The organism is Lysinibacillus sp. FSL W8-0992, from assembly GCF_038008685.1.
Classification (GTDB): Bacteria; Bacillota; Bacilli; order Bacillales_A; family Planococcaceae; genus Lysinibacillus.
Genome location: NZ_JBBOZQ010000001.1, coordinates 1038090 through 1268775, shown reverse-complemented (window position 1 = coordinate 1268775; position 230686 = coordinate 1038090). Strand labels below are relative to the sequence as shown.

Genomic DNA, 230686 nt, shown 5'->3' with positions numbered 1-230686 from the left:
ACCCTACCCTTGAGCTTCTTTAAATAAACGTGTATTTCAGGGTGTGAAGATGAAGCAGCTAAAATTGTTCCAACATTATCTGTGATGACAACGTCTGTATTTTCTCTTGATTCCATTAATAATATATGTGATAACGTCTCCTCATCGAAATTTTGCTCTAATATCGTTCGATGTGAATTACCAGTTGTCTGCAAGTTTATTAATTCTTCTTCAACACGCGAGTTAGTCAAAGAAACATGTAAAAAAAACATCATAAATGTTTCTATACAAAACAATGTAATAAAAAAGATTATTCCAAGCTTTAATGAAAGTTTTTTCATGCCTTAACCACCTATATTTCAAAATGATAACGTGTAAGTGTGAAGATTTTATGCAGAAGAAAGATACTTTTATAAATATTATAAAATAAAGACTTCACGCCCACTAATTTTTCATCATCATATGGCATTTATATATGTAGCAATCATAAAGAAACGTGCCAGGCACCCACACAATTCTGAAAACTCCAAGATGTTTATAACTTAGTAAAAATCCACGTAGACTCCTGCGGGAACGCACGCAATGTAAGACACAACAAGCGGCGCGACAGCGACGGTTGTGGCTTACATCGTGCCCGCGGAAAGCGTAGTGGATTTTTACGATTGAGGAGCCGGAATTATGCTAGGAATATAAAAGAGGTGTCAGGCACACACACAATTCTGAAAACTTCAAGATGTTTATAACTAAGTAAAAATCCACGTAGACTCCTGCGGGAACGCACGTAAAGTAAGACACAACAGGCGGCGCGACAGCGACGGTTGTGGCTTACATCGTGCCCGCGGAAAGCGTAGTGGATTTTTACGATTAAGGAGCCGCTGATACTTGGGTCTTTATAAAAAAGAGCCAATAAGTATGTCGTATACTTATTGGCATCTTTTTATTAAATATATTTTTTAACCCAGTCTAAGAAGTTTTCAATTACTGTATCAAGGAATTTCACAGTACCTTCATCTGTTAAATTGCCTTCAGCATCAAATTTCGTGTGTACAGCACCGATATATACATCATTACCACTAAGTAATGGAGAATTAATTCCAGGTGAGAATAAAATATCACGTAAATGTAATTGTGCTTTAACAGTACCTAAATTACCCATTGATGCTCCCATCATGAACGATGGTTTGCCAACCATTACTTTGTCTACACGAGATAGCCAGTCAATAGCGTTCACCATAACCCCTGGCACAGTTCCATTATATTCTGGTGTTAACCAAAGTACCGCGTCAGCCGCTTTTACTTTTGCTTTAAAATCTAGTACTGTTTGTGGTGCTTCATTTTCGATATCTTGATCATACATTGGTAAATCGCGTAAGCTCAATACTTCTAGTTCAAGCTTTTCTGTATAACGTTTTTGAATAAATTTTGCTAATTGCATATTATAAGATTCTTTACGGATACTACCTACGATTGCTACTACTTTCATGTTGTTTCCTCCTAAATGGTTACTGCCATTAATATTTGTTAAGCTATTTTATTTTATACCGCCCTAATAATAGGTTGCAAATTCTTCAACTGGTTTACGATACCCACGTAAGCGGTGACTACTTTCCTTTTCCTTGCCAATTGTCATCATCAAGACAATCTCATGTGTTGCTGGTACATTGAATAATGCGCGCATTTGCTGTTGATCAAAACCAATCATCGGACATGTATCCCAGCCTCGATTTTTTGCTGCTAACATAAAGAGCATAGCTGAAAGTGATGCGTTACGAATCGCGTCTTCCTTCATAAACTCCTCACCACGTTCTTCGTAAAACTTCGCATTATCATCAATGAGTCCTTCAAGTTCATAGTTTGTAATAATGCCTAGATCAACCATCCCTTGACTAATGTGAGCCGTTTGCTTGTATGCTTCCTTATCGCCTAGTACTAAAATAACTCCGGAAGCTGAATGTACTTTATATTGTCCATATGCAGCCTCGCGAACTCTCTCTTTCAATTCTTGATCTAACACAACGATATATTCTGTATGTTGCAAGTTGAATGCTGAAGGTGCAAGCTTGACGTCCTCTAAAATCGGTCGGATATCCTCCTCCGTCATTACAACACCGTCTATAAAATTATTTGCCGATCGACGTTTATCAATTAACTTTGTAAATTCCATGTTGACGTACTCCAATCATCCATTATGCTTTAGTAAAATTGTGTTCCTTAAGAATAAATGACACCTTACTCATATTCTTTTTCAAATGAAACCGTACTTCTTACAGTATCAATTGGACGAACAAGCCCTTCAATTTGTGCACGTTTAGGCTCTAAGAAAGGCGGTAATGATAGTTTTTCCCCCAATGTTTCATAGGGCTCATCACCCATAAAACCAGGGCCGTCTGTCGCCCATTCAAATAAGATTTGTGGTGCTACACGTGCATATAGCGATTCAAAGAAGTGACGGTTAACATAACCAGATGTATTGAAACCAAAGCCTTCTAATCGTTCTGTCCACTCATTTAAAACAGCACGATCTGCTACGCGAAATGCTGCGTGATGCACAGTACCAAAACCTTGACGAGCTGCTGGCAGGATTGTGTTATATTCCACAACAATTTGTGCACCGTTGCCTCCCTCTCCGACCTCAAATAAGTGGAAGTCTCCTTCAGCTGTAATTTCTGTGAAGAGCATTACTTTTTCTAGCATTTCTTTGAAATAGTCAAAATTCGCAACACGCACAAATATTGGACCTAATCCTGTAATAGCGTATTCTAGTGGGATAGGACCATCTTGCCAAGGTGTACCTGTAGCAACTCCTTTGTTGTTTTCATCAGAAATTAGTTGATACTGCTGATCGTCAAAATCAACAAATGATAATGTTTGCTTGCCGAATTGTTCTTTTATGCCTGTATGTTTGACATTTAAGCGCTCAAATCGTTTTACCCAGTATGCTAATGCTGCATCTGTTGGCACTCGGAATGATGTTTTAGAAATTTCGTTTGTCCCATGTACACCTTTTGGTATGTTTGGGAAGTCAAAGAATGTCATATCTGTTCCAGCACTACCCTTGTCATCTGCAAAAAATAAGTGATATGTTTGAATATCGTCCTGATTTACTGTTTTTTTAACTAAACGCATGCCTAGTACATACGTGAAAAATTTATAATTTTCTTCTGCGCTACTTGTAATAGCAGTTACATGGTGAATTCCTTTTAAATGATTCATATTAAGTTCCTCCTATTTATCTCGAATTCGAGATATATGTTTAAAAAAATTTTATTTATTAATGGCATTAAGACCGACCTTTTTCAAAGCTACATTCATTGTTTCCAACTCCTGTTGGTCTAATACTTCAAAAATTTCATTGATCTTTTGTTCATGGAGTGGAAAAATTCTATCCATTAAGACCTGTCCCTCATCTGTTAACAATGCATAGGTAACACGACGATCTTTAGGACAAGCACGTCGACAAACAAAACCTTTTTGCTCCAGCTTATCAATAACGTACGTAATACTACTACTTGCAATTAAAATTTTCTTACCAATTACTTGAATTGGCTGCTCGCCGTGGTGGTACAAAAAATCCAATACCCCAAATTCAGTCTGGTTTAAATCATATTGAAGCAAATCTTTTTTTGTCGCATCCTGAATTGATTGATAAGCACGGAACATAATCGTAAAAGCTTTTAAACACCGATTTTCTTCCTTCATAAGATGCCCTCTTTCTATTTACCTCGAAATTGAATATCTTTAATTCGAGATAATAATATCACAGATATTCCCTAACAGCAATCATTTTTATTTAAATTAATATTATTAAATAAAAAATCCTTTTCAAAAGCTAAAAAGCCCCTATACAAATTAGTGTATAGGGAGCTTCTATTATTTCAATCGTTTAAATTCTTTTTCTGTTCCATCAGCAAACTCTACTTCTACCTCAATCGATTGATAGTCATCTGTAATATTAAACACTTTAATGACTTGGTCAATTACTTCATCATTCGATGTTGTAGAATCGAAAGTTAGTTGCTTAAATAATGGTTCTAACTTCGTATAAGCCTCATCGCCTTGAATTTTTTCATTATTGCGGTCATCTTCCAATTTAGCCTCTATACCGTTCTTCTTATTTTCATATTCAACCTCATATGATTCTGTTGCTGAATAATCAACGTCCAATGAAAATTCTATAAAGTTAAAGGGCACTTGATCCGTTACATTTTCACCAGCCTGTTGATTAGTGTTTTGCTCTGTTGGAGCATTCGTAGGTACATCCTTTACCTCATCCTTATTACAGCCATAAAGTAATCCAGCTGCTACTGAGAATACTAATAACATTTTATAATTACGCATCATGTTCCACTCCTTTTCTGTTAGTATTCTTCCCTAAAAAATCATGAAATAAACGAAAAAAGATATCTCCTTAAATTAGGAGATACCCTTTTTCTCATCTATTTAGATGGAAAACCGTCAATCAATTCATATTAATAGAAGTAATTGCGACCAGTATTATTTTCATGAATGGCACGAGCTAAGCGAAGTGTTGAAACAGCTAAATCTGCATAACTTACTTTTTCAGTTGCATTAAAGTTGTTTTGTTGTGCATCGATTAAGCCCATTGCACTCGCTAATGCTACGTAACCTGCATATGCTGGATCAATAGAACCTGCATCAGCGAAGTTTAACTTGTAAATGTCGTTATGCTTTGCAGCACTTTCTAAACGTAGTACACGAATAAACCATTCTGCAAGCTCTTGACGAGTCAATGTCGCATCGACAGCAAATTCATCTTCTGGTTGTAAAACGCCCATTCTTACTGCTTGTTCAACTATTGCATATAACGGATGTTTAGGATCAATATTATTAAACGATTGATATGTTTCTTCTTCATTTCCATATCCATAGTAGCCATATGTCAATGATTTAAGAATAATTTTTAACGCTTCACCCTTCGTTATAGCTGTATCAGCATTAAAGCTTGCTGGATCTTTCACTTCCAACACATTTTGTGCTAACAAGTAGTTTAATTCCTCTGCAGCTGTTGGGTGAGAAATTTGCGGTTTATTATTTGAATCATCGGCACTACTTACCCATTTGCCTGTTAGTGCATCAATTTGATTATATATGCTGCCCTCATATGAAGGTGCATACACTAAATCATAATGATTGCTATCTTCTTTATCCTGTTTAGTGTACTGTAACTTCAGCTTTAACGCATCGCTAAATGTTTCCTTTGCCTTATCAGCTGAGACTACCTTACTTACAGATGGCCAGTTATCAATTTTTTGTTGATTAATGTTTAATCCACGTAATGAACCGTCTGTACCGACGCTCACATAAATTTCATCACCAACAACAGGAATTCCGTTTACAATACGCGGGAATGAGAAGCCATATTGGTTGCTATAATTATCATATCCATAATCATCTAACGGTTTTGCATAGTTATGGATATAGGACGGAGCCCACTCTTTTAAGTAGTCAATAGCCTTCGCCAACGCAGCATCTTTCGTAATCTTTTCTGCTTTTTTATCTGTCAGCATGAAATCTCTACTGATGTCATAGTATTGTGTAATTTCACCAGTTGCCTTATTAATTTCAAATGAAGCACCAGAACCACCATTCTCATACATGTACATGTAATTTACAGAGTAAAGTGTTTCACCATTTTCATTTTCTCTTTCATCAACCATATCAATTTGTAGCTTTGCCTTATCAGGGTCCACTTTTAAGAAGGATTTTGCAAATTCCTCTACTTCTTCAACCGTCATACCAGGTTTTCTCGGATTAAGTTGTTCTGAAGATAGCTTTTCAACACCTTTTACTCTTGGTGCTTGTGCCACGAAGCCATTTGCTGTTTGCCATTGTCCTGTTAATGCATGTACACCATAGAAGCTTGATGTTGGCATATACACTAGCTTCACTTCACGCTTATCAGATGGATAGTTATAGTCTAAATAATAACGTAACTCTACAGCAAAGTTATCACGAACTTGTGCTAGAACATCTGCTTCGCTCTTTTTCTGTTCTACACCATCGAACGTTGCCTTTTTAGATACATTTGAATTGCGATATACTTGTACAACTTCTCCATTAGCAAGTACACCAATAGAAATTGTGTGGTTGCTAAGCGTTACACCGTTATGTGTCGGTGCATATGAGAATGAATAAGTAATTGGCTCTGATAATGGGCGAGTGTAATTAAATCCATAATCAAAATCATTTTCTTGTAATTTATAGTTTGCTGTATTCGGGAATTTCTTTAAGAAATCCTGTGCAATTTTTTGTGCGTCATCCTTCGAATATTTAGCAGGATATAGCGCATCTGCCACATTAGCTGGCTGGTAATAGAAGCTTTCAAGCTCTAAATCATCACCCATAAAAGTAATACTACCATACACATCTTTACCATTTACTGTTTTTTGGAAACTCAAATCATAACGGATTGTTTTATCATCGTTATAGTAATGTCCACGCCCCGTATAAAAATCATTATCTGTTAAAAAATTGAACTTTTCTGGGAAAAGCTCACGGAATTTTTTTATAAGTGTACTTTTTGTTACCTTTGTTTCTGTTAAGGCTACTTGAATCTCTATTCTCTCTGGAGAATCCTTAACATTAGCAGAAGCTTGTGCCATTGGAGAAAGTACTCCGACAGAAAATGCAGTAGACGTTAGAATAATCCCCAATTTTTTAAATTTACCCAAAATATCCCTCCTAAAATACAATTTACCTAATTATATATTATATTCCCAAAATAGGAAATAGTATTTACAGATTATTTCCAATAAGAAGAAAATAGATTGGGTATACCATTATCCCTATCAATGTCATTTCTTCACCACATTAAAATTTGAGTCTATCAATAACCAATTTTGCGGGAACGGTAGCCCAAGCTTCCAGTAACCTATGCCTCTAAGCTTGTACTGCTTAATTAAATTAAATTTCGCTTGAATCGACCGTGCATCTTCAAACCAGACTATATGCGCTCTTCCTTGCTCATCATAATATTCAAAGAATGGTGCTTGTGCATTCCAATCATATTGGATAGCTGCATTATATTTTTTGGCAATCTCAATAGCCCTTTGCGGACTTACAGCCTCTGCATATGGACCTCCTTGTACAAACGGCAGTGTCCAATCATAGCCATATAAGTTTTGTCCAAGCAATATTTTACTTGGTGGTATTTCTGATACAGCATATTTGACAACGGCCTCAACTTCGCGAATTGGCGAAACAGCCATAGGGGGACCAGCAGAATAGCCCCATTCATAGGTCATCAGCAATACGAAGTCCACAATCTCACCATGTGCTTTATAATCATGTGCTTCAATCCATGGCCCTTTTTGATTCGCACTTGTTTTTGGGGCAAGTGCTGTCGAAACCGTATAACCCTCTGCATGGAACCGCTCCACTGCTCTTCTTAAAAAATTGTTATACGCTTCCCGCTGATCAGGGGGCAAATTTTCAAAGTCAAAATGGATATCTTTAATGCTTTCTAAACGCCTTGCTTCTTTAAGAATATTGTCAAAAAGTAAATCTTGCACTGCCGTACTTTGGAAAATATCTCTTGCAAGGTCGCCACTAAATTGAAAGTTCTCCAAATTCGATACAACCATTGCAACAGCTGCTCCTGAGTCTTTCGTAATTTCAGACACACCGTTTCTTGGAGGTTGCTTCAATGTCCCGTCTCTCCGTGCTTCATAGCTAAATAAGGCAAGATAAGTTAAATAAGGAGATGCTTCTCGGGCTGAATTTAATAATGCTTCACTAACGGCTGTCCCTCTTGGCTCTAAATACGCCAATGTTTCTGCTCTCGTTTTCGGTGCTGGTGGAATATAAAGACGCAAACCAACTGATAAAGTCTGGTTTGGATTTATGCCATTGACCTGTGCAAGTGTTAAATAATTAATCCCAAAGCGTTGCCCTATAGACCATAAACTATCCCCAGGCTGTACATAATAAAAGCTACCGACGATTGGAATTACAAGTGCTTGGCCAACAACTAATCGATTAGGGTCTGGAATTTGATTGGCATCTACTATACTTTGAACCGTTGTGCCATACGCATTTGCAATTCCATATAAGGACTCTCCTGCTCGTACAACATGTATTTGAATGCGATTTGCCTCCTTTTTACGTAATGAAACCATAGCCATAAAGCTTATGATATAAAATAAGAAAACATGTCACCTTGAAGCAATCACATCTGTAGCACAATCAATTTTTAGTACAAATAATTACAGAAGACTTTTGCCGTTAATTTCCGTTCCAGGCTCTCCCTTTCCGCCCGTTGACGTGAAGTGCCAGGCACTCAAACAATTTCTTTGCTATGAATGTAGACTTCTGCGACAACAGCTCACGTGTGCCCGTGGAAATCGCCCCCACGCAATAGAAATCAGCCGCAGTAGTATCATTTTTTATCCTTTTCATGGTCATAAAGTGGAAATTTCTTTGCCAACATTATTCGTTGATTTTCTTTCCAGGCGCTCCCTTTCCGCCCGTAGCGGAAATCAACAGCAGTTTGATGAAAAAAGGCGAAAAAACCTCTCAATTTTAATGAGAGGTTTTTGTATTTTATTTATGCGCATTGGACGTAATCATTTCAAATAACAATGGCACATTCGTACTGCGTTGCAAAGAATTACATTCCTTTGTTAAGTACGCCCAACTTTCTTTCATTTTTTCTCGGTAAGATAGTGCTGTATCTACATGCAGAAATTCCAAAAGATACTCTTTAATAGAGCCCGATAAGTTTTCCATAAATTCATCTGCTTTTAGCACTTTTTCCGTGGCGACTTCATTGCGCTCATTCCATAATACGTGCTCTAAATTTGTAGCAAAATAAAACAACTGGTAAGGTACTTTTAATCGATCAATACTAAAATGGTCATTTGCAAGCAAAATCTTAACGTTATTAGCCTTCATTTCATTGCGCTGTTCAATTTGCTCTTTACGTCTCTCTGTTTTTACAAAAATGGCGTCCTCAGTATAATAGAGATTCTGTTCGATATCTGCATTGATTTTGACAAACTCTGGAGCGATAAAACAACCATCTGCATCCGTAATATGAATGACTGCCGATAAATCTTTCGCTAAAAACTTATACTTTTCTAGATAATTATGAATGACTCGGCTGACACTATTTTTAATATTGGGGATTCGCTTTTTCGCATCCCATTTCGTCAAAATATCCTCACGTTGCACATCAAAGCGGATGGTCGAATCGGCAAAATGCTCATCTAAAAAATCCTCTAAAATTATTTGCTCTGTTTGTCCTTCTACAATCACTAAAAGCACTTTTTTAGTCATGTTGCACACCAGCTTTTCTAAAAGCACGTTTAATTTTGAACGTTTTCGTTTCTTTATAAACCTCTTCATCCTGTCCACCTAGCTGTATAGCGCGTAAATAGACATCTCGTGCATTATTGACCTCTTTAATACCTTTTAGCTGCATATATCGGTAATTCTCATTCGTTGTTGTAAACCATAAGTTTTTAATGGCAAGCACCTCTAACACACGTAAATTGTGGGACGTAAAAATAAGTTGCCCTTTTCCGCCCTCATCAATCACTGTTAACAACTCGCCTAACAAATATTCAAAAACGCCAGAATCTAATTCATCGATCACAACACAAGCAGTTGGATTATTGTAAACAGCTATTAGTACACTAAGCACAGAGATAATTTTTAAAATCCCTTCTGATTCTGTTCGCAATGGCAATTCCCGATCTCCCCGTTGCGATAGAAACTCAAATCGGATTCCCTTTTCACCATTATCTAATAATTGCTCTGTAATGACATGAATCTTAATAGTGAGTCCAGGAATAATAGTCGATAATACTTGATTGCTTTGCTCTATCACTTCACATAATACATTGAAAGCATTTTTAGGCAGTAATGCTGGCCCTTTCAAATCATATGGAATGGAGCCACGCGTTTTTTCAAGATGGATACTAAAGGGCATACTGCGTTCTTCAAATAAAGGCGCGATATTTTGATTGTTGATAACATGTAAATCTCGATTAAAATCAATCGCTAAATTATGAAGCAACTGCATTTCTAATTCTGATAGCTTTTCTTGTAGCAATGGCTTTAAATCTTTATGGAAGATAAATGACATATATTGTTTTCGCGCTAGTTGTTGAATAACAAGCGTTTTTATACGCATTTTTTCACTCATATCTCGTAAAAAGCTTTTTCGAATTTGAACGTCCTCATCTGTGACACTTACTAAAACTTTTGATCGTTTTCCTTTTTCATCTTCTCTATATGTGAGCCGCTCTGCAATAATATATAGCCGTTTTTCATCCTCACGCAATGTTACATAGTAGTTCACAAAAAATGTACCAAATTGATTGTCCACTAGAAATTCAAAATCAATAGTAGCAGTGTTTTCTCCTGCCATGATTAAACGCTTGTCTTGTGATGGTAATTTCACTTCAGCAATCCAACCAGAAATAATCGTCTTTAATAAGCTAAATGCATCAACAATCGTCGTTTTCCCAGAACCGTTTTGCCCATACACGCCAACAACATTCGCTTTCATAAGCGAAGCAAAATCCACTGCTAATGTTAGCTCACCATTTCGTACATTCCTTAAGTTTTGTACCTTTATTTTCTTAATTTTTATAATAGCCATCGAAACACCCTTTAAGTCTTTTCTTCTTATTATAATGAATATCGTTATATTTTATAACAATTTTAAATTTAATATCCTATACTTGTTTTTATATTGAGCCATTTGCCTATGACAAATACATTACGGGACATATGTTAGAGAAGAAAAATGAAGAAAGGTGTGTTTCATTGGTCAATCCTAGATTAGCTCCCGAAGATTTTAATCAACAGTTCCGACCCGGTATGAAAATATGGGTTACGCTCCCTACTGGCACATATTCAGGCACATTGATTCGAACATTTGGAAAAGACGGAAGAACAGCCGAAATTCAATTAGATTCTGGTCAAGTCATAACAGTTGATGTTAGCCAAATTACAGCAGCAGGGACAGGTTACCCTCCTGGTGGTGGCTCATATCCACCACCGTATCCACCTCCATACCCTCCACCATATCCGCAACCATATCCACCTCAACCGTACCCACCACAGCCATATCCACCACGTCCTTATCCGCCACAACCATATCCACCTCAACCATATCCACCTCAACCATATCCACCACGTCCATACCCACAACCGTTCCCGCCTATGCCATACCCTGGTGGACAATACCCTGGTGGTCAATTACCTGGTCTCCCACCCATACTACCTCCAGGCCTTCCCAACATTTTACCTGGCATCTTTGGTAACCCGAGATAATAAAAAAGGCTTTCCATAAGTTCAGTTATGAACGAGTGGAAAACCTTTTTTTATTTTCTTTTACACAAAGTATACACAACTTTTTTCAAACAATTGTAATAATATTTGTCTATAATAACATTTAGTAATTTTAAAAGTTGGTTACTAGAAACAAATTATACTATTATTAGTGTATTTTCTATTAATAATATGCCAGAACCCCGTTAATCCCTGTTATAAAAACACTATATTTTTAATTCGCACCTCGAAATTTCACAGTTGAAATAGTAGGATTTTTGGGTTGTGAATCGTATTTTTTGGCAGTATAGTTGTTTATGGTTAGGGGATGAATGGATTATTTTACTAACAATGAAATAATGATAAAAAGTATAGGAATGTACTTCTATATATGAAATTATCATGACGGTCAATTGTAACATTGTACTATTCCCATTACATTTGGCTTTCTCATTATCGGCCGTCCCTTTTTCACTTGAAATATGTTTTTTACAATTTTAGGAGGAAGAGTATGAAGAAAAGTAAGAAGCAGCAAATGTCAATTAGCAAGAAATTAACTTTCACAATGGTTGGTATTTTATTGCTATTTGGATTAGTTACTATGGGATTTTCCTATTATATAGTGAAAAACAGTAACTTAAAAGATATGGATGAATCCCTCTATGATAAAGGCATGATTTTATCAAAGACAATAGATCAAAAAGCATTGAAATCTGCACTGCAACAACCAAATGCTAATAATAATGATGTCGTTCGTTTAACAGAAGAAATGGATGCCATCAATGATAAATCAGATATTATTACCAATCTCTTTCTTATTACAGTAGATGGTGAAAATATTAATGCACCGGTTTTATCCTCAAGTGTTCTTGAAGTTGGGGCAGAATATAACCAAGATATGATCGCCATGGGTCTCTCTCCAGATTTCCTTGCAAGAATAAAAGAAGTTTTTGAAACAAAAGAGGCAACTGCTACAGAGATCTATAAAGATGAGTTTGGAAGCTATAAAACAGGGCTTACTCCGATATTAGATGACGATGGTTCAATGTTAGCTGCGTATGCCATTGACTATGATGTATCGATGGTAACTGCTAAAGCACTTTCGGAAGCAATGTGGGTTCTGTTAATTACTGTTTTATTCCTTATTGGGTCTTCCATCGTCGTTTACTCACTATTAAAAAAGAAACTAACGCCTATCCAACAGCTATCCTTACAATCTAAAAAAGTTGCTGAAGGTAACTTGGAGCTAGAACCTTTACCTGTTCAATCAAATGATGAAATTGGCGTGCTAACAAATAATTTTAATGTAATGATTGGAAGTTTACAAACAGTCATTCAAAGCGCAACAAATGTTTCTTCACGTGTTTCAAATACTGCACAAGTTTTATCAAGTAATATGCAGGAAGCAACGGATTCTTATAATAGTGTAGCTTCATCGATGCAAGAAATAGCAAGTGTTGCGGATTTACAAGTTCAAAAGGCAAAAGAAAGTTCAGTTACGATTGAGGAAATGAGCATTGGTATTCAACGTATTGCCATGACATCTAATCAGATTTCTGAATCCTCTATTCTTGCATCTGAGGAAGCGGAAAAAGGTAACGATTCAACGAACAAATCTGTCGCTCAAATGAATGCAATTAGTAAAGCTGTAAATCAATCGGCATCATCTGTCAAAATGCTAGGTGAACACTCAAATAAAATCCAAGAGATCGTTGGTATTATTACAGGTATCGCTTCCCAAACAAATTTACTTGCATTAAATGCGGCGATAGAGGCTGCTCGTGCAGGTGAAGCAGGAAGTGGTTTTGCTGTAGTCGCTGACGAGGTGCGCAAGTTGGCAGAGCAATCAGAGGCATCAGCAAGAGAAATTTCTACGCTAATCTCGCGTATTCAACACGATACTAATGAATCAGTAAATGTCATGATACATGCGGTAGAGGAAGTGGACAATGGCTTAATAATGATCAATGATTCCGAAAAATCATTTGGCCAAATTTTAACTTCAATACATCATGTTACTGGTCAGATTCAAGAATTATCGGCTACTATTGAGGAAATGGCAGCTGGTATGGAAGAGGTTACATCAGCTGTTCAAGATATGGAGCAATTCTCTGAAAATTCTAGAAACAATACAAGCACAGTAGCCGAAACATCTGCTACTCAGCTCAACACGGTGCAAAGAGTTTCAGAAGAAGCACAAGTATTAACAGATTTATCAGATGAATTATTAACTGTTGTAAAGACTTTTATTGTGAAATGATGTACTAAAAAAACCTTATAGCTTTATTAATCTCGTCGATGCTACAGCATCGGCGAGCCATTTATTCATGTCATTTCCTAGCAATAATATTTACTTCTAGTTGCACTAATTGGGCACTGCCCCTCTACTTTCAAAAATAGGAGTTGTGATGATTGAATAAAGAACTTAATTTACTTACAGCAGATTATCAAACGAACTATAATGAGCAACAAACCCTACCAGCTCATTGTACGCAATTGTTAACTGAAGCAGATAAAGTAGTTTATCAAGCTTTAAATCAAACAAAAGCCTTTTATGCGAAAGATCAAACAATACCTGAAGTATTTTATCAAGCTGTAGAACAGTTTGCTGATAGAATTGCATTATCATTTAATGGTGGCTCAATGACCTATCGTCAGCTCAATGAACGCTCCAATCAAATCGCTCATATGCTCCGAGACAACGGTTTGCAAAAAGGTGAAAAAGTGGCGATTGTTATGGAACGTAGTCAAGAAACTATTATTAGTTTACTTGGTGTTCTAAAAGCAGGTGGTATATATGTACCGATTGATCCTAGCTATCCTAAAGAGCGTTGTCAGTACTTGTTAAACGATACAGGTGCGTTATTTATATTAATAAAAGAAGAACATACTCAATTACTTAATGATTTACTACATAACGATGCCCAAACTCGTAAAGTGTTTACACTTAATCGAATGGAAATCACATTTTCAATAAACAATATCCATATCGATCTCAGCCCTGCTGATTTAGCCTATATTATTTATACATCCGGCTCGACAGGCAAGCCAAAAGGCGTAATGCTTAAGCATGAATCTGTGATCAACTTAATTACTGACAATCAAAGAATCTACCAAGCAAGTAAATATGATGTCTTTTCGCAATTTATCTCCTATAGTTTTGATCCATCCGTCACTGAAACATTTACTGCTTTTTTCTCTGGCGCTCGATTACATATGCTCACAAGTATTGAACGCGTATCAATAGAGGCATTTGCTGAAATGATTGAGCGTGAAAAAGTGACAACAGCCACAATTCCTAATGCATTCTTTACGCAGCTAGCTACTCATCTCTCAATAGAACACCAAGATAAATTATCGTCTCTAAAATATTTATCTGTAGGTGGAGAAGCACTTATGCCTGCCGTTATACAAAAGTGGCAAGAAAAATTCGGAACAACAACTGAAATTATTAATGTATATGGGCCAACAGAATGTACAGTGTTGTCCTCCTACCATAAAGTGAAGGATACTGTAATTGATCATCAATCAAGCATTCCTATTGGTAAGCCTATCGCCAATTACGAAATGTATATTATCAATAAGGATGGTCAGCTTTGCCCTGTCAATGAAGCAGGGGAACTTTACATAGCTGGTGCTGGTCTAGCTGCTGGCTATTTAAATCAACCAGAAAAAACTGCCGAAGCGTTTGTCCCACATATATTATCAATTGAACCTGGAAGATTAATGTATCGAACAGGTGATTTAGTTCGTTTATTACCGAGCGGTGTAATTGAATTTGTAGGACGCAAAGATTCTCAAATTAAAGTGAGAGGGTTCCGAATTGAGCTAGGGGAAATTGAAACGGTATTAAGTAATCACCCTAGCATTCAAGAGGGCGTTATACTTGCTAAGAAAATGGACGATGGAAATAATAGCTTGTTTGCCTATTACACTTTAATTGGCGGTAGTAAGGAAGAACAAACAGCAATTAGACAGTATTTAGCAGGTCATTTACCAGATTATATGGTACCTGAACGATTAATTGAAGTGCAGAAAATGCCCTTGTCCCCTACTGGCAAAATCGATCGAAAGCAATTAGCGGCCATTGAGGTAACAGCACCTCTACCAAGTCATTATGATGCACCCGAGAACCCAATACAGAAGCTACTAGCGACAGCTTGGCAACATGTACTCGGTATTGAACGTGTAGGTATTCATGATAATTTCTTTCATATCGGTGGGCATTCATTAAAAGTACTGGAAATTTTAGTACAAGTGAAAAAGCATATTCCGTTTTTAAAAATACAAGACTTTTTCCAATATCAAACGATTGCCGAACTAGATCATTATGTTTGTAACTACCAACCAGAAACTAATGATACACAACAACAACAAATTGATTTTGTTCGTAAAGATTTGATGGAACCAAGCCGTCTTTCCGTTGCGCAAACACCAACACCTTTAGCTATGAATGCTGTGCTGTTAACCGGTGCAACAGGCTATTTAGGAAGTCATATTTTAAATGAGCTTTTAATTAATACAAATACACATATTTACTGCTTAATTAGACAAAGCGCACACACAACACTTAATGAAAAACTTAAAGATAGCATGGCATTTTATTTCGGTGAAGACATTGTGGCAATGCTACATAATCGAGTGACTGTCATACAAGGTGATTTAAGTAAAGACAAACTTAATTTATCAAATAAAGATTACGGTACACTTGCTAAGGAAATTGATGCAATTATTCATTGTGGTGCAGATGTAAGACATTTCGGGGCTGCCACTCATTTTAATGATGTCAATGTTGAAGGGACTAGATACTTGCTCGAGCTTGCTAAAAGTAAAGCAGGTGTGCATTTCCACTATGTTTCAACAATTGGCATTCCTGAAGAACTTGCGGCTACACAATGGGGAGAAAAGCAAGCACTTGGTGAATTTGATTACGATGTTTCACTTACAAATGTTTATACCCAAAGTAAGTTAGAGGCTGAAAATCTTGTTAGAAATGCCGTGAGCGATAAAATTCCGGTTTCCATTTATCGTGTTGGCAATTTAACATGTCATTCCCAAACAGGAAAATTCCAGCGCAATATAGATGATAATGCGTTTTACCGAATGATCAAATCGATGCTTCATTTAGGAAAAACACCGACAGCTAATTGGCATGTTGATTTTACGCCAATCAATTATGCGAGCCAAGCACTTATAGCATTAGCCCGCCAACCAAAATCCAATGGGCACATTTTCCACCTATGTAACCCTGTACCCCTAGCCTATCTTGATTTTATTGAAGCAATAAAGGACATGGGATATGAGTTAGATATAGTTTCGGCAAATGAATATGAAGATTGGCTTTTAAATTCGGAGCATCCTAAAGCATTACAAGAATATTTATCATTAGCTATTGCACAACTTGAAGGTGATGGCGCAAGTGATTCGCCATTTATATTTAATAGTGAAAAAACACAGGATTTTTTAGTTAACTCGGGTATTGTATGTGCAGAACCAAATTCAGCCTTTATCCGCACGATGATTACGTATGGTATCGAATTAGGTTATTTCCCTGAACCTAAACCCGTTGCAGTTCGATAATGTTAAGTTTCAATGGCGTACAAGTATTTGCACTCCCCATTGGACCACAATTCACAGCATTTGAATGGGCGAAGTATTATGCGCAACTGCCTCCTGATGAGCAAATCAGGATATTGCAATACCAACAGTGGCAGGACCGACAACGAGCCTTATTAGGAAGCATTATTTCCAGATGGGCAATTCAGCAATTGACTGCTACACAAGAGGTACAGATTGTTCGAAACGAATATGGTCGGCCTTATGTTGTAGGAGATGTTGGTTGGAGAGGTGATTTTAATCTTTCCCATTCAGGAGATTGGCTTGTCATAGCAGTAACGGAAAATGGTCATGTCGGTATTGATGTGGAGGAAATTAAGCCTGTTACGAAAGATGTTATGCACTATGCCATGACAGAGAATGAAATAACTAGCATTGACGAAATTGTAGAACCGCTACGATTAAAAAAATTTTATGAACTGTGGACATTAAAGGAAGCTCTCTTTAAAACTGCCTTATGTCCACAGCCATCACCACACTTAATCGATACGACGGATGAAATTCAAAACATTTCTACACAGCTTATTTATCTTGATGAACGACACCCTGTATCCATCTGCTGGGATCGCACATCACATATAAATTTAACCTTTTTGAATAGACATCAGCTTCTATAACTTTGCTCAGCGTATGGCAAAAGGCATCAAAAACTTGATGCCTTTTGTCTTTTTTATGAAGATAGATGAGGTGCCAGGCACTCAAACAATTTCCTTGCATTTTTTTGAAACGCTAAGGAAAAATCCACCTAGACTCCTGCGGGCACAGCACGAGTTGTAAGACGCAACAAGCCGCGCGTCAGCGAGGGTTGTGGCTTACATCGTGCCCGCGGAAAGCGTAGTGGATTTTTCCCATTAGGAGTCGATACTGTACTAGGTACGGATGCGCGGTGCCAGGCACTCAAACAATTTCCTTGCATTTTTTGAAACGCTAAGGAAAAATCCACCTAGACTCCTGCGGGCACAGCACGAGTTGTAAGACGCAACAAGCCGCGCGTCAGCGAGGGTTGCGGCTTACGTCGTGCCCGCGGAAAGCGTAGTGGATTTTTCCGATTTAAAAGTCGATACTGTACTAGGTACGGATGCGCGGTGCCAGGCACTCAAACAATTTCCTTGCATTTTTTGAAACGCTAAGGAAAAATCTACGTAGACTCCTGCGGGCACAGCACGAGTTGTAAGACGCAACAAGCCGCGCGTCAGCGAGGGTTGCGGCTTACGTCGTGCCCGCGGAAAGAGTAGTGGATTTTTCCCATTTAGGAGTCGTCCTATGCAAGCTAAATGTCAGGCACTCAATCAACGTTTCCCTTTCAAAAAACTATCTCCATTATTTAAACAAATCTGGGTACATTTCTTTTGCTAGGGCTTCCATTCCATCTATCGTGTTGTAACCATATCCGAACATATAATTGTAATCTACAATATACATCTGCTTATTTTTTATAGCTTTCATACTAGATAGTTTCGGATTCGCATAAATTTCTTCCCTTACTTTTGTTAGATCAGAACCATCCCAGTTTGGAATAATTAAAACATCTGGATCTGCGGCAATTAACGTTTCAATGCTAACATCACCTGTCTCATCCTTGAAAATATTATCTAATTTCACCATTTTGAATGCATCGTTAAAAAACGTTTCATCGTGTGCTGGATAAACAAAAAGCTCTTTTGGATCGTTCGTATGCAAATAAGCAAACGTTTTTTCGTCTTTAATGCTTTCTAATTTTGAAGAAATGTCTTGTTGTCTATCTTTTAATTCTTTAATAAAGCTCGCTGCTTTGTCTTGAACATTAAAGATTTCACCGATGTTTTCAATATCATTATAAATTGAATCATACGTACCACCTGTCACTGATGATTCTAATACATATGTTTTGACACCTAATTCATTAAGTGAATCAACTGTACCTACTCCCCATTCAGCATTATCAAATAAGCCACCTCGACCAAAAACTAAATCTGGATTAGTACCTAATGTAACTTCTTTTCCTACGTACTCATCACTTAAAATATTTAACTTTGAATACTCATTTTCTACAGCTTTATCAACTGCTCCGAAGTTTGCACCAACACCAACAATTTTATCACCTAAGCCTAAATGCAATAATAATTCTGCCGCTGGTCGCGTGTTGGCCATTATTCTTTCAGGTGCCTTATCGAATACTTGATCTTTCTTTTCCCAAGTAGAACCACCCTCTGCCTTTGAATAGTTTGTAATTGTCAGTGGATAATGCTCTGTTGCTTCGGATTCCTCAGTTGTATTTTTTGTAGTGTTACCACAAGCTGTTAACATTAATATAGCTGCTAAACCAATTCCTAATAATAGTTTATTCTTCATTGTGATCCTCCTAAAGACCATATGCAAATCCTAATCCCTTCGTCACAGGATTAATAAATGTTTGGCATTTTATTTGATATAAAGCTTCAATTGTATCTGGTATTAGTACTTCTTCTGGGGTACCATGTGCATAAATTTCCCCATCCTTTACCGCATAAAGATAATCGCAGTACTGTGCTGCCATCTCTAAATCATGGAGCGCTGCTAGTACACCAATGTTTAAATCCTTTACACAAGATAAAATTTCAATTTGATAGCGAATATCTAAATGATTTGTCGGTTCATCTAAAATCATAAATTTAGGCTGTTGCGCAATTGTTCTTGCTAAAATCACACGTTGTTTTTCACCACCAGACAATGATAGAAAACTACGATTTTTATAATCTAGTAAGTTCGTTCGCATTAACGCTTCCTCTACAATATCAAAATCCTGTTGTGTGTCAGACTCTAGCATTTTTTTATGTGGTGTTCTGCCTAACAGCACCATTTGCTGAACCGTTAAATCAAAGTGCATTTCATTGAACTGACCAACTACACCTAAGTGCTTTGAAATCTTTTTCTCTGAGCTTTTTAAAACATCTAGATTATCTAAAAATACCATTCCCTTCTGCGGAACAAGGCTTTTATATATACTTTTTAATAAAGTTGATTTTCCGCATCCGTTTGGTCCGATTAAGCCCACAAATTGTTGCTTTTTAACTTGTATAGATATATTTTTAACAATTTCCTTTTTGCCGAAATTAACTTCCATTTCCTGTGCAACTAATTCCATTTTTCTACCCTCCGAAGTTGTAACCTTTTTTTACAATCATATAGATAAATAATGGTGATCCAATAACAGAAGTAATGATCCCAATAGGTAATTCAACATTTTGAATTAAAGTTCTGGACAAAACATCTGCCCAAATCATAAATAGTCCTCCTAAAAGTAATGTACCTAGCATTAATCGTTTATGATCTGCACCAAATATTCCTCTTGTAATATGAGGAATAATTAATCCTACGAAGCCTATCATGCCTGCGTAGGCAACCATTGTGCCTGTTATAAGAGAAGTAAGAATCATATATAATTTTCGGTATGCGCTTAAATTGATACCTAACGTTATAGCTGATTCATCGCCTAATAGCATTGTATTTAACACACGATACTGGAAAAGGAACAGTGTGGCTCCCAGTACAATAACAATCGCTAATATCGGTGTTTTATCCCAGCTTGCAGAGGCTAAACTTCCCATTGACCAAAAAGTAACTGTCTTAATACCTTCCGCATTATTTGCAAAAAAGATAATAAGGCTTGAGAAAGAGCTACATAAAGCTCCTATGACAACACCTGATAATACAAGTTTTATTGACGTTGCCTTCCCACCAATACTCGATAATATAAGCACTGCCATTGATGTAATCATTGCTCCCGCAAATGCTCCGAAAGCTACACCAAACTGTGATAACAATGCACTGCTGCCAAACCCTACTAAAATCGCAAATGTCGCTCCTAATGAAGCTCCTGAAGATATACCAAGTATGTATGGATCAGCAAGTGGATTTTGTACGACTGCTTGCATAACAGTCCCACATAAAGCAAGTCCTATGCCAATTAGTAAGGCAAAAATCACCCGAGGCATTCTCACCTGTAAAATGATATTCAAAAAGGATTCACTGTCCACATTTTCAAGCGATCCAAATTTGCCATTGGACATTGCGTGCAATAGAATGCTCATTGTTTGCTTGAAGGGTATGCTGACTTGCCCAATTGATACAGAATAAACGGCAGATATAAATATGGCACCTATTAAAAGTAGGATAATCACATAATAAATATTGCCCATGCCTATTCTGCTAACATCCTGTTTATCCAAAATTTCACCTCTATCTAAAATCTTAATTGATAATGATTTTCATTTTCAATTACTATAATAATTTATAATATAGTGAAAAACAACAAAAATATTAAGACTGCTATAATTTTCCTTGCTAAAAAGCCCCATTGCATTCACACTAACAGCAAAGAAGTTTTAATTTTTACCTACTTAGGGTTAGTTTATAAAATATTAAATAAGGAGATTGACAATGAGCAACATTACCTTTGACCATATCGAAAAAATTGGCCATGTCATTTATGAAGATGAAGTTTGTCAGCATGTTCATTATCCAGAGATGCTAAGTCGTTATGATAGTAATTTTATTCTATTTAAAACGATGCCCTCATTAACTACATTTAAAGAAACGGCAAGGATGCTACGTACCTTTCATCAAAAATATAATCAAAAGCACTTAAAATTTATTTTTCCATCTAACGAGAAGATTTCCGCCGATATTCTCAGTTATTTAACTGAAGAAAACTATGATATTGGGTTTTTAGAATTATATACAATTGAGCCAAGCCAATTTGCAACAAGCGTGCATCGACATGTTGATGTTCAGCCAGTGACAGAAGACAATTTAGAGGTATTTTTAAAACTACAGTATGAAGAGGATTTGAAATATGGCGAAACTTTTCCCACGGAAAAACAAGCATTACTACAACGTCGTTTCCATGATTCTCACAAACATCAGCTCCTAGCCTACTATGACGGCATCCCAGTTGGTTCTACGGAGCTTATCGAGGAAAATACAACAGTTGAAATTGATAACTTATTTGTACTTGAAGCCTTTCAACGTAAAGGGATAGGTACGCAACTTCAGCAATATGTCATGCAGAAATTTCTTCATAAAATCGTTATTTTAGTAGCTGATGGCGAAGATACACCGAGAGACATGTACCAGAGACAAAACTATGTATATCAAGGTTTCCAATATGAAGTTTTAAAGGTTGAAGGAGATTAAACAGCTAGGGTCATAAAAAAGGCACTTAATTCAGCCCTTCGCATTTTCCATAACACTACTTAAACCTTCCCTCTTTAATATGAAATGCTGCTAATAATCCGCACACAAAAAGAAGCTACTCAAAAGTTTGCACAACTAATGAGAAGCTTCCATTTTAACCCTTCAACCATTCAAACAGACAGATGTTTACTTTTAACTGAGAAAATTGGTCAAGATTTAGAGTCTGATTGTGTTTCAATCATTTCTTTTGGAACCGCACGGTAAACCGTAAATGACAAAATAATCGCTAATATCGTTATTACAAAAGCAATAAGATACACAAGTTCTACACCAGCAACCATAGCTTGGCTAATTGTAGCCGGATCACTCGGATTGGTCGCATTTGTTAAAAAGTGATTTTGTCTGGCATTCATAATACTAATAAAAACAGCAACACCAATTGCACCTGCAACAGGCTGCAAAGTTGTCATAACCGCAGTGCCATGTGGATATAAAGATTTAGGTAATTGGTTTAAACCATTTGTCTGCGCAGGCATCATAATCGCAGAAACACTAAGCATTAATAAAATATAGCATAATACGATTATCCAAATAGGTGTTTCAGCTGTTAACCTACTTAACGTAAAGACTGTACCACTTAATACAAGTGTTGCAGGAATCATCAATACACGGGGGCCAAATTTATCGAACAATTGCCCCATGAATGGAGACATTAGTCCATTTAGCAAGCTCCCAGGTAGTAGAACGAGTCCTGCCGCTGCTGCAGTCAAGGCTAATGGACCTTGCATAAATATTGGTAAAATGATTTCCGATGCAAACATTGCCATAATAATAATTAAAAACATTAATACTGCGTGTGTATACATTGGATATTTAAATACTCGTAAATTCATAACAGGCTCTTTTAGCTTAAACTGTCTTAAAGAGAATAATACAACACCAATGATTCCGATAATAATCGTCACAAATACACTTGGGCTAAGGAAACCTTTTTCTCCAGCAGCACTAAACCCGTAAATAATTGACCCGAAGCCAATCGTTGAAAAGATTATAGACAGAACATCAATTTTCGGTTTTGTGACCTCCGAAATATTTGTTAAATATTTAGAAGCAAAAACAATTGAAAATAAGGCGAAAGGAATAACAATAATAAATAAATAGCGCCAGCCTAAATATTCAACAATAACACCAGATAAAGTCGGTCCGATTGCAGGTGCAAACGTAAAAATCAAACCTACTATCCCCATTATTTTCCCGCGATTTTCTGGTGGATATAATAATAAAAAAACATTAAAAATAATCGGCATCAATAGCCCTGTTCCAATTGCTTGAATTAATCGACCTACTAATAAAACGGGAAAGCTAGGCGCAATTGCACAAATGATTGTTCCAATTGTGAAAGTGACCATAACACCAATGAACAATTGCCTTGTTGTAAACCACTGTAACATCAAGGCGGAAATTGGAATAACTATCCCCATTACAAGCATAAACCCTGTTGCCATCCACTGAACAGTTGGCAAAGTAATGTGGAACTCATGCATTAATGTCGTTAATGCAATGTTTAACAATGTTTCGTTTAAAACTGCAAAAAAAGCACCGATAATTAACGACAGCATAATCGGTAATGTTTTAACGTTAGGATCTTGTGATAGGAATTCATATTTTATAGATTGATTTTGTTCCATTTAATTACTCCTTACTAGCATGTATTTTTTGGTGAACTTTTCTTTTTTAAAAATATTCCGTTATCGAGCAGAACATTGGATTAAGAATTGCTCCCTTCTTAGTTAATATCAAACTAACCTAGGATTGAATAAACAACAAAATGATATCCAAAACCAATCTTACCCAAATCATTACCTCATCAACCATCCCAGTAATAGCAATTGTTCTACCCAACGGAAAACGGGAGCATATGCAAATTAAGCTCAGTTAAAACAAGAACCTTTATCATTGTATCCCGCTTAAAAAACGAAAAGATCACAAGCACCTGCCTGTGATCATAAAAGTAAAGGGAAAAAACCATCCATATTTCATTAAGTTGTCAGTAAGAACAAGAAACCTACCTTTGGTAAACCAAATAAAAGGTTAAAGTAGACAAAAATAAAGAAAGGAAAAACAAGTCGCCTTTCTTTCATTACATATAACTAGCCCTCACAACTAAGTGGGAACAATTAATGAAATTTGGTAAATAACAATTTCACAATATGAAATGAAGATAATTAAAAAAGGACTGACTAATTCCATTTACTCTGCATACACAAACAGAGCCTTTGACAGTATTCAATTACTGGTTCAAAGTTGGGAATTTTAGTGTCATTTTCTAACATCCTCCTTAAAGCATTTTTTATACACAACGAATTATAACGAACTTATTAGCAGAAGTCAAAGTTTTCAAAAACAAGAAAAAATTATTGCAGTCGTTATTGAATAATAAAAATTCATTACAGAAAAAAGAATAGGATACACTTACGCATCCTATTCCTTTGCTGCATCATTCAAATTTCGGCAAATAAATCATTGCCTTAAATAAATCGCCATCTACTTGCACTAAAAATTTACCGTGTTGGATGTGAATAAGGCTTTCAGCAATCGATAAGCCTAATCCGCTACCTTGACTTGATCTTGATTCATCGCCTCTTGTAAAACGTTCCATTAGCTCATCTACGGAAATATTTAATTCATATGCTGAAATATTTTTAAATGTTACGAGTAGTTCATTTCCTATATCTTCTACATCAATATATACCCTCGATGCAGGCAGTGCATATTTAAAAATATTCGAGAATAAGTTTTCGATGGAGCGCCATAGGAGTTTACCATCAGCTTTCACATACACTTTTTCTGTAGGGTGGGCTAACTTAAAGTTTAATGATGCCGCTTCAATTTTCTCACCCATTTCCCCTATCCCTTGCTTTAGTAATGCTACGATATCAATCCGTTCTAACTGCACAGGTATACTGCCACTTGACGCTTTAGCCGCTTCAAATAAATCATCGGTTAAGTGCTTGAGTCTCTTCGATTTTTGATCTAATACGTCTATATATTCAGCAATTAGTTCAGGGTCTTTTTCTATTTTTAATAAATCGACATACGTAATAATTGATGTTAAAGGCGTTCGGATATCATGCGAAACATTCGTAATAAGCTCTGTTTTTAAACGCTCGCTTTTAATCTCACTATCCACCGATTTTTTTAAGCCATCTGTAATACTATTAATATTCGCTGCAAGTTGGCTAAACTCTCCTTTTCCATCTATATCAATTCGATGATGAAGGTCCCCATTTTTAATTTGCTCGACGCCCTCTTTAATGCGATTAAACGACTTCACCTTTTTCAACGCAAACCAAGCAGCTAAGCCTAGCGTAATAGGAAACATGAAAAACGTCGCCGCAGCTACTAAAGGATAACCAATAACAAGAAGCACAATTTTCACAGCCGTACTGCCATTATCGAAAACATGTTTTATCCCAATAAAAATCTTTTTGAAGATTTGATATATAACAGTGTGCTGAAGTAGTGATCTATTTTTAATATGCTTGATAAGCGATAAAATCATTAGTAAGGCAATAATAAAAATAGGTACCGTGAGAAGAATGTTCATTTCACGTAACACCTCAACAATCATTGCCACCCACAACCCTGTTAAACCAGCGACTATGACAATATTGACATCATTATATAGTTTATCAATAACAGAAAAATGCATTTCTTTATCTTTAAATGAAGTTCTTCCAATAACTATTACTAAATAAACAAAAGATACAATAAACCCTACCAGAAATAAAATGAATTCATTAAGATAACTTTTAGCAACCTCTTTATTTTTTTCCCATTCTTGCATTTTTTGCTCTAAGTAAGATTCTTTATATGCCACATAAATAGCATCTGTTTGCGGATTCAACATTTCAACATCTTGTGTAATGTAATCTAAGTATTTATTTTTTTTCATTTCATTTGGATAAAGCTTTTGTTGATAATTCGCAAATTGCATATATGCACCAAATGATGCAAATTGCTCTTTCTTATTTAGTTCACTATTAGAGAATACATGTTCACCATCACTCGCGTAATATACGATTCCGTCATATGCATCTAATGCGCTGAGTAAACGATAGAATACTCGTACTTGTTCTCGTATGCGTTCTTCTTTTTTACTTTGTATATCATCTGCATATGCTTCTTGATATATCTTTCTATTTTCCACCTCACTCAAATTCCCATTATATTTAGATGAATATTGGAAATCATTATATAATTCTTCTTCCATTTCTCTCATTTCTTCTTTTGTAAGTGCCTTACCACTTAAAATATACTCTTCACTTTTATATGTTCCGATTAATTGTGCTAAAGAGCTAATAAGGCTATAACTTTCATCGGCGAATGCTATACTTTCAAAATAATTGTCTTGATTGATACTACTAAGATAAACTTCATTTAATTCCATGTTGATAATTACCTTCGCAGTACCAGTTAAACAAGCGATGGCAATTAGAAACACAATAACTTTCGTAATAAGTGCATGACTAATATTTTTCAACTTTATATCCCACTCCCCATACAACTTTTAAATACTTCGGCTCTTTCGGATTAATTTCAATTTTCTCTCGAATTTTCCGAATATGTACCGCCACCGTATTTTCTGGATTAATGGCACTTTCATTCCATACCTTTTCATAAATCTCTTCGATTGTGAATACTCTCCCCGTATTTGCTGTAAGAAGCTTTAAAATTTTATACTGCACTGGAGTTAAATGAACCGCTTGGTTATCAACGGTAATGACTTTCTTTTCATCGTCAATCATAAGACCACCCGTTTGAAATATATTACTACTCACCTCAAGACTGCCAAAAGCCGTATACCTTCTTAGCAGCGATTTCACCCTAGCGACAAGTTCTAATGGATTAAACGGCTTGCCCATATAATCATCTGCTCCAATATTTAATCCAAGTATTTTGTCATAATCCTCCGACTTAGCAGAAAGCATAATTAACGGAATCATATTATCTTGCCGAATCTTCATTGTTGCCGTAATGCCATCCATTTTTGGCATCATTATATCCATAATAATTAGATGAATAACTTGATCTCGAACAAGTTCGATTGCCTCTATACCATTGTAAGCTTTGAATACTTGATAGCCTTCGTTTTCTAAATAAACACTAATAGCCCTTACAATTTCTTTATCATCATCACATATCAAAATGTTCACTGCATTCACTCCTCCATCTCTTTAGGATTCGTCTAAGGATATAATACTAAGTAAATCTTAACAAACGCATGCACCAATTCTTAAGATTTTCTTATTGTTTTGCTGTATACATTCATTATGCTGAATTGACGAATTAGTTTTAATGATTACATATCCAAACCAGTCCTATATTACCCATTATATGTAAAAGTGATATACTTGAAAAAAACAACTATTATTCAGTTATTGGAGTATTGCAAGGGGCAAGTTAATTGAGGGGGATATTATTAAAAAGGGTTTTTAATTGTAAAGAAAAACCACTCCTCATAATTATTAATATTACGAGGAGTGGTAGCCCTTTATAAATGAGGTACACAAATTTTAGATACATATATAAGCTCTCTATTGGCGAAACGATTAATCTTTAAAGTTGTTTACTCTATCTTTTACTATAAATCACAATTCTTTACGACTGTCAAAAACAGTAACTTTTACAGTCACTTCCCCTTCAGCTTTCTTTGTAGTTTCTAATGTTACATAATATGCACCCATATCCCAAGCAGAATAATACGACAAATAACTAGAATTGCTGACCTTATTCGTTAAGAATGGTACACCGAATTCTTCTATTACTTTTTCCTCATACATTTTGTGAAGCAAAGGTAGCGTGTCTGGTAAGTTTTCTTCTTTGCTCCAATCAAATTCATGCCAAAAATAATCTAATCTATTATTTTTATCAAATAAATAATATGTTTCACCTGTTAAAGCATACCTTGCTTTATTTGTAATAATTCTAGCATTCCTGGTAGAAGTAGTAATATTGTTTTTTACAAGTTCGTACACAGAATCATACGACATGCCCCACTTAATGTCAGAATCTTTATAATCACTATTTGATGAATCCTTAAATACAACTCCTCTATCCTCTAAATATTTTACAGTTCTATACATAAAGATTGCTAAGTGAGCTCTTGTAAGTGTTTCATTTGGTCTAAAAGTTTTATCTCCATAACCAGTTGTAATACCTGCAGCAGATAATTTTTTTATTGCATTGTATGAATTAAGTGTTTTGGGTACATCTTTAAATTCTATATTTGTTCCACTTGGTAAATACTCTCCAAATGCTCTATCAATAAATAATGAAAAATTACCTCTTGTTAAATTATTATATGGTTTAAATGTTCCATCACCATATCCAGTTACAATTCCTTTATCAACAGCAGATTGAATTAATCCACTTGCATGGTGGTCTTTAGATATATCTGAAAAAATAGTATTTCTTTTGGCTTCATCTAGACCTAAAGCTAAAGCTATCATTGTAACTGCTTGTCTTCTTTCTGCTGGTTGCTCCGGAGAATACCAAATATACGAATATCCCCCACCTAATATACCCCTTTCGTCTAAATAAATAAGTTCATCATATATTGGACTTGATTCAGTTATATCTCTAAACGGTAATTCTGCTTTAGCTTCCGAATTTAACATTAAGGAAGCTAAGATTACCAAAAAACTTAGTATTAAACTTTTTTTCACAAAAAACACTCCTTTTATCCTATTTATTTTAACTACTTTTTCCTTATGTAATTAATGTAATTTTATCATATTTATGAAAAATATACCACAAAAAAGTTAGATTTGTCTGATGGCTCAATAATAAAAGCACACCACAATTGTGATGTGCTTTTATTACTTCAATATCCACTCATAAAATGTTAGAAAACATTTTATGAGTGATAGCCCTTTTATTTTTAAGGATAACATTATTGCTTAAAACGCATATATTTAAGCTCTCTAATGGAAAAATCATTAACCTTTAAAGCTTTGTAAACCTTTGCTACGAAAGGCTTACATCATGCCGCCCATTTAACACCTTTAAAAACACAATGAAATAGACAATAAAAAGACTGTTATAACAACGTTTTTGCATTTCTTCAACCACCGAGAATGGTTATTTTTAAACATGAACATGAACAAAACATGAACATTGTAGTTACCATTCAAAATAGCGTTGTCGAGGGCAACTTTGTGTTTTACTAAAAAAAGTTACCCTAATTAATAGAGTAACTTTTAAGCTTTACTTAATTTATTTTTATTTCTTTGATTTGTGATGTAAGCATGTACATTTATTGGAGGTAAAACTATAGGTGATTCATCACCTTTACTCGTTAGATCCGTCACAATACTTCTTAAATATGGGAATAAAATAGCTGTAGCGTTTATCTCATAATAATCGGTAACTTGTTCCTCTGTAAGTTCAATTTTACTATTTAATTTAAAAACCCCAGCAACAGTTACATTTAAATAAGGTAATTCTTTCTCATCACCAAACCTAATCGACAATTTAACTAAACCTGAATAAATATCGTCGTCTTTTACTGCAACTTCCACGCCTAGAATTGGAGATATTTCGTCTCCAAAATCAGTATTTAAATCACTTTTATATACCATTTCAAATACTTTCAACTTTTCAAAATCTAATACTGCAGACATATAATTAACTCCTATCTATGCTATATCTAAGCACGGATATTTATGATAATCTTCAAATAAGTCTTCAAACCTACGTACTTTAACTTGTTTTGCTTTCACGCTTATCGCATTAACATTTATTCCCTTGTCATCTTCAAGAATTTGAAACTCCCCACAAACAAATTGTAGGTGACTAGAAATGTCTCTCAATTCACCAGTTACAGTATCAAATACGCCAGGTTCTGGAGAGTCGAAAGAAACATCAAAACCAAAATCTTTAGCTAATACTAAAATTTCTTCTTTACTTAATAACCCGTTTCCCATGTCTTCCCCTCCTATGAATAAGCCCTATTGGAATATCTTTACTTATACTTATAGTATCAAAATTATAAAGAGAAATGCTATTATTTTGAATTGCTTTATCATTTCTTACACATACCTGTGCACCGTGCATATTAAAAGTAACTAAATTATTACCACTTTCAAATCCTAATGAATCAACAATAGGTAAGGTTCTTTTTGTTTTAACATCGAACGTTCTAAATATCACCCAATAAATTTCCGGATCCAACATACTGAAAAAGAAACAGGCAAATTCAGGTGTATTAATCTTACCCCCTGATATTCGCATCTTCCTAATTATGTCCAACTCTATACAGATTCTATTTAAAGTTTCAATCCCACTTCTTGAATCTAAGTTTAAGTAGTGTTTTCTATTTAATTTTACCGACACTTCTAAAACTTTATGTATGGCTTCCACATCTTTATATCTACTTTTTGCCCAAAGTAAAGCCTGTTCTGGATCATCACGAAAAAAATAATTACCGTACCCAAGCCAATGGTCTTTTCTTTTTTTACTAATTATAAAATTAGAAGTTTTAACGATCTCATTGGCACAATCCTCATTAGTACCATGATATGCATCAAATTGAATTATATTCATTAGATTCACTCTTTTACGAAAAATGATTATCTACAATTTACCATAAATAGAAGTGTGTATGTATAATAAGTTTTTGATATTATAATAATTACTTGCCGTAGCAAGTCCTTCGTGAAGTCAAAAAAGGACTACTCAAAATTGAGCAAGCCCCTTCTATGTGTTAAAATACTATCTAGTATATGTTTCATGAGTCGATGTTAGCGCATCGGCTTTTTTATTTTCATTTTTTTTATTCACAACTCTCTCTACTGTTTCCTGAATATACGTTAACACTTCCTCAAAACTTTCTGGCTCTCTACCAAATTCCTTGATAAATATTTTTACATTGTTTTCCATAGTAAGGTAGTTACAACCTTCCACACTGTTCATATCAGGTTTGGCAGCTGCATCGCCCGATTCGTCTGACGAGCCTTTAGAAACAATTAGTTCAAACAATTTGTCAGAAGTTTTATTTACTCCTTTTATTGATTCACCAATGCTTTTTGTTAGTGGACAAAAGCCTATATCAATTAAACGAACAGTATCTCGAATTTCATCTATTGCCATATAAGCTAATCCTCGGTCTTTGCTCCAACCGTTGTGAACAATATCGTCAACACGATCTAGTAATCTCGCTACTGCCCCTTGTATAACCTCTAATTGAACCATTTGTGCAGATAATTCATATGCACTGTGGTTATTTTCTTGTACAACTGTTTTTAATGTGTGATGTGTTTGCTGTTGCATGTTCACCAATTCCCTTCCATATATGTTTTATTTGTTTGCTACTGCTTTTAAAAGTAATTGTTTATTGCGATCAGACATCACTCGCCATTCTTTAGCTGTAACTTTCATTTGCCCTCACATCCTTTCAAATTGTCGATTATTTCTCGTCCATTCACCGACTGACTATTGATAGCCATTTGATAATTGTTATTCGTTATAGTGTAAGAATAAACCATAGTGAATAAAATAGCAATCCTTTTTATTCATTTTTGAATAAAATTATTTATTAAAGTGAAATAATTGGCTATAATAAAGAAAAAGGAGGCATAACATGTCTAATACAATTAAGAACGAAATTAAAGGTTACATCTCATCTTCTGGATGGACAATAACTGATATTGTCAATAAAATGAATGAAAATTTACCTGTTGATAAACAGACAACTGTGCAAAATATTTCAAATAAGCTTACACGTGGTACTATAAAATATAGTGAAGTAAAAGAAATTGCAGATATTATCGGTATGAATATTGAATGGAATAAAAAAGAGGACGCCCAATAATTCGGGTGTCCTTAATTTTATACTCCTAATTTTGTTCTACCAACACTCTTACACTGTCGCTACTGCAATAATAGTCATTGTTTGCTTTCGTTCATCGTCATTCAAAACTGATTCAATTTCATATCGAACGCCTTCAAATTCAATTTGTTGGCGCACACGAACGTTTTTGTTGTAACGAACAATAAAGCGATAATAATTTTTGTATTGCTGTGCTGCAGAAGCAAAAAATTCAGTTCCCTTAAGGGTTTTAATGCCGGCCCATAGTGAAAATTTGAATATCCATTCCTCTGTTGGCCAACCGCTGTCACTAATCCCTTCATCCAATTCATAAAAATTAATACGGTGTCTATAATTACTTGCTAGCATAGTATTTCCCCCTCATTTGTTGCAATAACGCTTGTACAGTTGTGGGAATATGTTCTTTAGTCGTTTCGGAACGTCCATCATACCAATGTTGCGTTAAAAGGCTTACTGCCCAATCGTATTGCTTATACCCCTCAATAACGCCATTTGTATCAGTGCTATCAATAGCATCCTTCACGTATTGCTTGGCTGATTCTAGTAATGCCATGATTAGTTCATCGTCATGACCCTGATCTATACGCAAAGATAGTTTAATGTTTTCTAATGTTGCAGTTACTAAATTCATAACAATCCTACCTTTCTATAAAAATAGGGATAGACTTAACGCCCATCCCTTTATGAATCAAATTAAGCTGGTGTAATTTCGATATAACGTGCTGCGTCTGCATCAATTACTTGGTAGTCATTACGGACAATAACCGCTAAACCTTGCGAATAGTAGTCGAATTGTTCCCATTGCGTTGTTACTTGGTTTCTACGTGCTACAAAAATTGCTTGTGCAATATCCCCCATAATCATTGGATACGTACCTTCTAGTGGAGATGGAAGTAATTTGTTTGAAATCACTACTACTGGATTACCGAATAATGAATAACCACTTGCTGCTGTTACATCTGGTTGAAGGATGTAACGACCATCTGCATCTTTTAATGTATCTAAAAAGTTAAATGTATCTTGGTTGACGATAACCGTTTTATTAAGTGCTGGATCAAGCGTAACATTGTTCACTTTCTTTAAATCATCTAATCCTGTTGCCGTTACTAAAGTGAAAGCCTTTAGTTTCGTAATGATATTAGCGTTGTCGGTATTTTCTACTAGCTTTTCAAGTTGTGCCTTTACCTCTCCCACAATATCAACTGCTGCATCCTCTACTACTTCATTGGATAATGCGATTTTACCAGCACGAGTTTGTACGTTATATGAAACTTGTGTAAACATATCTGCTTCCACATCTGTAATTAGTGCTAGTTCTGCTTTTGTTGCAAGAGTAGCTTCTTGATTTGTTGCAATTGGATATTTCCCTTGACCGTTTGAAACTTCTTTCACTGTAGCGTATTGTGCCAGGTTGTATCGTTGGCGTTTTAAATCGAATACTTCACCGATAACATCTTTTGGAATGACTACATCTGCATTTACTGTTGTTAATCCGTCTCGTACTTGCCCCTGTGAACGAATATATTGTTCGAATGAACGTGTTTCTGTTTTTTCATTATTTAATAGTGTTTTAGCCATATCTTTATCATCCTTTTTATTTGTATTTTGATCTAACCATGCTTCATATGAGCGTGTATTCACCTTTACATTGCTTTCGTTATAAGCTGGTACTGTCACTATAGAAATTTCACGTAAAGCTTTCACTTTTTCGATACTACGAGTGATAACCCCATCTTCATTTTTATCAAATGATTCTACACCGATTTCAAAACCGAATGACATTGAATCAATAATGCCAGCTTGTATATTTTTATAAATATCATTTGCATATGTTGTATCTTGTAAAGTTGCTTCAAAACGAAGCCCGATTTCATCAACTTCTAGCTTTAACGTATCGGCCTTTACACTGGCTAATGGCTTACCGTAATCATGGCCATGTAGCAAGATTACATTTGATAGGTCTACTTCTTTTAACGCTTCAGGTGTAATGACCTCTACGAAGCCACCTAAATCTTTAGAAGGTGCGCCAAATTTAATGGCATAACCACTAATAACCTTTTCACCTTGTGTTTCTTTTCCTTCTTGTGTATCATCATTTTGAGCGTTTTCTGAATCTACTTCTCCTGTTTGTGCTTTGGTCGGTGCTTCCAGGTCTGCATTTTCAGTTAAACGCTTTTCTTTTTCTTCATTTGTCATAGACTTACCCCATTTTCGACTTTATTTTTTTCTATTAATCTATCTCCATTTTCAATAGGATCAAGACCGATTTTCTGCCGTGCTTCATTAATTGTCATAATGGACGTTTCCACTGCCTTCACCGCATTTTCAAATATGGTTTGCGTATCACTATTGAAACGGTCTACATTGAAGGTAATCTCTACCCCTAGTTTATTGAATAGCTCACCTTCAAATGCTTTTAAATAGTGCGTTAATGTGTTTTGTAAATACATTTTGTTGGACTGCTCTGTATTACTATGATTCGCTTCCACACCTAAACGATCTGTAGAGAGCCCATATACTTTAGCGATTTGTTTGGTTGTCCAATCATTAGAATTGACTAATTTAAGGATCTCCGTATTAATCTGAATTGGCGTGTATTCAAATGTTTCATCTAGCACAATTGTTTGAAGTGCCTTATCAGTGCTGCCATTCGCTTCATCAAATTTCTTTCGAATCGCTTCTTTAGCTGTTGCATCTAAATCAGATTTCTTTACTTTTAAAATACCACCACCGTTTACACCTCGATTGAAGAAGCCAGATAGTAGTTTGTTGCCACCTTCTTGTAACTTCAATTCACCACTTAAAGCATGTAATGGGCTTAATCCAACTAATCCATCTGTCGTAAAATATTTGAAATGGAGAATATCCTCACTATCGAGTTTGTACTGTTTTCCATCATCATTGGTTGTTTCATAAATAATGCTGCCATCATCCAATTGCTTTACGCTTACACTATTGGTTAGCTGGTGAATCGCTATTACTTTTCCACTTGAATCTCGTTCGATTTCTGCAAAAGCATTACCATTCAATAAGACATTGGCTGCTATACTAAAGAAGAAATGCCAGCTATCTGTATAAGTGTTAGGCTTATTATTCAATAGCTTGACAATATGCCCATTCCCCACAAGTTCACTGGAAGCAATATCACCAGCAAGTATTTTTACTGCTGCAAAAATATCGCTATTTCTCAATGCCCTAACGCTTGTATATTGGATTGTTGTATCATCTGACGTTAAGCTAACTAGATGGTCTAGAAAAGGCTCTGAACGTGCCTGTACAGTGTTTAAGCTTTTAAAGAAACTCATTTATTTTTCCACCCCCTTTCAATTAAGAGAGAAATAATTACAATGAATATGCCACTAGTTAAAACTGTGTAACCAATATTTGTTAAAATGTGTACTGCTGCCACAATGAATGTTATGCCCAGCAATAACAAAATGGTGTGTAGATGATTAAAAACTAAAGTTTTCAGAAAGGTAAAACTCATTATTCGCTTTCGCCCCCTCTATATCTTCAAAATGGAACATAGCTTGTGTGTATGCGTTCATCAATGCAGCTATTGGATCTATTCGCTCACTATTTCGATTTTTATTAATAATGACACCGTTATTATCAATTTTTAAAATCGCATTATTGACCGCATATGTTAATAACTTATTTTTAGCATGAACAATATTCCCATCATATAACTGCTCTCTAAATGTCCTGGTCGGTGTGTTTAATGTGAATACACCTTGCCTAACTTCCACTAATGGAAGGTGTTCTTTTTCTAACTTGGTAATCAATGTGTTAGCGTTCCATTTGTCGTAGCATATCGCTTGTACATTTAATTCGTTATCTTGGATAAATTGCATGATCCAATTAAAAATATCCTCGTAGTCGATAATGCCACTCGCTAACTTTGTGATAGAACATTCACCTTCTTGTTCAAGTGCTACATAGTTAATGCCATCTCGTTTAATTTTTTGTGTTAAACCATACTTAGTACCAACCCACGAATGGCTATCACAATACAATTGACCTGTTTCAATCAATGGAATACACCAGCTTACTGATGTTAGATCATTTGTTTTCGAAAGGTCGATACCTATATAAATATCTCGCCCCCGAATATCAGGAACATCTTCAACCTCTCTAATTTTCCAATCTTCATCGGCAATATAAGAATCTTCACTTGCTTGCAGCCACATGTTGAAGTTTTTAACCAGTACCGCATTTAGGTTATTTTGCTTTACACCTAATTCCACATCTTCACGAATTGCTGAAAGCATCGTTTTTTTAATTCCCTCATGCTCGAAAATAGGATTTGCTTTAATCCACATATCTTCATTTGTTGTTGCTTCTTCGGCATCGTCAAGTTCGTAAATCGCAATAAAATAACGGTCTGCATCTTGTTTTCCATCTAATACATCTGCTAAAAAATCATAATCTTCCTTCATTGGACAATTTATATTTACACCCGCCGTTGAAATGATAGCGAGTAAAGCGTTTGGCTCTTGTTGTTGACCACTTTTGAGTGTTGCAATCACGTCACGATTCTTCTGTAACGCATATTCATCGACTATGATAGTTGTACCAGCATATCCATCGAGACTGCTTAAATCACTCGATAAAGCTGTAGCAAAACTATTAGATGGTAAATGTTGAATTTGTTGATTCATGATTTTCAATTGATTCCGCATAAATTCCGATTCTCTAACAATCTTATTCAAGCTATTTTTAAGCATTGTATAGCCTAACTTTGCTTGCTTTAATGCATTTGCTATAAAAAGAATTTGACGGCTTTCTGCTGGTTTATTTTCAGCGATTAATGATAGACCACCCACAGATGAAGCTAACCATGTTTTTGAATTTTTACGTGCCATTGATATAAAGGCTCGATTGTACCGCCTGTTGCCTGTGCCTTTTTCTTTCCAACCGTATAACTCCGATACAATCCATTTTTGATATAGCAGCGCATTAATTTTTGTACCATCTGTAGAAGGCATTAACTCCACAAATTGAATGGCTTTATTTGCTCGTTTTACGTCAAAATAATAAGGGAAATCATCGTCTTGCGAACGCTCTAAATCTCTTATGAATCGTCTACAGGCTTGTTTAATCTTTCGACACGTTACAATTTCATCAGAGAGGGCTTTGTTCGCATATTCTAGTGCGTAATTAATCATCTAACATCAAACTTTCAAACGCATCCTTAGGCTTTTCTTTGGATTTATTGAATGCTAACTTCATTCGTGAATCTAAACTCATGCCCAATGAATTTGCCAACATGCGCATATCCTTCATTGCTTGTGACTGTAATCGCACTGCTGGATTGGATTTCCCATCTTTCAACATCGCACCATTGTCTTTGATATGATTTTGGCATTCGATTATTGTCCCGACTGCTACACAATAAGAAACTATTAGAGAATAATCTAATTCTGAAATAGGTATGTCACTTTTTAATAAAGGCACAACTCGATTCCATTCATTCAGTGCCTCACCTGTCAAAAATGTTGGAGGCTGTGTATTCAAGTCGGGATATTCAAATAATTCTTCTCGCATAGCTTCACGATCTAACCGCTCTGCTTTTGAAATGTGCCCCTTTGTCGGCTCAATTAATTTGATTTTTTTCCCCATTCTCCCAACCTCCTGTTCTATTAAAAGTATAACACTTTTCACTTACTATTAATAATCTAGTTATCATAAACAACTTTATAAAAGGCGATTTATACACACGAAGCGACCCAGTCGGTGTAGGGCACTTACAACGAACGCCCCCTCTTTTTTATTGAAGGAAACGTTTCATCTGTTCTTGCTTTGTCTTAATCGCATGATGATGATGGCATAAGCTACGTATGTTTTTTTCATCTAATCTCTTTGACCAATCATCTTTAATCTCAATCACGTGATCTACAACATCTGCTTTAACCACTAAACCTACCTTTATACATTCCTCGCATATTGGATTTTTTAAACGATGCTGAAATGATAGATTTCGCCATGCTGCACTATTATAAAACCGTCTATATTGCCCATCCTTCTCCATACGTTCTGAATAAGATTCCTGTTTACGTTGGTTACGTGGTTTATGTTGCTCACAATGTTGCTGGTCATAGTCAATTAATGTTCTGCATGTAGAGTGATTGCATTTGCGTTGTGGCTTCAATTAGAAGTTCATCCCATTTAAAAATTGAATAACACCTTCACCATCGAATGTTTCTTCGATTGTCATGTATGGACTTGTGATTGTGACTACTATTCCATTGTTGTAATTTACTTTTGCTACTTTGCTTTCTTCATTAAAGTTAATATAGTCCACATCGTTATGTCCTTCTGCTACTTTGCGTAGCTTCTCACCATCGAAGTAAGTTAGTTTTTTCATTGCGTTACCTCCTTATCGCATTCCATTGCGTATTCTTCCCATGCTTCTTTAAATAATCGTGTAGACATTTCGCCAGCACTATTTTCTATCAGATAGACCATCATATCTAAATAACTATCGGTATTAGGGAATGTACTATCATTTTCAACATCTACTGCTAACCACCCGTATTCACTGTAATCTGAACAATTTATTAACCAATTTTTGAATGTCATTTTTATTCCTCCGTTTTTGTATAATCGCCATGCATTATCGAATGAAAGTAAACATAAGTCGCTCGCCTTTTGTGAAATTAGATAATCATACAATTCGTTATATGAATCACTATCAGGGAACGTTGGATCTACCTTGTTGTCTCTTGCTAAATCTCCGATTGGTGAATCTTCATAAACGAATTGTTTTAACCATTTATTTAATGTCATTGCATCACCACCTTTCGGTTACTCAATTTAATAAAAAGTTACTCTTGGTTACTGATTACGGTAACCGATAAAAACATTGTTATATCAAGGTTTATATATATCTTTTATTTATTGGTTACTTAGTTACTATAAAAAGAAAAATAAAAAAATAAGGGTATATACACCCTATATATAAAAGAATAGAGTGAAAGTACGGTAACCGGTAACCAACACCTCAAAAATACAGTTCAACCCTTGATACAATTGATTTTTGTCGGTTACCATCAAAGTTACTTCATAAGTAACTGGTTACCCTAATTTGAATGTATTGGATTTTTTCTTAAATCCTTTTACCGCTTTCGGTAAACCATTCAATGTTATTTTTTTAGTTTTCCACTCCATATCCAGACGAGCGCAAACTGTTTCTTTAAATTTCCTAGCTTCAAGAACTGGAACTCTATTCTCCTTACACCACTGCTCATATTCTTTGACAACAGTTGTACCTTGCGTATCCTCAAAATAATCAATTTTAAATTCATGAAAATAATCGGCCCATGGATCATTATGTTCAGCGAATGTTGCAGCAAGTTCGTTTGCTTTTTCGTTTCGTGTAAGTTTCTCTGGATTCTGATTCAACAACATACGCTTTAAAGCATCTACAGCTAATTTCACTACATATTCTCTAGCGGAATCACTTTCGATACGTTGTTGTGTTTCAACGTCTGATAAACATTCAGCATCCAATGAAAAATTGTGCTCGAACGGTATAATGTGCAGTCGTCTGTTTATTGAATTACCGGACTCGTTAAAGTTGGGCAAATGATTACTAGCAATTATCATGCTAGTGTTAACTTTAACCGTTTCAGCATCCTTTCCTTTACGCTCGATTTCAATATAACCGCCTGTAATAATCGTTTTTAACAGTCCGCTATCCTCAATTAACGAATCGGGATTATCATCCACAATGTTTGCTAATTTACCGTATACAGACGCACCAGCAAAAGTGTTCACCGCCAATTTCTGTGGTGTTACTGCTGAAATATTGCCACCATCACGATTGAAAGTTTTATGAATCATATTCAATATTGAGGATTTGCCATTACTTGCGCTTTTACCATATAAGTAATGAATTTTTGGAACTAACACTCCTGGGTATAAAACACATGCGAACATCTCTTGAATGTTCATTATGCTCGGCTCATAACCTTGAGTTACTTTCTTTAATGTCGAATCTACAAACTCGTCATATGCATTTGGATTATATTTCACAGGTATCTTTTGCAAAACAAAAATATCTGATGTAAACGACTCCAATTCGAAAGTTGTAAAGTTTAAAATTCCGTTTTCAAGCGCTATATAATTTTCATTAATTCTATTAACGATCGGTGATAACTCTTGAATATAATTAAAAACTTCTCTAACTTGACTCGATTTCAATTCATCATCGAAACTTCTTATAATTGCAGAAACTTGTCTACCTGATCTGTCTTGTTCATAAATACCTTTCCGCTTGTTGTAATAATACAAATCACTGTGAGGTGTCGGATAACGAACTATAGGGTAACTTTTTAGAACCTCTTTCGCTAAAATATGATGCATGAAAGTGTATGTTCCATTACCATTAGCACGCCACCAAATCCCCTTCGTTTCCTCCTTAGGTGTGTCAGAAAACACAAATCCTTCTCTACATTCAGCAATCGCTTTAGAAATTTGTTCCCATCCATAAGTAGAAGTATTCTGTGGACGGTCCCACTTATCACGCATTAATTTTGATTTTCTAAAAATGCTATCCATCATATACGGATCTCGATTAGAAAAAAAGGCAAGGTCATTTAAAAATCCCATATCTCCATTTGAAAAATTGTTATCATAATTTTCTTCCCAACCACCAAAAAGGAATTTATAAAATCTTTCTCCATTTTTGCTGTTGAGTGCTATTCTAATGATTTCTTCTTCTGATGTAGCTGCCTTTCCGTATGTTAAAGGATTAACTTGTTGTGTAATAACAACTTCACGCTTTAAAACTTTATCTAAGAAACTATCTAAATTAAAGCCACCTTCACGTATTGGTAATTCATTTAAAGATTCACCAGTAAACGAAATAAAGCGCTTATTATCATATATTTCATAGCCAGTTTGCTGATTTTTATTTTTATGGCGTTCCTTATTATGTTTGTATTTAAACCAAACATGGATCCCTTCTCCACTAGGAGACTGTTCTGCATAAGACATTGAAATAATTTCATCTGCTAGTTCATCCAATTCATCCATAGATTGAATATCATCTATATCCACACAACAATATGGATCATCTACAGAAAGAACAAACCCTACTCCATCGTATTGGTTACTTTCATCATAAGTCTTATATACAATGTCAAATGTATTCCATGTTGCAAAATCAGAATGACTGGCTCTTCTTCCGTCAATTTGATATGGAATTTTATCAAACTGCTGCCGATCTTCATTGTATTCAGCACACCATAAAACCCAATTTCTAAGAGCCTTTAATTCTTCAGGTATATTTTCTTGTACTACCATTAATATCTTTTCTTTTTCTTTAATTGCCATGATTTCACCGCCTTGTTGCTATGACATTGTTGTTCATCCCTACACACATGCTCACTAACGTTGTATTTGTGTCGCCTATTCTTTTTTACGTTGACCTTTTCAACTTAGAAAAAAAATTAATATCGTTATTAGTTGCCGTCATATTGGCGGTCATGTCGTCTAGGAAATCATCCACTTCATTCCGTTTGAACAGATATTTGCTCCCTGCCTTGTAAAACTTCAAGCCATTTTTTATTAATCGATCTTCAATAGTTGGCTTGCTTAAATTGAGATATTCGGCTAACTCGTTATAAGTCATGAAATACTTTTGCTTTGCTAATTTCTCAACTCGTTCACTGATTGCTTTTTCGAGCATGGTATTAACGGTCTTTTCGTCAATTTGGACATTTAACAATTAATTCACCGCCTTTTCGCTACTCTTTTCTTCAATGACAAAAATATCATCAAATTTTAAATGCAAACCCTCGCATATTTTTTTTGCTGTATTAGGTCGTGGTGATTGTTTTCCATTTGAAATTTGAATAAATGTCGACTCTGATAAACCGCATTTACGAGCAAAAGCACGTTTGGAAAAACCGCTTTTCGCAATCATCTGATTAAACTCATCACGCATTTTTAAAGAAATCAACCTTACACCCCCATCTAAACAACCGTTATAGAAATTATTTTGATTAGTATATTGGTTATTTTAAGTATTGAACACATCATAATATCTATATGATTGGTTGTCAAGGTGTTTTGATTAGTACATTGGTTATTTTGATTAGTTGTGATACTATTGGGTAAACTAAACAGAAAAAAGAGGAGCTGCCACTATGAGTTTAATTCACTGTAATTTGAGGGTTCTGATGGCTGAACGAGGTCTTAATATTCAAAAAGTAAAAGATCAAACTACATTATCAAGAACCACTATTTCGAATCTGTATAATAATTTTGGTTCGGGAATACAATTCGGCACATTACTTGAATTGTGCGAACTGCTAAAATGTCAGCCAGGTGATCTGCTAACTTATATTGAAGTTGTGCCAAATTTTGAAGTATTGAGCGAAAAACCGGAACTTTTAATAGAGGAAGATACGCATACTGTGGATGAGGATGGTAATGGGTATGATTATGTATCAAGTATCAAAACTGATTTAAATTTTTATTGTTTGTTAAGATACGAAGGACGTAAATATGATTTTACGTTCAAGGTAGAAGTGAAGTACGAAATAGATGCAAATAAGCACGTTAATAAATTAGATCTTGGAACATCCGCTGACTTTGAGGATAGTTTAAATGGGTTGAAACTTCCCCCACACGTTATAGACCACATAGACGAGGAATTATGCAATTTCTTAATCGACTGGGGACATGATTATTTTTCTGGTGAAGAAATTGAAGGAATAACACACATGACGATTAACCGTCACACGTTACCAAAATAAAATTCAAAAAAAGTAGGTGATAATATGGCATACATCTATAAAAGGGGTAGCAAATGGGCATATCGAGCCTATGCTGGTAAAGACCCTGTCACCGGAAAGGACAAACAGGCTAGTAAGTCGGGGTTCTTAACAAAGAAAGATGCTCAACTAGCAGCAGCGTTATATGAACGTCAATTTCATAATGGGGAATATATAGAACCTTCTAAATTAACTTTTGAAACAATATGTAACGACTGGTTAAAACACTACTTGTCACAAGGGGCTAAGGAAAGCAGTCATAGAGCCAGACGTATTGCATTGGATCATGTTAAAGGTGAATTCGGGCAACTGCCCATTCAAAGAGTTACCAAAAAGGCATATCAAGATTTCATAGATGAATTATCCAATAAATTCAGTGCAAACTATATTTCCAGTATCCATACCTCTGCAAACATGGTTTTTGTGTATGCTCATGAAAATAAACTAATTAAAGAAACACCATCAAAAGACGTGAGGCTGCCTAAAAAGAAAAAAACTGTGGCTGATCTTGAAAAAGATAGCATAAATGAAAAGTTTCTTGAAAAAGATGAATTAGAGGAATTTCTAATCTACGCCAAAGATGAGGGCTTAGAGGGTGATTTACTAACATTCACTATGCTAGCATACACAGGTTTGCGTATAGGTGAGATGATTGCTTTAAAATGGACTGACATTGATTTCACTGATAAAACGTTGCGAGTATATAAAACTTACTACAACCCTACTAACAACAAACTGGAATATAAATTACTTACCCCAAAAACAGAAAGTTCAGTACGCACTATTTCAATTGATACTGTTTTAATTGATTTACTTGAGTCACACAAACAAGCACAAGAACAAATATTGAAAGAAAATAAACCTTTTTATAATGACAATGGCTTCATCTTTGCAACCAATGAGGGTTATCCGAAAACAATTAAACATTTTGCAATACGTATGCAACGACTTCTAAAAAAGACAAGTATAAAAAAGAACGTAACCCCTCACTCGTTCAGACATACTCACACGTCTTTATTGATTGAAGCCAATGTCCACATCAAAGAAATACAAGAACGTCTAGGGCATTCAGATATTAACACAACAATGGACATTTACGCCCACATGACAAAGAACATAAAAAAAGAGGCTTCCAATAAGTTCAGTGACTTAATGAAAGACCTCTCTAAAAATTTAATTGATTCTAACCATGAACAAAAGCATGAACATAATGTATTTTAGACGCTTATAAACGTTGTTATACCAACGCTTATAGGCGTTTTTTACATCATGCCGCCCATTCCACCCATTCCGCCCATATCAGGCATACCTGGTGCTGCTAGTTCTGGAATATCTGCTACAACAGCTTCAGTAGTTAATAATAGAGCTGCTACAGATGCTGCATTTTGTAGTGCTGAGCGTGTTACTTTTGCTGGGTCTACTACGCCCGCTTCCATCATGTTAACCCACTCGCCTGTTGCTGCGTTGAAACCAACACCGATTTCTTCGCGTTTTAGGCGATCTACAATAATTGAACCTTCAAGACCTGCATTGTTTGCGATTTGGCGAACTGGCTCTTCTAATGCACGAAGAACAATTTTCACACCTGTTGCTACATCGCCTTCAACTGCATCAGCTGCTTTTTCAACTGCTGCGTATACATTTAGAAGTGCAGTACCACCACCTGATACGATACCTTCTTCTACTGCTGCACGTGTTGAGTTCAATGCATCTTCAATGCGAAGTTTGCGTTCTTTTAATTCTGTTTCTGTTGCAGCACCAACTTTAATAACTGCTACACCACCTGCTAATTTCGCTAGGCGTTCTTGTAATTTTTCTTTATCGAATTCTGAAGTTGTATCAGCAAGCTGTGCACGAATTTGGCCGACACGACGCTCGATTGCTTCTGTACCGCCAACTCCTTCTACGATTGTTGTATAGTCTTTTGTTACAACAACTTTCGCAGCACGGCCTAATGATGTAATATCAGCAGTTTTAAGATCTAAGCCTAATTCTTCTGTAATTACTTGACCACCTGTTAAGATTGCAATATCTTCAAGCATCGCTTTACGACGGTCACCGAAGCCTGGTGCTTTTACTGCTACAGCATTGAATGTACCACGTAGTTTATTAACTACAAGTGTTGCAAGAGCTTCACCCTCAACATCTTCAGCGATCATTAATAGTGGACGACCTTGTTGTACCACTTGTTCTAATAGCGGTAAAACTTCTTGGATATTCGTAATTTTTTTATCTGTAATTAAAATGTATGGGTTATCAAGAACCGCTTCCATTTTATCTGTATCTGTTACCATGTAGTGCGACGCATAACCTCGATCGAATTGCATACCTTCTACTACATCTAATTCAGTTGTGAAACCTTTAGATTCCTCAATTGTAATAACACCATCATTACCAACACGTTCCATTGCTTCTGCAATTAGTTGGCCTACTTCGTCGTCAGCTGCTGAGATTGCCGCAACTTGTGCGATTTCCTCTTTATTGCTTACTGGACGAGAAATAGCATGTAATTCTGTAAGAGCTGCTGCTACCGCTTTGTCAATCCCTTTACGGATTCCTACAGGGTTTGCACCAGCTGTTACGTTTTTAAGACCTTCACGGATAATCGCTTGTGCAAGAACTGTTGCAGTAGTTGTACCATCACCAGCGATTTCATTAGTTTTAGAAGCAACCTCTGCTACTAATTTTGCACCCATGTTTTCATATGGATTTTCAAGTTCAATTTCTTTTGCAATTGTTACACCATCATTTGTAATTAATGGTGAACCGAATTTTTTTTCTAATACGACGTTACGACCTTTAGGACCTAATGTCACTTTTACTGCGTTTGCTAATTTATCTACACCTTGAAGCATTAATGCACGAGCTTCTTCTGAGAATTTAATATCTTTTGCCATTTGAATTTACCCTCCTGAAATGGAATATTCGTTAAGCCTAATTAATATAATAACTATTATTCAATAATTGCAAGAATATCACTTTCACGTAAGATTAAGTATTCATTGCCTTCATATTTAACTTCTGTACCTGAGTATTTAGAGAAAATAATGTGGTCGTCAACTTTAACGTCAAGCTCTACACGTTGTCCGTTTTCTAATATACGACCTGTCCCAACTGCTACTACTTTACCCTCTTGTGGTTTTTCTTTTGCAGAGTCTGGTAGTACAATTCCAAATGCAGATTTTTCTTCTACCTCGATTAGTTCGATGACAATACGATCTCCTAGTGGTCTTAACAAGTGAAACAACCTCCTATTAATTAAATATTTCTTAAAAGTTTATTAGCACTCTATATCAACGAGTGCTAATACATTTATTATGATAATCAATCAACTGTTTTTTTGCAAGTCAGAACTACGAAAAATTTTGTTTTCTTTCCATATTCCTCTACAATAGAAAGGTAGCTTATGAATGGAAAGGATTTTGACTGTGAATAATACTTTAAAAAACGTACAGCATAAAAAAACGGCTCTCTATGTTTTAATCATTTACATTGTCATGCAATTATCAGGAAAGTGGTTACTTTTACCGTTTCATAAATTTGTGATGAGTACAACGGGTTTACCTCATGCACAAGCGGCCCCTATTACACAAGGCTGGTATATCGCACTCAGCTTTGCCATTGCATTGATTTTAAGTTTGATTTTAACTACTCGCGATAAATCGTTTTGGGATATTTATCAAGGTAAAAAGGAGACTATTCCACTTACAATCGTGTGGGGAGTGTTAGGTTTCTTCCTTGTGTTCTTCGGGCAAATGATTGGTGCAGCTATTGAGATGGCTGTGTTCGGAATCGAGGGTGGCTCACAAAACACCGCTGATATTGTGGCGATAGCAAAAGGTGCTCCAATTGCCATTTTAGCGATAGTTGTATTTGGCCCAATTTTAGAGGAATTCGTCTTCCGTCGTGTTATTTTCGGCTCGCTTGTCCAAACGACGAACTTCTGGGTGGCAGCCATAGTCAGTGCCATTTTCTTTGCGCTAATTCATTTTGATTTTTCACATATCCTGTTATATACAATTTGTGGTTTAATCTTTGCTTTCTTATACCATAAAACAAAAAGGATTTGGACATCAATTATTGCGCATGTCATGCTGAACGGCTTCGTTACACTTGTACAATTAAACGCAGAACCGTTGCAAAAATTTTTAGAAGAACTGCAAAAAATGCAATAAAAAAGAGCTAGATGTGGAAAACATCTAGCTCTTTTTATTAGTCATTTAATTCTTCAATTTGTCGTCGTTGTTCAGCTAACAAACGCTCAACTTGCTCGCGTTCTGCTTCTTTACGCTCTTCCTCTAAAAGTAATGCCTCGGCTTTTAAAAACTTACGATAGCCTCTGCGTGCAATGATAATACTAATTTCATAAATTACAAATAGCGGAATTGCTACGATAACGTTTGAAATAAAGTCTGGTGGTGCAAGAAATACTGCAATAACGATTAACACAAAATATGCATACTTTCTGAATTTCACCATCAATTCAGGATTTAATATACCTAAACGTGCTAAAAATAATGTCACAACAGGTAATTGAAAAATGATTCCGAACGGCATGACTAGGCGAAACAAAAATGAAAAATATGCGTTAATCCCAATTGTTTGTTTGATTTCTAAATCCGCAGATAAGCCCATCATAAAGTGCATGACATATGGGAATAAAACATAATAAGAAAATGAAGCTCCTGCTAAAAATAGAAAGAACGAATATGGAATATATTTTAAAGTAGCCTTACGTTCTGTCTCATGTAAACCTGGTGTAATAAATAACCAAATTTGATGAAGAAGCAACGGTGAACTTATAACAAACGCTATAATGACTGTCACTTGCAAATATACGACAAGGGGATCAGTCACTTTAAACGCGTTTAAAGTTAGTTGCTCTGCTTCTTTACTATATTGAATATGTTTAATTAATGGTTCGGCTAGATAAAAGCCAACTATAAGTGCAATAACAAAGAAAACAGCGCAAATAAAGAGCCGTTTTCTTAGTTCTTCTAAATGCTCTACGACTGTTAATTCTCTTGGATTCATATTAACTAGACATCCTTAACTTACTTAACGTTATCATTTTCTTTATGTTCAATTATTTTCTTTTTTGTATCGTCATCGTCATCAGCTAGACCTTTTGTTGCATTTTTAAATTCACGAAGTGTAGAACCCATTGCTTTACCTAGCTCAGGTAATTTCTTTGGTCCGAATATTAGAATTGCAACCACACCGATAATAACTAGGCTAACTGGTGTAAAAGCACTTAAGTGCACAACCATTGCAGCCACCTCCTCTTATATATCTATCATTTTAACTTAAATATTTTCGTTTGGCGAATTTATTTCAATAGTTTAAACACCATCAATTGTAACAGTTTACAAATTTGTGAATACCTTTATTTATCGCTATTTCGTATTAAATATATGAGCGCTTGTAATTCTACCGACAAATCTATCGTTAATAATTTCATAGTATCTGGTACGGTAATACGCTCTGGCGTAAAGTTTAAAATGCCTTTTGCATTCATTGCTGCTAATCGATCCGCCATCTTCTGAGCAGAGCGCGAAGATACTGTTAAAATAGCAAGGTCTGCTCCATATTCAGCATACTTTTCTTCTAATAAATCGGGATGATAAACGGGAATATTGCTTATCATTTTCCCTTCTTTTGGTGCCTTTGAGTCAAATGCAACCACTATATGAGTGTTATGATTTTTTTGGAAATTATACTTTAAAAATGCATTCCCTAAGTTCCCCACACCGATTAACGCTACTTTTGTTGTCTCATGCTGATCAAGTGTTTGGCTAAAAAACTTCAATAGATGCTGAACATCATAGCCATATCCCTTTTTGCCAAGCGCACCGAAATAAGAAAAATCACGACGAATCGTTGCAGAATCGATTTTCATCGCCTCGCTCAATTCCTTCGATGAAATACGTTCCATTCCTTCTTGCGCAAAGTTTTGGATAAATCGATAGTAAAGAGGAAGTCTTTTAGTTGTGGCTTGTGGAATTTTTACTTCTTGTTTCAAACTTTTTCCTCCTTATAAACACATCAAATTCACCTAAGCGTATTTGAATACTCATTTTGAAACATGCTTATATGAATCAATTACATTTCAGCGTACATGCATCTAGAATTTTTTGAGCATACTTGAAAGTCTTCTCATAAAATCTATGACATCCGCTGGGCCGCTAACTTGATTCAGACGGGTTTCAACCCACACTGAGTTCAATGCATATCATATTCATCACCCACTTATAAAAGTGGAGGATTTCCCTTTAGTTAACGGCGTGTTTTACGCCACTAACTAAAGAGAAATCGTTTCAATCTTACATGACAGCTTAGAATAAGTAAAGCACTGACATTGCAAGCAATTCCGTCATCCTTTACACTAAGAAAGAATTGAGGTGTCAAGAATGATTGTATTACAAGTCAATCAACTATATAAATCCTTTATTGCAGATGAAATTTTAAGTGGTGTCAAACTAGAAGTTCAACACCGTGATCGTGTAGCATTAGTCGGACGTAACGGGGCTGGTAAATCCACTTTACTAAAAATCATCGCTGGTCAATTGTCATATGATTCTGGCGATATTATTATTCCAAAAGGCGTTCAAGTTGGCTATTTAGAACAACATGCGGGTCTAAACTCAACTTTATCAATTTGGGACGAAATGATGACAATTTTCGAACCGCTTCTTGGACAGGAAAAGACATTGCGCTCCCTTGAGCAACAAATGGCTGATCCAGCGGTTTACGAAAATCCAGAAATGTATGCAAAGGTTATGTCCGAATATGACCAATTACAGCATGATTTTAAAGATGCAGGAGGCTATCAATACGAATCTGATACGCGTTCTGTTCTTCATGGTATGCAATTTTACCCAGAGGATTATGAAAAAGCAATTAGCTCATTGTCAGGAGGTCAACGAACTCGTTTAGCTCTTGCAAAGCTTCTATTAAGTAAGCCAGATTTATTAATTCTCGATGAGCCTACAAACCATTTAGATATTGAAACGCTATCTTGGTTAGAGACTTATTTAAAAGGCTATGAAGGCGCTATTTTAATCGTTTCACATGACCGTTACTTCTTAGACCAAGTTGTCTCCATCGTCTATGAAGTTTCTCGTCATCGCGTTACGAAATACACTGGAAACTACAGTGCTTATTTAGATGAAAAGGCGAAAAACTATGAGCGCGATGTAAAAATGTTTGAACGCCAGCAAGATGAGAAAGCAAAGCTTGAGGATTTTATTCAAAAAAATATAGCCCGTGCCTCTACGACCAAAATGGCACAAAGCCGACGCAAAATGCTCGAACGTACGGAATGGATGGACTCTCCTGACGGTAATGAAAAATCAGCTAGCTTTGGCTTTACGATAGAGCGACAAAGTGGCAATGATGTGCTCTCTATTGACTCTTTATCTGTTGGCTACGGTGACAAGCAAATATCTAGTGGCATCACACTACGAGCTTTTCGTGAAGATCGCATTGCACTAGTTGGACCAAATGGTGTTGGTAAATCGACATTATTAAAAACGATTGTCAAAGATTTATCCCCACTTGCAGGGGACATTCGTTATGGTACCAATGTGCAAATTAGCTACTACGACCAAGAACAGGCAAAGCTCTCTAGCAATAAAAGCGTTTTAAAAGAATTATGGGATGAATGGCCATTAATGAACGAAAAAGACATTCGCACTGTACTTGGTCGCTTTTTATTCAGTGGAGAAGATGTAGATAAAGCCGTCAATTCTTTATCTGGTGGTGAGAAGGCTCGATTAGCATTGGCAAAATTAATGATGCAAAAGGCGAATTTCTTAATTCTCGATGAGCCTACCAACCACTTAGATTTAGATAGTAAAGAAGTGTTGGAAAATGCCTTAATTGATTATCCCGGAACGCTCCTCTTCGTATCACATGACCGATATTTTATTAATCGAATTGCAACGAAAGTTGTTGAGCTATCTGGTGATGGTTCTTTTGAATACTTAGGTGATTACGATTACTATCTTGAGAAAAAACAGGAACTTTTTGAAATTGCTCAAATGAAGGCTGCTTCTCAACCACAAATACAAGCAACAGCTCCTGAAAAGACCTCTACTTCCAAAATAGATAGAGAGGCAAAAAAACGTGAGCGGCAAATTAGACGTTCAATAGAAGAATTAGAGATCAACATGCAAAAGGCAGCTACAGAAATCGCTCGTTTAGAAGAAGCTCTCTGTGATCCCGAAATTTTCACTGACCATGAGAAAATTTCACAACTACAAGGTGAATTAGCTACTATTAAAGAGCAGCATGAAGTCATTGAAATGGAATGGCTCGAACTAAATGAGGAACTAGAAAATATTATTTTATAAAATCTCAAAAAGCCATATGCTATGTCATATGGCTTTTTTCTTTACTCGCCTTTATTTTTCATATATATTGGTCAAGTGCTATTTTTCGACAAAAAATGCCCACAACTTTATACACACTATAAAACTAGTAATACCAACATATCAACAGACTTTTCCACACTGTCCACAATTTCAAATTATTTAATCCACATCGTTCTGTGTAAAATGGGCTACTATATATAGAATAATCACAACTTATACACAAGTTATCCACAATTTGTGCATAAGTACGAATGTTCGCAGTTTTTTTATGCACTTTTTTCACACTTCCTGTGGATAATTTTCTGAAAAATTTGTCAATTATTTATTTTTCTAATATAGGTATATATTTTCTAGCATTATTCGTGATTTTATATACCATAATATTTTTATAAAAATAAAAAAAGAGACGACTCAGCTAAAACTCTGAGCCATCTCATTCAAGTGCTTACTCAACCCACGATTTCAATTCCATACCAGGTCGACCATTCATCATCATATTTCCGCGAACACCTGCTTCAAACATCGGGGTTGCAGCAGCCCCTATCATTGCTGCATTGTCTGTACATAATTTCAATGGTGGTACAAAAAAGGGAATACCCTCATTAGAAAATACCGCCTCAAGGGATGTACGCAAACCTTTATTAGCAGCTACACCACCTGCTGCGATTACTTGCTTAACTTTATATTCACGCGCTGCACGCAATGTTTTTGCAGTTAGTACTTCAACTACACTTTCCTGAAAGCCTTTTGCAACAGCTGTTGGAGAAATCTCTTCACCACGTTGATCCATATTGTGCTTATAGTTAATTACTGCTGATTTTAAACCGCTAAAGCTAAAATCATAGGATTCTTCCTCAAGCCATACACGTGGAAAAGCAACGGCTTCTTGACCTTCATGTGCTAACTGATCTATACGAGGACCTCCTGGATACGGTAAGCCTAACACGCGTGCAACTTTGTCATAAGCTTCTCCTGCCGCATCATCCCGCGTTTCTCCTATCACTTCAAATGAGCCATGCTCTTTCATATAAACAAGCTCCGTATGTCCCCCTGATACAACAAGGGCTATTAGTGGAAACTCCATTGGTTGGACAAGTGCATTGGCATAAATATGACCCGCAATATGATGTACACCCAAAATCGGTACATTGTTAGCGAAGGCAAACGCTTTTGCTGCGTTAATGCCAATTAACAGTGCCCCTACCAGACCAGGGCCTTCTGTAACAGCTACTGCATCTAAATCAGATGGCTGCATATTTGCTTGTTTTAACGCCTCTTCAATAACAACCGTAATTTGCTCTACATGATGACGTGATGCAATCTCGGGTACTACGCCACCAAAACGCTTATGACTCTCAATTTGTGAAGCAACTACATTTGAAACAATTTCAGAACCATTACGAATAACAGCCGCTGCCGTTTCATCACAGCTGGACTCAATTGCTAAAATAATTCGATTTTCCATTATAAATTCACCCACATGACTAGGGCATCCTCCCCGTTATCTGTATAGTAACCTTTACGTATGCCACCATCTTGGAAGGCAAGCTTGCGGTAAAGATTTTGTGCCACCGTATTTGTTTCACGTACCTCTAGACTCATAACGTCCATTCCATGCTCCCGTGCAATACGCATCGCTTCCCGCATTAAGCCTTCTCCAATTCCACGACCACGAGCTGCCTCTATAACAGCCACATTTGTAATTTGAGCCGCATCTATGACCATCCACATTCCACAAAAACCTATTATGCTATTGTTTTCATCTACTGCTAAAACATAGTGTGCATATTGATTTTCATGCATCTCATAGTAAAAAGAATCCAATGTCCATGGCGTCGGGAATGTAGCAAGTTCAATCGCATAAACCGCTGGTACATCCTCTGATACCATTTTACGATACATTACATTACTACTCATGTGCCTTCTCCTTTTGCTCTTTTAACCAGTTTGCTTCAGCCTCAGCAATACGTTTATATTGCGGAGTAAAATGATGGACTTCCTCTAGACTCGGTAATTTCGCTGTGCTTGCTAAACTAATCGCTGCACTCGCACGTGGCAAATCTTCATGAAGAGGTGCACGACACGCATTATGTCCAAGGACTTCAACAATTTTATCCCAAAATAGATCGACATCTACTCCTACAAATAAAATAGGTGCATCTAAAGCCTTCAAATGGGCCAACAGTCCTTCAATATGATCATGATAATCCTCTATAACTACATCCAACTTCGACCCTTTATAGACAGCTGTGTATACATTGCCACGACGTGCATCAAATATAGGACATATTAGTCCATCAAAAAGCGCTGCATTTGCTGCTAATACTTTTAAGCTTGAAACACCGACTAATGGCTTCTGTAATGTCCATGCTAATGTTTTAGCAAGCGTTACACCAATTCGTACTCCTGTATATGACCCTGGCCCTTCTGATACAGCTATTGCATCTAACTCATTTGGCTTTACACCAACATTAGCTAGTATCGTTTCAATTGCCGGCATTGCACCTGCAGAATGCGTTAATTTTATATTTTGTACAACCTCTGCCAACACTTTTCCATCCTTAACAACTGCAACAGAAAGTGGCGCATTCGCTGTTTCAATTCCTAACCAAATCATCTCATTAGCTCCTCACATATTGCCTCATATCGCTTGCCATAAGGCATTAACACAAATCGTCGTTCGTATTCACTAACACGGTAAATTTCAATTGCTAAACGCTCTTTAGGTAAATCTGGTTCAATTAAATGTGCCCACTCAATAACGGATACCGCATCACCATAAAATAGCTCGTCCCACCCAAGATCCTCATCACTTTCCGCCAAACGATATACATCCAAATGATTAAAGGGCAAACGACCCTCATACTGTTTCACAATAGTAAACGTAGGGCTATTAACCGTTCTAGTTACACCTAGACCTTTTGCTAAAGCTTTTGTAAATGTGGTCTTCCCAGCACCTAAGTCGCCCTCTAAAGTAATTGTATCTTGTGCCATAAGTAAATTTGCTAGCTTCATGGCAAAGTGCTCTGTATCTTCTAGTGAATTCATTATTTTTTCAAATTTCATCTCTATGTCCTCTCCTAGCTCATTACTTCTAGTTTACCGAAACACACGCAAATGTTCAAAGCATCGAGTGATTTTCAAAAAAATAAACACGTCCTCTTTCGAAGACGTGTCTACTCTCTTGTTGAATATCCCTTCAGCGCAATAACCTCTTTATTTACTAATTGATTATCTTTAAATTGAACGATATAGGCTTGCGTCAAAAGTATTTCATCATTCCATCGGTAATAATCACTTTTAATCGTCTCGCTTGGGCTACCACCAGCTATTTCAACTACTTCCATATAACTCATACCTAGTTGTAATTGCTTAAATTCATTTTCATTCATATTTTTTTGCCAATGATACGAATTCGATTCCTCTATATCAATAATTGGAACTCCGCAAGCAACTTTAAGTATAAAGATTAACCAAAGTATGCCGAAACGTATCCCTATTGACACACCTCCGTCCTCCCGTGCGAAACCTATACTGTCTATACATATGCAACGGAAAAGGATTTAGTGCAATTCTTTTAGTGTATCCCGCGATTCCTTAGGCTTTACTTGCGATTTCTGAAGCTCAATCAGCGATTCGACAAACATTATCGTTAAAAACAAATAAAAAAGCCCTTATGATTAATAAAAAATCATAAGAACTGTATTTTCATAAAAATGGCGGTCCCGACCGGGATCGAACCGGCGATCTCCTGCGTGACAGGCAGGCATGTTAACCGCTACACCACGGGACCTCTTTAAGACATATATAAATATAACATATAATATATATAAGTACAATACTATTTTTATATTTTTAAAATAAAACAAGTATTTTTATTGACCTGTTTTGTAAAAAAATATAAAAAAACAGCCAGCACACAGCTGACTGTTTTATTGCCTAGCGACGTCCTACTCTCACAGGGGGAAGCCCCCAACTACCATCGGCGCTAAAGAGCTTAACTTCCGTGTTCGGTATGGGAACGGGTGTGACCTCTTTGCCATCATCACTAGACTATTTACGGCTTTCAAAATACAACGTATCTTGAAACCCTTTTATGAAAGATTTTGTTCTTTCAAAACTGGATAAACGGTTCATTGAATGTTTCAAACTTTTTTGGTTAAGTCCTCGATCGATTAGTATTCGTCAGCTCCATGTGTCACCACACTTCCACCTCGAACCTATCTACCTCATCGTCTTTGAGGGATCTTACTTACTTGCGTAATGGGAAATCTCATCTTGAGGGGGGCTTCATGCTTAGATGCTTTCAGCACTTATCCCGTCCACACATAGCTACCCAGCGATGCCTTTGGCAAGACAACTGGTACACCAGCGGTGTGTCCATCCCGGTCCTCTCGTACTAAGGACAGCTCCTCTCAAATTTCCTACGCCCACGACGGATAGGGACCGAACTGTCTCACGACGTTCTGAACCCAGCTCGCGTACCGCTTTAATGGGCGAACAGCCCAACCCTTGGGACCGACTACAGCCCCAGGATGCGATGAGCCGACATCGAGGTGCCAAACCTCCCCGTCGATGTGGACTCTTGGGGGAGATAAGCCTGTTATCCCCGGGGTAGCTTTTATCCGTTGAGCGATGGCCCTTCCATGCGGAACCACCGGATCACTAAGCCCGTCTTTCGACCCTGCTCGACTTGTAGGTCTCGCAGTCAAGCTCCCTTGTGCCTTTACACTCTACGAATGATTTCCAACCATTCTGAGGGAACCTTTGGGCGCCTCCGTTACCTTTTAGGAGGCGACCGCCCCAGTCAAACTGTCCGCCTGACACTGTCTCCTGCCCCGCTAAGGGGCATGGGTTAGAATTTCAATACAACCAGGGTAGTATCCCACCGACGCCTCCTTCGAAGCTGGCGCTCCGAGATCTCTGGCTCCTACCTATCCTGTACAAGTTGTACCAAAATTCAATATCAGGCTACAGTAAAGCTCCACGGGGTCTTTCCGTCCTGTCGCGGGTAACCTGCATCTTCACAGGTACTATAATTTCACCGAGTCTCTCGTTGAGACAGTGCCCAGATCGTTACGCCTTTCGTGCGGGTCGGAACTTACCCGACAAGGAATTTCGCTACCTTAGGACCGTTATAGTTACGGCCGCCGTTTACTGGGGCTTCAATTCGCAGCTTCGCTTGCGCTAACCACTCCTCTTAACCTTCCAGCACCGGGCAGGCGTCAGCCCCTATACGTCACCTTACGGTTTTGCAGAGACCTGTGTTTTTGCTAAACAGTCGCCTGGGCCTATTCACTGCGGCTCTCGTGCGCTTGCACGCTCAAGAGCACCCCTTCTCCCGAAGTTACGGGGTCATTTTGCCGAGTTCCTTAACGAGAGTTCTCTCGCACACCTTAGGATTCTCTCCTCGACTACCTGTGTCGGTTTGCGGTACGGGCACCTCTCACCTCGATAGAGGCTTTTCTTGGCAGTGTGAAATCAGGAACTTCGTCCATACGGACTCGCCATCACAGCTCAACGTTACAGTGTGCGGATTTGCCTACACACACGCCTTACTGCTTGGACGCGCACAACCAACGGCGCGCTTACCCTATCCTACTGCGTCCCCCCATTTCTCAAACGGTGAGGAGGTGGTACAGGAATATCAACCTGTTGTCCATCGCCTACGCCTATCGGCCTCGGCTTAGGTCCCGACTAACCCTGAGCGGACGAGCCTTCCTCAGGAAACCTTAGTCATACGGTGGACGGGATTCTCACCCGTCTTTCGCTACTCATACCGGCATTCTCACTTCTAAGCGCTCCACCAGTCCTTCCGGTCTGACTTCAACGCACTTAGAACGCTCTCCTACCACTGACATCGTAGATGTCAATCCACAGCTTCGGTGAATCGTTTAGCCCCGATACATTTTCGGCGCAGCGTCACTCGACCAGTGAGCTATTACGCACTCTTTAAATGATGGCTGCTTCTAAGCCAACATCCTGGTTGTCTGTGCAACGCCACATCCTTTTCCACTTAACGATTACTTTGGGACCTTAGCTGGTGGTCTGGGCTGTTTCCCTTTTGACTACGGATCTTATCACTCGCAGTCTGACTCCCGTGTATAAATATCTGGCATTCGGAGTTTGTCTGAATTCGGTAAACCGGGATGGCCCCCTAGTCCAAACAGTGCTCTACCTCCAGTATTCTCATCACGAGGCTAGCCCTAAAGCTATTTCGGAGAGAACCAGCTATCTCCAAGTTCGATTGGAATTTCTCCGCTACCCACACCTCATCCCCGCACTTTTCAACGTGCGTGGGTTCGGGCCTCCAGTAAGTGTTACCTCACCTTCACCCTGGACATGGGTAGATCACCTGGTTTCGGGTCTACGACCACGTACTAATTCGCCCTATTCAGACTCGCTTTCGCTGCGGCTCCGCCTTATAAAGCTTAACCTCGCACGTAATCGTAACTCGCCGGTTCATTCTACAAAAGGCACGCTATCACCCATTAACGGGCTCTAACTACTTGTAGGCACACGGTTTCAGGATCTCTTTCACTCCCCTTCCGGGGTGCTTTTCACCTTTCCCTCACGGTACTGGTTCACTATCGGTCACTAGGTAGTATTTAGCCTTGGGAGATGGTCCTCCCGGATTCCGACGGAATTTCACGTGTTCCGCCGTACTCAGGATCCACTCTGGAGGGAATGAACTTTCGACTACAGGGCTTTTACCTGCTCTGGCGGACCTTTCCAAGTCGCTTCATCTAACTCATTCCTTTGTAACTCCGTATAGAGTGTCCTACAACCCCAAGAGGCAAGCCTCTTGGTTTGGGCTCTTCCCGTTTCGCTCGCCGCTACTCAGGGAATCGATTTTTCTTTCTCTTCCTCCAGGTACTTAGATGTTTCAGTTCCCTGGGTCTGCCTTCAAGACGCTATGTATTCACGTCAAGATACTACGCGATTAAACGTAGTGGGTTCCCCCATTCGGAAATCTCCGGATCAAAGCTCACTTACAGCTCCCCGAAGCATATCGGTGTTAGTGCCGTCCTTCTTCGGCTCCTAGTGCCAAGGCATTCGCCGTGCGCCCTTAATAACTTAACCTTCAACGGCTTCCAATCCACTGCGCATTTCGTTGTCAGCTTCTTTCGTTCAGTCAGTCACGTACGTAAGTACGCTCCTTCTTTCACTCAATTGCTTCCTAGAACTGCTTGTGTCTTGAAACCCTATTATTAGTTATTAAGCCTAAAAAACTTAATTTAAAAATAAATGTGTTTGTTACAATTTCAATGTCGTTTTATCCAGTTTTCAAAGAACAAAGCTACTACCTGTTTCTACTTCTTCGCAGCTTTGCGACGAAAGCGTAGCGACAGGAGCAAGTATATATTGAAGTATTTCATCGTAATGATGAACCTTCAAAACTGAACGCAAAACGTAATCTTACAAACCCAAGGTTTGTATTCCGAAAATATCCTTAGAAAGGAGGTGATCCAGCCGCACCTTCCGATACGGCTACCTTGTTACGACTTCACCCCAATCATCTATCCCACCTTCGGCGGCTGGCTCCAAAAGGTTACCTCACCGACTTCGGGTGTTACAAACTCTCGTGGTGTGACGGGCGGTGTGTACAAGGCCCGGGAACGTATTCACCGCGGCATGCTGATCCGCGATTACTAGCGATTCCGGCTTCATGTAGGCGAGTTGCAGCCTACAATCCGAACTGAGAACGACTTTATCGGATTAGCTCCCTCTCGCGAGTTGGCAACCGTTTGTATCGTCCATTGTAGCACGTGTGTAGCCCAGGTCATAAGGGGCATGATGATTTGACGTCATCCCCACCTTCCTCCGGTTTGTCACCGGCAGTCACCTTAGAGTGCCCAACTAAATGATGGCAACTAAGATCAAGGGTTGCGCTCGTTGCGGGACTTAACCCAACATCTCACGACACGAGCTGACGACAACCATGCACCACCTGTCACCGTTGTCCCCGAAGGGAAAACTGTATCTCTACAGTGGTCAATGGGATGTCAAGACCTGGTAAGGTTCTTCGCGTTGCTTCGAATTAAACCACATGCTCCACCGCTTGTGCGGGCCCCCGTCAATTCCTTTGAGTTTCAGTCTTGCGACCGTACTCCCCAGGCGGAGTGCTTAATGCGTTAGCTGCAGCACTAAGGGGCGGAAACCCCCTAACACTTAGCACTCATCGTTTACGGCGTGGACTACCAGGGTATCTAATCCTGTTTGCTCCCCACGCTTTCGCGCCTCAGTGTCAGTTACAGACCAGATAGTCGCCTTCGCCACTGGTGTTCCTCCAAATCTCTACGCATTTCACCGCTACACTTGGAATTCCACTATCCTCTTCTGCACTCAAGTCTCCCAGTTTCCAATGACCCTCCACGGTTGAGCCGTGGGCTTTCACATCAGACTTAAGAAACCACCTGCGCGCGCTTTACGCCCAATAATTCCGGACAACGCTTGCCACCTACGTATTACCGCGGCTGCTGGCACGTAGTTAGCCGTGGCTTTCTAATAAGGTACCGTCAAGGTACAGCCAGTTACTACTGTACTTGTTCTTCCCTTACAACAGAGTTTTACGAACCGAAATCCTTCTTCACTCACGCGGCGTTGCTCCATCAGGCTTTCGCCCATTGTGGAAGATTCCCTACTGCTGCCTCCCGTAGGAGTCTGGGCCGTGTCTCAGTCCCAGTGTGGCCGATCACCCTCTCAGGTCGGCTACGCATCGTCGCCTTGGTGAGCCGTTACCTCACCAACTAGCTAATGCGCCGCGGGCCCATCCTATAGCGACAGCCGAAACCGTCTTTTAGAATTGTCTCATGAGAGACAACAAGTTATTCGGTATTAGCCCCGGTTTCCCGGAGTTATCCCAAACTATAGGGTAGGTTGCCCACGTGTTACTCACCCGTCCGCCGCTAACGTCAAAGGAGCAAGCTCCTTATCTGTTCGCTCGACTTGCATGTATTAGGCACGCCGCCAGCGTTCGTCCTGAGCCAGGATCAAACTCTCCATAAAAGAAATTTGATTAGCTCAAATTGTTTTGCTGGCATCAATTTTGATGTCCAAAATTTTGTTTCGTTCACTAACGAAGTTAGCTAATAAAAACTATATTGATTACGTTTTGCTTGTTCAGTTTTCAAGGTTCATTTTGTTGCCGTTTGTTTTTAGCAACTCTTACATCATATCACCAATCATTTGTAATGTCAACATTTTTTTAAAATGTTTTTTTGGAGCGGGTGATGAGAATCGAACTCACGACATCAGCTTGGAAGGCTGAGGTTTTACCATTAAACTACACCCGCAAATATTTTAATTTTATAATGGCGCGCCCGGCAGGAGTCGAACCCACAACCTTCTGATCCGTAGTCAGACGCTCTATCCAATTGAGCTACGGGCGCAAGTATTAAATAACCGAACTGACTTGACTTGGTGCGGCCGAGAGGACTTGAACCTCCACGGGGTTGCCCCCACTAGGCCCTCAACCTAGCGCGTCTGCCGTTCCGCCACGACCGCATTCATAAAATAGGAACTTTCTTATTATACTATGATAACTTGAAATATCAACCTTTTTTCTTAAAAAAAGATGAGCCATGAAGGACTCGAACCTTCGACCCTCTGATTAAAAGTCAGATGCTCTACCAACTGAGCTAATGGCTCAAATTAAGAAATGAATGGCTGGGGTACCTGGATTCGAACCAGGGCATGACGGAATCAAAATCCGTTGCCTTACCGCTTGGCTATACCCCAATAAGTGGCGGTCCCGACCGGGATCGAACCGGCGATCTCCTGCGTGACAGGCAGGCATGTTAACCGCTACACCACGGGACCAATGTTACAATTATTTATATTTATGAAAAATGACCCCTACGGGATTCGAACCCGTGTTACCGCCGTGAAAGGGCGGTGTCTTAACCGCTTGACCAAGGGGCCATGGCTCCGAAGGCAGGACTCGAACCTGCGACAACCTGATTAACAGTCAGGTGCTACTACCAACTGAGCTACTTCGGAATAATCATATTGTTTTGTCGTCTTTATCTTGTCGACTTTTACTATTATAAGGATAAGCGCAGTAAACGTCAATCTTTTTTTAAAAGTTTTTTTCACCAATTAACTTTAATTGCCCTGAACACTTGCCACAGCAGTATCTCTTCACATTTAATCTTATTTTTCTAACATATATTTGGTGGCATTTTATACAAGTGTATTTATATTGAGAACGTTGTTTTCCGTTCCGAGATGTAGGTTTCTGCAACGCTGAACAAAATCGTGGAGCGTTCACTTTTTTCAATAAATCTCGAAAATCTTTATCTCGATGTTGGTAGCCCTTCCCTTCTATGTGCAAATGATAATGACATAATTCGTGAAGAATTATCCCCTCAACCTCACTGACACCATACATTTCATATGCTTTTGGGTTTATTTCAATATGGTGGGATTGTAAAAGATAGCGACCACCTGTTGAACGTAGTCTTGAGTTAAAGTATGCGCGATGCATGAATGGTTTATGAAAACTTTCTAATGAAATGCGGGTTACAAGCTGTTGCAGTTCCTCATTGTTCAACTTTATCACCTCTAACAATAAGAATACCACACTGCGCAGTATAGACAGTGTGGCAATAAATTATTACTACTTTTCAATTGTTTGTTTTTCTGGAGGTAGCATTGTTAACGAAATACGCCCTTTGTTTACCTCTATCTGTTCCACCCAAACTGTGACAATATCACCTAGCGCCACAACTTCTAATGGATGCTTAATACGTTTCTTTTGTAACTTAGAAATATGCACAAGCCCATCTTGCTTAACACCGATATCAACAAATGCACCAAAATCGACTACATTACGTACAGTGCCTTGTAATTCCATACCTACCTGTAAATCTTCCATTTTCAAAACATCTGTTTTTAGTAGTGGCTGCGGAAAGGCATCGCGCGGATCTCGACTTGGCTTCTTCAAGGTATCCACAATATCCTGAATTGTAACAACACCCATACCTAATGTATTACTTAGTTCTTGAACATTAAGGGATGCAATTGCTTCCTCCGCCTTTTGCGTTCCTAGTTCTTTTTTATTTAAATTTGCTACTTCTAAAATTTGTTCAGCTATATTGTAGCTTTCTGGGTGAATACCTGTAGCATCAAATGGGTTTTTCGCTTCAGGCACACGTAAAAATCCGATTGCTTGCTCATACGTTTTTGCACCAAGTCGCGGGATTTTCTTTAGCTGCGAACGCGTTGTGAATTGTCCATTTTCTTCGCGAACTTTCACAATATTTTCGGCTACAGTTTTCGATAACCCAGAAACATATTGCATTAATGAAGCTGACGCTGTATTAACATCAACACCGACTTGATTGACTGCAGTTTCTACTATAAATGTTAACGACTCTGATAATTTCTTTTGAGAAACGTCATGTTGATATTGACCAACACCTACTGCCTTTGGCTCAATTTTCACTAATTCTGACAATGGATCTTGTAAACGTCGTGCGATAGAAACGGCGCTTCGCTGCTCTACTTGTAAATCCGGAAATTCAGTACGCGCAATCTCGGACGCTGAATAAACTGATGCACCAGCTTCGTTTACAATCACATATGCCGCATCTGTTTTCACTTCACTCAATACATCAGCAATAAACTGCTCCGTTTCACGTGAGGCAGTACCGTTACCAATCGCGATAATCTTAATAGGATACTCCGCTAAAATTTCTTTCACTACAGCCTTTGATTTTGCCACATCTGGTTTTGGTGGATGTGGATAAATAGCTGTAACTTCTAGCATTTTTCCTGTCTCATCAACAACAGCTAATTTACAGCCAGTCCGATAAGCAGGGTCCACTCCTAAAACGTATTTGCCCTTTAGCGGTGGCTGTAGCAAGAGGTTACGGAGATTTTCTGAGAAAATGTGAATAGCTTGCGCCTCTGCTTTTTCTGTTAATTCATTGCGTAATTCTCTTTCTATAGATGGCTGAATTAATCGTTTGTAGGAATCTTCTATCGCTAGCTTCACCTCCGCGATAGCTGGCGATGAACCTGTAGCAGGTATCCATTCTTTCCACATAATCATCAGTACTCGATCTATCGGTACTTGTATCGCTACCTTTAAAACATCCTCTTTCTCCCCACGATTCACTGCTAAAATACGGTGAGGAACAATGCGATTAACAGGTTCTTCATATTCGTAATACATTTCAAAAACCTTTTTTTCATCTACTTCTGCATTTTTTAATGTGGTTGTAAGTACGCCCTCTTTCCAAGAAAAGGCACGGATTTTTTGTCTTATACCCGCATCATCCGCAAAGCGCTCTGCTAAAATGTCACGTGCCCCAGCTAATGCGTCATCTACTGTTGCAACATTCTCCACGTCAACAAATTGTTGAGCTAACTGGACTAATGCTTCATTACGATATTCTAATAGAATGTCGGCTAAAGGTTCTAATCCTTTTTCCTTTGCGATTGTCGCCTTTGTACGTCGTTTTTGCTTGTATGGACGATACAAATCTTCTACACGCTGTAGAACCGTTGCTATCTGAATTGCATTTTCAAGCTCGGGAGTTAGTTTATCCTGTTCTTGAATTAATCGAAGAACCTCTTCTTTACGTTGTTCAAGTTGCTGTATGTAATGGTAACGATCTTCTACAGCTTTAATTTGTACCTCATCCAGAGAACCAGTAGCTTCTTTTCGATAACGCGCGATAAACGGAACGGTGTTACCCTCATCTAATAATTTTATCACTGCCTCTGCTTGATTTGGTCTGATAGCTACATCCTTTGCAATAAGCTGTAACATTTGTTTTTGTTCCACATTATCACTACCTTTTTTCTTTTCATTTTAACACTACACTTCAATAAAAAACCAAGGATAGTCTATGTGATGGAAAAAAAAGACAAAAAACAAGACGCTTATCGCTATTGGACGGAGAAATCCTCTAGTAATAAACGCCTTCGTTTCATCCTCACAGTGGCACACTACCACTTGCAAGAATGACTTCTTGTAATTTCTTAATTGCTTTTCTTTGTATTCTGGATACATGCATTTGAGAAATGCCCAATTGTTCGCCCGCTTCTTTTTGGCTAAGCTGCTCTAAATAAGTAAGCTGAATAACTTGCTTCTCTCGTTCATTTAAAACTTCCATAGCATCAGCAACGATCATCCTTCTATTGGTCATTTCATAACCCATATCTTCTTTACCCATAATATCAGCTAGTGTGACAGTACTTCCGTCATTATCTGATTCTATTGAATGATCCATTGAAAGTGCTTGATAACTGCGACTCATCTCCATCGCTTCTAAAACTTCTTCCTCAGGTACCTCTAATCGCTCAGCAATTTCTTGAATGGAAGGTGAACGTTGGAACTCTATCGTTAACGATTCTACAGTCGATTTAATACGTGGCCCTATCTCTTTAATTCGTCTTGGCACATGAACGTCCCATGTTTTATCTCGTAAAAATCGCTTAATCTCTCCAACAATAGTAGGTACAGCAAATGCCTCAAAACTGCGGCCAAAACTTGCATCAAAACGTCTTATTGCACCTAGTAACCCCAACATCCCTACTTGTACGATATCATCATAATAAGATTTACCATACGAATATTTGCGAGCGATGGACTCTACTAAATTTCGATAATGAATTACCAAATTGGTTTGTGCTTCTTCATCCTCTGTTGTTTGGTACTGTGCTATCCACTTTAACACATCTTCTTTTGAAGAAGATTTATGTAGTGATTCTTTCGACATTTTTTTCCACCTGCTCCCTAGCGACGTACTTTGTCATGAAAACAGTTACGCCACCATCGTTATTAATCATCACCTCATCCATCAAAGTTTCCATTAAATAAAGCCCTAAACCGCCCTCTCTTAGCCCCGCAATACTATCTTCAGGATGATAAGGCCCAATTTTTGTTTTAACTTCTTCAAAATTAAAACTATTTCCATAGTCTGCAATCATCATTTCCAACTTGTTATCATAAAGGGCGCAACCTATTACAATTTCGCCTTCCTCAGCATCTTTATAAGCATGGTGCACAACATTCGTTACCGCTTCACTAACTGCAATTTTCAAATCCTCGATCTCATCGAAGTTAAATCCAATACGATTAGCTAATCCAGAAACAGTTAAACGAATGACACTGACAAACTGAGGTTTTGCAGGAACCCTTATTTCAATATAATCAAATTCCTTCATTGCTTAATTCCACCTTTTTATCAGTTTCAATATCCATCAGTTCACTTAAGCCAGTAATTTCAAATAATCTTTGTAGTCGCTTAGACAGTCCAACAATCTTTACTTTACCTTCTTCACGTAAAGCTCTTTTATAAAAAGCTACAAAAATACCAAGACCAGTACTATCCATATAATTTACTTTTGATAAATCTAATTCAATTTCAATACCTTTTGTAACCTTTACTGCCTCTAGTTCCTCACGAAGACCTGAGGCTGTATACGTATCAATTTCACCTTCAACAAACCCATATAATTTTGTACCATCTTTTTTAAAATGCACCACCATGTCCATATAGTACACCTCCACCATATTTATTCGACTTTTTTTCTTTTCCCACATTTATCGGATGTTAAACATAATTAATTATATTTATTATCATAACTTTAATTTTTTTTAGAGTTAACATAAAAGCATCGACATTTTTCTACAAAACTTATAAATCGATATTACTTGCATTTTTTTCATTCTATTAATACTACTAAATAGTATTTTAACTATATGATAACGCAAAAAATTAAAAAAACATCAGGATACGTAAAATCCCTGATGCTCTATACATATATGTATATCAAAATTTAACAAGCCCTAAGCTAATCATCAACGCTCCATCCACTTTTTCCATCACTGCATGATCGAGCTGTGTAATACGATCAGTCAACCTAGACTTATCGATTGTACGTACTTGCTCAAGCAAAATGACCGAGTCACGTTCAAATCCATACTTCTCAGCATTTATTTCAACATGTGTCGGTAACTTTGCCTTTTGAATCTGTGCAGTAATTGCTGCGATGATGACAGTCGGACTAAATCGATTTCCAATATCATTTTGAATAATCAATACCGGCCTAGTGCCACCTTGTTCGGACCCAACTACCGGCGATAAATCTGCAAAAAAAACGTCACCACGTTTTACATTCAAAGTGTCATCCCCCGCTAACGAGACGCTCCACTGTATGTTGTGCTTCATATTCCGCGTGCAAGCATTCACTTGCAATCATCAGATTAATATGAGACATCTCAACATATCCTTTCATCATAGCTTCCCGTATTTGATTTGGTTGCTCCTGCATTAAATTTTTGCGCGACAAAAAACGCACAAAAGATTCACCTTCAATTACTTCCTTTGTTTGTAGAAACAGTCTATCTTGAACAGCAATTGTAGCTTCTCTTAACTTTTTCTCGTACACAGCAAGCACCTCCAACGGAACCATACACTTTTTCATTACAACTCATTCTACCATTGAAAGATATTGTTGAAAAGACATGAAATGACAAAATATCTGACTATTTGAAGAACAAGTTGTAAAATTTCGTTGGTTGTCGATGGTAAATACTGCTTCCATATGTCTCTTTGACATTGGTGCCTGTTGCTTACATTCCTTATATGCCTACGTTATAACCGAATTGGATTATGTTTTCCCACACAATTATTAATTTCGACAAATATTTTCTAACTGCGAAGTATATAGAAATTATTTTTATTGATGACTGCTATAAATAAAATCAATTACATCTCAGGCGTAATTGCCTTCAGACTTTTTTAGAGCTTACTCTAAAAGCTCCTGTTAAAATCTGAGACATGCACTAGTAACTAATAATATGATTCAGCCTGCCTCCGTGTGACCCATACAGAAGTCATTACTTATTTAACATTTCTCCACTACTTGTAGAAGTGAAAAACCTATGCTGCAACAAGTTAAATGTATACTCGAGGAACTCTGGCTGTAATAATGCATGGTACTTCATAATTAATAGTTTCAAGTCTTGTTGCCCATTCATCCATTGAAATAACTTCTTGCCCTTGACGACCAATAAGCGTCACTTTCTTACCTATAGCATATGCTTTTGGTAGAGCAACCATACATTGGTCCATACAAATTCGTCCGACTATCGGCATTCTTTGTCCGTCTATAAGTACATCTTGTCCAGCTAACTTACGAATAACCCCATCCGCATAGCCTACCGGAATCGTTCCAATCCACATATCTGTCTGTGCAATAAATGTTGCTCCGTAACCTACTGAATCACCAGCTTTTAACTGTTTGACATGCACAAGTTCACTCTCAAGTGAAAAGGCAGGTTTCAATGGAAATGGTAAAATTTCTCCTACGTAAGTAGATGGCGCTAGCCCATACATTGAGATGCCATAACGTACAGCGTCATAGTGTAAATGATGATCTTTCACTAATGCCGTTGCTGTATTGGATGCATGTACTAGTCTAGGTTTTTCAGGCAATGTAGAAATAAGCTTTTCAAATAATTGTACCTGACTATCGAAATAGGCTGTATCCTTCTCATCGGCAGTTGCAAAATGAGTAAAAATGCCATCCAATTCTACATTGTATGTTGAATTGATCGTATGATATACCTCTAACAATTCTTTCTCTGTGCGAACCCCAATTCGCCCCATCCCGCTATCAACCTTTATATGTAGTTGTAAAGGGTTTACTTCACCAGTTATGAACGTTGAAGCTTGCTGTATCCATTCACTAGAAAATACTGTAAGTGAAATACGCTGTTGCGCTGCATAAGGTGCAAACGCTACTGGTGATGCTCCTAATATTAGTATGTCTGGTTCTTCGAAATGTGCCCGAATATGTAATGCTTCGTCTGGTGTAGCCACTGCAAGCATCGTTGCGCCAGCTTCCAAAGCAGCTTGTGCAACTGCTATATCCCCATGTCCATATGCATTGGCTTTTACGACTGCGATAATTTGTACATTTGGTTGAAGTAGTTCTTTTAAATTTTTTATATTTTGCTGAATTGCTTGTAAATCTACAATTGCTTTCGTTGGTCTAAAATGCTGCTGTGTCTCCATTAGAATACCCTCTTTTTTATTTATTAAACCGTTATGTATTGAAAAAACTACCAAATAACAATTCAATTATGCATTAGCCTTATTTACATCCAGAATTTTCTCAAGCTTTCTAAAAAACTTCTCTTAAAAATCTATACTCTCTTCAGATCCTTTAACTTGATTCAGCAAGGGTGAAGCTCCCCATTGAATTTAATGCATTCATCCTCTACATCTGGAAGTAAAGAACTTCCGCAAAGGTTGAATTTCAAGCATAATGCTCGTCCGCAATTCGAATCAACTTTACATAAAAATTTACAGCACTCGTTACTTAAATTCGACGACGCATCGCTATCTCCCTTTTTTTTCCTATAAAAAACCGCTTGTTTTTACAAATTACATAACACTATTCTATAGTTTGTATTATCTATAGAATAGTGTTATTATCAAATTTACATTTTTTTCTAACAAGCTACAGCTTCCTTTATATCGAAAACTGTAGCTTGAAAAAATTATTTCATACTGCTTATCGTCATGGAAGCAGCAACTTCCACCATTTCTTCACGGGTTAATTTACTAGAAGCTACAAAGAATGCAACTCCATCTTTTTCCCAGCTTATAGACGTATCGGTAATAGCTCCGATTGTAAATCCTAAGTCTACAGGATCGCCAGGTGAAGTAACTGGTAACATAGACGTTTCTTTCATAACTGGTTGTTGCATAACCGTAAACGCTTTATCACCTTCAAACGTTAAAATAACACGATCCATGCCACCCTCGCGAATAGCTTTCTCATCTGTCATTTTAGTGTTCTCGAAATTCACAACTGGATAATGCGTTTGGAATTCTTCATACTCAACCTCTGCACCGACTGCTTCTTTTTCACCATTTTCACCTTTAGCATCTTTTTCACCTTTAGCATCTTTTTCATCTTTAGTAGCATCTTTTCCGTCTTTATTTGTAGGTGCAGCTTGTTCGCCTTTTGAATCATCTGATTCAGTAAATTGCTCAACAGCATACTCTTTTGCAGCATGTTGTACACCTAATTTAATATTATTAAAAGTGATACGGATTTGCTCTTCCTTGACATCATTCATAATGACTACTGATGTAGGGAGCATAGTTTTCTTATCAACTGTAATGACTTGGTGAGGCATACTATTTTTATAGCTATTTCTAGTAGCCGCTTCAAATATATATGCTTTGTCCTCTTCTTTCATGACTAAATTTTTATCTTCTGCTAAATCTTCTGCTAGTGCTCCGATTAAATATGCCTGACTATTTTTCTTTGGCCAATCACTTTGGAACTTATACATTTTGTTTAATGTTGGTGTTACAACAAAAACTCCATCTGCATTACGCACAATCATTTGCGAAACATCTTTCCCACTTTCAACTACTTCCACTCGATAGAAATCAGGTTTAGTATGCCATACCGTAACATCATATGTTCTAGGTTCTCCACCTGATTTAATCTCCATCTTAGCGTCTAACTCATAACCATTCGTCTCTGACCATTTACCATTAACTTTCTTTAACACTTTTTCCTGTGAGGCTGTACCACACGCCGACAGAAGTAATATCGCACAAATTAAGACGAGCCAAGTAACTAAACGGTTGCCCACGCTTTCACCCTTTCTTCTTTCAAATCCACTACGACAATATATGAACCGTATGTGTCAGTTATGTCATTTGATGAAAAGGCAATATATTTTATTACAACAGTAATATTACTTGTGCGGCTGCATATTGCTTAGAATGCGTGATACTGACAAAGCCATTTACAAGCTCTCCTTTAAAATATAAAACAGGGTTACCAGCTTCCCCTCTTAATATTTCAATATCTTGCAGTGCACAATCTTTACCGATACCTGTGCCTAGCGCTTTCGAAAAGGCCTCTTTTGCGGCAAATCGTCCTGCCAAAAACTCTACTTTGCGAGATTCTGTATGCAAAGCAAATAGTGCTCTTTCTTTCTCTGATAAAATCCGGTCTTTAAATTTATCTGTACGAGTCATTGCCTTCACAATACGCTCGGTTTCTACAATGTCGAGACCTATTCCTTTAATCATATGAACTTCTCCTTTTCTTATTTCCAAAAAGCCATGTATAATAATTGTAAATTGAGGTGGAGCTATGTTTAGTAGAACAGAAAATTTCAAGCAATATACAAGTTATTACCCTGTCGTTTCAACATTAATAGCAGTGAATCTAATTCTTTATGTATTAACACTTGTTCCTGTTATAGGGGAACTTCTGTGGAACTATGGGATTCAGGTCAATTTCCTCGTACAAAGCGGTGAATGGTGGCGAGTTTTCTCAGCAATGTTTTTGCATGCAAACTTTATGCATGTGCTCTTTAATATGTTCTCCCTGTTTTTATTTGGGCCAGAACTTGAGAAAATTGCAGGTAAAGCACGTTTCATTACGATTTATTTATTATCTGGTATCGTAGGTAACATGGCAACCTTTATGCTTAATGACGGAAGTTATGCTAGCCTTGGCGCAAGTGGTGCAATTTTCGGGATTTTTGGAGCGTTCGGTGCTCTTGTATACTATACACGTCGCACAATGCCAATGCTTCGTAAGCTTATATTGCCGATTATCGTCATCAGTGTCATCATGACTTTCTTACAGTCTAATGTAAATGTTTATGCACATTTAGGTGGTTTAGTGACAGGATTCATTCTCGGTCTTATTTACTTACATCCCAAAAGAATTTTAAGCTGGCGCAAGCAAAAAATGGCTGGCAAATAGCTTATAAAAAGAGGAGCTGACCCAAACAGTGACGTCTACATCACTTAGGGCTAGTCCTCTTTTTTAGCTCAAAAACTCCGCATCACTGTCATACTATCGTTGAAATTATAGTACAACATTAGCCTCTTTAGCCATTTTTATTTTTTTCCATTCTGCCGCGGTTATCCCATATACAACTTGATCCACATGATGATCGTACAACCATTCAGCATCTCTTAATCGTCCTTCTTCATTAAAACCTAACACTTTTGGAATTGTACGACTACGAATATTTCCTACTGCAACACGTACCTCAATGCGATTTAACTTTAAATAGTCAAAAGCAAAATCGATGAATGCCCTCATAGAATTTGTCACAAGCCCCTTGCCAACAAAATCACTTCCAAGCCAATAGCCAATGCTCGTCCATTTATGTTGCCAATTCACTTGATGATAACCAATAACTCCCGCTAGCTTACCATCATAATAAATTCCAGCCTGTATTCCATTATTATCGGCATATTGTTGCATCGCATTTCGTACAAATTGTTCCGTATCCTTGACCGTCTTCACATTGTCTACAAAGGGTAACCACTCACGTAAAGTCTCTCTCGAACGATCCGTTAGCGCAAATAATTCATCTACATCACTTAAATCCAACATTTTTAAATATGTGTGTTCATTTATGCTGTATTTAAACATCAATCCCACCCCTTTTCGTTGATTTATTCTATTATAAACGCGTTTTTCCTATTATTGTATATAAAAAAAGCCATTCTCCACATTTTCATGTAAAGATTGGCTTTTTATCTATTAATGTTCATACCAAGATAATATGGTTTCTGCATCTCGTTGCTCTAGACTTGGTACATTACCTGTCATACCAGACATTCCTGACATTACCGTGGCTTTTATAGACATCACTTGCTTGCGCTTTTGGAAATACGTTTGACTACTTTCCATAGATTGTATACGTTTTTTCTCCATAAACAATGTGATACGACTGAAAATACGATATTGCATTGCGAGTTGCTTTCCGTCAATCATATAACCCGCTGTTCTATGTTGCCAAATGCCAAGCAATATTGATAATGGAATTAGTAATAATGACAACAACCCATAAGGATATAAGAAATAACTACAAGCACCTAAAATCGGTACAAGCCATAAAAAATCTATGCGATAAAAGAATGGACGTGCTCGTTTCGGAGCCCTCGTAAATTCAGGTTGCCAATTCATTTCAGGGAAAAGCTGAACTAATGTTTGTAAACAATCTTGCTTTTTAATTAATGGGAATAACGCAATTTTCTTATCTCGACCTTTTTCACCGTTGCCACCAGCGCTTTCTACAACAACAGTGACAAAGCCAAATACTTGTCGCAAAGGATTTTCAACAATTCGGATTGCCTGAATACGGTTTAAAGGCAGTGTAATTCTTTTCTTCTCCAGTAACCCCTTAGTAATCATTAGCTTTTCATCTTCAATACGAACTGTATAATCGTAATAATTTACAAGTGTTATAACAACCGATACTAACCATGCAATGATAAGTACGAACATGACCATTAAGGCAACTAAAAATGCCCCAACTTTCACAAAATCCGCCAGTTCATGAAAAACCTCTTCATAAGGGATAATATCCGAAAACTGTGAGACTACTGCCACAAGCCCAGACAATACTACTCCTATCCCACCAGAAGTCGTTGCTAATACAAGTAAATCCCGCATCGACATATGGTAAATAGCCGGAACCATTACTTCACCTATTTGCTCAGGTGACTGTTCAACGTCAATGTGTTGAGCGAATTGCGTTTTTGCACGACGCATTTCCTGTTCTATTACGTCTGCTGCTATTTTCTGGATAGCTGTCAATTCTACCTCTGGCTTACCGCCTTTATTCCCCGCAGTCTCAACTTGCACCTTTACTAATCCGAATAGCCGATGAAAAATACCTTCATTGTAATTCAAGCTTTGAATGCGTTCAAATGGAATATAACGCTTCTTCTTTACGAATAACCCATACTTCACCCGTAATTCGCCATCCTCAAACCAATAAACAAAAGTACGCCATTTAACGATACCACCAACAAGTGCAAGCACTGCTGCTACACCCCACACTCCAAACAATAAAACTGTTTCAAAAAAATGTTCGCTGCGGAAGTTAAATGAAAAGTTAAAACCGTTACTAATAATAATAATCGCAACAGGTAATATCATACTTTTTAGCGCTTTGACACTAGAAATAATGGCCGATACTGGGTGCAACCGATACACTTCATTAGACATCATCTTCTGCCACCCTTGCTAATTCCGAAATACGTGCACGAAGTCCATCTGCCTCATCCATGACAAGTGCAGGAATTGTATGTACTGTGGCAGCTGTAGAAATTGAAATATTTCCTAAGCTATATCTTTTTAAAATAGGCCCTTGTGTAGTATCAACATGTTGTACACGTACCATTGGTATAAGTGTGCGTTTTACAACAAATAAACCATGTTGTACTTCAATTTCATGCTCACGCACTTCATATCTCCAACGCTCCCATCGGATTTTAGGGAATAAATACGCCAATAAAAAGGCACTTAATAAAACAACAGCAATTGCAATGATATAAATAAATGATGGCCAATCAAAATAATAAGTACCGTAACATACCAATGCTGCGACGACTAACAATAGTAATGTTTGTAACACACCATATAATCGCCATACAGTTAACCCTTTTCGGGAAATTTGATGGATTGGTTCAGCTCTCATGTTGTTCCTCCTCTTTTCATTACCTATGTATACGTACACTAACACTAATTTGTTTCAATATAAATATAAAAAAACCTTACAGTCGATTTGACTGTAAGGTTGGAAGTTTTAAAATTAATTAGTCTTCATGACGACGTGGTGCACGTGAACGACCTTGTCCACCTTCACGGCGAGCTCCACCTTCACGGCGACCACCTTCACGACGGCCTCCACTGCTGCGACGATCTCCGCCACCACTACCTTCACGACGGTTACCGCTAAAGCTACGACCGCCACCGCTTCTGTTACGACCGTTACGATCGCCACCGCGACCACCGCCGCCGCCAGAACGCTCACGGCGCATTGGTAATGGACGTTCTTCTGTAATTGTAACAGGCGAATCATCCGGCTCTTTTGTTAATGAACGTAATGCAGCAGCTACTACATCAATTGCATCATGGTTTTCAAGAACTTCTGTAGCTAATGTACGATAATCACCTAAGTTATTAGTTGAAATAATACCTTCAAGTGTCTCAATAGCTAAACGCTGTTGACCTACTAAAGCTTCGTCATTTGTTGGTGGACGAAGTGGTGTCATACGTTTTTTCGTTGTTTCTTCAACGATACGTAAATAACCCATTTCACGAGGTGTTACAAACGTTACTGCAAGACCTGATTTTCCGGCACGGCCAGTACGACCGATACGGTGAACGTAAGACTCAGGATCTTGAGGAATATCAAAGTTATATACATGTGTAACGCCTGAAATATCAAGACCACGAGCGGCAACATCTGTTGCAACTAGGATATCAATTTTATTTTCTTTAAATTGGCGTAAAACTGAAATACGTTTTGCTTGGCTTAAATCACCGTGAATTCCTTCTGCAAGGTATCCGCGGATTGATAAAGCTTGTGCTAACTCATCTACGCGACGTTTTGTACGTCCAAAGATAATTGCTAATTCTGGTTGGTGAACATTCAATAGACGAGATAAAACATCGAATTTTTCACGTTCAGCAGCTTTCACAAAAAATTGTTCAATGTTATCCACTGTTAATTCTTTTGCTTTAATTTTTACAATTTCAGGTTCACGCATAAATGTTTCAGCAATTTTACGGATTGCTGGTGGCATTGTTGCTGAGAATAATAATGTTTGACGCTCAGCAGGTACGTTTTCTAAAATTGAATTAATATCATCGATGAAGCCCATGTTTAACATTTCATCTGCTTCGTCCAGTACAAGCGTTTGAACATCTTCTAGTTTTAAAGTACGACGATTAATATGATCTAAAATACGACCTGGTGTACCAACAATAATTTGTGGTTTATTTTTCAGTGCACGAATTTGACGGCCGATTTCTTGACCACCGTAAACTGATAATAATTTCACACGTTTGTCGTAACCGATTTTATATAGTTCTTCTGAAACTTGAATCGCTAATTCACGAGTTGGAGCAATTACTAATGCCTGGATATTAGGGTTTTTAGGATCGATTTTCTCGATAAGTGGAATACCAAAAGCGGCAGTTTTACCTGTACCAGTTTGCGCTTGACCTAATACATCGCGACCTTCAATGGCAAAACGAATAGTTCCCTCTTGGATTGGTGTTGCTTCTTCGAATCCCATACGTTTTACTGAACGTAATGTAGATTCGCTAATATTTAATTCTGAAAAATTTGTCAAACTTCTCAATCTCCTTTTTTCCTTTTAAGTTGACAAATGGTTACATTTTCAGATGAAGTTGTCGGCAAATTCGAGCCTGTGTTGTGGAACGTTTCCGTTACTTAAAAATTTTCTCTACAAAGGTTTCATGTAGAGCTCTCTTATATGAAAAGGAAAGCCCGGTCTTTACCGAGCGGTTCGATTCTGCGTAATTATTCACTTAGAATAAAACCGTTATGTTCAAAAAAAAGTACTCTTCAACCAAATTATGAAGAGTCTTCGCACAAAATGTATCCATTGCTTACACTAGTCTATCATGGTAATCAACCGTATGCAACGATAACGCATGAGTCGTAATAATCTGACTACTTTATTGCTCCTTTAAAAACGCTAAAACCTTCGCAAACCAGTCAAAACAATCTTCACAATAACATATATGATGTTTGCCATTGTCAGAAAAATACAACTTTTTATTTATTGAGGCTAGTTGATCAAATAAAAATCGGGCGGTATGATACGGCACAATACCATCTAATTTTCCTTGAATAATATAAACTGGCACTTTGATATCTTGGTAATACGGCGCAACCTTTTGAACGAGTTTCATGAATTCAATTGTTGCTGATAATGGCACATTATTAAACTTATGGCGATATCTCAAATACAGCTCATTATTAGAAAGGTTTCGATGATATGCCTCAGTCGCTAGCATTTTAAAATCCTTTACAAGTTGCTTAGGACTTACATATTTAGCTGCCGCACTAAGCAGTACGAGCTTCTTTACTTTATAACGCTTTGCTAAGTATAGCGCGATAATCCCGCCCATTGAAAAGCCAACGACAATGATTTCATCAACCTTTTTGGCAAGCGCTCGAAAAGCCAGCTCCGCATCCATTAACCAATGCATTGCTGTAAAACCTTTCATGTTTAAATCTTCCCCATGTCCTGATAAAGTCGGAGTCTCAATTAACCAATCTGTATTAGCACGTAAATAAGTTGTAAACGGCTCTACCTCGTAAGCGCCACCTGAAAATCCATGTAAACATAAAACACCTATTGCCATTACTCTCACCTCTAAAAAGTGGACATTATACGCGCAACTTAGCCCGCCATAAAGGCATCCTATATTGCCTTTTTCAATAAAAGGTAAAAATCCGCATATGATGTCTATTGCAGCCAAAGCGGATTTTTACCCTATAGGTAACTATTTATTATACTTACACTCGTTAATTATGAAGTAAATGCTTGTAAAATCGTCTCTAGCTTCATGCCTCGTGAACCTTTTAATAAAACGATGGATTGCTCCGTTGCCTGTTGAAGCTTTGCAATAATAGGTGCAAAATCATCCTGCTCATATAGTAAATGATCAGCATCAAAACGGTCTTTTAAAACTTCATATAAATATGCCATACGCGGACCATATAAGCACACGTAGTCAATTTCACCTTCGTGAATAGCTAGTGATAAGTCTTCATGGAAGCTTTGTTCATTAGCTCCCAGTTCGAGCATATCGCCTAAGACAAGCCACTTTTCTGGTCGAATCGTTGTTGTAGCAATAAACTGAATGGCCGCCTTTACAGATGTAGGTGCAGCATTGTATGCATCATTAATAAATAATGCACCTTGATTTCCTTGTACTTGTTGCATGCGCATATCAGTTAAAGTTACACCTTTTAATGATTCGCGAATTTGTTCATCATTTAACCCTAGCTTTTGTGCGATAAGCATTGCAATCAATGTGTTTTTCACCTGATGCTTACCAAGAACCGAGATAAAGAATTCACCTTCAATCGCGCCATGCGTTGTAAAGCTACTTCCATTGGCAGTTGCTTCAATATTCTCAGCATATAGCAAATCGCCTGGTTCTAAACCAAATGCCTTGGCATTTAAATTTTGCTCTTTTGCAACGAGTTCTTTTAATAATGGTTCATCACCATCATAAAATAGTACACCGTTATCCTGCATACCTTGAATAATTTCAAACTTCGCCTTGGCAATGCCTGCACGAGAGCCTAAATCTTGCATATGCGCCTCACCAATATTTGTAATAACCGTCATATGAGGTCGAGCTAATTTTGTTAAAAATTCTATCTCACCAAAGCCACTCATGCCCATTTCCAGCACTGCAACTTCTGTATCCTCATCGAGCTGTAAAATCGTAATCGGTAATCCTAGTTGGTTATTAAAATTGCCAATCGTTTTTTGCACTTTAAAAAACGGAGCAAGCGTACCTGCTAAAATATCCTTTGTTGAAGTTTTACCATTCGACCCTGTAATACCAATAAAAGTCGCCTTATGCTCATCGCGATAAGCCCGTGCCATTCGCTGTAAGGCTTGCTCTGGATCTTCGACAAATAATAATGGAACACCCTCTGGTGGATTCGGTTCATCTTTTTGCCAAAGCGAAGCACCTGCACCTTTTTCAAAAGCTTGTAGTACGAACTTATGACCATTTGCCAATTCTCCACGAAATGGTACAAATAAATCTCCTTGATTGATTGTTCTTGTATCAATAGAAATACCAGTTACAACCGTCTCTCCGAAAGTCGGCTCCTCTTCATTCAACCATGCTGCTAATTGCTTTAATGTCTTTTTCACAATAATCCCACTCAGTCTTTTTTATAGTGAAGCTGTTGTTTTTCTTCATAACGCTCAAGTGCAAGCGCAATCAGACGATTAATAAGCTCTGGATAGCTTACATTTGTGTGTTGCCAAAGAAGTGGATACATACTAACAGGTGTAAAACCTGGCATTGTATTTACTTCATTAATATAAATATCATGATCTGCTGTAACAAAGAAGTCAGCACGTACTAAACCGCTTCCATCTAAAATTTTAAACGCGCTTTTTGCATGTTCTTTTAAGCTTGTTACAACTTCTGTAGGAAGCTCTGCAGGAATAATGAGCGCTGTTGAGCCATCCTTATATTTCGAATCATAATCATAAAATTCAGTCATAGGCTTAATTTCACCTGGCACTGAGACTTCTGGAAAATCATTGCCCAATACAGCCAATTCAATTTCACGAGCTACAATTCCTTGCTCTACTACAATTTTACGGTCGAATTGTAAAGCCACTTCGATCGCTTTAATTAGCTCTTGACGATTTGAAGCCTTACTAATGCCAACACTTGAACCTAAATTGGCAGGCTTTACAAACATTGGCCAAGTTAATTTTTCTTCACAGCGTGTTAAAATAGCTTCTTGTTCGTTAGCCCATTCACTGCGAATGAAGTACGTATATGGCACTTGTGGTAAACCCGCAATTTCAAATAATTGCTTCATAATTACTTTATCCATACCTGCTGATGACGCCAATACACCATTTCCAACATACGGAAGATTCAAGACTTCAAGTAGGCCCTGTACAGTTCCATCTTCCCCATTTGTTCCATGCAGTAAAGGGAAAATAACATCAAATTGTACAGCTGTCCCGTTATTATCGATTAAAAATGCTGTAATATTATTTTCTAAAATAATGGCTTCATCACCAAATTGTAATTCTTCAATCGAATTTGCAGGTTTTTCTAGACGCTCACCGCGTCGCCATTCCCCATCTTGTGTAATGTAAATCGGATATATCTCATACTCCTCGAAATTCAAAGCTCCAGTGACCGCACACGCTGTCGACAATGACACTTCATGCTCCGCTGATTTTCCGCCGTATAATAAACCGATTCTTTTTTTCATTTTTGTGCCCTCCACATACTTCTTGAGTATTATTAGTTTATCACGAAACGTCTTGACAAATGACATAAAAATCTCACCGTTAAAATTACGGTGAGATTTGAGTGCCTTATTCATTCGAAAGTTGGTCACCGAAGTAAATGACATACAATCACTCGCTTCGGTTCCCTTCATATTTGGCTGGTGGAATGCCTGCTAAATAGAGCTAAATAATTTGAATCAATTCATCGTGTTCGTTTTTCAAAATTGTATTTAAATCATCCCAGACCTCATCTGGGAAGGAATAATCTGATAAGTTACGAATTTCTATACCATATGCTGCTTTCGGCTTCTCGATGCGATACAGCGATAATAATGCACCGTCCTTTGCAAAAGAACGATAAGCTCTTAAAAATTCAGGTGTAAGACAAGGAATACTCGATTTGACTTTACGTCTCCAAAAGCCCGTGCTTCTTTCTTTCTCACGAATTAAAGAATTAATGACATTTGCAACTAGTAAATCTGAATCACTTAAATGGCGAAAATAAATTTTTGTCATCTTCTCTACATCCGAAGAACAATAAACAAACCGATTTTGCAATTTATTAAAGAATGGCGATGTAATCGGTTCCTTTTTATGGCTAATATAAAGCAGTTCTCCCTGCTCCATCGCAGTCAGCTGATCTAGCCTCTTTTCATCCATAAAATCTATCCAACACAATTCTTTTGACTCTGTAGCCTTTTTTACAAAACGAGGAACCTCCTCATCAGGTACATAATCAAACTGTGTATGCATATTAAATGATCCATCTTCATAGGAATGCTTAAGTAAAAGTAAGTGATGCAGTGGATCTAAAGCAGCCACAAATTGCGAGAGCTTAAGCCCGCTAAAAATAACAAATTTATCGACATCGTTCATATGAACGTATATATGATACATAAAATCTTCAGCTGACTTTAATTTCTTAGCCACATCCATCACCCCATTCTTCACTTCATTATAAAACTAATCATCATTTTTTGAAACATTTTATGCTATTTGTCGTCAGAACAATATACTCAGGCGTAAAATTGTTTTTTGCGTTATAATGTTAATGTTCAACATGCGTATACACGCATCTCTTTAAACTATTTTATTTTAGGTGGCTTTTATGGAAAATAAACGAAATTTCGTGAACCGTTTTGACTGGACGCTCGCTTTTATACTTTTCACTTTTCTTGTCATTAGTTTGTTAGCTATTGCATCTGCGCAAACTTCTGGACAATACGGTATTAACTACGTGCCAAAGCAGTTACAGTGGTATGTAATTGGTGCAGTTATTATCGGTGTCATTATGTTTTTCGAACCCGATCAATATAAAAAAATGGCTTGGTATATGTATGGAGCTGGGATCGCCCTTTTAGTATTACTTATTTTCATGCCGGAAGGAAAAGGTCAGATTGGTGAGCCTGTAAATGGAGCAAAAAGCTGGTTCCATACACCACTCGGCAATATCCAGCCCTCCGAATTTATGAAAACATTTTATATTTTAGCACTTGCGCGACTTATTAGTAAGCATCATGAAGTTTATTCTTTAAGATCCATAAAATCCGACTTCATTTTACTAGGCAAAATTGCTATAACGTTGATTATACCACTTGGTATTATTATGAAACAGCCAGACCTTGGTTCTGCACTTGTTTTCTTTGCGATTACTGCAGCACTTGTTATTGTTGCAGGGATTTCATGGAAGATTATATTACCTACTTTTTTAGGTGGAGCAGCTATCGGAGGAAGTCTCCTTTGGATGGCGCTGTATATGCAGGACTTTTTAGAAAAAACATTTGGGTTTAAAGCTTACCAGTTTGCCAGAATTTATTCTTGGCTAGATCCTTATTCTTATTCATCCAGTGATGGCTACCATTTAATCACTTCCTTAAACGCCATTGGTTCGGGTGAAATTTTTGGTAAAGGTTTCCGTGGACGCGAAGTGTACGTAGCAGAAAATCATACGGACTTCATATTCACCGTCATTGGTGAGGAATGGGGATTTATTGGTGCAAGTATCGTAATCTGTATTTTCTTTTTGTTAATCTATCATTTAACAAAAACAACACTATTGTTAAAAGATCCTTTTTCAACTTATGTATGTGCAGGAATTATTGCTATGATTACGTTCCACGTATTCGAAAATATCGGAATGACAATTCAATTACTACCAATTACGGGTATTCCGCTTCCGTTCATTAGTTATGGAGGAAGTTCATTAATGGGGAATGCACTTGCCATCGGACTGGTCTTTAGCATGCGTTTCCATTATCGTACTTACATGTTTACAACATATGATGAAGATGATTAAAAACTTGAATAAAAAAGAATGGATAGTCTTATTTTCAAAAGACTATCCATTCTTTTTTTGTAAAACGAGTTAAGCTTGAACTTGCGGAGTTTGCGTTGGAGGTGTGAGCACTTTTAAAAGTTCAAGTCGAGACTTCGTTACAGTGGCAGTCACACCCAACTTCGATAAATTCGAAACAATCTTTTTCAAATCTACTTCCTTTGTCATACATTCCACCTCAATCTTTCCTCGATTTTATATAACGTTTTATTTCCAAAAAAGTTTCAATTTTCTATGTTATAGATGTCAGACGAGTTTATCTTTATCTATCATACCATTTAACTCGCCTTTAATATTTTTCAATTTTGTTACAATGTAAATTATGTTTAATGACCATTTTTTACGGCAAAAAATAAACTGATTTGATATAACTATATTCTTTGCATATCTCATTGGTTCTATTCGTATTTCCTCATTTTTTTGACATTCAATACGGATATTTGGGACCTGTTAAAACCTCTACCAAAGGAGGGAATAGAAGAAGAAATAAATATTGTGGAATAACCGCTCAGCAAAATAAAAATCAATTTAAAAAAACTTTTTACAGTACCGAACAAAATGCTTTACCTACGTTTCCTTGTAATAGCAAGAACAAGAGAGGTAGAATATACATACTGAAATATTGTAAGAAAGCAGGAAATTAAATGATAAAACCAATTTTACTCTTAATGTCAGTACAATTTCTCGTCTACTTAGGCTTCGGAATTATTATTCCAGTCTTACCAGAAGTCATTGTGCAACAAGGCTGGCAAAACATTCATGTAGGCGGTTTACTGACAGTGTATTCACTTGCAAGTTTTTTTACTGCACCACTGTGGGGAAAGCTATCCGATAAAGTCGGAAGAAAGCAACTTATTTTAACGGGATTGGTTGGATTCAGTCTAAGCTTCGTTATCTTTTCAATATTTATTGATAATTTAACGATGCTATACGTATCACGTATCGTTGGCGGCTTATTCTCAGGTGCACTATATACAGCGGTAACAGGCTTTATCGGTGACATGTCGAGCGAGGAAGATCGTAATAAATACATGGGTTTAATGGGCATGTCCATCGGTCTAGGTTTTATCTTCGGTCCTGCAATTGGTGGCATGCTAGGTCATTATAGCTTGCAACTACCATTTATCGCATCAGCAGTTTTAATTGCGCTATTATTTATTTATGCAATTTTCGTCTTAAAAGAACCAGAAAAACGAAAAGATGTAACAAAACGTGCAATTGTACCAAAAGGTGTTGGCAAAATGCTTCAATACCGAGTTCGTTATTTATTTATGTTCTCTTTTTTAGTCACTTTTATGCTCGCAGGAGTAGAAGCAACATTCCAGCTTTTCCAAATTGATCGCATACACATAACACCATTGCAAATTGGTTATTTATTTATGTTTAGTGGTTTTGTAGATGCGGCAATACAAGGCGGTGTTGTTCGTCGTATTAAAAATGGTACGGAAACTTCTTGGCTTATTGGAGCTCAAATCGTTACTGCACTTGGTATGATTTTATTTACTTTAACAGGCAATCTATTAATGGCAGGATTTGCTCTTTGTGTATTCACAGCAGGAAATGCCCTTGCAAGAACATGTGTTGTGTCACTATCCTCCAAAGAATCTGGTGGCCAATACGGAACAGCAGCAGGCCTTTCTTATTCTATGGACAATTTAGGACGTATTCTCGGCCCTCTATTCTTTACATGGTTATTCACAATGGAATCAAATCTTGGCTACTACATTGCTGCAACAATCGCCATTATCTCAATTAGTTTAATGTTTATTTATAACGCATCAAATAAAACTTTACGCCTTGAATAATTTACTTACAAAATGTCGTACCTTATAGTAACAAACGTTTTTGATTATGTTAGTTAAAGACATCAATGTTTGAAAGTGTAAACTCGGAGGGCACTGCATGAACAAAACGATAAATTTATCTCTACCTAGAGAGCTCTACCCATTACGTTCTGAAATTGAAGATTCGCTTTCTCCAGCGATAATTATTTCGCCATCTAAACGAACAACTTCATTAACAGAAAGTAAATTTGCTGGTGAACCTTATTTACCATATTATCAAACAGTTCCAAAAGACATTACTGGTGAATCTATGCGTTTATTAGCTCAAATAAATTTTGCAGAAATACCGCTCATACAAGATTTCCCTACACAAGGTATTTTACAATTTTTTATATCATCTAATATTTTTGCCAATGCAGCGCACTATAAAGAAGATATTTTCCAACAGTTTTATAAGGTACGATTTTACCCGACAGTAGAACCCAAAATAACTATGCCATCACATAATAACCTAACACAATCCTCAAATGATTGGTTTCCTATTAATGAGGAATTAGCATTACAATTTCACTACACGCAAGAACCTGTTTCAGCGTTAGATTATCGTGCTGTGCATCATTTACCTAGCCTAATAGCAACGCAAAATTATGATGTTAATTTATATGAAATTTATTTACAGCATTTTTTAGGTGCAGGGGCAAAGATAGGTGGTTATGCATATTTTTTAGATGAGGACATTCGACATGCATCTCAGCTTTTGCAACGATATGATGTACTTTTACTACAAATAGATTCTAATGATGAATTCGGTATTATGTGGGCGGATAGTGGCGTAGGTAAGTTTTTTATCAATCGTGATAAACTTCTACAACAAGATTTTTCCGATATACTATTTCAATGGGAATGTTATTCATAAGTTAGTAAGATGCCCCGCCTTCTCTTGAAGGGGGCATCCACAGTAGTCAAAACCGGCAAGCCATACCACAGGGGAGGCTTGCCGGTTTTCTATTATAGTATGCACAGTCCATACAGCACGAATTTCAAGCATCCGTATTTATACACTTTCATTTATAGAAGCGCTGCGGATTACCTCTTTATATTTTAGGGTAATCTTTTCTATGGTGACAACAAATAGCGGACTCTTCTTTCTTTCCACCTGAAAAGTAGGCTATACTAAGTATTATATGAAAAATAGTAGAGGGGTGCAGGAATGAGCATTTTTACAGATGTAGAATATCTAGTACCTTTAGTATTAATCTTTAACATCTTATCAGCGATGACCATAATTTTTTTAGAACGTAAAGATGCCTCTTCTACATGGGCATGGATTCTCGTCCTATTTTTCTTGCCATTAGTTGGATTTATTTTATATTTACTAGTCGGCAGGCAACTGCGGAAGAAACATTTGTTTCGTTGGGAAGGGCGCAAGGATATTGGGATTGATAATCTGATTAGCTATCAAATGGATACGATTCGAGATGATACATTTGAGTTTCGTATTGAAAATGCTGAAAATTATAAAGAGATGATTTACATGCATTTAAAAACGAATAATGCCGTATTAACACAAGACAACCATATTTCTATTTTTGATGATGGTGCAGACAAATTTGAACAGCTTATAAAAGATATCGAAGCAGCAAAAGATCATATCCACATTCAATATTACATCTTTCGTTTAGACAATTTAGGTACGCGTCTCGTCGACGCAATGATTAAAAAGGCAAAACAAGGGGTTAAAGTGAGGCTCTTGTATGATGAAATGGGCTCACGTAATGTTAAAAGAAGGCATTTCAAAGAACTTCTTGAAGCGGGCGGTGAGGTTGAAGTGTTCTTCCCCTCAATATTCCCACTGCTTAATCCACGTCTAAATTTCAGAAATCACCGTAAAATCGTAGTAATTGATGGTCGTATTGGTTATATTGGGGGCTTTAATGTAGGAGATGAATACCTTGGACTTCAAAAGAAATTTGGCTATTGGAGAGATACACATTTACGTATCGAAGGTAGTGCCGTCCATCCGTTGCAAACACGCTTTCTGCTAGATTGGAATCAAGCTTGTGCACAGCAAAAAATGGGCTATTCAGATCGCTACTTCCCTGCTATTCCGAAAAAAGGTAATGTAGGCTTACAAATTGTTTCGAGCGGACCAGACTCTGAGTGGGAACAAATTAAAATTGGTTATTTAAAGCTTATTAATATGGCCAAGAGATATATTTATATTCAAACCCCTTATTTCATTCCAGATGTCAGCTTTTTAGATGCCATTAAAATTGCTACGCTTTCAGGTATTGATGTTCGTATCATGATTCCAAACAAACCGGACCACATGTTTGTTTATTGGGCTACATACTCTTATGTGGGGCAATTACTGCGCGCTGGGGCAAAAGTTTATATTTATGAAAAAGGATTTATTCATGCTAAAGCCATTATTATCGATGACGAGGCTTCTACAGTCGGAACTGCCAATATCGATGTACGAAGTTTCAGTTTAAATTTCGAAGTAAATGCTTTTATTTACGATTCAACAATTTCTCATCAGTTAGCGGAGCTATTTGAAAAGGATATTTTAGATTGCACGGAATTAACTTGGGAGATGTATCAAAATCGTTCGAACATGATCAAGTTTAAGGAATCTATCTCACGTTTACTAACACCAGTACTGTAGTAAACTACTTGTTCAAATCATGCTGATACAAAAAGAAAAAGTGTTAGATTGACTTCAAATCAATCTAACACTTTTTCTTTATTTTTGATTTTCGCTACGGGCACTTTTAAACAATTCTCCCCTGATTTAGGTAATAAAATGGGATCTCCTTTCAACACGGTCAGTTGATTGGAGCGGAAAGCACCCGCTGTAGTGGAAATCAACGATAGTAGCCTTCTATTGTTATTTCACGCCTAAATATTCTTCTAAAGTAAGGTTTTGTTCTTTAATTTTTTTCGCAATGTCGACTCCAACGAAACGGTAATGCCATGATTCATACATATAACCTGTAATGTCTTCTTTGTTTTGAGGGAATCGTAAAATGAAACCAAATTGCGCAGCATTATTAAATAACCATTGTCCAGCTGGTGTTTCTCCAAATTCCTCAGTCAACCATAAATCATCTTTGCCAACTTCACCAATATCAAATGCTAAGCCTGTTTGATGCTCAGAAAAACCTGGTCGCGCACTATAGCGGTCCGCAGCAGCCTGACCATCACGCTTAACATAGTTGTTATACAATGTTGTTTGATATTCGTATGAACGATATCCGCTAAACGCCACTAAGTTAAAACCCTGTTGCTTCGCTTCTGCTATCATCTTATTTAACGCTTGACGAGCCTCTGGACTTTCACCAGGTGCAAATGTTGATGGTAGTGGATATCTTTTATTAGCTAATAAAATACCATCAATATAAGTAGGCTCTGTTGGTATAGTTTGATTTGGGTAATAACCGTTTTCATCCGGCTGTTCTTGAGGCTCAGATGTATTATCAGGTGTTTTTGGTTGTTCTTTTGTTGGCTCATCTTCTTTGCCTTTTTGTGCTACTGGTTGTTCCTCATCAGATGCTACATTTACTTGGCTTTTTTTATAGTTTATAACTACAAAAATTGAAACGATCAATGCCACTGAAATAACAGCACCAATAATAAGTGGTAAACGACTTTTTTTCACTTTTTTTGCCCCTTTTGTACAGATACAGGGTTGCCCAACTACCAGACAGGTCGTTTCATCGAGAGTTTAAGCAACCTTAAGACCTTTAATCAATTACGCCTCGGCGTAATGGCGTCCAGATTTTTTCGAGCTTGCTCGAAAAGCTCATGTAAAAAATCCGTGACATCCGCCGGGGCTTTTAACTTGGTTCAGCAAGGTTTTGAACCCCCATAGATTTCAGTGCATATTCAAGGCATTCATCCACCACTTCTTGAAGTGGAGTACTTGTGCTGAAGCAAGTTATAACATTTTCATTTGATAGTTTTATTTTATCACTGTTCACATTTTTAAGTGAAGCTTTTCACTATTATTCTGTAAAAATGATAATAAGGACAACAATTGAAGCTATCGAGAAAAAGATAGACATATACTTCATCCATTTTGCCTCTTTAATATATCCCTGCTCCTTAAAACTTTTCGCTCTAAAACCATTAGACATGGCAAACATGATTGTCATCGCTAGTACAGCAAAGTTGAAATTTCCTAAAATGATGCATACAATTGCCGCGATACTAAAAATTGCCACAAGAATTGATGATATCCATTTTGTATTCACTCTGTTTTCCTCCTAAAAAAAATCGAGGCTACACAAGCGCCTCGACATAAATTCATTTATGATTTTGCTTTTTCGGGATGCTCCGAATAATATTTTCGACCAATATATGTTTGAAGAATTAGTAATGCTCCGCTGACAGACCAGTAAAGAGGTAGAGCTGCCATAGAGGACATAGAAATAAAGACAATCATAATTGGCGAAATGTAAATAAACATTTTCATTTGCTTTTTTTGTTGCTCAGGTACAGTCCATAAAGATACACGTGCTTGTACTAAATAAACAATCCCTGCAATAATTGTCATAACAATGTCTGGTGAACCTAAGCTAAACCATAAAAACTCATGTGATTTCACATCGGCAGAATATAAAATTGAAAAGTAGAGACCCATAATGATTGGCATTTGAATTAACATCGGTAAACAACCCATATTTAACGGATTAACACCATGCTTTTGATACAATGCCATCATTTCTTGCTGATATTGCGTTTGTTCTTCTTTTGTCTTTGCTTCCTTCATTTTCTTCTGAACGGCTTCCATTTCAGGTTTGAAGGCATCCATTTTCGATTTCATTAATTGTTGCTGACGATAGTTTTTCAACATAATCGGCATTAAGACTAAACGAATAAGGACCGTAATGGCGATAATCGCTAAACCATAGCTACCTGAAAAAATATCATTTCCGAAAAACTCCAGTAAAAATTCCATAGGTTTTACAAAAACACTATAGAAAAAGCCTTCTTTGTTCTCAACTGCTTGACAGCCGCTTAATACAAAAACAACAAGACCAAGCATTGATAATAGCTTCAAATTTTTCATTTTTCCACCTACTATTATTTTTCAACTAATGTGAAGTATACCTTATAAAGACTACCTTTATCAAATAGCAAGCGCTACTTATCAATTCTTCCTAGGTGTTTTGTAAGCTTGGAACTATGGCGATCATTTCATATAAAAAAAGATGCGCGCTTTAGCATCGCTAATACGATCGCATCTTATCAGTATGTTTTTATATTTAGCGCCAGTCATTCAATGCCCATGATTAAAATTATACGTTTTGCATCTCAGTCTCGTTCATTTCAAAACGGTAAAATTCATGGTGTAACTCATCACGGAAATGCTTAGGTGTTACACCTGTGTATTTTTTAAAAATACGTGTAAAGTAGCTCTGATTACAAAAATGGAATTGGTCTGAGATTGACGTAATGCTTTTATTTGTATGTCGTAAGTAATATTGTGATTCTTCTACTCGACGTACATTTAAATATTCAACCAATGTTATGCCCACATGTTCTCTAAAAATACGTGATAAGTGACTAGTACTAATATGGAAGTTATTCGCGATACTTTCTACTGTCAGATCATTTTCTAACTCATCATTTATATACATAATCACTTTGTTGACTGTCTGATGACGGAAAGTCGGTTGCTTTCTATCTGCGATAAAATAGACAAAGAAATCAATTAAATCATCAGCAAATTGCAAAAATTCAGCGTCTTTCATTTGGTTTTCAATCATATCATTACAAGCAATATTAAAAGCAAAGGCTTTTTTTGAAGGTACTTGATTGTCTAGCAATTTACGAGCAACAATCGACGCTAACACAGAAAAATAACCTCTCACAATTTTAATAACTTGCTTGCCAAAACGTATAGAAAGAATATCAATTAATTCATGCAAGGATTTTTTCGCCTTCGCAGATTCTAAATGATAAATTTCAAATATTAACTTTGACTCAATATTAAAAAATTCTTCTACGCCGACATATTGGTTAATATTATCGATTTCTTGGAAGTATCTTTTTGATATCGTTTCGGACATAGAATGTTGATGTAGTTGCATAATCTTCCCCATCTTTCCTCAGAGTGCACGAATTACATTACAATATTTGACATCAAATTACAATTTCAAAATAAGAAAAAAGTATTTACTTATCTATCATATGAATTGAGTCCTATTACACAATTATATATTGAATATAGCTTAAAAATAACCCAACTTAAACACCAGTCTTAAAAAAAAATATACTTTACAGTGAATTTTACCATATTCTGCGATTTCCTTTCAACCACATTTTACACATCATTCTAGTTCTTATTTATCATATAAAGATAGTTGAAACCTTGGAAACTTATTAATAGACATTTAAATTTTACCATATACATTAAAAAAGTAATTAGTAATTAATTACTCCATTTTGAATATTATGTAAGCATTTATCCTACTTTTTATTTCAGGAAACGACATATCTCTTTTTTATTCCGAAATCTTCTCTATATAATTTATACGAATATGTAGTAAAATAGATGATAATACTATTTTTAAAAGTTAAAACGAGGTGCTAATAGTGGATCCAAAACAAATAGAAGAAATCATGGAGATTATTAAGGAGTTTTTCCCTGAGAATACTTCAATCGCAATTTCTGATACAAATGAATACTTGTACTACCAACCGAGCAAAAAGGTTGATTTAAAAATTAAGCCAGGTGATCCGATTAAAGAAGGTTCAGCTGCACATAAGGCTTTAAGCTATAATCAAAAAATCAGCACGTATATCGAACCTGATGTATTTGGTGTTGCTTACTATGGTATGAGTATTCCTTTAATGGAAGAAGGAGAAACAAAAGGTGCTATCACAGCCATCTTCCCGCAAAAGCCATCTGCATTTTTAACAAACTATATTACGATTAAAATCGATGATTGTTGGTATCCAATTAAGCACGATCAAGTCATTTATCTTGAAACACAGCTTCGTAAAACATTTGTTAAAACAATGGGACGAGAAGGCTACCACCGTTTAAATTTAAGTGATCTTGAGCTATTTTTAGCACCTGACTCATTTATTAGATGTCACCGTTCTTATATTGTAAACATTGATTACATTGATGAAATTCAACCAGATTCACACTCAACTTTCTTATTAATAATGAAAGATGGTACGCGTATCCCTGTTAGTCAACGTTACGCAAGTTATTTCCGTCGTTCTTTAGGCTTCTAATTTTCTCTAGTACAGCAAGTACCTACTTCAGGATAGCTTGCTGTACTTTTTAATTTAAAGCTTGAAACCTCAGCTCTACAATAAAACGTTTTCTCTGTCGAAAAATCAGCCTTCCGCTCATTTTTTCTTCGTTTACTTAATTTAATGCTAATTATAAAGTTTTTGTGACAAATTGGTGATAGTATTAATCAAATGGTTGGAGTCATACTACAACTAAATAAACAGAAAATTCATACAGGTTTTTTCTAGTTTTGTAATCGGTTTCCATCAAAATGATTTAGGGGAGGATTTTTTTATGGATGCAAATATTCAAAAACGCCTAGGTTTAAAAGAACTTGAAAGTAAAATTGTCACTGCTGAAGCAGCAGCAGCGCTTATTTCTAACGGTGATGTAGTTGGTATGAGTGGTTTTACTCGTGCTGGGGATGCAAAAGTAGTGCCAATGGCATTAGTTGAGCGTGCAAAAAATGAAGAATTTAAAATTGATGTATACACAGGTGCATCATTAGGACCAGAAGTAGATAAATACTTAGCTGAAGCTGGTGCAATTCGTAAACGCGGACCATTCCAAGGTGACGCTGGTATCCGTAACTTAATTAACTCTGGCGATGTCCTATATGTAGACGCTCACCTTTCTCATAATGCTGAGTTAGTGCGTCAAGGAATTATCGGACCAATTAAATATTTAATTCTTGAAGCAGTTGCTATTACAGAAGATGGTTATATTATCCCAACAAACTCTGTAGGTAACTCACCAATCTTTGCTCAATACGCAGAAAATATTATTATTGAGTTAAACATTTCTCATCCAGAAGCTTTAGTAGGTATCCATGATATTTATGTTCCTGGAGAACAAGGTAATCGTGAAGCAATTCCAATGACAGATGCTATGCAACGCATTGGTGAAATCGGTATTAAAGTTGATCCAGCTAAAATTAAAGCGATTGTTATTTCTGAAGAGCCAGATGCTCCTTCATTAATCGTACCACCAGATGAAGAAACACAAGGAATGGCTAACATTCTATTAGACTTCTTCCGTGATGAAATTAAAGCGGGTCGTTTAACAAAACAATTAATGCCATTACAATCTGGCGTAGGTTCAGTAGCAAATGCTGTACTTGATGGCTTCGCAGATTCTGAATTCGAAGATTTAGTCGTTGCATCAGAAGTGCTTCAAGACGCTGTATTTAACTTAATCGATGCTGGTAAAGTTAAATTTGCAGCTGCTACTTCAATTACACTTACTGAAGAATTACAGAAAAAAGTATACGGCAATTTAGAAAAATATGCTGATAAAATTTGCTTACGTCCACAAGAAATTTCTAACCACCCTGAGCTTATCCGTCGATTGGGATTAATTTCAATCAACACTGCTCTTGAGTTAGATATCTACGGTAACGTAAACTCAACACACGTATCAGGTACTCGTATGATGAATGGTATCGGTGGTTCGGGAGACTTCGCACGTAATGCACGTCTTGGTATTTTCGTAACAAAATCTTATGCAAAAGGCGGAGCGATTTCTTCAATCGTACCAATGGTTTCTCACGTAGACCACACTGAGCATGATGTAGATGTAATCATCACTGAGCAAGGTATTGCTGACTTACGTGGTTTAGCACCAAAAGAACGTGTACCTTTAATCATTGAAAACTGTGCACACCCAGATTACAAAGAACAATTATGGGATTACTACAACCGTGCTATTGAAGCAACAGGTAACCAACAAACTCCTCATATTTTAGAAGAGGCTCTTTCTTGGCACGTAAACCTTGCGAAAAACAAAACAATGAAAAAAGAAATTGCTAAAGCTTAATTTTATCAATTCACGAATGTCTAATAAGTTCAACTTATTAGGCATTCTTTTTTTGTCGAAAATGGTATAATAAACCCACTATGTCGTAATTTGTAGTGGAGGAGTTATGAAAAAGTTTATCTATTTGATTATATTCTTTTCATTTTTTGACCTATTTACTCAGCTTCCTGTAATGAGTACATATGCAGAATCTTTAGGTGCATCTGCCTTTTTAACTGGCCTTGCCGTTGGTATGTATTCTCTTTCTAATACGTTCGGGAATATTATTTCTGGTTTTTTAACCGATCGTAAAGGACCCTTTATCATATTAATTATCGGTCTTTTAACAACAGGACTCTCACTAACATTATATAATTTAGTAGATGCACCACTTGCCCTATTAATAGTCCGCTTTATTCATGGACTAGTTGCTGGTTTTATTGTCCCTGCTGCTTTTACATTTTTAGCTAATGCTACAGAGCAAGAAAAGCGGGGCAAAGGTAGTGCCATTTCCGGAGCATTTGTAGGGATTGCAGCCATTATCGGTCCAGCTTTTAGTGGTATCCTAGCAAGTCGTACTAGTGTACCTTTTGTCTTTAATATTACTGCAAGTTTTATGCTACTGTTAGGTATCCTTTCTTTCTTTTTACTAAACTCTAATAAAGTAAAAAAAGAAAAGTCTTCTTCTAAAACCTATATCCCAATTAGTGTATTTTTTAATAATGTAGGTACGTTAAAGGCTTTCACAGGCGCATTCTTTTTAATGTTTTCACAAGGTGTCATTGCCTATTTACTACCTTTAAAGGTTCAATCTTTAGGTTTTGATTCACGCTTAAGCGGTACTTTAATGAGTGCTTTCGGTATTGTTGCTGTACTTGTATTTATATTGCCGAGTAATCGCATTTTTGATAAAGTAGCTCCAGTAAAAACATTATCGCTCGGTATTGCTTTAATGGGCTTAAGCCAAATACTGATTAGTCAGGCTGATTCAAGTACGTTACTTTATACAGCAATGGCTTGTTACGGCATTGGCTTCGGTTTATTATTCCCGTCTGTGAATTCACTATTAATTGACTCTACGACTGTTGAAATCCGTGGGAAAGCATACGGTTATTTTTATGCCTTCTTCTCATTAGGAGTAGTGTTGGGCTCCTCATTACTCGGATGGTTATCACTTGGTGTAGTCAGTGGATTCATCTTCACAGGAATTGTGTTAATCACATTCGCTGGTGTTACCCTTATTCCTAATAAAAAGGGGCAACCTCTTAATTCGCTATAAGTAAACAACTGGACTACCACTTTCGTAAAAGCCCACTTCGCTTTCCACGGGCGCATTATAAGGCGCAGCCCTCGCTATAGCGCGGCTTATTGCGTCTTACGTTCTGTAATGTTCCCGCAGGATTCTACGTGGGTTTAAAATTCAGAATTGTTTACGTGCCTGGCACTATAAAAAACCTTCTCAAAGCTAAATGAGAAGGTTTTTTATTATTTTTCTTTTTCTTGAATTTCTTCATTGTAGAAATGAACACCTGTATGTCCTCCACCTTCAGAAACCATCTCGTTTGAAGCCAGCTTTGTAGGTGCTGTCCCTGCTTCTGTAGCTACTTCAGCAGTTACACGTTCCGCGATTCTATCATCCATATTAACATTCGATGTATTCAGAAAAGATTCAAGTTTCGATTTTGCACTGTTGAACATTTCACATGCTTTATCACGATTTTCTTTTTTACTTAAATAAGATGCTGCAAATCCTGCTAATCCAGCAAGCACAACACCTGTTCCTTTACGCTTTGCCATAATAAATCCCTCCTAAAAATGATATAGAAACTAGCCTTATACTATAGCTATTCCCTATTCGGAGAGGACTAAACATTATTTTTTTGCTTGATATAGCATATCTAAATGTGGCAAGCTATCGTAAATATACGGCTCTGAGACTTGTTGAAAGCCAAAGGAACCATAAAAATTTTTTAAGTATTCTTGCGCCTGAATAAATACTTCAGAACCTGGCCATCGCTGTTCGATTGTTTCTAATGCTAATTGAATCAATTCTTTACCTAGTCCTGTCCCTCGCATCTCCTGACTAGTAATAACTCGCCCAATTGAAGCCATTTCAAATTTTTCTCCTGGGGGCAATATACGCGAATATGCGCATAATTTTCCATTCTCAACATATGATATATGTATAGAGTTTTGATCATGGTTATCTAAATCCTCATAGCATGTTTGCTGCTCAACAATAAAAACATTTACTCGTAGCTGAATAATTTTATACAGTTCTTCCGTCGTTAATTCATCGTACGTCTGTATTTTCCAAGACATTCGCAATCACTCTCCTACTCGTTATTATCACATAATTCTAATATTTTTTCGTAATTCTTTATTATTTTGCACTTATATATGATTAATACTGACAATATGAGGGAAATAATACAATAATACAAACGATAGGAGGATGTCATTTATGAAAGAATTAGATTTAGTATATGATTGGGTAGATATGGCTTCGTTAGTTGGAGGAGCAGGCTTTTTAACAGTACTTATTTACAGTGTCCTTTTTTTATAATATGTGTAAAGAAAAATTTCTATATTCAACCTAAAAAGCAATCCGCATTATAGCTCGAGGCTATGTAGCAGATTGCTTTATTTTTTTGTTTTACATTTTTATTGTTTTACATCGTCATAAGCATCCGATTTTTCAAATGCTGCGACTACATATGAACAAACAGCTACCATTTTATAATTATTTTCACGGGCATAATCTGCAGCACGATCTAATAATTTTTTTGCTACCCCTTGACCACGAAGCTTATCTGAAACGTAGGTGTGATCCATGACCATTACTTGACCTTCCTGTTTCCATGTAATTTCCGCTAACTGTTCCCCATCCTGCTTATAAACAAAAGCCAGTTTGTTTTCCGTTACATTTTGTAATTGGAATTCCATTTCTCACCACTCCTTTTTTTCATAGTACCATAGCTATTTGCATTTTTACAAAAATAGTAGATATCGTTTCGTATTTACGCACCGACTGGACATCATATTGTTTATATAAAAAAAGACTGTAAACAAAGCCAAATATTTTTGACTTTATCTACAGTCTGAAGCGCCACTACCTACCTAATAGCAGGCGCTCTTTTATTTAGTTAAACCATGTTGAAATTGTATCCTTTAAATTTGTAAAGAAATTTTTCACGCTCGTCCAGAAGCCTTCATCTTCCATTATTGCTCCAAACTTCTCTTGCAATGTATTACTAATATCATTTAGTTGATCGGACCATTTACTAAAATCAATATCTAGGTTACTAATTTTGTCCATCAGGTCAACTAATAGCTGACGATCTTTTTCGCTTAAATTTACTTCTAGCTTATCTAGCTGCTCTTGAACAATTTTTTCAACATCTTCACGCGTTTCCGGCTTTACTTCAGCAATTTGTTTTTTAATTTCTGTAAGTAATTCCGCAACCTTTGCATCATCTACACCAGCAGAATCAGCTAGTTTAGTTGCTACTGATAGTTCTTCATTGGCAACGTCTGTACGGTCTATATCTAACGTTTCGCCTGTTGTTACCTCATAGGCTTTATAAATCCCTACAAGCGCAGAGTGACCTGTTACAGGCTTTGGCGCTGCTACTTGAACCGTTGCATCCTCAATACCCGCTGTCAGCATTGCATTTGCATACATTTCTGAAGTTACTTGTGTAATGTTTGATGGTGTGACAATTTCGATAACTAAGCCTTTTCCAGCATCCTTACGCGTAATTTTTGCAGAAGAATACATACGTGAGCTTGAATTACTATCTTTAATGTATTTAGCTAAGTCATTCCCTGATACTGTTATTTCCTCAACTTCAGGATCTTCATTTACTTTTAACGATTTTTTTACAGATTCTTTTTCTTCCTCAGATAGGTTTGCGCCATATACGACAATTGGTACACCTAATTTTTCATCAATTGCTTTCGGTGGCGTATTGTCTGCTGCAAATCCCGTTGTTGGTGCCAGCACACCAAACACTAGCATCGTTGCTACTAGTATTTTCCCCCATGTTTTTTTCAAATTGTGTGACCCCTTTCGCTAGAAAAATCATTTAGCCTGTATAATGTATGTCATTATACAATTATTAGTACGAAAAAATGACGAGAAGGTTTCAGGCATGGTTCTCGTCATTTCTATATATATTTTAAAGAAATTAAATTTCTTCTGTCCAGCCATTTTGCTGTTTCACTTTACCAGCCTTCATAAGTGTACCGAGTGCACGTTTAAATGCTGCTTTACTCATATTAAAAATTTCTTTAATTTCATCTGGTGAAGACTTATCACTAAATGGCATTTTACCACCGACATCTTGCAAGTAGCTTAAAATTTGCTGTGCATCTCCTGTGATGCGCTCGTGTTTTCGAGGTAAAAGAGAGCCATTCATTGAGCCATCATCTTTTATATCAATAATACGGACCTCTACATCTTGTCCAAGACGCGGTTCCTCATAGCGTTCTGTTTCATGCACGAAAATACGATATGGTTGATCTACCCCTAGTAAAAATGTGCCCACTGGTAATAATCGATATGGACGAGCTGTAATATTTTTATTGTGCATATCTTCAAATGCACCTTCGAATAGCTCCGAAATCTTTTCTTCCGTTACTAAACGACCAAATAAATCTCCATTTCGATCTGTTCGTAATGTCATAAATACATGGTCACCTGGTTCTGGCCATACTTCTTTAACAGCAGGTAGATCCTCTGCTTCGATAAGCACTTCACGTGAAGTACCAATATCTACAAAAGCACCTTCATGCTCTACAACACGAAGAACTCGAGCCCAGCCGTATTCGCCTTGTGCAAATGCCGGAATAGCAGTAGTAGCTGCTAAATCGCCTCGTCTATCCGCAAATAAAAAAACTTCAAGACGATCCCCTACAGCTAGTGGTTCTGTGACCTCAGAAGCATTTAATGGCAGTTCAACTACCCCATTTGTTAAGATCCATTTCGATGCTTGTTGCTCTAACACTGTTAAAGTAACAACTTCACCTGATTTTAATTCGTTCATAATGTCTTCCTTTCCTTCATACCATCAATTTCGCAAAATATATAATTCCGTACTTAATGCATATACTTCAAAGCAACGAGCACAAGTTTACACAATATTGGTCATCTAAGCGTCGTCTGTAACACGGAGATTAAATTTTCCATAACAGTCGACGTAACCACAAAAGATGAATGTTTTATCTTATAAATTGTGCTGTTTTCTTGATGCTTCTAGTTTTTTTGCGATGTCTGGATTTTCTTCCATTACTTGCACAAGTTCCGCAATACGATCAATTGAATTCCAACTCAAATGATGCTCGATTCCTTCTACATCATTGTAAATACGCTCTTCATCTACACCAATGATTCGCAAAAATTGTTCTAGCAGTTCATGTCGCTGCACAAGACGTTTTCCAAGTTGTTCTCCTCTTGGCGTCAATGTAAGTCCACGATATTTTTCATAAACTAAATAACCATCTTTATCTAATTTTTGAACCATCTTAGTAACAGAAGAAGGAAGAACAGATAATGCTTCAGCAATGTCAGACACTCGAGCATAACCTTTATTAGCGATCAATAAATATATTTGTTCGATATGGTCCTCCATACTAGGTGTTGGCATATCTTATTCCCTCTCTTTCCTATTCTTACTCTCTAGTTTACTACAAGCTTGCCTTAAAAGTTAACTGAAAATACATAACCAAGATAAACACTTCTTTGAAACATAAAAAAAGCCTACTTCACTATAGAAGTGGGCTCTTTTTAATGTCGAGGATACTTATTTACCACATGTAATGCATGAATAATTTCTCTGTTAATCAACTCGATATTTTCAGGAGTATTCAATGCTTTAAATGCTTCATCTCGCGTTTCCATAGATGTAACATACTTACTAGCCAAAGCATTTAATGCAAGTGCCACTGTATCAAATTCGCAGTTTTGACATTTACAAAATGTTTGATATTCTGGTCCCCGAAGCAGAAAACTTACTAAACCACGCACAATTTCCTCTGTAACATTTACTAAAATAGGTTCTGACATATAAAACTTTCGCCTCATTTATAATGTATTGTTACATTTTTCCTCTATTAATAATAACGTGAATTTTAATGCTTTTCAAGAATCGCTAGTAGCATCTATACAACAATAATAAATAAACATTGGAATGATTATTTACCTACAGAGAAAAACATCGCACATCCTTATACCTATTATTTTCTCGTTTTAATAAGCCTTAAAGAATTGAAAACAACGAGTAATGTTGCACCCATATCTGCAAAAATGGCAATCCATAATGTTAACCATCCTGGAATAACGAGTAATAGGGCAATTAATTTTAAAGCTAGTGCAAATATAATGTTTTCTTTAATAATTCGTAATGTTTTTCTGCTTAAAGCTATCGTATATGGTAATTTTGTTAAATCGTCACCCATGAGTGCAATATCAGCTGTCTCCAACGCGGCATCTGTACCTGCACCACCCATTGCAATCCCTACATTAGCCGAAGCCAATGCTGGCGCATCATTCACACCATCTCCGACCATTGCGACAGCTCCGTATTTCGTGCGTAATTCTTTAATAGCAGATAGTTTTTCCGCTGGAAGTAACCCTGCTCTTACATCACTCATACCTAATGTAGAGGCAATCGCTTCAGCAGTTGATTTGGCATCTCCTGTTAGCATCACAGTATGCTTAACCTTTAAAGCACTTAATTTTTCTAGCACTTTTTTACTTTCCACGCGCAATTGATCAGCAATAGCTATTAATCCTATAAATTGACCATCACTAACAGCTGCTACTACAGTCTTACCCTGTTTTTGAAGTTTATTAACCTGTTCCTTTATCGTGTCATCAACTGTCGCTAACGATAAAATCCAATTCATGCTACCAACGTAAACCTTCTGACCATCTACCGTTGCATAAGCACCCTTACCAGTTACGGATTGAAAATCTGTCGGAACAAGCTCTGTCAGCTCTTTATCATGTAACGCCTTCAATATCGCTTTTGCTAATGGATGCTGAGATTGCTTTTCAACTGCTGCTACAAGCTGCAATACATCATTCTCTAGCAATCCCTTATGTGTAACAATATCTGTTACGACAGGCGTTCCTTTTGTTAATGTCCCTGTTTTATCAAATGCAACTGCATCTATATGACCTAATTGCTCTAAATGAATACCACCTTTTATAAGAACGCCTTGTCTTGCAGCATTCCCAATAGCAGTTACGATTGCCACTGGCGTGGAAACAACAAGCGCACATGGACATCCGACAACAAGTACTGCCAATCCTTGATAAATCCAGTGTTGCCAATCTCCTACAAATAAAGGTGGAACAATCGCTACAAGAAGCGCCACAAGCATGATTGCTGGTGTATAGTATTTAGCAAAACGATCTACAAATTGTTGGGATGGAGCCTTTTCTGCCTGTGCCTCCTCCACTAAATGAATAATCTTCGCAATCGTTGTATCCTCTACACGTTTCGTTACACGTACCTCTAATGCGCCTTCTTCATTCAACGTTCCTGCAAATACCTCATCACCGACTGATTTGTTGACAGGAATTGATTCACCTGTAATGGCTGCCTGATTAACCGCGGATAGCCCCGTAAGCACAATGCCATCCATTGCAATTTTTTGACCAGGCTTCACCATTAAAATATCGCCAATTTCAATTTGTTCTGTTGCCAATTCCATCTCGTGGAAGTGCTCACCATGCGCTCGTTTAATAGTGGCAGTTGGCGGAGCAATATCCATTAGCTGACGAATTGATTGACGTGCCTTATCCATTGAATAGGCTTCAAGTGCCTCACTCACTGCGAATAAAAAGACAACAACTGCCGCTTCTTCCCACTCACCAATTATTGCAGCGCCAATTATCGCAATGGTCATAAGCGTTTTCATATCAAATTCTAGTCGCGCAAGATTGCGGAAGCCTGTTTTAAAAATCTTTACGCCTCCAACGATAATCGCAATGATAAACATAGCAATCGTCAACAAGTCTTCTTCTCCACGAACAGAAGATAATAGATAGCCAACTACAACGAATAGCAGTGAGACACTAGCTAGTATGTTCTCCATTTTCTTATAAAAAGGAATTGTTGCTTCACTTGCTTTTGCCGCAGATTGTGACACTTTAATGCCATCAAATGCCCCTGCTTCTTCTATTTGATCAACACTAACTGCCCCTACAATCATTAATTTAGAAGCTCCAAAGTTCACTTGTGCATCTTGAACGTCAGGAAGAGCTTTTACATTTTTTTCGAATTTAGCTGCACAGCTAGCACAGGATAAGTTTTGTAGACGATACTCTTGCTTACTTGGTGTCACTGCCATTGGCAATCCCTTCTTTCGCATGTTCATAGGCAATCGTTACAATTTGGTATACATGCTCGTCGGCTAAAGCGTAATACATTTGCTTCCCCTTACGATGCGATTTCGCTAAACTATGTTCTTTTAAATATCGTAAATGATGCGATGCTGTCGCTACAGATGAACCTATTATTGTCGCAACATCGCAAACACATAATTCATCCTCTACCGTTAAGGCATACGCTATTTTGAGTCTTGTTTCATCAGATAATGCCTTTAAAAATTTGGCTACACCTGATAAGTCTGGCATTTGCTGCTGTACCTTTGTGACCGCTTGTTCATTAACATGCGTCACTTCACATACTTCTTTCGTCATTTCCTCACCTCATTCAAATATTCGTTTGATTGTTTTTAATATAGCATAATATTCCATCATATTCAAACAGACATTTGAATGTATAGGATTACTATCACGAAAGTAAAATAAATTGTTTGCGTGCCTGGCACTTAGCTAGCATAATGTGGGCTTCTATATCGGAAAATCCATTCACTTTCTACGGGCACGACGTAAGCTGCAACCCTTGCTAACGCGTGGATTATTGCATCTTACGCTACGTAGGTTCCCGCAGGAGTCTACGTAGATTTCTACTTAGGAAGGTATATAAATTGTTTGCGTGCCTGACACCTTCTAAACTGGCACCTTCCGCTCAACAAAAAAATCAGCGCATAAAAACATGCGCTGATCGTTTCTATTAGTGAGATTTTAATAATACAGTTTTACCCTTAATATCTTCCTTTTTGACAAACGTTTCATGATAATTACCATTTGCCCAGTCCATTACTTGATCTTGATACCAATCCGATTTCACGTGACCGCTTTGGCCAGGCCCTACAATATGGTAAGCAGAGCTTAAATCACCTACATCAGCAACAAAACGCCATGATGCACCGTGATTAACGTTGCCCGCTAAATCATTATCTGCTGCCTGCACCGTCACCTTCGAGCCACCAACTGGAACCTTCTTAGCATTAAAGTATGCAGCAAGTATCGGTGAAGCACTGCCTAATGTATGATCAAACGTTAGTTGGTGGAAGTCACCCCATTGCCATTTCGATACATTTTTCCCGAACTGATTTTCAATTTGTGTAATAGAGCGCTCTAGCGCCTCAAAGACTGTGGCATCTACACCACCTTGCTCTTCCATCCAAATACTTCTCTCGCCTGCATATGCTTTACGTAGAAGCTGATCAGTAATATTAAATTTACCGTACATCATTTTATACATATCTTCTGGCATCTGCTCTTTAAACAATACTTCTTGTAATTGCACCATTAACGTATGGAACACTAACGGAGCACCTAAATCTTGGGCATCCACCATGTTCCAATCCTCTAACAATGTAATGACTTCAGTATACTTCCCATCCTTATCCATCTTTTTAATAGACGTTAATAAATCCGGTAAAAATTCACGTGCATATAGATTATGCTGATCCATTTGCAGATTCATCATATCCTCAACTGTTATTGAATCATTCGCTTCTAGCACTTCTTTAATCCGTTCAAAGCGATAAGGCTGCGCCCAAAAATCTGTAATATGATATGGATATTCGTCGCCAATAACCTCATTATTTGCGGTTGCAATAAAGCCTTCTTCTGGATTGACAACAGTCGGTAACTCATTCCAAGGAATAAAACCTTCCCAGCCATAATCACTTGAGTCACCAGGTACTGGTAATTGTCCATCCCCTTGCTTTCGCAGTGGAATTTGGCCGTTAGCTTTATAAGCTATCGTGCCATCCTTAGAGGCAAAAACAAAGTTTTGTGCGGGTGCTTTAAAATCTTCTAAAGCCTTCTCAAACTCACTCCAAGATTTCGACTTATTAAAACCAAGCACTGCTCGTAATTCAGCAGTTGGTTGAAGTGCTGTCCACTGCATTGAAAATTGGGCTGAAGGCTCCGTTTCTTTAAACATTAAATCTGTCATAATTGGGCCATGGCGTGTAACAATTACTTCAAAGTCTACCGTTTCTCCATCCTTTACCTTTATCGACTCGTCACGAACCTCTGCTTGTTCCCACTCACCGTCATAGCGGAATTGTGTTGGATTATCTGGATTTGGAATTTCAATATATAAATCCTGTACATCAGGGCCTACATTCGTTACCCCCCATGCAATTTCTTCGTTATGACCTAAAATAATGCCTGGAATTCCCGCAAATATTACACCACTAACATTTTGTTCTGGTGATTGTAAATGCATTTGATACCAAATAGATGGTGTACTTAACCCTAGATGAGGGTCATCAGCTAATATTGGCTTTCCTGACTTTGTTTTATCGCCAGATACAACCCAGTTATTACTGCCATTAAATTCATTGGGCAATAACTCAGCATTAAACTGCCCTACTACAGACACTGGATTTTCTTTATTTGCCTCGATAATCGATGATGCATTTTCAGGATACTTAATAAATAATTCCTTTGCCTTTTCTTCATCAAAGTTTTGTAAAGCCCAATGGCGGAAGGCCAGCGTATTCCAATTTCCCCCTAAATCATAAGCCATATATTTTCCGATTGTTAAAGAGTCTACAACAGTCCATTCTTCTGGCTCGTAACCTAGTAACGCAAATTCATAGCTTAACGTATTCGTACTCTTCGCCTCTTCCATAAAGGCGTTTACTCCCTCTGCAAACCATTCAAGAACTTGCTTGCTCGCTGGATCATACGCTGCTAATGATTTTTCAGCAGCATTACGAAGACTAAATGTACGAAAATGCTTATCTGTCTCAACCGTCGCCTCGCCAATGATTTCCGACAGGCGTCCACTAGCCTGCCTACGTGCTAAATCCATTTGAAACAGACGATCCTGCGCTTGTACATAGCCTTGTGCCCGATACAAATCCGCATCTGTCTCGGCAAATATATGAGGAACCCCTTTGTCATCCCTTGTCACAGTCACATCTTGATCGAGCATGCTAACTGCGAGCTCTCCATCAATAATCGGTTTTGATTTATTCATAAACCAAGTAAAGACAATAAAAGATGTTATTGCGACTACCGCCAACACACCAGCGATTGCCAATAACCACTTTTTCCACTTAAACTTTCTCACCTTACAACCCCCTCTATAAGCAATATATTCTTTATTTGGCTTCTCAAATCCTTTTCTACAATCAGAATAACCTCAAATTTTATCGAATTTTGCTGTATTGCGCACTTTTTTTCTACATTTAATCACAAGCAATTCTTTTAATACAACAAAAAACCGTATTTCCAAATGGATAATACGGTTCTCAAAAAAGTGACAGGCACTCAAACAATTCTCAAACAATTTCAAATAAAAAAAGGCTATACATTCAGTTGAAGTTCGATTGGGCAATGATCACTGCCCATTATATGTGGATGTATTGTCGCTACATCAATTTGTTCCTTTAAACGTTCAGACACAATAAAATAATCAATGCGCCATCCAATATTTCGTTCACGAACTTTATTCATATAAGACCACCACGTATAATGATCGGTCACATCTGGATGCTTGTAGCGGAAAGAATCTACAAAGCCACCTGCTAATAAATCTGTCATTTTAGCTCGTTCTTCATATGTAAAACCCGAATTCCCTATATTTGATTTTGCATTTTTTAAATCAATATCAGCATGGGCAACATTCAAATCTCCACAATAAATGACTGGTTTTTTCGCATCAAGTTCTTTTAAATACAACGCTAAGCGATCCTCCCAGTCTAGTCGAAAAGGTAATCTTGCTAGATCACGTTGCGCATTTGGTGTATAAACATTTACCAAATAAAAGTTTTCATATTCTAATGTAATAATTCTTCCTTCATCCTGCGACTCGTCCTCACCAACACCGTAGTGCACAAATAGAGGTGTATGTTTCGTAAAAATTGCGGTACCTGAATAACCTTTCTTCTGAGCGTAATTCCAATATTGCTCATAACCTTGTAATGCAAGCTCTACCTGCCCTGCTTGGCATTTTGATTCCTGAATACAAAAGAAATCTGCCTCCACACTATTAAAAAAGTCTAAAAAACCTTTCCCCAAACAAGCTCGTATACCATTCACATTCCATGAAATAAATTTCATCCATTCCCACTCCTCAAAAAAACGCCCTTCGCCAAAGCGAAGAGCGGCATTGTTTTTATAGGTCGTCACCGACTATTTTCACTTCTGTTTCCAAATCAACATTATACTTTTCTTTCACAACTCGTTGTACCATTTTAATCGTTGCGATATAGTCAGTAGCCGTAGCATTTCCTTTATTGACAATAAAACCGGCATGTTTTGTAGAAACTTCTGCTCCACCTACCCCTTTTCCTTGTAGGCCACTATCCTGAATAAGCTTGCCTGCAAAGTGTCCTGGCGGGCGTTTAAAAACGCTACCAGCTGAAGGATACTCTAGTGGTTGCTTTGATTCACGTTGAAACGTTAAATCAGCAATTTTTGCATCAATTTCTTCCTGTACTCCTGGAGCTAATTGAAACTCAGAAGACAGTACATAATAACCTTTTTTGGCTATACTACTTTGACGGTAACCTAATTCTAGCTCTTCTTTTGATAAAATTAAAATTTCTCCTTCTTTTGTTAAAACTTTTGAAGAAATAATAATATCTTTTATTTCGCCACCATAAGCACCTGCATTCATCGCCATCGCTCCACCAATAGAGCCTGGGATACCACACGCAAATTCAAAACCAGTAAGAGATGCTGCAGCGGCAAGCTTTGATACATCTTTAATGAGTGCACCACTTTGTGCATAGACATGTTCGCCATTAATATGAATTTCATCTAAATGTGAGAATGTCACAACAATCCCTCGCATGCCTCCATCTCGGACAACCATGTTAGATCCATTTCCTAACATTAATAATGGAATATTATTTAAATGTGCATAGCGAATAACTGCAATTGCTTCTTCCTCTGTTTCAGGAAGAACAAAAACATCCGCTTTACCACCTAATTTTGTCATTGTATAGTGCTGTAATAATTCATCTAACTTAATATTGGCCGGATTTATGTTTTGTGCTAAATCCGCAGCCCATTGTTCTTTTGTCATGAGAGCTAATTCCTTTCTAACGTCCTTCTTACTCTACACTAGTATGGATTTAGAACCTCGATTTGACAAGTAAAATGAAGGGTATTTTTTGCGCTTTAACGGGCAGTTTGTTGTCCTTTTCAGTTATCCTCTGTATTTTTCAGAACATCCGGGACTTTGTAACTGCCCGACTTATCCAACTAATCATCTAAGAAAAATAGCTTTCACTTGATGAAGTCTAACTATATCGCGCATTCAACTGACATTTAGTTTCGAATACTATAGCCAGTTAGTAGCCCATGATTCAATATTACGAATAGCACCTTCTAATGCTTGACCTTTATCCGTTAAAGAATATTCTACTCGCACAGGCACCTCTGAAAATACTTTGCGCTCAACAAGCCCCTCTTTTTCAAGTTCCTTTAAACGTTCAGATAATAAACGGCCACTTACAGGCAATGCTGATTCAATTTCATTGAAACGCTGCGATCCGTCTAATAATTGATATAAAATTAGCCCAGTCCAGCGTTTTCCGATTAAATCCATTGCCTTAGCTAAACGAGGACATAAAGTTGTCTCATTCATATTTTTCACCTCTTATGTATTCTATTGTAACGATTAATTTAGTAAAAGTAAATTTAAAGTAACTTATTTACTTGACGTAATGTGTTTACTATTCTATATTTAATTACAAAAAGTAACTTATATATTTGGAGGATTTATTCGCTATGACATTTAAAATTGATGCAAATTTAGAGCTTGAGCATTTACATTTACTTGTACAGTCACTAGAAACAATGACTAATTTCTATAAAAAACTTGGACTTCAAGTCCTCAACCAAACGACAACACAAGTGACATTTTCAATCCCAGGCAATACGAAACCCATTTTAGTATTATCAACAGAAGAAAGTGTAGCGATTCGTCCACCTCGTACGACTGGTTTATTCCACTTCGCTATTTTAGTTCCTTCTCGAGAGGATTTAGCATATGTGATTGGCAATTTGTTAAACACAGGTGTAGCTATAACAGGGGCTGGTGATCATATTTATTCGGAAGCCTTTTACTTAAACGATCCTGAAGGTAACGGAATAGAAATCTATCATGATCGCCCTCGTACTGAATGGATTAGCGATGGTCATGGTGGGCTCATAACTGGCACAGAGGCAGTGGATATAGAAGGCGTAATGGCATTATATGACCGTCAGCGTCCATGGGTAGGTTTCCCTAAAGGAACAGTATTAGGTCACATCCATTTAAATGTGAGCGTTATAAATGAAGCAACAACTTACTTCTATATAGATGCACTTGGTTTTGATATTATGACTAATTTCCACGATAGCGCACTCTTCATTTCTGCTGGTGGTTATCATCATCATATCGCGGTAAATATATGGCAAGGCGTAGGTGCTCCCGTTCCACCAAAACAAACTACGGGTTTACTCAGCTACACATTCGCCCTTTCTTCACATGAAGAACTACAAAAGCTGTTGAATAATTTAAAGGAAAAACAAATTCCGTATACTTTCGAAAACGATCAGTTAGTAGTTGTAGATTTCAATGATGATGCAATGATTTTTTACGTTCGCCAGTTTATATAAAGTACAACGGTTTTTAATTTCTACAATAATTGCTCGTGTTAAAAGCTTTTATACATCATAAAAAGGAGAGCTACGATGACTAATCGTACTCTCCTTTTTATAAACTGCATTATTTAATTAAATATTTACCGAAGCCGCCTTCTGTATCACCAAGATACTCGATGTTGCTACCTGCTGGAATGACTTTTTGTGCATCCTTAGCAGAATGATAAATAATCTTTGTATTAGCTGGGAACGGTACAAATGACCAGTTGTTATCCGCAGCAGGATTAATTGTTTTGTTTGCCATAATGTAGTCAACTACTGCTTGACGATTTTCATAAGCATAGTTTGTTACATTTGTGCCTTCCGCATTTTTAAAGGTTGCTCCATAAGAACCACCAACACGGTAATTGTTTGTAATAATAATGAATTCTTGCTCTAGATCAATTGGCTTACCATTGTATTGTACATTTTTAATACGGTTCGCTTTTTCATCGACAAGAATACCACGACGATCATATTTTGCTGGAGATGTTACATCAATTTGATATGTTAAGCCATCTAAAACATCAAAGTTGTAAGAGCGTGCTTCAGCATCAATAATATTTTGTTCCTCGGTTTTCGTCGGATCGATTGTTGCGAAAATACCAGCAGCCATCTCTAACCATTCGATAGCTTGTGCACCTTTAACTTTTATCGTTGCAACAGTATTATCGTAATGATAAATGTCTGCCATGTTTTTAATAGCAAGTGGACCTACAGGAATGTTTGTGAAGTCCGCAGGGTTGTTACGAGAGCCCGCTTTGAAAGGAGCACCAGCAGAAAGGATTGGTGTGTTTTCATCAGCAGTCCCTTTTAGTTCTTTTTCAATAAACCATTTTTGAGCTTGTGTTACGATTTGAATAGATGGATCATCTTGAACCATTGAGAAGTAGCTGTGAATAGGTGCAGTCGTTTCACCAACAGCTTGGCGAATATACGTTAATGTACCTTCATGTGCTTCTTTAATAGCGTTTAACACAGTTTGCGATGGTTGTAATCCTTCTTGTTTAATAGAACGGATTGAACCTTGTCCATTTACAACAACCCATTCAGAACCTTGTTGTTCTAATTTCAAATCAATTACACCAAGGTGGCTACCATAGCTACCTGCCATAACTGTTGGAACTCCATTAATAGTCCCTTTTTCTTGATCAACATTTTTAAGGTCTTTATAGTCACCTGGGAATGTTAAATGCGAGTGACCTGTAATTAAAGCATCAATACCTTCTATTTCAGAAATTTGGTATCCTACATTTTCAGCGCCTTTTACATTCGTATCTTCACCGATACCTGAATGAGAAAGCACGACGATTACATCTGCACCTGCTTTTTGAATTTCAGGTACAACTTCTTTAATTGCCTCTACAGGCTCCTGCATTTCTACTTTACCTTCTAAATGAATAGCATCCCATTCAACAATTTTAGTTGGTACAATACCTGTTACACCCACTTTTAGTGTATGTTTTTTACCTGTATTGTCCACAACCTCTTTATCGATAATAACAAATGGTGTATACATATGTTCTTTTGTTTTTGCATCGTAAGTGTTCGCATTCACCACTGGATATTGCGCATCATTCAGTACTTCTGTTAAAAATTCTAAACCATAGTTGAATTCATGATTTCCTAAAGTGCCGCCATCATATTTTAGTGCATTTAGAGCAGCAATAGCAGGATGAGTTTCACCTGGTTTTAACACATTTTCTAACGCTTTATAAGAACCTAGTGGTGTTCCTTGAATTAAATCTCCATTATCAAATAATAATGTATTAGGGTTTTCTGTACGCGCTTGCTCAATAAGTGAAGCTGTGTTTGCTAGTCCAACATCAGCAGATTTTGCATCTAAATAGTAGTTATAGTTTGCTAAGTTAGTATGAATATCAGTAGTACCTAAAATTTGAAGATCCACTGTAGTCGCAGATGTAGGTACTTTGTATTCAGCTACAAAACGCTCAACAATACTTTGCATTTGATCGGCTGTCACATAGTCACGCGGACGAATTGTATTATCTTCATATCCTTGTAAAATATTCGCTGCTACAGCATTTGCTAAATCTTGCTTATGTGTCTCAGCAACTTGATCAGCATCTTTGAATTTGTCTAATTCACTAAGTGAAGCATTGTTTGTTACTAATCCACGGGCCGAAATAACAAATGCCTGTTGACGAGTTAATTTATCATTTGGACCAAATAAAGTTGCTGTTTTCCCTTTAATTAACTTTAGTTCTACCGCTTTTTCCACATAAGGTGCTAAATCCTTAGGGACATCTGTAAAACCAAGTGAAGACCCGTCACCAAGCTCAACATTCAAGCTTTCTACTAGTTCCTTCACGTAATCTCCACGTGTTACATCATTAGATGCAGCATTCGCTGAAAAGCCAAATGGTAATACAGCAAATAGAACAAGTAACATGGCTAACATTTTAGTTATTATTTTCTTATTCAAGCAATTACCCCCCTATAAATATAATATTTTCCTTCGTTTTCTATTATATTATACTAATCATCAATTTAACTGAACACTTAGTCCTAATTGTATGTACTTTTTAACCAATAGCAGAACACTTTTTAAGTAAATCATATATTATTATCATTTCTTAATTTTCTTTATTTATAGTATGTTATTTTATGTAAATGTTTAATAAATGCACAACACCAATATGTCAGACCTTTATACTTCTACCATACCTCTATAAAAACAATAAAAAAATCCTCTCAATAATGAGAGGACTTTTAGTAAAAAAAAGTTACTTATGCTTTTACAGCTTGTAAAGATTTTGCTACTTCTTTAACAGCTTCTAGGCCGTTTGCAATAATTTCTTCTGCTTTATCTGGTGTAGCATTATGACCTTCAATGATAACTTCATTAATAATTTCCATACCGAATACGCCACCAACTACGTTTTTAATGTAGTTTACTGACATTTCCATAGGTTGTGCTTCTGGTGCTGAATAATAACCACCACGAGCATTTAGGATGATAGCTTTTTTATCAGTCATTAAGCTAACTAATTGACCGTTTTCATCATATTTGAAAGTAAAACCAGCTTGGTATACATAGTCAATGAAAGTTTGTAACGTAGCTGGGATTGTTAAGTTCCATAATGGGAAAGCAAATACAACAACATCTGCTGCAGTTAATGCATCCATAGCTTTTTGTTTTGCAGCTAAAAGACGTGATTCGATATCAGATAATTCTCCACCGTTTTGCACTTTACCAAATGCGTTGAAAAGATCTTGACCGAAGTAAGGCATATCTTCAGCATACACATCGAATGTTGTTACGTTTACATCTTGTACGCTTTCCATGAAAGTGTCATACATTTTTGTTGAAATTCCGTCTGGACGGTTGTTAGCTTTTACTACTAATACGTTCATTATATAAATCTCCCTTAAATTTCTTAGTTTAATATCTCGAATTCAAGATATATACTTATAATAAGAAAATCAGGATAAAAAGTCAATGTTCCTAACCTAAGACTTTTGACTGAATAATTTTAGTATGAGCCCCAAACCGTAATGACATCCAGATTTTTTTTCGAGCCTACTTGAAAAGCTCCTCTAAAAATCTGAGACAGTAGCTGGGGCTTAAGTGCCACTGTATTAAATTAAATTAAAATTCACAGCTCTCATCTGTACATACGCCTGCATCACTAGAGCCTTCCATTTTTAAAGCAGGTTGCAAACCTTCTTCTTCTGCTACTTTGCGTAATGTATTTTCAAACACCTCTTGTGGTTGTGCTCCAGAAATACCGTATTTACGATTTAGCACAAAAAACGGAACCCCTTTCACACCAAGTTGAAGCCCTTCTTGTATATCTTCTTCTACATCAGCTTTAAAATCATTGCTAGCTAGAACCTTTATAACATCATCACGATTTAGGCCTACTTGTTCTGCTATGTTTACTAACACATCATCATGACTAATGCGCTTTGCTTCTATAAAATGACTGTGTAACAGTGCCTCAACAAGTGCTGTAGCGTCCCCTTGTTGTTCAGCCCATTTCACAAGTCGATGTGCTTTTAATGTATTTTCTGTCTTCATTTTATCGAAGTTATAGTTTAAACCGACTTCTTTTGCACGCGCAGTTACACCTTGCGTCATTTCTTTCGCTTTTTCTATTGTCATACTATATTTTTTTGCCAAAGATTCATAGACTGACTCATTCGTATCTTCTGGTGTTGTTGGATCAAGCTGATAGCTTTTATAAACAAGTTCCACCTGTCCCTCAAAGCCTGTATCCTGAATAGCCTTTTCTAATTGCTTTTTGCCAATATAGCAAAATGGACAAACATAATCTGACCAAATTTCAATTTTCATAATTGAACACGCTCCTTTTGCTACATTGTAACGACACCAGTTCGCTTGAAGCAATTTTTATGCTTCATTGCATAAATTTTCAAACCAATCTCCATACTAAGCATAAAAACACTGTGAGGGTTAACTATGACACAATCTCTTTGGCTAGCAACGACCGACTCTGATTCATTGCCATCATTGACGGCTTCAACTAAATGTGATGTTTGTATTATCGGAGGGGGTTTGACTGGACTATATACTGCCTATGTTTTAGCAAAAGCAGGTGTTGATGTTGTACTGCTTGAGGCAAATGCTAAGCTTAGTCATGGTACGACTGGTCATTCAACAGGAAAATTAACTGCACAGCATGGCTTAGTTTATGCGAATCTTATCGAAAAACTTTCTGTAGATGATGCTCGGCTTTACTATCAATTAAATCAGCTTGCTATAGAGCAAGCATTACAGTTACTACCTAAAGAGTCCATTCAGCAAGTGGATTCATTACTTTATTGTCAAACAAAAGATGGGTACTCGCAATTATTAAAAGAGTGGAACGCCTATAAAGTATTAAATATAAAGTCTAAGATCACCTCGGATACAGAGCTTCCATTCCCTGTTACAAAAGCGCTCAGCATATCACAACAGGCGCAAATAAATCCTGTAATGGTTAGCAATTTTCTTATTAAAGAGGCGTTATCAATGGGTGCAAAACTATATGCGAATACCCGTGTTCAGCAACTGCAAATTGCGCAAAATAACTTACATACCGAAAAAAATATATCGGTTCAATATAACAAGCTCATTTTGTGCACACATTATCCAATTGAAGCCTTCAAAGGACTACAACTTTTAAAGCTTTCGAATAATCGCTCTTATATGGTCGCCAGTAAAATAACGGAGACGTTCCAAGGACAATATTTATCAGTCGATTTCCCTTCCCGTTCTATTCGTACGACGACAATAAATGATGAACATTATTTGCTTCTCGGTGGGGCTAATCATATAGCAGGTGAAACGGCAAAAACCGAGCCCTATTATGACGCCATTCAAAATGAAATGAAAACGCATTTTGGGCAGGAGCCACTTTATAGATGGTCGGCACAGGATATTGAAACACCAGACATGGTACCTTATGTCGGTAGAATAACAAAATCCTTACCTAATGTCTTTATCGCAACAGGGTATCGTAAATGGGGGATTTCTAATTCGTTTGTAGCTGGAGATTTACTGTCATCACTTATTACCGAGACTACAAATGCCAACGATGCCAGTGCACTCTATTCACCAGCACGCACGAAATTTGGTGCACAATTTATGCAAATGCTAAAGGTCGGAGGCTTCGTGGCAAAGGAATTTGTCTCAGGCCATATTAAAAATGGCAACGCGCCAACTTGTACACACTTAGGCTGTAAAACTAAATGGAATGAAGCAGACGAAACGTGGGATTGCCCATGCCACGGCTCCCGTTTTAATTCCCAAGGTGAAGTGCTAGAGGGGCCAGCAGTACAGCCTTTAAAGCTTGACTAAAAAGTACAGCACCAAATCGCAAATAAACAAAAACAACGTACTAAAAGCATTACCTCCAGCATCAGACTGCAGAAGGCTGGGACAACAGAAAAAGTGTTAGATTAACTACAGTCAATCTAACACTTTTTTGCATGCTGTTGATGTCCGCTACGGCGGTCGCTTTCCGCGGGCACATCGTAAGCCGCAACCGTCGCTATCGCGCCGCCTGTTAAGCCTAACGTTTTGTGCGTTCCCGCAGGAGTTGCTACCTCTGCTTCCATCAACTAGTATTCTATTTTAACTTTTACATACATAGTGCCATCTCTTTTTAAATTTAAAGTTTTACCCCAGACTCATTCTTTGTTGGGCTATACCTTAAATTATTTTAAAGCTTCCGTTAACACAGGTACGATTTGTTTTTTACGAGAAACAACACCTGGTAATACAACACGGCTGTTTGTAAGCTCAGCACCAAATGCTTTTGCTGCAGCTTCTGCAACTTGTCCAATTGCAACAGCTGTTGAATCATTGTTTAATATATCTGTTACGACAAAGAAGAATAAGTCTAAGCCATTTTCAGCAACATTTTTGTTTAAAAGAATTTCTAATTCGTCTTGTCGACCAAGAACGTCATTAATATCGACAGCATTTACTTGAGCAACTACTGATTTATATTCACCGAACTGGAACTCTTTAGCATCTAATGATAAAAGGTCTTCTAATGATTTATCTGAAAGATCAGCGCCTGCTTTCAACATTGCTAGCCCATAATCAGCAGCGTCAACTCCTGCGATTGTTGCTAGCTCTTGTGCAGCTTTAACATCCTGTTCTGTACAAGTTGGTGATTTGAATAATAATGTATCAGAAATAATAGCAGATAACATTAAACCAGCAATATTTGATGGTACTTCAACATCATTTTCTTTAAAAATTTTATTTAAAATAGTTGCCGTACAACCAACTGGCTCTGCACGATAATACAATGGGTCTGCTGTTTGGAAGTTTGCAATACGGTGGTGGTCAATTACCTCTGTAATTTGTACTTCTTCAATTCCATCAGCCGATTGTTGGAATTCATTATGGTCTACAAGAATAACTTTTTCCGCTTCCCCTACTACGGAAGTAATTAAACGAGGTGCCTCAAAGCCAAATTTCTCTAGGGCATATTTTGTTTCGTTATTTACTTCACCGAGACGTACTGCTTCAGTATCTACTCCAATTTGTTGTTTTAAATATGCATATACAATTGCAGATGTAATCGTATCTGTATCTGGATTTTTATGTCCGAAAACTAAAACTTTACTCATTAATACTTTTCCTCCTAAATGGCTTCTACATTTTCATTTATTTTAACATAATTTATAATAGAACATGATATAAAGTAAAACTTTCATCATCCTGCATTTTCATTAACTATCTTCTTGTTCATTCACGCTGCGCTATACTATAATAAAAGCATTCCCCTTCATTTTATAGTTTATCTATTTTTTACCATGCACTATTTTACTTTTTCTATGTTAAGCATAAATTTCCTTATTTTAGATAGATATATAGTTGTGATTTTTATACAAGAAACGATAATTTTATGCTATTATCATGTAGTCAAAATTTTTTAGGAATTACAGGAATGGGGATTATGATGACAAAGAAGATGGAAAAAAAGTATATTCCTTTAGCAAGCTATTTTGACGTAGCTTCGCAAAATGAGATTACATTATCCTTTATCGCATTAGAAAACATTATGGGACAAGCTTTACCCAATGCTGCATATTTGAATAAGAGCTGGTGGAAAAAAACAAAACCCCCTCTTACGCACTTTTTATCTTGGACAAATGCAGGTTATTATGTCATTGATGTCAAATTGGGCACGAGTGTCACTTTCTCTCGCACACAAGAGAAAATACCTTCGGACAATATTTCTGAAAATAACGAAAATACTTCTGCGTACATAATCCGAGCGATTGAAGCAACAGATGCTAGAGCATTTATTCTTTTACAAGAAGAAATCCTTCAACAAACTGACTTTTTGTATAATGTAGAAAATGAGTTAGAGCTAACCGTACAGCAGCTAAGAAAAGACCTAACTTATTGGAAGCAATTAAAAAACCGCACGATTTTACTTTGCATTTTAAATGGCACATTTGCGGGCTATGCCGTTATCCATGGTTATAAGCATTCTAAAGCTAAACACGTTGCATCAATTCATATGGCCGTAAAAAAAGAACACCAACGAAAAGGTATCGGTTCAGCACTTATGAATGCAGTGGAAGACTGGGCTAGCAAAAGAGATATTTCCCGCTTAGAATTATCCGTTATGGAGCATAATGATGCTGCGGTACAGTTATTTACAAAACATGGGTTTCAGCAAGAAGGAACACGCTCCAATGCTATTAAACTAAAAGATACGTTTAAGGCTGAATATAGCTTCAGCAAAATTTTATAAATTATTTCCCAAGGATGTCTAATGCCTTATTTGGACATCTTTTTTTTACTTCTAATTTGACATCACCTATCGTAAAAAACGTATAGATTAGCAGTTGTACTCCAATCTATACGCTGTATTTTATTAAAATACTTGTTTCTCTCTTGCAATGTCTAAAAACAATAAATTATTTTCTACTTGTTCATACGATTGTTGATATTGCTCATATCGCTCTTTATCTTGGCTAATCATTTCTTCAATCAATGCATGCATAAAGGAAAACAGTACTGGCACAATGTCCAAAGAAGATTGATTTTTCAAACCTAATGCAAACAATGCATTTGCATAATCCCTTATTGGAGACAAAGCCGAACCTGTAATAGCAATGATTTTCACCTTTTTCATTTTAGCAATTTCAACAATTGTTTTTACATCATTGGATTGTTTATCACATGAAAAGACGATTAACGTTGTACGTTCGCTCATACTGTTTATTTGTTGAACAAGATCATCAGAATCTGTTCGCAGCTGCTTTATATTTGTTCGTAAAGTTTTTAACGTATACGATAACCAATTTGCAACGGAAGCATCTTGACGTGCACCTAAAATATAAATAGTATCTGCTTCATGCATCCATTTGGAGCTTTTTTGAAGCATAGTATCGTTAATGAGATGTATTGTATCTTGAATGTTTTGCATGTCGCGTTGCATTACCTTACCAAAGCTAGAAGTCTTCTGCTTGCTCGTCACATATGTAGATGGGAGAGGCGTTCCCTCATTTTGAGAGTTTAAATAACTTCTTAATTCCTCCTGTAGCTCGACATAACCTGACAAATCCATTGCATAACAAAAACGAATAACGGTTGATTCACTTACATTCGCTTGTCTACCCACTTCAGCCGCCCCATTGGCAATCACAACAGCTGGATTACTCATAACAAATTGCGCGACTTTACGTTGTCCTTTAGACAGCCTTACATACCTTTTCTTTATATCTTCTTTTATACTCATTCCTAACAACCTTTCTTTCAAAGAAATTATCACGAATGGAGATTATTCCCTACTGATTCTAAATTCGATTAAAAATACAGTATCACGATTACAATTTGAATACAATGACTTTTCAGAAAAATCTTTAACACATTAATACACTAATGTGTTAGTTCGTAATAAATTGACATATAATTTATGTATTGACAACATTAAAAATATTTTTATTAACTTGGTAATCTAACTGTATACAATATTCAATTCGAAATTTTAACATATTTCAGAAAAATGTGTATAAAAATAAACTCTTATTTTATTTATTAAATGGTGAGCATATTAAAAAGTCTCGGATTCAGTTAGAATCCAAGACTTTCTTTTTTATTCTAATTCAATTTGTTTTGTTTCTGTCCCTAAAAATATAACACCAATGACCCCGATAATAATTGCACCACAGAAAATCGCAAAAATATAGCCAATATCATAGCCTGCTGTTAACAGGGATCCTACTAATAAAGGCCCAAAAATACCGCCAATTCTTCCAACTGCCGCTGCCATGCCTGCACCTGTACCGCGAATAACTGCTGGATACTGTTCAGGTGTGTAAGCGTATAGTGCACCCCATGCTCCTAAGTTAAAGAAAGATAAAAACATACCCGATATTAATAGCACTGCCATCGTTTCTGCATTACCAAAAATGAAAGCACTTACAGCCGTTCCAATTAAATAGGAAATAAGTACAAATTTCCGTCCGAACTTTTCGATAAACCATGCAGCTGTGAAGTATCCTGGCAGCTGTGCTAACGTCATAATCAGTACATACTTAAAGCTAGTAATCATATCAAAACCTTTTCCTACCATTACGCTCGGCAACCATAAGAACATTCCGTAATACGAGAATACAACAGTGAACCAAAGCACCCATAACATTAATGTTGAACGTGCATATTTTTTCGACCATACTTCCCGTATATTGAGAAAGACACTGCGTTTTTTAGATTCAGCCTTTGCAGTGAATTGCGGTGAATCTGGTAAATGCCAACGAAGGTAAATAGCGTACACAGCAGGAATTGCTGTTAATAATAAAGCTACACGCCATCCCCATGTAGGTATGACAAAATAAGATATAAGTGCTGCAATTAGCCAACCTGCTGCCCAAAAGCTTTCCAGTAATACGACTACTCTTCCACGTTCCTTCGCCTCTACACTCTCAGAAACAAGTGTAGATGCTACTGGTAGTTCTCCACCGAGCCCCATCCCTACTAAAAAACGTAATGCCATAAATGCTACTAATGTTGTCGTAAATGCGGAAATGCCGCTTGCTACGGAAAATAGAATTAATGTCCACATAAAAACTTGCTTACGTCCAACTTTATCGGCAAAAATACCAAATGCAAGTGCCCCTACTGCCATACCAATAGAATTGATGCTACCAATCCAGCCCATTTGACTTTTTGTTAAATCCCAATCTACCGCTAGCGCTGTAATAACAAAAGATAAAATACCGACGTCCATCGCATCAAAGAGCCAGCCAACACCTGCAACTCCTAAGAGCTTGTTACGTGAAATGGATTGTTCTGTCTTTATTGTTGTCATAATAACCACCTGTCTTTACACATGACTTTACATTACGAGTTTACTATACAGTTGTTTCGAGAAAGTGACAAGTAAAATTCAAATGACCGAATTGTTTAGACAATTTAATAATTGCTATTGAAAATATATAGTCATTTGCGTTAAAATGTCTCTTATACAAAAACAACTGTTCTTTCTATGAGAACAAAAGGAGATCGTTACGTTATGTGGAAAGGCCTTATTGAAGAATATAAACAATTTTTACCCGTAACAGAAAATACACCTGCGCTAACATTAAACGAAGGCAATACGCCTCTTATACATTTAGTTAATCTATCAAAACAGCTTGGTATCGAGCTTTATGGTAAAATAGAAGGCGCAAATCCGACCGGCTCTTTCAAAGACCGTGGTATGGTATTTGCAGTAGCAAAGGCTATTGAGGACGGTAGTAAATGTGTAATTTGTGCCTCAACAGGAAATACTTCCGCAGCAGCTGCAGCTTACGCAACTCGCGCAGGTATTCAGTCGATTGTAGTTATTCCTAAAGGGAAAGTAGCCCTTGGTAAACTAGCACAAGCGACAATGTACGGTGCAAAAATTATTGAAATCGATGGCAATTTTGATGATGCTTTAAATATTGTGCGCCAAGTAAGTGAAACGACTCCAGTAGCACTTGTCAATTCAGTTAACCCATACCGTATTGAAGGGCAAAAAACAGCTTCATTTGAAATTGTGGACGCTTTAGGTTCTGCTCCAGATTATTTATGCATTCCAGTTGGGAACGCAGGTAACATCACTGCTTACTGGAAAGGCTTTAAAGAATATAACGATGTGAAAGCTTCAGGTTTACCAAAAATGTACGGCTTTGAAGCAGAAGGCGCTGCAGCAATTGTAAAAGGTGAAGCAATCCCTAACCCAGAAACAGTTGCAACAGCTATCCGAATCGGAAACCCTGCCAGCTGGCAATTTGCTGAAGCAGCTCGTGATGAGTCTGGCGGTATTATTGATTCTGTAACAGACGAAGAAATTATAGCAGCTTACAAGCTAATCGCAGGAACTGAAGGGATTTTTGTTGAGCCCGGTTCAGCTGCATCATTAGCAGGTGTTATTAAATCTGTTGAAAACGGTAAAATTGCTAAAGGCTCAAAAGTCGTGACAGTATTTACTGGGAACGGCTTAAAAGATCCGGATACTGCAATGAACGTTTCAACAGTAGACGTCGTATCTCTTAAAAATGATGAAGAAGAAATTCGTAAATATATCGAGGGTGTACTATGAGTAAAAAGTGGCAAATCACCGTTCCTGGGAGCACAGCCAATTTAGGCCCTGGCTTTGATTCTATCGGACTCGGCTTGTCTCTTTATTTGAAATTAGATGTTTCCCTACAGGATAATTGGGAGATCATACATCTCGATGACAACGGTCCTAGTGAATTCGAGCTAGAACAACATTTACTATATATTATTGCCAAAAAAATTGCTGATCAGTATAATAAACCATTACCTGCTTGCCGTGTTGAAATGGCAAGTGAACTACCATTAGCCCGTGGTTTAGGAAGTAGCGCTGCTGTCATTGTAGCGGGTATTGAGCTAGCTAACCAATTATGCGATTTAAAGTTAACTATACAGGATAAACTAAATTTATCTTCTCAAATTGAAGGGCATCCTGATAATGCGACTGCCTCGGTACTTGGTGGCTTGACGATTTCCTCAATGGATGAAAACGGAATAGTAGATACATTCCATGTAAATGATATTAATGCTTCTTTTGTTGTGTACGTACCAGATGTTGAGCTAAAAACGAGTGAGTCTCGCTCCGTTTTACCAAAACAATTGGATCGAGCATATGCAGTACATGCCTCTGCAAACGCTAATATGCTAGCTGCATCTTTAATGTCACGAGATTTTAAACGTGCAGGACACTACATGGAAGCGGATTTGTTCCATGAACCTTTCCGTTCAACATTGATACCTCAATATGCAGAAATCCGTGAAGCTGCAAAAGCACATGGTGCATACGGTACAGCTTTAAGTGGAGCGGGTCCGACACTCATTTCCATTATTCCAACTACTATTGCTGATGACTTTGTTACTACAATGCAAGCAAAGTTCCCAGAACATCAAATCATCTTAACGAAGGCCGATGAGCATGGTGTACAAGTAAAATAAATGTAGAACGTCTACTTCAAAGTAGGCGTTTTTTCTTGAAGGAGGAAGTACATTGAAACCAATTATTTTCTGCGATTTTGATGGCACTATTACAGAAACAGATAATATTGTCTCCCTAATGACGCATTTCGTTCCTGAGCAATCTGAGAAAATTGCAAAGGCAATGATGGCTCAAACAATTAGCTTTAAAGAAGGTATTACTGCTATGTTTGATCTTTTATCGACTAACCAAAAAGATGATATTATTCAATATTTGATGGAGACCGCTGTTATCCGTGATGGCTTTAGCGAATTTGTCCGCTATGCGCAGGACCACAACATTCCATTTTACATTGTTAGTGGCGGTGTAGATTTTTTCATTCAACCATTGCTTGAAAGATTCGGCCCCTTTTCAGGAATTTATTGCAATAGTGCTGACTTTTCTGGAGAGCAAATTACCGTTGTCTACCCTCATAGCTGCGATGAGCATTGTGCAAAATTTCCAACACAAAGTTGTGGTTGTTGCAAGCCAACCGTCATGCGAGAAATGGCACAGCACGATCAATTTAAAATTGTTATCGGTGACTCTATTTCCGATTTTGAAGCTGCTAAACAAGCAGATTTAGTATTAGCTAGGGAGCAATTAATTGATCGCTGTAAAGATTTACATATCCCTTATAAGCCTTTTAACACTTTTTATGACTGCTTAGAGACAGTTAAAGAATTGATAGAAGCATAATAAAAGGAATCTAGCCGATAAGACTAGATTCCTTTTTTAATAGCAAGTTAAGTACTTACGCTAATAATACTAAACTAATAGCCATCACTGCCATTCCTGCAACTAAACCATACATTGATAAATGTGTTTCATCGTATCTCTGTGCGGCTGGTAGTAGCTCATCTAATGATATAAATACCATTATTCCTGCAACACCTGCAAATACAATACCGAACATGACATCCGATAAAAATGGCATTAAGAGTAAATAAGCTACTAGCGCACCAACAGGCTCTGCTAACCCCGATAAGAAGGAAAGTTTAAATGCTTTTCTACGATTTCCTGTTGCAAAATAAATAGGAACGGAGACAGCAATTCCTTCAGGGATATTATGAATGGCTACAGCAATTGCAATCGCAATGCCGACATTCGGGTCATTCATTGCAGACATAAATGTTGCTATGCCTTCAGGAAAATTGTGAATACCTATTGCAAGTGCAGTGAACACGCCCATTTTCATTAAGTGGCTTTCATCTACCTGTGGTTTGATAGCATTAACATCTTCCACAAGCTTTACTTCATGAGGATTAGTCGATTTCGGAATAAACTTATCAATCAACGCTATAAATAACATTCCGCCAAAGAAACCCGCTATCGTCATCCAATAACCATTAGTAGTACCTAAGGCATTGGTTAATGCATCCTTTGCTTTCACAAAAATTTCTACAAGTGACACATAAATCATAACCCCCGCCGAAAAACCAAGAGCTATTGATAAAAATTTAGTATTAGTTCTTGAGGTAAAAAATGCAATTAAACTCCCTACTCCTGTTGCAAGTCCAGCAAAGAGGGTTAACCCTAAAGCAAATAAAATTTGTCCTTCCAATTCCTTCTTCCTTTTCTCTTTTTTTTATTGTACTCATCTTAGCTTAAAAGTTTCCTATAAGCAATTCTTTTTTGTAAGGTAAATATTTAATTGATGTCACATAAAAAAATCATAAAAAAGCAGCACCTTGGATACGGTACTGCTGACAAATGCTTAATTTAGGCTATCGAAAGCGTAAAAAATTCAGAATTGTTTGGGTGACTGGCACTTAATTTTTGGGTTTAAACAGTCGTTTACGTCGTTCATACCAAAGAACGCAAATGATGAACCACGTGTAACCTATACTCCACCCAGCTAGCACATCGGAGGCAAAATGACGCGCTCCTGCTACTCGTGATAGGCCAATAAGAATTGTAAGCACAATTGCACCTATCCAAAGCTGTATTTGACGTGCCTTAGTGTTATTTTCTGATAGTAAGTAGGCAACAGTAAATAAATACAGTATACCTGACATAGCATGTCCAGATGGAAAACTGAATGATGTTAATTGATCGTCTATTTCAGGGCGCGGACGTTGCACCCATTTTTTCAACATTTGATTTAACACATTCCCTACGGCAAATGTTAACACTACAAATAACATGCCTCGATAATTTTTCGCTCTCCATGCTAAATATAAAATTAATATAATAGCGACCCCGACTACAAATTTAGGCTCACCAATATAATGAAAAATCTCTATATACCGATTGCCAAATAGTATTTCTGCCACTTTTTTATCGAAGTTTAAAATCATGTCACTCTTGTATGTTAAGCGCAACGCAAAAAATACAATAAGTGTTACAATCGCTAATGGATACGACCATTTTTTTATCAAAATTTCACCTCAAAGCACATTCACGCAATGTTTTTTCACATCATACCATAATTAGGTGAACTTGAGGAAAAGATACGATATCTGATTTTATAGCATAAAAATGTACTTAATTATATTAGCTAGTATAATGGATTCTTCATTCGGCTTATTAAAGTAATTTGAAAGCGCTAATGCTACGATAAATAAAATAGCAACAATAGGTAGTATTTTTCTAAACAACATCAACACTCCCTCACCTTTTATTATTCTATAGTTCAAACTATTTCAATAATACAGGGTCGAATAACCAATCTTTCGGTCCGAAGTTTCGATCCTTTTCCCCTCTAACTTCTCGAGAAATATGATTATTAATAATTAAATCTCTGAACTTTCTACTGAATATTGTTTTTCTGTAAAGATAGCTGCCATCATGACTCCACTCTGCTGAATAGAATACATCTCCATTTACATTCATAATATCGTTAGCATTGTAAATATCAGGACCTAGAATTACACCACTTAACCCACATTTGCAAGGTGGCTGCTCAGTTGCAAAATACAGCTTTACTCTTTCAGCATTACTAACCGGTAGCATTTGTGTAGGTATTATTTGATATGCAAGCTGCTTCCCTACTTCTGATCCACTATGAATTACTTCTAGAAGTTCAAAGCCTTCAATATTTGCTTGTTTCATTAATGCTGCTAATTCTTCAGAGGCCACCCAATACCCACTCACATGAACTAAATGACGATCTTTCATTTGCGAAGTATCAATAACTAATGGTGAAAGTTGCTCTTTTTCCATAAGCCCACAATGCTTACAATATGTACTTATTGAAAATAAAGTACCTCGATCATCTAAAAACATTTCTGGCGAGTTGCCTGTAGAGTTTAACGTAAATAATGGCGTTTGTTCATATTCACTGTCTGAAAAGTCAAAATAGAAACGTTCCCCAATAGATACAATGCCCAACTCATGTTCCAACGATTTATATAATGCTGCCACCTGCTCATACGTCACATCTTCATTTAAAGTAAAAATAGGATTAAAAGATGCCTTCAAATTTCTTTTTCTGATTTCAGGCGCACCTACATAAATACCGTAGCGATTATAAACTTTAATGACTTGATCTTGGTTAGATTCATCTATAGAGATTAAATTTTCAAGTTCTACTTTCAAATTATACGCCTACCTTTATTAAAGTTTTTTCGTGAGTATGCTGTCTAGCTAGTAACATCCTTAAAAAATCTACTACATTTTCTACTATATAAATAAATAGTTAAACTGCTTATTTCAACGATATATTCTCTTAAACTATTACTCACTATGGAAAAAATTACTTAACTCGATTAATCTAAGCGTACCAGTACTTATACCACCATTTCAATGTTGGGTTTACGCCAGTTTTTTGGCGGGCTTCGCTAATTTTTTTGGCGTGATTTGGCGGTCATGAAAAAAACACCGCCAAAAAGTGGCGGTGTTCATTCGAATCCATAGGTATTTAGTTTTATTAAAAAAGGATATTATCCTGATTAATATTATAGTGTCTTTACATTACCTAAATACTATCCTTTTATAGAAAAATATAACAATTAACTTTTATAATAACATATAGCTAAGCTATAGTAAATTCATTCGTTCAGCAAGATTTACTGCTTCTGTTCTCGAATCTACATTTAGCAGGGAAAACAGTTGTGTTAAATATCTCTCAGTTGTTCGTTGAGGAATGTTTAATTCTATAGCTATCGCTTTATTTGTATGCCCTTCAGCAATCAATCTTAAAATTTTCTTTTCTTTTTCATTTAAATGTATGTCGAGCTTAGCATCTTGTAATTTAAATCGATTATCTAGAAAGTCTAAGAAATTTATGGGCAAAACAATTTCTCCATTTGCAATGGCACGAACCGTCCGTAAGATTTGCTCTTTGGAAGCCGTTTTGGCTAAAATCCCCTCTATTTTCTTTTCTAAAATTAGTGGGTAATAATCTGTAATGTCATCCCCCGTATAAAGGATTATCGAAGCATCTATTTGTATCGCTTTAATATTTCTCGCTAAATGAATGCCATTTTCTAAAGGCATATTAATATCAATTAAATAAATATCATATGGCTTGTCTTTAATTTTTGGGATTACAGAAGTTGCATCACTCTCTGTATCAACTAAAATGTCTTCATTCTCTTTAAATAAATTTTTCGTTCCTTCTAACACAATAGGATGATCATCCACTATGAGCATCGTTATCAAGTGTGTCACTTCCTTCTTTTACTGTAATTCTAATAGACATTCCTTCATTAATTTGAGTATCTATGTAAAAGTTTCCATCAAAAGCTTTTACACGCTCTTGCATACCACGGATTCCCATCGATTCAGCAACAATAATATCATTAACATTACAACCTACTCCATCATCCTTATAGACGATTTCAAATCCATTGTCCATTTCCTTGAGGTGAATTTCAACTGTTGTCGCATAGGAATGTTTCAAAGCATTATTGAGTAATTCTTGAAATAGACGATAAATCATTAAATTCATTCGTTCATCCTCTAAATAAAGGCGGTCTATTGTATAAATTAACAAAAAGTTAGCCCTTTCCGTTACTTTTCGAATGAGCTTTTCTAATGCGGGATTTAGCCCTAATGTGTCTAACAATGGGGGCTTTAGATTCTCACAATATGCTCTTAAATCATGTAAAGATGCAACCATTTGTTTATGAATCTTGACAAGTTTTTGTTGGATTTCTATAGTATCTTTTGCATTTATTAAAACATCTACTTCACGAGCAATATGGAGTTGCTCTTGTAAATTAGTATCATGCAACTCTTGAGCTAATTGATATTTCTCCTCTTCAAACCTTAGCCATAACAGCTTATTTAGCCAAGGTAATTGACCTTCATCTGCTTGCTTCATATGCTTTAGTTCCTCTAACAGTTCTTCCACCATTTTTGTATTTTCAATAAAGTTATTTACATATAACAGGAGCAATTCGAGCCATAAAAGCTCTTCATCTTTTAAATGAATTGAATTGTTATGCCCCAATACTAAGGCTCTTTTGTAATGAGCATCTTGATGGAGGAAAGCTAGATAGACTTTGTCAATTTTCCGTATTTCTCCTAATTTCAAATCTTCCATTAGCATAGGATTTATCGGAAACTTTCCCTCAACCATTGAAGTAAACTGATTTGTGTCATAGTCATAGGTTAATACAAATACATGCTCAAGCTCTAGGTGCAGCGAAACTTCCTGAGCAAACTTTTCTAGAAGCTCGTCTAATTTAATCGTCTTACCAATTCTATCTACAGCAGTATATAACTGATGTATATAATCCCCTTTAGTAGAAAACAAAATTTTTCGCTTGCGATAATCTACCTTTTCTTTTATGTAGAAAAGAACAATTAACGATAAAAATGTAAATAATGAAACACCTGACATAATAGTCATAGTTAAAAATTTGCCCGCAATCCAATACAAACCAAATGTAAACCATGCAGTAAAAATTACAGAAAATATGACATAGTAACGAAGCCTTGTAATATGATACTCAATGTCAAATAATCGTTCCGTTAGTTGTGTAAAAATAAAACTAAAAGGAATCAATAATAAAAACAAAGCACTGATTTCGGCCGAAAGCACAGGATGATGAAATAGAATATTTGGAATTGCATAGAGAAATAAGAATGGAAGAAATGGAATCATTACACTATTCAATAAAATTTTTAACTGAGGTGATTTATATTTAAAATAACTTAGCAATAAAATAATGAGTATTAAAATAAGTAAAATTAAAAAAGTAGCTAAAACAATATAAGAAAGAAAGTTATGCAAATTATTATTAATAATGCCAACATAGCTAAGTAACATTGCCATTATAGGCAATAAATAAAATAATTTAATATTGTTAAAAAGTAACCAATTAGCTTTTAAAAATAAATAATAGTTTCTTAAAAAATGTAACAGTAATACTAAACATAGCAACATACTACCTCGATTGACCATAATTCCTATGATATCGAGACTACCAGATGCTCCAATACTCACATATGCTAAGGAAACAGTTAGCATAAATAAGATGAGCAATCTTAAAAGCGAAGTGTGTTTTTGTTTATAATGCAAATAACATACAACAAATAGTGTAAGAAAATAGTAACATGCAGGGATTAACAATATATAATAAAACCGTTCCGAAAAATCTAAACCACTTGGTTTAATATCAATTATGTTTCCATTAGGCTTTAATATTGTTAGTGAATTTGCAGCCCTTATTGTCAAATCATACTTAATATAAGAAATATCTTCTATTTCAATATTATCTACTTTTAATACAATATCCCCCGCAGATATTTTCTGACCATCCACTAGTTGGTCATGTGTATGTTCTATAACCCAGTCTCCCTTTTCCTCTACCAAATTTATACCCAAATAAGGCTTGCTATAAGGAACATATAGCAGGTAGACACCTAGCATTATGTAAACACTTATAGCAAGCATAAACCATTTTTGATTATATAAATTTAATTCCAAATAGGGTCTCTTAAGCATAGTACATCTTCGAATGAGTCAAGTATTGCCTGTTGTTCAATTGCTGAAATACCAATTAATGCAACTTTTTGTTCTTTTAACAGTGGTACTAGTGCTGGGTTTTCTTCTAGATACTGAATTACATTAATCATAAAATCTCTCCTCATTTCATTAGTTTTATTAGGTATTCTTTACCTAACTTGTTTATAGCAACTTTTTCAAGATTATTCAATGCTTTTATCTTATAGAGATTTTTAATTGCAACCGCATAACGTATTGCACCACTATTTGTCAACTCAAGTTCTGTAACATTATTATCCAAAAATGTAACTATATCTTTATTATAATAGTTTATCACAGTTTTTGATACACTATTTTTTTGTGCCATTAGATAAATAATAGGCAATGAATACTTTCTGTTTAAAAGATCATTTTTAGGTCCCCACGTTTTTAAATCTAGAATATCATTTTTAATTTGTTGGATAATACCTATGTATTTTCCGTACTCCTCTATTTCAGCAGTCACCTTCCCTTTTGCAAGTGCCTCACCAATGACGCAACTCATTGCTGTGAGTGACCCTGATTTTTGGTCAATCATTTGTAAGTAGGATTGCTCATCTCGACAAGTATTAAGTACATCTAACTGCTGACCACTAATACTGCGTAAAGCATATTGTTCAAGTAGACGAATGGCTATATCTTTATGTTCAAAAGAAGTGTCATGTATAGCTCTTGACGACATTACGAGCAAGGCAAGTGCAGCATTTAAAGAAAGTTCAGGTGTTTTACTCCAAATATAGTCTGTATCCTTATCCTGTAAATCATCAATAATATCATAGGACAAAATTAGAAGTTCAATAGCTGCAGCAACTTTATATATATCTTCATTCAAACAATCAACAAATGCTTCATAATGCCAAAAACAGAGTTTACCAAATGAATAGCCTATTACTTTCTTTTCTGCTTTAAAACTTTTAAGCATTGACTTTAGTTCATTACCAAGCATCAAATCATGTTCAATCAGACTGTCTAATGAATCATTAATACGTCCATCTATATCACCCAATAGTCCTCTACTCCCCTAAATATATTGTTAAATATTATACATATTAATGGGAATTAATTCTAGTATTTATATGTTAAATGAATCACTCACATCTTCTAATAATCACTATTATAAATACATAAATACCGCCAAAAATTGGCGGTATTCATAGAAAGCACGCCATTTTTTTGCTAAGAAATAGTAAAAAAATGGCGGTGTCACAAAAGTGACCGCCAGTTTTTGGCGTTAACTGACCATTGAAATGGCGTCCTGACTGATGTTACGCTTAAGATAAGTAAAATTCATTAGTATTGTATGTGACTCGATTTGCATTTTAAACCGTATGCTAAGTTCTCTATAATATATTCTCCAACATTAAGGAGTGATTGAAATGACTAATGGAGTAAATGACAACGTGTTAATACTTACAGAAACTTTTTCCTGTACAATTTCTGTCTCTGCAGAAGAAATTACGATTAAAAAACCTTCTAATGAACAACAATCTATTGAACAATTAATCATTCAAGCTGAACAACGTGCTTATCAAGAAGCTTTAGCAGAGTTTAAACATAAGTCTTCTATTTCTAATTTCATTTGTGATATTCCTGGATTTGAAGATACTTTTCATCAAAAACTAGACACGTATATGGCGCAGCATGACATTGTAAAAGTACCAGAAAAGGATTTACCATTATTGTCTTTAGTGAGCCCTTTTACATCTGGTTTGAATATCCATACACCGATGCTCTATAAAACTTCACAGTACTGCATTGTTTATGCTAGAGGAACGCAGAATGGTCAAAACAACAGTAACGTCGTCGAAATAAGCAGCTTTCCAGACTCTCCAACCGATTTCAAAAATATTGATTATAATACCTCTTCAAAAATGGTTAATACAGTTACAGTGGAAAATGACGCCTATCAGTACTACCCAACCAATATTACAGGATTATTCATTAATAATAGTGGCATCTCCTTCAACATTAACTCAGCCTTTAATATTTGGAGCAAAGCTTCCCTTAAACATTAAGCAGATATTTAACGTTATGCACAGTTTTATGTGCTACTAAATTTATATAAAATTTATTGTTTACCTCAAAATTCACCCTTCTATATGTGGCGAGGTGTGGCGCAATTTAACTAAAAACTCCTTGCCTTCCGTGCCTTTCACACCCTAAATCGATTCCTAACAAATATAGTTAGACTTCTAACAAATTGACTGTCTCCTAAGTTAATTCCTAGCTGTTCACACCTATAGAGCATTTTTTAAGAAGTTAGATAACAAAAAAGAGGTGCCACAATTTACTTGTGAGACACCTCTAATTTTATTAACCTTTTACATAGTAAACATCTTGTCCGCTTTCGATGATATAGTCAGGTTTAGGCTTACCAGCATTTGCTTTATGACCAGCAATATGCTCAGGACTCTTCTCCCAATTTTTCCATGCTTCTTCTGATTCCCAACGAACCATAATTAGCACTTCTTCATCACCACGGCGTACTTTTTTTACAAGTACTTGTTTATCGATATAACCTGGTTGCTGTTCAAGTAATGATGGACCGTCTTTTTTAGCTCCAAATCGTTCAACAACCTTATCTCCGTTACCCTCTGTTACGACCATACGTTTAATTTGTACAAACATATTAGTTAAACGCCTTTAAAATATCATCAGCTTTTGCAGTTTCTGATTGTAAACCGCCACCTGATAGGTACCAATATTCTGGATCAAGGTAATAAATTTTGCCGTTTTTAGCAGCATTAGTAGCACCAACGATTTCGTTTTCAATAGCAGCTTTCGTACCAGACTCACCTTCTGGGTTAACAGCAGCGTCACGGTCAACTACGAATAAAATATCTGGGTTTGTGTCACGTACATATTCGAATGAAGCGTTAGCACCATGTGTAGAAGCTTCAATTTTGTCATCAGCAGCTTTTACGCCAAATACGTCATGAATAACACCGAAACGTGAACCAGGACCATATGCAGATAATGAACCTTCATTACCTAAAACGATTAATGCTTTGTCTTCAGATGTAGCAGTTTTTGCTTTAAGATCTTCTACTTTTGCTTCATATGCAGCGAATGCATCAGCAGCTTCTTTTTCTTTACCGAAAATTTTACCAGCTAATTCAGTGTTCATTTTAAACGATTCCACGAAATTATTGTTATCTACACCAACGAATACAGTTGGCGCAATTTTAGATAATTCTGCGTATGCAGAAGCTTGACGACCTGAGATGAAAATGATGTCTGGGCTCATAGAAGAGATTGCTTCAAAATCAGGCTCTTTTAAAGAACCAACATTTACGTAAGTTGTGTCAGCATATTTGCTTAAATAACTAGGAACTGATTTTTGTGAAACACCAGCAACTTCAACGCCTAAAGCATCTAAAGTATCTAGGAAACCATAGTCAAATACGACAATATTTTTTGGTTGTTCTTTTAGTGTTACATCTTCAAATGTATTTTCGCCAGAAGTACTACCTGGGATTGTAATTGGGTAAGCAGAAGCAGCTTCATTTTTCTCTTCAGCAGGCTTATTATCCGTTGAACCTTTATCATCTTCTTTTGATTCTTCTTTAGAACCACAAGCAGCTAATACTAAAAGCATCATTGCCATTAATACAGTAAGTAATTTCCAATTCTTCATTGTGAAATCTCCTTTAATTGTTTTTATATTTTTAGATAGTAATGACTATCTATTGTTACTAAGAGTTAAAATACACACAAATGCGACAACCATTTTGCTCTTGTACAGGGATATCCATATCATAGATTTCCTTTAACGCATCTGAGTTAATAATGTCATTCGTTGGACCATCTTTTACAACGCGTCCATTTTTTAAAGCGACGATATGATCAGAATATACGGAAGCAAAGTTAATATCATGTAAAACAATGACAACCGTTTTTCCTAGCTCATCGACCAACTTGCGCAATATTTTCATGATTTGCACGGAATGCTTCATGTCTAAATTATTAAGTGGCTCATCAAGTAGAATGTAGTCTGTATCTTGCGCAATGACCATTGCAATAAATGCCCGTTGTCGCTGACCACCTGATAATTCATCTAAATAATTATGCTGAATATCAGCTAAATTCATATATTGTATTGCCTCATCTACTTTTTGCTCATCCTCTGGTTTTAGGTTCCCTTTTGAATAAGGAAAACGACCAAATGAAACGAGTTCACGTATTGTTAGGCGTACATTCATGTAGTTTGACTGCTTTAAAATCGATACACGCTTTGCAAAGTCATCAGATTTCCAGCGTCGCACATCTGACTTATCGAGTAGTACTTCCCCAGTGTCTGCATTAAGTAAACGGCTTACCATTGAAAGCAGGGTTGATTTACCTGCACCATTCGGTCCAATAAAGGACGTAATTCTACCTGGCGCAACGTCTACACTAACATCTTGAATGACCGGCTTTTTCCCAAAAAACTTAGAAATTTCTTTAACTTGGATCATCCTGCTGACCTACTTTCCTTCAATAATAGGTAGATGAAGTACACGCCACCTACAAAGTTTATAATAACGCTTAGTGTTGTATCGAAGTTGAAAATACGCTCGACCATCCACTGACCACCGACTAAAGCAACAATACTCATTACACAAGAGCCTGCAATTAATACAGAATGCTTGTACGTCTTGAAAAACTGATACGATAAATTCGCTACGATTAAGCCAAAGAATGTAATTGGCCCAACAAGAGCTGTAGATACGGCGATTAATATCGAAGATAATATGAGCATGCGTTGTACAAGCTTATCATAAGGTACCCCTAGGTTTATTGCTGTATCGCGACCCAGTGACATTACATCAAGTTGACTCATATGACGCCAACCGTAAACAAATGTTCCAACAATAACAAGACCTGCTAACCATACTAGATCTGAATTCACATTATTAAAGCTTGCAAACATTTTACTTTGTAAGCTTAGGAATTCATTAGGATCAATTAATACTTGGAAGAACGTAGTGACGCTTCCTAAAAATGTTCCGACAATCATACCGACAAGCAGTAGAAAGTAAATCGGACGTTTACCTTCTTTGAACAATACTCGATAAAATATTAACGCGAAAACAACCATTGCTGAAACAGCTAGTAAAAAATTGTAATGTGCATTAATAACAAATATTGACATCGAGCCAAAGAAGTAATAGATAATTGTTTGCACCATCATGTACAAAGCATCAAGCCCCATAACACTTGGTGTTAAAATACGATTATGTGTAATTGTTTGGAAAACCACCGTTGAATACGCAATGGCAATTCCCGTTAATGCCATCGCCACCACTTTAATGAGGCGACGTGGGAATGCATAACTGTAGTTCCCATTTAATTCATAAAAGACGTACAGTAACATAGCGGCTACTGCTAGTCCGATTAATATCAACATTTTGGTACGGTTACGCATATGCTCTCCCCCTAAATAACATAATTAGAAAGATTGCACTTCCGATGACGCCGACCGTCATACTAATCGGAATTTCATAAGGGAAAATTAACACGCGCCCTAAAATATCACATAATAATAGGAACGACATACCGAGTAAAGCCGTGTGTGGTAATGTCTTTGCGAGGTTATCCCCTTTGAATAGCGATATAATATTTGGAATAATTAAACCAAGAAACGGAATCACACCCACTGTTAGTACCACCGTAGTTGTCACTAGTGCTACTAACACTAAACCTAAATTCACAACGAATTTGTAGGAAAGACCAAGGTTTTTTGCAAAATCCTCACCCATTCCAGCCACTGTGAAACGGTTTGCATAAATGTAAGCTAAAATTAGAACAGGTACACTTATGTATAAAAGCTCATAACGACCTTTCATTATCAATGAGAAATCTCCTTGTAACCATGCAGCAATGTTTTGGATAATATCAGCCTTATACGCAAAGAATGTTGTAATCGAAGACAGGATATTTCCGAACATTAAGCCAATAAGCGGTATAAAAATCGCATCTTTGAACTTTATTCGATTTAATATTTGCATAAACATTAAAGTGCCGGCTAAAGCAAATATGAAAGCGAAGGATATTTTTTGAAAGTACGTGACGTTTGTAAAAAACATCATTGAAATTAGCACACCTAATTTCGTAGCATCTAAAGTTCCTGCTGTAGTTGGTGACACGAACTTATTCCTACTTAAGCTTTGCATAATTAAACCAGCAATACTCATACCTGCACCTGCTAACAATATTGCTACAAGTCTTGGTACACGACTAATTAAAAATAGTCTAGTTTCTTCTGATCCGAAGTCCAATAAGTCACTTGGCTTAATATTTACTACGCCAATGAATAGTGACACAAAAGACAACACAACAGTTGCTGTTAAAAGATATCTTATTTTCATTGTAATCCCCGGTAGATTCATTATTGAGTGTAATTAATAATCAGCTGAAAATGATTATCATTACTCACGATTCTCATTATAAGCATCTTTTTATTATCAGTCAACCTTCTATTGAGAATTGTTCTCGCTTTATTCGGAAATACTTAAAAACTATGATTTTTCAACAAAAACACCGACAAAATAAGATATTTTTCATTCAACAATAGTGCACTATTTCCTCTGAATTTCTATTAAAATAAAAAGGTAATTGAGAATGGCATAACTTGCCCTTCTCAATCACCTCATTAAGCTACTCTTCTTATTCCTCGTAGCCATGCAAAAATTATGGACGCTACTAAAATAAAGCCTACATAGCCCATTACTGAATATAATTTCGATACGAGTGTTGTAAAGCCCACTAGGCTAGCAAAAAAGCCTAGAACGCCCATAAAAATAACAGCAGCCTTAAAGCTTGGCTTTGTTGGTTTAAAAAATCGCACCGTAAAAGAATAAAACATTCCTACTGCCGTATTGTAAATCATTCCTAATAACGAAAATGACATTAATAAACCTACTATTGGATGAATTTCATTTGCTAATGCGAGCATTGGAATATCCATTCCAGCAATAACGTTCATTTTAGCAAGAAGTGAAAAATGAATAAGTAAAATGAGTGCGCCTAATAATAGTCCCCCGATAATTCCACCCATGCCTGCAATTCGTTCATTACGAATAGCGCCACACATCACCGTGAGAAGAGAGAAGCATACGCCAATATTAAAAGACATATATAGCAAAGCCGTTACCCACCAGCTTTTGGAAGATGTTTGTAATTGTTGTTCAGCTATAACTGCTTGCTCTGCAAATGATAGATCCATCGTAGCTATTGAATAGACCGCAATAATCGTTACAACAGCTAACAAATAAGGCGTCGCAATGGCAATAATATTAATAATACTTTTTACATTCATCATAACCGTCATCATGGTGAGGACAATCATACAAATACTTCCTAGCCATACTGGTAGTCCAAACATTTGCTCGAAGGTAGCACCTGCTCCTGCAAACATAATAACTGACACACCAAACAAAAAAAGTGATAGAACAAAGTCCATTATAAAGCCTATAGTTTTACCTGAAATTTGATAAATCAAATCCTTATGAGACGTTGTCCGCAGCCTTGAACTAATTTGTGCTGTACACATTCCTACAAAGGCAAACCAGAGTGTCGCTAAAAGTGCGCCTAATATCCCCTTATTGCCATAACTCGTGAAATACTGAATAATTTCTTGCCCTGATGCAAATCCTGCACCGACGATAATTCCTACATAAGCCCCGCCGATTTGCAAGCTCTTTTTCAATCACTTCTCTCCTCGACTATTTATCCCGTACTGACAAACAGAAGGAGGAAAAGGCAGCCTCCATCTGTTAAAGCTACTCTGTATAAACTTTCTTGCTAATTGTTAATTTATCAATGACAGCCATATTTGGCTTATAGCCTATGCCGACGCTCTGAGGTACACGAATAACACCATCTTCTACTACGACCTCAGGCATAATAATATCCTCATACCAATAATGGCTTGACCCTGCTGTATCACCAGGTAATATAAAATTGGAGAGTGCTGTTAATGCGATATTATGCGCTCGTCCGATTCCCGCTTCCAACATGCCACCACACCAAACAGGAATATCATGCTCTTGACAATAGTCATGGATTTTCTTAGCCTCTGTTAAACCACCTACACGCCCAATTTTTATATTAATGACACCACAGCTACCTAGCTCAATCGCTTTACGGGCATCTTCAAGTGATGTAATACTTTCATCTAAACATATTGGTGTTTTCAACTGCTTTTGAAGCTTAGCATGATCTATAATGTCGTCAGCTGCAAGTGGTTGCTCAATCATGAGAAGGTTAAATGCATCTAACTGCTGTAGCACTTTTATATCTTTTAATGTATACGCTGAGTTTGCATCTGCCATTAATGGCAAATCAGGAAATGTAGCACGAATAGCTCGAATTACTTCGACATCGTACCCAGGTTTTATTTTTACCTTTACTCGCTTATAACCCTTTTCTACATAGACCTTAATCACATCTAAAAGTTTTTCAGTGCTAGCTTGAATTCCTAAACTAATTCCTACATCAATATAATCTTTGCTTCCACCTAACGCATGGGCAAGGGACTGTTTCGTTTGCTGTGCATAAATATCCCACACAGCCCCTTCAATAGATGCTTTGGCCATACAATTACGCCGTATAGGAGCAAACAAGGCACTAACCTCATCTGGATGTACCAGCTCTTTATGTAGCAAGGCAGGCATTAAAAAGTCCTCTAACATATGCCATGTCGTCTTTAATGTCTCCTCTGTGTACCATGGTGCTACAAAAGCAACTGTCTCTCCCCAACCAATCGTTCCTGTCGCATCCTTCGCCTCTAAAAGCAATAGCTCTTTTTCACTAACAGTACCAAAACTTGTTGTGAATGGAGCCTTCATAGGCATTTTTAAATGTCTTATTGTAATTTCTTCTATTCTCACAAAATTCACTCCTTAGCTCTATTATAAAGCCAATAAAGAGCGTCTGACTAACAGGTAAAAATGAATATATTCTTTTTCCTTTTTCACCCGAACAATTGCATATTCTTGATCAAAAAAGGTCGTTAATATTGTACGAATTTTATAACGCCAGTCCTCTGCCAATTTAGGACTTTCCACTTTCATCTTTTGTAAATACTGTGGAATTGGGAGTAAATAAGCGTCCTTATAAAATCTTTGGTTACTTTGAAATTCACTATCTTTATCGAGCACTGGTAATCCATCAACCGTCAATGACCACGACACTACTTGTTCTGCCGCTTCTTCTAGCTCATCCAAACTATCGTCTGCATGCTTACGCTCAACCCACCACTCTACTGCAATGCGGTCAGAGGGCAGTCCATCATTAAAATCATCTTGCAACGGACCGTAATAATCTATTTCATACTGATTGCTATATGCATCTAGCTTTAAAAACGATAAATTTGCTAAACGCGCTTCTAATGGATCAATTAGCCAACGGACAAGCTGAAACCCATTCTCCCGCGCATATTCTTGCTGGGCATGCTTCAATAACTCTCCTACACCTTGTTCACGATATGTTTTTTCGACGCCAATCATGTGTGAGTGTAGATACATTTTTCCTTCGCGGTAACCTACAAAGCAGTAATTAAAACCAATTAGTCGACCTTCAAAATACGCACCAAGCAATAATCCGCCATTTTGAACAGCCGCTAGCATTTGATGTGAGGGGATTGCCTGACTCCCCCAAATTTCAACATTTAAGAATTGCACCTCAGCAATTTCCTCAGGTGTCATCATTTTTTTAATAGAAACGTTTTCTAACATTTTCTGATGCCTCCTTTATGTTTCGAGTTCTAATGCTCCTAATACAGCGTTTGCAAGAATTTCAACTCCAGTTACAAGTCTTGCCTGCTTAAATTTCATTTTCGGATGGTGTAGTCCTGGTGTTAATCCACAGCCTAGTCCAAGCATCGTCGTTTTTAAATGCGGACGTTGAACTGCATAATGGTGAAAATCTTCTCCTCCTGGTGTATGCACAGGCTTTCGTAAATTAGATAACCCCGCTGCCTTTACAATGGCTTGCTCCATAACATATTGAGCAGTTGTGTCTACCTCCGCTGCCACAATATTAGCAACTGTACGCAACTCAATTTGCACTTTATGCAAAATTTTTGAAGAATCGATTACACGTTTAACACCTTGAGCGAGTGTATCCATTACATCATTACGTTGTGCTCTTATATCAATCGTGAAGGCTGCTCTTCCTGGAATAATATTACCTGACCCACCTCCAGCTTGAAATTTTGTCATCTTAACGGATACAGGTACCATAGGATCTGTATGTATGGTTCGCAAATCTTCTATAATTGTTGCACCTACTTCTATTGCATTTACACCAAGATGTGGTCTTGCCGCATGTGCATCCTCACCGATGATTTCACCTTCGAGTAAACGAGATGCTCCATGATACAAAGCTGCACAATATGTGCCGTCCTCGAGCTCGTGTACTGGTCTTAAATGGACTCCAAATAAATAATCTAAATCATCAATAATGCCCTCTTTTAGAACGGCTAATGCACCTGTTCCTTTTTCTTCAGCCGGTTGGAAAATAACACGAATTGTGCCTTTGTATGATTGAGACTGCTCTTTCAAAAGTAAAAGAGCACCGATTGCCATAGTCATATGTCCGTCATGTCCACAAGAATGATTTGCTTTAAACTCACCATCTACTTCTTGCCATAATGCATCTATATCCGTACGTAAACCTACTTTTGGGTTTCCATCACCAATATCAACATACAGCCCTGTGCTATTTTTAAAGCGTTGCGGTGAAAATCCTTCACGTGTCAGCAAATCAAAAATATAATTTGTTGTTTCTACCTCTTGCCAGCTTATTTCTGGATTCGCATGTAAATACGTGAAAATCTCCATTAATCTAGGCCTCAAACGATCCAATGCTTCTTTCATGACAACCAACCCCTTAAAAATGTTACTAGTAAGATTATTATAACTAAAAACAGCCCTATTCGACAGAAAATTAAATTATCTTCTAGCTAATAGACTACACAAGAGACAAAAAAGATGCAGGGACATTACCCTAAAGTTTTAAAAGCAAGGCAAAGATTTATGTAAATTTGCTATTTATTATGAAGAGAAACTTAGCTGCCTTTCTTTTGCAATAGATAAAATTTAGCAGATAATAATAGTTGATGGTAGCGAAGGCGGTGACTCCTGCGGGAACGCACGCATAGTAAGACGCAACAGACCGCGCGTTAGCGAGGGTTGCGGCTTACGGTGTGCCCGCGGAAAGCAACCGCCGTAGCGGACACCAACATCATTGCAAAAAGGGTTGGATTGTTGGCATTTTCCCGCTACGCAAAATGGATGAAGCCTTAGCTATTCTTACTTTTGCAATAAATAATTTGAAGAATGCACTAGTTGATGGTAGCGAAGGCGGTGACTCCTGCGGGAACGCACGCATAGTAAGACGCAACAGACCGCGCGTTAGCGAGGGTTGCGGCTTACGTGTGTGCCCGCGGAAAGCAACCGCCGTAGCGGACATCAACGGCATAGCAAAAAAAGTGTTAGATTGACCGCAGTCAATCTAACACTTTTTTCTTTTCTCTAGCCTCTTTAACTAATTAATACCACGCATCGCTTTAGAAATAATAGGTGAAAGTACTAATAAGAGTATGCCAATAACAATTGACAATGATCCTAAGAATCCGAAATACGTGAATTCGCTTACAACTTCGTATACCTTTACTAGCTGAGCGTTAATCGCTTGAGCCGCAGCACTCGTTAAGAACCATAGTGACATTGTTTGTGCAGCAAAAGCTTGTGGAGCTAATTTCGTTGTTGCAGACAGACCTACTGGAGACAATAATAATTCCCCAACTACAACTAAGAAGAATGATAATACTAACCACAATGGACTTACTAAAGCTTGTCCATCTGAAAGATGTGCAGGAATCATCATCACTAAAAATGATAGTCCGGCAAAGAATAGTGAATAAGAAAACTTACGTGGTGTCGATGGTTGCTTATCGCCCCATTTTAACCATAGCATCGCAAATAATGGAGACATGGTAATAACGAATAATGGGTTTAGCGATTGGAACCAAGACGATTCAAGACGAAAACCACCTATATTTAATTGTGTACGCTCATCCGCATATGTTGCTAAAATTGTTGCACCTTGTTCTTGAATAGCCCAGAACATAACTGCTGCTAAAAACAATGGTATATATGCAAGAAGGCGAGATTTCTCATCTTTTGTTGTTTTCTTACTGCGATACATATAAATAAAGAACGCTGCTGGTATTAACACACCAAGAGCAGTAATAATTAAGCTAAAGACATCCATTGTTAGTACACCAGTTTTAATACCAATGCCACCTAAAAGAATAATGATTAATGCTACAATACCAAATTGCGTAAAGACTTTTTTACGTTCCTCCGGTTTTAACGGGTTATTTACTTGTAAGCCCGCTAAGCCTAAATATTTTTTCTCTGTTACTTTAAAAACAATTAATCCGATTAGCATACCAACCGCTGCTAAACTGAAGCCTAAATGGAAACTATACTTTTGTCCAATTGTTCCGACAATAAACGGCGCAATGAATGCACCCATATTAATACCCATATAGAAAATCGAGAATCCTGCATCACGACGGCTATCTGTTTCAGCATAAATATCCCCTACAATACTTGAGACATTCGGTTTTAATAAACCAGTACCGATAACAATAAACGCCATTGAAGCAAATAACATTGTTACACCGCCAGGGAATGCTAGCAGTAAGTGACCGATCATAATTAACACGCCACCATAAAAAATCGTTTTACGTGTCCCTAAAAGTCGATCGGCTATCCAGCCACCAATAATACCTGACATATAAACAAGCGAACCATAAATAGCCATAATTGAATTCGCTGTACCGCGATCAAGACCTAATCCACCTTCATTTAATTCATAATACATGAAGAAGATTAGAATCGCTCGCATACCGTAGTATGAAAAACGCTCCCAAAATTCTGTGAAAAATAATGTAAAGAGCCCTCTAGGGTGTCCGACAAATCCATTTTGAGGGACAGATTTTACAATTTCATCTTTAGTAGACATACAATTTCCTCTCCCACTTTCATTATTCCTTAAAAATATTGTTCCCCATTGATAAGGATAAAAAACTATGTTTCATCATACTAAAGCGTTTTTATTACTTTCGCAAGAGTTTTAAAAAATGTTGAAAATTTGTCATTTTTCTTTATATTCAGACTCATTAAACAATATTTTATTAAATATATTGAAATATCTACGTTTTCTCACTCTTCCCTATCCTCTAAAAAATAGTATTTAATTTAAAGTTAGAAAATAGTAAATATACAGATATTTAAACAAATAAAAAATCAACAGCCATGATTGCTGTTGATTTTTCAAACAATGCTATTCAAATTGACTACCGTAACTGCAATCCAATCCGCGCATTGATTATCTTATTGCTATTTAACAACGAATTGTTGATATTTTGCGTAATCCGCTTCTTTTACTTCAAGCTTGAGTAATGTGCCATTTTCTTCATATGCCGTTTCATAAATCGTTGCATTTTCATTTAAATAAGAAACTACATTGCCCTGCTCATATGGTATAAGCATTTTACATGTGACATAATCAGAAAAAATGTGCTGTCGTATAATTTGTAATAGTTCATCTAAACCATTACCCTGCTTTGCAGAAATCCAAATATTATCTCCACTAATGACAGGATACGGAACATTTGCTAAGTCTGCTTTGTTATAAACATATATAGTAGGGATTCCCTCAACGCCAACTGCCTTTAACGTTTCGTTTGTAACATCCATCATAAAACCATGCTCTGCATTTGAGACATCTACAACATGAAGCAATAGATCAGCATCACGTGCTTCTTCTAGTGTCGAGCGAAACGCCTTCACTAGATGATGCGGCAATTTACTAACAAAGCCGACTGTATCTGTTAATAAAAATGACTTTTTATCATGTAATTCAATATAACGGACAGACGTTTCAAGTGTCGCAAACAGCATATCCTTTTCAAATACTTGTTTGTGATCTTCTTGACCAATTTTAGCGAGTAGTTGGTTCATAATTGTCGATTTGCCGGCATTCGTATAACCTACAATAGACACAACAGGTACGGCATTTTTCCGACGTTGTTTTCGTTGCGTCTCTCGCTGCTCTTTCACTTGCTCTAACTCTTTTTTGATTTTTGAAATCTGATCTTCAATTTTACGACGATCTAGCTCAAGTTTCGTTTCACCAGCTCCACGGTTTTTAAAACCGCCTCCAGTACCTCCGCCTTGTCGGCTTAACGAAGCATGCAAGCCGACTAATCGAGGAAGCATGTATTGAAGTTGCGCCAACTCTACCTGCATTTGCGCTTCACGTGTTTTTGCACGGCGCCCAAAAATATCTAAAATTAACATCGTACGATCGATTACTTTCGTCTCTAAATCGCGCTCTAAATTACGAATTTGGGAAGGTGATAATTCATCATTAAAAATCACCAGATTGGCTTGCGCTTCTTCAAAAAAGCTTTTTATCTCTTCGATTTTACCTGTTCCAACATAATGTGAAGGTGTGACACGCTCTAAATTTTGTGTAACAACACCTAAGACTTCCACATTTAATGCTTCAGCTAAATTTGTTAACTCTTCCATAGAATACTCAAAATGCTTATCATTACGTAAATTTACGCCAACAAGAATAGCTTTTTCTAGTAAAACATCTACTTCTTTCAATTTTTCCACTCACAATCCTCCCACCAACGCCTTGGTGACGCTACAGCAAATTTTCTCCATCTTACCATATAATGCCCGAATCTGTGTCTTTTAGTCGAGTTCTTTTAATTCCACCAAAGCGCTATTTATTTAATAAAATCATTCTAGAGTTGAGTTTTAATTACTAAAAACAAATGCGCCCTAAAATTGGGCGCATGCGAACTGTAGATAAACTCTTTTTATTTTCTTAACCTATTATAATGAATAAATCTACATGAAACTTTTCCACAATATTTTACGGGCTTAACCTGCATTATATAAGAAACGAACAATATTCACTCTTTAAAGTATTGTTCATCATTTCCCTCGTTCTTCTTTTAACAATGATACGCTACGATTGAATTCATCTTCAATCTCTTCATTTCTTTTATATGTCATCATACTAACAATAACGGCTACTACTAAACAAACTAGGAAGCCTGGTACAATTTCGTAAAGAGCCGTTGAAAGCGATTCTATTTTTCCCCAAACAAAAGCTGTTAATGCACCCAACACCATCCCACTCAACGCTCCGTAATTCGTCAATCTCTTCCAATATAATGATAATAAAATAATTGGTCCAAACGCAGCTCCAAAGCCAGCCCAAGCAAAACCTACTAAATTCAAAATAGAATTTTCAGGGTTCCAAGCTAAAATTGCTGCAATAATTGCTACTACTAATACGGCCATTCGACCAATAAAAACATAATGTTTATCGGTAGCTGTCTTATTAAACAACGCTTTGTATATATCCTCCACAAGTGCTGAAGAAGTGACAATTAATTGCGATGAGATTGTACTCATAATTGCCGCTAAAATAGCTGCTAACATAATACCTGCAATAAATGGATGGAACAAAATTTGGCCAAGTACAATAAACACCGTTTCAGCGTCCTTTAATTCGCCAGCATTTTGCTGGTAGTATGCAACGCCTACTAATGCGGTTGCAAGTGCACCAGCAAGACTTAAAATCATCCATCCAATACCAATACGGCGAGCCTGTTTTGTCTCCTTCACAGAACTAATCGCCATAAAACGTACGATAATATGTGGTTGCCCAAAGTATCCTAATCCCCAAGCAAGGGAAGAAATAATCGCGGCAGCAGTTGCTGTCGCAGGTAATAGACTTAAATGCTCTGGGTTAACCGCCTTAATGGACTCTACTGTTTCACTAAGTCCACCAGTTAAAAATACCCCGAATAACGGTACTGTTATAAGTGCTAAAAACATAATTAATCCTTGCAAAAAGTCTGTATAACTCACCGCTAAAAATCCACCAAACAATGTATAGGCAACAACTACGCCTGATACTATTAATAAACCTGTATGGTATTCATAGCCAAATGAACTATCAAAAAACTTGCCTCCAGCTACCATTCCTGAAGATACATAGAATGTAAAAAATATAAGTATGATTAGCCCAGAAGCAATTCGTATTAATTTCGTATTATCACGTAATCGATTATCCAAATAACTTGGAATTGTAATAGAGTCATTTGAAACTTGCGTATAAACTCGTAATCTCGGTGCGACAAACATCCAATTTAAATAGGCACCGATTGTTAACCCAATTGCAATCCACGCCTCTACAAGTCCTGATACATAAATCGCACCTGGCAACCCCATTAAAAGCCAACCAGACATATCCGCAGCACCCGCACTAAGGGCTGTAACAGCAGGTCCTAACGAGCGTCCCCCTAGCATGTAATCCGTTAAATTTGAAGTTTTTACAAATGCATACCATCCGATTCCTAGCATTGTAATCATATAAATAATAATAGCGATTAGCTGATAAGTGTTGTCCGACATAAGTCTTCCTCCTATCCACAATTATTCTTTACCTTCAAAAAACTTTTCACTATAAATATACCGTAAAAATTATTAAAAATAAAATCGTTTATCTGAATATTCGATATACTGATTGTTTAAAATTGAAAACAACAATGAATTAATAAAATTGTGTTACACTAATGCCATCTATTACACAACGAAGAAGGCGAAATAAATGACATTTGAAGAAATGAAAGCACAGCTACAAGAGCAATTTACACAACAACAACTCGTTGCAGCTACAATCAGTCAACCTCGTATGAAGTCTAATGAAGTAAAGCGTATTAAACTAAAGCCCATCATGCTGAAAGATGCTTATCATATACAAATTGAATACCAATATGAACGTATTTTAAAACATGAGAACGTCATACTAGCTGATTTCCCTCCTAAGCTCGAGCTGTTTTTTGCTGACTTCCGTCAAGCACATATCGATTTTATTGACGAAAAAGTACAGGTGCAACTATCGAAAAAGAACAAAGTATTATGGAAGTCTGATAAAGTAGCTACACCAAAGGAAGTAAACTTATCACATAACCGCAAGAAAAACTATTTACTTGATGAGTCCACCCCCTACCCTTTTTTAATTCGCTTAGGTGTACAAAGTGAAGAAGGAAAAGTAAAAAAACAAAAATACGATAAATTCAAGCAAATTAATCGCTTCATTGAATTTATCGACGATGCCTTAGCCCATTTGCCAAAAGATCGCCAAGTGCGAATTTTAGATTTTGGTTCAGGGAAATCCTATTTAACGTTTGCCTTATATCATTACTTAAAAATTGAAAAAGGTTTGGATATTCGTGTCACTGGCTTAGATTTGAAAAAAGAGGTTATCGAGGAATGCTCACGTATTGCACAGGATTTAGGCTACGAGCAACTTGAATTTTTAGTTGGGGATATTAATGACTATAATGATGAATCAAATGTAGACATGGTAGTGACTCTCCATGCCTGTGATGTAGCAACAGATATGGCATTATCACGCGCAGTGAAATGGGGAGCAAGTGTTATTTTAAGCGTGCCATGTTGCCAGCATGAGCTAAACCGTCAACTTGATACACCCGCACTCGACATCATGCTACAGCACGGTCTTGTCCGCGAACGCTTTGCTGCATTGGCTACCGATTCGATTCGCGCAGAGATTTTATCGCTTGTTGGCTATGAAGCACAATTACTGGAATTTATCGACATGGAGAACACACCGAAAAATATTTTAATTCGAGCGTATTATACTGGTAAAAAGCCAAGTGCACAGCAACGTGCTAAGTACGACGCTTTTGTCACACTGTTGAATGCGAAGCCATTTTTGGCAAATGAATTAACATCTTATTTATAAACTATGAGAACCCGAGGCGCATTATGTGCCTCGGGTTCTTTTTATAGCTCTTGTCGCAATGCTTGGATAACATCGATTTTTGTTGCTTTACGAGCTGGTCGGTAGCCAGAAACCATAGCAACACCAATACTGATAGCAGACGCAATAAGAACGAGCTGCCATGGAATAAGTGAAAATGTAATATCAGACGAACCAAACGCATCTTCACCTGTTGCCGCTTTTAAAATTAACGGTAAAATCGCATTTGCCGTAAAGCTAATAGCATACGAAATCACTACGGCAATGATTGTTCCAAAAATGCCGATAAATGTACTTTCCATTAAAAATAATCGTTGAATAAGCTTTGGACTCGCTCCGATTGCCTTTAATACGCCAATTTCACGTGTACGCTCTGTAACCGCCATAGTCATCGTATTAAAAATCCCAATAGAGGCGATTAATACGGCAATTGTTCCAACAAAAATTAAGCCAATCTTTAATACAAGGAAAAATACATCCATTTGATCTAATTGCTCAGTCACTGAATACACATTGTAGCCTTTGTCTTTTAGCTTTTCCAAAATAGGCTTTACGTGCTCTAAACTGTCTGCATATATATTAAATTCCGAATTAAATACTTCATCTTCTGGTACATCATCTAATGCCGCAAAACTGCTACCTATTGCCTCTTTCTGTTTTGAATCCATATAAACTGTATTGTCAATCATCCAATCATAAGAAGGCTTCTTCGTCACACCGACAATCGTATATTTCACCTTTTCAGTTTCAGATGTTCCATTTGAATTAGATATTAAAGATAACTCAATCTCTTTACCAATGACAGACTGTTTATATCCTTCTTCATTACCATCATAATACGTTCCCTCTGCCTCAGCCTTTTTACTTTTTTCTTTAATCTTATCGCGATCAGCGTCGTTTAATAAAGTTTGGCCGAAATGATATCCAACAATAATCTCATTCGGCTTTGTTGGATACTGTCCTTGCGCAAGTTTCCCAGTTACATCTTTAAAATCTTTCATATTCGTTAAGATTAAGTTTGAATTTGCATCACGATCTTCAAAATAAGAGTGTGCACTTGCATTAACTGTAATCGTTTCAAGCACTGTGTTAACATTTTCTATCGACTTTATTTCATCTTTCTGTTGCTCTGTAAATTGTGAGCCATCATATACTTGTATTTTTGTTACATTTTCATCCGAAAGTATTTCGTTACGAATCGAATCCTGTAGTCCAAACCCTACGGATGCCAGGACAATTAAAAACGCACAACCCATTGTTGCAGCCAGCACCGTCATAAATACCCGTAATTTATTTTTCTTTATATGTTGTATAACAAAGTCTAGTTGATCTTTCCATATCATGTTATTCTACCTCCTTTACAAGCTCGCCATCATACATTCTGAAACGTCGATGAGCAATAGTCGCCACTTCTTCATCGTGCGTAATAATAACAAAAGTTAAGCCAAGCTCACGATTTAAGCTTTGAATTAGGAGTAAAATATCTTGTTCTGTTTCAGAATCCAAACTCCCCGTTGGCTCATCTGCAAGCAATATTGGAGGATTGGTAATCAATGCTCTTGCAATACTTACACGCTGTTGTTGACCGCCTGATAATTCATTTGGATAATGGTCAGCTACTGCAGTTAATCCAACCTTGTCCATTATCTTCTTCACTTTTTCTTTACGTATAGCTTTGCTAGCACCTTGCAATTTCAAAGGCAATTCAATATTCTCAAATGCCGTTAAACCTGGCATGAGTTGAAAGTTTTGAAAAATAAAACCGAACTGTCGCAATCGAAAAGCTGCACTCTCTGTTTCATTAAGTTTGGCTGTCTCTTGCCCATTCACCTTAATAGAGCCTTGTTCAGCCTTCATAAACCCTGCTAAAGTTTGAAGCAATGTTGATTTTCCCGAGCCACTTTTGCCGACAATTGCGACAATCTCTCCTTTCTTCACTTCAAAATTGACACCCTTTAATACAGGTACATGCTTTTCCTTGCCTTTTTTCCCAATTAAAAATGTATGTTGTAAGTTCTCGACTTGAATCATTTTGTCTTAATGCCCCTTTCTCGTACTTTCTAATTGTAGAAAATAATTCTTAAAAATATGGAAGGATAAAAATGAAGATATTCTTAAGAAAATAGGGAACACTATGTTTAAGGGGCGTTTCTTTACAATACCTTTACAATTCAATTTTACACGCAAGTATAATCGAGTGATTGTAAATGTTACATTCTGTACTAAACAGACTATATTTTTCTCAAAAATACTTATTATATAGGCGTTTTTCTGTACTAATAGGAATAAATACACATACAAAACAGCATATTTGTGAACAAATTGTATATTACAGGATTGTAAAGTTTTATGTAGAGAAGATAAATTTTATGTAGATAAACGAAAGATTTTGTTATGATAGTAAAGTTTAAAGGTTGATTATTTTATATACATCCAGGAGGATTTCATTTACATGCTTAACTCAAAAAAACAAGACCCTTTCTTTATAGCATTGCATAAAATTGCAGAAAACATGAGAGAGGCCGTACATTACGCAAATGATTTTCGTATTACAAGTGTAGCTGACTTAAAAGAGATTAGCATTACAATGAAGAATTACGAAACAGCTGGCGATAAACTTATTCATGAACTTATCGTGATGCTAAACAAATCATTTATGACACCGATTGAGCGCGAGGATATTTTAGAATTCGCAATCCGTATGGACGACGTGTTAGATGGTACGGAGCATTGTATCGCTCACTTTGAAATGTTCTCCTTAACAGAAGTTGACGAAGCGATGCGTATTTTCTTAGGCTATATTTCAAAAAGTGCCGACGAAATTGTTAAAGCTACTGAAGAGTTAAAGAAAAAAAATCTTATCGGCATGCGCCCACATGCAATTTTAATAAAAGACTATGAGCGCGAATGTGACGAAGTACAAAGAACTTCGATTAAGCAATTGTTTTTAAATGAAAAAGATCCAATCCGCATTATTAAGTTTAAAGATATTTATGAACAACTAGAGGATATCGCTGATTATTGTCAAAACGTTGCAAACACAATGGAAACAATTATCATGCGTAACGCGTAATTAGGAGTGGGTCACTTACAATGAATACAATAATTATACTAACCGTATTGGTCGTCATCTTTGCCCTAACATTTGACTTTATCAACGGTTTCCACGATACAGCAAATGCTATCGCAACTTCGGTTTCAACTAGAGCATTGCCTCCACGCGTTGCCATTATTATGGCGGCGACGATGAACTTCATCGGTGCTATTACTTTCGTTGGTGTAGCAAAGGCTCTAACAAAAGATATTGTAGATCCATTCTCTTTAAATGCATTTCAAGGAGATACAACAGGTTCTGTCGTTATTTTAGCCGCATTAATTTCGGCTATTATTTGGAACCTACTTACTTGGTACTTTGGTATCCCATCAAGTTCTTCACATACATTAATCGGTTCAATTGCCGGTGCAGCAGTTGCTTCTGCAGGCTTTGGCGTACTTAACTACGGTGGTTTTACAAAAATTATTATGGCTTTAGTATTTTCACCAATCATCGCGATTTGTGCCGGCTTTCTTATGATGTCTCTGTTTAAATTATGGTTTAAAAACTTAAATCTATATCGTACGAATAAAGGCTTCCGTACAATGCAAATTTTTACAGCGGCTATTCAATCGTTTACACACGGTACAAATGACGCGCAAAAAGCAATGGGTATTATGACAATGGCGTTAATTGCTGGAGGCTTACACACTGGGGATGATATTCCTTTCTGGGTTCGAGCTGCTGCGGCAATTGCCATGGGTCTTGGTACTTCTATTGGTGGCTATAAAATCATTAAAACAGTCGGCGGTAAAATTATGAAAATCCGTCCTGTTAATGGCGTTGCAGCGGATTTAGCTTCTGCTACTGTTATTTTCGGTGCGACATTAGTTCACTTACCAGTATCGACAACACACGTTATTTCTTCATCAATCATGGGCGTTGGTTCAGCACAGCGTGTTCGTGGTGTAAACTGGGGAATGGCACGTAAAATTGTGACAACATGGATTATTACAATGCCAATTTCAGCTGTTATGGCATCCGTTATTTACCTTATATTATCTTTATTCTTCTAGATGTTACGGCACTTTCTACTCACAGAAAGTGCCTTTTTTAGTGACAGGCACTCACACAATTCTCACACAATTAGGCGTAGCCCTTTGCAAACTCCAAGTAAAAATCCACGAAGACGGTTGCGTCTAACTCCGTGCCCGCGGAAAGCGCATTGTTTTTTTACACTTTAGGAAAATTGCCGTTTGAGTAGGAGTTTTACTTTGTCACACGACAAAAAGCGACACATCCTTTACACTGGTTTAAAAGGGGGATGCTTTATTATTATGAAAACTTTTTCAGCTTTTATCACTGCACATGCGAAAGCTATCGTTGCAATTTGGGTTGTTATTTTTATCGCAATGGCTGTGTTTGCTATACAGCTTCCGAGCAAACTGCATGGAGATGGCTTTTTTGTTGAAGCTGATCATACCTATGTCACAAATGAACTAGCAAAAACATTCGACTTACCTGCCGAAACTATAATGGTTGTCTTTGACCAAGTAGACAATAAAAAAATCGAAGACACCTTACAAAAACTCAATGACATTCAAGAAATCCATTCAATCCAGTCACCATTGGATGATTCTTCGCTACAAAAGAACGGTATCGCCTATGCCATGGTACATTTTAAAAATAACATTGAAAATTTGCCCGATACAGTAAAAGAAGTTCGCACATTAGTTGAAGAGGATGGCATTAGTATTACAGGTGGACCTGTGATTTCTGAGGATATAAATGAAGCTAGCCAAAAAGACTTGGCTTCTGCTGAAGCAATTGGTTTACCAATCGCTATCGTCGTACTATTACTAGCCTTTGGTACCGTTGTAGCTGCAATTTTGCCAATTATAATTGGTGTCGTTACGGTTGTCACAGCATTCGGACTGTTGACACTACTTAGTGGTAGCGTTAACTTATCTATTTTTGTGTTAAACATTGTGCCAATGCTAGGACTTGCCCTCAGTATTGACTTCGCTCTACTATTTATTAATCGCTATCGCGAAGAACGTGGTCATTCTACAGTTGCCGATGCGATACAAATTGCTATCCAGACAGCTGGCCGTTCAATAATCTTTTCTGCTGTTTGTGTCATGATTGGTCTTGGGGCCATGATTGTTATTGACGTTGAAATTTTCCGCAATATTGCACTAGGCGGCACAATTGTCGTGTTATTCGCAGTGTTGTCAGGTCTCACTTTATTACCTGCTACAATGATGGTGTTGGGAGACCGTCTAAATAAGTGGCGCATAATACGCGTAAAGCCAGGTGGGACAAATCGTTGGCGCAGTTTTGCTGGCTTTGTTATGAAACGACCTGTATCGATTGTCATTGTCGCATTATTGTTACTTGGTATCGGTATGATTCCATTAAAGGATATTAAACTAGCTATACCTCAAGTGGATTCTTTACCAACTAAATATGATGCTCGTGCAGCATACGATAAATTAGATGACACGTTTGGGCTCGGTGATACTTCGATTTTATATTTACTCGCTGAACGTAAAGATGGCTGGGAGGATGAGAAGGCAAGAGAGCTACTGTTTGATATACAAGAACAGCTTCTTGACGATCCACTCGTTGATCAAGTATCAACTATTTATACGGCTTCTAATATAAAATCGCCAGAGGAATTAACAGCATCTTTAGAAATGCCACAAGTTGCAGAACAATTAAAACCACTTATTGATACCTTTTCGAAGGATACACAATTGTTTATCCCTATTACATTAAATGTAGCTGGTTCGTCCTCTGCCGCACAAAAATTTGCAAGAACATGGATGGACAAAGATTTAAACGTCGATTTTAAACTAGGTGGACAAGGTAAATTCAATCAAGAGATTTTCGATGAAATTGCGGATAAAATCGTATTCGCTGTTTTGATTATTATCGTGTCAACGTTCTTTATTTTAATGCTTGCTTTCCGTTCGGTTTTAATTCCTCTCAAAGCAATCATTATGAATATTATTGGGTTATCCTCAGCGTTTGGGATACTCGTATATATATTCCAATATGGACATTTCGGAATAGAGGCTGGCACAATTGTCCTCATCATTCCGGTTATTGTATTTTGCCTTGTATTTGGTTTGAGTATGGACTATGAAGTATTTTTAATATCTCGAATACAAGAGGAATATCAAAAAGGTGCGGATAATACTCGTGCAACAGTAGAGGGACTTACATCTACTAGCCGTATCATTACATCTGCTGCGCTTATTATGATCGTTATTACTGGCGCATTTGCTTTTACCGACGTTATGCCTGTAAAGCAAATCGGTGTTGGTATTGCCATTGCAATCGCGATTGACGCTACAATTATTCGCCTTATGCTTGTCCCAAGTCTTATGAAGCTATTTGGCGACTGGAATTGGTGGCTACCCTTTGCTAAGAAGAAGTAATTTCTACAAACAAAAAACCGAGAATGCTAATTTACAGCGTTCTCGGTTTTTTCGTTTAAAAATATTTACGATACCACTCTCTTGCTGAGTCTACTTCAGGCATTGTAAGCTGGTGACCATAGTTAAACCATGCTGTTGTTACATTAGCGCCTGCACCAGATAATAGCGACTCTAAATCCTCTGATTCCTGTGCTGAACACATTGGATCATTTGTTCCGGCTGCAATAAATACAGGCGTATTAGCTAATGCAGGAAGTTCAATTCCACGTCTCGGCACCATTGGATGATGTAAAATCGCCCCTGCCAATGCATCTTCAAAATGGAATAATAAACTTGCAGCAATGTTTGCCCCATTAGAGTAGCCAAGTGCTACTATGCGTGTACGATCAAAACCGTATTGCTGTGCAGCTGTTGCCAAAAAGCTTTGTAATTCTTGCGTACGGAAAATTAAATCTTCTATATCAAAAACACCTTCAGCTAAACGACGGAAAAACCGAGGCATACCGTTTTCTAATACATTACCGCGTACACTTAAAACATTAGCTGTTGCATCAATTTCTTTTGCAAGGCTAACTAAAGAATGTTCGTCTCCACCTGTACCGTGTAATAACAATAAGGTAGGCTTTGTTTCATCTGTTCCTTTATGAAATATATGTTGCATGAACACATCACCTTTCAATTATCTTGAATCCGAGATAATTGTAGCTTGTGGTAAAATTAAATTCAAACTTTTTGACTTATTAACTTCACGATTTTCGCTATTTGGCTGTTCTTCATTGTTTTTATAGAAATTTTGAATCGTAAAAACTGAAAATAAGCATGCAATTACTAAAACAATAAGTACAACCCCCACCAATTTTTTACCACTCATTACGCGTTTTCCCCCATATTACTTAGTTCTTTTTACGAAAGCCTTCTTCCAATAAATATTCTTTTGCCGCATCATACGTGCCAAAGGCTTCTTCTAGATTATCTCGATGATACACATTCCATGAACGTTGTTCAAAAGCAAGCTCTAATTGATCACCTTCACGATTACGCCAAGTCTCAATAATCGGTTCTTCTTCCTCTTGTTCCTCACCTAAATACGTAATCGCATCTTCAATAATGGTACGTAGCTGTTGCTCATCGTAATCACGAATATTTACTAATCCTTTATCATTTGCCTCATTTTCGTAGCGCAATAAATCCCCTACAAAGACAAAACCATTTCCGTTTGGATGCAATTTTTCAACGACAATCGTTTTTTCAAACAGACTGTCCATAAAATGATAATTCACTCGTTTCATCGAAATTTCTTTTCTCGTTAATTCTGAAAACGATTCAATTATCGCTTGTTTTTGTTCAAATGTTAGCATGTATATGCTCCTTTTCTTTCATTGTAATTACAAGTATAGCTTATTTTCTACACAAATTAACATATAGACATAAAATGCTCATAAAAATAACTTCAATTCATTTCGAAGTTATCTTTATGAGCCACTATGATTATATACATGCGAATTAGCACTGTTTCTTACCATACTTCATTGTTTTTCATATGTGTAATCAACTAGCGGATAATTAAGCTATTCTATCGTCTGTACATTGAATTTTTTACAAAATCTATTACATCTGCAACATACAACTCACGATATGGAACAAATTGCGCAGTGCTTACAGGTCTCACTACCCGTGCACGTTGTCCATCTGGAAAATATTCATATCCTTCAATATTCAGCGTGACGGTTTTTCCTAAAAAGAAATCTTCGGCTTCATCAAGCTTTGCTCGAACAACACCCGAAACTTCCTCATATTGCAACTCAAAAGAATCCCAATTGTCTTCAAAAGGGTACAAATAAACATGACAAAATTCATTATCAATCATTTTTTCGGATACGATACTACATGAAGTCATACCCATTTTCACGACTTCATTAATATCGATTGTTAATCCTAATTCTTCTCTTACTTCTCGTATGCCCGCTTCCACTGTCTCAATGGCTAGTAAGTGACCTGCTGCTGTAATATCAAGCAGTCCTGGATAGTCCTTTTTTTGGGCACTACGAATTTGGAAATAAATATAGTTCTCGTTGACAAGCCAACAGTGAAAAGTCTCATGCCACAAGCCTTTTTCATGTACTTCTGCTCGTGTAGCCGTGCCAATTTGTTCATGCTGCTCATTAAAAACTTTCACAATCTCTTGTTCCATTTTTATTCGACCCCTATACAGACTTCGTAGCCTTTTTCTTTATTGCAATTCGTTTATCATAAATATTCGAAACAATAACCTTTAATACCGCATAAAAAGGAACGGCAATTATAATCCCTATGAAGCCTGCTATATTTCCTGCTGCTAAAATAATTGTAATAACCGTTAACGGATGAATATCGAGAGATTTTCCCATGACATTCGGTGTAATGAAGTTACTATCAATCTGCTGCGCAATAAGCGTAACAACACATACCCAAACAACAAGCATCGGATCCTGAATAACTGCCACAATCACTGCTGGTGCAAGGGCTATCCACGGTCCGATAAACGGTATCATATTCATAAAGAAGGCAAAAATAACGAGCAATAATGAATACTCTAAGCCAATAATTAAATATCCAACATACATAATAAGTGCTAATAAAAAGCTAATTTGCAGTTGACCTTGAATATAACTACGTAATACATCATCAATTTCACTTAACGTCTTTTTTATCCATTCCCGACGTTCACCACTAAAATATTTATAAATGGATGGCGCAAATTTCTCATGATCTTTCAACATAAAGACGAAGAAAAATGGAATTAAAATAGCTAATAAGGAAACTGAAACAATGGACTGTATAAATGATACGAGCCATTTACTTGCAACGACAGCAATACTTTGTACAGAATTAGCAAGATTATCGATAAATTCGGTTATTTGTGGAGGTAAATTATCCTTATTGCTGAACAAGCTGACCACATAATCAGTTGCATCTTGAATGCTTGATCCAATCAACGGTGCATTTTTCGCTAGATTATTAAGCTGTGTAGCTATCGGATTACCAACAACCCACCCAAAGATAACTACCATGGCAATCAGTCCAACAATAATTGTTAATATACTAGCCCATCTTGGCCATTTTCGCTTTTCTAAAAAACGCTGAATCGGCTCTGTCACATAATACAACACGCCACCAAGTAATAACGGCACAAATATCGCTTTTAAAATAATCGCAAGCGGTGAAAAAATCCAATGAATTTCTATAAAATATTTAAGTATTAGTAGAACTAGTAAAGTGCCTACTCCTACTTGAAACCATACTTTCCTCGTCACGTTCTTCACTTCCTTTTATCACAGTTACTGAAAATACTACTTATATATTAACCATTTCGCAAGTATCCTAGTATTTATTACAAACATAAAAAAAGATAACAGACTAAAAAACAACTTATATTGGACAATTTTGTATAAAAACCCTTCCGTGGTCTCCCCAAAAAAAGGCTGGGACATAACATAAAATATTTTAAATGGGCAACGATGTTCATATATTGAGAGCACACTAGTTGATGGTAGCGAAGGCGGTGAATCCTGCGAGACGCACACAGCGTAAGACGTGGGCAATCCGCGCGCTAGCGAGCGTTGAGGCTTACGTGTGTGCCCACTGAAAGCAAACGCCGTAGCGGGCATCAACGGCATAGTAAAAAGTGTTAGATCGATGGCAGTCAATCTAACACTTTTTAACTGATATATGCTAATGTCCTTCTGGAGTAACTATATTAGCTCTAGAAAGATTCTATCGCAATCTATAATTTTGTATCATCCACTGAATTTAAGTAGTTTTCAATATCACCAATTACTGATTCTACACAGCCATCCTCAAATGGTGAAATTAAACCAGCTTCTTTCACAAGCTTCGTAAATGACATAGAGCCTCCTAAGCCACATAAATGGATATAGTCTTTCCAAGCAGCCTCAAACTCTTCACGTGAACGTTTCCAGAATTGGAATGCACAAATTTGCGCTAACGTGTAGTCAATATAATAGAATGGGCTTGCATAAATATGTGCCTGACGTTGCCATATACCACCTGATTCTAAGTAGCTATTGCCATCATAGTCACGATGCGGTAAATATGTTTCCTCGATTTTTTTCCATGCAGCTTTACGCTCAGCAGGTGTCATCGTAGGGTTTTCATAAATAACATGTTGGAATTCATCAACAGCAACACCGTAAGGAAGAAATAGTAAGCCACTGCTTAAATGTGTAAATTTATATTTCTCTGTATCTTCTTTGAAGAATAATTCCATCCAAGGCCATGTGAAGAACTCCATACTCATAGAATGGATTTCACATGATTCATATGTTGGCCATAAATATTCTGGAATGCCAATATCACGGCTTGAGTATACTTGGAAGGCATGTCCAGCCTCATGTGTTAACACATCAATATCACCTGATGTACCGTTAAAGTTTGAGAAAATAAATGGCGAATGATAATTTTCAATAAACGTACAATAGCCGCCACTTTCTTTTCCTTTTTTCGCTACTAAGTCCATTAAGTCATGGTCAATCATAAAGTTGAAAAATTCACCAGTCTCAGATGATAGTTCTTCATACATTTTTTTACCGTTTGCGACAATCCAATCTGCATCACCTTTTGGCGTAGCATTTCCTGTTAAGAAGTTTAGCGCTTCATCATAAAACTTTAAGTCCGAAATGCCGATGCGCTTCGCTTGACGCTCAAATAATTTTGTTGCAACTGGCACGATTAAATCACGCACTTGGTCACGGAATTTTTTCACCATATCCGCATTATAATCAATGCGGTTCATACGAATATAGCCAAGCTCTACATAATTTTTATAGCCTAACTTTACAGCAATCTCATGGCGTACTTTGACAAGCTCATCATACAACCGATCAAATTCCTCTTCATGCTCAGCAAAAAAGCCAAAGCGAGCTTCTGTAGCCGCTTTACGCATTTCACGATCTGTCGATTCTGCATAAGGTCCTAGCTGAGCTAACGTTAATGTTTCCCCATTAAAGTCAATTTGAGCTGAGGCAACTAATTTATTATATTCGGAAACTAGCTTGTTCTCCTTTTGCATTAAATCAATAACTTGCGGAGAGAACCCTTTAATTTGATAGGACGCTAAGTCGAATAACTGTTGGCCCCATTTTTCTTCAAGCTGCTCACGGAATGGTGAAACTATTAATGCTTTATAGTATTCTGTTGTAATCTCTTCAAGCTCTGGGCCTACTTCATCAAAATAGTCACGTTCTTCTTGATAAAACGAATCGTTCGTATCAATCGATGCTCGAATATAAACGAGATTAGCCATTGTCGCAAACTCATTGCTTAATTCATTTAACTTTTCAATTAGCTCGCTTTGCGCCTCAACAGATTGCGCTTCTTTAAATTGCTCAATTAAAGCTAATTGCTGCTCTTTCATTGCTGCCACGTTTGGACGGCTGTATTTATAATCTTTAAACGTTGTCATAGAAGTACCCTCTTTCTGTCGTTTACTCATTATATTTCTATTATATGACAAATATATTAAAGAAAGAAAGTAAATATACCATTAATGTCCTATGATATATGTTTTTAACAATGCAGCTCTTTCACGAATCCTTAACTTCGCTTCTACAGATTTTGGCGTTTTTGCAACAACGACATCCGCCTCTAGCTGAAGCTTATTCGCTAAATACTTTGCTCTTTGCAAATGGAAATCATTCGAGACGATCGTAATATGCTTAGTTCCCTCTGGAAGTAATTCTTTTGAAAATAGTAGGTTTTCATATGTCGATGTGGATTGTTCTTCCACTAAAATTCGTTCAGGGTCAATCCCTTTCTCTTGCAAGTACGACAACATTGCAGAAGCCTCTGTCCTATCCTCATCTGCTCCCTGACCACCTGATACGATTACCTTCACGTGCGGATACTCATTTAGATAAGCTACAGTCTCTTCCAATCTATTTTTTAAAGATAGAGATAATATCCCACCAGGCTTTACTTTTGCCCCAAGCACTATCGCATATTGTTCGGTTCCATCAGCAACTGGCTGTGTCCCTCGTTTCATTTCTTGTCCTAACCATATATAGAGGGCACTACCTATACAAACGACAATTGTGATTCCTCCCACCAACCACTTTTTCAAATGCAACACCCCTTTTTACTTACAACGTCCAGAATATAAAAAGGATGCTTGTACAAATATTGGCTACTGTACAAGCATCTTTATTAACTATCTTATAGTAAAGCGTTGAATCGATTCCTGTAATGCTGAGATTTCGTCTGTTAAATCGTTGGAGGATTCGCTAACAAGTTGTATAGCTCTTTGTTGCTCGTCAACAGATGCTGTTACTTCCTCAGAAGCTGCTGCATTTTTTTCACTGATCATAGCGATACTTTCAATAGACTGCATCATATCATCTTTAGAGCTATTTAAATATGCCACACCTGAAGTCATGTCTCCAATAATTGCTATAATTTTTTCAACAGCTAGTTCAATTTCATTAAATGAAGATTCCATTATTCCAACTGAATTATTTTGCTCTCGAACAATAGCACTTGTTTTTTGCATTTCATCGTTCACTAAATTCGTTTCACTTTCAATTCCACGTAGCGTTGTGCGTACTAAGTCTGTGGCAACGGAAGTTTGGTCTGCTAGCTTTCTCACTTCCTCCGCTACTATTGCAAATCCTTTGCCATGCTCCCCAGCACGTGCCGCTTCAATCGATGCATTTAATGCAAGAAGGTTTGTTTGATCGGAAATCTCATTAATCGTTCCCACAATACCTTCAATTTCTCTTACTTTAACAATTAAGCTATTAAACACTGTTTGTACACTATTAATAAGCGTAGACGATTCCTGTGATGTGTCCTTCAAACTATTTAAATTTACAAGCCCTTCTTCATTGGAATGCTTCATAATTTGAGAAGCATCTAACATTAATTCATTTTTATCATGCAGCCCTACAATTTGCTGAGCAAATGCTATAGCTGTATGATTCGTATCTTCAGCATCTGAAGCTTGTTTAACTGCACCTCTTGAAACTTCGTTAATCGCTTTCACAATTTCATCACCGTACGCATTAGTTTCCTCAGCAACGGCTGTTAAATTAGACGAAGTAGATTGAATTTCAGCGATTGATTCTTCCACATTTGTAATTAATGTCTTCAATTGATCTACCATATCATTAAAGCCCGTGTTTAATTGGCCAATCTCATCTGTACGTTGTAGGTTTTCAATTTCCACCGTTAAATTACCTTGCGCTACTTCACGTACACGAGTCGACAATTTTTTAACAGGCAAAGCCAAATGTCTAGAAACCAATATGACGATAACTGTACCGATAATAATGGCTCCTAATAGTGTCAGTCCAATAACTAATAACAATGAATTAGCTTCCTTATTAAAATCTTGCATATATGTACCCGATGCTATAATCCATCCCCAATGTGGATCTTTTGTAGAGTAAATGATTTTATCGGCTAAAACATCCTGACCTGGAAGTGCAAATTCATATTTTGTAAAGCCCCCACCCTCTAATGCTCGTTCAGTTACATCGCGAATAAAATACGTACCACTACTATCCTGTTCATCCCACAAGTTATCCCCTTCACGAGTAGGATGTGTTGTTAGCGTCCCTTTATCGTCTAACACGTATATATACCCATATTCACCTAAATTACCAGGATAATTAATTGGTCGCTTTCCCTCACTATCCTTTGGACCAAGTAACGCTTCACGTACTTTTTCCTGCGCAACCTCCAATGGGATGTCGCCTTTTTCTACACTTTCATTTGCCAGTTCGATTAATTGCAAAGTAGACTCAACGCTATTTTGAAGGACTTGTTCCCCTAATCCTTCCATCCCATCCTTTGCTTTCCCATAGCTAACTATACCAATGATTAAGCTCGGCACTATTAATAATGCCATTGAAACGATAATTAATTTCCCCTGTATTGAACGTAAAAATTTCATACTTTACACCCCTTTTTACTTCTATCGTTTAATGCATTAATCATATTATGGAATGGTTTTACAGTTTACACAATGGGTAATTCACAATAAATGTGTAGAATATTCAGATTTTCGAGTAAATATGCTAATATACACATTTTTTCGCACAGAAGAAAAACTATCTTTCTACAGGGATACGTTGTGTAGAAAAATAGTTTTTTGATTTTCTTTATAATTTAAATGTATTAATCGCTTCAATTACTTCCTTTGATGTACGTTCCAAAATTTCCACAACTTCATTTAATTCTGAAACCATTGCCACCTGAAGATCCGAAGCTGCTGCTACTTCTTTAGTTCCTAGGGCACTTTGCTGTGCAATACTTTGCATTTGCTCTATTGTCGCTAATATTTCTTCTGAGCCTGCTGACATTTGTTCTATGACTGAAGAGTCATCCTGAATTTTATTATTAACAAGCACTACGGATTGTAAAATTTGAGAAAGGCTCGTACCGATACGTTGCACTGCTACATTACCTGCCTGCACATCCTCCGCACTTCGCGCCATTTCAGAAAGGGCGCGTTCCGTAATATCTTTGAAACTTATTAAATGCTTTTGAATATCATCGGCTGAAGTCTTAGACATTTCAGCTAACTTACGCACCTCGTCAGCTACAACAGCAAAGCCTTTCCCAGCTTCTCCAGCCCGCGCCGCTTCAATAGCTGCATTTAATGCAAGTAAGTTTGTTTGATCAGCGATATTTGTAATAACCTGGACCATATCTTCAATTGATTGAAATTTATTACCCATTTCTTCCACATGTCCTGCTGTACGTAAGACTGAAGATTCTACACTTTGAATTTGTGAAACAACCTCATGGGAATGGGTTACATTCGATTCGACTAATCCTGTCATCGCAGTAGAAGACTCAGCTATTTCCGAAGTTGTATCTGCTAAACGTTGAATGCCAATCGACATTTCGTTCATCGTTAACACAACCTCATTATTATTTTGCTGGTGCTGCTCACTGCCTGTTGCAATTTCGATAATACGGTCTGCAATCTTCAAATTGGATGTTTCAACCTGCTGTGATGTAGCATCTATTTTGCCTACAACATCTTGCAATGCCACAGTACGATGTTGAATAGTTTGGAATGTGTCTTTTAACTTTATAAGTGATTCCTTGAAGGCCAGTGCAAAAACTGTAATTTCATTTTTATTTTTAAAATGAATTTGTTCCACTGCTTTTGTAGCTTCCTCAATATCACCTTGCGCAAAGCTTTCTGCAGCTTCCCCTAAATAACTTAACGGTTTTAATGAACGATTTACATAACGATACACTACGTACATAACAATCGCCGTTAAAATTAACATAATTGCAATAAGAGCTGGTAAAACAGAAGATAATACGGTATTCGTTACGCCGCTTACTTGTGTTGCATCAATGTCTACACCAACAAAGGCAACGATAGTACCTGATGCATCTTTTAACGGTACTGTACCTGATAAATAATCGCCAAAATCACTATGTAATATTGCTGAATAATAACTGCCTGTAGACATTACTTTTTCTATATCTTTATAGTATGTAGAAGATGATTCCGTATTAATAATACCTGCATTTTCTTGATCATCTTTAGGCATTCCATCTACTAAAAATTTTACTTTTTGATCTTCCTTTGGTACGGCAAATGTGTAAGCATAGAGAACGCCATTTTGTTCACGTAATCCATTTAACTCTTCTCTTAACTCCCAGTATAATTTAGACTCCGATGGGCTTTTTGAAAGTGCAATATAATCATCAACATTTAACTGTTTAGCAATGTTTTCTGCCATCGCAACTGCCTGTGTGCCCATCGTTTTATTTACAGATGATTTTGCTGTGTAAATAGTAGTTACTATAAAACCAATCAATAAAGCGACTATTGTCATTAATAACATTAAAATAATTTTATTACTTAACTTATTTGTTCTTGTCATATTATTAGCACTTTCCTTCTTCATTTTACTAGTATACTAATTACTTATTATTACTGAATATTTTATTTTTTCAACTATTTTGACTTTTATACTATGATATTATTACTAACCAAGCAATTAATGCTAGTAATGTAATGAAAAGTGTCGGTATAGTTAGTAAAATACCTATTTTAAAGTACTGCCCCCAACTTATTTTAATACCTTTTTGTGCCAATATATGAAGCCATAATAATGTTGCCAATGAACCAATCGGTGTCATTTTCGGTCCTAGATTCGTACCTATCACATTGGCGTAAATCAATCCTTCTTTAATTGTTCCGCTTGCACTTGTTTCAGCAATAGCCAATGCATCAATCATAACGGTCGGCAAATTATTCATAACTGCAGACAAAATTGCTGCAACAAAGCCCATTGTTAATGTCGCTACAAACAAGCCGTGCTGAACAGTAAGCTCTAACAAATCTGCTAATAAACCTGTAAGACCTACATTTTTCAGACCATAAACAACAACGTACATACCAATTGAAAAAAACACTATGCTCCACGGTGCACCTTTAATAACCCTCTTCGTATCAATGCTTTTGCTTCTCCGTGCCAACGATAAAAAGATAATTGCAACACTACATAAAATAAATGACACTGGAATAGTAAAATACTCACTCGATAAGAAACCTAGTAATAATACTGCGATAACGTACCAAGAAATATTAAATAACTTTTGATCTCGAATCGCGACATTCGGGTGAACTAATGCTTCCATTGAATACTGCTTCGGAATGACTTTTCTAAAAAAAACATATAGCACGAAAATGCTAGCGATTAAAGAAACGATATTAGGCACGACCATATGCACTGCATATTCCATAAAACCTATATTAAAATAATCCGCTGACACGATATTCGTTAAATTACTGATTACTAGTGGTAATGACGTTGTATCTGCAATAAAACCACTCGCAATGATAAACGGAAATACCCTTTGCTCTGTTAAGTTTAACTTTCTTACCATCGCTAAGACGATTGGCGTTAATATTAGTGCTGCACCATCGTTTGCAAATAATGCAGAAACAATCGCACCTAAGCAGGCTATATAGATAAATAGCCGAATCCCACTTCCTCTCGCAAGTCGAGCCATATGCAATGCAGCCCATTCAAAAAATCCGATTTCATCTAAAATGAGGGAAATAATAATAATCCCTATAAACGATAACGTTGCATTCCAAACAATATCGGTAACTGCCACGACATCGTTGATTGTTACGACACCGAGCATTAAGGCAAATGCTGCACCTATACATGCAGACCAGCCGATAGATAATTTACGTGGCTGGACAATTACTAAAAATAACGTCACTAAAAATATAACGATAGCTAAAAAAGTTTGCACAATTCTCCTCCTTAAATCTGCGACATCCGGTAGAACCTTTAACTTGATTCAACCACGGTCTGTATCCATCATGATTTGATTTCATTAATAGCTCTTTACCCCTAAGTTAAAAAAACCAGTAGCAAAGGATTGCTACTGGTCTGACTTATAATAAAAAATTATTCACCTAAATCTGCGTTATGGTAAACGTTTTGTACATCATCTAATTCTTCTAATGCATCAATTAATTTTTCAAATTTCGCTACATCATCACCTGTTAATGCAACTTCTGTTTGAGGTAGCATAGAAAGCTCAGCAACAGTGAATTCTTGAACGCCCGCCGCCTTCAGTGCTTCTTGTGCAGCAAAGAATTGGTCTGGTTCCGCATAAACAATGACTGTCTCATCTTCTTCAAGAATATCACGTGCATCGACATCTGCTTCCATTAAAATTTCAAGAACTTCATCGGCAGTCTTGCCCTCTAAACCAATAACTGCAGTTGAATCAAACATATAAGCTACAGAACCACTTACGCCCATGTTACCGTTGTTTTTACCAAATGCCGCACGTACATCAGAAGCTGTACGGTTAACATTGTTTGTTAAAGCATCAACGATTAGCATTGTTCCAGCTGGTCCGAAACCTTCGTAGCGTAGTTCATCGAAGCTTTCATCGCCGCCACCCTTCGCTTTTTCGATTGCTTTTTCAATAATATGTTTAGGAACACTGTAAGTTTTAGCACGTTCAAGAACAACTTTAAGAGCGCGATTTGATTCAGGATCTGGTTCGCCTGATTTTGCTGCTACATAAATTTCACGACCGAATTTTGCATTCACTCGACTTGTGCTTTGGTCTTTTGACGCCTTCTTTTCTTTAATATTGTTCCACTTACGACCCATTGTTTCCACTCTCTTTCGAAAATAAAGTTTATAAAAATCATAGATGTACAACTGCACATCTGCAAATGGTATTTAAATACTTTTCGTATCTTTACTCTGCAAATAATAACATATTGATGCTTACAAAGCTAGATATACCAATGTCTAACGTAATGTTTTCTGAACAGGTTGTTGCATGAAATATTTTAATTTTAAGGCTCTTAATCGTTCTTACATGTTCATAGCTTTTGCTCTTGCTTAATTTTTTCTAATAAAGCCCGACAGCCTTCTAGCACTAAATCATAAGTTTCCTGAAAATCCTCTGTATAGTATGGATCAGGTACATCCATCCGATGGTCCGTTAAATCTAAAAAACGAAAAATTTTTGGAGAATCGGGATTTCCAAGCATCGTGTAAATGTTACGAATATTATTTTCATCCATTCCAATAATGTAATCGAATTGGTCAAAATCTTGCTTATGTAGTTGTCTACTTTGCATTCCTGTCGTCGAAATACCATATTCTCGCAACTTGTCTTGTGTACCTCGATGTGGAGGCTCGCCAATATGCCAAGAGCTTGTTGCAGCCGAATCTACTTTTATTTTGTCATGCAACTTCTCTTTTTTTATTAAATCTCGCATAACTGCCTCAGCCATTGGAGAGCGACATATATTCCCTAGGCAAACAAAAAGTACATTAATCATGAAAAATGCCCCCTACGACAAAGCACCCAAAATCAACTTGATTCTGAGTGCTGTCCGTATTATTTTTTATCCGCTGCAATTCGTTTATTTAATTCGTCTGTTAAGGCTATAAGCTCGTGTTCAAGATGGAGTGTAAATTCCTCACGCCCTTCTTTTCCTTTGCCTGTTACATAAAACGGCTCACCATAGATGAGATAACCTTTCCCACGCTTAAACACATCGCCAGCATTTCGCGCTCCAACGTAAGCAGCTGGAACAATCTGTGTTTTAGACAGCTGTGCAATCGTTATAGCACCTTGCTTTAAATCAGATCCTTCTGAGTTTCGAGTACCTGATGGGAAAATCCCAACAATCTTCCCTTCCTTCAGCAACTGCGATGGAACTTTAATAACACTTGGTCCTGGATTGTCACGGTCAACTGGAAAGGCGTTTAAATGGTTAATAAGCCAGCCAAGCCCCTTAATATCAAACAATTGCTTTTTCGCCATAAAGTGAATTTCACGAGGCAAGACTGCAACACCTAAGTTTAATATATCCACATACCCTGTATGTGTACATGCAATAATAAACCCACCATCTTTCGGTAAGTTTTGCTCATCATATACACGTGCTTTTGAACCTGATAATTTTAATATCAATTTGACAAGATTTGCCGTAAATTTATACACTGTTTTATTCCTACCTTATTCAATAGTTATTACCATTGTAATCGAAAAGAGTTGTATACTGCAATTGTCCAAGTCAAAACTATTTTATTTAGACCCGACCTACTAGGACATCGACATCAATCGTGATTTCATTTACAGTCACTTCTGCATGCTGCGCCTTATGCCAGCCCATCGGCGTCATTTCAAGCAGTGCAGGAACGAGCACAGAAGCAAGTGGCACCGTATAAGTTATACGCTCTACTGTGACATTTGAAAAACTTTCACGAAAGCGTTCTACAGTTTGCTCATTGGAGTATGTTTCTTTTGCAGAATCAGCATAAAGTTGTGAACGTAATTGTTGCAAATAGCCACTTTGTGGTACCACTTTTACGACACATCCATTTGATGTAAGCAATCGTTTAAATTCTTCATAGTTAGCTGGGGATAAAATATTTAAAATAACATCAAAGCTTGTCTTGGCAAATGGACTCTTTGCTAAGTCACCAACACACCAGATTTGCTTTGGATAATGCCGAGCAGCTGCAAGAATACCCTCTTTTGCAATATCAATACCAATGCCTATCCCTTGTTTTTGCGACAGTATACGGGCTAAATGTGATCCCTCTCCACAGCCTGTATCAAGCACTGTTTTGGCTTCTCCTATTAGTTCTGCTATTTTCTCCTCTAGTGGATCATATAGACCACTATCAATAATCGTTTTACGGGATTCAAAAAGATCTTTACTATATTTAGAAGCTGCACTATGCGTCAGCATATTTACATAACCTTGCTTAGCAATATCAAAGGAATGGTTTGCTGAACATGTAAGCCTCCCTTGATCATAGACCTGCATGGACTCCTGACAAATCGGACAAGCAAATAACCCGATATTTGCATCTATTAACGCTGCTCCTGCAGCACGTTTAGAAAGTGCTCCCATTTAATTCGCCTCCTTTTGTTCAGTAGGTGAGACAATTGCAAAACGCTCCCACTTTCGACTTTTCCATCTAAAGTATACGATAATGGCACGCATCCATTCATCTGCTGAAATAGCTAACCATATCCCTACTAGTCCCCAATCTAAAACAAATACAAATAAATAGCCAAGTGGCAAACTCATGCAGACCATCGATAAAAAGCCGATTTTCACAGGAAATCTTGCATCGCCTGAAGCACGTAATGAATTAATAACTACGATATTCATCGTACGACCTGTTTCTAATAAAATACTTAATGCTAATACAGACCCACCAATGGCTATAATCTCTGCATTATCTGTAAATATGCTCATTAACTGTTTTCTAAAAATCGTCACTACACTTACCATTAGTATTGTAAAAATAAAAGCTGAGCGCACGCTTATCCATAATTGATGATAAGCCTCATCTTTTTTACCCGCGCCTACATAGCGGCCAATAATAATAGCTGTCCCCGTACCGATTGCAACCGCAAACAAATACGTAAACATCGAAATATTCATTGCATATTGTCTTGCTGCAAGCGTTTCAGATCCTATATAAGTTGCATAATAGAGGAAGACAATTTGGCAAAATTGATAAAGCACTTGCTCAAATGCAGACGGTAACCCGATATTTAAAATTTTTCTAACATACTCTTTTGAAAAAGTGAAATAGTATTCGATTTTCACACGTATCTCCATTACCTGATACAACAGCCATGCAAATACAATAACCGCAAGTCCACGACTAATAATGGAGGAAATCGCAGCCCCTTTCACACCCAATTCCGGCAATCCTAAATTACCAAAAATCAAACCGTAGTTTAACACGACGTGAACGACATTCATACCGAGTGATACATACATTGTCTGCTTCGTCCAACCATGTACACGAATAATAGCCGCTAATGCATTAATAATAGCTTGTAAAAAAATAAAACTACCAATTATGACTAAATAACTTTGGGCATATTGTAAGACATCGCCCTTCAAATTCATCATCGTCATTAAATGGCTTGAGCCTAAGAAAAACAGAGCACTCATAATCAGCCCAACAATTAAGTTCATCGTAATTGCCAACGCTGAAATCTTTGTAGCCTCTAATAATCTTTTTGAACCTAAATATTGCGAGACAACTATCGCAGCACCATTGCCTACCACTTCAAGAATTAATATCGCAATATGAATGTATTGATTTGCTGCGCCCACACCTGATACAGCGTTATCCGATAAGGCACTTAACATAAATGTATCGGCTAATCCCATCAACATAAATAAAAAAACTTCTAAAAAAATCGGCCATGTTAAATGAAATAGACTAAATTGGTCTGCCGAATGTTTCTCTCTAATCGCATTTCCCAACAACTTCACTTCTCTCTATATTACATAAAAATCTATTGTATCTTATCACAGATTTACTACTGTAAAGGATAGCTAATACAAAAATATTTTGAATAGCTTACAAAAAAATCCCTCTCACTAACTTACTGTGAAAGGGCGGCCTATTAGCATAAGCAATTTTCTTGTAATTGCTGGCGTTTTTCTGTTGTTAAACCAAACTCTTGCTCTAAAAACACTGTTTTCGAACCATAACGACTATCTATAGCATCGAAGGCAGCTTGCAAATAATCCTCACGTGCTGACATTAATGCATGGAACTGTTGTAACTCTTGGTCATTAAAAGTATTTTGTATTGCCTGTGCCATTCGTTCTACCATAGGGCGTAAATAAATATTCGTATCTAAATAGTCTTGCATAATGGTTTCCTCGGGTACATCTAAAGCGAGCAAAATGAGCGCACCGCCAATTCCCGTTCGATCTTTTCCTACGGCACAGTGATGGACGAGGCCTAAATTATCTGGATTTTGAATTGTAGACATTAATTTTTTAAATGAAGCATTGTTAAATGGCATTTGTGCATAAAAATCGCGGAACATCTCTGGGCTTACAACCTTATAAAAATTGTGGCCGCCGGTATTTGTCGGCATCTCAAATGCGTGGTTGCCTTTTGCAGGAATTTGAATATACTTTGCTCCCTTGAATGTGGGGTTAGGATTATTTTGAGCCTCTTGTTGATCTCGGTAATCGAAAATTGTTTTTACTCCTAGTGCTTCAAAGCGCTCCTTATCCGCCGGTGTCATCTTACCTAGTGCAGCCGAACGATATAGCAATCCATTCTTAACCACTCTGCCATCTCGCGTCTTATAGCCACCCATATCGCGGAAATTTAAGACTGCCTCAAACGGAATAACCTTCATGTCAAACTGTGTCATCCACTACGCCTCCCTTATTTAAGCAATCATTTATAGTTCTATTTTATAGAACAACTGAAGATAATACCAATTATTCACAATGCCTTTTAGTAGAGATTCAAAGTCTATGAATCACCGATTGTCTTGAAGATATCGGAGGTTGAAGACCGTGAAGCCTGTACTTAGCGGACAACAACATTCACAAGCAAAAAAGTGTTAGATTGATTGCAGTCAATCTAACACTTTATCTATTTTGCCCAAATTTTAATGGTTGGCTTTCACCATTTATCCTTATTTAAATAATTCGGGATATACTGCTTTTGCTACCATCTCAACAGCTTCACCAATACGTGGACCTGGACGATTGGAAATATCAGTATCAATATAATTTACTGCTTTATCTTGAATAGCAGTAATTGTATTCCATCCATCACGCCCAAGAATTTCGCCTACTGAGTCTTCTACATAGTTTACTGTTGTTAAAATAACTTGAGGATTTTTCGCGATAACATCTTCCTCAGAAACTTTTACCCATCCTGTTTGATCACCAAATACATTGTTCACATTCGCTGCATCAAGAATCTCTTGTTGGAAAGTACCAGCTGCTGTTGTATAAATATCTGGCTTAGGGCTAATTTCTAAATAAACATTTTTCGGTGTTTCTACAGTTTTTACTTTTGCTTGCACATCCGCAATTTTCGCTTTAATATCTTTGTTTAATTGCTCACCTTTATCTTGAACACCCATCACTTCAGCGATTTGTTGAATATCTCCAAAAACATCTTCAAATGATGCGGCTGATTTAATAACAAATACTTTCACGCCTGCATCTTCAAGACCTTTAAGGGCATCTAGTGTCTCGTCATTACCTGTGTAATAAGCAATTACAACATCTGGCTTTAACGCTACAATTTTCTCGCTATTGAATGTTACGGAATCTGACACTCGTTCGATTTTTTTTGCTTCTTCTGGGTACGTATCATATTCAGTTGCCCCAACTACTTTATCGCCAACACCTAGTGCAAATAGAACTTCAGTGTTACTCGGTTGTAATGACACAACCGTTTTTGGTACTGCATCAAATGCTACTTCTACATCGCGATCATCTGTCACTTTGTAGCCTGTTTGCTCAGCTTGTTGTCCTGTTTTCGATGTATCGTCCTTTTTAGTTTCATTTGCTGTGCCGCAACCTGCCAATACAAGTGCTAACATTAACACTGTAAGCCATTGGAATTTAAATAGTTTCTTCACTTTACACATTCTCCTTCTTTTTCTTCATCGGATATGATTTGCTTATAAACGGTATTTCAGCAATACCAGCTTGTTGATTCATGTATACAGCCATTACAAAAAATACATTAGCTAATAATCCTAAGTAGTCGAAAAGGATGGCTGGTACTTCTCTTTCCTCAGAAACTTTATGTAGAACACGGTATGATTTTTTTGCCTCACTACGACATAAATGAAGCGCAGTTGCAGCCCCCGTACCTTGTGGTAAAACAAAGTTTTGGATTTCTTCCTTTACATGCCCCACATAAAAATCATAGCGCTCACTAAGCCATAACAAATCTTCTTCCGTTACCGCTAATTTGCCACGTACTGAGCCATTTACATGGTAGGCCATTGGTAAAATAGTCAATAAATCTGTCGCCACTACTTCAACTTTTTCAGCTTTTACAGCCGTCAATGCTACACCGACATGAGTTGTTAAACTATCCGTACGAATCTCAAAATCTACTGTAGATATTTTTTCACGCATGAACGGGTAGCAAGAATAACGGGCATCTTTTTTCATACTTAGTCCCTTCTTTCTTTCATGAACAGATTTTGCTTTACAGGTGCATAAAAAAACGCCGCTCCCTAGGGAACGACGAAAATAGCATATATAGTGCCGCCTCACGCGACATTGCCTATGTATTTGCCGTATATCCTCCTAGCTTCCGAAGAGTTTTTATACATTAAATAAAGGTCGGTCTCCTGGCTCGTACAGCTCACTACCCAATGCAGTAGCGATATCATAAAACCTTCCCATCTTGGGTCTTCCCCTTTTCGACAGTGGCATTTTTTATGATTCTTGTACTTACAGTTGCGGAAACAGCTTCGGTTTTACACCGAATTCCCGATTATGCTAAAGTTAGCACCATTATTCTGCAAGAATTATTCACTTGATTAGCAGTTTATCATATATTGATTCGAAAGAGTAGTTGCGAGATTGTGGAATATTCGAATATATTTATACAAAACTTAGCACTATTTCTACATAGTGATCCGCTATTTGTTATTCCAGCCTAAAAATTCTGATTAAAATAGCTAGTTATAAAATTTTTTCAATAGCTTGCTCAATATCTAATTGTGAATCTGTTGGTTCAAAGCGCTCAACTGTATGACCTTGATTATCTACTAAAAATTTCGTAAAGTTCCAACGAATGTTACGTCCATCTAAAAAGCTAGGTGCAATTTGGATAATAGCCTCAGCTAACATCTTTTCCTGCATATTCGCCTTTCCGAATTCACGAAAATCTACTTCATGCTTTAAATAATTGAATAACGGATGTGTCTCTTCTCCATTAACCTGAACTAGTTCAAAAATCGGGAAAGTTACTCCGTAGTTAAGTTGACAAAGTTGAGTTGTCTCAACTCCATCTTCTGGGTTCTGCTGTCCAAACTGATTACATGGGAAACCTAAAACAACGAAATTTTCCTTGTCATATTTATTATACATTTTTTGTAAATCTTCAAATTGATATGTAAAATCACATTGGTTGGCTGTGTTGACGATTAACATTGTCTTTCCACGAAATGTCTCCATTGATAAAATTTCACCATTGGGCTTTTTCACTAAATAATTATAAATCCCCATTTTTTCGACCCGACCCTTTCTTATTTACAAAAATTATACTGTTACTATGCTATATACAGTTGCAGATTTACGTGTTTCCTCTTTATAGATAGTTTCTGGCTCTCGCTTATACTAAAGCTTACGTCAGTATATAAGACCTATCAAAAACTGAATCCATCCTCCTGTTTTCATTATAATCAATAACTTTTCTTTCTTCAAAATAACACACTTGGGCATAAAAATAGTCATCTCGCTATTTTAACGGATGGCTGTTTTATATTTCTTTTTGTATTTTATATCCTGCTCTTCTTCTATTAATCTCTTTGCAATATCCAGTAAGTTTTGATCATTCGTAGCATCAAACAATTTCTTGAAGGAGACAATAATATCATATCGAATACGCGATGGTTGCTTTTCATCGATACATGTTTGGAACCTTTTCGCTAAATACGAAACAATTAAATCCCTTTGAACTTGTCCAGCAAGCCCAATTTGCCAAATTGCTTGAAGAGCATGCCTTGCAGTTACTGTTTTTTCATCATATGTTACGGCCCAAATTTTTAAAAAATCATCCAGAACACGTTCTTCCGGGTCACTTTTTGCTGCTAATGCACATAAAAACTGTGCTGCCCGTGCACGAGCATGTCCATCTGTATATGTAAGGGCTTTAATAAGCTGTTCCCAAACTGCATATGTCCAATCTACTGGTTCTTGCATAATTTTTATCAATCTTCTATACGACTCGTATTCAATCTCACGGTCACGCTCTGTTAAATTACTAAAAAGTTGCAAAATCTCTTTTTCCATGATTTATCCCTACCTTCATTCTTTCAGAACGTTTTCAAATTTTAATTTTTTTATGTTACACTTTACTTAAAAATAACGATAAAAGGAGAGCTTATGAATAGAACTATAACTCGAAAGTTGACTATACGAACTCTAGCGATTATATGCCTACTTATAGCCTTATATTTTATCATTCCTGTCTCCGTGCCAATTATTTTAGCAGGTGTTACAGCTTTTTTATTAGAACCCATTGTTATGTTTTTTAAACGAAAATGGAAAATGTCGCGAAAAATAGCTGTTGCTTTTATATACATAGTAAGTGTTATTTTTATTTCTATTATTTGTTACTTTACTATTACGCAACTAATGTCGCAAATTATTTCCATTTCAAAGCAAGCACCTTACTATATTTCTAAATTATCCGAGATGTGGGGTCATATGCAAGAGAATATTTCAAAATATACAGAAGACTTTCCAACTGAAGTGAGTGCTTCACTTCAAAAAACGACAACCGACTTCATTGAGAAAGTTGAAGAATCTTTTTTAAACTTCTTTAATTATACCAAAGTTACGACCTTCTTTTCACAAATTCCAAGCCTCTTTATAAGTCTTCTTGTTTATATGATCGCCCTATTTCTATTTATGCTAGATTTACCAAAATTAAAACAGTCAACTTACAAATTTTTAAAGCCTACAACTGAAGAGAAATTGAAAATTATTACTAATCGTTTAAAAGATGCATTTTTCGGTTTTATGAAGGCTCAGATTCTTGTTAGCTTTATTATAGCTGGGGTTACACTTGTAGGTTTACTACTTATTCAACCGAAATATGTGATAGTAATGACCATAATTATTTGGATTATTGATGTTATCCCGTTCCTTGGCTCAATTATTATTTTAGCACCTTGGGGAACTTATCACCTCCTGATGGGTAATACAGCGATTGCCATTAAGCTCTTTGTTCTTGCAGCTATTTTATTAATTATTCGCCGAACTGTCGAGCCTAAAGTAATGGGTGCACATATCGGCTTACCCCCTCTGCCAACATTAATCGCGATGTTTATCGGTTTGCAATTGTTTGGCGTCATCGGCTTACTCGTAGGACCATTTGTTATCATCTTCCTCTTCGCCTTAAAAGAAACAGGGGTTATCAAATTCAATTTCAAAATTTAATATAAGATTAGATTGAAAAAAATATACTGCAGTAAGGGATATTCTATTTGATGGGCGTATAAATACCAAAAGGCACTCTCGGTTCTTTTTAAACAGAGGGTGCCTTACATTTTTGTCTATTTACGACTACTAGAATATGAAGTTATAAATTGATTGACTCCGCTTTCTTTAAGAAGTGTTTGATTATTACTGCTCCTTCTACACAAGTAATGTAAGCAGTTGGCGCAATCGTTTTTTCGTGTGATTTAATTGTTTGGACCAAATTCCTTAGTGTCTGTTACAGTTTTTAAAACTGTTATACAGATTTATGTTTATAGATTTTCAAATAAAAATAGCACCCATTATCGTTACTTGATAATGAATGCTATTTTATTTAACTTTTTTGCTATTAAAATCGTCTAACTAATATAGACTTATTGAATACGACCGAAGCCTACTAAATATTGGTTCCACCAATCAAGTGACTCAATGACTACCCCTTTATTTTGAGCATCAATCATTGTGTTATTACCAAGGTAAATACCAACATGCGCTACGCCTGAGCCATAGCTGAAGAATACTAAGTCACCAACACGAGCTTCACTTGCTGAAATTCGTTTTGTTGATAAATATTGTTGTGATGCTGTACGAGGTAATGATACGCCAGCTTGCTTGTAAGACCATTGTACAAGACCTGAGCAGTCAAAGCCTGTTGTAGGATTACTGCCACCCCAAACATATGAACGACCTAGGAATTGCTTCGCTGTAGAAATAGCATCACCTGAAGATGCAGTACCTGAACCAGATCCAACTATGATTGGTTGAGGTTTGCTACCACCGTTATTTTTACCGCTAGTGTTAGTGTTGTTGTTATTGTTGTTGACATGAACTACAGGTGTAGCTGCTTGAAGTGCACGTAAACGAGCTGCTTCTTCTTCCGCTGCCTTACGCTCTGCTTCAAGACGCTCTTCTTCTTGTTTCGTTGCAATTTGTGCCTTTAATGCAAGTGATTTTGCTTGGTTTTCAGCTTTTTTTACTTCCATTTCGCTTTCTTTTTGTTGAAGCTCTTGGAATTGTTTTTGAAGCTCTTTTTGTTTTTCGTCTAATGTTGCTTTTTGTTCTTCTAATTTCGCTTTGTCTGCTTCTTGTTGATTTACTAGCTCTTGGTCAGCATCCATTAATGTTTTTACCGCTACGACACGGTCCATTAAATCTGCAAAGCTCTTCGATTCTAGAACAACGCTTAAGTATACACCCACTGTGTTATCTTGTGCTTGGTATGCAGCCATACGCTCACTTAAAATAGTTGAACGTTGCTCAATACGTTTTTCAGTTTCAACAATACCTGCATCTACTTCTTTTATATCTGCTTGTACTTGGTTAAATACTTTAACTTTTTGATCAATTTCTTGTTGAAGTTGGTCTAACTCTTTTTCTAAACTTTTAACTTCTGCATCAATTTTCGCTTTTTTATCTATCATATGCTGAGACGTTTCTTCAGCGTGTGCTTCAATCGGTTGAACTGTATTAAATAATAGGCCGCCTGCAAGTGCTAATGCTAGCACCATCGACTTACGCCATTTATTACGCTTACCCATGGGTCTTCATTTCCCTTCATCTATCAATTTCGCTCTTTATTTTCCTATGTAAATACATGAACGATCATTTTAAAATCTTATGTTTTTATTAGCCTTTTAAAGTTTAGCATTATTGCCGTAACTTTTATACTATTTCCGACCGTTTTAATAGTTTAGTAAAACTCGAAATATAATTGTAACATTGTAATTAATACGACATTTTTCTACAAAACGTTAATATAACGCTACAAATTACTACAAATTTCTCTAAATAGCACCTTGCGCCTTGGTTATTTGTAATCTTTTTGTAATATAAAAAGGTAGGAGAATCATCCCCTACCTCAAACTGTATCCAAACTCATAGAATTAAACTACTACCATTGATTTCTGCTTCGGGCGAGCGCTTGCCGCTCCAATCAACTGAAAATGTACATTGTGAAAAACACTAGGAAATATGCGATTGACGACTTTAATTGCTTAACAAAATTGCATTGCAGCCAATGCCTACTAAATGACAAAATACAGTAATAGTGAATTTCTTTATACTTTTAATCAGCACTTTGTAGTGTCTTCTCCTACCTCATTGAGCGTAGCGCTTGAATAGATAGTCTTACTAATAAAATTGCACATAAGAACAACCCTAGATAAGCGGCAGTATTCAAATACACTGCATACGACTCATGAATGAATTGAGAAATTGCTAGTAGTGCGACCGAGATAATACCAAATGTAATGCCGACAAGTAATAAAACAAAACGTGCAAATAGCTGGGTAATGAAACGTGAGTTATGGTCATCTGAAAAAATATCATGATGCAATATAATTTTTCCGCTTTCTACTCTTTGAATAAGCTGATCGATACGTCTTGGCATTTTTCGTAAAGTAGGAATCAGCATCGACAGTTCTTCCTGCACTCGATCTTTTGTCGCCATCGGTTCTTTAAATGGTCTTAAAAATGCAGCTCTCATATAAGATGCGGAAAAATCTTTAGCTTCTGTAAAAATATCAAATTGCGAATCAATTACACGTAATGTCCCATCTAATGTTACTAATGATCGAAGCGCTAAACCAACAGAAGGATAAAACGCAAGGCCAAAATCCCGTACGACAGTAAACAACGAATGTATCAATTCTTCAGTTGGAATACGATCTACATAGGATATTTTGAGTAATATTTGGTCCATTGCCTGTTCTACCCTACCACGATCCGCATAGTCCTTATTTTCTACTAGCAACATTAAGCCATCGTATAAAATACTGGAATCATTTTGTTGAATACCTAATAAAAATAACTTTAATCCCTCTTGTTGAGTAGCTCCTAAGCGTCCCACCGCTCCGAAATCGAGGAGAATTGGTCCCCCATCTGTCTCATCAATATAAATATTTCCTGGGTGCGGATCTGCATGAAATATTCCTGAAAATAACATTTGTTCAAAAAAGGAATACAAAATTGTTCGTGCAAATTGTCTGCGATCAATATTCAATCGTCTAAATTCAGATGAACCCTCAGCCACACTTTTACCACGAACGTATTCCATTACAATGATGTCTTCATCGCAAAACTCTGTATATATTTTAGGTATACGTACTTTATATTCACTTTTGGCAAGAGCATTCGTTACCTGTAAAGTATTGCGTACTTCAATATCTAAATGAATTTCTTCCCTTAAGCCATCTGCAAATGCTCCCGCTAATTCTCGGAAGCCTAAAGACTCTGCCCAAGTAGACTTGTTTGCAAACCAATTTGCAAATTCCTCTAAAATATCAAGATCATCACGCATAATTCCTTTTACTTCTGGACGCAATAGCTTGACTACGACTTCTTCATAGTTTTTCAGTCGTGCCTTATGTACTTGTCCAATAGAAGCTGCTGCCAATGGCTCCATTTGAAAGTTTGTAAATACATCATCTACAGACATTGGAAGGGATTCCTCTAAAATCTTTGTAACTTGCTCTTGAGGTAAAGGCTTTACACTTTGCTGTAAATGTTTCAACTCATCTATAATAATAGGAGAAAATAATTCTTTGCGCGTTGAAAGTACTTGCCCGAATTTAATGAATATCCCGCCACATTGCTCCAAAGTTGTACGTAATGCAACAGCAAGCTCCTTCTCATTTTCCCGCTGCCTTGCATATTTAATCGTTTGCACTATACCATTTGTTACTGCTATTTTTAGCACCTGACGCAATCTCTTCTGCTGACGCCAGTAGCTGCGCAATCTCAACAATATTGATTTTTGCCCATTACGGCGCTCTCCACCTTTAATCCCTATTGGATCAAACAGTTCGAATACGAGATAGAGTAGCATCGAGATAAGCAACATACTACCTATCCAAATAAGCGTACTTACCTCGGTAACGGTTTGCATCATCGACTCCGATAAAAAATCTCGATGACGCAAATAGGAGTACCAATAAACAAAGGACGTAAGCGTAACACTAATAACAACAGACAGTACTCTTCGTACAAAGTTAATATTTGAGCCTATTAAACGACCACTAACAAAATAAATAATTCCTGCAACAAATATAATTTGAATAAGTAACTTCAAGTAAATCAACAAGCGCCACCTCCCGTTGTTTTTCCTAATACTGCTAGTATACCAAATTCATGTACTAACTTTCTTTTCCGAACTACTAGGGACAGCAAGATAAGTTGAAGGCAGTTCCACTATTTTCTTTTACGCATAATAGGACTTCTTATAACGTAAAAATCCACTTCGCTTTCCGCTGACTTTTCGTAAGCCGCAGAAATCTCCATGGATTTTCACTGACAATATTCAGAATTGTTTCGGTGCCTGGCACTTTTTTTTAATTCGTAGAAAGCACTTGCGCCCAATCAATCGTGCCATTTTTTACTTGATCGCGCTTCTCTTTATCCATTAAGTCGTTAGGACGACCACCTTTTGGCCAGTCTTTATCATGGTTGGCCCATTCAGGACGATCCTGCGATAAAATGTAGGCAGCTAAGTCAGCAGCATCTTGATCAGATAATGTTCCACCAGCTCCAACAGGCATATTATTTTTAATGTAGCCAGCCATTTTGGACATACGCGCCATTCCCGCACCATCATTAAAGGAATTATCGCCCCATAATGCTGGACCTGTGTTAGCGCCAGTACCAGAGCCATCTGCAGCATGACAAGCAATACAAGATTGTCCGTATAATTCTTCGCCGTTTGCTACATCTGGAACAGGTATGTTTTTCATATTACTTGTACCTGCCCATTCACGCTCTGCTCCAATCGGTACTCCTTGTGAAATATAAGCAAAGTAGGCAACCATAGCTTCAAGTTCGTCACTGTTCATTTCAAACTTTTTGCCGTTCATACTTCTTACCATACAGCCATTTATGCGTTCTTCAATCGTCACAATTCCTCCAGAACGAGCGATATATTGTGGATAGTTAGCCATAACGCCAACTAAAGAAGAGGCTTGTTCATCATAGCCTGCACCTGCATGACAGCTTGTGCAAGATAACTGATTTCCTACATATTCATCCGCAGCAACGTGCGTATTATTTACAAGCTCATAACCAAATAAAATAGCTTCTTTCATCGGTCCATCAGGTACTTCTTCGATACTCGGTGGAGCGTAGACTACCTTTTGAGAAGCTGCCGTTGTTGGAATTTTTGTCTGTACTGCTGCTTCTTGCATCTCACCATTTGCATCACCTAAAATTTTGTCACTAATCACTGCCCCAACAAAAAGTGTAGCGGCTAATAAGACTGTTCCCGCTATACCAGTAGCCATTTTCTTCATTACCAATACCCCCTTTGAATGTTAATTTTATTCTAGCAAGATAATATATGGCACGATGTGACTTTTCTCACACTTCACAGGAATAGAACCATAAAGACGATAAAAATGGAATTATTATACATAATATTTTGTTCTATAACAATAGAAACAATCCTTAATACCTCTTGAAGTACCTAATTTTTTCTGCTAAAAACTGTGCTGTCTACATAGCAAAACCCACTGTTTTCGATAAGAAAACAACAAAAATAGTATGCCAAGAACACTTGGCATACTATAGTCTCCTATATTGTAAAAACCCACTTTGCTTTCTGTCGGGCACAAGCCGCAACCCTTGCGACGCTTGGTCTATTGCGTCTTACATCTTATGTTGTTCCCGCTGGAGTCTACGTGATTTCTACTTACATACTCACAAGTTAATAATCTGAAAATTCAAAATTGTTTCGGTGCCTGACACTTACTTAGTATTTACATTCGCCATCAGCACAGGTAGCGTCTCCATGACCAACTAGATTGAAAGTTGGTTTAATGCCTGCAATTTCTGCTGCTTGATGCAATGTACGCACGAACACTTCATTTGGCTCAGCACCTTTAATGCCGTAACGATTTTCAAAGACGAAGAACGGTACGCTTTGTACGCCAATCTGTTGTGCATCATAGCGATCTTTATCCAACTCTTCCATAAAATCGTTTGGATTAGTCAGCACTTCTTTTGCTGTAGCAACATTCAAGTTTAATTCTTTAATAACTGCTAGTAAAACAGCCTCATCATTTAAATCTTTACCTTCTATTAAATAAGCAGCCATTAAAGCCTCCGTATAAGCCGCTTCTTTACCAAATTGTTTCGTCCATTTTGCTAGTCGATGGGCGTTTTCAGTATGCACTTTTTTCATCTCAGCAAAATTATATGCTAGATTAACTTCTTTCGCTCGGTCTATTATACCCTCAGTCATTTGCTGGGCTTCTTCAAACGTTACTTTTTGGTGTGCCATGAAATATTCATAATAATTTTGACCAACCTCTTTGGATGCGCCCGGATCAATTTGGTAAGATTTATATTCTATGTCTACTTGATTTGTATAGCCTGCCTTTTTTATTGCGTGCTCTAATTCTTTTTTCCCGATATAACAAAATGGACATGAGAAATCTGAAAACACTTCAATTTTCATAGTATCCCTCCTATAAAATATCCATCCAAATTTTCACTGCAGTAGCTAAAATCAGGACAGCCAATACTCCTTGTAATACTTTCGTATCCAAACTCTTACCTGCCTTTGCCCCCAATGGTGCTGCTATTAAACTAGCTACAATCATTATAGCCGCAGGGTAATAATCGACTTGACCCGTTATCAGTTTTCCTGTTGTCCCCCCAACGGAGGAGATCAACGTAATGGCTAAACTTGTAGCAATCGTCATACGTGTTGGAATTCTTAGTACAACAAGCATTATCGGTACAAGAAGGAATCCACCAGCTGCCCCCACAATGCCAGAACCAATACCGACGATAAATGCTAAAATAGCTGCTACTGACTTATTAAATGTAACCTCATTCATCGGCTTCTCATCAATTTGTTTTTTAGGAATAAACATCATAATTGCAGCAATGAGTGCCAATATTCCATATACAATGTTGACTCCCGCCTCCGATAAATATCGCGAACCAAAGCTACCTATAAAGCTACCAACTAAAATGGCTCCTCCCATATAAATAATAAGCGATTTATTTAAGTAGCCACCTTTACGATATGCCCATACACCCGCAATCGAAGCAAACAAAACTTCTACAGCACTAATACCCGATACCTCATGCGCTGTAAATGCCGTAAATCCGAGTAAGGAGGGAATATACAGAAGCATAGGATATTTAATAATTGCTCCTCCAATTCCTAGCATACCTGATACAAAAGAACCTACAAAGCCAATTATAAATATTGTAATTACCCACGATATAGCCATTCAGTTTTCCTTCTTTCAAGTCTTTTACACCTTGTCCTCTATTAATTACGAGGCATATCAAGGCAAATATCCCAATGAATTTTAGAATGAAGATGAAAGGTGAGTGTCCTCATTTGAACACTCACCCCGCATTACGCTTTTTGAATAAAGAATGTAATGACGCCAGCTTCTTCCGATTTATCTAAAATCGTGTGACCTCCCGCATTAGCCCATGCAGGAATATCCGCTAAAGCTCCTTTATCCGTAACTTGTACTTCTAAAACCTCACCTGATTTCAGTGTATCAATAGCCTTTTTCGTTTTCACGATAGGCATTGGGCAAGATAAGCCCTTTGCATCTAATTGTAAGTTCGCGTTCATGTTAATCTCCTTTTAAATTGTGTGAGAATTGTGTGGGTGCCTGGCACTCTATCTAACTGCGCAGCGGTTCGGCCCGATTTCCATTTCTGTTTGTTCCTCTAATGCCGGTGTTACTTTCCCCATATTCACTTGGCGAATTTCCTGATATGCATTTGGTTGTGGCGGTAAATTATTTGTTACAATGTTGCGGAATGTCTCATCATCGTCAATATTTAAACCGTGATTTTCTGCAAATAACTCCCCTAGACGCTTCGCAACAGTACCATCCTCATTTAATTCATCAATAATCATAAAATGGGCAGGTAACACAACTAAATCATCCGATAATTCACGGTAGCGCTTATAAAGCGTTTCTCGTAAATCACCAACCCAGTCTTCTGCAAGTCCTGCTAAATCAGGGCGACCAATCGAATCGATAAATAAAATGTCACCCGTTAATAAATATTTGCTATCTACAACAAACGATGTCGAGCCAATCGTATGACCTGGTGAATAAAGTGCACCTACATCAATTTTCGATGCACCAATTTGCACAGTAGTGCCATCTATTAATGGCGTATAATCAAATACGACCTCTTCTGCATCCTTCGGAGGTAAGTAATAGGCAGCGCCTGTTGCAGCTGCTATATGACGACCACCTGAAATATGATCAGCGTGTAAGTGCGTATCAAAGACATGTTTAATGTTTACGTTTTTTTCTTTTGCAAAGTTTGTAAATACATCTGTGAAACGAACAGCATCAATAATTGCTGCTTCACCTTCCGAAATAACCATATATGATAGGCATCCTTTACCTAAACGGACGAACTGGTATAACTCGCCCCCACCAGTTAAATTGCCTACTTTAATTGGCTCTAAATATTCACTCCACGTTTTCATACCACCCTCTAAATAAGCAACTGAACGTCCAGCTTCTGATAGCATCTCAGCTATCATCATCGATGAACCTTCCTTTGCGCAAACGACTAATACATCTTTATCCGCTGGGATTTTAGGTAAAATTTCTTCAACACCATCCAATAGCGCAAAATACGGAACATTTAGGTACTCAAATTTATGCCCATCAATTTTCCAATCTGCAAATGCATCTGCATTACGTACATCTAAAATAAATAAATCATCATTTTCGATTACTTTTTTCGCTACATCAGAAGCGTTCCATTTTAATAGTGACATCAATATTACCCCCTAAGGTATTATATTACTTATTTTTTTAGCGGAAAGGACATGCCTCTCCGCTTACTTACTTTATTGAGCAAAATCATTTACCCAACGATATAATTGCATTCATTTATTCCTAACCTGAAAAACGCCTCTTATAATCTGTGACCTTTAACTTCCTTCAGTCGAGATTTGAGCACTACTAAATTTTCGTGCATCATGAGCATTCATCTTAAGCAAGTTAAAACGTTAATGATGGTGCTGCATCTTTAGCAAATTCTAAAAATGTAACAGCCCCTCCAACCTCAATACCATCTACGAAATCTTCAATCGTTAAGCCCATGACGTCCATCGTCATCTGACACGCAATAAATTTAACGCCTAATTCCTGTGCCATTTCCACTAATTGCGGAATTGCAGGGACATTCGCTTTTGCAAATCCTTCAGCAAAATGCTCTGCTCCAGCAGGCATCGGTAAAGCATACATCCCTTGCTTATGAATTAAATTTAACCCTTCAAATGTGAAAAAGATTGCTACTTCCTTGTCAGAAGCCGCCGCTGCTGTCGCGATATTGAACACCTTATACGCATCGAAAAGACCACCGTTACTTGCAATAATTGCTACTTTGTTTGACATAATAAATACCTCCAATTTAAATAGTTTTGAATAATTCGCCCGTCCAAGATGTCATACCTGGTAGGACGTTAAATACTTTTGTAAAACCATTTGCCACAAGTTTTTGCGCCGCTAAGTCACTACGCGCTCCTGTACGGCAAATTACATAAATTTCTTGTTCTTTATCTAGTTCAGAAAGTCGCGCTTCAAGCTCACCCATCGGAATCGACTTAGCACCTTCAATATGACCGAAAGCAAACTCCGCTTCCTCACGCACATCAAGAATAAGCCCATCTCTTCCTTGTATTTGCTGCAACTCAATTGTGGATTCAAACGTTTTTTCACCGACTGTATCTTGTGCACATTTACGAATATAATGTTTCAGCACAGCATCTTCATCTATCGTTCCAATATACTGATGCCCAACAGAGTCAGCCCAAGCAGCAATATCCGCTTTCGAACCTTTATCCGTTGCTGATACTTCTAAAATTTGGCCATCTGCTAATTCCGCCATTGCCTTTTTCGTTTTTACGATTGGCATTGGACAAGATAGCCCTTTAGCATCTAGCTGAAAATCTGCTTTAATTGTCATAACTTCCTCCTTATACATACAGGGGTATTATTTTTAATAAAAAAATATAGAGTTGGCCATTGCATAACCTTCACTACACTTTTTACCGAACTTCACCTTCCCACGCAAGCATACCACCAACCATATTTGTCACATCAAAGCCTTGGCTTTCTAAAAATTGAGTAGCTCGACCACTCCGAGCACCTGATCGGCAAACCATAATATATGTTTCATTTTTATTTAACTCATGCATACGAAACTCCAGCAAGCCTAGCGGAATATGAATAACACCAGGTATATGACCTTCCTGCACTTCATCTACTTCACGTACGTCAATTAATTTTAAAGTTTCGCCTTGTGCCAAAGCCTCTTGAACTTCTTTTGCTGCTATTTCTTTCACGATTGTTACCTCCTAATAAGCGCTCATGCCACCACGGACATTAGTTACACGCTCATATCCTAGTTTTTTCAATTGCTTGCACGCCTGACTACTACGCATACCACTTTGACAAATAACAACAACTTCTTTGTCCTTCGGTAATTTATCGAATCCAGAGCCAAGGGGAATATTTTTAAATTGAGGAATGTTTCGACCTTTGTACTCAGCAGGTGTTCGCACATCAATAAATACTTTATCCTTATCATTCAGCATATTTTTTAATTGTGCTGTTGAAATTGACTGCACCCCTTTCGCTGGCTTCATACGCCAAATTAAAAAACCAATAACAATCGCAATAATAATCCATGTTTCCAAGTGTACTACCTCCTATCCACATACTATAAAGGGTATAATGAAATTATCTACTTTTCACAACTAAATCCATCGCTTCTTGGATGGCAGTATTCATTTTCTCTGAATCTCCATCGGCAGTCGTTACACAATCTAACAAGTTTTCACTGACGATAACCCCTATCGTCCGATCAACTGCAGAACGTACGGCGGATAGCTGTGTAATCACATCTTTACAGTTTTGACCTTCTTCCATCATGCGTAAAATTCCCCGCAATTGGCCTTCCATTCGCTTTATACGATTGGCTGTTTTAGCATCGTACGCCATTATGTGCACGTCTCCCTTCAAATTTAGTAATCCATCTTGCTTACGTGCTTTATGATATACCCCTGTAGGTATATTGTCAACACGAAAGATCTAATTATTGTTTTTCTTACTTTTTTACATAAAAAAACTCTGCTACAAGTGCACAAAATGCGGCTTATAACAGAGTTAGTTATTATTTTTTTAGTTTGCTAATTGCATAGCTGGACCAAAGAATTCATAGTGAATCTTTTCATCTTTTACGCCGATTTCATGGAGATTTTTAATTACTACTTCCATAAAGCCGATCGGACCACAAATATAAACGTCCGTATTGTTCGTTACTTGCTCAGCTAATAATTCTTTTGTCAGTAACTTGTCCTCATCAGAATAAAGCGCAGTATACGATGCATTAGGAAGCATGTTTACTTTGTCTTTAATGTCATCACTGAAAGCTACTACATTTTCATTACGCGCACATTGAATGAAATTAACTTCATTTGCTGCATTATCTTTTAATGATTGCAGCATACTGTTTAATGGTGTTACACCAATACCTCCACTAACGAATGTAATTGGCGTTGCACTTTCTTGTAGAACAAATAATCCTGCAGGTACGCTTACATCTACTAAATCTCCAACTTGTAACACATTATGAATGAAGTTAGATACTTTACCATTCGGAGTATGCTCACTTTCACGTTTTACTGAAATACGGTAGCCGTCCTCTGCACTAGCTTGTGAAAGCGTATATTGACGGTTCAATAAATATTCTTCACCAGGTACTTTCACACGAATGCTAATATATTGGCCAGGTTCGTATTCAGGAAGTGGTGAGCCATCTTCATTTACAAAGTAAATAGAAGTAACAAGGTCGCTTTCAACTTCTTTTTTCGCTACTTTTAATGGTTTAAATAAACGCCAGCCACCATTATTTTCAGCTTTTTGATATAGCTCTTCTTCTACTTGAATGAAAACATCAGCAATGACGCCATAAGCTTCAGCCCATGCATTGATAATGTCATCTGTAGCTGCATCACCTAATACTTCTTTAATCGCTTTTAATAAGAACTCACCCACAATTGGGTAATGCTCTGGTAAAATTCCTAAACTACGGTGTTTATGAGCTATTAACATAACTGCCGGTAAAATGGCTTCTAAATTTTCAATATGAACTGCCGCTGCATAAACTGTATTTGCTAGCGCAGTTTGTTGACGACCTTTTTCTTGGTTTGTGTGGTTAAAAATATTTAATAATTCTGGATGAGCTTGAAACAAATTTTTATAGAACGTCTTCGTAATTTCTACCCCATGAACTTCTAATACGGGTACTGTCGCTTTAATAATTTGTACTGTTTCTTGTTTTAACATATCGCATACCATCCTTTCGTGATTACAATATAACGCTTTCATTTCCTTAAAGCAATATCTAAAATACATCTTTAACAAAATGGACATATTTGATGTATTTTAAATACATCTTTTAAAAAAGTAATGTATTACTATAAATTATTGTAGAAATGATATAATTATTATAGTGACAATATAGAAAGTAGGGTGTTCCAATGCGATTAACTTTATACACAGATTACTCCCTTCGGACACTCATTTATCTAGGAGCAAAAGAAGAGGGTCAGCTCTCAACCATTCAAGAAATTTCAGATGCCTATAATATATCAAAAAACCATCTTATGAAAGTGACACACCAATTGGGGCTACTTGGTTACATCGAAACAATTCGAGGCAGAGGTGGCGGCATCCGTTTAGCAATTGACCCTAAATCAATTACTATTGGTGAAATTGTACGCCATACAGAAGAAGATTTTCACCTTGTTGAATGCTTCGACAAAGAAAATAACTTATGTAAAATCGCACCGGAATGTCAATTAAAAGGTGTTCTTTATGAAGCCTTACAAGCATATATGGCTGTCCTTGATCGTTACTCCCTTGATGATTTTTTACATTCAAAGGAAAAATTAATGGCTTTATTATTTGGCAAATAAAAATACCCGCTCAACAATTGTTGGTCGGGTATTTCTTTATAATTAATACTTTACGGTATCTTTTATAGTGCCTTTGAAAATATAATCATGTCCAATGCGCGTATACCATTTTCATAAATCGGCTCTGGATAATTACTGAAAAAATCTTTCTCTATGGCTTCCATACGAAAACCCGATTTTTGATAAAAAGCAATGTTATCGATACTAGAATTGGCTGTGCCTACTATAATATTTTTAAAACATTGCGCTTCACAAACCGCATAAATTTTGTTTAAAACTTCCTTACCGATACCTTTACCTTGAAACGCTGGCACAACAGCTATATTTTTTAATTCTACTGTTGTATCAGACTGTGCAATAAGTAATGCGACACCTGCTAATTTCTCACCACATGTAATTGCGTATAATTCACCGTCATTCATATATTGACGAACGGCAACTTCACTTTCGTCTGCTAGTAATAGATAGGACATATAGCTTTCACGATCACCCTGCACCTTTTCAATAGATGTATGGTATCGAACAAAATCCTTTCGTTCAAAAACATTTAATACACACGGTTGCTTTTCCTTCAGTTCTAACCAAGAATGTTCCTGTGGAAAATCCTTTTCTACCCCAATACGAATAAAAGGCAACTTTTCTTGTGCCTTTTGTGAGCGAATATTGATCTTTCTAGCTCCTGCGAAAACACGTTCAAGTCCTAAATCAAAAAAAGCGATTTCTAAAATTGCCTTTTTCGCTTCCTCATTGTAGCCTTGTCCCCAAAACTCATGACCTAACCAAGATCCAATATGACAGTTTTTATTATCATGATCTATATACATTAGTGCCGTTACACCTATGAGTCGTCCTTCTTCATTGAGCACAACGCGAGGAACAGTTTTCCCCTCTTCCTCGTCTACACATTCACGTTTTATAAAGTTAATCGTATCTTCTACTTTCCCAGCAGGTAACCCAAGAGCATCCCGAACCTGTGGCATTGAAGACAATGCATGCATTGCTTCAGCATATTTAATGTCATGCTTCACTAAAGTTACTGCCATACCCTTTTCTCCTTTTTACGCAATTAAGTTTTACTATACCAAACATGCATTGGATTTTTACCTTCATCCTCTACTGGCATATGAATCATTCGAAACTCGCGTTCTTCATCTATTTTTTGTAAATCTGCATAGACCTCGCTTGAGCGGCTTAAACCTACTGCAATGGCATCAGCTAAAGAGTTTGCAAAATAAGCCTTATCCACTCCGGCCATCGCCATCGCGCCAAAGCACATCGGACAAGGTGCCCCACTTGCATACATCACCGTTCCGCGTAAATCTGTAGAGCCTAGCTTTTCTTGCGCTCGTCTTAAAGCAAGCAGCTCGGCATGGCCCGTACTATCTGGTCGTAGGTGCAGTTCATTTACACCTTCACCAATGATTTCATTATTTTTTACTAAGACAGCCCCAAATGGTTGACCACCTTGTTCTATATTTTGAAGAGCTAGCTCCACTGCTCGCTCCATCCATCGGTTCATATATACTCCCCCTGATAATTAATTATACGTAAGTTGCCACGATACACCGAAGCGATCCTGAATCCAAGCAAACTGTTTCGAGAAACCGTAATTATCCAATGGCATTAACGCTTGACCACCGTCCAATATTTGCTCAACAAGGCTTTCAATTTCTTCCTTCGTCTCACACTCTAAAAAGATTGATATCGCTGGAGTAAATGAAAAGTTATGTTTGATTGGACTGTCATTCAACTTGATTTTCAAACCTTTTAAATCGACTTCTGCCATAGCAACCTGTTGTGTGTTTTCCACATATGTCAAAGTTTCAACCGCTAGTTCTGGAAACCATTGCTTGTATTGCTCCAAGGCATCATGAGCTTGTCCTTGAAACATTAAAAATGTAGTAGCACTTTTCATTTGCTTAATTCTCCTTCATATCTATTAATCCATTCCCCAGGAGTCATTTTCGAAACGAGCTCTCCTATTAAATCATAAGGAATATTTTTTGTACTAGTAAAACGAATACAACTTTTCCCCATATTTAACTTTGTTGGCACTCTCTTGGCGTACTCCTCTTGAAACCAAGACAATAAAGCGTTGTCTGCATAAATGCCCATATGATAAACAGCTATATGTCGCTTCTGCGCTGCCAAGCTAATAAATGGTAAGGGCGTATTAGGTGTTACATGATACCCTTTTGGATATGACGTTAACGGAACTACATAACTTATCATGTCGTAATTCATTGTTTGTTCAAATCCAGCAGGAATATTCGTTGCTATAACGTCCGCAAGCTTGGCAAAACTATCACGCCATTTTTCATCTACCAGTTCAATATATGCTTCCATAACTTCCACCCCACTTTTTAAAAATGTGTCATTGCACGATTTAAAAATATTCCTTAATAGTAGTATGAAGCTTATTTATTAGCAATAGCGTAAGCTCCTTTGTTACAACATTCGACAAAAGTTTTAACAGATAACTACTACATCTGAAAATATTCTTATACTTGGCCTTCCGCTTTCGCTTTTCGATAATGCTCCTTCGTCTTAAAGCCAGCCCTTGTAATTTCACGCATCTCCACTAAACGAGCTAGCTGCGTTTCTTGCTTTTTCGCACTATAAATGTAGTGAGCCCAATCCTTTTGATATCCTGGCGTTAATGCATCGTAAAAGGCTAAATCAATTGGATGTTCTGCAAGTTCATCTCGCAATAAAGGAACCATACTTTCATAGTCACTTACACATTGACTACTTGCTGTTTTTTTCTTTCCTCTTCCCTTTGCATCCCGTTTAATGCATACAATGGAAAACGTATCATCCAAAGACATAAGACTTGAAAATTTATAATCGCTACCCGCAATATATTTTGCCTCGTCCACCTGAATTGCTGGGAAAATGTCATCTCGGTGAATATATTCTTTGTATTTTTTATTATTTTTTTCGGATAAACAAAAAATAAATAGCCTTGCTCTGCTAACATGTTCTGTTTAAGTGTGCTTTTTAAATACGTTAACATTTCATCAATTGTAAACACAAAAGAAATGACGCGATCGTAAGGTGCGTGTCCTACATCCGAAATCCCCTCAAATAGCACTTTGTCTGGCAAATTGTGAATTGTAATAGAAAGTCCATCCTTTAATTTGAATTTCTTCTGCATCTTTTCAGCACCCTTTTGCATTTATTTACATTAAATTTATCATAAAAAATTTTAATTTAACTCTAATTGTCCAAAATATATACAAAAAACGCTTGAACATTCTCAAGCGTTTTAGTCTTTCATAAACTTCCTGATTGCATTTTATAATTTCTATAAACCATACCGTTTGTTTTTGTCATTCCGAATTTTTCATAGTATGGTACGAGGTCATCATCACAGCATAAATCGATCATATAAATATTATCGAGTTCTATAAGCATTCGTCTTACTAACTCCTTGCCTATACCTTTATTTTTGTATTGTGGTAATACTTCTAGTAAGGGGATATAGGCAGACAGAACACCATCACTAATTGCGGTAATAAACCCTATCACTTCGTTTGTATTATCATCAATCGCCAAAACTATTTTGCTGCTTTTCTCCAATAAACGTAAATGCGTTTGTAGATTAGGTGGACTCGGCCAGTCTACAAAAAAACCGTTTAACATATCTGAAGAAATACCTTCGAGTGAATTTTTATAAATCATTTTTCTATCAACTCCTAATATTATTTAACTATTAGTTAGCTGCTAGAAATCAAAAGAATAGTAACAAAATGCGACCTCCAGTATTTGTAAATATATAAGTTATTCTATTTACGTCTTCATTCTCCTGCTCATATCGTTACTTTTTTAAAATTCCCCACTTTGGATACGGTTTACTTAATCTTCGATGAAGCAATTAAGCCTTTAACAATCGGAATACCTGTACCAATTAGTACAACTGGCAAGAACCACCAACCTAATCCATCTACCTTTCCTAATGCAACAAGTACAATTTCAAAAGAGATGACTGCAAATAAAATTAAGCAAAGGTTTTTTATTTCATTCAATATTTTACGGCTATTTAAATAAAAGGCCTCGACATTGCTCTCATTTAAACGTGCTGGGTAGTTATGCATATATGGTACTTTTTCAAGAAGTCCTAAAAATATCCACAAAAAAATTCCGATACCCGGTAAAATGAATAGTTCTATTTTCGAACCCCATCGATCCACCTCTCCCGCACCATTAAAATGTGCTGGAATTTCTTCAGGTAAGGTGTTCCATTGAGAAATAATAAATATGATGGATACAATAAATATTCCGCCACCAATTATGTCCAAAATTTTTTCATACTTCGTTTTCGGCAATTTCAAAACCGGTCTATACATTGCTCCACATCCTCGTTTATCGTTAATTGTATTTACGTTACTTCCAACAATTAGGTTTCAAACATTATATAAATCGCGTTTTTCATGATACAATTTAGTTTCTTCTTCATAAGTAAACACATAGTACATAGTGCATAAATTGCCACCTATAAGAGTCCATACTATAACTAAATTCCCTCTTATTTCATTTTTTTCACTATGAATAAACTCATAATGCTTTTTAAAATACATATAATCTGCTATAAATAAGTATATATACATATTTCACTTTTTTGTAACATTTCTACTAAATTACTAGGAAGGGACTTACAATACATGCGATTTACGATTTACAAAAAATTAATTCTCGGTTTTTTTATTGTTATTTTAGTTTTAATTGGCACTATAGCTTTAAACTTTAAGCAGCTTAATTCAGTAAACGGGACTTATCAAGAGTTACTCGAAGAACAGACAAAAAAATCTATTAGCATTCAAGAGCTAAGAGTAATTGCAAAACAGGAAATTGTAAGTATGCGTGGATATCTTTTACTTGGAGATAAACAAAATCGTGATGGTAATAAATCCGCTCGTGAAGAATTTAAAGAAAAATCCGAAAGTTTAATGGCAACATTAGAATCAAAAAAATCAATTGAATTATTAGAATCTGTCAATAAAAGTGAGCAAAACGTTCAGCAATTTGCTGATCGTATGTTTGCTTTAAAGGATGCTGGCGAAACAGAACAATATGAGAAATTAGACAGCTCTCAAGGTCGACTTATTCTTAAACAATTCGACGAGCGTGTTGAAAACCTTGCCAACTATCAAAGTGAAGCTGTAGAAGCAAAAATAGCTACTACCTCAAAAGATATTGATGCTATTAAATTAAACATGATTTCGCTTGGTGTGTTTGCCGTCATCATTAGTCTGATAATTGCCATGATTATGGGAACTATTATTTCTCGACCTATTAAAGGGATGGCAAAAGCAGCGCAAAAAATTGCTGAGGGTGATTTAACAGCTGAACAAATTCGCATTAAAAATCGTGATGAAGTTGGTGATTTAGCCCTTGCCTTCAATCAAATGGCTCAAAATCTAAAAAGTTTAATTACCAATGTTAGTAAAAACACAGCACAAGTAAGTGCTTCAGCTGCTGAATTAACTGCAAGTGCAGATCAAACAATCCAAGCTACTGAACAAATTACATCCGCTATGCAGGAAGTCGCTAGTGGCTCAGAGGCACAAGGGAAAAATGCTACAGAAAGCTCACAAGCTATGAAAAATATGACTAACGGCATTCAGCAATTAGCATCAACAACGGCTGCTGTTTCTGAACTTGCCATTGAAACGAATACTGAGGCAAACAAGGGGAATGAGTCGCTACATCGCGTCATTTCGCAGATGGATACTATTAATACAGCAGTTTTAGAATCTGCTAACGTTGTTAAAAATTTAGGTAACCATTCTGTTGAGATTGGGAATATTATTAGTATTATTACTGACATCGCTGAGCAAACCAATTTACTAGCATTGAACGCTGCTATTGAAGCTGCTCGAGCGGGTGATCATGGTCGAGGCTTTGCAGTCGTAGCTAACGAAGTGAAAAAGTTAGCTGAGCAATCTAAAAAGTCAGCAGAACAAATTTCAGGGTTAATTTCAGAAATCCAACAGGAAACAAACCGTGCTGTTACAGTAATGGATACTGGTACACAAGAGGTTCAAGTTGGTATGCAGGTTGTTAAAGTGGCTGAGGAAGGTTTTTCAAAAATCGTTGACCTTATTGAGCAAGTGTCAAAACAAATACAAGAAGCAACAACTGTTTCTGAGGAAATGTCTTCTAGTGCTGAACAAATCTATGCATCCTTCGATGAAATAGCTACAATTGCACAAACGTCATCTTCTAACCTTCAAAATGTAGCTTCTGCTTCCGAAGAGCAGCTTGCGACAATTGAAGAAGTTGCAGCTTCTGCGGCAACTTTATCGACAATGGCTGAAGAATTGCAAACACAAGTTTCTCGCTTTAAGGTGCAATAGCTAAGCGACTGACCTTACAAAATTCTGAATTGTTTGAGTGCCTGGCACTTTAAACCCACTTCGCTTTCCGCGGGCACATCGTAAGCCGCAGCAGTCGCAAACACGCGACTTGTTGCGTCTTACTTCTTGTGCGTTCCTGCAGGAGTCTAAGTGGGTTTTTTCTTGGTTAAAATATTCAAAATTGTTTGAGTGCCTGACACTTTAGCCTACTTCGCTTTCCGCGGGCGCATCGTAAGCCGCAGCAGTCGCAAACACGCGACTTGTTGCGTCTTACTTCTTGTACGTTCCCGCAGGAGTCTAAGTGGGTTTTTTCTTGGTTAAAATTTTCAAAATTGTTTGAGTGCCTGACACTTTATTATTTCGATCACTGCTGTTTCTTCAGATGGCACCTGTACAGTGGCATGCTGACCTACTGGATGCTCACCAACACAAACACTCGCTAATGCTTTTTCAAACATTGCAGCATCATTTGCATCATTGCCAAACGCGATAAACTGATTTTGTAATACCCCTAATTTCGTTAAACCTGTCCATTTATCAATCCCACTGGGGCTCATATCTAAAATATTTTCAGATGCATGTTCATATAACGAAATTGGTAGCTTTCGTAGCTGTGCCAAAATATTTTGATGGTGCTCACCAGGGAATAATACAATTTTAACAATGTCTTTTAGTTCCTCCAGTACCACTCGTTTTGCAAGCTGTAGTGGATCTAAGTTTTGATAAATCGGATGTGATTCACTACCTGTGTAGGCGTAATCCCAGTCACCATCTACTAAATACGCTAATTGATAGGTTGTTATAATTTGTTTGATTGCTTCTATAATTTCTCCATCAAATGCTGCGATTTCTCTTATATCGCCATTGTTGGCTATAAAAGCTCCGTTTCCCCCAACCATTGGAAACGTGCGCATTGACTCTGGCAATACTGGTAACATATCTCGAATCGGGCGAGCTGAAGCAAAAATAACTTCATGTCCATTCTTTAGACAATCCTCTAATGCAGCCGTTATTCCTGCACTTAAAGGCTGACCTTTAAAACAAATCGTACCATCTAAATCAAATACAAATTTCACCGTTCTACCTACTTTCTATGTATAAAATCCATCCTCATTATCTCATAAATAAATGCCTATATTTTTGAAATACACATTTTAACATTCCATCTTACTAGTACGGTTAAAACTATAGTGATTAAAACTGAAAACAATTAATTTTTAGAATATTGTTGACATACTGACAATATCAACGTATTATAGCTTTCAACAACACATTGTTAAGCAAAGATTGGAAATAGTAAAAATGCCCGTGTACTTGTAGAGAGCCGATGGTTGGTGTAAATCGGTAGGCACACATTTTGAACTCATCCATGAGCTACTCCCTGAACCAAAACGAGTCAGCACAATTCTCCTGCTCCTAAAGCAGTGAGTTGAATGCCGTTTAAAAAGTAAGGGATGTCGGTTTCCACCGTTATTAGGATAGACAGTGATAGCTGTCGATAAGGGGGCTTTTTCTTTAAAGGGAAGGTCAATTAGAGTGGTACCGCGAGCAAATAACTCGTCTCTATATTTTTATATAGAGGCGGGTTTTTTTTATTTTATTACAACAAAAGGAGTGTTTGAAAATGGGAAGAAAAATTTGGGTGTTTGATACAACTTTACGTGATGGCGAACAAGTGCCGGGAGCAAAACTGAACTTATACGAAAAAGTAGAGATTGCACAGCAACTCAAAAAATTAGGCGTCGATATTATCGAAGCTGGTTTCCCGGCTTCTTCACAAGGTGAATTTGATGCGGTAAAAGCTGTGGCACAAAAGGTTGGTAATACGAACGACATTATGATTACAGCTTTAGCACGAGCAGTAAAAGCTGATATTGATTCCGTTTATAACGCTGTAAAATATGCAGAAAACCCAATGATTCATATGGTGCTTGGCACTTCTGATATACATGTTGAAAAGAAATTTAGTAAATCTAAAGACCAAATACTACAAATTGGCGTAGATGCTGTGAAATATGCAAAAACTCTTTTACCACAAGTGCAATATTCAACAGAAGATGCCTCCCGCTCAGATTTTGAGTACCTATGGAAAACAATTGAAGCCGTTATGAAGGCCGGCGCAACAATGATAAATGTGCCTGACACTGTAGGTTTCGCTGAACCAGAGGAATTTGGCGCTATGATTTATAAGCTTAATGACCGTATGAAAAACTTAAACGACAGTGTTTTATTAAGTGTACACTGTCACAATGACCTTGGTATGGCAACAGCTAACACACTTGCAGCCATTAAAAACGGTGCAGACAAAGTGGAATGTACAATTAACGGCATTGGGGAACGTGCCGGAAATGCTGCACTAGAAGAAGTCGTGATGGCACTAAAAACACGTAGTTCTGTTTATAATGCAGAGACGCGCATTAATACAAGAGAAATCATGAACACTTCACGCCTTGTTTCTAGCTTTATGGGCTTAGACGTACAAGTAAACAAAGCCATTACTGGAGACAATGCATTTGCACACTCTTCAGGAATTCATCAAGATGGTCTACTTAAATCTCGCGATGCCTACGAAATCGTTCATCCAGAAGATGTAGGTCTAGATGATATGGAACTTGTCTTAACAGCTCGTTCAGGACGCCATGCCGTAAAAAATGCACTTGAAAAGTTAGGCTTTTCTAATCTTTCTACTGAGGAATTTGAAGGCATTTTCGATGGTTTCCTCAAATTAGCTGATGCGAAAAAAGAAGTTTATGACCATGACTTATATGTGATTGTAGAAAGTTATTATGAAAAGCATGACGCAAATCACGCCAATGCTACTCATTATAGCGAGCAATTTTTTGACATTGAAGATTTACAAGTCGTCAGCAACGCAAGCTTCCCTTCCGCTAGTGTAAAAATTCGCAAAGGTGAAGAAGTATTGAAAGCAAGTGCTGTTGGCTCAGGCCCAATTGATGCATTGTATTCTGCCATTGCAGATATTGTAAAAATTGATGTGAAGCTAGTAGAGTATAATATTAACAGCGTATCACGTGGCAAGGAAGCACTTGGTAAAGTTAAAATAACGATTGAGCATGAGGGCGAAAAATATATCGCAAAAGCTGCAGATACAGATATTTTAAAAGCTAGTGCGCTTGCATACATTAATGCAATCAACAGCATTGTTGTGGCGAAATTAACGCCTGTTATGAACTAACATTTCAAAAGCAATTATAAAAAGCTGTATAACGATAAATGGCATCAAGAATAAACTTCTTGATGCCTTTTGTTTCGTTAATTGGAACTTAGGGCGAGTGACAGGCACTCACACAATTTGAATACGCTACTAGTTGATTTAAAGCGCAGGGTCGACGCCTGCGGGAACATACAAAATATAAGACGCAACAATCCGTGCATTAGCGAGAGTTGCGGCTTACTTTGTGCTCACGATAAACGACCACCCGGAGCAGTAAAAAGTGACAGGCACTCACACAATTTGAATACGCTACTAGTTGATTTAAGCGCAGGGGGCGACGCCTGCGGGAACATACAAAATGTAAGCCGCAACAATCCGCGCACTAGCGAGAGTTGCGGCTTACTTTGTGCTCACGATAAATGACCACCCGGAGCAGTAAAAAGTGACAGGCACTCACACAATTTGAATGCGCCAGAAATCAACGGCTGCTAGTGACTGTCATTAACTAACTTCTGGTATTCTTCTTCAATTAGCCCCACATCAAGTCGTTCAAATAGTGGTGTCACTTCGCCAATGCTTTTCGGTAGCTCCACTTGCTCATACCACATCAATTCTGTTATGCCTAACATGCCTCGAATTTTCTCTGTGGAGAACGGTAAAAATGGCTGCAACACTTGTCCTAAATTTGCAATCATGTAGACGCACGTTGCAAGCGTTTCATGACAATCCGCTATATTCTCCTTCACCTGTAACCACGGTTGCTGCTCGTCAAAATATCGATTGGCCGCACGGATGTAAGCAAAAATTTCTTCTAACGCTTGCTTAAAATGTCCCGCTTCAATCGCCACACCAACATCACTAAACAACTGTATCGTCTGTTTCCTTACAGCCCCATCTACATCGACCTGTGGCACTTGGCTATCAAATGATTTTTCTATAAATTTCAACGTCCGATTGACAAAATTGCCGTAAGCTCCTAGCAATTCTCCATTATGACTATAAATAAATTCTCGCCAAGAAAAATCCGTATCACGATTTTCAGGTGCATTTGTTGTTAAAAAATAACGAATAGAATCTGCATCATAACGACTTAAAATATATGGCACCCAAACCGCCCAATTTAGGCTAGTTGATAATTTTCGTTTTTCTAAAGTCAAATATTCATTGGAGACAATATGTGTTGGTAATGATTTCGCACCAATACCCATCAATATCGCTGGCCAAATAACTGTATGGAATGGAATGTTATCCTTGCCATGCACATAATAAGAAATTGTTTCTTCATTCCATAAATCCTCAATCGCAATATTATGTTGTTTTGCCCATTCCATACTTGCTGTTAAATAACCTGCAACGGCTTCGATCCACACATAAATTTTCTTCCCTTCAAAGCCCGGTACTGGTACATCAATACCGTTTGGCAAATCTCTTGTAACAGCACGGTCAGGAACGCCCTCTGCTAAGTAACGTTCGGTCAAGCCTATTGCATTATCTCGCCAGCGCTTTTCCGCCTTTGCTTCAGCTACAAAAGTTTCTAGCCTTCCTTGAAATTGACTAAAAGTAAAATAAAAATGCTCAGTTTCTCGAATAACAGGCTCATTGCCACAGATTTTACAACGCTTGTCGATTAATTCAAGTGGATCTAAAATTTTCGAACAATTATCGCACTGATCTCCACGTGCCTTTGCCCCACAATTTGGACAAACACCTTCCACAAAGCGGTCAGGTAAAAACTGTTTGTCCGTTTCACAATAAGCCTGCTCAATTTTCTTTTTGTATAAATAATTATTTGCCATCAGCTGTAAAAAAATTGTCTGTACAGCTTCATGGTGATGCTGAGCATCCGTTCTCGTATATAAATCGTAAGTAAATCCTAAATCATGAAAACATTGCGTAAATTCTTGATGATACCGGTCTGCAATCGCACTTGTCGTCGTATTTTCCTGTGCAGCTCGAATCGATATTGGTGTCCCATTACAATCACTACCTGAAACATACAATACTTTGTCACCTTTTTGTCGGTAATATCTAGCCAAAATATCACCTGGTAATAATGCGGCAATATGCCCTAAATGCAATGAGCCATTGGCATATGGCCAAGCTCCTCCAATTACTATTGTCATCCTAAGTTGCTCCCCTCAATTTATTAAATTCTACTCTTAAGCTGTCGCGAAAAAAATCGGACAGCTATCCGCGGCATTCTCTTCATTCAATGGACAATAGAAATATTCCCTAGCATCCATCGTTTTTGAAGATAAAAAAAACGCCCTAATCATGACTGATTAGGACGAGTATACCCGTGTTACCACCTATATTTACAAATAGCTCACACTATTTGCCTCAATCAGTACGTCTTGCATTCATATAAGAGATACTGCCGCTGTTGTAACGAGTGCCCATCTCGTCGTAATCTACTCACAAAAATGCTTTCGGTACGAAGCTCAAAGGTCATTTTCAAAAGGGTTCATTTACCTCATTTCCACCAACAGAGGCTCTCTATTAAATGCTTGTCCAATTTACTTTTCCTTTTCAACGCTTTGTTATAGTTTGGCACTATTTTACTCTTTCCCCTTATGAAATGCAATGTAAACATTTATCTTCGCTTCGAATTAGTGAGAAATAGTAGGTAAATGCTTTGAAATATCATGTAGATTATCTATCACGACATGTGCCTTTTGTAATTCAGAGTCCTGCGCAAAATCAAAGCGTACACCTATGGAAAATAGATGATTATCCAGTGCCGCTTGGATATCAGATGCACGATCTCCGACAACAGCACCGGTTTGAATGTTATTTTCTTCGATGACACTTTTTACTAAATCGGATTTATGACCACTTGGAATAGACTGAATACTATACGTCCCTTCTATATAACGATCTAGCTTATATGTATCTACAATTGCTTGCAAATACTCTTTTTGACCATTGCTCGCTATGTATAAATGATAGTCGTTTGCTAACGTAGCAAGTGCTTGCTCTGCATTCGGATATAATGCGCCTTTGCCATTTATTATCAGCTCAATAAGCTTGTCATGAAATAGGGCATTACTTGCTTCACGGACCTCTAAAGTATGCATAGGACATAAAGTTTCCCATACAACAGGCAATGAAACTCCCATAATTTCACGGTATTGTTCAATCGGTGTGTCCCCTTGCCATAACCCCTTTGTACGTAGCACATCAAAAGTCGCTGTCAGTGCTGGCTCCAATATAAGATTCGTTTGAAATAAAGTACCATCCATATCGAAAATAATTGCTTTTTTCATAATATAACCCCCTTAGTCATTGTTAATCATTGAAAAATTCCATATGCGTTTTTTCGTTTTTATAATACTCTAGGCGATCCTGTAATGTACCTGTATGGAACTCAAATTTATGACCATCTGGATCGGTAAAATAAATGGACTGTTTATCTCGTTCATCTCTTTGTCTGCCCTCTAAAATATTAACCTTATAATGCACAAGCTTGTCATACATTTTCTCAAAATCTTCTTCATCGATAGAAAAAGCAATATGTGTATAGGAGCGATGTATTTCGTTACGTGGAATATCCGCTTCCTCATTTAGTGCAAGCCACAGCCCATTTAAATCGAAATAAGCAGTGCTTCTCCCTTGCACTAATAACTTGGCATCAAAAACATTTTGGTAAAATGCTATTGATTGCTCTAGACTAGACACTGAAAATAAAAAATGGTTAATATTTTGTATAGCCATAGTACATCTCCTTTACCGATTAACTCGCTTATCAGATAGCAACTTCGCAACACGATGGCGAAGTTGCCCTTAAAAGCTTGTTAACTATTTTTTGCCCTTCTTCATGCCTTTCGCAATTTGCTTCCATTTGCGTTGCTCATTCAGCTTTGCCTGCATATTCGTTTTTCGCTCAATAAAAGCAAGCTCCTTTTGCAACTTGAAATAGCTTTGCAAACGTGATTGTTCAAGTGCTCCATCTTTAATAGCTTGTTGCACCGCACAGTGTGGCTCCATATGATGCGTACAATCTCTGTAACGACATGCGGCTGCAAATTCTTCAATATCACGGAAACTAGAAGATAGACTTTCACTTTGATCCCATAATTGCAACTCACGCATTCCTGGGGTATCGATTAAGCAGCCACCACTTGGCAATACAATTAATTCTCGGTGTGTAGTCGTATGGCGCCCTTTGGCATCATCCTCCCGAATACCTGAAACTTTCATAAGCTCTTCTCCACTTAATGCATTCATTAAAGTGGATTTCCCTGCACCCGATGAACCGAGCAGTGCACCTGTCACCCCTTCTGTAAAGAGGTTCTGAATAGCTGTTATGCCTTCGCCTGATCGTGCACTAGTTACAAAAATATCCACACCAAAAGCTACAAGCTCGACTTCCCGTACCATGCTCGAAATATCTTCACATAAATCAGCCTTTGTCAGTACAATTACTGGCTTCGCACCGGAATCCCAAGCGGCTACTAAATAGCGCTCTAAACGACGAATATTAAAATCTGCATTTAAGCTCATTACAAGTAGCACAATATCAACATTTGATGCTACAATTTGTTCCTTTATTTCCTGTCCTGCAACCTTACGAGAAAATACGGACTTTCGGTTAAATAATTTATGAATTATCGCCTTTTCTTCCCCCGCCATTTTCTCGACTAATACCCAATCTCCAACTGCTGGATAGTCCTCTCTTGCTACCGATGTATATGCAAAATGTCCAGCGACTGTAGCTAGCCATTCACCTTCTTCAGCTAGTACACGATATGAATGCTTATGCTCCAAAGTAACTCGGGCAGGTACACAGTTCGCTAACTTTGATTCCTCTTTAAACGCAGTTACTTGCTCTTCAAAATAAGTTGAAAACCCTAATGTTGTTAATTTCAATTGTTATTCCTCCTAAATGTGTCTATCAATTACGCCTCTAAGTGCGAAACAAGCATAAAAAAACCTTGCAACTGCAATTCGGCAGTTACAAGGTTTCACAGGCACGTTTAAGGGAATACACAAATAGCCTTTGTCACATAGTAGTCGTTAACTCTACGGGCAAGGTCAAATCGCATATTTTAGGCGTGTGAAATTGAACAAACCGAATTGCAGTTCGTTAAAAACGGATCTATTCATCATGTCACATCACCTACTTCCAATTTAGATGTTACCAATATATCTAAATTGTTCATAATTGTCAAATAAATTTATTGAAGCATGTACGCCCTTCCTATCTGCATACAATGTACAAGACCACTATTTGCGAAGGAGATGTTGAATTGTCAAAAATTATTTCTATCAGCACATATCAACCACCTTACACATTGCAACAGGCGAACGCAGAGGCGTTAACAAAGGAGCTCTTTTATGAAAAAATTCCAAAGTTAGAGCGTTATTTAAAAGTATTTGATAATGGTGGCATCGATACTCGTCATTTCTGTGTACCCGCTGAGTGGCACCGTAGTGAGCATACTTTCGAAGAACGTAACAATCTGTATATAGAGCTAGCAACACAATATAGCGTTGAAGTCATTCAAGCCTGTTTACAAAATGAATCTTTTTTAGAAGCACCTATTTCCCCTAAAGATATTGATGCTATTATTTTCGTGAGTAGTACGGGCATATCTACACCAAGCATAGATGCTCGTATCATGAATCAACTGCCTTTTTCCGATAGGTTAAAGCGCATACCATTGTGGGGGTTAGGCTGTGCAGGGGGAGCTGCTGGAGTTAGTCGTGCTTATGATTATTGCAAAGCGCATCCTCAAGAAAAGGTACTTGTTGTATGTGTCGAACTTTGTAGCCTAACTTTTCAGCAAAACGATCTTTCTAAAAGTAATTTAATTGGCGCCTCCCTATTCGCTGACGGCGCTGCCTGCATACTCGTTTGTGGAGACGATGTTGCAATTCCAACAAAAAAACCAATTCCTTCAATTGTTTCAACTGGTTCTAAGTGGATGCCCGATTCAGAAAATGTAATGGGCTGGAATATAAAAAACAATGGCCTTCATGTCGTTTTCCAAAAAAGTATTCCATCCATTATTACAAATTGGCTTGGTCCTTTCATTGAACAATTTTTAGTTGAACAACAACTTTACAGTGAGCAGCTTGATCATTTTATTGCACATCCAGGGGGAAAAAAAGTGTTAAAAGCGTATGAGGATACGTTATATCTTGCTGAACAAAAAACCGACATTTCTCGGGAAATATTACGTCAACACGGTAATATGTCTTCTCCTACTGTTTTGTATGTACTAGAGCAGTTTATGTTAAACGAAGGGCAAATAGATGATATTGGGTTGCTAGTCGCCCTCGGTCCAGGCTTCTGTGCAGAGGCTGTATTACTTAAATGGAGGGAGTAATATGCTTTTTTACATTATTTTAATTCTTGTTATTCTACAAAGATTAGCAGAGGTTTTAATAGCAAAACGTCATGAAAAATGGATGTTTGCAAAAGGAGCCTATGAAGTCGGCGCTTCACATTATCCCTATATGGTTGCTATGCATGTTAGCTTTTTTCTATTTTTAATTGTTGAAGTAGTTTCAAATAAAAATGGTCCATCGTCCTTATTCCCGTTATTTTTCTTATTATTCCTTATGGTGCAAGCTTTGCGTATTTGGTGTATCCGTTCATTAGGACCATTTTGGAATACGAAAATACTGATTTTACCTGGCGCAAAAGTTGTACGTAAAGGCCCTTATACATTTATGCGACACCCGAATTATGCCGTTGTTAGCTTGGAGATTCTTCTACTACCAATTATGTTCCAAGCTTATTTCACAGCATTTTGCTTTACGCTCTTAAACATTACAATGCTTTCAGTACGGATTCCTATTGAGGAAAAAGCATTACGTGATGCGACAAACTATAATCATGTATTTAAAAAGGATCTACCACAAAAATAATGTGGTAGATTCTTTTTTACGTAAATCGTAAATAAGGTCGATTTTCATTACAAATTGACTACTTTTTGCTAGCGCGGCTTAACTCACAATCAAGCAGCACTACATTAACTCCACTCCCAATGAAAGGGATCCTCTAGCTTGCCCCACGGCTCTGTAAATTCATCAGTCGTCAATAAGCATGCATCTAGTTCCTTTGTTATTGCTTCTTTGTCTAAATCGATGCCTATAATGACTAGCTGTGTCATACGGTCACCAAATTCCTCATCCCAATCCTCCAAAACCTCTGGGCTTTGTAAAAAAACATCCTTTTGCTGCGCTGTTGGTAATGCCGCTACCCAATAGGAAACAGGTTCAATTTTTGCAGAGGAACCTGCCTGTGACAATAACAACGCTACTTCCTGATGTTTTGCGCTCCAAATAATACCCTTTGCACGCACAATGGATTGAGGCATATTATCACACCACTCAACAAAACGCATCGGATGGAAAGGCATTTTACGCTTATACGTGAATGAAGCAATGCCATACTCCTCTGTCTCCGGTGTATGATTTTCATGCCCAAGTTCTAACTCTTTTAACCAGCCAGCAGATTCTGATACTCGCTCAAAATCAAAACGTCCTGTATTTAAAATTGCACTTGGCTCGATTACACCATTAATTGTACGTATTAGCGTTGCCTCAGGTTGTAATGCACGCAAAATACGTTCTAATCGTTCAAGTTCGTCTTCTGTTACGAGGTCACACTTGTTCAATACTAAAACATCACAAAATTCAATTTGGTCAATCAATAAATCTGCCACATCTCGTTCATCTAATTCACCAACAGCTTCCTTACGCTCTAACAAGCTTTCGCCTGACTGAAAATCATGCCAAAAACGGTGTGCATCGACTACAGTCACCATCGTATCGAGTTGACAAAACTTTGTTAAATCAATTCCAAGCTCCTCATCCAAATAACTGAACGTTTGCGCCACTGGAATAGGTTCACTAATACCCGTCGACTCAATTAAAATATAATCTATATTTCCAAGCTCCGCGAGGCGTTTAACCTCTTGTAATAAATCCTCACGTAACGTGCAACATATACAACCATTGGAAAGCTCTACGAATTTTTCCTCCGTTCGAGAAATACCACTTCCACTTGCAATAAGTTCTGCATCAATATTAATTTCACTCATATCATTGACAATAACAGCCACCCGTATATTTTTCTCATTTTGTAGGACATGATTCATCATCGTTGTTTTACCTGAACCTAAATAACCACTTAAAACTGTCACTGGGATTTTCTTTGTCGTCATATTCCAACCTCCTTAAATCGTAATCATTACTATTTACAAGTTGTAATTTAATCATAGAAAAGCTGATAATGCAATGCTTAACTTTTTGTGTAGCTACATCTTGACAATAGAAAATAAAAATAATATTGTATAAAGCGTAATGATTACTATTTAAAAAGAGGTGATAGGATGCGTGTTCAAATTATTTTAGCCTGTACAGAAACTGGAGATAAAAACTACATTACTTCAAAAAACAAACGAAATAATCCAGAAAGACTGGAGTTAAAAAAATATTCTCCTCGTTTAAAGCGCGTAACGTTACACAGAGAAACAAAATAAAAAAATTCATCGTCAACTAAACAATCCTGTCAAAGGTTTTAAAAGTTCCGCTATGTAAGATAAAAAAATTCGATATTTTGCTTCAATATAGTTTAGAAGTGAGCACTAGTAGTTCGGAGCACCTGCTCAGAACGTAAGGCGCAACAAACTACAAACTTTCGAGTGTTGCGCCTTACGTTGTGCTGAGCGGAAAGCGCCCGCAGTAGCGAAGTAACGATTACAGCAAAAAAAGCGCTAGATTGATTGTAGTCAATCTAACACTTTTTCTCTTCATACTATCCTTATAAACAGCCTGGTTTTACATAGACCTATTCACATTAATCTCCATAGCGAGCTGAGTCAATTGGTGCTCTAAGTCATCTAGGATACGAACTTTCTTCTCTAGTTGCTCCTCAAAATCATTGGATTGCGCTATTATTTTTTGTATCTTAGCATCTAGATTTAAAAGCACCTTCGAATTGACAGACATATTTTCGCCATTTAAGCCTACAGCACTTGTGTTGTTGTTGTTTTTAATATCCATTAACTCAAAGGACAATCTATTTATTTCATTATCTCTTTCTACTAACTCCTTAACTAAATAGTCATGTACATTATTTTCGTCATGTCTCTGTATGGCTTCGACTATAGCATTCATTTTTTCATTCGCTGCTTTTGTAAATGTACTTAGCTGTATTTCAAGACTTTCAATCGCCTGCTTTTCTTCCGCTACATAATTTCTTTTAATAGCGAGCAGTTCATTATTATTAGCGTTTGTAGTTTGCCGTAATTCTTTATTCTCAGAACGTAAATGTTCAATTTCTCTTAATAATGTATCTATCGAGGAAATGTGTTTTTTTCGTTGAATTTCCCTTCTCTGTATATCCTCATTATAAGCCTTTAATTCCTTTTCATTCGTTCTTTTTAATTTCATCCGATCCATCGCAAGCTCTTTATTACGTTTCGTCAATTGAACATTTTCCCGCTCTAGTCTAAGTACGAGTGAATAATAATCGCTATCTCTAAGTCTATTTATTTCATTTTTATATTTAGCAAGTTCTGCTCTTAAAAAAATAATCATTTGCTGGAGCTGTATAGGATCGTTATTTTTAACGCTTTGATTATCCACGTTAGTACCTCCTATCACGTTAGCTTTTCAAATAATCTATTATTTCCTCAAATTGCACTTTATTATCAGCTATTAAATCATCAAGTTCTTTTATGAGATGCAATTCAAACTGTCCAGTTATATTCTCTTCTGGTGCTCTCTTGTCGCCAGATAATAAATAGGAAAGCAGTAAATGCAACGTACTTTTTTCAAGAAATGCAAAGCTATTATCTCCCTCCTTTCTAAAATCCGTGACATTACTAAGTTGATCCTTCATAAAATGACGAACGATTTGTTCTAAACCTGCTTCTAGTTTTTGTTCTTCTATTTCACTCATCTTGATCCTCCTGTACAACGTTAATTCCATTGAGATTAATAGGATTTAGTACGAAGACACCGTCTTGTAGCTCATCACAATATGTAAAGCCCGTTATTGTACCAGCATAGGATAAATTATGGGACCATTTAATTTGGAAATTAGTAAATGAAATCGTCTCGTTTGGTTCAATTGTTGTTTTGCCTATTGGTTTAAGCCAAAATTCTGTATTGTTAGAGCTATCATTTATTCGTTCCCAGCTACCCGCGGTTTTTAAATTTTGACTAAAATGCTCATATACATATCTACCTGAGAAGGAAAACGGGGAATCTTCAGGTAGCTTTATGCACAAATAAGGATTTGTTATTGGTTGATTACCTATATTGCGAATATGATAAGAACCAAGACATAGACTCTCCTGTTCTGAATCATAAGAAATATTAAGAGAAGTCGTGAAATAACTAATAACACTTACATTTTTTTGAAAATTTTGTTCCTCCACTAGCTTTTTTATTTCACGGACATAAAACGTCGTTTGCTCTTTAAGATTCTTTATTTTTTCTTCGACAGAATCTTTATGAGTACTCATAATTAGTGCCCCCTTGCCTATATAATATGTAACAAAAATAAAAAAAGAGAGGATAATCCTCTCTTTAAGGTATGACATATGTTTATGTGTTAGCACTCTTAACCCATAGTTGGGAAAATAACGGAGCATTGCTTTGGACGAACCGTAGACGGGCATGAGAATGGTAAATCTGCTCTTGGCTCGCAGTAATTCGCTAAGAATTCCACAGTAACTGGGAATGTAGATTGAATACTTTGACAAACTGCTACTGTTATTGTCAACGCAGAAAACGTAATTGTTCCAGTACCAGCAGTAAGTGTACCCGTTGTACACACGAAGCAATCTAAATCAGTATAAAGGATTTCTACATCTGTTCCTTGAGGTGCGCATAATGTAACTTGTTCACAACGTGATACCGGAATCTCACTACTTGTTAATACAGCTCCAGTTGGTAAAGTAACAACAATCGTAAGAATGAAGTTCTTTTGAATATTTAAGTGTTGTAGACAAACTGTTGCTCCATCAATAGAAAATTGACGGTTCTCACGATTTAAAATTACGATTGGGTTTGTCGCAGCCGGAGTTACTCTACATGTGACAGTTGCACCTGTTAAAACCGTCGCCGGTGTTACGCCTGGGAAGGTAATTGCACCAGTTGGAGAAATATCAAATGACATTTCCTTTACAATCCAGTCATATACTTTATCGACGTTTATACAAATTAGTTCGCGCGCCTGGGATGGCATATTATCTTGCATCCTTTTGACACCTCCATAAGTTTTTTATCTTTCGTTTGTAGCATATGATTTTTAGCGTTAAGTGCATGGGCTAACAAATAATTTACCATGATAATTATTCAACAAGTGTTATTGCTATTTACTATTAAAGAACACTTTTCTCCCCTTTCGAGTAGGATTAAATGATTTGTAACAGAAAGTGGGGGTTTTTAATAAAATACTAATGGACTGAAAGGGGTGAAATGCAATGGAAGATTCGAAGTTGTACTCCACTCAAGACATTGAAAAATTAAAAGAAAAAATCGATGGCTATAAAGAAACGTTAACAACATTAAAAATGGGTACTTCAATCGAGGATTACTTATTTATGAAAAATGAGTTTGAGGATCTTAAAAAACAAATTGTACATTTAGAAGGACTCACAGAAACAATTGATGGTAAACACAGTATGCAAATTAAAGAATATGAAGAGCAAGTCAAACAGCTTTCTATTCATATTGAATCCCTCAATCAAGCAATTGAGGAAATGAATCAAGAAATTTTAGCCGTATTAAATAAATTAATAACCGTTGAAAACAATATACCAAAAGACAATTTTCCAACAAATGTTGATGAAAGCTCAGTAAAAAGTATAGCCCTTCCTTCAAGAAAACTTTTAGAAAAAATAGAGCAAACTACTGTACAACCACCATTACCTACTACTGAACCAAGTTATAAATTCCTTCAAGATTTGGCTGGTAAAGCTTTTAATATGAACAATGGAGTACCTTTTCCTCCTAATAATAATCCTGTACAAAAACAAGAAGAACGCCATTTTAACCAGCACTACTTTCAATCAATCAATACACACCCAAGTCAGATTTATAACGGTTTATATAGAAACACCACAGCAGAATCAACTTTTCATTTTAAAAATGCAGCAGACACGCAAGGAATCCCAGTAAGCGTTGTAGAAGCAAATAGTTTAACAGCTCCTATAGCAAAAGAGGAGACTACGGAAGCTATTGCTCCTACTGCTACTGATATGAACATAACAGAAGTCTCTGCTCCTCCCACAAATGAATTGAACATAACAGAAGTCCCTACTCCTATCACAAATGACTTGGACATAACAGAAGCTTCTGCTCCTACTACAAATGAATTAGAGATAATCGAAGCCTCTGCACCTAACGCAAATGATTTGGAGATAATAGAAGCCTCTGCTCCTCTCACAAATGAATTAGAGATAACAGAAGCATCTGTTCCTAACGCAAACGACTTGGACATAGCAGAAACCTCCGCTCCTAACGCAAATGACTTGGACATAACAGAAACCTCTACATCTATAGTTCCTACATCTTCAATTATTCAAGCTGAGCCTTCTTCTTTAAGCGTATCGAATGAAAACATAGAACTAGTAAAGGAAGAAAGCATTGCACAAATGGAGTTCAATAACCAAACTGAAGATATAAAAGAAGTAGTGGAGGAAGAAGTGAAGAAAGAAAAAAATTCTTTATTTTTCAATCTATTTCGGAGACGCAATTAGCTTGAGACTTCGGAGGAAAAACAATTCAACGGTATAAAATCAACCATCATTATTCCTATAGGTAAATGTCCAATAGGTATTCAAAAATACATATTGGACTTTTTTACGTCCAATCTTTGAATTCTGCTTTCAAGTGCCTTGAAGAACATTTACACATGATGAACGTGTAATAGTGGCTTTAAAATTTTTTTAAGTAGACAATAGACTAATCTGTATCACTTACAGGCATTTTTCTCTTTTTCTTGTATTGTCAAAATAGCTTTATGTATGTAGTTAATAGCCCTTTTTCTTTATTCTTCTATGAATAGAATAATGAAGAAAGGAGGTGTAAATATGTTCTTAAATAATTCTATGTCTAATAGTGGATGTGGTTGCTCATCTAGATCTGGTAATATGGAATGCCAAAATTTTGGCCCATTTTTAGCGATTGATGCTGCATGTATTCCACCACTACAACCAGTTACTGAAGGTTCCATTATCCCATTCTCTTCTGGGGTTACACCTGTTGTGTTAACTTCTTTAGTAACAGGTTTAATCGCTACACCATCCCTTATTGGATTCGGTACTGCAGTTCCTGGTGTTACGCTCGTTGGAGAAACACTTGATTTGTCTGGCGTAGTAACGGAAGCATTTACGGTACCACGCGCAGGTAATATTACAGGCCTTTCTGCATCATTCTCTACTACGCTTGCCGTTACTCTAGTTGGTAGTACTACAGTTACTGCTACAATCTATCGTGCACCTGCTGGAAGCACGGTTTATACAGCTACAACTGCTACTGTTAATTTAGCTCCGCCATTTACAGGCATTATAGCACTAGGTACTACAGCATTTGGTTCAGGCAGTTTTGCACCTGTTCCAGTGACTGCTGGTGACAAACTAGTTATGGTGTACTCTATTACTACAGCTGGTGTAGCTGTTGCTCAAGTACTTACTGGTACAGCAAGTGCTGGCATTACAATTCAATAAATTAAATTTTTAACGTCCCAGTTTATTCGGCTAAAAATCCACACACATTTGAATAGTCAAAATAAAATAAGGCGACTTTCCTCAGAAGTGAGGATAAGTCGCCTTTTTTATTTATTTTGCAAGAGCATTTTGTATATGAGCAAGATGATGCTTTCCATGCCATGCATACAGAGCGAGTGCTTTTTCAAGCGTCATTAGCCCGTTGTCTGGATGCTGAAAAGCCCGTTGTATTTGCTTATCCGTTAAACTTGTCAGCAAATAAACCCAACGTTCATGTAGACTTTCAAGTAACTTATAGGAAGTGGCAACAGGCATATCAGAATCCGGAAGCACTGCCCAATCCTCTTCATTGTATGGCTTAATAGTCGGTGTATCTTCGGTTAAAGCTAATTTAAAGCGAATAAAACTATTCATGTGACTATCCGCCAGATGATGGACCAGTTGCGTTACAGTCCAACCATTCTCTCGGTAGGATTTCGCTAATGATTGTTCACTTGCTCCACTTAATGCCTCCGCTAATTGCCTTGGCAATAGACGGATATCATCAATCCATTTCTGTACTTGCTGTGCCGTTACTACTTCTGGAAATTGAAATTGTCCAATCGGATATCGTAAATCGTTCATTTAGCTCGCCCCCGTTTCTCTTTCTAATTTCATTATACTACCAATTTAGAAGTTTCATTTCATTTGAATTTAAAATTCTATCGGCGATTGCGTGAGTTTTATCGGCGATTTGGGCACTTCTATCAGCGATTGCTCGACTTTTATCGGCGATTTGAGCATTTCTATCGGCGATTTTCCTATTTCATAACAAATCCAACTAATGATTTCAAAGGATGTATAATTGGAATCTCGAACTCCTTTTCAAATTGTTGTGCCGCTTCGACCATCGATAGCTGGGCAACAGAAATTAGCCGACCTTCGCTCATTATTTCCCGGAAATATTGTATAATTGCATTGTTGTATGCTTGCTTTTTCCCTTGCATAATAAGCTCAAATGTATTGTTTATTACCTTCGCCTGAACGTCTATCGCTTTATCATGGAGCTTAGCATATTGGTAGAGTCTCTCCATCGTTCCATCCACCGTTGCAGGGTTTGTAAAAAGTATTATTTGTGGTTGCGTCACTTCGCACAGTGATTGAAAAAAGGGTTCATCTATTTTAATAATTGGAATAGATAATGACAACTCTTCTTCCTTTAACAACGCAATATAATTTGTACATGTAATTAAAATGGCATCGACATTACAACTTGCTATCCACTCTACTTGCTCCTTCACCTTTAATGACAAACCACCAGTACCCTTTGCCACATGCTGTATAAGTCCCGGATCAACAAAATGCTCAAGCTCTAATTCATGTATGCTATTAAATGCCTGCTCTATGTAGTCTATATTGGAATAGTGTGCGTGCAAACAGCCTATTCTTTTCTTCAAATGCACTCCCCCTAAAGTTTCTTTTCCATTGTTACAATCGGAAGAGAAAAACCATTACGATTTTCTCCTATCGTTTCTTTAGTGATAACATATCCTAACGAGCGGTATAACTCAATATTACGTGGTACATTCATACGGACTTTACATTCACTAATCGTTTTCCCTTGTGCACGTGCATAATTTTCAAGTTCAACTATTAATGCTTTTGCCAAACCTTGCCCTTGCTTTTCTGGAACTACAGATAACCGAAAGAAATAAATGCCTTTATTATTCAACGTAAATCGAACCATTGCTACAGGTTGATCTTCCATATAACTAATAAACGCTTGCTCGCCATTATTGAGCGCCTGTTCAATTGATTCTACCGTTTCACTTAATGCACTGGATGGTGGCATTGCATGTTCATATTCTTTAAAAGCCTGAAGCATTAATTTATGCACTACTTGTGCATCCTTACTATTTGCCAAAATAATTCCCATCTAAGTCACATCCTTTTAATTATAAATACATATTATTGCATTTTTATCCATAAGTAAACCGCATTACCAAAGATAATGCGGTTACTGAATTAATATTTATTCACAAAACGTATTGCTCTACTCATTACAGTGGGTACGACAGACGCATGATTTTCATTCAATGCTTCATAAAATTCAATACTCATTACTTGCATTAGCTCATTGGCCATTTGTCGTCCGTCATCTACCATAAATGTTTCAAGTTCCCCTACACCGATAAATAATTGTTCGTTCACTTGCTTGTGCTCTTCCATAAATACACTTGCCTTATGGAACAATTCATGTTCATTCCACCAGATGGAAGGACTAATAGCTATATAACGTTGGAAACTTTGTTTTTCATTCAATAATTGCCACAACACAAAATAGCCTGCTAAAGAGTGCCCAAATAAAGTTTGATGCTGTTCATTTACATGGAATTGTTGCTGAATTTGTGGCTTTAATTCCTCCTGTAAAAAGCGACTAAAACTCACTGCACCTCCATGCTTATCATATCCATTTCCTTTAAATCTTGCAGGATAGCTATACGTTTCGGCTGGTGCTGTAAAATCATAAAAACGTCGTTCATGCATATCAGCCCCATGTCCTACACCGACGACAATAGCAGGTACGATGCCTGTTTTGGGCGCATTACGACTTTGCAGGCGAATTGCTTCCTTCACCAAATTGAAGTATGACGATCCGTCTAATACATATAAAACTGGAAAGCCGCCTTGAGGTATTTCCCCTTGAGGTACATAGATGTTTATTGTATACGTATAATCAGTAAACTTCGAATTCATTTCATAAGAAATAAAATCTGATACGTTAATTGCTTGTTCTACAGTCATTTATCTTCCTCCTTTAAAACATCATAGCCATAACATACAGGAGTGTTTGTTGCTGGGTCTTCCATAATTCTTGCCGTAATATTGAACACTTTCCGCATGACGTCCGCACATAAAATTTCCTGTGGTGTTCCCGTTTCCACAATAACACCTTGACGCATAGCGATTAAATGATCAGAATATCTTGCTGCATGGTTAATATCATGCAAAACCATAACAATCGTACAGCTGTGTTGTTCATTTAAATTTTTTACGATATCTAAAACCTCTAACTGATGCGCCATATCTAAATAAGTCGTTGGCTCGTCTAACAGCAAAATGCTCGTTTCTTGTGCTAATGCCATTGCTAGCCAAACACGTTGGCGTTGACCTCCAGAAAGTTGTGCAAGCTCTCGGTTGCGATACTCCAATGTATTTGTGACCGTTAAGGCCCATTCAATCATTTCTTCATCTTTTTTCGTTAAGCGATTGACATTATTACGATGTGGATAACGACCGTATGCAATTAGCTCCTCTACCTTCAACTGTCCTGGTGCAATTGGTGTCTGTGATAGGATTGCTAACTTTTTCGCAATTTCTTTCGTCGACAAATTTTGCATATTTTGTTCCTGTAAATAAACCGTTCCCTGTTGTTTCTTTAAAATACGTCCTATTGTTTTTAATAAGGTAGATTTTCCACAACCATTAGGACCGATAATAGTTGTCACTTTTCCCTCTTCTATCGTTAAGTTCAATCCTTCAAATACACGAACATGCTCATAACCTGAAGACAGATTTTCCATTCTAAATGCAGTTTGCACACTACTTCCTCCTATGCTTTTGACTTCACTAGTAAATACAAGAAGTACGGAATACCAATAATTGAAACAACAATACCAACTGCTAGCTCTGAAGGTGCAAAGACAGTTTTACCAATAAAGTCAGCAAACACAAGAAGGCATGCACCTATTAGGGCACTCACCGGCATTACATAACGATGTTGAATACCGACAAGTTGTTTAGCAATATGTGGCGCCATTAATCCAATAAAACCAATACTTCCGGAGACGGATACACAGGCGCTCACTAAGCCTACACTCGCCAATAATAATTTAATTTTCTCTTTTTCTAGCGCTATGCCTAAGCTTGTAATACTGTCTTCTTCCAATTGAAAATAATCGAGTAAATACGATTTACGATATACATAAAAACCTAGCAATAGGAGCCATGGCAACATCGACACGACAAAAATCCAATTGGCATTATAAATAGAACCAGCCATCCAAACTGCTGCCGATTCATAATCTTGCGCATTCATTTTCAACGATAGAAACAGCGATAATGCACCAAATCCACTATTAATAGCAATCCCTGTTAAGATCAGTCGCTGCATATCTAGGTGGCCATTTTTCATGGCAAACGAAAAAATTAAAGCTGCGGCCATCGTACCGCCCACAAAACCGAATATCGGCATGATTAAAATAGATAACCAGCTACTAATATCCGCTGTTACAAGACGGAATTGAAAGAAAAACATAAAAATAACTACTGCTGCACCCGCTCCAGCATTAATACCTAAAATTCCTGGGTCTGCTAAGCCATTTCGTGTAATGCCCTGCAGCACAACCCCTGCCATGCCTAGCCCCACACCAACAAGTGCTGCTATTACAATTCGAGGTAAACGAAATTCAAAAATAACAAGATCATATTTCGGGTTTGGCTCAATACGTAAAAGTGTTTTTAGTACATCTAATACTGACATATCAAAAACGCCATTCGTAATATGGAGATAGCTTGCCCCTAATATAAATAATAGAAGGATAGCGACAGTCGTAATGACTGCACGGGAAGTTTTTTTATGCATGCTTTTCACCTCCGTGCTTACGAACTAAGTATAAGAAGAATGGTACACCGACTAGCGCTGTTAATACACCAATTGGCGTTTCGTATGGATAATTTACATAACGACTGAGCACATCGCACAGTGCTAAGAAAAATGCTCCTATTACCGCTGCACATGGAATAATAAAGCGATAATCAACACCAACAAGGAAACGTGTAATATGTGGAATAACAAGCCCAACAAAAGCTATTTTTCCGACAAGTGCCACCGCTGTACCTGTTAAACATACAACTGCAAGCATACTAACAATTTTTACTGCTTTTGTTTTTTGACCAAGACCTAAGGCAATATCGTCGCCTAATGCGGTGATAGTAATAGCTCTTGCCGATAATAATGCAAGAATAAGGCCTATTAATCCGAAAGGTATTGAAAGCATGAGCATATCATTGTCTACTGTATGTACCTTAGTGTTATACCAAGCACTAACCGTTTGCGACACTTGGAAATACATTGCTATTGCTGTCGCTATACTACTCAAAAATGTCCCTATTACTGTTCCAATAATTGCTAACCGAACTGGGGAAAGCCCATTCCGTATTAGAGAGCCAAACCCGAAAACGATGCCTGCTCCCATAGCAGAGCCGAGCATAGATAGTAAAATCATTTGGTAATTTGGAAGTCCTGGAAAAAATACAAGCGCCAATGTAATGACAAATGCGGAGCCATCATTAACGCCCATCAATGATGGTGATGCTAAATAATTTCGAGTAATACCTTGCATAACCGCCCCGGCTACTGCCAAAAACGCACCTACTAGTAATACGGCGCAAATTCTAGGAATACGACTAGTCCTAACAATTTGATGATCAATATTTCCAGCATCAAATGCCGTAAGTGCTTGCCATACGGTTAAGCTGCTAATATCCTTTGTACCGTACATGACAGAAATTAAAGCCACAATTGCAATTAAGAAAGGTGAAGCTACTAATATAGAAAATGATACTATGTTTGTTTTTTTCAACTGCCACACCTTTTTCTATTTAATCTTTATCTTATAAAAGGCTGGTAATAGCCCGGTGCTTGCACCAATTCTACTACCAGCCTACTTCTTCTATTTAAGTAATTTTTCCGCTGCAACATCTAGGAATTTAACCTTAGACCAAGCAGTACCACCTTGAGCAAGTGGATCAATTGCATTGACGAAAATCTGTTCATTTTTAGCTGCCTTTAAGCTTGCAAAAATCGGATTCTTTTGTAAATCTTCTAATGCTTTCGGAGCATCCGTATTTTCAGATTCCTCAAATTGTAGGAAAATCGAGTCTGGGTCGATCTCGGCTAACGTTTCAAGTGAAAGCTCTGCTTGCGCTTTTGTCGCGTTTAAAATTTCAGGTACTGGAGCACCTAAATCTTCATACAGCACAGGATTTAAGTAAACGCCTGCAGGATAAATATACATTACGCCGCCACGTAAGCGAATAATTAATACTTCCTTGTCCGCTAGTTGCTCTTTTGATTTAACCTGAGCGTCCGCTACTTTGGCTTCATAATCTGCAATAATTTTTTTAGCATCATCTTCTTTGTCAGTAAGCTGTGCAAGAAGTGTTAAGTTTTCTTTCCAATTTGTTGAAATATGAGAGTAAGGAATCATTGTTTGAATTTTATTTAATTTTTCAGCCGTTTCCTCAGGGAATTTTGAAGTACCGATAATAACATCGGGGTCAAGTGCTAAAATTGCCTCCGCATTCGGCTCCATTTTATTTCCTACTAGTGTTGCACCCTCTAATTCCTTTGTAAGATATGATGGAATTTTGCCACCAATATCAAGTACACCAACTGGCTTGATACCAAGCATTGCAGCATCTTCCATTGATTCTAAGCTTGCAGCTACAATGTTTTCCACCTTTGCAGGCAGTTCATACGTTTCACCTAAATATGTAATGCTTTGTGTTTTTGCTTGTTCTGTTTGTGTTTCAGTTGTACTTGTTTCTGCTGCTTCGTTTTTGACAGGTGTGGACTCCTCTTTATCAGTACCACACGCCGCAAGGGATAGTGCTAAAAGTGCAGGTGCACACATTTTGATATATTTATTCACAATGAATCTCTCCTCATTATTTTCATCTACTTACGATAATGATAATCATTTTCATTTATAAGTCAATAGTAATTAGCTATTTAATTGATAGTCATTATCATTTACGATTACTATCCTACCAAAGAGAAAAATAGTTGTGAATGGACAATTTTATTTTCTATATGGACTTTTGCCGAAATTATTTTAAAAAAAGATGCTGATTCATAAGAAAAAAAGTGTTAGATTTACCGCAATCAATCTAACACTTTTTCGCTATACCGGTGTCGTTACTGGCGATTTACGAGTTTTTATCGGCGATTTCTCTCCTCTTACTGGCGATTCACTGGCTTTTACCGGCGATTCTCTCGTCCCCTAAGCTTCTTCCATCATTATTTTTCGATATGCTGATGGAGACATTCCGGTGCATTTTTTAAATACCCTGCTAAAGTAAAAGCTATCAACATAGCCTACACATTCTGCAATTTCAGTTACTGTAGAATCGCAATATCGTAGCAAGTCCTTTGCCCGTCGCATGCGATATTCTGTTAAATAGCTACTAGGATTCATACCTGTGTGCTGTTCAAAAAGATATGCAAATCTTCGACGCTCCAAACCGAATTCCTGTGCAATTTTAGACACTGATAATGGTTTCGAATAATGCTCGTGAATGTATTGTATTACCTGCTCCATCATTTCATTTGCTGTATCAAGAACCTTCATTTTTGCCGAAATTAAAATCGTTTCCACTAAATTCATAAATATCGACTTTGATTTAAATGTTGCCATACTTCCTGGCATTGCATAACTTTCTATTAGCTGTTGTACAAGATTAATAATTTTTGAGTTTTCACCTGTATTGATTAAGAAATGCTGTGTTGCTAATGGATTAATAGCCGCCTCGTCTGCAGGTACATGATAATGGACTACCGCATACTCCCACACTTTATCACCAATCGTATGTATCTCTATTGGCATTTGTGGCCCCGCATGAACAACCATTCCAGGCTCCATGATATAAGGAGTACCATTAAAGCTAAAAGACGCACTGCCTGCCAGTGGAAAGACTAAACCACATTTTCCTGGCGCTGTTGTACGCCCGATATCCTTTCGATCTGGTTCCATTTTATTCGTAAAAATATCAACAAAATTTACAGTTGCCTGTGCATAATAATCAATCATTTGATTTATATTTATTTCCATTCCATCTCACCTATAACATTTTGGATTTGTAAAAAATGATGCAAGTCATGTTCTACTAGGCCACAAAAATAACTGTAAAGTGTAAGCTCAGAGTGCCCTATTTTAAAGCTCTGCTGCCACAATTCATCTGGTAAAAGCGCAAGGGCATCTAACAGTAAACACCTATTATTCAGTAACGCTTGTAATGTTTGCTCCATACTTAGTAAACGACTACTACTCGCTGCTTCAGCATTCATCTGTTCCACATCGGGCCCCTTAGGTAACTGCTCTTTTGAAAATAGAAATGGAATGCGCTTATGCAATACAAATTCATCCCACGGAATTAAATGTCCAATCACTTCGGCAACTGTCCACTTCCCCTGTTGTATTGGTGAACGCCACTGCTTGTCCGAAACATGCGAAAGTTGCTCTAGCCACAGTATAGATTTTTCATAATGCATAAGTATTTGCTTCTTTTCTGGATGCAATTTTGTCAGCCCCTTTAGCTATACTGATGTTACAAATACTAGTTTTGGCCAAATATTTTGCCATCGTTTGTTATGTATCCTCTTTTGATAAATGTCATGCAATTGAGTCTTTTCATCAAAATAAGGTGTAGGCGCAACAATACCCGACAGCAATTGTTGTATGCCATAAGGTGCTGCAATTTCTAGTGCACCTTGTGTAAGCCTTACGCCAATCGCTGTAGGTATTTCAGGAAAATGCGCAATGCCATCAACGGAAGATTGATACGGATTACTATTGTTTACGACATGCATTCTAGCTTGATTTTTCACAGACCACGGTTCTTTTGGTAAGAGTTCTAATAATCGCTGTTCATATTGCTTCTCTAGTTGTTCTGAAATATGCTGATTATCGAAATAAATGACATCAATATCACCTAATGGCGATCTCTCTTTATAATCATGCAAATAATCCCACACCTTTGAACGAATAAATCCAGCACATACCCAGCCGTCCAGTAATTGTAGCTGCTCGACACAGCGTAAAATTTCCATCATCCATCTATCTGACTCAATTAAAGTTATTAAATCTCTTTCTGTTAGTAACCGCTCCATTCAACCAAACCCCTTGATATATCTCTATTTTAATTGCTTATTAAAACCGGTACATTTTCCTTCAAAGCCTTATTGTCTGTAGAAATGGTATGCTATCTTTCGTTCTTCACGACCACTGTTTAACACAAGTGCAGAAGCACGCTGTTCCACTGCCCAGTATTCTATCGCTTCGAGCAACTTCTGTCCAATGCCCTTTCTACGATAATGATGATCTACGACAAAGGCTTGAATTCGTACATAACATCCATCATGCTCGTAAAATAAGCTATGTCACGATCCTGCCATCCCAACTACGTGGCCATCCATTTCTGCAACTAATGGTTGATAACTTGGATTTGCTGCTAAAGCTTGAAATCTTAACGTCATTTTCTCCTCTGTCGTTGGATAGCCAAGCTGCTCCATCAACAAAGTTAAAGCTTTGATATCATGTATATCAGCGGATCTAATTTGCACCTTTATTGCCCCCTGACATGAGTTTATTATTGCTTATTAATGTTTCCATTTATTACAATAATAACTGTATGCATTTATTTTTCAAAGGAGTGTGAGTATGAAAATTATTTCTGTACGGCAGGAGCCTAGCTATGCTGAATTGGCGACCCGCTATATACAAAGCAAATGGGCAAGTGAGGAAAGTATGATGCTCTATGAGGACTGCATTTCACATTGCATCAATGCGCAAGCACCACTTCCACAGTGGTATTTATTAATGGACAATGATGAAATTATTGGCTGTGCAGGTTTAGTAACGAATGATTTTATTAGTCGTATGGATTTATATCCTTGGGTATGTGCGGTGTATATTGAAGAAAGCCATCGCGGGCATGCATACGGAGCAATGCTATTAGAGCAAGCTAAAAAGGATGCCCAGCGACACGGATTTTCACATCTTTATCTTTGTACAGATCATATTGGCTTATATGAACGCTATGGCTTTTCTCATATCGGTACTGGCTACCATCCTTGGGGGGAAAGTTCACGCATTTATGCGGCACAGCTAGATTAAAAAGGGTGCGCCTAATGCCAACTGCGTTAGCTACTTAAATGTTCATGAATAAGCTTCCATTCATTATTTACTACAGTAAAAACATTAGTCGCTCTCCCGCTCCCTGATACAAATGTGCCATTATGATACCCTTCGTAATGGTATGTATAAATACATGTAGCGGTAGTTGCATCCGCAGTAAGCCACTGAACATTTGTCGCCCGATAAACTTCATCTTTTATGACGTACCATGCATGATTAAAATAAGCTCCTATCTCTTCTAGCGTTGTGCATGTTTGATCAGTAAACCAATAAACTGCTTGTGGGTGTAATAGCGCTTTGACGTTGTTAAAATCATGTGTATTTGTTGCTTCAATGTAATGTGTTAAAGCTTGTTGATAATCCATTTCCATTCCTCCTCTTTTCATCTAATATTAGCTAAAGAACAGTATTCTCACAATTTTATTTAAAACTTAATTATTCTAGAAAGATTATTTAGTACTACAATTTGAAAGACCTTAAATTCAAGGAGGATATTTATGCTCGCTACAATTCACAAAAACCAAACCGGCTATATCGCGCAAATTGAATGCCCACTGGCATATTCAATTTGCGAAGTTTGGGCGGTACTAACAGAGAATGGCAAACTTCAAAAATGGATGAGCAATTTAGAAATGATTGAGCCTAAAAAGAATGGTAAAATGCGTTTCAATATGAATGACGGAACTGATGCCTTTATAGACATCGCTATTACGGATTATATTGAGCAGGAGGTACTGGAGTTTGAATGGGGCAAGGATAGTGTACGCTTTGAGCTATCACCGACTAGTGATGGTTCAATATTAGTATTGCACGAAAAAATCGGTCAGCTGACTGATCATACGCCTAAAGATTTAGCGGGATGGCATATTTGCTTAGAACTCCTGTCTGATTTGTTAAATGACACTGTGCCTGGAGAATTTCCAATGGAAGCATGGCAAAAAAGGTTAGCAGAATATACGCTACTAATACATGAAGCTGAAAAGTAAACAGCAAAAAAAATTCCCTGAGCGGATTGCCACTCAAGGAATTTTATTTATTGATTAAAGGCTGTTGCAATTGCTAGTGCCTTCATTGGATCCTTTATCGAATCAAGTGTATAGACCAGCTTTCCATCCTGCCATACGATTAAGTTTCCTGATTCATAAACGTCTAAATGCACCATGCCGTTTTCATGTGGAATCGGAAGCGTATGGGATTCTAAATATTCTACTGCTTGTTTCGCTAAGTCTACTCCAGCGGCTGGGTTATCTGTTCGGGTACGGGCTGCTAATGCCCATCTCCCCTCATTCCAGCCAGTCCATAACGAGCCAGCACCTGCATCCTGATAGCCATTAATATTGTATCCGAGCGGTACTTGTTGCCCGCCATTTTTACTATAATCTTCATAAGCAATCTGTTCGCTTGCCTCATCTATACTGTCGAATAGCTTTACAGTAAGCTTGGCAATTGGTGTTGCATTAGAAGCATTTTTCAGCTTCACATCATTAACAGGAATATACTCTTTACTTTCTAGAAAAAGAACTTCAGCTTGTTTGTCTGAACCTGTTGTTGTAGCCGTTAGAAAAGTCCCTTTTGTTAGCGGAAGGTTATTTGGCATAACAACCGCTAATTCTGTTCCAAGCTGCTCTTTTATCGTTTTCAATGCTTCTGCTTGCGTTATAGAAGATACAGTGTCTTCAGATTTAGTTTCAGTTGTAGCATTCTCATTTTCATTCGATTGCGGCTCTTGTTGTGTATGGTCTTGCTGTGTATGGTCTTGCTCGCTCACTTTCTCTTCATCTGTAGTACATGCGCTTAGCATACTAATTGTGAGTAAGCTTGTAAAAAGTAATTTTTTCATCTAGACACCCCTCTTTTGGCTTTATATCAATAACGGTTTTGACGTTTTTTCAATCCTGCTCTAAAAGCTTGTGACATTAGCTAGGTTTCCCCACATTATAAAAGTGGAGAATTTTTGTTGAATCAAGTTTATTTTCCCCACTCTTTTCTCTCTTAAACGTGAAACTAGCGAAGATCATTAATTTGCTTAGTCAATTCATTAAACTTTCGATCAAGCACTGCATATTCCTTATCCTTTGCAGTTAGAAAGCTAAGTTTCCCGAGTATTTCTTGTCTTTCATTTTCAAGCTTTAGTCGTAGTGCACTCGTATCATTTACTTGTGGCGGTGCGCTCTCTCTCCATTTTTTCTCAATGCCATTATTTTTAAGCTCCCAAACAATGTTGGTCGTTTTTTCTAAAAAATAACGATCATGCGATACAACGAGCAATGTACCTGTATACAATTCCAATGTTTTCTCCAACTGCTCTCTTGAAGGCAAATCTAAATGGTTCGTTGGCTCATCTAAAATAAGAACATTTTTTTCCTCTAGTATATATGCCATAAGCTTACACTTCACACGCTCACCCATACTCATATTGCTAATAGGCGCTGTCCAATGACTCGCTGTAAACCCTAAATGTTTCATGACATTGCGGACTTTACCTCTTTCCTCGAAAGTCTCCTTGTAAAAATATTGCTCTGGTGTAAGTTCAAGCGGCAAATCAAATACGTCCTGCGTTAAATAGCCGATGTTGGCAGCAGGAGAAATCCATATATCGCCATCTGCTTTTTCTTGCCCTGTCAGCACTTTCAATAAAGTCGTTTTCCCGCTACCATTTGGGCCAGTAATAGCAATCTTTTCACCAAATTTAATCGTCATAGTTACATCTTTAAATATAAGACGATGCTGAAAAGATTTTGTTACATGCTTACACTCTAAAAATCGTTTTCCTACCCGTTGGTTTGACTCTACTGAAAATCGCACTTCCTCTTCTTGCTTAAGTTGTTCAACTTTCGTTTTTGCTAGCTCCTTTTCCAAGCGTTTTTTCTTTGATTTTACTTGTGCATCCATTCGTTTAGCCTTTACTCGATAAAACTCTTTTACACCCTCTTGCTTAGTCGATTGCGCATGTGCCTTCTGCGACCAAGAAGAAAGCTCATTCATCTGTGCTTCAATACGTTCAATATTTTTCTGCTGTTTATCATATGCACGTTGCTGCGCTAACCTTTGTTGCTCTCGTGCCGCTATATAACTTGTATAATGACCACTATGCTCTATCAGTTTTCCGTCTTCCAATGACCATATTTTTGTGGCAACTTCGTCTAAAAAATAACGGTCGTGGGACACGACAATAATTGTACCGCCATATTTTTTTACGTGGGCGATTAGCAGTACTGTACTTGTTTCATCTAAGTGATTTGTCGGTTCATCTAACAATAGTAATTGCGCATGTTGTGAAAAGCCTCTTGCTAGTCGTCTTTTCAGTTTTTCGCCACCACTTAAAGCGGTAAACTCTGTGTTTGGCACATGCCATTTCGCTAGTAAATCTGCTTCCTCTGCACTTACTTCCCAATTTTCAATAGCTGCTTGCTCTTGTTCTACATAAGCAATGTTGATTCGCTGTAACCACAATAGCTGCCCTTTTGTAGGAGTTAGCATGCCTTGAATTAGCTGTAATAATGTCGATTTTCCAGCTCCATTTTTACCTATTATGCCAATGACTTCACCCTGTTTTACTGTAGCGGTCGCATTATCAAAAATAACTGTGTCACTCACTTCATACTGTACATTTTGTATTTTTAAAAGTTCTTTCATTACATCCGTTCCTCTCCGTATAGAGGGATAAAAAAAATCCCTCCAATTATTTTGGAAGGATTAGTCGCGAAATATCATGCATAAAAAAGCTCCAACGTAGAGCCTTATTTATGCGATGATCCAATACTAAAAAAAGCTATACCCCACTAAAGAATTTCTAGCGGGAAAATATGCGTTTTAAGTATGCGTATAACGATAGTCGGCGTTAAACCTATATCGTTGCACTTATGGAAAATGGGCAGACTAATCCTATTTTTGGTTCATTGAAATATACATTTCATGTGCAAAAAATAAGATTAGTTAATCATTAGCCACCCATCGTCCCTTCATCTTTAGTTACAATAATTGTAACATCAATTGCTCAAAAACAGAATATTAATAATAAATATCTCTCCATATTTTCGAAAAAGGAGCTATGTCCACAAAAATAAAAAGGGAATTCATCGCAGTAAATCGACGAATCCCCCGCAATAAAGGCCCCTTATCTAAAACATTCGAATGCGAGTATGTTATCTCTCAAGATTGTACTGAAACGCCAGCCAGATCTATTGCTCCAGCGGAATCCTGCAATAACGTCCCTGCCAATAACCGTCGGGAAAAACCAAAAACTTCTTCCGTTCCTCGTCCATATAAATGTATTCCTAAATAAACATCTTTGAATACCACTAGAACCTCCATGCCACGCAGGCATAGCTGGCGAAAAACTTGGTGGAGCACTCGTCGGCATTTGGCCAGTTGATGGTGGGCCGTAATTTGGTGGCGGACCGAAACTTGGTGGACCAAAGTTAGGTGGACCCATATTCGGCGGACCGAAACTTGGTGGACCAAAGTTAGGTGGACCCATATTCGGTGGGCCCATATTTGGCGGACCGAAGTTAGGTGGACCCATATTTGGTGGACCGAAATTTGGTGGACCAAAGTTAGGAGGGCCCATATTCGGTGGGCCAAAGTTAGGTGGTAGACGTCTTTCCCCTAAGTCATCACTTGGAAATAAATTCAATATAAAATCCCCCTTTTACATAATTCAATATATGTATAAGGGGCAATAGCTGATTGAGCAATTAGCCTACTCATCAATTTAGTCTTCACTTGACCATTCACCTTTTCCTAACGAAGGCCGAGTTCATAATTGTGAGCCTTTATTGTGTTATATATGATTGCATCACTCGCCAATCCTCGAGTTTTTCATCAAAGGATTTAATATTTTTGCCAGGTATCGGGCTAGTCGATGGCATTTTTTGATATGCTCGCCCGTCTAAAACATCAAAGCCAATATGTTTTTTAAACACTTCAAATGCCTTACCACCATTAAAAAGCACAAGTTCAATTTTTGGATAATGTATAAAAAGCGTTTTAAAATCATTCGGTTTTTCATTTCGAATGGCCGAATCTAAACTGCCCTTCCGCTCACATGATTCAATTGTATCCCAAAGACCAATACGGTTTTCCTTTAACAACTCTATTCGCTGACCATAATCTACAGGAATCTCTCTCTTTAATATTTCTCCAATAATAGGCCAAAAGTGATTGCGTGGATTGCCATAATACTGTTGCTTCTCTAACGATAGCTTTCCTGGCATTGAACCAACGATAAGCACTTTTGTTGCTACATCAATAATAGGAGGCAGTACATTTTTCACTTCATCTGACACAGCCATCACTCATTGTAGCGCAAAGTTTTGAAACGTTGCTTAAAAGCTGATTATTGTCGTTGGCAATACGAAAGGTACTCACTATTTAATTACAAAACCAGTTGTCGATTCAAATATCGACAACTGGTTTTTCGTAGCTATAAAGGAAATACAGAGCCCGTAAGTATATTTTTTGAACTTTTTTTAAGAAGCTCTTTAGCCGAGTGACTTTGAATATATGTCCTTACAATTTCATAACCAATGCAATACCCTATCCACGGTGGCAGTTTTCCACCATATAAAAATTCAACATGGTTATTCAAGTCTTGAATATTTATATTGGGCAAAAATTGAGTCTTCCAAATGGCTAGCATCTTTTCCGAAGAATAGTCTCCCAACCAAGATGCTAACCATTTAGAGCCGTAAATTTCCTCTACGGCACATTCTGCTAAACCTTCTAAAATTAATGAATCTAATAGCGTTACTTCCCGTAACGATTTGTTTAAGTAGCGCAGTCGACAAACATGGTTGTATTCATGTGCAAATAATGCTTTAAGTTCTTCCCTTTCAAGTTCTCCTATAAATAAAAATAAAGCATCTGGATATGCAACACCATTTTTATTTGTAATGTTTTGCTCCTGCGTTAGTGGAAAAATATAGATTGGTATATCTGGCCCGCCCCAACGCTTCTTTAAATAAAAATATTCTTCCTGAACAATTTCCCAAGTATTTTGATCTTGTAGTTTCTTAATATTAATGTTTTCATGTGCTCGAAATAGCCCTTGTTGCTGTAATTCAAACTGTATTTCATGTGGTGTTCCACCATTAAAATGTTCTACTAATCGGCTACAAAGAATAGTACGTTGCAAATCTTCAAAATCTCTACTGTTATTTAACTTTTGACTAGTCTTCAACTCATAAAGCCAATCATCAGTTGATATGACTGACATACGTTCACCCCCTTGCAATAGCTTATGTTTCCAATAGACATTCGGCTAGTGATGGTTGTATCCAACGGCATATATTATCTTGTAAGGACTAAGAAAGGAGGAGATTCTGTGAATCCAGCTGAATGCTATAATCTTTGCTGTAAATATCACGGTAAACGTGTAAAAATTACTGATACATCTGGGAATGTTCATGTCGGAGAAATAACTAAAGTGGATAGAAGACAGGTATGGATTCTACCTGATAGACAAAACAGAGGATATGGTTTAGGTTTTTGGGGTTGGGGTTTCGGAGGACCAGGTTTTGGCGGGTTTGGCGTTGGAATTGCCCTTGGCGCAATTGCCGGAATTGCATTAGCACCTTTATTATTTTTCTAGTATAAATACGTAGAATATTCTTTTCTTATAAAGAAAAATAAGCCATTTCAATATATTGAAATGGCTTATTTTTTATTGGATTTTCTCTTGTTGTTTTTTTCTTTCAATTAATTCCGATACTGTTACAAATGTATAGCCCTGTTTTTTTAATGTAGGTATTATTTCTTCTAGGGCTTTAATTGTTTGTGTGCGGTTGCCGCCTCCGTCATGAAACAAAATAACATCCCCTGGCTTTGTTCCACCGAGCACCTTTTGGACAATTTTATTTACGCCTGGTTCTTTCCAATCTTGTGTATCTTGATGCCAAGACCACATGACGACCTGATAACCATTTTTTACGGCAGTATTAATTATTTTATCGTTATAATTACCACCTACAGGACGAAATAAAACAGGTGAAAAACCAGTAATATTATTAATCATTTCGTTTGTCCGCTGTAGTTCTTCCTGTAATTTAGATACAGAAACTTTGAATGGGTGTGTGTAAGTATGGTTGGCTAGCTCATGACCCTCTTTATAAGTTCTTGAAACAACATCTGGATACTTTTCTGCATTTTGACCAATAATAAAAAAGGTCCCCTTTGCTTCATACTTAGCTAAAATATCTAGCACCTGTGAGGTATACTTCGGATCTGGGCCATCATCAAAGGTTAAGGCAATGATTTTATCCTTTGTGTTAATATCCCACACAACTTCACCAGTCTCCTCATATTCACTACGCCCTTTTTCTGCAGAGGTATTCATTCCTGTAAAACAGATAGAAATGAATAAAAAGCAAACCGTCAAAAACAATACATTTTTACGTATCACAGTATCACCTCCCACATTTTATTGCATATTACAGCTCATCTTACTATTTACGAAACACGTTGAATTATACTTCACAAAGACTACCTGATTTTACTTATGCCTGCTAAAACCTTTATGCTAAAAAACCATTTAACAAACTGTTTCTCTATACTTTAATAACCTGTTTAATGAAATTTTTTTCAATATCCTTATTTTTAAATAATTCCCACAAACGTAGCGTCAATTTTGAACGAAATGTGAAACCTTTCATTTAACACTTTATTTTTTATAAAATCGGTGTAAAATAAGGTGCATAAACTGATATATAACAACTACAACTAATTTGATTACTGTTATATTACAAATTTACATACAAAGGGGATTTTATAATGTGGATTATTACTGTTTTTGAACAAGATTCATACCGTATGTTCGAGTACACTACGCAAGATGAGGCTAAACTAGCGTTAAAAAATATACAACAAACTGCATTGCTTTCTTATACAAAATAAGTGCCAGGCACACAAACAATTCTCAAACAATTAACGTCACACACACTTTTTTAGTGGAAATACCGAACACCTTTTTATCTATTGCCATATGTATAGATAGAAAAGGAGTGTGATGTTCATGGTGACAATTGAACCTATTATGATTAAAGGTCATTTTTTCACTGCTGTAATTGTACATTTACCAAAAACGACACTACTAACTATTTCAAATGATACGGGCTACATCATGTGTGGTGCATTAGATGTCGGTCTTTTAAATAGCCGCTTATTAGATCGAAAAATCATCGCAGGTCGAGCGGTTGGAGTGAAAACAATAGATGAGCTGTTAACAGCCCCACTAGAGTCCGTTACATTTGAGGCAGAGCAACTAGGCATATTCACAGGAATGACTGGAGTAGAAGCATTGTTAAAAATGATTTAAAACACTACTTGAGACCAGTCGGGAGGTGGTATTAAATGTATCACACACATGCCAATCCACATTTGCTCCCTGCATCGCGAATTATGACTGTCACAGGAAATGGAAAAGTAGTAGCGAATGCAAGTTATGTTCAGCTTCAAATTGAGGTAACTACGCAAGGGGAAAATGTGCAGCAAGCACAGCAGGAAAATGCTAGCATTATGAATCGTGTAATTCAATCCATCATGGCACTAACTATTCCAAAGGAAAATATTCAAACTGCGACCTATACGATAGCGCCTATTTATGATTATGTAGATGGCAAACAGGTATTTAAAGGCTATGAGGTAGCAAATGCTATTACGGTCAAAATACCTGATACAAATCTTGTAGGGGTTGTTATTGATACGGCTGTGGAAAATGGAGCAAATCGTATATCCTCTATCCAATTTAAAATTGATAATGCAGATGCATATTACCAGCAGGCGCTTAGCCTGGCACTTCATAATGCTCAAATGAAGGCTAATACGATAGCACAGACAATGCAATTATCTGTGCATCCTCAGCCGATAGAAATTGTTGAAGAAAACGAAAGTGGCCCTGTGCTATATAAATCGATGGCAATGGCAGATTCGTCAATGGTAACACCTATTGAACAAGGGCAAATCACTATTAGTGCCGCTGTCCGCGTTACATTTCAATACTAAATATATTTTCCAGAACGTAAAACAAAGCCAGACTCCATTTATCATAATGTAGTCTGGCTTCTTGTCTTCTATTATTGTGCATCCCAAATACGTTCGATAACCGCTTCGTTATGAATATAGCTTATTTGATAGACATCTGGATTACTTAGCCTTTGCCAAAACATAAAATCTACGTCACTTTGATAACTCTTTAATAGTAAGGAGATTAGATTACCATGACTGACGATAACTGTATGTTCAGTTCCTCTCTCAGCCACTTCTTTTACAACGTTCTTAATGCGATCCATTGCCTCCTGACTGGACTCCCCACCCTCGTATTTTAAATCCAAATTAGTAAAAGTTAATTTTAGTTTTTCATACCAATCCGGTAAATTATCTGTGCTTAATATACGTTCTGAAAGGCGTTCATCTATCTCAATTTTTTTGTTTGTTGTTTTACTTAATAGTTCTATCGATTGGATAGCACGTAAAAATGGACTCGAAATGATTCGGTCGATTTTATAAGTAAGAAAAAATTCAGCTAAACGCATTGCCTGCTTGTGCCCTTTTTCTGTTAAAGGCGCATTTGAAGATTGCCCTTGTGCTTCGCAATGTCTAATTATGTAAATCCTCTTCATTTCGCTCCCCCCTACAAATTGAAAAAAATTGCTACGTTTATTTCTAACATTTTACCATTTATAACAAATATGAGTAAAAGTAATTACTCATGAACTACAAATAACCATCATATATTTAGTCAGTATAAAAGATGATGCTTAAAGGAGGATATGATGCAAGCGGAAAACAAACGCCTTCGGAAAATCCAACATCTTGCTCATGAAATTATGGATGAGATGAACGCAGGGAAAGAATTGAAAGAACTCGAAACATTAATACCTGTCATTGATAATTTATCTCGTGCAATCGGTGATTTAACAGACGCATTTGGCAACTATTCATTAGATTATGTAGAGGAAAAAGTGAAAAATGCTCATACCCTATTGTTCAAGAAAGACAAAGTAGATATGTACCAGTTATGACATAAAAAAAGGGTAGCCCCCTAAAGGGTTACCCTAACGCCATTAATGCTCTTCAGGTGTAAATGTTTTGCAATCTGTTTCTTCACTATTGGATGCATGCTGACCTTTTTGACTTACAACGTAAATAGCTTCTGCTGTACATTTGTTACCAGAGCCCCAATGCGTGCAGTTATTGACTTCACATAGAATCTGTTGTGCCATCGTATCACACCTCCTCTTTTGTTATCCTTAACAAATTCGGGGTTTTCAATACTTAACTTAAACATAAAACCTTAATATAGCCTAAAATCATAATGGTGCCTGTTTTTTCTTTATTATCTTCTAACAGCGACTAATTTATTTGCTGCGTGACAATGTTTAATATTGTTGTCATGCTGATCTTCAAATTGGTAGGAACGATAATATTGAATAGACCAACTATGATATAAATCTTTGATTTCGCCTTCTTTACATATTCCTTTAACAAATGGTGCTAAATCGTCTGGAATATCTACTTCGTCTGTAAATACGGTAATAATATTGATGCCTTGTGTCTTCGTATGTATTTGCATTGAATGAATAATGCTATGCCAAGCTTCACGCTCTAAAAAGTGGAACAAGCCATGTGAAATAATACAATCATAGGAATGTTTAAACTTATAAGTAGTAACATCGTGCACAATAGCCTGTAAGTTATGTAATTGGTGCAACGCTTTATATTTATTGATTTTAGCAATACCTGCCTCCGAAATATCGATGGCTTCAACCTCAAACCCAAGCTGTGCTAAATAGACTGCGTGCCGACCATCACCACACCCTATATCTAAAATACGCGCCCCAGCTTGTAATGTTTTTGCCCATTCAACCACCTCATCACTTGGGTTACCAAAAGCATAATGCGTATCCGCTAAGTAATCTTTCTCCCAAAACGGTTTCACTATACCATCTCCTCTATCGGTTAGTTTATAAAAACGTGCTTTGACAAAACTTCATCAAAGCACACTGACAATCTATTGCGTAATAATTAACATGTCATTTTCATCAAATTGCCACATATCACCGTGTGCAACTTCCCAATAAAAGCCGTTTGGGTCTTGGAAATAGCCGCTATAGCCTCCCCAAAACACTGTTTCAGGCTCTTTTACAATATTCGCTCCAGCTTTTTTTGCTAACAAAAATACTTCATCGACTTCTTCTTTAGACTTTCCATTATAGGCAAGTGTAATGCCATTAAAGCCATTCCCTACAGCAGGTGGATTCGCTTCATCAATATCCTTTACTAAGCGCTCAATTGGGAATAAAGATATTTTTGTTCCTGCATTATTAAAAAAAATAACATCTGGATTTGTTTCATCCCCATAAACGACTACTTCAAACCCAAGCCCATCACGATAAAATGCCAGCGATTCTACCATATTTTTCACACCCAATGTAATTAAGTTTAAACGATTCATCCCATCTGCCCCTTTTCTACAGTATCTAATACTTATTCTACTTTTTTAATTAATTTCCCTTTATCTCACGTTCCATATAAAAGATGTTCTTCAACACAAAACATA

225 protein-coding genes, 9 tRNA genes, 3 rRNA genes, 1 pseudogene, 1 riboswitch and 2 other annotated features (1 of these 241 running past the window's edge) are annotated in these 230686 nt (G+C 37.1%); of the genes and pseudogenes, 45 read left to right on the top strand and 193 right to left on the bottom strand.

What is annotated here, in order from left to right:
* The 10 genes from NSQ74_RS06160 to NSQ74_RS06115 form a co-directional block, all read right to left on the bottom strand.
* Window positions 1-320: the 5' end (the start) of a sensor histidine kinase gene (locus NSQ74_RS06160; RefSeq protein WP_340822141.1), read on the bottom strand. The gene continues 1045 nt to the left of window position 1, outside the view; only the first 320 of its 1365 coding nucleotides appear in the window; its start codon is at window positions 318-320; the stop codon falls past the left edge of the window.
* A gap of 599 nt (window positions 321-919) precedes the next feature.
* On the bottom strand, window positions 920-1462 hold the full coding sequence (locus NSQ74_RS06155) for an NADPH-dependent FMN reductase (RefSeq protein ID WP_340822139.1): 543 nt from the start codon (window positions 1460-1462) through the stop codon (window positions 920-922).
* A 63-nt stretch (window positions 1463-1525) separates the two neighbouring features.
* The gene (locus NSQ74_RS06150) at window positions 1526-2143 is read right to left on the bottom strand and encodes a nitroreductase family protein (protein ID WP_340822138.1); all 618 of its coding nucleotides are present in this window, start codon (window positions 2141-2143) and stop codon (window positions 1526-1528) included.
* Between the two features lie 65 nt (window positions 2144-2208).
* The gene (locus tag NSQ74_RS06145; protein WP_340822137.1) at window positions 2209-3192 is read right to left on the bottom strand and encodes a ring-cleaving dioxygenase; all 984 of its coding nucleotides are present in this window, start codon (window positions 3190-3192) and stop codon (window positions 2209-2211) included.
* A gap of 51 nt (window positions 3193-3243) precedes the next feature.
* On the bottom strand, window positions 3244-3678 hold the full coding sequence (locus NSQ74_RS06140; RefSeq protein ID WP_340822136.1) for a MarR family winged helix-turn-helix transcriptional regulator: 435 nt from the start codon (window positions 3676-3678) through the stop codon (window positions 3244-3246).
* A 171-nt stretch (window positions 3679-3849) separates the two neighbouring features.
* Window positions 3850-4320 carry a YusW family protein gene (locus tag NSQ74_RS06135; protein ID WP_340822134.1) on the bottom strand — a complete coding sequence of 157 codons (471 nt, stop codon included), beginning with the start codon at window positions 4318-4320 and terminating at the stop codon, window positions 3850-3852.
* A gap of 128 nt (window positions 4321-4448) precedes the next feature.
* Entirely contained in the window at window positions 4449-6671 is a 2223-nt protein-coding gene (locus NSQ74_RS06130) for a YcdB/YcdC domain-containing protein (protein ID WP_340822133.1), read from the bottom strand.
* Between the two features lie 123 nt (window positions 6672-6794).
* Window positions 6795-8117: a glycoside hydrolase family 18 protein gene (locus NSQ74_RS06125; RefSeq protein WP_340822131.1), complete on the bottom strand. Its 1323-nt coding sequence runs from the start codon at window positions 8115-8117 to the stop codon at window positions 6795-6797.
* Between the two features lie 424 nt (window positions 8118-8541).
* Entirely contained in the window at window positions 8542-9276 is a 735-nt protein-coding gene (locus tag NSQ74_RS06120) for a hypothetical protein (RefSeq protein ID WP_340822130.1), read from the bottom strand.
* Window positions 9269-10606, bottom strand: coding sequence for an AAA family ATPase (locus tag NSQ74_RS06115; RefSeq protein ID WP_340822129.1), 1338 nt, complete (start codon window positions 10604-10606; stop codon window positions 9269-9271). Before NSQ74_RS06115 ends, NSQ74_RS06120 begins: the two co-directional genes overlap by 8 nt.
* Window positions 10607-10773: 167 nt before the next feature.
* Between NSQ74_RS06115 and NSQ74_RS06110 the strand changes: the two genes are divergently transcribed.
* The 4 genes from NSQ74_RS06110 (at window position 10774) to NSQ74_RS06095 (ending at window position 17513) form a co-directional block, all read left to right on the top strand.
* Window positions 10774-11283, top strand: coding sequence for a hypothetical protein (locus tag NSQ74_RS06110; protein WP_340822128.1), 510 nt, complete (start codon window positions 10774-10776; stop codon window positions 11281-11283).
* 508 nt (window positions 11284-11791) lie between these two features.
* Window positions 11792-13540 carry a methyl-accepting chemotaxis protein gene (locus NSQ74_RS06105; RefSeq protein WP_340822126.1) on the top strand — a complete coding sequence of 583 codons (1749 nt, stop codon included), beginning with the start codon at window positions 11792-11794 and terminating at the stop codon, window positions 13538-13540.
* A 152-nt stretch (window positions 13541-13692) separates the two neighbouring features.
* Window positions 13693-16860 carry a non-ribosomal peptide synthetase family protein gene (locus NSQ74_RS06100; protein WP_340822124.1) on the top strand — a complete coding sequence of 1056 codons (3168 nt, stop codon included), beginning with the start codon at window positions 13693-13695 and terminating at the stop codon, window positions 16858-16860.
* Entirely contained in the window at window positions 16860-17513 is a 654-nt protein-coding gene (locus NSQ74_RS06095) for a 4'-phosphopantetheinyl transferase family protein (RefSeq protein WP_340822122.1), read from the top strand. The genes NSQ74_RS06100 and NSQ74_RS06095 overlap by 1 nt, the downstream gene beginning before the upstream one ends.
* Before the next feature lie 703 nt (window positions 17514-18216).
* On the opposite strand, the gene NSQ74_RS06090 is transcribed toward NSQ74_RS06095, so the two are convergent.
* The 3 genes from NSQ74_RS06090 to NSQ74_RS06080 are packed head-to-tail and all read right to left on the bottom strand — an operon-like array spanning window position 18217 to window position 21053.
* On the bottom strand, window positions 18217-19227 hold the full coding sequence (locus NSQ74_RS06090; protein WP_340822120.1) for an ABC transporter substrate-binding protein: 1011 nt from the start codon (window positions 19225-19227) through the stop codon (window positions 18217-18219).
* Window positions 19228-19237: 10 nt separating this feature from the next.
* Window positions 19238-19999: an ABC transporter ATP-binding protein gene (locus NSQ74_RS06085; protein ID WP_340822118.1), complete on the bottom strand. Its 762-nt coding sequence runs from the start codon at window positions 19997-19999 to the stop codon at window positions 19238-19240.
* A gap of 4 nt (window positions 20000-20003) precedes the next feature.
* Window positions 20004-21053 carry a FecCD family ABC transporter permease gene (locus tag NSQ74_RS06080; RefSeq protein ID WP_401022375.1) on the bottom strand — a complete coding sequence of 350 codons (1050 nt, stop codon included), beginning with the start codon at window positions 21051-21053 and terminating at the stop codon, window positions 20004-20006.
* Window positions 21054-21294: 241 nt separating this feature from the next.
* On the opposite strand from NSQ74_RS06080, the gene NSQ74_RS06075 reads away from it, so the two are divergent.
* Window positions 21295-22050, top strand: coding sequence for a GNAT family N-acetyltransferase (locus NSQ74_RS06075; protein WP_340822114.1), 756 nt, complete (start codon window positions 21295-21297; stop codon window positions 22048-22050).
* Window positions 22051-22259: 209 nt separating this feature from the next.
* Here the strand turns inward: NSQ74_RS06075 and NSQ74_RS06070 are convergent, their stop codons facing one another.
* The 8 genes from NSQ74_RS06070 to NSQ74_RS06035 form a co-directional block, all read right to left on the bottom strand.
* Complete coding sequence (locus NSQ74_RS06070) at window positions 22260-23738, bottom strand: MDR family MFS transporter (protein WP_340822113.1); 1479 nt, start codon at window positions 23736-23738, stop codon at window positions 22260-22262.
* Between the two features lie 809 nt (window positions 23739-24547).
* On the bottom strand, window positions 24548-26593 hold the full coding sequence (locus NSQ74_RS06065; RefSeq protein WP_340822111.1) for a HAMP domain-containing sensor histidine kinase: 2046 nt from the start codon (window positions 26591-26593) through the stop codon (window positions 24548-24550).
* Window positions 26580-27266, bottom strand: a complete 687-nt coding sequence (locus NSQ74_RS06060) for a response regulator transcription factor (RefSeq protein ID WP_340822109.1) — start codon at window positions 27264-27266, stop codon at window positions 26580-26582. The genes NSQ74_RS06065 and NSQ74_RS06060 overlap by 14 nt, the downstream gene beginning before the upstream one ends.
* Window positions 27267-27701: 435 nt before the next feature.
* Window positions 27702-28778, bottom strand: coding sequence for an S-layer homology domain-containing protein (locus NSQ74_RS06055; protein ID WP_340822108.1), 1077 nt, complete (start codon window positions 28776-28778; stop codon window positions 27702-27704).
* Window positions 28779-29312: 534 nt separating this feature from the next.
* Window positions 29313-29735, bottom strand: a complete 423-nt coding sequence (locus NSQ74_RS06050) for a protein-export chaperone SecB (RefSeq protein ID WP_340822107.1) — start codon at window positions 29733-29735, stop codon at window positions 29313-29315.
* 15 nt (window positions 29736-29750) lie between these two features.
* Window positions 29751-30038, bottom strand: coding sequence for a hypothetical protein (locus NSQ74_RS06045; RefSeq protein WP_340822105.1), 288 nt, complete (start codon window positions 30036-30038; stop codon window positions 29751-29753).
* Window positions 30016-30657, bottom strand: coding sequence for a hypothetical protein (locus tag NSQ74_RS06040; protein ID WP_340822104.1), 642 nt, complete (start codon window positions 30655-30657; stop codon window positions 30016-30018). Before NSQ74_RS06040 ends, NSQ74_RS06045 begins: the two co-directional genes overlap by 23 nt.
* A 168-nt stretch (window positions 30658-30825) precedes the next feature.
* Window positions 30826-31383, bottom strand: coding sequence for a hypothetical protein (locus tag NSQ74_RS06035; RefSeq protein ID WP_340822102.1), 558 nt, complete (start codon window positions 31381-31383; stop codon window positions 30826-30828).
* Window positions 31384-31693: 310 nt separating this feature from the next.
* Between NSQ74_RS06035 and NSQ74_RS06030 the strand changes: the two genes are divergently transcribed.
* On the top strand, window positions 31694-31924 hold the full coding sequence (locus NSQ74_RS06030) for an LLM class flavin-dependent oxidoreductase (protein ID WP_340822101.1): 231 nt from the start codon (window positions 31694-31696) through the stop codon (window positions 31922-31924).
* Window positions 31925-31972: 48 nt separating this feature from the next.
* On the opposite strand, the gene NSQ74_RS06025 is transcribed toward NSQ74_RS06030, so the two are convergent.
* From NSQ74_RS06025 to NSQ74_RS05970, 12 genes are all read right to left on the bottom strand, one after another.
* The gene (locus NSQ74_RS06025) at window positions 31973-32290 is read right to left on the bottom strand and encodes a phage head closure protein (RefSeq protein ID WP_340822100.1); all 318 of its coding nucleotides are present in this window, start codon (window positions 32288-32290) and stop codon (window positions 31973-31975) included.
* Complete coding sequence (locus NSQ74_RS06020; RefSeq protein ID WP_340822098.1) at window positions 32277-32573, bottom strand: head-tail connector protein; 297 nt, start codon at window positions 32571-32573, stop codon at window positions 32277-32279. Before NSQ74_RS06020 ends, NSQ74_RS06025 begins: the two co-directional genes overlap by 14 nt.
* Window positions 32574-32635: 62 nt before the next feature.
* Window positions 32636-34138, bottom strand: a complete 1503-nt coding sequence (locus NSQ74_RS06015) for a phage major capsid protein (protein WP_340822097.1) — start codon at window positions 34136-34138, stop codon at window positions 32636-32638.
* Window positions 34135-35247: a phage portal protein gene (locus tag NSQ74_RS06010; RefSeq protein WP_340822096.1), complete on the bottom strand. Its 1113-nt coding sequence runs from the start codon at window positions 35245-35247 to the stop codon at window positions 34135-34137. The genes NSQ74_RS06015 and NSQ74_RS06010 overlap by 4 nt, the downstream gene beginning before the upstream one ends.
* Window positions 35248-35394: 147 nt before the next feature.
* Complete coding sequence (locus tag NSQ74_RS06005; protein WP_340822095.1) at window positions 35395-37110, bottom strand: terminase large subunit; 1716 nt, start codon at window positions 37108-37110, stop codon at window positions 35395-35397.
* Window positions 37103-37564 (bottom strand): phage terminase small subunit P27 family, encoded by a 462-nt coding sequence (locus tag NSQ74_RS06000; RefSeq protein WP_340822093.1) that lies wholly within the window; start codon window positions 37562-37564, stop codon window positions 37103-37105. Before NSQ74_RS06000 ends, NSQ74_RS06005 begins: the two co-directional genes overlap by 8 nt.
* A 148-nt stretch (window positions 37565-37712) precedes the next feature.
* On the bottom strand, window positions 37713-38093 hold the full coding sequence (locus NSQ74_RS05995; RefSeq protein ID WP_340822091.1) for an HNH endonuclease: 381 nt from the start codon (window positions 38091-38093) through the stop codon (window positions 37713-37715).
* Window positions 38094-38309 (bottom strand): hypothetical protein, encoded by a 216-nt coding sequence (locus NSQ74_RS05990; RefSeq protein WP_340822090.1) that lies wholly within the window; start codon window positions 38307-38309, stop codon window positions 38094-38096.
* Entirely contained in the window at window positions 38306-38731 is a 426-nt protein-coding gene (locus NSQ74_RS05985) for a YozE family protein (protein ID WP_340822088.1), read from the bottom strand. The genes NSQ74_RS05990 and NSQ74_RS05985 overlap by 4 nt, the downstream gene beginning before the upstream one ends.
* Before the next feature lie 288 nt (window positions 38732-39019).
* A complete protein-coding gene (locus NSQ74_RS05980) occupies window positions 39020-41281 on the bottom strand; it encodes a phage/plasmid primase, P4 family (RefSeq protein ID WP_340822087.1) in 2262 nt (753 codons plus the stop codon).
* An 85-nt stretch (window positions 41282-41366) separates the two neighbouring features.
* On the bottom strand, window positions 41367-41675 hold the full coding sequence (locus tag NSQ74_RS05975; RefSeq protein ID WP_340822085.1) for a helix-turn-helix domain-containing protein: 309 nt from the start codon (window positions 41673-41675) through the stop codon (window positions 41367-41369).
* Window positions 41676-41909, bottom strand: a complete 234-nt coding sequence (locus NSQ74_RS05970; RefSeq protein WP_340822084.1) for a helix-turn-helix transcriptional regulator — start codon at window positions 41907-41909, stop codon at window positions 41676-41678.
* Window positions 41910-42096: 187 nt separating this feature from the next.
* Here NSQ74_RS05970 and NSQ74_RS05965 point away from each other — a divergent pair, with 187 nt between their 5' ends.
* Both NSQ74_RS05965 and NSQ74_RS05960 read left to right on the top strand, forming a co-directional pair.
* Window positions 42097-42708, top strand: a complete 612-nt coding sequence (locus NSQ74_RS05965) for a helix-turn-helix domain-containing protein (RefSeq protein WP_340822082.1) — start codon at window positions 42097-42099, stop codon at window positions 42706-42708.
* A gap of 24 nt (window positions 42709-42732) precedes the next feature.
* The gene (locus NSQ74_RS05960) at window positions 42733-43947 is read left to right on the top strand and encodes a site-specific integrase (RefSeq protein ID WP_340822081.1); all 1215 of its coding nucleotides are present in this window, start codon (window positions 42733-42735) and stop codon (window positions 43945-43947) included.
* Between the two features lie 41 nt (window positions 43948-43988).
* Here NSQ74_RS05960 and groL read toward each other — a convergent pair whose 3' ends face one another.
* The gene (gene groL, locus NSQ74_RS05955; protein ID WP_340822080.1) at window positions 43989-45623 is read right to left on the bottom strand and encodes a chaperonin GroEL; all 1635 of its coding nucleotides are present in this window, start codon (window positions 45621-45623) and stop codon (window positions 43989-43991) included.
* Between the two features lie 56 nt (window positions 45624-45679).
* The gene (gene groES, locus NSQ74_RS05950; RefSeq protein WP_173478892.1) at window positions 45680-45964 is read right to left on the bottom strand and encodes a co-chaperone GroES; all 285 of its coding nucleotides are present in this window, start codon (window positions 45962-45964) and stop codon (window positions 45680-45682) included.
* A gap of 172 nt (window positions 45965-46136) precedes the next feature.
* On the opposite strand from groES, the gene NSQ74_RS05945 reads away from it, so the two are divergent.
* The gene (locus tag NSQ74_RS05945) at window positions 46137-46901 is read left to right on the top strand and encodes a CPBP family intramembrane glutamic endopeptidase (RefSeq protein ID WP_340822079.1); all 765 of its coding nucleotides are present in this window, start codon (window positions 46137-46139) and stop codon (window positions 46899-46901) included.
* A gap of 37 nt (window positions 46902-46938) precedes the next feature.
* Here NSQ74_RS05945 and tatC read toward each other — a convergent pair whose 3' ends face one another.
* From tatC to NSQ74_RS05930, 3 genes are all read right to left on the bottom strand, one after another.
* Window positions 46939-47760 (bottom strand): twin-arginine translocase subunit TatC, encoded by an 822-nt coding sequence (gene tatC, locus NSQ74_RS05940; RefSeq protein WP_340822077.1) that lies wholly within the window; start codon window positions 47758-47760, stop codon window positions 46939-46941.
* Between the two features lie 20 nt (window positions 47761-47780).
* Window positions 47781-47996, bottom strand: a complete 216-nt coding sequence (locus NSQ74_RS05935; protein ID WP_228134172.1) for a twin-arginine translocase TatA/TatE family subunit — start codon at window positions 47994-47996, stop codon at window positions 47781-47783.
* Between the two features lie 116 nt (window positions 47997-48112).
* Window positions 48113-48748 carry a redox-sensing transcriptional repressor Rex gene (locus tag NSQ74_RS05930; RefSeq protein ID WP_228134173.1) on the bottom strand — a complete coding sequence of 212 codons (636 nt, stop codon included), beginning with the start codon at window positions 48746-48748 and terminating at the stop codon, window positions 48113-48115.
* Window positions 48749-49136: 388 nt separating this feature from the next.
* On the opposite strand from NSQ74_RS05930, the gene NSQ74_RS05925 reads away from it, so the two are divergent.
* Window positions 49137-51080, top strand: a complete 1944-nt coding sequence (locus NSQ74_RS05925) for an ABC-F family ATP-binding cassette domain-containing protein (protein ID WP_340822075.1) — start codon at window positions 49137-49139, stop codon at window positions 51078-51080.
* A gap of 466 nt (window positions 51081-51546) precedes the next feature.
* Here the strand turns inward: NSQ74_RS05925 and tsaD are convergent, their stop codons facing one another.
* The 27 genes from tsaD to acpS all read right to left on the bottom strand — a co-directional run bounded on the left by tsaD (window position 51547) and on the right by acpS (window position 70186).
* The gene (gene tsaD, locus NSQ74_RS05920) at window positions 51547-52566 is read right to left on the bottom strand and encodes a tRNA (adenosine(37)-N6)-threonylcarbamoyltransferase complex transferase subunit TsaD (protein WP_340822073.1); all 1020 of its coding nucleotides are present in this window, start codon (window positions 52564-52566) and stop codon (window positions 51547-51549) included.
* Complete coding sequence (gene rimI, locus NSQ74_RS05915; RefSeq protein WP_340822071.1) at window positions 52566-53018, bottom strand: ribosomal protein S18-alanine N-acetyltransferase; 453 nt, start codon at window positions 53016-53018, stop codon at window positions 52566-52568. The genes tsaD and rimI overlap by 1 nt, the downstream gene beginning before the upstream one ends.
* Window positions 53011-53718, bottom strand: a complete 708-nt coding sequence (gene tsaB, locus NSQ74_RS05910) for a tRNA (adenosine(37)-N6)-threonylcarbamoyltransferase complex dimerization subunit type 1 TsaB (protein WP_340822069.1) — start codon at window positions 53716-53718, stop codon at window positions 53011-53013. The genes rimI and tsaB overlap by 8 nt, the downstream gene beginning before the upstream one ends.
* Window positions 53715-54167, bottom strand: a complete 453-nt coding sequence (tsaE, locus tag NSQ74_RS05905; protein WP_340822068.1) for a tRNA (adenosine(37)-N6)-threonylcarbamoyltransferase complex ATPase subunit type 1 TsaE — start codon at window positions 54165-54167, stop codon at window positions 53715-53717. Before tsaE ends, tsaB begins: the two co-directional genes overlap by 4 nt.
* 110 nt (window positions 54168-54277) lie before the next feature.
* On the bottom strand, window positions 54278-54607 hold the full coding sequence (locus tag NSQ74_RS05900) for a hypothetical protein (RefSeq protein ID WP_340822066.1): 330 nt from the start codon (window positions 54605-54607) through the stop codon (window positions 54278-54280).
* Between the two features lie 211 nt (window positions 54608-54818).
* Window positions 54819-54894, bottom strand: a tRNA-Asp gene (locus tag NSQ74_RS05895).
* Window positions 54895-55038: 144 nt separating this feature from the next.
* A 5S ribosomal RNA gene (rrf, locus tag NSQ74_RS05890) occupies window positions 55039-55154 on the bottom strand.
* A gap of 102 nt (window positions 55155-55256) precedes the next feature.
* Window positions 55257-58184: ribosomal RNA gene (locus NSQ74_RS05885) — 23S ribosomal RNA — on the bottom strand.
* A 374-nt stretch (window positions 58185-58558) separates the two neighbouring features.
* A 16S ribosomal RNA gene (locus NSQ74_RS05880) occupies window positions 58559-60110 on the bottom strand.
* Together the 16S, 23S and 5S rRNA genes with 9 tRNA genes alongside form the textbook arrangement of a ribosomal RNA operon.
* 213 nt (window positions 60111-60323) lie before the next feature.
* Window positions 60324-60397 (bottom strand) — tRNA-Gly (locus NSQ74_RS05875).
* A 19-nt stretch (window positions 60398-60416) separates the two neighbouring features.
* Window positions 60417-60493: transfer RNA gene (locus tag NSQ74_RS05870), tRNA-Arg, on the bottom strand.
* Between the two features lie 29 nt (window positions 60494-60522).
* A tRNA-Leu gene (locus NSQ74_RS05865) sits at window positions 60523-60608 on the bottom strand.
* A gap of 71 nt (window positions 60609-60679) precedes the next feature.
* Window positions 60680-60752 (bottom strand) — tRNA-Lys (locus NSQ74_RS05860).
* A gap of 15 nt (window positions 60753-60767) precedes the next feature.
* Window positions 60768-60842, bottom strand: a tRNA-Gln gene (locus NSQ74_RS05855).
* A gap of 5 nt (window positions 60843-60847) precedes the next feature.
* Window positions 60848-60923 (bottom strand) — tRNA-Asp (locus NSQ74_RS05850).
* A gap of 30 nt (window positions 60924-60953) precedes the next feature.
* Window positions 60954-61025, bottom strand: a tRNA-Glu gene (locus NSQ74_RS05845).
* 1 nt (window position 61026) lies between these two features.
* Window positions 61027-61103, bottom strand: a tRNA-Asn gene (locus NSQ74_RS05840).
* Between the two features lie 79 nt (window positions 61104-61182).
* Entirely contained in the window at window positions 61183-61656 is a 474-nt protein-coding gene (locus tag NSQ74_RS05835; RefSeq protein WP_340822065.1) for a SprT family protein, read from the bottom strand.
* Between the two features lie 66 nt (window positions 61657-61722).
* Window positions 61723-63897, bottom strand: coding sequence for a Tex family protein (locus tag NSQ74_RS05830; RefSeq protein ID WP_340822064.1), 2175 nt, complete (start codon window positions 63895-63897; stop codon window positions 61723-61725).
* Window positions 63898-64048: 151 nt separating this feature from the next.
* Entirely contained in the window at window positions 64049-64834 is a 786-nt protein-coding gene (sigB, locus tag NSQ74_RS05825; protein WP_340822062.1) for an RNA polymerase sigma factor SigB, read from the bottom strand.
* Window positions 64812-65282 (bottom strand): anti-sigma B factor RsbW, encoded by a 471-nt coding sequence (gene rsbW, locus NSQ74_RS05820; protein ID WP_340822060.1) that lies wholly within the window; start codon window positions 65280-65282, stop codon window positions 64812-64814. Before rsbW ends, sigB begins: the two co-directional genes overlap by 23 nt.
* Window positions 65269-65613: an STAS domain-containing protein gene (locus tag NSQ74_RS05815; RefSeq protein ID WP_340822058.1), complete on the bottom strand. Its 345-nt coding sequence runs from the start codon at window positions 65611-65613 to the stop codon at window positions 65269-65271. Before NSQ74_RS05815 ends, rsbW begins: the two co-directional genes overlap by 14 nt.
* 277 nt (window positions 65614-65890) lie before the next feature.
* Window positions 65891-66241 carry a type II toxin-antitoxin system PemK/MazF family toxin gene (locus NSQ74_RS05810; protein WP_008177055.1) on the bottom strand — a complete coding sequence of 117 codons (351 nt, stop codon included), beginning with the start codon at window positions 66239-66241 and terminating at the stop codon, window positions 65891-65893.
* A 4-nt stretch (window positions 66242-66245) separates the two neighbouring features.
* The gene (locus tag NSQ74_RS05805) at window positions 66246-66509 is read right to left on the bottom strand and encodes a hypothetical protein (protein WP_139859927.1); all 264 of its coding nucleotides are present in this window, start codon (window positions 66507-66509) and stop codon (window positions 66246-66248) included.
* A gap of 509 nt (window positions 66510-67018) precedes the next feature.
* On the bottom strand, window positions 67019-68140 hold the full coding sequence (alr, locus tag NSQ74_RS05800; protein WP_340822057.1) for an alanine racemase: 1122 nt from the start codon (window positions 68138-68140) through the stop codon (window positions 67019-67021).
* A 488-nt stretch (window positions 68141-68628) separates the two neighbouring features.
* The gene (locus tag NSQ74_RS05795) at window positions 68629-69741 is read right to left on the bottom strand and encodes a LolA family protein (RefSeq protein ID WP_340822056.1); all 1113 of its coding nucleotides are present in this window, start codon (window positions 69739-69741) and stop codon (window positions 68629-68631) included.
* 91 nt (window positions 69742-69832) lie between these two features.
* A complete protein-coding gene (gene acpS, locus NSQ74_RS05790; protein ID WP_340822054.1) occupies window positions 69833-70186 on the bottom strand; it encodes a holo-ACP synthase in 354 nt (117 codons plus the stop codon).
* A gap of 64 nt (window positions 70187-70250) precedes the next feature.
* On the opposite strand from acpS, the gene NSQ74_RS05785 reads away from it, so the two are divergent.
* Window positions 70251-70871: a rhomboid family intramembrane serine protease gene (locus NSQ74_RS05785; protein ID WP_340822052.1), complete on the top strand. Its 621-nt coding sequence runs from the start codon at window positions 70251-70253 to the stop codon at window positions 70869-70871.
* Window positions 70872-70976: 105 nt separating this feature from the next.
* Here NSQ74_RS05785 and NSQ74_RS05780 read toward each other — a convergent pair whose 3' ends face one another.
* The 8 genes from NSQ74_RS05780 to NSQ74_RS05745 form a co-directional block, all read right to left on the bottom strand.
* Window positions 70977-71552, bottom strand: coding sequence for a GNAT family N-acetyltransferase (locus tag NSQ74_RS05780; protein WP_340822050.1), 576 nt, complete (start codon window positions 71550-71552; stop codon window positions 70977-70979).
* 111 nt (window positions 71553-71663) lie between these two features.
* Complete coding sequence (locus NSQ74_RS05775) at window positions 71664-73136, bottom strand: PH domain-containing protein (RefSeq protein ID WP_340826412.1); 1473 nt, start codon at window positions 73134-73136, stop codon at window positions 71664-71666.
* A complete protein-coding gene (locus NSQ74_RS05770; RefSeq protein WP_340822048.1) occupies window positions 73129-73608 on the bottom strand; it encodes a PH domain-containing protein in 480 nt (159 codons plus the stop codon). The genes NSQ74_RS05775 and NSQ74_RS05770 overlap by 8 nt, the downstream gene beginning before the upstream one ends.
* A 118-nt stretch (window positions 73609-73726) precedes the next feature.
* Window positions 73727-75271, bottom strand: coding sequence for a DEAD/DEAH box helicase (locus tag NSQ74_RS05765; protein WP_340822047.1), 1545 nt, complete (start codon window positions 75269-75271; stop codon window positions 73727-73729).
* A 349-nt stretch (window positions 75272-75620) separates the two neighbouring features.
* A complete protein-coding gene (locus NSQ74_RS05760; RefSeq protein ID WP_340822045.1) occupies window positions 75621-76313 on the bottom strand; it encodes an alpha/beta hydrolase in 693 nt (230 codons plus the stop codon).
* A 167-nt stretch (window positions 76314-76480) separates the two neighbouring features.
* Window positions 76481-77848, bottom strand: a complete 1368-nt coding sequence (locus tag NSQ74_RS05755) for a UDP-N-acetylmuramoyl-tripeptide--D-alanyl-D-alanine ligase (protein WP_340822044.1) — start codon at window positions 77846-77848, stop codon at window positions 76481-76483.
* A gap of 11 nt (window positions 77849-77859) precedes the next feature.
* Window positions 77860-78939 carry a D-alanine--D-alanine ligase gene (locus NSQ74_RS05750; RefSeq protein WP_340822043.1) on the bottom strand — a complete coding sequence of 360 codons (1080 nt, stop codon included), beginning with the start codon at window positions 78937-78939 and terminating at the stop codon, window positions 77860-77862.
* Window positions 78940-79141: 202 nt separating this feature from the next.
* A complete protein-coding gene (locus NSQ74_RS05745; RefSeq protein WP_340822042.1) occupies window positions 79142-79894 on the bottom strand; it encodes a hypothetical protein in 753 nt (250 codons plus the stop codon).
* A 172-nt stretch (window positions 79895-80066) separates the two neighbouring features.
* Between NSQ74_RS05745 and NSQ74_RS05740 the strand changes: the two genes are divergently transcribed.
* Window positions 80067-81254 carry an FtsW/RodA/SpoVE family cell cycle protein gene (locus NSQ74_RS05740; RefSeq protein ID WP_340822040.1) on the top strand — a complete coding sequence of 396 codons (1188 nt, stop codon included), beginning with the start codon at window positions 80067-80069 and terminating at the stop codon, window positions 81252-81254.
* Window positions 81255-81323: 69 nt separating this feature from the next.
* Here NSQ74_RS05740 and NSQ74_RS05735 read toward each other — a convergent pair whose 3' ends face one another.
* A complete protein-coding gene (locus tag NSQ74_RS05735) occupies window positions 81324-81461 on the bottom strand; it encodes an Lmo0850 family protein (RefSeq protein WP_004232019.1) in 138 nt (45 codons plus the stop codon).
* Window positions 81462-81937: 476 nt separating this feature from the next.
* On the opposite strand from NSQ74_RS05735, the gene NSQ74_RS05730 reads away from it, so the two are divergent.
* The 3 genes from NSQ74_RS05730 (at window position 81938) to cls (ending at window position 85745) form a co-directional block, all read left to right on the top strand.
* Window positions 81938-83098, top strand: a complete 1161-nt coding sequence (locus NSQ74_RS05730) for an MFS transporter (protein WP_340822039.1) — start codon at window positions 81938-81940, stop codon at window positions 83096-83098.
* Window positions 83099-83195: 97 nt separating this feature from the next.
* Window positions 83196-83993 (top strand): YwqG family protein, encoded by a 798-nt coding sequence (locus NSQ74_RS05725; protein ID WP_340822037.1) that lies wholly within the window; start codon window positions 83196-83198, stop codon window positions 83991-83993.
* A gap of 294 nt (window positions 83994-84287) precedes the next feature.
* Entirely contained in the window at window positions 84288-85745 is a 1458-nt protein-coding gene (gene cls / locus NSQ74_RS05720; protein ID WP_340822036.1) for a cardiolipin synthase, read from the top strand.
* Between the two features lie 222 nt (window positions 85746-85967).
* Here the strand turns inward: cls and NSQ74_RS05715 are convergent, their stop codons facing one another.
* The 4 genes from NSQ74_RS05715 to NSQ74_RS05700 all read right to left on the bottom strand — a co-directional run bounded on the left by NSQ74_RS05715 (window position 85968) and on the right by NSQ74_RS05700 (window position 89175).
* On the bottom strand, window positions 85968-86738 hold the full coding sequence (locus NSQ74_RS05715; protein ID WP_340822035.1) for a M15 family metallopeptidase: 771 nt from the start codon (window positions 86736-86738) through the stop codon (window positions 85968-85970).
* A 346-nt stretch (window positions 86739-87084) separates the two neighbouring features.
* The gene (locus NSQ74_RS05710) at window positions 87085-87333 is read right to left on the bottom strand and encodes a hypothetical protein (protein ID WP_340822033.1); all 249 of its coding nucleotides are present in this window, start codon (window positions 87331-87333) and stop codon (window positions 87085-87087) included.
* Window positions 87334-87389: 56 nt separating this feature from the next.
* The gene (gene yidC, locus NSQ74_RS05705; RefSeq protein WP_340822032.1) at window positions 87390-88151 is read right to left on the bottom strand and encodes a membrane protein insertase YidC; all 762 of its coding nucleotides are present in this window, start codon (window positions 88149-88151) and stop codon (window positions 87390-87392) included.
* 229 nt (window positions 88152-88380) lie between these two features.
* On the bottom strand, window positions 88381-89175 hold the full coding sequence (locus tag NSQ74_RS05700; RefSeq protein ID WP_173479406.1) for a helix-turn-helix transcriptional regulator: 795 nt from the start codon (window positions 89173-89175) through the stop codon (window positions 88381-88383).
* Between the two features lie 505 nt (window positions 89176-89680).
* On the opposite strand from NSQ74_RS05700, the gene NSQ74_RS05695 reads away from it, so the two are divergent.
* From NSQ74_RS05695 to NSQ74_RS05685, 3 genes are all read left to right on the top strand, one after another.
* Window positions 89681-90331 (top strand): LytTR family DNA-binding domain-containing protein, encoded by a 651-nt coding sequence (locus tag NSQ74_RS05695; RefSeq protein ID WP_173479405.1) that lies wholly within the window; start codon window positions 89681-89683, stop codon window positions 90329-90331.
* Window positions 90332-90626: 295 nt separating this feature from the next.
* Complete coding sequence (locus NSQ74_RS05690) at window positions 90627-92147, top strand: succinate CoA transferase (RefSeq protein ID WP_340822029.1); 1521 nt, start codon at window positions 90627-90629, stop codon at window positions 92145-92147.
* A 106-nt stretch (window positions 92148-92253) separates the two neighbouring features.
* A complete protein-coding gene (locus tag NSQ74_RS05685; protein ID WP_340822028.1) occupies window positions 92254-93405 on the top strand; it encodes an MFS transporter in 1152 nt (383 codons plus the stop codon).
* A gap of 206 nt (window positions 93406-93611) precedes the next feature.
* Here the strand turns inward: NSQ74_RS05685 and NSQ74_RS05680 are convergent, their stop codons facing one another.
* The 13 genes from NSQ74_RS05680 to NSQ74_RS05620 all read right to left on the bottom strand — a co-directional run bounded on the left by NSQ74_RS05680 (window position 93612) and on the right by NSQ74_RS05620 (window position 106105).
* The gene (locus tag NSQ74_RS05680; RefSeq protein WP_340822027.1) at window positions 93612-93923 is read right to left on the bottom strand and encodes a hypothetical protein; all 312 of its coding nucleotides are present in this window, start codon (window positions 93921-93923) and stop codon (window positions 93612-93614) included.
* Window positions 93924-93998: 75 nt separating this feature from the next.
* Window positions 93999-94448: a GNAT family N-acetyltransferase gene (locus NSQ74_RS05675; RefSeq protein WP_340822025.1), complete on the bottom strand. Its 450-nt coding sequence runs from the start codon at window positions 94446-94448 to the stop codon at window positions 93999-94001.
* A gap of 342 nt (window positions 94449-94790) precedes the next feature.
* Complete coding sequence (locus tag NSQ74_RS05670; RefSeq protein WP_069508933.1) at window positions 94791-95072, bottom strand: GNAT family N-acetyltransferase; 282 nt, start codon at window positions 95070-95072, stop codon at window positions 94791-94793.
* A gap of 196 nt (window positions 95073-95268) precedes the next feature.
* Entirely contained in the window at window positions 95269-96183 is a 915-nt protein-coding gene (locus tag NSQ74_RS05665; protein ID WP_340822024.1) for a DUF1002 domain-containing protein, read from the bottom strand.
* Between the two features lie 133 nt (window positions 96184-96316).
* On the bottom strand, window positions 96317-97174 hold the full coding sequence (locus tag NSQ74_RS05660; RefSeq protein WP_340822023.1) for a CvfB family protein: 858 nt from the start codon (window positions 97172-97174) through the stop codon (window positions 96317-96319).
* A gap of 180 nt (window positions 97175-97354) precedes the next feature.
* A complete protein-coding gene (gene mntR, locus NSQ74_RS05655) occupies window positions 97355-97774 on the bottom strand; it encodes a transcriptional regulator MntR (RefSeq protein ID WP_173479397.1) in 420 nt (139 codons plus the stop codon).
* 140 nt (window positions 97775-97914) lie between these two features.
* On the bottom strand, window positions 97915-98193 hold the full coding sequence (locus NSQ74_RS05650; protein WP_173479396.1) for a late competence development ComFB family protein: 279 nt from the start codon (window positions 98191-98193) through the stop codon (window positions 97915-97917).
* Between the two features lie 170 nt (window positions 98194-98363).
* Complete coding sequence (locus NSQ74_RS05645) at window positions 98364-100487, bottom strand: heavy metal translocating P-type ATPase (RefSeq protein WP_340822022.1); 2124 nt, start codon at window positions 100485-100487, stop codon at window positions 98364-98366.
* Window positions 100468-100839, bottom strand: a complete 372-nt coding sequence (locus tag NSQ74_RS05640) for an ArsR/SmtB family transcription factor (RefSeq protein WP_340822021.1) — start codon at window positions 100837-100839, stop codon at window positions 100468-100470. Before NSQ74_RS05640 ends, NSQ74_RS05645 begins: the two co-directional genes overlap by 20 nt.
* A gap of 376 nt (window positions 100840-101215) precedes the next feature.
* On the bottom strand, window positions 101216-103579 hold the full coding sequence (locus tag NSQ74_RS05635; protein WP_340822020.1) for a penicillin acylase family protein: 2364 nt from the start codon (window positions 103577-103579) through the stop codon (window positions 101216-101218).
* A gap of 236 nt (window positions 103580-103815) precedes the next feature.
* Window positions 103816-104571, bottom strand: coding sequence for an exodeoxyribonuclease III (locus NSQ74_RS05630; protein ID WP_340822019.1), 756 nt, complete (start codon window positions 104569-104571; stop codon window positions 103816-103818).
* Window positions 104572-104626: 55 nt separating this feature from the next.
* Window positions 104627-105541, bottom strand: coding sequence for a UDP-N-acetylmuramate dehydrogenase (gene murB / locus NSQ74_RS05625; protein WP_340822017.1), 915 nt, complete (start codon window positions 105539-105541; stop codon window positions 104627-104629).
* A gap of 258 nt (window positions 105542-105799) precedes the next feature.
* Window positions 105800-106105 carry a winged helix-turn-helix transcriptional regulator gene (locus tag NSQ74_RS05620; RefSeq protein WP_340822016.1) on the bottom strand — a complete coding sequence of 102 codons (306 nt, stop codon included), beginning with the start codon at window positions 106103-106105 and terminating at the stop codon, window positions 105800-105802.
* A 143-nt stretch (window positions 106106-106248) separates the two neighbouring features.
* Here NSQ74_RS05620 and NSQ74_RS05615 point away from each other — a divergent pair, with 143 nt between their 5' ends.
* The gene (locus NSQ74_RS05615) at window positions 106249-107121 is read left to right on the top strand and encodes a VOC family protein (protein WP_340822015.1); all 873 of its coding nucleotides are present in this window, start codon (window positions 106249-106251) and stop codon (window positions 107119-107121) included.
* A gap of 109 nt (window positions 107122-107230) precedes the next feature.
* Here NSQ74_RS05615 and NSQ74_RS05610 read toward each other — a convergent pair whose 3' ends face one another.
* The 3 genes from NSQ74_RS05610 to NSQ74_RS05600 all read right to left on the bottom strand — a co-directional run bounded on the left by NSQ74_RS05610 (window position 107231) and on the right by NSQ74_RS05600 (window position 111466).
* Window positions 107231-109591 (bottom strand): bifunctional 2',3'-cyclic-nucleotide 2'-phosphodiesterase/3'-nucleotidase, encoded by a 2361-nt coding sequence (locus tag NSQ74_RS05610; protein WP_340822013.1) that lies wholly within the window; start codon window positions 109589-109591, stop codon window positions 107231-107233.
* A 305-nt stretch (window positions 109592-109896) separates the two neighbouring features.
* On the bottom strand, window positions 109897-110523 hold the full coding sequence (locus tag NSQ74_RS05605) for an FMN-dependent NADH-azoreductase (protein ID WP_340822011.1): 627 nt from the start codon (window positions 110521-110523) through the stop codon (window positions 109897-109899).
* 235 nt (window positions 110524-110758) lie between these two features.
* Window positions 110759-111466, bottom strand: coding sequence for a DsbA family oxidoreductase (locus tag NSQ74_RS05600; protein ID WP_340822009.1), 708 nt, complete (start codon window positions 111464-111466; stop codon window positions 110759-110761).
* A gap of 126 nt (window positions 111467-111592) precedes the next feature.
* Between NSQ74_RS05600 and NSQ74_RS05595 the strand changes: the two genes are divergently transcribed.
* Window positions 111593-112972: an FAD-dependent oxidoreductase gene (locus NSQ74_RS05595; protein WP_340822008.1), complete on the top strand. Its 1380-nt coding sequence runs from the start codon at window positions 111593-111595 to the stop codon at window positions 112970-112972.
* A gap of 359 nt (window positions 112973-113331) precedes the next feature.
* Here NSQ74_RS05595 and NSQ74_RS05590 read toward each other — a convergent pair whose 3' ends face one another.
* A complete protein-coding gene (locus tag NSQ74_RS05590; protein WP_340822006.1) occupies window positions 113332-114258 on the bottom strand; it encodes a manganese-dependent inorganic pyrophosphatase in 927 nt (308 codons plus the stop codon).
* 329 nt (window positions 114259-114587) lie between these two features.
* Here NSQ74_RS05590 and NSQ74_RS05585 point away from each other — a divergent pair, with 329 nt between their 5' ends.
* Entirely contained in the window at window positions 114588-115394 is an 807-nt protein-coding gene (locus NSQ74_RS05585; protein WP_340822004.1) for a GNAT family N-acetyltransferase, read from the top strand.
* A gap of 123 nt (window positions 115395-115517) precedes the next feature.
* On the opposite strand, the gene NSQ74_RS05580 is transcribed toward NSQ74_RS05585, so the two are convergent.
* On the bottom strand, window positions 115518-116384 hold the full coding sequence (locus tag NSQ74_RS05580) for a MurR/RpiR family transcriptional regulator (protein WP_340822002.1): 867 nt from the start codon (window positions 116382-116384) through the stop codon (window positions 115518-115520).
* 357 nt (window positions 116385-116741) lie between these two features.
* On the bottom strand, window positions 116742-117956 hold the full coding sequence (locus NSQ74_RS05575; protein ID WP_340822001.1) for an MFS transporter: 1215 nt from the start codon (window positions 117954-117956) through the stop codon (window positions 116742-116744).
* A gap of 204 nt (window positions 117957-118160) precedes the next feature.
* Between NSQ74_RS05575 and thrC the strand changes: the two genes are divergently transcribed.
* From thrC to NSQ74_RS05560, 3 genes are read left to right on the top strand one after another with little or no spacing between them, the layout of a single operon-like run.
* Complete coding sequence (thrC, locus tag NSQ74_RS05570) at window positions 118161-119213, top strand: threonine synthase (RefSeq protein WP_340822000.1); 1053 nt, start codon at window positions 118161-118163, stop codon at window positions 119211-119213.
* A complete protein-coding gene (gene thrB / locus NSQ74_RS05565) occupies window positions 119210-120103 on the top strand; it encodes a homoserine kinase (RefSeq protein ID WP_340821999.1) in 894 nt (297 codons plus the stop codon). The genes thrC and thrB overlap by 4 nt, the downstream gene beginning before the upstream one ends.
* Before the next feature lie 52 nt (window positions 120104-120155).
* A complete protein-coding gene (locus NSQ74_RS05560) occupies window positions 120156-120821 on the top strand; it encodes a 2-hydroxy-3-keto-5-methylthiopentenyl-1-phosphate phosphatase (protein ID WP_340821998.1) in 666 nt (221 codons plus the stop codon).
* A 55-nt stretch (window positions 120822-120876) separates the two neighbouring features.
* Here the strand turns inward: NSQ74_RS05560 and zupT are convergent, their stop codons facing one another.
* The 8 genes from zupT to NSQ74_RS05520 all read right to left on the bottom strand — a co-directional run bounded on the left by zupT (window position 120877) and on the right by NSQ74_RS05520 (window position 128065).
* Window positions 120877-121686: a zinc transporter ZupT gene (gene zupT, locus NSQ74_RS05555; protein ID WP_340821997.1), complete on the bottom strand. Its 810-nt coding sequence runs from the start codon at window positions 121684-121686 to the stop codon at window positions 120877-120879.
* A gap of 208 nt (window positions 121687-121894) precedes the next feature.
* A complete protein-coding gene (locus NSQ74_RS05550; protein WP_340826410.1) occupies window positions 121895-122500 on the bottom strand; it encodes a phosphatase PAP2 family protein in 606 nt (201 codons plus the stop codon).
* Between the two features lie 90 nt (window positions 122501-122590).
* Window positions 122591-122725, bottom strand: a complete 135-nt coding sequence (locus NSQ74_RS05545) for a hypothetical protein (protein ID WP_340821996.1) — start codon at window positions 122723-122725, stop codon at window positions 122591-122593.
* Between the two features lie 37 nt (window positions 122726-122762).
* Window positions 122763-123662, bottom strand: coding sequence for a hypothetical protein (locus NSQ74_RS05540; RefSeq protein WP_340821995.1), 900 nt, complete (start codon window positions 123660-123662; stop codon window positions 122763-122765).
* A gap of 441 nt (window positions 123663-124103) precedes the next feature.
* Window positions 124104-124718 carry a response regulator transcription factor gene (locus tag NSQ74_RS05535; protein ID WP_340826407.1) on the bottom strand — a complete coding sequence of 205 codons (615 nt, stop codon included), beginning with the start codon at window positions 124716-124718 and terminating at the stop codon, window positions 124104-124106.
* Complete coding sequence (locus tag NSQ74_RS05530; RefSeq protein WP_340826406.1) at window positions 124702-126945, bottom strand: sensor histidine kinase; 2244 nt, start codon at window positions 126943-126945, stop codon at window positions 124702-124704. Before NSQ74_RS05530 ends, NSQ74_RS05535 begins: the two co-directional genes overlap by 17 nt.
* Before the next feature lie 47 nt (window positions 126946-126992).
* Window positions 126993-127151, bottom strand: a complete 159-nt coding sequence (gene comX / locus NSQ74_RS05525; RefSeq protein ID WP_340821994.1) for a competence pheromone ComX — start codon at window positions 127149-127151, stop codon at window positions 126993-126995.
* Window positions 127152-127162: 11 nt separating this feature from the next.
* Window positions 127163-128065 (bottom strand): polyprenyl synthetase family protein, encoded by a 903-nt coding sequence (locus NSQ74_RS05520; RefSeq protein ID WP_340821993.1) that lies wholly within the window; start codon window positions 128063-128065, stop codon window positions 127163-127165.
* Between the two features lie 370 nt (window positions 128066-128435).
* Between NSQ74_RS05520 and NSQ74_RS05515 the strand changes: the two genes are divergently transcribed.
* Window positions 128436-129074 carry a hypothetical protein gene (locus tag NSQ74_RS05515; RefSeq protein ID WP_340821992.1) on the top strand — a complete coding sequence of 213 codons (639 nt, stop codon included), beginning with the start codon at window positions 128436-128438 and terminating at the stop codon, window positions 129072-129074.
* Window positions 129075-129372: 298 nt separating this feature from the next.
* Here the strand turns inward: NSQ74_RS05515 and NSQ74_RS05510 are convergent, their stop codons facing one another.
* The 12 genes from NSQ74_RS05510 to putP all read right to left on the bottom strand — a co-directional run bounded on the left by NSQ74_RS05510 (window position 129373) and on the right by putP (window position 143561).
* On the bottom strand, window positions 129373-129687 hold the full coding sequence (locus tag NSQ74_RS05510; protein WP_340821990.1) for an antibiotic biosynthesis monooxygenase family protein: 315 nt from the start codon (window positions 129685-129687) through the stop codon (window positions 129373-129375).
* A gap of 1 nt (window position 129688) precedes the next feature.
* Window positions 129689-130696 carry a siderophore ABC transporter substrate-binding protein gene (locus NSQ74_RS05505; RefSeq protein ID WP_340821988.1) on the bottom strand — a complete coding sequence of 336 codons (1008 nt, stop codon included), beginning with the start codon at window positions 130694-130696 and terminating at the stop codon, window positions 129689-129691.
* 58 nt (window positions 130697-130754) lie between these two features.
* A complete protein-coding gene (locus tag NSQ74_RS05500) occupies window positions 130755-131516 on the bottom strand; it encodes an iron ABC transporter ATP-binding protein (RefSeq protein ID WP_340821986.1) in 762 nt (253 codons plus the stop codon).
* Window positions 131513-132466 carry an iron chelate uptake ABC transporter family permease subunit gene (locus NSQ74_RS05495; RefSeq protein WP_340821985.1) on the bottom strand — a complete coding sequence of 318 codons (954 nt, stop codon included), beginning with the start codon at window positions 132464-132466 and terminating at the stop codon, window positions 131513-131515. Before NSQ74_RS05495 ends, NSQ74_RS05500 begins: the two co-directional genes overlap by 4 nt.
* Window positions 132459-133409 carry an ABC transporter permease gene (locus NSQ74_RS05490; RefSeq protein WP_340821984.1) on the bottom strand — a complete coding sequence of 317 codons (951 nt, stop codon included), beginning with the start codon at window positions 133407-133409 and terminating at the stop codon, window positions 132459-132461. Before NSQ74_RS05490 ends, NSQ74_RS05495 begins: the two co-directional genes overlap by 8 nt.
* Before the next feature lie 284 nt (window positions 133410-133693).
* A complete protein-coding gene (locus tag NSQ74_RS05485) occupies window positions 133694-134749 on the bottom strand; it encodes a YkvI family membrane protein (protein ID WP_340821982.1) in 1056 nt (351 codons plus the stop codon).
* 73 nt (window positions 134750-134822) lie between these two features.
* Window positions 134823-135932 carry an o-succinylbenzoate synthase gene (gene menC / locus NSQ74_RS05480; RefSeq protein ID WP_340821981.1) on the bottom strand — a complete coding sequence of 370 codons (1110 nt, stop codon included), beginning with the start codon at window positions 135930-135932 and terminating at the stop codon, window positions 134823-134825.
* Window positions 135933-135953: 21 nt separating this feature from the next.
* Window positions 135954-136778, bottom strand: a complete 825-nt coding sequence (locus NSQ74_RS05475; RefSeq protein WP_340821979.1) for a GNAT family N-acetyltransferase — start codon at window positions 136776-136778, stop codon at window positions 135954-135956.
* A gap of 15 nt (window positions 136779-136793) precedes the next feature.
* Window positions 136794-137921 carry a M20 peptidase aminoacylase family protein gene (locus tag NSQ74_RS05470; protein ID WP_340821978.1) on the bottom strand — a complete coding sequence of 376 codons (1128 nt, stop codon included), beginning with the start codon at window positions 137919-137921 and terminating at the stop codon, window positions 136794-136796.
* 670 nt (window positions 137922-138591) lie between these two features.
* Window positions 138592-140079 (bottom strand): peptide MFS transporter, encoded by a 1488-nt coding sequence (locus NSQ74_RS05465; protein WP_340821977.1) that lies wholly within the window; start codon window positions 140077-140079, stop codon window positions 138592-138594.
* A 377-nt stretch (window positions 140080-140456) separates the two neighbouring features.
* The gene (hflX, locus tag NSQ74_RS05460) at window positions 140457-141743 is read right to left on the bottom strand and encodes a GTPase HflX (RefSeq protein ID WP_340821976.1); all 1287 of its coding nucleotides are present in this window, start codon (window positions 141741-141743) and stop codon (window positions 140457-140459) included.
* A 327-nt stretch (window positions 141744-142070) separates the two neighbouring features.
* The gene (gene putP, locus NSQ74_RS05455) at window positions 142071-143561 is read right to left on the bottom strand and encodes a sodium/proline symporter PutP (RefSeq protein ID WP_340821975.1); all 1491 of its coding nucleotides are present in this window, start codon (window positions 143559-143561) and stop codon (window positions 142071-142073) included.
* 196 nt (window positions 143562-143757) lie between these two features.
* Here putP and NSQ74_RS05450 point away from each other — a divergent pair, with 196 nt between their 5' ends.
* Complete coding sequence (locus tag NSQ74_RS05450) at window positions 143758-144918, top strand: class I SAM-dependent methyltransferase (protein ID WP_340821974.1); 1161 nt, start codon at window positions 143758-143760, stop codon at window positions 144916-144918.
* A 41-nt stretch (window positions 144919-144959) separates the two neighbouring features.
* On the opposite strand, the gene NSQ74_RS05445 is transcribed toward NSQ74_RS05450, so the two are convergent.
* A complete protein-coding gene (locus tag NSQ74_RS05445; RefSeq protein ID WP_340821973.1) occupies window positions 144960-146279 on the bottom strand; it encodes an ABC transporter permease in 1320 nt (439 codons plus the stop codon).
* 1 nt (window position 146280) lies between these two features.
* Window positions 146281-146967 (bottom strand): ABC transporter ATP-binding protein, encoded by a 687-nt coding sequence (locus tag NSQ74_RS05440; protein WP_340821971.1) that lies wholly within the window; start codon window positions 146965-146967, stop codon window positions 146281-146283.
* Between the two features lie 421 nt (window positions 146968-147388).
* Between NSQ74_RS05440 and NSQ74_RS05435 the strand changes: the two genes are divergently transcribed.
* The 3 genes from NSQ74_RS05435 to NSQ74_RS05425 all read left to right on the top strand — a co-directional run bounded on the left by NSQ74_RS05435 (window position 147389) and on the right by NSQ74_RS05425 (window position 151416).
* A complete protein-coding gene (locus NSQ74_RS05435) occupies window positions 147389-148009 on the top strand; it encodes a DUF47 domain-containing protein (RefSeq protein WP_173479367.1) in 621 nt (206 codons plus the stop codon).
* Between the two features lie 20 nt (window positions 148010-148029).
* Window positions 148030-149046 carry an inorganic phosphate transporter gene (locus tag NSQ74_RS05430; RefSeq protein ID WP_340821968.1) on the top strand — a complete coding sequence of 339 codons (1017 nt, stop codon included), beginning with the start codon at window positions 148030-148032 and terminating at the stop codon, window positions 149044-149046.
* 261 nt (window positions 149047-149307) lie between these two features.
* A complete protein-coding gene (locus NSQ74_RS05425; protein ID WP_340821967.1) occupies window positions 149308-151416 on the top strand; it encodes an MMPL family transporter in 2109 nt (702 codons plus the stop codon).
* 55 nt (window positions 151417-151471) lie between these two features.
* Here the strand turns inward: NSQ74_RS05425 and NSQ74_RS05420 are convergent, their stop codons facing one another.
* The 20 genes from NSQ74_RS05420 to NSQ74_RS05325 form a co-directional block, all read right to left on the bottom strand.
* Complete coding sequence (locus NSQ74_RS05420; RefSeq protein WP_340821966.1) at window positions 151472-152077, bottom strand: alpha/beta hydrolase; 606 nt, start codon at window positions 152075-152077, stop codon at window positions 151472-151474.
* An 18-nt stretch (window positions 152078-152095) separates the two neighbouring features.
* Window positions 152096-152287: a hypothetical protein gene (locus NSQ74_RS05415; RefSeq protein ID WP_340821964.1), complete on the bottom strand. Its 192-nt coding sequence runs from the start codon at window positions 152285-152287 to the stop codon at window positions 152096-152098.
* A gap of 22 nt (window positions 152288-152309) precedes the next feature.
* Complete coding sequence (locus tag NSQ74_RS05410) at window positions 152310-152774, bottom strand: hypothetical protein (protein WP_340821963.1); 465 nt, start codon at window positions 152772-152774, stop codon at window positions 152310-152312.
* 215 nt (window positions 152775-152989) lie between these two features.
* Entirely contained in the window at window positions 152990-153607 is a 618-nt protein-coding gene (locus NSQ74_RS05405; RefSeq protein ID WP_340821962.1) for an NUDIX hydrolase, read from the bottom strand.
* 13 nt (window positions 153608-153620) lie between these two features.
* Window positions 153621-154709 carry an AI-2E family transporter gene (locus NSQ74_RS05400; protein ID WP_340821960.1) on the bottom strand — a complete coding sequence of 363 codons (1089 nt, stop codon included), beginning with the start codon at window positions 154707-154709 and terminating at the stop codon, window positions 153621-153623.
* A 470-nt stretch (window positions 154710-155179) separates the two neighbouring features.
* Window positions 155180-156877 carry a M3 family oligoendopeptidase gene (locus NSQ74_RS05395; RefSeq protein WP_340821958.1) on the bottom strand — a complete coding sequence of 566 codons (1698 nt, stop codon included), beginning with the start codon at window positions 156875-156877 and terminating at the stop codon, window positions 155180-155182.
* 81 nt (window positions 156878-156958) lie between these two features.
* Window positions 156959-157534, bottom strand: coding sequence for a YdcF family protein (locus NSQ74_RS05390; protein WP_340821956.1), 576 nt, complete (start codon window positions 157532-157534; stop codon window positions 156959-156961).
* Window positions 157535-157621: 87 nt separating this feature from the next.
* Window positions 157622-159364 (bottom strand): methyl-accepting chemotaxis protein, encoded by a 1743-nt coding sequence (locus tag NSQ74_RS05385; RefSeq protein WP_340821954.1) that lies wholly within the window; start codon window positions 159362-159364, stop codon window positions 157622-157624.
* A gap of 208 nt (window positions 159365-159572) precedes the next feature.
* Window positions 159573-161321, bottom strand: a complete 1749-nt coding sequence (locus NSQ74_RS05380) for a methyl-accepting chemotaxis protein (protein ID WP_340821952.1) — start codon at window positions 161319-161321, stop codon at window positions 159573-159575.
* A gap of 91 nt (window positions 161322-161412) precedes the next feature.
* Window positions 161413-162708 carry an arsenic transporter gene (locus NSQ74_RS05375; protein ID WP_340821951.1) on the bottom strand — a complete coding sequence of 432 codons (1296 nt, stop codon included), beginning with the start codon at window positions 162706-162708 and terminating at the stop codon, window positions 161413-161415.
* Between the two features lie 158 nt (window positions 162709-162866).
* A complete protein-coding gene (locus NSQ74_RS05370; protein ID WP_340821949.1) occupies window positions 162867-163586 on the bottom strand; it encodes a YebC/PmpR family DNA-binding transcriptional regulator in 720 nt (239 codons plus the stop codon).
* Between the two features lie 218 nt (window positions 163587-163804).
* Window positions 163805-164269, bottom strand: a complete 465-nt coding sequence (locus tag NSQ74_RS05365; protein WP_340821948.1) for a low molecular weight protein-tyrosine-phosphatase — start codon at window positions 164267-164269, stop codon at window positions 163805-163807.
* Window positions 164270-164328: 59 nt separating this feature from the next.
* A complete protein-coding gene (locus NSQ74_RS05360; RefSeq protein WP_340821947.1) occupies window positions 164329-164937 on the bottom strand; it encodes a lysophospholipid acyltransferase family protein in 609 nt (202 codons plus the stop codon).
* Window positions 164938-165025: 88 nt separating this feature from the next.
* A complete protein-coding gene (locus NSQ74_RS05355; RefSeq protein ID WP_340821945.1) occupies window positions 165026-165856 on the bottom strand; it encodes a putative RNA methyltransferase in 831 nt (276 codons plus the stop codon).
* Complete coding sequence (locus tag NSQ74_RS05350) at window positions 165857-167236, bottom strand: MATE family efflux transporter (RefSeq protein WP_445669055.1); 1380 nt, start codon at window positions 167234-167236, stop codon at window positions 165857-165859.
* A gap of 143 nt (window positions 167237-167379) precedes the next feature.
* Window positions 167380-168147 carry a tyrosine-protein phosphatase gene (locus NSQ74_RS05345; protein WP_340821942.1) on the bottom strand — a complete coding sequence of 256 codons (768 nt, stop codon included), beginning with the start codon at window positions 168145-168147 and terminating at the stop codon, window positions 167380-167382.
* A 270-nt stretch (window positions 168148-168417) separates the two neighbouring features.
* Entirely contained in the window at window positions 168418-169377 is a 960-nt protein-coding gene (locus NSQ74_RS05340; protein ID WP_340821940.1) for an ABC transporter substrate-binding protein, read from the bottom strand.
* A gap of 1 nt (window position 169378) precedes the next feature.
* On the bottom strand, window positions 169379-169921 hold the full coding sequence (locus NSQ74_RS05335) for a hypothetical protein (RefSeq protein WP_340821939.1): 543 nt from the start codon (window positions 169919-169921) through the stop codon (window positions 169379-169381).
* Between the two features lie 155 nt (window positions 169922-170076).
* Window positions 170077-170286: riboswitch (cobalamin riboswitch) on the bottom strand.
* A 154-nt stretch (window positions 170287-170440) separates the two neighbouring features.
* Complete coding sequence (locus tag NSQ74_RS05330) at window positions 170441-170986, bottom strand: glutathione peroxidase (RefSeq protein WP_340821938.1); 546 nt, start codon at window positions 170984-170986, stop codon at window positions 170441-170443.
* Between the two features lie 237 nt (window positions 170987-171223).
* The gene (locus NSQ74_RS05325) at window positions 171224-171772 is read right to left on the bottom strand and encodes a hypothetical protein (RefSeq protein ID WP_340821937.1); all 549 of its coding nucleotides are present in this window, start codon (window positions 171770-171772) and stop codon (window positions 171224-171226) included.
* Between the two features lie 93 nt (window positions 171773-171865).
* On the opposite strand from NSQ74_RS05325, the gene ytvI reads away from it, so the two are divergent.
* Window positions 171866-172924 (top strand): sporulation integral membrane protein YtvI, encoded by a 1059-nt coding sequence (ytvI, locus tag NSQ74_RS05320; protein WP_340821935.1) that lies wholly within the window; start codon window positions 171866-171868, stop codon window positions 172922-172924.
* Between the two features lie 413 nt (window positions 172925-173337).
* Here the strand turns inward: ytvI and NSQ74_RS05315 are convergent, their stop codons facing one another.
* The 13 genes from NSQ74_RS05315 to hmpA all read right to left on the bottom strand — a co-directional run bounded on the left by NSQ74_RS05315 (window position 173338) and on the right by hmpA (window position 185307).
* A complete protein-coding gene (locus NSQ74_RS05315) occupies window positions 173338-174501 on the bottom strand; it encodes a C40 family peptidase (RefSeq protein WP_340821934.1) in 1164 nt (387 codons plus the stop codon).
* 554 nt (window positions 174502-175055) lie between these two features.
* Entirely contained in the window at window positions 175056-177041 is a 1986-nt protein-coding gene (locus tag NSQ74_RS05310) for an ABC1 kinase family protein (protein ID WP_340821932.1), read from the bottom strand.
* Window positions 177042-177291: 250 nt separating this feature from the next.
* Window positions 177292-178242: a c-type cytochrome gene (locus NSQ74_RS05305; protein WP_340821931.1), complete on the bottom strand. Its 951-nt coding sequence runs from the start codon at window positions 178240-178242 to the stop codon at window positions 177292-177294.
* A gap of 458 nt (window positions 178243-178700) precedes the next feature.
* Window positions 178701-179408, bottom strand: a complete 708-nt coding sequence (locus NSQ74_RS05300; protein WP_340821930.1) for a DsbA family oxidoreductase — start codon at window positions 179406-179408, stop codon at window positions 178701-178703.
* A gap of 10 nt (window positions 179409-179418) precedes the next feature.
* Window positions 179419-180195, bottom strand: a complete 777-nt coding sequence (locus NSQ74_RS05295; RefSeq protein WP_340821929.1) for a sulfite exporter TauE/SafE family protein — start codon at window positions 180193-180195, stop codon at window positions 179419-179421.
* 131 nt (window positions 180196-180326) lie between these two features.
* Window positions 180327-180554 carry a sulfurtransferase TusA family protein gene (locus NSQ74_RS05290; RefSeq protein WP_340821927.1) on the bottom strand — a complete coding sequence of 76 codons (228 nt, stop codon included), beginning with the start codon at window positions 180552-180554 and terminating at the stop codon, window positions 180327-180329.
* Window positions 180555-180602: 48 nt separating this feature from the next.
* Complete coding sequence (locus NSQ74_RS05285) at window positions 180603-181730, bottom strand: MBL fold metallo-hydrolase (RefSeq protein ID WP_340821925.1); 1128 nt, start codon at window positions 181728-181730, stop codon at window positions 180603-180605.
* Window positions 181731-181956: 226 nt separating this feature from the next.
* Window positions 181957-182352 (bottom strand): DsrE/DsrF/DrsH-like family protein, encoded by a 396-nt coding sequence (locus NSQ74_RS05280; RefSeq protein ID WP_340821924.1) that lies wholly within the window; start codon window positions 182350-182352, stop codon window positions 181957-181959.
* 16 nt (window positions 182353-182368) lie between these two features.
* Window positions 182369-182923: a sulfurtransferase TusA family protein gene (locus tag NSQ74_RS05275; protein WP_340821923.1), complete on the bottom strand. Its 555-nt coding sequence runs from the start codon at window positions 182921-182923 to the stop codon at window positions 182369-182371.
* A gap of 82 nt (window positions 182924-183005) precedes the next feature.
* The gene (locus tag NSQ74_RS05270; RefSeq protein ID WP_340821922.1) at window positions 183006-183302 is read right to left on the bottom strand and encodes a rhodanese-like domain-containing protein; all 297 of its coding nucleotides are present in this window, start codon (window positions 183300-183302) and stop codon (window positions 183006-183008) included.
* Window positions 183303-183314: 12 nt separating this feature from the next.
* Complete coding sequence (locus tag NSQ74_RS05265; RefSeq protein WP_340821921.1) at window positions 183315-183656, bottom strand: rhodanese-like domain-containing protein; 342 nt, start codon at window positions 183654-183656, stop codon at window positions 183315-183317.
* 43 nt (window positions 183657-183699) lie between these two features.
* Entirely contained in the window at window positions 183700-183960 is a 261-nt protein-coding gene (locus NSQ74_RS05260; protein WP_173479334.1) for a metal-sensitive transcriptional regulator, read from the bottom strand.
* A gap of 180 nt (window positions 183961-184140) precedes the next feature.
* Window positions 184141-185307, bottom strand: a complete 1167-nt coding sequence (gene hmpA, locus NSQ74_RS05255) for an NO-inducible flavohemoprotein (RefSeq protein ID WP_340821920.1) — start codon at window positions 185305-185307, stop codon at window positions 184141-184143.
* A gap of 194 nt (window positions 185308-185501) precedes the next feature.
* On the opposite strand from hmpA, the gene NSQ74_RS05250 reads away from it, so the two are divergent.
* Window positions 185502-185939, top strand: a complete 438-nt coding sequence (locus tag NSQ74_RS05250; RefSeq protein WP_069508058.1) for an RrF2 family transcriptional regulator — start codon at window positions 185502-185504, stop codon at window positions 185937-185939.
* A 62-nt stretch (window positions 185940-186001) separates the two neighbouring features.
* Here NSQ74_RS05250 and NSQ74_RS05245 read toward each other — a convergent pair whose 3' ends face one another.
* The 8 genes from NSQ74_RS05245 to NSQ74_RS05210 form a co-directional block, all read right to left on the bottom strand.
* Complete coding sequence (locus NSQ74_RS05245) at window positions 186002-186982, bottom strand: GNAT family N-acetyltransferase (protein WP_340821918.1); 981 nt, start codon at window positions 186980-186982, stop codon at window positions 186002-186004.
* A 23-nt stretch (window positions 186983-187005) separates the two neighbouring features.
* Window positions 187006-187458, bottom strand: coding sequence for a nucleoside deaminase (locus tag NSQ74_RS05240; RefSeq protein WP_340821917.1), 453 nt, complete (start codon window positions 187456-187458; stop codon window positions 187006-187008).
* 18 nt (window positions 187459-187476) lie between these two features.
* Entirely contained in the window at window positions 187477-187854 is a 378-nt protein-coding gene (locus tag NSQ74_RS05235) for a VOC family protein (RefSeq protein ID WP_340821916.1), read from the bottom strand.
* Window positions 187851-188285, bottom strand: coding sequence for a DUF1801 domain-containing protein (locus NSQ74_RS05230; protein WP_340821915.1), 435 nt, complete (start codon window positions 188283-188285; stop codon window positions 187851-187853). Before NSQ74_RS05230 ends, NSQ74_RS05235 begins: the two co-directional genes overlap by 4 nt.
* Before the next feature lie 155 nt (window positions 188286-188440).
* On the bottom strand, window positions 188441-188662 hold the full coding sequence (locus tag NSQ74_RS05225) for a YdeI/OmpD-associated family protein (protein WP_340821914.1): 222 nt from the start codon (window positions 188660-188662) through the stop codon (window positions 188441-188443).
* Between the two features lie 14 nt (window positions 188663-188676).
* Window positions 188677-189096 carry a hypothetical protein gene (locus NSQ74_RS05220; protein ID WP_340821912.1) on the bottom strand — a complete coding sequence of 140 codons (420 nt, stop codon included), beginning with the start codon at window positions 189094-189096 and terminating at the stop codon, window positions 188677-188679.
* A gap of 119 nt (window positions 189097-189215) precedes the next feature.
* A complete protein-coding gene (locus NSQ74_RS05215) occupies window positions 189216-189623 on the bottom strand; it encodes a GNAT family N-acetyltransferase (RefSeq protein WP_340821911.1) in 408 nt (135 codons plus the stop codon).
* Window positions 189624-189793: 170 nt separating this feature from the next.
* The gene (locus tag NSQ74_RS05210) at window positions 189794-190288 is read right to left on the bottom strand and encodes a DUF1648 domain-containing protein (protein ID WP_340821909.1); all 495 of its coding nucleotides are present in this window, start codon (window positions 190286-190288) and stop codon (window positions 189794-189796) included.
* 315 nt (window positions 190289-190603) lie between these two features.
* Between NSQ74_RS05210 and NSQ74_RS05205 the strand changes: the two genes are divergently transcribed.
* A complete protein-coding gene (locus NSQ74_RS05205) occupies window positions 190604-192298 on the top strand; it encodes a methyl-accepting chemotaxis protein (protein WP_340821907.1) in 1695 nt (564 codons plus the stop codon).
* Between the two features lie 326 nt (window positions 192299-192624).
* On the opposite strand, the gene NSQ74_RS05200 is transcribed toward NSQ74_RS05205, so the two are convergent.
* Complete coding sequence (locus NSQ74_RS05200; RefSeq protein WP_340821905.1) at window positions 192625-193374, bottom strand: HAD-IIB family hydrolase; 750 nt, start codon at window positions 193372-193374, stop codon at window positions 192625-192627.
* 198 nt (window positions 193375-193572) lie between these two features.
* Window positions 193573-193866, top strand: a binding site (T-box leader).
* 56 nt (window positions 193867-193922) lie between these two features.
* Between NSQ74_RS05200 and NSQ74_RS05195 the strand changes: the two genes are divergently transcribed.
* Window positions 193923-195494 carry a 2-isopropylmalate synthase gene (locus NSQ74_RS05195; protein ID WP_340821904.1) on the top strand — a complete coding sequence of 524 codons (1572 nt, stop codon included), beginning with the start codon at window positions 193923-193925 and terminating at the stop codon, window positions 195492-195494.
* Between the two features lie 467 nt (window positions 195495-195961).
* Here the strand turns inward: NSQ74_RS05195 and metG are convergent, their stop codons facing one another.
* From metG to rsgA, 4 genes are all read right to left on the bottom strand, one after another.
* Entirely contained in the window at window positions 195962-197596 is a 1635-nt protein-coding gene (gene metG / locus NSQ74_RS05190) for a methionine--tRNA ligase (protein ID WP_340821903.1), read from the bottom strand.
* 157 nt (window positions 197597-197753) lie between these two features.
* Window positions 197754-198015 (bottom strand) — a binding site (T-box leader).
* Window positions 198016-198082: 67 nt separating this feature from the next.
* Window positions 198083-198739, bottom strand: coding sequence for an HAD family hydrolase (locus tag NSQ74_RS05185; protein ID WP_340821902.1), 657 nt, complete (start codon window positions 198737-198739; stop codon window positions 198083-198085).
* A gap of 22 nt (window positions 198740-198761) precedes the next feature.
* Window positions 198762-199187: a FosM family fosfomycin resistance protein gene (fosM, locus tag NSQ74_RS05180; protein WP_340821901.1), complete on the bottom strand. Its 426-nt coding sequence runs from the start codon at window positions 199185-199187 to the stop codon at window positions 198762-198764.
* Window positions 199188-199271: 84 nt separating this feature from the next.
* The gene (rsgA, locus tag NSQ74_RS05175; RefSeq protein ID WP_340821900.1) at window positions 199272-200342 is read right to left on the bottom strand and encodes a ribosome small subunit-dependent GTPase A; all 1071 of its coding nucleotides are present in this window, start codon (window positions 200340-200342) and stop codon (window positions 199272-199274) included.
* Window positions 200343-200722: 380 nt separating this feature from the next.
* On the opposite strand from rsgA, the gene NSQ74_RS05170 reads away from it, so the two are divergent.
* Both NSQ74_RS05170 and NSQ74_RS05165 read left to right on the top strand, forming a co-directional pair.
* Window positions 200723-201805, top strand: coding sequence for a type III polyketide synthase (locus NSQ74_RS05170; protein ID WP_340821898.1), 1083 nt, complete (start codon window positions 200723-200725; stop codon window positions 201803-201805).
* A gap of 1 nt (window position 201806) precedes the next feature.
* Window positions 201807-202349: an isoprenylcysteine carboxyl methyltransferase family protein gene (locus NSQ74_RS05165; protein WP_340821897.1), complete on the top strand. Its 543-nt coding sequence runs from the start codon at window positions 201807-201809 to the stop codon at window positions 202347-202349.
* A gap of 104 nt (window positions 202350-202453) precedes the next feature.
* Here NSQ74_RS05165 and NSQ74_RS05160 read toward each other — a convergent pair whose 3' ends face one another.
* Window positions 202454-203650, bottom strand: coding sequence for a GTP-binding protein (locus NSQ74_RS05160; protein WP_340821895.1), 1197 nt, complete (start codon window positions 203648-203650; stop codon window positions 202454-202456).
* 168 nt (window positions 203651-203818) lie between these two features.
* Between NSQ74_RS05160 and rpmG the strand changes: the two genes are divergently transcribed.
* Complete coding sequence (rpmG, locus tag NSQ74_RS05155) at window positions 203819-203968, top strand: 50S ribosomal protein L33 (RefSeq protein WP_340821894.1); 150 nt, start codon at window positions 203819-203821, stop codon at window positions 203966-203968.
* A gap of 298 nt (window positions 203969-204266) precedes the next feature.
* Here the strand turns inward: rpmG and NSQ74_RS05150 are convergent, their stop codons facing one another.
* The 4 genes from NSQ74_RS05150 to NSQ74_RS05135 all read right to left on the bottom strand — a co-directional run bounded on the left by NSQ74_RS05150 (window position 204267) and on the right by NSQ74_RS05135 (window position 206697).
* Window positions 204267-205076: a hypothetical protein gene (locus NSQ74_RS05150; RefSeq protein ID WP_340821893.1), complete on the bottom strand. Its 810-nt coding sequence runs from the start codon at window positions 205074-205076 to the stop codon at window positions 204267-204269.
* Between the two features lie 19 nt (window positions 205077-205095).
* Window positions 205096-205392 carry a hypothetical protein gene (locus NSQ74_RS05145; protein WP_340821891.1) on the bottom strand — a complete coding sequence of 99 codons (297 nt, stop codon included), beginning with the start codon at window positions 205390-205392 and terminating at the stop codon, window positions 205096-205098.
* Window positions 205385-205960, bottom strand: coding sequence for a hypothetical protein (locus tag NSQ74_RS05140; protein WP_340821890.1), 576 nt, complete (start codon window positions 205958-205960; stop codon window positions 205385-205387). Before NSQ74_RS05140 ends, NSQ74_RS05145 begins: the two co-directional genes overlap by 8 nt.
* 98 nt (window positions 205961-206058) lie before the next feature.
* Window positions 206059-206697 (bottom strand): hypothetical protein, encoded by a 639-nt coding sequence (locus NSQ74_RS05135; protein WP_340821889.1) that lies wholly within the window; start codon window positions 206695-206697, stop codon window positions 206059-206061.
* Window positions 206698-206923: 226 nt separating this feature from the next.
* Here NSQ74_RS05135 and NSQ74_RS05130 point away from each other — a divergent pair, with 226 nt between their 5' ends.
* The gene (locus NSQ74_RS05130) at window positions 206924-208201 is read left to right on the top strand and encodes a hypothetical protein (RefSeq protein WP_340821887.1); all 1278 of its coding nucleotides are present in this window, start codon (window positions 206924-206926) and stop codon (window positions 208199-208201) included.
* 333 nt (window positions 208202-208534) lie between these two features.
* Window positions 208535-209170 (top strand): exosporium glycoprotein BclB-related protein, encoded by a 636-nt coding sequence (locus NSQ74_RS05125; RefSeq protein WP_340821886.1) that lies wholly within the window; start codon window positions 208535-208537, stop codon window positions 209168-209170.
* A gap of 111 nt (window positions 209171-209281) precedes the next feature.
* Here NSQ74_RS05125 and NSQ74_RS05120 read toward each other — a convergent pair whose 3' ends face one another.
* The 13 genes and pseudogenes from NSQ74_RS05120 to NSQ74_RS05065 form a co-directional block, all read right to left on the bottom strand.
* Window positions 209282-209794 (bottom strand): YfiT family bacillithiol transferase, encoded by a 513-nt coding sequence (locus tag NSQ74_RS05120; RefSeq protein ID WP_340821885.1) that lies wholly within the window; start codon window positions 209792-209794, stop codon window positions 209282-209284.
* A gap of 176 nt (window positions 209795-209970) precedes the next feature.
* Window positions 209971-210612 (bottom strand): hypothetical protein, encoded by a 642-nt coding sequence (locus NSQ74_RS05115; RefSeq protein WP_340821883.1) that lies wholly within the window; start codon window positions 210610-210612, stop codon window positions 209971-209973.
* A gap of 5 nt (window positions 210613-210617) precedes the next feature.
* Window positions 210618-211085: a GNAT family N-acetyltransferase gene (locus tag NSQ74_RS05110; protein ID WP_340821881.1), complete on the bottom strand. Its 468-nt coding sequence runs from the start codon at window positions 211083-211085 to the stop codon at window positions 210618-210620.
* 89 nt (window positions 211086-211174) lie between these two features.
* Complete coding sequence (locus tag NSQ74_RS05105; protein WP_445669054.1) at window positions 211175-211954, bottom strand: alpha/beta hydrolase; 780 nt, start codon at window positions 211952-211954, stop codon at window positions 211175-211177.
* Window positions 211951-212733 carry an ABC transporter ATP-binding protein gene (locus tag NSQ74_RS05100; RefSeq protein ID WP_340826403.1) on the bottom strand — a complete coding sequence of 261 codons (783 nt, stop codon included), beginning with the start codon at window positions 212731-212733 and terminating at the stop codon, window positions 211951-211953. Before NSQ74_RS05100 ends, NSQ74_RS05105 begins: the two co-directional genes overlap by 4 nt.
* Window positions 212734-212762: 29 nt before the next feature.
* Window positions 212763-213794, bottom strand: coding sequence for a FecCD family ABC transporter permease (locus NSQ74_RS05095; RefSeq protein WP_340821880.1), 1032 nt, complete (start codon window positions 213792-213794; stop codon window positions 212763-212765).
* Window positions 213787-214794, bottom strand: a complete 1008-nt coding sequence (locus NSQ74_RS05090; protein ID WP_340821879.1) for a FecCD family ABC transporter permease — start codon at window positions 214792-214794, stop codon at window positions 213787-213789. Before NSQ74_RS05090 ends, NSQ74_RS05095 begins: the two co-directional genes overlap by 8 nt.
* Before the next feature lie 90 nt (window positions 214795-214884).
* Window positions 214885-215865: an ABC transporter substrate-binding protein gene (locus NSQ74_RS05085; RefSeq protein ID WP_340821878.1), complete on the bottom strand. Its 981-nt coding sequence runs from the start codon at window positions 215863-215865 to the stop codon at window positions 214885-214887.
* A gap of 351 nt (window positions 215866-216216) precedes the next feature.
* Complete coding sequence (locus NSQ74_RS05080) at window positions 216217-217044, bottom strand: AraC family transcriptional regulator (protein ID WP_340821876.1); 828 nt, start codon at window positions 217042-217044, stop codon at window positions 216217-216219.
* Window positions 217035-217511 carry a DinB family protein gene (locus NSQ74_RS05075; RefSeq protein WP_340821875.1) on the bottom strand — a complete coding sequence of 159 codons (477 nt, stop codon included), beginning with the start codon at window positions 217509-217511 and terminating at the stop codon, window positions 217035-217037. The genes NSQ74_RS05080 and NSQ74_RS05075 overlap by 10 nt, the downstream gene beginning before the upstream one ends.
* An 18-nt stretch (window positions 217512-217529) precedes the next feature.
* Window positions 217530-218102: a nucleotidyltransferase family protein gene (locus NSQ74_RS05070; protein WP_340821874.1), complete on the bottom strand. Its 573-nt coding sequence runs from the start codon at window positions 218100-218102 to the stop codon at window positions 217530-217532.
* Between the two features lie 69 nt (window positions 218103-218171).
* Window positions 218172-218339 (bottom strand): annotated as a pseudogene (locus NSQ74_RS23405) (GNAT family N-acetyltransferase); the annotation flags it as partial.
* Window positions 218340-218372: 33 nt separating this feature from the next.
* Entirely contained in the window at window positions 218373-218555 is a 183-nt protein-coding gene (locus tag NSQ74_RS05065; protein ID WP_340821873.1) for a hypothetical protein, read from the bottom strand.
* A gap of 97 nt (window positions 218556-218652) precedes the next feature.
* Between NSQ74_RS05065 and NSQ74_RS05060 the strand changes: the two genes are divergently transcribed.
* Window positions 218653-219108, top strand: coding sequence for a GNAT family N-acetyltransferase (locus NSQ74_RS05060; RefSeq protein ID WP_340821872.1), 456 nt, complete (start codon window positions 218653-218655; stop codon window positions 219106-219108).
* 26 nt (window positions 219109-219134) lie between these two features.
* On the opposite strand, the gene NSQ74_RS05055 is transcribed toward NSQ74_RS05060, so the two are convergent.
* Complete coding sequence (locus NSQ74_RS05055; protein ID WP_340821871.1) at window positions 219135-219494, bottom strand: YybH family protein; 360 nt, start codon at window positions 219492-219494, stop codon at window positions 219135-219137.
* Window positions 219495-219626: 132 nt separating this feature from the next.
* Here NSQ74_RS05055 and NSQ74_RS05050 point away from each other — a divergent pair, with 132 nt between their 5' ends.
* Entirely contained in the window at window positions 219627-220115 is a 489-nt protein-coding gene (locus NSQ74_RS05050; RefSeq protein WP_340821869.1) for an SRPBCC family protein, read from the top strand.
* Between the two features lie 47 nt (window positions 220116-220162).
* On the opposite strand, the gene NSQ74_RS05045 is transcribed toward NSQ74_RS05050, so the two are convergent.
* The 4 genes from NSQ74_RS05045 to NSQ74_RS05030 all read right to left on the bottom strand — a co-directional run bounded on the left by NSQ74_RS05045 (window position 220163) and on the right by NSQ74_RS05030 (window position 225346).
* Window positions 220163-220969 carry a hypothetical protein gene (locus NSQ74_RS05045; protein ID WP_340821868.1) on the bottom strand — a complete coding sequence of 269 codons (807 nt, stop codon included), beginning with the start codon at window positions 220967-220969 and terminating at the stop codon, window positions 220163-220165.
* Between the two features lie 164 nt (window positions 220970-221133).
* A complete protein-coding gene (abc-f, locus tag NSQ74_RS05040; protein ID WP_340821867.1) occupies window positions 221134-222765 on the bottom strand; it encodes a ribosomal protection-like ABC-F family protein in 1632 nt (543 codons plus the stop codon).
* Between the two features lie 1139 nt (window positions 222766-223904).
* Entirely contained in the window at window positions 223905-224423 is a 519-nt protein-coding gene (locus NSQ74_RS05035) for a DNA-deoxyinosine glycosylase (protein ID WP_340821866.1), read from the bottom strand.
* Window positions 224424-224554: 131 nt separating this feature from the next.
* Window positions 224555-225346 (bottom strand): DUF2268 domain-containing protein, encoded by a 792-nt coding sequence (locus NSQ74_RS05030; protein WP_340821865.1) that lies wholly within the window; start codon window positions 225344-225346, stop codon window positions 224555-224557.
* 108 nt (window positions 225347-225454) lie between these two features.
* On the opposite strand from NSQ74_RS05030, the gene NSQ74_RS05025 reads away from it, so the two are divergent.
* Entirely contained in the window at window positions 225455-225721 is a 267-nt protein-coding gene (locus NSQ74_RS05025; protein ID WP_340821864.1) for a hypothetical protein, read from the top strand.
* 72 nt (window positions 225722-225793) lie between these two features.
* Here the strand turns inward: NSQ74_RS05025 and NSQ74_RS05020 are convergent, their stop codons facing one another.
* Window positions 225794-226465, bottom strand: a complete 672-nt coding sequence (locus NSQ74_RS05020; RefSeq protein ID WP_340826401.1) for a polysaccharide deacetylase family protein — start codon at window positions 226463-226465, stop codon at window positions 225794-225796.
* A gap of 434 nt (window positions 226466-226899) precedes the next feature.
* On the opposite strand from NSQ74_RS05020, the gene NSQ74_RS05015 reads away from it, so the two are divergent.
* From NSQ74_RS05015 to NSQ74_RS05005, 3 genes are all read left to right on the top strand, one after another.
* Entirely contained in the window at window positions 226900-227022 is a 123-nt protein-coding gene (locus tag NSQ74_RS05015) for a hypothetical protein (RefSeq protein ID WP_340821863.1), read from the top strand.
* 118 nt (window positions 227023-227140) lie between these two features.
* Window positions 227141-227443 (top strand): YunC family protein, encoded by a 303-nt coding sequence (locus tag NSQ74_RS05010; protein ID WP_340821862.1) that lies wholly within the window; start codon window positions 227141-227143, stop codon window positions 227441-227443.
* Between the two features lie 35 nt (window positions 227444-227478).
* Window positions 227479-228129: an SIMPL domain-containing protein gene (locus NSQ74_RS05005; RefSeq protein ID WP_340821861.1), complete on the top strand. Its 651-nt coding sequence runs from the start codon at window positions 227479-227481 to the stop codon at window positions 228127-228129.
* 71 nt (window positions 228130-228200) lie between these two features.
* Here the strand turns inward: NSQ74_RS05005 and NSQ74_RS05000 are convergent, their stop codons facing one another.
* On the bottom strand, window positions 228201-228746 hold the full coding sequence (locus NSQ74_RS05000) for a histidine phosphatase family protein (RefSeq protein ID WP_340821860.1): 546 nt from the start codon (window positions 228744-228746) through the stop codon (window positions 228201-228203).
* 153 nt (window positions 228747-228899) lie between these two features.
* Between NSQ74_RS05000 and NSQ74_RS04995 the strand changes: the two genes are divergently transcribed.
* A complete protein-coding gene (locus NSQ74_RS04995) occupies window positions 228900-229148 on the top strand; it encodes a group-specific protein (protein ID WP_340826400.1) in 249 nt (82 codons plus the stop codon).
* Window positions 229149-229190: 42 nt separating this feature from the next.
* Here the strand turns inward: NSQ74_RS04995 and NSQ74_RS04990 are convergent, their stop codons facing one another.
* The 3 genes from NSQ74_RS04990 to NSQ74_RS04980 all read right to left on the bottom strand — a co-directional run bounded on the left by NSQ74_RS04990 (window position 229191) and on the right by NSQ74_RS04980 (window position 230581).
* Window positions 229191-229349: a DUF1540 domain-containing protein gene (locus NSQ74_RS04990; RefSeq protein ID WP_340821859.1), complete on the bottom strand. Its 159-nt coding sequence runs from the start codon at window positions 229347-229349 to the stop codon at window positions 229191-229193.
* Window positions 229350-229462: 113 nt separating this feature from the next.
* Window positions 229463-230065, bottom strand: coding sequence for a methyltransferase domain-containing protein (locus NSQ74_RS04985; RefSeq protein ID WP_340821857.1), 603 nt, complete (start codon window positions 230063-230065; stop codon window positions 229463-229465).
* Between the two features lie 72 nt (window positions 230066-230137).
* The gene (locus tag NSQ74_RS04980; protein ID WP_340821856.1) at window positions 230138-230581 is read right to left on the bottom strand and encodes a VOC family protein; all 444 of its coding nucleotides are present in this window, start codon (window positions 230579-230581) and stop codon (window positions 230138-230140) included.
* Window positions 230582-230686: the final 105 nt, after the last annotated feature.

What these genes read in the sequence shown, in the direction of transcription:
- NSQ74_RS05450 (WP_340821974.1), top strand. Translation starts at nt 143,758, where the DNA reads ATGACATTTGAAGAAATGAAAGCACAGCTACAAGAGCAATTTACACAA.
- NSQ74_RS05220 (WP_340821912.1), bottom strand. Translation starts at nt 189,096, where the DNA reads ATGCAGAAGAAATTCAAATTAAAGGATGGACTTTCTATTACAATTCAC.
- NSQ74_RS05600 (WP_340822009.1), bottom strand. Translation starts at nt 111,466, where the DNA reads ATGAAAATTGAAATTTGGTCAGATTATGTTTGTCCATTTTGCTATATT.
- NSQ74_RS06145 (WP_340822137.1), bottom strand. Translation starts at nt 3,192, where the DNA reads ATGAATCATTTAAAAGGAATTCACCATGTAACTGCTATTACAAGTAGC.
- NSQ74_RS05185 (WP_340821902.1), bottom strand. Translation starts at nt 198,739, where the DNA reads ATGAAAAAAGCAATTATTTTCGATATGGATGGTACTTTATTTCAAACG.
- NSQ74_RS05620 (WP_340822016.1), bottom strand. Translation starts at nt 106,105, where the DNA reads ATGAATGAGACAACTTTATGTCCTCGTTTAGCTAAGGCAATGGATTTA.
- thrC (WP_340822000.1), top strand. Translation starts at nt 118,161, where the DNA reads ATGTGGAAAGGCCTTATTGAAGAATATAAACAATTTTTACCCGTAACA.
- NSQ74_RS05700 (WP_173479406.1), bottom strand. Translation starts at nt 89,175, where the DNA reads ATGCAACTACATCAACATTCTATGTCCGAAACGATATCAAAAAGATAC.
- hmpA (WP_340821920.1), bottom strand. Translation starts at nt 185,307, where the DNA reads ATGTTAAAACAAGAAACAGTACAAATTATTAAAGCGACAGTACCCGTA.
- NSQ74_RS06105 (WP_340822126.1), top strand. Translation starts at nt 11,792, where the DNA reads ATGAAGAAAAGTAAGAAGCAGCAAATGTCAATTAGCAAGAAATTAACT.
- NSQ74_RS05425 (WP_340821967.1), top strand. Translation starts at nt 149,308, where the DNA reads ATGAAAACTTTTTCAGCTTTTATCACTGCACATGCGAAAGCTATCGTT.
- NSQ74_RS05020 (WP_340826401.1), bottom strand. Translation starts at nt 226,465, where the DNA reads ATGAATACCTCTGCAGAAAAAGGGCGTAGTGAATATGAGGAGACTGGT.
- NSQ74_RS05935 (WP_228134172.1), bottom strand. Translation starts at nt 47,996, where the DNA reads ATGGTTGTGCACTTAAGTGCTTTTACACCAGTTAGCCTAGTTATTATC.
- NSQ74_RS05505 (WP_340821988.1), bottom strand. Translation starts at nt 130,696, where the DNA reads ATGAAGAATTGGAAATTACTTACTGTATTAATGGCAATGATGCTTTTA.
- NSQ74_RS05125 (WP_340821886.1), top strand. Translation starts at nt 208,535, where the DNA reads ATGTTCTTAAATAATTCTATGTCTAATAGTGGATGTGGTTGCTCATCT.
- NSQ74_RS05590 (WP_340822006.1), bottom strand. Translation starts at nt 114,258, where the DNA reads ATGAGTAAAGTTTTAGTTTTCGGACATAAAAATCCAGATACAGATACG.
- NSQ74_RS05210 (WP_340821909.1), bottom strand. Translation starts at nt 190,288, where the DNA reads ATGTATAGACCGGTTTTGAAATTGCCGAAAACGAAGTATGAAAAAATT.
- NSQ74_RS05440 (WP_340821971.1), bottom strand. Translation starts at nt 146,967, where the DNA reads ATGATTCAAGTCGAGAACTTACAACATACATTTTTAATTGGGAAAAAA.
- NSQ74_RS05290 (WP_340821927.1), bottom strand. Translation starts at nt 180,554, where the DNA reads ATGAACGCGAACTTACAATTAGATGCAAAGGGCTTATCTTGCCCAATG.
- NSQ74_RS05225 (WP_340821914.1), bottom strand. Translation starts at nt 188,662, where the DNA reads ATGGTTCCTTTATTGCGAGATGAACTTGCAGAACATCCAATTGATTTA.
- NSQ74_RS05010 (WP_340821862.1), top strand. Translation starts at nt 227,141, where the DNA reads ATGGTGACAATTGAACCTATTATGATTAAAGGTCATTTTTTCACTGCT.
- NSQ74_RS04980 (WP_340821856.1), bottom strand. Translation starts at nt 230,581, where the DNA reads ATGAATCGTTTAAACTTAATTACATTGGGTGTGAAAAATATGGTAGAA.
- NSQ74_RS05205 (WP_340821907.1), top strand. Translation starts at nt 190,604, where the DNA reads ATGCGATTTACGATTTACAAAAAATTAATTCTCGGTTTTTTTATTGTT.
- NSQ74_RS05335 (WP_340821939.1), bottom strand. Translation starts at nt 169,921, where the DNA reads ATGAAAAAAGATGCCCGTTATTCTTGCTACCCGTTCATGCGTGAAAAA.
- NSQ74_RS05030 (WP_340821865.1), bottom strand. Translation starts at nt 225,346, where the DNA reads ATGTCAGTCATATCAACTGATGATTGGCTTTATGAGTTGAAGACTAGT.
- NSQ74_RS05275 (WP_340821923.1), bottom strand. Translation starts at nt 182,923, where the DNA reads ATGACAATTAAAGCAGATTTTCAGCTAGATGCTAAAGGGCTATCTTGT.
- NSQ74_RS06085 (WP_340822118.1), bottom strand. Translation starts at nt 19,999, where the DNA reads ATGGAATTAGTTGCACAGGAAATGGAAGTTAATTTCGGCAAAAAGGAA.
- rsbW (WP_340822060.1), bottom strand. Translation starts at nt 65,282, where the DNA reads ATGAAGGAATTTGATTATATTGAAATAAGGGTTCCTGCAAAACCTCAG.
- NSQ74_RS05330 (WP_340821938.1), bottom strand. Translation starts at nt 170,986, where the DNA reads ATGGGGATTTATAATTATTTAGTGAAAAAGCCCAATGGTGAAATTTTA.
- acpS (WP_340822054.1), bottom strand. Translation starts at nt 70,186, where the DNA reads ATGATTAAAGGAATAGGTCTCGACATTGTAGAAACCGAGCGTATTGTG.
- NSQ74_RS06150 (WP_340822138.1), bottom strand. Translation starts at nt 2,143, where the DNA reads ATGGAATTTACAAAGTTAATTGATAAACGTCGATCGGCAAATAATTTT.
- tsaE (WP_340822068.1), bottom strand. Translation starts at nt 54,167, where the DNA reads ATGAAATTTGAAAAAATAATGAATTCACTAGAAGATACAGAGCACTTT.
- NSQ74_RS05215 (WP_340821911.1), bottom strand. Translation starts at nt 189,623, where the DNA reads ATGATTTATAAAAATTCACTCGAAGGTATTTCTTCAGATATGTTAAAC.
- NSQ74_RS05405 (WP_340821962.1), bottom strand. Translation starts at nt 153,607, where the DNA reads ATGGAACAAGAGATTGTGAAAGTTTTTAATGAGCAGCATGAACAAATT.
- sigB (WP_340822062.1), bottom strand. Translation starts at nt 64,834, where the DNA reads ATGTCGAAAGAATCACTACATAAATCTTCTTCAAAAGAAGATGTGTTA.
- NSQ74_RS05580 (WP_340822002.1), bottom strand. Translation starts at nt 116,384, where the DNA reads ATGAGTATAAAAGAAGATATAAAGAAAAGGTATGTAAGGCTGTCTAAA.
- NSQ74_RS05985 (WP_340822088.1), bottom strand. Translation starts at nt 38,731, where the DNA reads ATGACATTAAATAAATGGTTAAAACAATTCGTTTATGAAGATTCACCA.
- ytvI (WP_340821935.1), top strand. Translation starts at nt 171,866, where the DNA reads ATGAATAGAACTATAACTCGAAAGTTGACTATACGAACTCTAGCGATT.
- NSQ74_RS05630 (WP_340822019.1), bottom strand. Translation starts at nt 104,571, where the DNA reads ATGAAATTTATTTCATGGAATGTGAATGGTATACGAGCTTGTTTGGGG.
- NSQ74_RS05730 (WP_340822039.1), top strand. Translation starts at nt 81,938, where the DNA reads ATGATAAAACCAATTTTACTCTTAATGTCAGTACAATTTCTCGTCTAC.
- NSQ74_RS06120 (WP_340822130.1), bottom strand. Translation starts at nt 9,276, where the DNA reads ATGACTAAAAAAGTGCTTTTAGTGATTGTAGAAGGACAAACAGAGCAA.
- NSQ74_RS06000 (WP_340822093.1), bottom strand. Translation starts at nt 37,564, where the DNA reads ATGGGGAAAAAAATCAAATTAATTGAGCCGACAAAGGGGCACATTTCA.
- NSQ74_RS05100 (WP_340826403.1), bottom strand. Translation starts at nt 212,733, where the DNA reads ATGGAAAATCTGTCTTCAGGTTATGAGCATGTTCGTGTATTTGAAGGA.
- NSQ74_RS05470 (WP_340821978.1), bottom strand. Translation starts at nt 137,921, where the DNA reads ATGAAAGAAGCATTGGATCGTTTGAGGCCTAGATTAATGGAGATTTTC.
- NSQ74_RS05490 (WP_340821984.1), bottom strand. Translation starts at nt 133,409, where the DNA reads ATGAAAATAAGATATCTTTTAACAGCAACTGTTGTGTTGTCTTTTGTG.
- NSQ74_RS05245 (WP_340821918.1), bottom strand. Translation starts at nt 186,982, where the DNA reads ATGGCAGTAACTTTAGTGAAGCATGACATTAAATATGCTGAAGCAATG.
- NSQ74_RS05235 (WP_340821916.1), bottom strand. Translation starts at nt 187,854, where the DNA reads ATGAAAAGTGCTACTACATTTTTAATGTTTCAAGGACAAGCTCATGAT.
- NSQ74_RS05395 (WP_340821958.1), bottom strand. Translation starts at nt 156,877, where the DNA reads ATGACAACGTTTAAAGATTATAAATACAGCCGTCCAAACGTGGCAGCA.
- NSQ74_RS06115 (WP_340822129.1), bottom strand. Translation starts at nt 10,606, where the DNA reads ATGGCTATTATAAAAATTAAGAAAATAAAGGTACAAAACTTAAGGAAT.
- NSQ74_RS05230 (WP_340821915.1), bottom strand. Translation starts at nt 188,285, where the DNA reads ATGGAAGCATATATTGAACTGGTAGATGAAAAATGGCGTGATAGTTTT.
- NSQ74_RS06095 (WP_340822122.1), top strand. Translation starts at nt 16,860, where the DNA reads ATGTTAAGTTTCAATGGCGTACAAGTATTTGCACTCCCCATTGGACCA.
- NSQ74_RS05035 (WP_340821866.1), bottom strand. Translation starts at nt 224,423, where the DNA reads ATGGCTGTGTCAGATGAAGTGAAAAATGTACTGCCTCCTATTATTGAT.
- NSQ74_RS05960 (WP_340822081.1), top strand. Translation starts at nt 42,733, where the DNA reads ATGGCATACATCTATAAAAGGGGTAGCAAATGGGCATATCGAGCCTAT.
- tatC (WP_340822077.1), bottom strand. Translation starts at nt 47,760, where the DNA reads ATGAATCCAAGAGAATTAACAGTCGTAGAGCATTTAGAAGAACTAAGA.
- NSQ74_RS05545 (WP_340821996.1), bottom strand. Translation starts at nt 122,725, where the DNA reads ATGTTGTTTAGAAAAATACTACCTATTGTTGCTATTTTATTTATCGTA.
- NSQ74_RS06050 (WP_340822107.1), bottom strand. Translation starts at nt 29,735, where the DNA reads ATGTCTGCAGTATTAGATTTTGAAAAGTTGAAAGTATTTGAAATGGTA.
- NSQ74_RS06075 (WP_340822114.1), top strand. Translation starts at nt 21,295, where the DNA reads ATGAGCAACATTACCTTTGACCATATCGAAAAAATTGGCCATGTCATT.
- NSQ74_RS05110 (WP_340821881.1), bottom strand. Translation starts at nt 211,085, where the DNA reads ATGGGAATTATTTTGGCAAATAGTAAGGATGCACAAGTAGTGCATAAA.
- NSQ74_RS05240 (WP_340821917.1), bottom strand. Translation starts at nt 187,458, where the DNA reads ATGAACCGATGGATGGAGCGAGCAGTGGAGCTAGCTCTTCAAAATATA.
- NSQ74_RS05145 (WP_340821891.1), bottom strand. Translation starts at nt 205,392, where the DNA reads ATGAGTGAAATAGAAGAACAAAAACTAGAAGCAGGTTTAGAACAAATC.
- NSQ74_RS05380 (WP_340821952.1), bottom strand. Translation starts at nt 161,321, where the DNA reads ATGACAAGAACAAATAAGTTAAGTAATAAAATTATTTTAATGTTATTA.
- NSQ74_RS06030 (WP_340822101.1), top strand. Translation starts at nt 31,694, where the DNA reads ATGTCTAATACAATTAAGAACGAAATTAAAGGTTACATCTCATCTTCT.
- putP (WP_340821975.1), bottom strand. Translation starts at nt 143,561, where the DNA reads ATGTCGGACAACACTTATCAGCTAATCGCTATTATTATTTATATGATT.
- NSQ74_RS05160 (WP_340821895.1), bottom strand. Translation starts at nt 203,650, where the DNA reads ATGACGACAAAGAAAATCCCAGTGACAGTTTTAAGTGGTTATTTAGGT.
- NSQ74_RS05475 (WP_340821979.1), bottom strand. Translation starts at nt 136,778, where the DNA reads ATGTTAGAAAACGTTTCTATTAAAAAAATGATGACACCTGAGGAAATT.
- NSQ74_RS06155 (WP_340822139.1), bottom strand. Translation starts at nt 1,462, where the DNA reads ATGAAAGTAGTAGCAATCGTAGGTAGTATCCGTAAAGAATCTTATAAT.
- murB (WP_340822017.1), bottom strand. Translation starts at nt 105,541, where the DNA reads ATGACAAAAGAACAATGGGCTGCGGATTTAGCACAAAACATAAATCCG.
- NSQ74_RS05325 (WP_340821937.1), bottom strand. Translation starts at nt 171,772, where the DNA reads ATGGAAAAAGAGATTTTGCAACTTTTTAGTAATTTAACAGAGCGTGAC.
- NSQ74_RS06045 (WP_340822105.1), bottom strand. Translation starts at nt 30,038, where the DNA reads ATGGGAAACGGGTTATTAAGTAAAGAAGAAATTTTAGTATTAGCTAAA.
- abc-f (WP_340821867.1), bottom strand. Translation starts at nt 222,765, where the DNA reads ATGAAAGAACTTTTAAAAATACAAAATGTACAGTATGAAGTGAGTGAC.
- NSQ74_RS05735 (WP_004232019.1), bottom strand. Translation starts at nt 81,461, where the DNA reads ATGACAAAGGAAGTAGATTTGAAAAAGATTGTTTCGAATTTATCGAAG.
- fosM (WP_340821901.1), bottom strand. Translation starts at nt 199,187, where the DNA reads ATGGCTATACAAAATATTAACCATTTTTTATTTTCAGTGTCTAGTCTA.
- NSQ74_RS05055 (WP_340821871.1), bottom strand. Translation starts at nt 219,494, where the DNA reads ATGGATTATCAACAAGCTTTAACACATTACATTGAAGCAACAAATACA.
- NSQ74_RS05135 (WP_340821889.1), bottom strand. Translation starts at nt 206,697, where the DNA reads ATGCAAGATAATATGCCATCCCAGGCGCGCGAACTAATTTGTATAAAC.
- NSQ74_RS05080 (WP_340821876.1), bottom strand. Translation starts at nt 217,044, where the DNA reads ATGGAAATAAATATAAATCAAATGATTGATTATTATGCACAGGCAACT.
- NSQ74_RS05780 (WP_340822050.1), bottom strand. Translation starts at nt 71,552, where the DNA reads ATGTTTAAATACAGCATAAATGAACACACATATTTAAAAATGTTGGAT.
- NSQ74_RS05980 (WP_340822087.1), bottom strand. Translation starts at nt 41,281, where the DNA reads ATGGCAATTAAAGAAAAAGAAAAGATATTAATGGTAGTACAAGAAAAT.
- NSQ74_RS04990 (WP_340821859.1), bottom strand. Translation starts at nt 229,349, where the DNA reads ATGGCACAACAGATTCTATGTGAAGTCAATAACTGCACGCATTGGGGC.
- NSQ74_RS05295 (WP_340821929.1), bottom strand. Translation starts at nt 180,195, where the DNA reads ATGGCTATATCGTGGGTAATTACAATATTTATAATTGGCTTTGTAGGT.
- NSQ74_RS05420 (WP_340821966.1), bottom strand. Translation starts at nt 152,077, where the DNA reads ATGCAACATATATTTCATAAAGGAACAGATGAAACAAAGCCTACCTTA.
- NSQ74_RS05300 (WP_340821930.1), bottom strand. Translation starts at nt 179,408, where the DNA reads ATGAAAATTGAAGTGTTTTCAGATTTCTCATGTCCATTTTGTTATATC.
- NSQ74_RS05615 (WP_340822015.1), top strand. Translation starts at nt 106,249, where the DNA reads ATGACATTTAAAATTGATGCAAATTTAGAGCTTGAGCATTTACATTTA.
- NSQ74_RS05775 (WP_340826412.1), bottom strand. Translation starts at nt 73,136, where the DNA reads ATGTCTAATGAAGTGTATCGGTTGCACCCAGTATCGGCCATTATTTCT.
- tsaD (WP_340822073.1), bottom strand. Translation starts at nt 52,566, where the DNA reads ATGGAAAATCGAATTATTTTAGCAATTGAGTCCAGCTGTGATGAAACG.
- NSQ74_RS04995 (WP_340826400.1), top strand. Translation starts at nt 228,900, where the DNA reads ATGCAAGCGGAAAACAAACGCCTTCGGAAAATCCAACATCTTGCTCAT.
- NSQ74_RS05045 (WP_340821868.1), bottom strand. Translation starts at nt 220,969, where the DNA reads ATGAAAAAATTACTTTTTACAAGCTTACTCACAATTAGTATGCTAAGC.
- NSQ74_RS05280 (WP_340821924.1), bottom strand. Translation starts at nt 182,352, where the DNA reads ATGTCAAACAAAGTAGCAATTATTGCAAGTAACGGTGGTCTTTTCGAT.
- NSQ74_RS05690 (WP_340822029.1), top strand. Translation starts at nt 90,627, where the DNA reads ATGGATGCAAATATTCAAAAACGCCTAGGTTTAAAAGAACTTGAAAGT.
- NSQ74_RS05095 (WP_340821880.1), bottom strand. Translation starts at nt 213,794, where the DNA reads ATGCATAAAAAAACTTCCCGTGCAGTCATTACGACTGTCGCTATCCTT.
- NSQ74_RS06040 (WP_340822104.1), bottom strand. Translation starts at nt 30,657, where the DNA reads ATGAATATAATTCAATTTGATGCATATCATGGTACTAATGAGGATTGT.
- mntR (WP_173479397.1), bottom strand. Translation starts at nt 97,774, where the DNA reads ATGCCAACACCTAGTATGGAGGACCATATCGAACAAATATATTTATTG.
- rimI (WP_340822071.1), bottom strand. Translation starts at nt 53,018, where the DNA reads ATGAGTAGTAATGTAATGTATCGTAAAATGGTATCAGAGGATGTACCA.
- NSQ74_RS05445 (WP_340821973.1), bottom strand. Translation starts at nt 146,279, where the DNA reads ATGATATGGAAAGATCAACTAGACTTTGTTATACAACATATAAAGAAA.
- NSQ74_RS05945 (WP_340822079.1), top strand. Translation starts at nt 46,137, where the DNA reads ATGGAAAGGATTTTGACTGTGAATAATACTTTAAAAAACGTACAGCAT.
- NSQ74_RS05650 (WP_173479396.1), bottom strand. Translation starts at nt 98,193, where the DNA reads ATGTCAGAACCTATTTTAGTAAATGTTACAGAGGAAATTGTGCGTGGT.
- thrB (WP_340821999.1), top strand. Translation starts at nt 119,210, where the DNA reads ATGAGTAAAAAGTGGCAAATCACCGTTCCTGGGAGCACAGCCAATTTA.
- NSQ74_RS05130 (WP_340821887.1), top strand. Translation starts at nt 206,924, where the DNA reads ATGGAAGATTCGAAGTTGTACTCCACTCAAGACATTGAAAAATTAAAA.
- NSQ74_RS05260 (WP_173479334.1), bottom strand. Translation starts at nt 183,960, where the DNA reads ATGGCGTACGATGCTAAAACAGCCAATCGTATAAAGCGAATGGAAGGC.
- NSQ74_RS06020 (WP_340822098.1), bottom strand. Translation starts at nt 32,573, where the DNA reads ATGAATTTAGTAACTGCAACATTAGAAAACATTAAACTATCTTTGCGT.
- NSQ74_RS05815 (WP_340822058.1), bottom strand. Translation starts at nt 65,613, where the DNA reads ATGGACATGGTGGTGCATTTTAAAAAAGATGGTACAAAATTATATGGG.
- NSQ74_RS05515 (WP_340821992.1), top strand. Translation starts at nt 128,436, where the DNA reads ATGACTAATGGAGTAAATGACAACGTGTTAATACTTACAGAAACTTTT.
- NSQ74_RS05595 (WP_340822008.1), top strand. Translation starts at nt 111,593, where the DNA reads ATGACACAATCTCTTTGGCTAGCAACGACCGACTCTGATTCATTGCCA.
- NSQ74_RS06125 (WP_340822131.1), bottom strand. Translation starts at nt 8,117, where the DNA reads ATGGTTTCATTACGTAAAAAGGAGGCAAATCGCATTCAAATACATGTT.
- NSQ74_RS06135 (WP_340822134.1), bottom strand. Translation starts at nt 4,320, where the DNA reads ATGATGCGTAATTATAAAATGTTATTAGTATTCTCAGTAGCAGCTGGA.
- NSQ74_RS06080 (WP_401022375.1), bottom strand. Translation starts at nt 21,053, where the DNA reads ATGGGCAATATTTATTATGTGATTATCCTACTTTTAATAGGTGCCATA.
- NSQ74_RS05785 (WP_340822052.1), top strand. Translation starts at nt 70,251, where the DNA reads ATGTTTAGTAGAACAGAAAATTTCAAGCAATATACAAGTTATTACCCT.
- NSQ74_RS05760 (WP_340822045.1), bottom strand. Translation starts at nt 76,313, where the DNA reads ATGGCAATAGGTGTTTTATGTTTACATGGATTTTCAGGTGGCGCTTAC.
- NSQ74_RS05000 (WP_340821860.1), bottom strand. Translation starts at nt 228,746, where the DNA reads ATGAAGAGGATTTACATAATTAGACATTGCGAAGCACAAGGGCAATCT.
- NSQ74_RS05680 (WP_340822027.1), bottom strand. Translation starts at nt 93,923, where the DNA reads ATGGCAAAGCGTAAAGGAACAGGTGTTGTGCTTGCTGGATTAGCAGGA.
- NSQ74_RS05965 (WP_340822082.1), top strand. Translation starts at nt 42,097, where the DNA reads ATGAGTTTAATTCACTGTAATTTGAGGGTTCTGATGGCTGAACGAGGT.
- NSQ74_RS06140 (WP_340822136.1), bottom strand. Translation starts at nt 3,678, where the DNA reads ATGAAGGAAGAAAATCGGTGTTTAAAAGCTTTTACGATTATGTTCCGT.
- NSQ74_RS05345 (WP_340821942.1), bottom strand. Translation starts at nt 168,147, where the DNA reads ATGACACAGTTTGACATGAAGGTTATTCCGTTTGAGGCAGTCTTAAAT.
- NSQ74_RS05365 (WP_340821948.1), bottom strand. Translation starts at nt 164,269, where the DNA reads ATGATTAATGTACTTTTTGTTTGCCTAGGGAATATATGTCGCTCTCCA.
- NSQ74_RS05675 (WP_340822025.1), bottom strand. Translation starts at nt 94,448, where the DNA reads ATGTCTTGGAAAATACAGACGTACGATGAATTAACGACGGAAGAACTG.
- NSQ74_RS05105 (WP_445669054.1), bottom strand. Translation starts at nt 211,954, where the DNA reads ATGACTGTAGAACAAGCAATTAACGTATCAGATTTTATTTCTTATGAA.
- NSQ74_RS05745 (WP_340822042.1), bottom strand. Translation starts at nt 79,894, where the DNA reads ATGGATGTGGCTAAGAAATTAAAGTCAGCTGAAGATTTTATGTATCAT.
- metG (WP_340821903.1), bottom strand. Translation starts at nt 197,596, where the DNA reads ATGACAATAGTAATTGGAGGAGCTTGGCCATATGCCAATGGCTCATTG.
- NSQ74_RS05725 (WP_340822037.1), top strand. Translation starts at nt 83,196, where the DNA reads ATGAACAAAACGATAAATTTATCTCTACCTAGAGAGCTCTACCCATTA.
- NSQ74_RS05410 (WP_340821963.1), bottom strand. Translation starts at nt 152,774, where the DNA reads ATGCTAACATTTGAACAAAAACAAGCGATAATTGAATCGTTTTCAGAA.
- NSQ74_RS05050 (WP_340821869.1), top strand. Translation starts at nt 219,627, where the DNA reads ATGCTCGCTACAATTCACAAAAACCAAACCGGCTATATCGCGCAAATT.
- NSQ74_RS05605 (WP_340822011.1), bottom strand. Translation starts at nt 110,523, where the DNA reads ATGAACGTATTAGTAGTAAAAGCTAACAACCGTCCAGACGGAATTTCA.
- NSQ74_RS05990 (WP_340822090.1), bottom strand. Translation starts at nt 38,309, where the DNA reads ATGAAAAAACTAACTTACTTCGATGGTGAGAAGCTACGCAAAGTAGCA.
- NSQ74_RS05370 (WP_340821949.1), bottom strand. Translation starts at nt 163,586, where the DNA reads ATGGGTCGTAAGTGGAACAATATTAAAGAAAAGAAGGCGTCAAAAGAC.
- NSQ74_RS05770 (WP_340822048.1), bottom strand. Translation starts at nt 73,608, where the DNA reads ATGAGAGCTGAACCAATCCATCAAATTTCCCGAAAAGGGTTAACTGTA.
- alr (WP_340822057.1), bottom strand. Translation starts at nt 68,140, where the DNA reads ATGGAGACACAGCAGCATTTTAGACCAACGAAAGCAATTGTAGATTTA.
- NSQ74_RS05645 (WP_340822022.1), bottom strand. Translation starts at nt 100,487, where the DNA reads ATGGCAGTGACACCAAGTAAGCAAGAGTATCGTCTACAAAACTTATCC.
- NSQ74_RS06070 (WP_340822113.1), bottom strand. Translation starts at nt 23,738, where the DNA reads ATGGAACAAAATCAATCTATAAAATATGAATTCCTATCACAAGATCCT.
- NSQ74_RS05285 (WP_340821925.1), bottom strand. Translation starts at nt 181,730, where the DNA reads ATGTCACTATTAAAATGGAACGCTTCTGATGTAGCGAAAAAAGTAATC.
- NSQ74_RS05575 (WP_340822001.1), bottom strand. Translation starts at nt 117,956, where the DNA reads ATGACAACAATAAAGACAGAACAATCCATTTCACGTAACAAGCTCTTA.
- NSQ74_RS06090 (WP_340822120.1), bottom strand. Translation starts at nt 19,227, where the DNA reads ATGAAGAATAAACTATTATTAGGAATTGGTTTAGCAGCTATATTAATG.
- tsaB (WP_340822069.1), bottom strand. Translation starts at nt 53,718, where the DNA reads ATGATTTGGTTAGGAATTGAAACAGCGAATGCGCCACTTTCTGTTGCA.
- NSQ74_RS05070 (WP_340821874.1), bottom strand. Translation starts at nt 218,102, where the DNA reads ATGGAGCGGTTACTAACAGAAAGAGATTTAATAACTTTAATTGAGTCA.
- groL (WP_340822080.1), bottom strand. Translation starts at nt 45,623, where the DNA reads ATGGCAAAAGATATTAAATTCTCAGAAGAAGCTCGTGCATTAATGCTT.
- NSQ74_RS05585 (WP_340822004.1), top strand. Translation starts at nt 114,588, where the DNA reads ATGATGACAAAGAAGATGGAAAAAAAGTATATTCCTTTAGCAAGCTAT.
- NSQ74_RS05165 (WP_340821897.1), top strand. Translation starts at nt 201,807, where the DNA reads ATGCTTTTTTACATTATTTTAATTCTTGTTATTCTACAAAGATTAGCA.
- NSQ74_RS05415 (WP_340821964.1), bottom strand. Translation starts at nt 152,287, where the DNA reads ATGAGTGGTAAAAAATTGGTGGGGGTTGTACTTATTGTTTTAGTAATT.
- NSQ74_RS05685 (WP_340822028.1), top strand. Translation starts at nt 92,254, where the DNA reads ATGAAAAAGTTTATCTATTTGATTATATTCTTTTCATTTTTTGACCTA.
- NSQ74_RS05430 (WP_340821968.1), top strand. Translation starts at nt 148,030, where the DNA reads ATGAATACAATAATTATACTAACCGTATTGGTCGTCATCTTTGCCCTA.
- NSQ74_RS05925 (WP_340822075.1), top strand. Translation starts at nt 49,137, where the DNA reads ATGATTGTATTACAAGTCAATCAACTATATAAATCCTTTATTGCAGAT.
- NSQ74_RS05315 (WP_340821934.1), bottom strand. Translation starts at nt 174,501, where the DNA reads ATGGGTAAGCGTAATAAATGGCGTAAGTCGATGGTGCTAGCATTAGCA.
- NSQ74_RS05535 (WP_340826407.1), bottom strand. Translation starts at nt 124,718, where the DNA reads ATGCTCATAGTGGATGATCATCCTATTGTGTTAGAAGGAACGAAAAAT.
- NSQ74_RS05670 (WP_069508933.1), bottom strand. Translation starts at nt 95,072, where the DNA reads ATGGAATTCCAATTACAAAATGTAACGGAAAACAAACTGGCTTTTGTT.
- NSQ74_RS05120 (WP_340821885.1), bottom strand. Translation starts at nt 209,794, where the DNA reads ATGAACGATTTACGATATCCGATTGGACAATTTCAATTTCCAGAAGTA.
- yidC (WP_340822032.1), bottom strand. Translation starts at nt 88,151, where the DNA reads ATGAAAAATTTGAAGCTATTATCAATGCTTGGTCTTGTTGTTTTTGTA.
- NSQ74_RS05140 (WP_340821890.1), bottom strand. Translation starts at nt 205,960, where the DNA reads ATGAGTACTCATAAAGATTCTGTCGAAGAAAAAATAAAGAATCTTAAA.
- NSQ74_RS05005 (WP_340821861.1), top strand. Translation starts at nt 227,479, where the DNA reads ATGTATCACACACATGCCAATCCACATTTGCTCCCTGCATCGCGAATT.
- NSQ74_RS06005 (WP_340822095.1), bottom strand. Translation starts at nt 37,110, where the DNA reads ATGATTAATTACGCACTAGAATATGCGAACAAAGCCCTCTCTGATGAA.
- cls (WP_340822036.1), top strand. Translation starts at nt 84,288, where the DNA reads ATGAGCATTTTTACAGATGTAGAATATCTAGTACCTTTAGTATTAATC.
- NSQ74_RS05435 (WP_173479367.1), top strand. Translation starts at nt 147,389, where the DNA reads ATGCTTAACTCAAAAAAACAAGACCCTTTCTTTATAGCATTGCATAAA.
- NSQ74_RS05355 (WP_340821945.1), bottom strand. Translation starts at nt 165,856, where the DNA reads ATGGGAGCACTTTCTAAACGTGCTGCAGGAGCAGCGTTAATAGATGCA.
- NSQ74_RS05660 (WP_340822023.1), bottom strand. Translation starts at nt 97,174, where the DNA reads ATGAACGAATTAAAATCAGGTGAAGTTGTTACTTTAACAGTGTTAGAG.
- NSQ74_RS05195 (WP_340821904.1), top strand. Translation starts at nt 193,923, where the DNA reads ATGGGAAGAAAAATTTGGGTGTTTGATACAACTTTACGTGATGGCGAA.
- NSQ74_RS05465 (WP_340821977.1), bottom strand. Translation starts at nt 140,079, where the DNA reads ATGTCTACTAAAGATGAAATTGTAAAATCTGTCCCTCAAAATGGATTT.
- NSQ74_RS06035 (WP_340822102.1), bottom strand. Translation starts at nt 31,383, where the DNA reads ATGCAACAGCAAACACATCACACATTAAAAACAGTTGTACAAGAAAAT.
- NSQ74_RS05060 (WP_340821872.1), top strand. Translation starts at nt 218,653, where the DNA reads ATGAAAATTATTTCTGTACGGCAGGAGCCTAGCTATGCTGAATTGGCG.
- NSQ74_RS06010 (WP_340822096.1), bottom strand. Translation starts at nt 35,247, where the DNA reads ATGAGTTTCTTTAAAAGCTTAAACACTGTACAGGCACGTTCAGAGCCT.
- NSQ74_RS06025 (WP_340822100.1), bottom strand. Translation starts at nt 32,290, where the DNA reads ATGCTAGCAAGTAATTATAGACACCGTATTAATTTTTATGAATTGGAT.
- NSQ74_RS05495 (WP_340821985.1), bottom strand. Translation starts at nt 132,466, where the DNA reads ATGCGTAACCGTACCAAAATGTTGATATTAATCGGACTAGCAGTAGCC.
- NSQ74_RS05530 (WP_340826406.1), bottom strand. Translation starts at nt 126,945, where the DNA reads ATGCTAGGTGTCTACCTGCTATATGTTCCTTATAGCAAGCCTTATTTG.
- NSQ74_RS05740 (WP_340822040.1), top strand. Translation starts at nt 80,067, where the DNA reads ATGGAAAATAAACGAAATTTCGTGAACCGTTTTGACTGGACGCTCGCT.
- NSQ74_RS05640 (WP_340822021.1), bottom strand. Translation starts at nt 100,839, where the DNA reads ATGACGAAAGAAGTATGTGAAGTGACGCATGTTAATGAACAAGCGGTC.
- comX (WP_340821994.1), bottom strand. Translation starts at nt 127,151, where the DNA reads ATGATTAATGTAATTCAGTATCTAGAAGAAAACCCAGCACTAGTACCA.
- NSQ74_RS05015 (WP_340821863.1), top strand. Translation starts at nt 226,900, where the DNA reads ATGTGGATTATTACTGTTTTTGAACAAGATTCATACCGTATGTTCGAG.
- NSQ74_RS05385 (WP_340821954.1), bottom strand. Translation starts at nt 159,364, where the DNA reads ATGAAATTTTTACGTTCAATACAGGGGAAATTAATTATCGTTTCAATG.
- rpmG (WP_340821894.1), top strand. Translation starts at nt 203,819, where the DNA reads ATGCGTGTTCAAATTATTTTAGCCTGTACAGAAACTGGAGATAAAAAC.
- NSQ74_RS05500 (WP_340821986.1), bottom strand. Translation starts at nt 131,516, where the DNA reads ATGATCCAAGTTAAAGAAATTTCTAAGTTTTTTGGGAAAAAGCCGGTC.
- NSQ74_RS06015 (WP_340822097.1), bottom strand. Translation starts at nt 34,138, where the DNA reads ATGACAAATGAAGAAAAAGAAAAGCGTTTAACTGAAAATGCAGACCTG.
- NSQ74_RS05250 (WP_069508058.1), top strand. Translation starts at nt 185,502, where the DNA reads ATGCGATTAACTTTATACACAGATTACTCCCTTCGGACACTCATTTAT.
- NSQ74_RS05510 (WP_340821990.1), bottom strand. Translation starts at nt 129,687, where the DNA reads ATGTTTGTACAAATTAAACGTATGGTCGTAACAGAGGGTAACGGAGAT.
- NSQ74_RS05305 (WP_340821931.1), bottom strand. Translation starts at nt 178,242, where the DNA reads ATGAAGAAAATGGCTACTGGTATAGCGGGAACAGTCTTATTAGCCGCT.
- NSQ74_RS05750 (WP_340822043.1), bottom strand. Translation starts at nt 78,939, where the DNA reads ATGAAAAAAAGAATCGGTTTATTATACGGCGGAAAATCAGCGGAGCAT.